Annotated in this window: 198 protein-coding genes, 1 tRNA gene and 2 pseudogenes (1 of these 201 only partly in view); 81 read left to right on the forward strand and 120 right to left on the reverse strand. The window is 64.1% G+C overall.

Going from position 1 to position 230,686, the window contains the following annotated elements; all coding sequences use genetic code 11:
- Positions 1–96 precede the first annotated feature (96 nt).
- From CK498_RS11575 to CK498_RS11585, 4 genes are read left to right on the forward strand one after another with little or no spacing between them, the layout of a single operon-like run.
- Positions 97–474: a hypothetical protein gene (locus tag CK498_RS11575; RefSeq protein ID WP_141246945.1), complete on the forward strand. Its 378-nt coding sequence runs from the start codon at positions 97–99 to the stop codon at positions 472–474.
- A 21-nt stretch (positions 475–495) separates the two neighbouring features.
- Complete coding sequence (locus CK498_RS11580; protein WP_095621017.1) at positions 496–1,965, forward strand: c-type cytochrome; 1,470 nt, start codon at positions 496–498, stop codon at positions 1,963–1,965.
- 18 nt (positions 1,966–1,983) lie between these two features.
- Positions 1,984–2,211, forward strand: a complete 228-nt coding sequence (locus tag CK498_RS26180; RefSeq protein WP_176475781.1) for a hypothetical protein — start codon at positions 1,984–1,986, stop codon at positions 2,209–2,211.
- Positions 2,208–3,620: a patatin-like phospholipase family protein gene (locus CK498_RS11585; RefSeq protein WP_176475782.1), complete on the forward strand. Its 1,413-nt coding sequence runs from the start codon at positions 2,208–2,210 to the stop codon at positions 3,618–3,620. The genes CK498_RS26180 and CK498_RS11585 overlap by 4 nt, the downstream gene beginning before the upstream one ends.
- A 12-nt stretch (positions 3,621–3,632) precedes the next feature.
- On the opposite strand, the gene CK498_RS11590 is transcribed toward CK498_RS11585, so the two are convergent.
- From CK498_RS11590 to CK498_RS11610, 5 genes are all read right to left on the reverse strand, one after another.
- Positions 3,633–5,039, reverse strand: coding sequence for an esterase/lipase family protein (locus tag CK498_RS11590; protein WP_095621019.1), 1,407 nt, complete (start codon positions 5,037–5,039; stop codon positions 3,633–3,635).
- Between the two features lie 156 nt (positions 5,040–5,195).
- Positions 5,196–6,041: a hypothetical protein gene (locus tag CK498_RS11595; RefSeq protein WP_095621020.1), complete on the reverse strand. Its 846-nt coding sequence runs from the start codon at positions 6,039–6,041 to the stop codon at positions 5,196–5,198.
- A 74-nt stretch (positions 6,042–6,115) separates the two neighbouring features.
- On the reverse strand, positions 6,116–7,108 hold the full coding sequence (locus tag CK498_RS11600) for a class I SAM-dependent methyltransferase (RefSeq protein ID WP_095621021.1): 993 nt from the start codon (positions 7,106–7,108) through the stop codon (positions 6,116–6,118).
- Positions 7,105–7,929, reverse strand: coding sequence for a methyltransferase (locus tag CK498_RS11605; RefSeq protein ID WP_095621022.1), 825 nt, complete (start codon positions 7,927–7,929; stop codon positions 7,105–7,107). The genes CK498_RS11600 and CK498_RS11605 overlap by 4 nt, the downstream gene beginning before the upstream one ends.
- Positions 7,930–7,962: 33 nt before the next feature.
- Positions 7,963–9,498, reverse strand: a complete 1,536-nt coding sequence (locus CK498_RS11610) for an amidase (RefSeq protein WP_095621023.1) — start codon at positions 9,496–9,498, stop codon at positions 7,963–7,965.
- 164 nt (positions 9,499–9,662) lie between these two features.
- On the opposite strand from CK498_RS11610, the gene CK498_RS11615 reads away from it, so the two are divergent.
- The 3 genes from CK498_RS11615 (at position 9,663) to CK498_RS11625 (ending at position 12,922) form a co-directional block, all read left to right on the forward strand.
- A complete protein-coding gene (locus tag CK498_RS11615; RefSeq protein ID WP_095621024.1) occupies positions 9,663–11,738 on the forward strand; it encodes a putative bifunctional diguanylate cyclase/phosphodiesterase in 2,076 nt (691 codons plus the stop codon).
- Positions 11,739–11,788: 50 nt separating this feature from the next.
- A tRNA-Arg gene (locus tag CK498_RS11620) sits at positions 11,789–11,865 on the forward strand.
- Between the two features lie 145 nt (positions 11,866–12,010).
- Positions 12,011–12,922, forward strand: coding sequence for a MurR/RpiR family transcriptional regulator (locus CK498_RS11625; protein ID WP_229359051.1), 912 nt, complete (start codon positions 12,011–12,013; stop codon positions 12,920–12,922).
- 204 nt (positions 12,923–13,126) lie between these two features.
- Here CK498_RS11625 and CK498_RS11630 read toward each other — a convergent pair whose 3' ends face one another.
- The 9 genes and pseudogenes from CK498_RS11630 to CK498_RS11665 form a co-directional block, all read right to left on the reverse strand.
- Positions 13,127–14,044, reverse strand: coding sequence for an SH3 domain-containing protein (locus CK498_RS11630; RefSeq protein WP_095621025.1), 918 nt, complete (start codon positions 14,042–14,044; stop codon positions 13,127–13,129).
- A 95-nt stretch (positions 14,045–14,139) separates the two neighbouring features.
- Entirely contained in the window at positions 14,140–14,520 is a 381-nt protein-coding gene (locus CK498_RS11635; RefSeq protein ID WP_095621026.1) for a hypothetical protein, read from the reverse strand.
- Between the two features lie 70 nt (positions 14,521–14,590).
- Positions 14,591–15,400 (reverse strand): OmpA family protein, encoded by an 810-nt coding sequence (locus tag CK498_RS11640; protein ID WP_176475783.1) that lies wholly within the window; start codon positions 15,398–15,400, stop codon positions 14,591–14,593.
- A gap of 16 nt (positions 15,401–15,416) precedes the next feature.
- Positions 15,417–20,159 carry a YadA-like family protein gene (locus CK498_RS11645; protein WP_229359052.1) on the reverse strand — a complete coding sequence of 1,581 codons (4,743 nt, stop codon included), beginning with the start codon at positions 20,157–20,159 and terminating at the stop codon, positions 15,417–15,419.
- Between the two features lie 234 nt (positions 20,160–20,393).
- A pseudogene (locus tag CK498_RS26875) lies at positions 20,394–20,510 on the reverse strand (ESPR domain-containing protein); the annotation flags it as partial.
- A gap of 275 nt (positions 20,511–20,785) precedes the next feature.
- Positions 20,786–30,949, reverse strand: coding sequence for an Ig-like domain-containing protein (locus CK498_RS11650; RefSeq protein ID WP_095621029.1), 10,164 nt, complete (start codon positions 30,947–30,949; stop codon positions 20,786–20,788).
- A gap of 199 nt (positions 30,950–31,148) precedes the next feature.
- Positions 31,149–32,582 (reverse strand): HlyD family type I secretion periplasmic adaptor subunit, encoded by a 1,434-nt coding sequence (locus tag CK498_RS11655; protein ID WP_095621030.1) that lies wholly within the window; start codon positions 32,580–32,582, stop codon positions 31,149–31,151.
- Positions 32,582–34,756, reverse strand: coding sequence for a type I secretion system permease/ATPase (locus CK498_RS11660; RefSeq protein ID WP_095621031.1), 2,175 nt, complete (start codon positions 34,754–34,756; stop codon positions 32,582–32,584). Before CK498_RS11660 ends, CK498_RS11655 begins: the two co-directional genes overlap by 1 nt.
- A 183-nt stretch (positions 34,757–34,939) precedes the next feature.
- A complete protein-coding gene (locus CK498_RS11665) occupies positions 34,940–36,508 on the reverse strand; it encodes a TolC family outer membrane protein (RefSeq protein ID WP_407645853.1) in 1,569 nt (522 codons plus the stop codon).
- Between the two features lie 346 nt (positions 36,509–36,854).
- Here CK498_RS11665 and CK498_RS11670 point away from each other — a divergent pair, with 346 nt between their 5' ends.
- On the forward strand, positions 36,855–37,691 hold the full coding sequence (locus CK498_RS11670; protein WP_176475784.1) for a helix-turn-helix domain-containing protein: 837 nt from the start codon (positions 36,855–36,857) through the stop codon (positions 37,689–37,691).
- Between the two features lie 45 nt (positions 37,692–37,736).
- On the opposite strand, the gene CK498_RS11675 is transcribed toward CK498_RS11670, so the two are convergent.
- Positions 37,737–39,707 carry a sensor domain-containing diguanylate cyclase gene (locus tag CK498_RS11675; protein ID WP_095621034.1) on the reverse strand — a complete coding sequence of 657 codons (1,971 nt, stop codon included), beginning with the start codon at positions 39,705–39,707 and terminating at the stop codon, positions 37,737–37,739.
- A gap of 272 nt (positions 39,708–39,979) precedes the next feature.
- On the opposite strand from CK498_RS11675, the gene CK498_RS11680 reads away from it, so the two are divergent.
- On the forward strand, positions 39,980–41,755 hold the full coding sequence (locus tag CK498_RS11680) for a putative bifunctional diguanylate cyclase/phosphodiesterase (RefSeq protein ID WP_095621035.1): 1,776 nt from the start codon (positions 39,980–39,982) through the stop codon (positions 41,753–41,755).
- 16 nt (positions 41,756–41,771) lie between these two features.
- Here CK498_RS11680 and CK498_RS11685 read toward each other — a convergent pair whose 3' ends face one another.
- From CK498_RS11685 to CK498_RS11730, 10 genes are all read right to left on the reverse strand, one after another.
- Positions 41,772–42,584 (reverse strand): ABC transporter permease, encoded by an 813-nt coding sequence (locus CK498_RS11685; protein ID WP_095621036.1) that lies wholly within the window; start codon positions 42,582–42,584, stop codon positions 41,772–41,774.
- Entirely contained in the window at positions 42,581–43,468 is an 888-nt protein-coding gene (locus tag CK498_RS11690) for an ABC transporter permease (protein WP_095621037.1), read from the reverse strand. Before CK498_RS11690 ends, CK498_RS11685 begins: the two co-directional genes overlap by 4 nt.
- Entirely contained in the window at positions 43,452–44,615 is a 1,164-nt protein-coding gene (locus CK498_RS11695; RefSeq protein ID WP_095621038.1) for an ABC transporter ATP-binding protein, read from the reverse strand. Before CK498_RS11695 ends, CK498_RS11690 begins: the two co-directional genes overlap by 17 nt.
- A gap of 446 nt (positions 44,616–45,061) precedes the next feature.
- Positions 45,062–46,177 (reverse strand): extracellular solute-binding protein, encoded by a 1,116-nt coding sequence (locus CK498_RS11700; RefSeq protein WP_095621039.1) that lies wholly within the window; start codon positions 46,175–46,177, stop codon positions 45,062–45,064.
- 330 nt (positions 46,178–46,507) lie between these two features.
- Positions 46,508–47,605 carry a porin gene (locus CK498_RS11705; RefSeq protein WP_095621040.1) on the reverse strand — a complete coding sequence of 366 codons (1,098 nt, stop codon included), beginning with the start codon at positions 47,603–47,605 and terminating at the stop codon, positions 46,508–46,510.
- A gap of 426 nt (positions 47,606–48,031) precedes the next feature.
- Positions 48,032–48,865 carry a ProQ/FINO family protein gene (locus tag CK498_RS11710; RefSeq protein WP_229359053.1) on the reverse strand — a complete coding sequence of 278 codons (834 nt, stop codon included), beginning with the start codon at positions 48,863–48,865 and terminating at the stop codon, positions 48,032–48,034.
- Positions 48,866–49,191: 326 nt separating this feature from the next.
- Positions 49,192–49,737, reverse strand: coding sequence for a dihydrofolate reductase (locus CK498_RS11715; RefSeq protein WP_095621041.1), 546 nt, complete (start codon positions 49,735–49,737; stop codon positions 49,192–49,194).
- Entirely contained in the window at positions 49,734–50,507 is a 774-nt protein-coding gene (locus CK498_RS11720) for a thymidylate synthase (RefSeq protein WP_095621042.1), read from the reverse strand. Before CK498_RS11720 ends, CK498_RS11715 begins: the two co-directional genes overlap by 4 nt.
- Before the next feature lie 159 nt (positions 50,508–50,666).
- Positions 50,667–51,458 (reverse strand): prolipoprotein diacylglyceryl transferase, encoded by a 792-nt coding sequence (lgt, locus tag CK498_RS11725; protein WP_095621043.1) that lies wholly within the window; start codon positions 51,456–51,458, stop codon positions 50,667–50,669.
- 79 nt (positions 51,459–51,537) lie between these two features.
- Positions 51,538–52,929 carry a response regulator gene (locus CK498_RS11730; protein WP_095621044.1) on the reverse strand — a complete coding sequence of 464 codons (1,392 nt, stop codon included), beginning with the start codon at positions 52,927–52,929 and terminating at the stop codon, positions 51,538–51,540.
- A gap of 111 nt (positions 52,930–53,040) precedes the next feature.
- Between CK498_RS11730 and CK498_RS11735 the strand changes: the two genes are divergently transcribed.
- Entirely contained in the window at positions 53,041–53,817 is a 777-nt protein-coding gene (locus tag CK498_RS11735; protein WP_095621317.1) for an NRDE family protein, read from the forward strand.
- A gap of 17 nt (positions 53,818–53,834) precedes the next feature.
- Here the strand turns inward: CK498_RS11735 and ptsP are convergent, their stop codons facing one another.
- A complete protein-coding gene (gene ptsP, locus CK498_RS11740; RefSeq protein WP_095621045.1) occupies positions 53,835–56,096 on the reverse strand; it encodes a phosphoenolpyruvate--protein phosphotransferase in 2,262 nt (753 codons plus the stop codon).
- A 54-nt stretch (positions 56,097–56,150) separates the two neighbouring features.
- On the reverse strand, positions 56,151–56,642 hold the full coding sequence (locus tag CK498_RS11745) for an RNA pyrophosphohydrolase (RefSeq protein WP_095621046.1): 492 nt from the start codon (positions 56,640–56,642) through the stop codon (positions 56,151–56,153).
- 148 nt (positions 56,643–56,790) lie between these two features.
- Between CK498_RS11745 and CK498_RS11750 the strand changes: the two genes are divergently transcribed.
- From CK498_RS11750 to CK498_RS11765, 4 genes are all read left to right on the forward strand, one after another.
- On the forward strand, positions 56,791–57,444 hold the full coding sequence (locus tag CK498_RS11750; protein ID WP_095621047.1) for a histidinol-phosphatase: 654 nt from the start codon (positions 56,791–56,793) through the stop codon (positions 57,442–57,444).
- Positions 57,445–57,759: 315 nt separating this feature from the next.
- Positions 57,760–59,154, forward strand: coding sequence for an FAD-dependent oxidoreductase (locus tag CK498_RS11755; RefSeq protein ID WP_095621048.1), 1,395 nt, complete (start codon positions 57,760–57,762; stop codon positions 59,152–59,154).
- Positions 59,155–59,290: 136 nt separating this feature from the next.
- Entirely contained in the window at positions 59,291–60,427 is a 1,137-nt protein-coding gene (locus CK498_RS11760) for an efflux RND transporter periplasmic adaptor subunit (protein ID WP_095621049.1), read from the forward strand.
- A 1-nt stretch (position 60,428) separates the two neighbouring features.
- Positions 60,429–63,494 carry an efflux RND transporter permease subunit gene (locus tag CK498_RS11765; RefSeq protein ID WP_095621050.1) on the forward strand — a complete coding sequence of 1,022 codons (3,066 nt, stop codon included), beginning with the start codon at positions 60,429–60,431 and terminating at the stop codon, positions 63,492–63,494.
- A gap of 29 nt (positions 63,495–63,523) precedes the next feature.
- Here CK498_RS11765 and rsd read toward each other — a convergent pair whose 3' ends face one another.
- From rsd to CK498_RS26545, 6 genes are all read right to left on the reverse strand, one after another.
- Positions 63,524–64,027 (reverse strand): sigma D regulator, encoded by a 504-nt coding sequence (gene rsd / locus CK498_RS11770; RefSeq protein ID WP_095621051.1) that lies wholly within the window; start codon positions 64,025–64,027, stop codon positions 63,524–63,526.
- 98 nt (positions 64,028–64,125) lie between these two features.
- Complete coding sequence (locus CK498_RS11775) at positions 64,126–64,551, reverse strand: hypothetical protein (protein WP_095621052.1); 426 nt, start codon at positions 64,549–64,551, stop codon at positions 64,126–64,128.
- A 93-nt stretch (positions 64,552–64,644) separates the two neighbouring features.
- Positions 64,645–65,166, reverse strand: coding sequence for a disulfide bond formation protein B (locus CK498_RS11780; protein ID WP_229359054.1), 522 nt, complete (start codon positions 65,164–65,166; stop codon positions 64,645–64,647).
- 47 nt (positions 65,167–65,213) lie between these two features.
- A complete protein-coding gene (gene gshA / locus CK498_RS11785) occupies positions 65,214–66,830 on the reverse strand; it encodes a glutamate--cysteine ligase (protein ID WP_095621318.1) in 1,617 nt (538 codons plus the stop codon).
- Between the two features lie 162 nt (positions 66,831–66,992).
- Positions 66,993–69,341: a Tex family protein gene (locus CK498_RS11790; RefSeq protein WP_095621054.1), complete on the reverse strand. Its 2,349-nt coding sequence runs from the start codon at positions 69,339–69,341 to the stop codon at positions 66,993–66,995.
- 74 nt (positions 69,342–69,415) lie between these two features.
- Positions 69,416–69,694, reverse strand: a complete 279-nt coding sequence (locus tag CK498_RS26545; RefSeq protein ID WP_229359055.1) for a DUF1127 domain-containing protein — start codon at positions 69,692–69,694, stop codon at positions 69,416–69,418.
- A 106-nt stretch (positions 69,695–69,800) separates the two neighbouring features.
- Between CK498_RS26545 and CK498_RS11800 the strand changes: the two genes are divergently transcribed.
- Complete coding sequence (locus tag CK498_RS11800; RefSeq protein ID WP_095621056.1) at positions 69,801–70,655, forward strand: LysR substrate-binding domain-containing protein; 855 nt, start codon at positions 69,801–69,803, stop codon at positions 70,653–70,655.
- A gap of 64 nt (positions 70,656–70,719) precedes the next feature.
- Here CK498_RS11800 and tcuB read toward each other — a convergent pair whose 3' ends face one another.
- Positions 70,720–71,829: a tricarballylate utilization 4Fe-4S protein TcuB gene (gene tcuB / locus CK498_RS11805; protein WP_095621057.1), complete on the reverse strand. Its 1,110-nt coding sequence runs from the start codon at positions 71,827–71,829 to the stop codon at positions 70,720–70,722.
- Complete coding sequence (tcuA, locus tag CK498_RS11810; RefSeq protein ID WP_095621058.1) at positions 71,816–73,240, reverse strand: FAD-dependent tricarballylate dehydrogenase TcuA; 1,425 nt, start codon at positions 73,238–73,240, stop codon at positions 71,816–71,818. The genes tcuB and tcuA overlap by 14 nt, the downstream gene beginning before the upstream one ends.
- A gap of 112 nt (positions 73,241–73,352) precedes the next feature.
- On the opposite strand from tcuA, the gene CK498_RS11815 reads away from it, so the two are divergent.
- A complete protein-coding gene (locus CK498_RS11815) occupies positions 73,353–74,042 on the forward strand; it encodes a GntR family transcriptional regulator (RefSeq protein WP_095621059.1) in 690 nt (229 codons plus the stop codon).
- 8 nt (positions 74,043–74,050) lie between these two features.
- Here CK498_RS11815 and CK498_RS11820 read toward each other — a convergent pair whose 3' ends face one another.
- The 4 genes from CK498_RS11820 to CK498_RS11835 form a co-directional block, all read right to left on the reverse strand.
- Complete coding sequence (locus CK498_RS11820) at positions 74,051–75,529, reverse strand: aldehyde dehydrogenase (RefSeq protein ID WP_217987757.1); 1,479 nt, start codon at positions 75,527–75,529, stop codon at positions 74,051–74,053.
- 39 nt (positions 75,530–75,568) lie between these two features.
- Complete coding sequence (locus CK498_RS11825; RefSeq protein WP_095621061.1) at positions 75,569–76,054, reverse strand: hypothetical protein; 486 nt, start codon at positions 76,052–76,054, stop codon at positions 75,569–75,571.
- Complete coding sequence (locus CK498_RS11830) at positions 76,054–77,526, reverse strand: tripartite tricarboxylate transporter permease (protein WP_217987758.1); 1,473 nt, start codon at positions 77,524–77,526, stop codon at positions 76,054–76,056. The genes CK498_RS11825 and CK498_RS11830 overlap by 1 nt, the downstream gene beginning before the upstream one ends.
- A 116-nt stretch (positions 77,527–77,642) precedes the next feature.
- On the reverse strand, positions 77,643–78,746 hold the full coding sequence (locus CK498_RS11835; protein ID WP_095621062.1) for a Bug family tripartite tricarboxylate transporter substrate binding protein: 1,104 nt from the start codon (positions 78,744–78,746) through the stop codon (positions 77,643–77,645).
- A gap of 264 nt (positions 78,747–79,010) precedes the next feature.
- On the opposite strand from CK498_RS11835, the gene CK498_RS11840 reads away from it, so the two are divergent.
- The 3 genes from CK498_RS11840 (at position 79,011) to CK498_RS11850 (ending at position 82,746) form a co-directional block, all read left to right on the forward strand.
- Positions 79,011–79,793 (forward strand): SDR family NAD(P)-dependent oxidoreductase, encoded by a 783-nt coding sequence (locus CK498_RS11840; RefSeq protein ID WP_095621063.1) that lies wholly within the window; start codon positions 79,011–79,013, stop codon positions 79,791–79,793.
- Positions 79,794–79,855: 62 nt separating this feature from the next.
- The gene (locus tag CK498_RS11845; RefSeq protein ID WP_095621064.1) at positions 79,856–81,496 is read left to right on the forward strand and encodes a thiamine pyrophosphate-binding protein; all 1,641 of its coding nucleotides are present in this window, start codon (positions 79,856–79,858) and stop codon (positions 81,494–81,496) included.
- Positions 81,497–81,516: 20 nt separating this feature from the next.
- Positions 81,517–82,746 carry an MFS transporter gene (locus CK498_RS11850; protein ID WP_217987759.1) on the forward strand — a complete coding sequence of 410 codons (1,230 nt, stop codon included), beginning with the start codon at positions 81,517–81,519 and terminating at the stop codon, positions 82,744–82,746.
- Positions 82,747–82,765: 19 nt separating this feature from the next.
- Here the strand turns inward: CK498_RS11850 and msrB are convergent, their stop codons facing one another.
- The 5 genes from msrB to yrfG form a co-directional block, all read right to left on the reverse strand.
- Positions 82,766–83,263 (reverse strand): peptide-methionine (R)-S-oxide reductase MsrB, encoded by a 498-nt coding sequence (gene msrB / locus CK498_RS11855; RefSeq protein ID WP_095621065.1) that lies wholly within the window; start codon positions 83,261–83,263, stop codon positions 82,766–82,768.
- Positions 83,264–83,379: 116 nt separating this feature from the next.
- Complete coding sequence (locus CK498_RS11860; protein ID WP_095621066.1) at positions 83,380–84,966, reverse strand: phosphoenolpyruvate carboxykinase; 1,587 nt, start codon at positions 84,964–84,966, stop codon at positions 83,380–83,382.
- A gap of 226 nt (positions 84,967–85,192) precedes the next feature.
- The gene (gene hslO, locus CK498_RS11865) at positions 85,193–86,068 is read right to left on the reverse strand and encodes an Hsp33 family molecular chaperone HslO (RefSeq protein ID WP_095621067.1); all 876 of its coding nucleotides are present in this window, start codon (positions 86,066–86,068) and stop codon (positions 85,193–85,195) included.
- A 27-nt stretch (positions 86,069–86,095) separates the two neighbouring features.
- Positions 86,096–86,485 (reverse strand): ribosome-associated heat shock protein Hsp15, encoded by a 390-nt coding sequence (gene hslR, locus CK498_RS11870; RefSeq protein WP_076746989.1) that lies wholly within the window; start codon positions 86,483–86,485, stop codon positions 86,096–86,098.
- Between the two features lie 15 nt (positions 86,486–86,500).
- Entirely contained in the window at positions 86,501–87,166 is a 666-nt protein-coding gene (gene yrfG, locus CK498_RS11875) for a GMP/IMP nucleotidase (RefSeq protein ID WP_095621068.1), read from the reverse strand.
- A 93-nt stretch (positions 87,167–87,259) separates the two neighbouring features.
- Here yrfG and nudE point away from each other — a divergent pair, with 93 nt between their 5' ends.
- Complete coding sequence (gene nudE, locus CK498_RS11880) at positions 87,260–87,838, forward strand: ADP compounds hydrolase NudE (RefSeq protein WP_095621069.1); 579 nt, start codon at positions 87,260–87,262, stop codon at positions 87,836–87,838.
- Between the two features lie 63 nt (positions 87,839–87,901).
- On the opposite strand, the gene CK498_RS11885 is transcribed toward nudE, so the two are convergent.
- The 14 genes from CK498_RS11885 to nrdR all read right to left on the reverse strand — a co-directional run bounded on the left by CK498_RS11885 (position 87,902) and on the right by nrdR (position 102,525).
- Complete coding sequence (locus CK498_RS11885) at positions 87,902–88,942, reverse strand: oxidoreductase (protein WP_095621070.1); 1,041 nt, start codon at positions 88,940–88,942, stop codon at positions 87,902–87,904.
- 467 nt (positions 88,943–89,409) lie between these two features.
- Positions 89,410–90,204, reverse strand: coding sequence for an SDR family NAD(P)-dependent oxidoreductase (locus CK498_RS11890; protein WP_095621071.1), 795 nt, complete (start codon positions 90,202–90,204; stop codon positions 89,410–89,412).
- A gap of 25 nt (positions 90,205–90,229) precedes the next feature.
- Entirely contained in the window at positions 90,230–90,361 is a 132-nt protein-coding gene (locus CK498_RS26700) for a hypothetical protein (protein ID WP_267873749.1), read from the reverse strand.
- Between the two features lie 56 nt (positions 90,362–90,417).
- Positions 90,418–92,262 carry a dihydroxy-acid dehydratase gene (ilvD, locus tag CK498_RS11895; RefSeq protein ID WP_095621072.1) on the reverse strand — a complete coding sequence of 615 codons (1,845 nt, stop codon included), beginning with the start codon at positions 92,260–92,262 and terminating at the stop codon, positions 90,418–90,420.
- A gap of 180 nt (positions 92,263–92,442) precedes the next feature.
- Positions 92,443–93,117, reverse strand: coding sequence for a spermine/spermidine synthase domain-containing protein (locus tag CK498_RS11900; RefSeq protein ID WP_095621073.1), 675 nt, complete (start codon positions 93,115–93,117; stop codon positions 92,443–92,445).
- 39 nt (positions 93,118–93,156) lie between these two features.
- Positions 93,157–95,583: an endopeptidase La gene (gene lon, locus CK498_RS11905; RefSeq protein ID WP_095621074.1), complete on the reverse strand. Its 2,427-nt coding sequence runs from the start codon at positions 95,581–95,583 to the stop codon at positions 93,157–93,159.
- 108 nt (positions 95,584–95,691) lie between these two features.
- The gene (locus CK498_RS11910; RefSeq protein WP_095621075.1) at positions 95,692–96,936 is read right to left on the reverse strand and encodes a DUF945 family protein; all 1,245 of its coding nucleotides are present in this window, start codon (positions 96,934–96,936) and stop codon (positions 95,692–95,694) included.
- A 45-nt stretch (positions 96,937–96,981) separates the two neighbouring features.
- On the reverse strand, positions 96,982–97,455 hold the full coding sequence (locus CK498_RS11915; RefSeq protein ID WP_095621076.1) for a phosphatidylglycerophosphatase A family protein: 474 nt from the start codon (positions 97,453–97,455) through the stop codon (positions 96,982–96,984).
- Positions 97,452–98,399: a thiamine-phosphate kinase gene (thiL, locus tag CK498_RS11920; RefSeq protein WP_095621077.1), complete on the reverse strand. Its 948-nt coding sequence runs from the start codon at positions 98,397–98,399 to the stop codon at positions 97,452–97,454. The genes CK498_RS11915 and thiL overlap by 4 nt, the downstream gene beginning before the upstream one ends.
- A gap of 13 nt (positions 98,400–98,412) precedes the next feature.
- Entirely contained in the window at positions 98,413–98,910 is a 498-nt protein-coding gene (nusB, locus tag CK498_RS11925; protein WP_095621078.1) for a transcription antitermination factor NusB, read from the reverse strand.
- Positions 98,907–99,389 (reverse strand): 6,7-dimethyl-8-ribityllumazine synthase, encoded by a 483-nt coding sequence (gene ribH, locus CK498_RS11930; protein ID WP_076746972.1) that lies wholly within the window; start codon positions 99,387–99,389, stop codon positions 98,907–98,909. The genes nusB and ribH overlap by 4 nt, the downstream gene beginning before the upstream one ends.
- Before the next feature lie 51 nt (positions 99,390–99,440).
- Positions 99,441–100,592, reverse strand: coding sequence for a bifunctional 3,4-dihydroxy-2-butanone-4-phosphate synthase/GTP cyclohydrolase II (ribBA, locus tag CK498_RS11935; protein ID WP_095621079.1), 1,152 nt, complete (start codon positions 100,590–100,592; stop codon positions 99,441–99,443).
- 304 nt (positions 100,593–100,896) lie between these two features.
- A complete protein-coding gene (gene ribD / locus CK498_RS11940) occupies positions 100,897–102,027 on the reverse strand; it encodes a bifunctional diaminohydroxyphosphoribosylaminopyrimidine deaminase/5-amino-6-(5-phosphoribosylamino)uracil reductase RibD (protein WP_095621080.1) in 1,131 nt (376 codons plus the stop codon).
- A gap of 18 nt (positions 102,028–102,045) precedes the next feature.
- Positions 102,046–102,525 carry a transcriptional regulator NrdR gene (gene nrdR, locus CK498_RS11945; protein WP_095621081.1) on the reverse strand — a complete coding sequence of 160 codons (480 nt, stop codon included), beginning with the start codon at positions 102,523–102,525 and terminating at the stop codon, positions 102,046–102,048.
- Positions 102,526–102,632: 107 nt separating this feature from the next.
- Between nrdR and CK498_RS11950 the strand changes: the two genes are divergently transcribed.
- Positions 102,633–104,423 (forward strand): sugar phosphorylase, encoded by a 1,791-nt coding sequence (locus tag CK498_RS11950; RefSeq protein WP_095621082.1) that lies wholly within the window; start codon positions 102,633–102,635, stop codon positions 104,421–104,423.
- Here the strand turns inward: CK498_RS11950 and CK498_RS11955 are convergent.
- Positions 104,413–106,602 carry a heavy metal translocating P-type ATPase gene (locus tag CK498_RS11955; protein ID WP_095621083.1) on the reverse strand — a complete coding sequence of 730 codons (2,190 nt, stop codon included), beginning with the start codon at positions 106,600–106,602 and terminating at the stop codon, positions 104,413–104,415. The two genes, CK498_RS11950 and CK498_RS11955, sit on opposite strands and share 11 nt — an antisense overlap.
- A gap of 111 nt (positions 106,603–106,713) precedes the next feature.
- Here CK498_RS11955 and dsbG (CK498_RS11960) point away from each other — a divergent pair, with 111 nt between their 5' ends.
- The 4 genes from dsbG (CK498_RS11960) to dsbG (CK498_RS11975) all read left to right on the forward strand — a co-directional run bounded on the left by dsbG (CK498_RS11960) (position 106,714) and on the right by dsbG (CK498_RS11975) (position 111,062).
- Entirely contained in the window at positions 106,714–107,463 is a 750-nt protein-coding gene (dsbG, locus tag CK498_RS11960) for a thiol:disulfide interchange protein DsbG (RefSeq protein WP_095621084.1), read from the forward strand.
- Between the two features lie 123 nt (positions 107,464–107,586).
- Entirely contained in the window at positions 107,587–109,458 is a 1,872-nt protein-coding gene (gene dsbD / locus CK498_RS11965) for a protein-disulfide reductase DsbD (protein ID WP_229359056.1), read from the forward strand.
- Between the two features lie 3 nt (positions 109,459–109,461).
- Complete coding sequence (locus CK498_RS11970; RefSeq protein ID WP_095621085.1) at positions 109,462–110,277, forward strand: TlpA family protein disulfide reductase; 816 nt, start codon at positions 109,462–109,464, stop codon at positions 110,275–110,277.
- Positions 110,278–110,303: 26 nt separating this feature from the next.
- Entirely contained in the window at positions 110,304–111,062 is a 759-nt protein-coding gene (gene dsbG, locus CK498_RS11975) for a thiol:disulfide interchange protein DsbG (RefSeq protein ID WP_095621086.1), read from the forward strand.
- Between the two features lie 19 nt (positions 111,063–111,081).
- Here dsbG (CK498_RS11975) and CK498_RS11980 read toward each other — a convergent pair whose 3' ends face one another.
- From CK498_RS11980 to CK498_RS12020, 9 genes are all read right to left on the reverse strand, one after another.
- Positions 111,082–112,413 carry an ATP-binding protein gene (locus CK498_RS11980; protein ID WP_095621087.1) on the reverse strand — a complete coding sequence of 444 codons (1,332 nt, stop codon included), beginning with the start codon at positions 112,411–112,413 and terminating at the stop codon, positions 111,082–111,084.
- Positions 112,410–113,111, reverse strand: coding sequence for a response regulator (locus CK498_RS11985; RefSeq protein WP_095621322.1), 702 nt, complete (start codon positions 113,109–113,111; stop codon positions 112,410–112,412). Before CK498_RS11985 ends, CK498_RS11980 begins: the two co-directional genes overlap by 4 nt.
- Before the next feature lie 27 nt (positions 113,112–113,138).
- Positions 113,139–113,558, reverse strand: a complete 420-nt coding sequence (locus tag CK498_RS11990) for a DUF6691 family protein (RefSeq protein ID WP_095621088.1) — start codon at positions 113,556–113,558, stop codon at positions 113,139–113,141.
- Entirely contained in the window at positions 113,555–114,028 is a 474-nt protein-coding gene (locus CK498_RS11995; RefSeq protein ID WP_095621089.1) for a YeeE/YedE family protein, read from the reverse strand. The genes CK498_RS11990 and CK498_RS11995 overlap by 4 nt, the downstream gene beginning before the upstream one ends.
- Before the next feature lie 38 nt (positions 114,029–114,066).
- Entirely contained in the window at positions 114,067–115,833 is a 1,767-nt protein-coding gene (locus CK498_RS12000; protein ID WP_095621090.1) for a SulP family inorganic anion transporter, read from the reverse strand.
- A 10-nt stretch (positions 115,834–115,843) separates the two neighbouring features.
- Entirely contained in the window at positions 115,844–116,725 is an 882-nt protein-coding gene (locus CK498_RS12005; RefSeq protein ID WP_095621091.1) for an MBL fold metallo-hydrolase, read from the reverse strand.
- A gap of 206 nt (positions 116,726–116,931) precedes the next feature.
- Positions 116,932–118,341 (reverse strand): MBL fold metallo-hydrolase RNA specificity domain-containing protein, encoded by a 1,410-nt coding sequence (locus tag CK498_RS12010; protein ID WP_095621092.1) that lies wholly within the window; start codon positions 118,339–118,341, stop codon positions 116,932–116,934.
- Between the two features lie 77 nt (positions 118,342–118,418).
- The gene (locus CK498_RS12015) at positions 118,419–119,639 is read right to left on the reverse strand and encodes a glycosyltransferase family protein (protein WP_095621093.1); all 1,221 of its coding nucleotides are present in this window, start codon (positions 119,637–119,639) and stop codon (positions 118,419–118,421) included.
- The gene (locus CK498_RS12020; RefSeq protein WP_095621094.1) at positions 119,636–120,520 is read right to left on the reverse strand and encodes an HAD-IIB family hydrolase; all 885 of its coding nucleotides are present in this window, start codon (positions 120,518–120,520) and stop codon (positions 119,636–119,638) included. Before CK498_RS12020 ends, CK498_RS12015 begins: the two co-directional genes overlap by 4 nt.
- A gap of 326 nt (positions 120,521–120,846) precedes the next feature.
- Here CK498_RS12020 and CK498_RS12025 point away from each other — a divergent pair, with 326 nt between their 5' ends.
- The gene (locus tag CK498_RS12025) at positions 120,847–121,479 is read left to right on the forward strand and encodes a cyclic nucleotide-binding domain-containing protein (protein WP_095621095.1); all 633 of its coding nucleotides are present in this window, start codon (positions 120,847–120,849) and stop codon (positions 121,477–121,479) included.
- Positions 121,480–121,609: 130 nt separating this feature from the next.
- On the opposite strand, the gene glyA is transcribed toward CK498_RS12025, so the two are convergent.
- From glyA to CK498_RS12040, 3 genes are all read right to left on the reverse strand, one after another.
- Positions 121,610–122,878, reverse strand: coding sequence for a serine hydroxymethyltransferase (gene glyA / locus CK498_RS12030; RefSeq protein WP_095621096.1), 1,269 nt, complete (start codon positions 122,876–122,878; stop codon positions 121,610–121,612).
- Between the two features lie 157 nt (positions 122,879–123,035).
- On the reverse strand, positions 123,036–125,525 hold the full coding sequence (locus CK498_RS12035) for an ABC transporter permease (protein WP_095621323.1): 2,490 nt from the start codon (positions 125,523–125,525) through the stop codon (positions 123,036–123,038).
- A gap of 77 nt (positions 125,526–125,602) precedes the next feature.
- Positions 125,603–126,319, reverse strand: coding sequence for an ABC transporter ATP-binding protein (locus CK498_RS12040; protein ID WP_095621097.1), 717 nt, complete (start codon positions 126,317–126,319; stop codon positions 125,603–125,605).
- On the opposite strand from CK498_RS12040, the gene CK498_RS12045 reads away from it, so the two are divergent.
- From CK498_RS12045 to CK498_RS12055, 3 genes are all read left to right on the forward strand, one after another.
- A complete protein-coding gene (locus tag CK498_RS12045) occupies positions 126,318–127,004 on the forward strand; it encodes an arylesterase (protein WP_095621098.1) in 687 nt (228 codons plus the stop codon). The two genes, CK498_RS12040 and CK498_RS12045, sit on opposite strands and share 2 nt — an antisense overlap.
- A 66-nt stretch (positions 127,005–127,070) precedes the next feature.
- The gene (locus CK498_RS12050) at positions 127,071–127,334 is read left to right on the forward strand and encodes a type II toxin-antitoxin system Phd/YefM family antitoxin (protein ID WP_095621099.1); all 264 of its coding nucleotides are present in this window, start codon (positions 127,071–127,073) and stop codon (positions 127,332–127,334) included.
- Positions 127,331–127,678: a type II toxin-antitoxin system RelE/ParE family toxin gene (locus CK498_RS12055; RefSeq protein ID WP_095621100.1), complete on the forward strand. Its 348-nt coding sequence runs from the start codon at positions 127,331–127,333 to the stop codon at positions 127,676–127,678. The genes CK498_RS12050 and CK498_RS12055 overlap by 4 nt, the downstream gene beginning before the upstream one ends.
- A 48-nt stretch (positions 127,679–127,726) precedes the next feature.
- On the opposite strand, the gene CK498_RS12060 is transcribed toward CK498_RS12055, so the two are convergent.
- The 4 genes from CK498_RS12060 to CK498_RS12075 all read right to left on the reverse strand — a co-directional run bounded on the left by CK498_RS12060 (position 127,727) and on the right by CK498_RS12075 (position 132,345).
- Positions 127,727–128,197, reverse strand: coding sequence for a tripartite tricarboxylate transporter TctB family protein (locus CK498_RS12060; protein ID WP_217987760.1), 471 nt, complete (start codon positions 128,195–128,197; stop codon positions 127,727–127,729).
- A gap of 24 nt (positions 128,198–128,221) precedes the next feature.
- Entirely contained in the window at positions 128,222–129,733 is a 1,512-nt protein-coding gene (locus tag CK498_RS12065; protein ID WP_095621102.1) for a tripartite tricarboxylate transporter permease, read from the reverse strand.
- Positions 129,734–129,827: 94 nt separating this feature from the next.
- On the reverse strand, positions 129,828–130,814 hold the full coding sequence (locus CK498_RS12070) for a Bug family tripartite tricarboxylate transporter substrate binding protein (protein WP_095621103.1): 987 nt from the start codon (positions 130,812–130,814) through the stop codon (positions 129,828–129,830).
- A 205-nt stretch (positions 130,815–131,019) separates the two neighbouring features.
- Entirely contained in the window at positions 131,020–132,345 is a 1,326-nt protein-coding gene (locus CK498_RS12075) for an NAD(P)/FAD-dependent oxidoreductase (RefSeq protein WP_095621104.1), read from the reverse strand.
- A gap of 226 nt (positions 132,346–132,571) precedes the next feature.
- Between CK498_RS12075 and CK498_RS12080 the strand changes: the two genes are divergently transcribed.
- The 4 genes from CK498_RS12080 (at position 132,572) to CK498_RS12095 (ending at position 136,388) form a co-directional block, all read left to right on the forward strand.
- The gene (locus CK498_RS12080) at positions 132,572–133,507 is read left to right on the forward strand and encodes a 4-hydroxyproline epimerase (protein WP_095621105.1); all 936 of its coding nucleotides are present in this window, start codon (positions 132,572–132,574) and stop codon (positions 133,505–133,507) included.
- Between the two features lie 119 nt (positions 133,508–133,626).
- Complete coding sequence (locus tag CK498_RS12085; protein WP_095621106.1) at positions 133,627–134,574, forward strand: dihydrodipicolinate synthase family protein; 948 nt, start codon at positions 133,627–133,629, stop codon at positions 134,572–134,574.
- Between the two features lie 161 nt (positions 134,575–134,735).
- Positions 134,736–135,422, forward strand: a complete 687-nt coding sequence (locus CK498_RS12090) for a GntR family transcriptional regulator (protein ID WP_095621324.1) — start codon at positions 134,736–134,738, stop codon at positions 135,420–135,422.
- 72 nt (positions 135,423–135,494) lie between these two features.
- Positions 135,495–136,388, forward strand: a complete 894-nt coding sequence (locus CK498_RS12095; protein WP_095621107.1) for a DMT family transporter — start codon at positions 135,495–135,497, stop codon at positions 136,386–136,388.
- Positions 136,389–136,569: 181 nt separating this feature from the next.
- On the opposite strand, the gene CK498_RS12100 is transcribed toward CK498_RS12095, so the two are convergent.
- The gene (locus CK498_RS12100) at positions 136,570–136,839 is read right to left on the reverse strand and encodes a SelT/SelW/SelH family protein (RefSeq protein ID WP_095621108.1); all 270 of its coding nucleotides are present in this window, start codon (positions 136,837–136,839) and stop codon (positions 136,570–136,572) included.
- A gap of 55 nt (positions 136,840–136,894) precedes the next feature.
- Here CK498_RS12100 and CK498_RS12105 point away from each other — a divergent pair, with 55 nt between their 5' ends.
- The 4 genes from CK498_RS12105 (at position 136,895) to ettA (ending at position 140,928) form a co-directional block, all read left to right on the forward strand.
- Positions 136,895–138,211, forward strand: a complete 1,317-nt coding sequence (locus tag CK498_RS12105) for an MFS transporter (protein ID WP_095621109.1) — start codon at positions 136,895–136,897, stop codon at positions 138,209–138,211.
- A 107-nt stretch (positions 138,212–138,318) separates the two neighbouring features.
- Positions 138,319–138,750 carry a PAS domain-containing protein gene (locus CK498_RS12110; RefSeq protein WP_095621110.1) on the forward strand — a complete coding sequence of 144 codons (432 nt, stop codon included), beginning with the start codon at positions 138,319–138,321 and terminating at the stop codon, positions 138,748–138,750.
- A 188-nt stretch (positions 138,751–138,938) separates the two neighbouring features.
- Positions 138,939–139,157, forward strand: coding sequence for a PA3496 family putative envelope integrity protein (locus tag CK498_RS12115; RefSeq protein WP_095621111.1), 219 nt, complete (start codon positions 138,939–138,941; stop codon positions 139,155–139,157).
- 109 nt (positions 139,158–139,266) lie between these two features.
- Positions 139,267–140,928 carry an energy-dependent translational throttle protein EttA gene (gene ettA, locus CK498_RS12120; RefSeq protein WP_095621112.1) on the forward strand — a complete coding sequence of 554 codons (1,662 nt, stop codon included), beginning with the start codon at positions 139,267–139,269 and terminating at the stop codon, positions 140,926–140,928.
- A gap of 57 nt (positions 140,929–140,985) precedes the next feature.
- On the opposite strand, the gene lpxL is transcribed toward ettA, so the two are convergent.
- The 14 genes from lpxL to gap form a co-directional block, all read right to left on the reverse strand.
- Positions 140,986–141,897: an LpxL/LpxP family Kdo(2)-lipid IV(A) lauroyl/palmitoleoyl acyltransferase gene (gene lpxL, locus CK498_RS12125; RefSeq protein ID WP_095621325.1), complete on the reverse strand. Its 912-nt coding sequence runs from the start codon at positions 141,895–141,897 to the stop codon at positions 140,986–140,988.
- 19 nt (positions 141,898–141,916) lie between these two features.
- On the reverse strand, positions 141,917–143,017 hold the full coding sequence (gene alr, locus CK498_RS12130) for an alanine racemase (RefSeq protein WP_095621113.1): 1,101 nt from the start codon (positions 143,015–143,017) through the stop codon (positions 141,917–141,919).
- 135 nt (positions 143,018–143,152) lie between these two features.
- Positions 143,153–144,616, reverse strand: a complete 1,464-nt coding sequence (locus CK498_RS12135) for a TolC family outer membrane protein (protein ID WP_095621114.1) — start codon at positions 144,614–144,616, stop codon at positions 143,153–143,155.
- 80 nt (positions 144,617–144,696) lie between these two features.
- The gene (gene rpoS / locus CK498_RS12140) at positions 144,697–145,677 is read right to left on the reverse strand and encodes an RNA polymerase sigma factor RpoS (protein WP_095621115.1); all 981 of its coding nucleotides are present in this window, start codon (positions 145,675–145,677) and stop codon (positions 144,697–144,699) included.
- 102 nt (positions 145,678–145,779) lie between these two features.
- Positions 145,780–146,970 carry a peptidoglycan DD-metalloendopeptidase family protein gene (locus CK498_RS12145; protein ID WP_095621116.1) on the reverse strand — a complete coding sequence of 397 codons (1,191 nt, stop codon included), beginning with the start codon at positions 146,968–146,970 and terminating at the stop codon, positions 145,780–145,782.
- Positions 146,963–147,919, reverse strand: coding sequence for a DUF368 domain-containing protein (locus CK498_RS12150; RefSeq protein ID WP_407645849.1), 957 nt, complete (start codon positions 147,917–147,919; stop codon positions 146,963–146,965). Before CK498_RS12150 ends, CK498_RS12145 begins: the two co-directional genes overlap by 8 nt.
- Positions 147,916–148,596, reverse strand: a complete 681-nt coding sequence (locus tag CK498_RS12155) for a protein-L-isoaspartate(D-aspartate) O-methyltransferase (RefSeq protein ID WP_095621118.1) — start codon at positions 148,594–148,596, stop codon at positions 147,916–147,918. Before CK498_RS12155 ends, CK498_RS12150 begins: the two co-directional genes overlap by 4 nt.
- On the reverse strand, positions 148,583–149,329 hold the full coding sequence (gene surE / locus CK498_RS12160) for a 5'/3'-nucleotidase SurE (RefSeq protein WP_095621119.1): 747 nt from the start codon (positions 149,327–149,329) through the stop codon (positions 148,583–148,585). Before surE ends, CK498_RS12155 begins: the two co-directional genes overlap by 14 nt.
- A gap of 32 nt (positions 149,330–149,361) precedes the next feature.
- Entirely contained in the window at positions 149,362–150,402 is a 1,041-nt protein-coding gene (gene truD / locus CK498_RS12165) for a tRNA pseudouridine(13) synthase TruD (protein WP_407645850.1), read from the reverse strand.
- Positions 150,389–150,874: a 2-C-methyl-D-erythritol 2,4-cyclodiphosphate synthase gene (gene ispF, locus CK498_RS12170; RefSeq protein WP_095621327.1), complete on the reverse strand. Its 486-nt coding sequence runs from the start codon at positions 150,872–150,874 to the stop codon at positions 150,389–150,391. Before ispF ends, truD begins: the two co-directional genes overlap by 14 nt.
- Before the next feature lie 2 nt (positions 150,875–150,876).
- Positions 150,877–151,587 (reverse strand): 2-C-methyl-D-erythritol 4-phosphate cytidylyltransferase, encoded by a 711-nt coding sequence (gene ispD / locus CK498_RS12175; protein ID WP_095621120.1) that lies wholly within the window; start codon positions 151,585–151,587, stop codon positions 150,877–150,879.
- Complete coding sequence (ftsB, locus tag CK498_RS12180; protein ID WP_095621121.1) at positions 151,584–151,931, reverse strand: cell division protein FtsB; 348 nt, start codon at positions 151,929–151,931, stop codon at positions 151,584–151,586. The genes ispD and ftsB overlap by 4 nt, the downstream gene beginning before the upstream one ends.
- Positions 151,932–152,224: 293 nt before the next feature.
- The gene (locus tag CK498_RS12185; RefSeq protein WP_095621122.1) at positions 152,225–153,391 is read right to left on the reverse strand and encodes a GNAT family N-acetyltransferase; all 1,167 of its coding nucleotides are present in this window, start codon (positions 153,389–153,391) and stop codon (positions 152,225–152,227) included.
- 182 nt (positions 153,392–153,573) lie between these two features.
- Positions 153,574–154,575 (reverse strand): type I glyceraldehyde-3-phosphate dehydrogenase, encoded by a 1,002-nt coding sequence (gene gap / locus CK498_RS12190; protein ID WP_095621123.1) that lies wholly within the window; start codon positions 154,573–154,575, stop codon positions 153,574–153,576.
- 184 nt (positions 154,576–154,759) lie between these two features.
- Here gap and edd point away from each other — a divergent pair, with 184 nt between their 5' ends.
- The 6 genes from edd (at position 154,760) to CK498_RS12220 (ending at position 162,179) form a co-directional block, all read left to right on the forward strand.
- A complete protein-coding gene (gene edd / locus CK498_RS12195; protein ID WP_095621124.1) occupies positions 154,760–156,646 on the forward strand; it encodes a phosphogluconate dehydratase in 1,887 nt (628 codons plus the stop codon).
- A gap of 3 nt (positions 156,647–156,649) precedes the next feature.
- Positions 156,650–157,618 carry a glucokinase gene (gene glk / locus CK498_RS12200; protein WP_095621125.1) on the forward strand — a complete coding sequence of 323 codons (969 nt, stop codon included), beginning with the start codon at positions 156,650–156,652 and terminating at the stop codon, positions 157,616–157,618.
- Between the two features lie 18 nt (positions 157,619–157,636).
- The gene (locus CK498_RS12205; RefSeq protein WP_095621126.1) at positions 157,637–158,551 is read left to right on the forward strand and encodes a D-hexose-6-phosphate mutarotase; all 915 of its coding nucleotides are present in this window, start codon (positions 157,637–157,639) and stop codon (positions 158,549–158,551) included.
- Positions 158,548–159,429, forward strand: a complete 882-nt coding sequence (locus CK498_RS12210) for an aldo/keto reductase (protein ID WP_217987761.1) — start codon at positions 158,548–158,550, stop codon at positions 159,427–159,429. Before CK498_RS12205 ends, CK498_RS12210 begins: the two co-directional genes overlap by 4 nt.
- A 120-nt stretch (positions 159,430–159,549) precedes the next feature.
- On the forward strand, positions 159,550–161,223 hold the full coding sequence (gene pgi, locus CK498_RS12215) for a glucose-6-phosphate isomerase (RefSeq protein ID WP_095621127.1): 1,674 nt from the start codon (positions 159,550–159,552) through the stop codon (positions 161,221–161,223).
- Entirely contained in the window at positions 161,220–162,179 is a 960-nt protein-coding gene (locus CK498_RS12220; protein WP_095621128.1) for a carbohydrate kinase family protein, read from the forward strand. The genes pgi and CK498_RS12220 overlap by 4 nt, the downstream gene beginning before the upstream one ends.
- Positions 162,180–162,340: 161 nt before the next feature.
- Here CK498_RS12220 and CK498_RS12225 read toward each other — a convergent pair whose 3' ends face one another.
- Positions 162,341–163,423 carry an ABC transporter ATP-binding protein gene (locus CK498_RS12225; RefSeq protein ID WP_095621129.1) on the reverse strand — a complete coding sequence of 361 codons (1,083 nt, stop codon included), beginning with the start codon at positions 163,421–163,423 and terminating at the stop codon, positions 162,341–162,343.
- 435 nt (positions 163,424–163,858) lie between these two features.
- Here CK498_RS12225 and CK498_RS12230 point away from each other — a divergent pair, with 435 nt between their 5' ends.
- The 6 genes from CK498_RS12230 to CK498_RS12255 all read left to right on the forward strand — a co-directional run bounded on the left by CK498_RS12230 (position 163,859) and on the right by CK498_RS12255 (position 172,166).
- Entirely contained in the window at positions 163,859–165,223 is a 1,365-nt protein-coding gene (locus CK498_RS12230; RefSeq protein ID WP_176475787.1) for an ABC transporter substrate-binding protein, read from the forward strand.
- 74 nt (positions 165,224–165,297) lie between these two features.
- Positions 165,298–166,191, forward strand: a complete 894-nt coding sequence (locus tag CK498_RS12235) for a carbohydrate ABC transporter permease (RefSeq protein WP_095621131.1) — start codon at positions 165,298–165,300, stop codon at positions 166,189–166,191.
- Positions 166,188–167,030, forward strand: a complete 843-nt coding sequence (locus CK498_RS12240) for a carbohydrate ABC transporter permease (RefSeq protein WP_095621132.1) — start codon at positions 166,188–166,190, stop codon at positions 167,028–167,030. The genes CK498_RS12235 and CK498_RS12240 overlap by 4 nt, the downstream gene beginning before the upstream one ends.
- 115 nt (positions 167,031–167,145) lie before the next feature.
- Positions 167,146–169,740, forward strand: coding sequence for a GAF domain-containing protein (locus CK498_RS12245; RefSeq protein WP_095621133.1), 2,595 nt, complete (start codon positions 167,146–167,148; stop codon positions 169,738–169,740).
- Positions 169,741–169,747: 7 nt separating this feature from the next.
- Positions 169,748–171,502 (forward strand): EAL domain-containing response regulator, encoded by a 1,755-nt coding sequence (locus tag CK498_RS12250; RefSeq protein ID WP_095621134.1) that lies wholly within the window; start codon positions 169,748–169,750, stop codon positions 171,500–171,502.
- A 67-nt stretch (positions 171,503–171,569) separates the two neighbouring features.
- Positions 171,570–172,166 carry a helix-turn-helix domain-containing protein gene (locus CK498_RS12255; RefSeq protein ID WP_095621135.1) on the forward strand — a complete coding sequence of 199 codons (597 nt, stop codon included), beginning with the start codon at positions 171,570–171,572 and terminating at the stop codon, positions 172,164–172,166.
- A 33-nt stretch (positions 172,167–172,199) separates the two neighbouring features.
- On the opposite strand, the gene CK498_RS12260 is transcribed toward CK498_RS12255, so the two are convergent.
- Positions 172,200–172,739 carry a hypothetical protein gene (locus CK498_RS12260; RefSeq protein ID WP_095621136.1) on the reverse strand — a complete coding sequence of 180 codons (540 nt, stop codon included), beginning with the start codon at positions 172,737–172,739 and terminating at the stop codon, positions 172,200–172,202.
- A gap of 713 nt (positions 172,740–173,452) precedes the next feature.
- Here CK498_RS12260 and CK498_RS12265 point away from each other — a divergent pair.
- Together CK498_RS12265 and CK498_RS12270 are read left to right on the forward strand one after the other, a co-directional pair.
- Positions 173,453–174,136: a MerR family transcriptional regulator gene (locus tag CK498_RS12265; protein ID WP_095621137.1), complete on the forward strand. Its 684-nt coding sequence runs from the start codon at positions 173,453–173,455 to the stop codon at positions 174,134–174,136.
- Positions 174,120–174,542 (forward strand): DUF5615 family PIN-like protein, encoded by a 423-nt coding sequence (locus CK498_RS12270; RefSeq protein ID WP_095621138.1) that lies wholly within the window; start codon positions 174,120–174,122, stop codon positions 174,540–174,542. Before CK498_RS12265 ends, CK498_RS12270 begins: the two co-directional genes overlap by 17 nt.
- 188 nt (positions 174,543–174,730) lie before the next feature.
- On the opposite strand, the gene CK498_RS25780 is transcribed toward CK498_RS12270, so the two are convergent.
- The 6 genes from CK498_RS25780 to CK498_RS12300 form a co-directional block, all read right to left on the reverse strand.
- The gene (locus tag CK498_RS25780) at positions 174,731–175,723 is read right to left on the reverse strand and encodes a hypothetical protein (protein WP_141246947.1); all 993 of its coding nucleotides are present in this window, start codon (positions 175,721–175,723) and stop codon (positions 174,731–174,733) included.
- A gap of 110 nt (positions 175,724–175,833) precedes the next feature.
- Complete coding sequence (locus tag CK498_RS12280; protein WP_095621140.1) at positions 175,834–176,178, reverse strand: LexA family transcriptional regulator; 345 nt, start codon at positions 176,176–176,178, stop codon at positions 175,834–175,836.
- Positions 176,179–176,203: 25 nt separating this feature from the next.
- On the reverse strand, positions 176,204–177,244 hold the full coding sequence (locus CK498_RS12285) for a hypothetical protein (protein WP_095621141.1): 1,041 nt from the start codon (positions 177,242–177,244) through the stop codon (positions 176,204–176,206).
- Between the two features lie 15 nt (positions 177,245–177,259).
- Positions 177,260–177,586, reverse strand: coding sequence for a hypothetical protein (locus CK498_RS12290; protein WP_217987762.1), 327 nt, complete (start codon positions 177,584–177,586; stop codon positions 177,260–177,262).
- Positions 177,587–177,588: 2 nt separating this feature from the next.
- Positions 177,589–177,990, reverse strand: coding sequence for a hypothetical protein (locus CK498_RS12295; protein ID WP_095621142.1), 402 nt, complete (start codon positions 177,988–177,990; stop codon positions 177,589–177,591).
- Positions 177,991–178,076: 86 nt separating this feature from the next.
- On the reverse strand, positions 178,077–178,766 hold the full coding sequence (locus CK498_RS12300; protein WP_095621143.1) for an XRE family transcriptional regulator: 690 nt from the start codon (positions 178,764–178,766) through the stop codon (positions 178,077–178,079).
- Positions 178,767–178,873: 107 nt separating this feature from the next.
- On the opposite strand from CK498_RS12300, the gene CK498_RS12305 reads away from it, so the two are divergent.
- The 13 genes and pseudogenes from CK498_RS12305 (at position 178,874) to CK498_RS25790 (ending at position 185,336) form a co-directional block, all read left to right on the forward strand.
- Complete coding sequence (locus tag CK498_RS12305; protein WP_095621144.1) at positions 178,874–179,113, forward strand: hypothetical protein; 240 nt, start codon at positions 178,874–178,876, stop codon at positions 179,111–179,113.
- A gap of 207 nt (positions 179,114–179,320) precedes the next feature.
- On the forward strand, positions 179,321–179,542 hold the full coding sequence (locus CK498_RS12310) for a hypothetical protein (protein WP_095621145.1): 222 nt from the start codon (positions 179,321–179,323) through the stop codon (positions 179,540–179,542).
- Positions 179,543–179,581: 39 nt separating this feature from the next.
- Complete coding sequence (locus CK498_RS12315) at positions 179,582–179,785, forward strand: hypothetical protein (protein ID WP_095621146.1); 204 nt, start codon at positions 179,582–179,584, stop codon at positions 179,783–179,785.
- A 36-nt stretch (positions 179,786–179,821) separates the two neighbouring features.
- Positions 179,822–180,016, forward strand: a complete 195-nt coding sequence (locus CK498_RS12320; RefSeq protein ID WP_095621147.1) for a hypothetical protein — start codon at positions 179,822–179,824, stop codon at positions 180,014–180,016.
- Entirely contained in the window at positions 180,013–180,264 is a 252-nt protein-coding gene (locus CK498_RS12325) for an ogr/Delta-like zinc finger family protein (protein WP_217987763.1), read from the forward strand. Before CK498_RS12320 ends, CK498_RS12325 begins: the two co-directional genes overlap by 4 nt.
- Before the next feature lie 12 nt (positions 180,265–180,276).
- Positions 180,277–180,669 carry a hypothetical protein gene (locus CK498_RS12330; RefSeq protein ID WP_095621148.1) on the forward strand — a complete coding sequence of 131 codons (393 nt, stop codon included), beginning with the start codon at positions 180,277–180,279 and terminating at the stop codon, positions 180,667–180,669.
- Positions 180,670–180,848: 179 nt separating this feature from the next.
- A pseudogene (locus CK498_RS26550) lies at positions 180,849–181,469 on the forward strand (toprim domain-containing protein); the annotation flags it as partial.
- Positions 181,470–182,058: 589 nt separating this feature from the next.
- Positions 182,059–183,372, forward strand: coding sequence for a hypothetical protein (locus CK498_RS26555; protein WP_229359058.1), 1,314 nt, complete (start codon positions 182,059–182,061; stop codon positions 183,370–183,372).
- Positions 183,373–183,395: 23 nt separating this feature from the next.
- Positions 183,396–183,719 carry a hypothetical protein gene (locus CK498_RS26560; RefSeq protein ID WP_141246948.1) on the forward strand — a complete coding sequence of 108 codons (324 nt, stop codon included), beginning with the start codon at positions 183,396–183,398 and terminating at the stop codon, positions 183,717–183,719.
- Complete coding sequence (locus CK498_RS26880; RefSeq protein ID WP_095621331.1) at positions 183,605–183,943, forward strand: TraR/DksA family transcriptional regulator; 339 nt, start codon at positions 183,605–183,607, stop codon at positions 183,941–183,943. Before CK498_RS26560 ends, CK498_RS26880 begins: the two co-directional genes overlap by 115 nt.
- Positions 183,930–184,217 (forward strand): hypothetical protein, encoded by a 288-nt coding sequence (locus CK498_RS12345; protein WP_095621149.1) that lies wholly within the window; start codon positions 183,930–183,932, stop codon positions 184,215–184,217. The genes CK498_RS26880 and CK498_RS12345 overlap by 14 nt, the downstream gene beginning before the upstream one ends.
- Entirely contained in the window at positions 184,214–184,471 is a 258-nt protein-coding gene (locus CK498_RS12350; protein WP_095621150.1) for a pyocin activator PrtN family protein, read from the forward strand. The genes CK498_RS12345 and CK498_RS12350 overlap by 4 nt, the downstream gene beginning before the upstream one ends.
- 52 nt (positions 184,472–184,523) lie before the next feature.
- Positions 184,524–185,336: a hypothetical protein gene (locus CK498_RS25790; protein WP_141246949.1), complete on the forward strand. Its 813-nt coding sequence runs from the start codon at positions 184,524–184,526 to the stop codon at positions 185,334–185,336.
- Here the strand turns inward: CK498_RS25790 and CK498_RS12355 are convergent.
- Positions 185,320–186,162 carry a site-specific integrase gene (locus CK498_RS12355; protein WP_217987765.1) on the reverse strand — a complete coding sequence of 281 codons (843 nt, stop codon included), beginning with the start codon at positions 186,160–186,162 and terminating at the stop codon, positions 185,320–185,322. The two genes, CK498_RS25790 and CK498_RS12355, sit on opposite strands and share 17 nt — an antisense overlap.
- Before the next feature lie 316 nt (positions 186,163–186,478).
- On the opposite strand from CK498_RS12355, the gene dusA reads away from it, so the two are divergent.
- Complete coding sequence (gene dusA, locus CK498_RS12360; protein WP_095621152.1) at positions 186,479–187,519, forward strand: tRNA dihydrouridine(20/20a) synthase DusA; 1,041 nt, start codon at positions 186,479–186,481, stop codon at positions 187,517–187,519.
- 12 nt (positions 187,520–187,531) lie between these two features.
- Here the strand turns inward: dusA and CK498_RS12365 are convergent, their stop codons facing one another.
- Complete coding sequence (locus tag CK498_RS12365; RefSeq protein ID WP_095621153.1) at positions 187,532–188,563, reverse strand: succinylglutamate desuccinylase/aspartoacylase family protein; 1,032 nt, start codon at positions 188,561–188,563, stop codon at positions 187,532–187,534.
- A gap of 165 nt (positions 188,564–188,728) precedes the next feature.
- Between CK498_RS12365 and CK498_RS12370 the strand changes: the two genes are divergently transcribed.
- Positions 188,729–189,340, forward strand: coding sequence for a TetR family transcriptional regulator (locus CK498_RS12370; protein WP_095621154.1), 612 nt, complete (start codon positions 188,729–188,731; stop codon positions 189,338–189,340).
- Positions 189,341–189,409: 69 nt separating this feature from the next.
- On the opposite strand, the gene CK498_RS12375 is transcribed toward CK498_RS12370, so the two are convergent.
- From CK498_RS12375 to CK498_RS12385, 3 genes are read right to left on the reverse strand one after another with little or no spacing between them, the layout of a single operon-like run.
- Entirely contained in the window at positions 189,410–190,867 is a 1,458-nt protein-coding gene (locus CK498_RS12375; protein WP_217987766.1) for an efflux transporter outer membrane subunit, read from the reverse strand.
- The gene (locus CK498_RS12380; RefSeq protein WP_095621155.1) at positions 190,860–194,006 is read right to left on the reverse strand and encodes an efflux RND transporter permease subunit; all 3,147 of its coding nucleotides are present in this window, start codon (positions 194,004–194,006) and stop codon (positions 190,860–190,862) included. Before CK498_RS12380 ends, CK498_RS12375 begins: the two co-directional genes overlap by 8 nt.
- Positions 194,006–195,247: an efflux RND transporter periplasmic adaptor subunit gene (locus CK498_RS12385; protein WP_095621156.1), complete on the reverse strand. Its 1,242-nt coding sequence runs from the start codon at positions 195,245–195,247 to the stop codon at positions 194,006–194,008. Before CK498_RS12385 ends, CK498_RS12380 begins: the two co-directional genes overlap by 1 nt.
- 324 nt (positions 195,248–195,571) lie before the next feature.
- Here CK498_RS12385 and CK498_RS12390 point away from each other — a divergent pair, with 324 nt between their 5' ends.
- The 4 genes from CK498_RS12390 (at position 195,572) to CK498_RS12405 (ending at position 200,640) form a co-directional block, all read left to right on the forward strand.
- The gene (locus CK498_RS12390) at positions 195,572–197,146 is read left to right on the forward strand and encodes a peptide ABC transporter substrate-binding protein (RefSeq protein ID WP_095621157.1); all 1,575 of its coding nucleotides are present in this window, start codon (positions 195,572–195,574) and stop codon (positions 197,144–197,146) included.
- A gap of 61 nt (positions 197,147–197,207) precedes the next feature.
- Positions 197,208–198,134 (forward strand): oligopeptide ABC transporter permease OppB, encoded by a 927-nt coding sequence (gene oppB / locus CK498_RS12395; protein WP_095621158.1) that lies wholly within the window; start codon positions 197,208–197,210, stop codon positions 198,132–198,134.
- Complete coding sequence (locus CK498_RS12400) at positions 198,124–199,020, forward strand: ABC transporter permease (RefSeq protein ID WP_095621159.1); 897 nt, start codon at positions 198,124–198,126, stop codon at positions 199,018–199,020. The genes oppB and CK498_RS12400 overlap by 11 nt, the downstream gene beginning before the upstream one ends.
- Positions 199,021–199,029: 9 nt before the next feature.
- A complete protein-coding gene (locus CK498_RS12405; protein ID WP_095621160.1) occupies positions 199,030–200,640 on the forward strand; it encodes an ABC transporter ATP-binding protein in 1,611 nt (536 codons plus the stop codon).
- Between the two features lie 16 nt (positions 200,641–200,656).
- Here CK498_RS12405 and CK498_RS12410 read toward each other — a convergent pair whose 3' ends face one another.
- Positions 200,657–202,552, reverse strand: coding sequence for a sigma 54-interacting transcriptional regulator (locus tag CK498_RS12410; protein WP_095621161.1), 1,896 nt, complete (start codon positions 202,550–202,552; stop codon positions 200,657–200,659).
- A 292-nt stretch (positions 202,553–202,844) separates the two neighbouring features.
- On the opposite strand from CK498_RS12410, the gene CK498_RS12415 reads away from it, so the two are divergent.
- Genes CK498_RS12415 through cynS form a run of 4 tightly spaced genes read left to right on the forward strand, consistent with a single transcriptional unit; the run spans position 202,845 to position 206,525 of the window.
- Positions 202,845–204,260, forward strand: coding sequence for a CmpA/NrtA family ABC transporter substrate-binding protein (locus tag CK498_RS12415; protein ID WP_095621162.1), 1,416 nt, complete (start codon positions 202,845–202,847; stop codon positions 204,258–204,260).
- 1 nt (position 204,261) lies between these two features.
- Entirely contained in the window at positions 204,262–205,119 is an 858-nt protein-coding gene (ntrB, locus tag CK498_RS12420; RefSeq protein ID WP_095621163.1) for a nitrate ABC transporter permease, read from the forward strand.
- Positions 205,120–205,135: 16 nt separating this feature from the next.
- Positions 205,136–206,092 carry an ABC transporter ATP-binding protein gene (locus tag CK498_RS12425; protein ID WP_095621164.1) on the forward strand — a complete coding sequence of 319 codons (957 nt, stop codon included), beginning with the start codon at positions 205,136–205,138 and terminating at the stop codon, positions 206,090–206,092.
- Positions 206,085–206,525 (forward strand): cyanase, encoded by a 441-nt coding sequence (gene cynS, locus CK498_RS12430; RefSeq protein WP_095621165.1) that lies wholly within the window; start codon positions 206,085–206,087, stop codon positions 206,523–206,525. The genes CK498_RS12425 and cynS overlap by 8 nt, the downstream gene beginning before the upstream one ends.
- A 4-nt stretch (positions 206,526–206,529) precedes the next feature.
- Here cynS and CK498_RS12435 read toward each other — a convergent pair whose 3' ends face one another.
- The 3 genes from CK498_RS12435 to CK498_RS12445 form a co-directional block, all read right to left on the reverse strand.
- The gene (locus tag CK498_RS12435) at positions 206,530–207,375 is read right to left on the reverse strand and encodes a fructosamine kinase family protein (protein ID WP_095621166.1); all 846 of its coding nucleotides are present in this window, start codon (positions 207,373–207,375) and stop codon (positions 206,530–206,532) included.
- Positions 207,376–207,745: 370 nt separating this feature from the next.
- On the reverse strand, positions 207,746–208,777 hold the full coding sequence (locus CK498_RS12440) for an FUSC family protein (RefSeq protein ID WP_095621167.1): 1,032 nt from the start codon (positions 208,775–208,777) through the stop codon (positions 207,746–207,748).
- Between the two features lie 10 nt (positions 208,778–208,787).
- Positions 208,788–209,987 (reverse strand): HlyD family secretion protein, encoded by a 1,200-nt coding sequence (locus CK498_RS12445; RefSeq protein ID WP_217987767.1) that lies wholly within the window; start codon positions 209,985–209,987, stop codon positions 208,788–208,790.
- Positions 209,988–210,369: 382 nt separating this feature from the next.
- Here CK498_RS12445 and CK498_RS12450 point away from each other — a divergent pair, with 382 nt between their 5' ends.
- The gene (locus CK498_RS12450) at positions 210,370–210,681 is read left to right on the forward strand and encodes a Nif3-like dinuclear metal center hexameric protein (RefSeq protein ID WP_095621168.1); all 312 of its coding nucleotides are present in this window, start codon (positions 210,370–210,372) and stop codon (positions 210,679–210,681) included.
- A gap of 77 nt (positions 210,682–210,758) precedes the next feature.
- Here CK498_RS12450 and tal read toward each other — a convergent pair whose 3' ends face one another.
- From tal to CK498_RS12515, 13 genes are all read right to left on the reverse strand, one after another.
- The gene (gene tal / locus CK498_RS12455) at positions 210,759–211,721 is read right to left on the reverse strand and encodes a transaldolase (protein ID WP_095621169.1); all 963 of its coding nucleotides are present in this window, start codon (positions 211,719–211,721) and stop codon (positions 210,759–210,761) included.
- A 44-nt stretch (positions 211,722–211,765) separates the two neighbouring features.
- Complete coding sequence (xylB, locus tag CK498_RS12460) at positions 211,766–213,256, reverse strand: xylulokinase (RefSeq protein ID WP_095621170.1); 1,491 nt, start codon at positions 213,254–213,256, stop codon at positions 211,766–211,768.
- Positions 213,256–214,743 (reverse strand): mannitol dehydrogenase family protein, encoded by a 1,488-nt coding sequence (locus CK498_RS12465; RefSeq protein ID WP_095621171.1) that lies wholly within the window; start codon positions 214,741–214,743, stop codon positions 213,256–213,258. The genes xylB and CK498_RS12465 overlap by 1 nt, the downstream gene beginning before the upstream one ends.
- Positions 214,744–214,788: 45 nt before the next feature.
- The gene (locus tag CK498_RS12470; protein ID WP_095621172.1) at positions 214,789–215,409 is read right to left on the reverse strand and encodes a nucleoside/nucleotide kinase family protein; all 621 of its coding nucleotides are present in this window, start codon (positions 215,407–215,409) and stop codon (positions 214,789–214,791) included.
- A gap of 45 nt (positions 215,410–215,454) precedes the next feature.
- Positions 215,455–216,204, reverse strand: coding sequence for a GolD/DthD family dehydrogenase (locus CK498_RS12475; RefSeq protein WP_095621173.1), 750 nt, complete (start codon positions 216,202–216,204; stop codon positions 215,455–215,457).
- Positions 216,205–216,218: 14 nt separating this feature from the next.
- Positions 216,219–217,514, reverse strand: coding sequence for a D-tagatose-bisphosphate aldolase, class II, non-catalytic subunit (locus tag CK498_RS12480; protein ID WP_095621174.1), 1,296 nt, complete (start codon positions 217,512–217,514; stop codon positions 216,219–216,221).
- Positions 217,511–218,464: a sugar kinase gene (locus CK498_RS12485; RefSeq protein WP_095621175.1), complete on the reverse strand. Its 954-nt coding sequence runs from the start codon at positions 218,462–218,464 to the stop codon at positions 217,511–217,513. Before CK498_RS12485 ends, CK498_RS12480 begins: the two co-directional genes overlap by 4 nt.
- A gap of 3 nt (positions 218,465–218,467) precedes the next feature.
- A complete protein-coding gene (locus CK498_RS12490) occupies positions 218,468–219,256 on the reverse strand; it encodes an L-iditol 2-dehydrogenase (protein ID WP_095621176.1) in 789 nt (262 codons plus the stop codon).
- A complete protein-coding gene (locus tag CK498_RS12495) occupies positions 219,253–219,951 on the reverse strand; it encodes an HAD family hydrolase (RefSeq protein ID WP_095621334.1) in 699 nt (232 codons plus the stop codon). Before CK498_RS12495 ends, CK498_RS12490 begins: the two co-directional genes overlap by 4 nt.
- Before the next feature lie 5 nt (positions 219,952–219,956).
- A complete protein-coding gene (locus tag CK498_RS12500; RefSeq protein ID WP_095621177.1) occupies positions 219,957–221,099 on the reverse strand; it encodes an ABC transporter ATP-binding protein in 1,143 nt (380 codons plus the stop codon).
- Positions 221,100–221,156: 57 nt separating this feature from the next.
- Positions 221,157–221,975, reverse strand: coding sequence for a carbohydrate ABC transporter permease (locus CK498_RS12505; protein WP_095621178.1), 819 nt, complete (start codon positions 221,973–221,975; stop codon positions 221,157–221,159).
- 15 nt (positions 221,976–221,990) lie between these two features.
- The gene (locus tag CK498_RS12510; RefSeq protein WP_095621179.1) at positions 221,991–222,878 is read right to left on the reverse strand and encodes a carbohydrate ABC transporter permease; all 888 of its coding nucleotides are present in this window, start codon (positions 222,876–222,878) and stop codon (positions 221,991–221,993) included.
- 67 nt (positions 222,879–222,945) lie between these two features.
- Positions 222,946–224,256: an ABC transporter substrate-binding protein gene (locus CK498_RS12515; RefSeq protein ID WP_095621180.1), complete on the reverse strand. Its 1,311-nt coding sequence runs from the start codon at positions 224,254–224,256 to the stop codon at positions 222,946–222,948.
- Between the two features lie 394 nt (positions 224,257–224,650).
- Here CK498_RS12515 and CK498_RS12520 point away from each other — a divergent pair, with 394 nt between their 5' ends.
- From CK498_RS12520 to CK498_RS12545, 6 genes are all read left to right on the forward strand, one after another.
- The gene (locus CK498_RS12520; RefSeq protein ID WP_095621181.1) at positions 224,651–225,379 is read left to right on the forward strand and encodes an SDR family oxidoreductase; all 729 of its coding nucleotides are present in this window, start codon (positions 224,651–224,653) and stop codon (positions 225,377–225,379) included.
- A 191-nt stretch (positions 225,380–225,570) separates the two neighbouring features.
- Complete coding sequence (locus CK498_RS12525; RefSeq protein WP_095621182.1) at positions 225,571–226,509, forward strand: ABC transporter substrate-binding protein; 939 nt, start codon at positions 225,571–225,573, stop codon at positions 226,507–226,509.
- Positions 226,510–226,569: 60 nt separating this feature from the next.
- Positions 226,570–228,072 (forward strand): sugar ABC transporter ATP-binding protein, encoded by a 1,503-nt coding sequence (locus CK498_RS12530; protein WP_095621183.1) that lies wholly within the window; start codon positions 226,570–226,572, stop codon positions 228,070–228,072.
- A complete protein-coding gene (locus CK498_RS12535; RefSeq protein WP_095621184.1) occupies positions 228,069–229,049 on the forward strand; it encodes an ABC transporter permease in 981 nt (326 codons plus the stop codon). The genes CK498_RS12530 and CK498_RS12535 overlap by 4 nt, the downstream gene beginning before the upstream one ends.
- A gap of 53 nt (positions 229,050–229,102) precedes the next feature.
- A complete protein-coding gene (locus tag CK498_RS12540; RefSeq protein WP_095621185.1) occupies positions 229,103–230,644 on the forward strand; it encodes an FGGY-family carbohydrate kinase in 1,542 nt (513 codons plus the stop codon).
- Between the two features lie 9 nt (positions 230,645–230,653).
- Positions 230,654–230,686 carry the start of an SDR family oxidoreductase gene (locus CK498_RS12545; RefSeq protein ID WP_095621186.1) on the forward strand. The gene runs 699 nt beyond the window's last position, so 33 of the gene's 732 nt are visible here — the first part of the coding sequence; its start codon is at positions 230,654–230,656; its stop codon lies off the right edge, out of view.

Consider the following 230,686-nt stretch of genomic DNA (forward strand, 5'->3'; position numbering starts at 1 on the left):
GTGACCTAACCGAACTTGACTACTAACCTCTAGCACAGGGTTTGACTTCCCACCAGCAAGGGAACGGGAACAAGCCTGGCCGGGGGGCAGCGGATAATGGGCAGCTATGCAGCGGGATTTCGCGTCATGGTACTGCTGGGGGTGGTGGCCAACCTCCTCTTCGCCCTGCCTGCGGTCTTTGCCCCCAACGCGGTAATCAGCCTGGTCGGGGGCGCCCCGGTTGCCGAGCCGGTGTGGCCCGCCTTCGCCGCCTGGCTGCTTATCCTGCTCAGCCTGTTCTACCTGCCGGCGGCATTCGATCCTTTTCACTACCGGGCCATCGCCGTGCTCACCGTCCTGGCGCGTTTCGCCGGGGTGGTGTTCTTCACCCTGCTGCATCCGCAGTTTCCGCTGTTCGCCCTGATCGATCTGTTCTTCGGCGTGACCCAGGGCGTCCTGTTGCTGCTACTTCGCCGCGCCGAAAAGACGGCATAACGTACTCGAGGAGAGACCGCCATGGCACCCACACACCAAGAGAATTCCAAGTCTTCGCGGCGCTGGTGGGTATGGCTGCTCCTGCTGCTGATGGCCGGCGGAGCGATTGCCGTCGTTGGCTGGTACCAGCTGTTCCGCGAGGAGCCGCAGCGCTTCGATAGCGTCGAGGCGTATTATCTCTACGGCTCCATCGGCGCCGAGCAGGAAGAGGGCATTCCCTACTGGATCTGGCGCGTGCTGCCGGAGGTCTTCCCCCAGCACCTGCCCGGGGAAGAGGGCTATGCCAGTCTGGGCATGCTCTGGGAGGAGGACGAGGCGACGCCGGCCGGCTTCTCCAAGAAGACCATCGGCTTCCCACGTATCGCCATCAACTGCGCGGCCTGCCACACCGCCAGCTATCGCACCTCAGAAGACGCCGAACGCCAGATCGTACCCACCGGCCCCCACCAGACCTTCGATCCCCAGGCCTACCTGACCTTCCTGGGGAATGCCGCCAATGACCCGGACTTCACCGCCGCCACCCTCCTGCCGGCCATCGAGGCGGAGATCGACCTCTCCTGGCTCGACCGCCTGCTCTACCGCTTTCTGATCATTCCGCGAACCCGTGACGGGCTACAGGAGCAGGCCGCCCGCTTCACCTGGACCGACGAGCGCCCGCGCTGGGGGCCGGGGCGCATCGACCCCTTCAATCCGGTCAAGTTTCACCCCGACCTGCTGGCACTCGACCCCGCCGAGGACGATACCATCGGCAACTCGGACATCATGCCGCTGTGGGCGATGGACGAGCAGCAGGGCTTCGCCCTGCACTGGGACGGCCTCAACGACTCCCTGACCGAGGTAGTGCTGAGCGGTGCCATCGGCGACGGTGCACGCCCGGATTCGCTGCCCGTGGACGACCTCGCCGACCTGGAAGCGTATCTGCTGACCAAGCGTCCGCCACCTTACCCCTTTCTCGACGATCTCGACGCCGAGCTGGCTGCCGAGGGCGAAGCGCTGTTCCAGCAGACCTGCGCCGGCTGCCACGGCCTGGAGGGCGCGCGCATCGGCACGGTGATCCCCCAACCGGAAGTCGGCACCGACCCCCACCGCCTGGCGATGTGGACCGCCGAGGCCGCCGAGCGCTACAACGCCTACGCCGAGGAGTACCCCTGGGACTTCAACGCCTTCGTCAAGACCGATGGCTACGTGGCCAAGCCGTTGACCGGCATCTGGCTGCGCGCGCCCTACCTGCACAACGGCTCGGTGCCTACCCTGGAAGATCTGCTACAGCCCGCCGGGCAGCGCCCCGAGCGCTTCTACCGCGGCTACGACGTCTATCATCCTGAGCGCCTGGGCTTCATTCACGACGGCGAGTCTGCCGAACGTCATGGCTTCCTGTATGACACCACCGAGCCGGGCAACAGCAACCAGGGGCACGACGGCGCCGCCTTCGGCACCCAGCTCGACGACGATGACAAAGCGGCGTTAATCGAATACCTCAAAACGCTATAAGGCGCTAGGAGTCTCACCATGGCCGAATACCTGAAGGTGGTTTTTCCCGAGCGCCGCGAGGTCTGGATCGACGGTGAACCTGCCGCCTGGACCCAGTCGGTGTGCCAGGTCGATGCCGGCTGGTACACGCTGACGCTGGCCCCGCCCCAGGACTTCGCGCCCGAGTGCCAACGGGTGGAGATCGTCGATACCCTGCCCTCGGCGCCGCTGGTCGTCGAATTCACCCTCAAGGAGCCGGGCCAGTGAGCTCTCTCGCCGGGCGCTTGATCGGCCCACTCGCGGCGCTGGCAGTGCTCGCCGGCTGCGCCACCTTCCCCGAGGCCCAGCCCCTGGAGCGTGTCGATACCGGCAGCGGCTACCGCTATGCCAACCTCGAAGGTGCCGAAAACAGCGAGGAGCTGTTCGTGATCCTCAGCTTTTCCGGCGGGGGCACGCGGGCCGCTGCCCTCGCCTACGGCGTGCTGGAGAAGCTACGTGACAGCTGGGTCGAGATGGACGGGGAGTCGCGCAACCTGCTGGATGAGGTGGACGTCATCTCGTCGGTATCCGGTGGCAGCTTCACCGCGGCCTACTACGGGCTGCAGCGTGACGCCATCTTCGAGGAGGGTGGCAGGTTCCAGCGCCAGTTCCTCTATCGCGACGTCGAGTCGGACCTCAAGCGCCGGCTGCTCAGCCCCTTCAACTGGGCGCGGCTGGCCTCGCCGACCTACGGTCGCATCGAACTCGCCGAGGAGGTCTACCAGCAGCTGCTGTTCGACCGGGCCAGCTTCGCCGACCTGGCGGATGGCGGCCGCAAGCCCTTCCTGCTGATCAACGCCACCGACATGGACAAGGGCTCCCAGTTCACCTTCGTACAGTCGCAGCTGGACCCGATGTGCGTCGATCTCGACAGCATCCCGCTGTCGCGTGCCGTGGCGGCCTCCTCCAACTTTCCCATCGCCTTCACGCCGCTGACCCTCAACAGCTACCCCGGACGCTGCGGCTACCAGGAGCCGCCCTGGGTGGCCAATGCCCTGGAGGGCCTGAATACCAACCCGCGGCGCTACTACCGCGCCCGCCACTGGCAGCGCTACCAGGAGCCCGAGCGCGACTACGTGCACCTGCTCGACGGCGGTGTCTCGGATAATATCGGCCTGCGCCCGGCCCTCGATGCCCTGCGCGCCCCTACCCTGCAGGAGGTGGAGTGGAGCGTGCTGAACAAGATGAACCGGGAACTCGTCGACAAGCTGGTGGTGATCGTGGTCGACGCCAAGTCGGAAAACCTCGCCGCAGACGTCGACACCTCGCCCCGCTCTCCCGGCCCCAGGCAGGTGATCAACACCATCTCCACCACGCCGCTGGCCAACTACTCCTTCGATACGGTCGAGCTGCTCAGGGAGGCACTGCGCGACCGCGCGGACGCCCAGCGGCTATCCCTGGACGCCGGCACCGGGATGCACCAGATCGATCTCTACTACATCTACGTCGGTTTCGATCAGTTGACCGACGACGCCGAGCGCGAGCGCTTCCAGGGCATTCCCACCCGCTTCCGGCTCCCCGACGAGGAGGTCGATGCGCTGCGCCATGTTGGCGCCGAGCTGCTCGAGCAGTCGCCCTGTTTCCAGCAGCTGGTGGGCCAGCGCGACGGATCGACTGGGCGCCTGTGCAGCCACTGACGGCGCAGCCGATCAATCCTGCGGCTCGCTCAATCGCAGCACATTGTCGGCCTGGGAGCGGTGCAGGCAGACCTCCACCAGCAGGGTGCGATGGGGCTGGAACAGTGACCTCAGCTGGTCGACGTCCAGGCAGAGGTCCTCGATGTCCTCGTCGGCCAGGGTGCGAAACCCCACCGGGGTGTAGCGCGCGTTCTGCTCGTCCTCATCCAGCATCGGCTCGGCGGTGATCGACATGCCCAGCCGGGTGTTGGCTCGCTCGACGGCCTCACACAGTCGATTCGTATCGATATACAGGCTACGCAGCGAGGTGTCGGCCCGGTAATTGTGCACCTTGCGAATCGCCGCCTCGTGGATGGTGCGCGCCAGCGCCCCGCCATCGGGACGGTTGGGATCGTAGAACTCGATCAGGTAGTCCGCGACCGGCATCTCGAACTGGTCGCGCACACGCACCACCGTGTTCTGGAAGCCCGGTTTGCCGCGCCGCTCTCCCGGCTGGCGTGTCAGTGCCTGGTTGGTGGCGTCGCACTCATCACAGAAGGCGTCGAACCCATCGTCGTCGATGGTCAGGGCGCGCTCGATCAGCGCCAGGGTCTCCTGCTGGCCTTGGCTCAGTCGACTTTCAGCGGCGTCGAGCTTGATCGCCGAGTGGTCCAGCCCGTCGAGGATCCGAAAGGCGCAGCGCCCACTGGCTTGGCGATAGTCGACCATCTCCGGCACGGTGACCCGGCCGCTGTCGCGCAGCTCCTCGCGAAAGACGATATTCACATGCGCACAGTCGAGGTTGGCCGTGGCCAGCCGTACGGTGCCGTCGCCCCCCTCCTCGTTGGCCAGCGCGCGGATGCCGCCGTAGCCGGTGTTGCCACACAGTACGCTGCACAGCACCCGTCCAGGGCCATACATACCCGCTCCCGCGACGAAGCGATCCTGCATGGCCAGCTCCCAGCTGTAGGGGCTGGCCAGCTCCAGGCCGCGCAGGATATTGGCCCCGGTCTCCATCACCGCCTGCCCCGACTGGCGGCTGAAGAAGCCGTTGGTGATACGCCCCAGCATCGAGCGGCCCACGTGGGCCAGCGGTGAGCCGAAGTTGGCCGGCGCGAGCATCACCAGATGCTTGACCGGCGCGGCATCGGGGGCGAAGTGACGCACCAGCCAGTCGCGAATCACCAGGCCGCCCGTGGAGTGTACGATGAGGTCGACGCTAGCGGCGTCGCGCGGCAGCCCCTGCAGCGTCCAGGCACGATCCAGGGCTGCCTGCAGGTCATCGAAGCGCAGGGCATCGTCCTTGGAGAGGTAGTCGCCGATGGCAATGCGCTGAACGCGCCCCGCTCCCAGCCGCTTGCGCAGGTGCCCGACCAGCCTCTCGAATGATTTACCTTCGTCGTTCCAGCCGTGCAGCAGCACCAGGGGACGATCGCTCATGACACAGCCTCCCACTCGTTTTGTTGTTATCTGACCCCGGCAACCCGCCTACCGGCGCTCTCTTCATCTCAGGGTAGCCGCCAACACTCGCTTGAGCCTGGCGAGCCAGTGGCGTCCAGCGCTTCATCGAGGTAACGCCCCGAGATGCACCAGTGGCTATTCAGCCCGCGGGTCGCCGGGCAGGTAGTGACCAGTGACCAAGCGATAAGCGTCAGAGGTTCGATCGCCGGGGATGCCGTCGGCCTTGAGGAAGATGCCCGGGAAGCTGGTCAGCCAGTGCTGCAGGCGCTGGGCCTTCTCGGTCTCTACATCACGACGGCTGCGGCGCATGCGATGGCGCGACACCAGGGGGCGCTGGCTGCCGTTATCGCCAGCGGGCTTGGCGGCCACCTGCGCATAGAGCGTCGCCGCCGGCTGGTCGGCCAGGTCAGTCTCTCCGCGCTCGACCAGTCGTCGCAGCACCACCGCCGCACCGCACTGGCGCGACACGGCGCTGTCGGACCAGCGGCCATCGGCCACATAGCGGCCGCTGGTGTAGTGCGTCGAGAAGCTCCACAGGTAGGGCGAAAGCACATGCGGGTGGTACATCCGGTAGCCCCAGCCGTTATAGCGCTCCAGCTGGTAGAGGGTACCGGCCAGGCTCCAGTCGGTATCGCCGTCCAGGCGCTTGAGGGCCATGGCATCGGCGGCGCTCACCTCCCAGTCGAAAGGCGGGCTACCGTGTTTCGGCCGGCCCGCGGGCACCTGAACGGTGCGCGCGCTGAGCGGATCACCGTTGTGCAGGTGGCAGCGGAAACTGCTGCCGGATTCCATGCTGTGCACCAGTGCCACGAAGTGCCAGGGCACGCCGCGGCGCTCGGTCACCGCCCGGTAGCGGTCGCGATGGGCGAGCAGCCGCTCGACGCTCTGCTCCACCGCAGCCTGGCGCTTGGCAAGGATCTCACAGCTCTCGAATAGCCGCTGGTACTCGCGGCGCAGGGAGTCGGTCAGTCGGATCGCCATGGGAGCCTCCTGGGTTTCCTGATCAGCGTAGACCAGGAACGCCAGCCGGGCTCCGACGTCCCTCGCTGCGCTTTCTAGCCTTTTCTGGCCCGATAAACCCGAAAGCGTCGATCATCGGCGAGGATCTCGAAACCGCCGAAGGCCCGCTCGAGGAGCGCCGGATAGGGCAGGAAGGCGTTGGCCACCAGCGTCAGGCTGCCGCCCGCCGTGAGGCGCGCCGGGGCCTCGCCGATCAGTCGCGCCGCCGGTCCGTAATCGATGTCACGCTCCTGGTGAAACGGCGGGTTGCTGACGATTGCATCGAAACAGACCTCTGCCGGCAGCGCCGCGTAGACGTCGCTGCCGATGACCTCACCGATCTGCTGGTTGGCGGCCAGGGTGCGCCGCGCGGCCTCCACCGCGAAGGCGCTGATATCCACCGCGCACACCGCGGCGCCGCGGCTTGCCAGCCAGGCGCTGAGGATGCCGTCGCCACAGCCCACGTCGAGCACCCGCTGCCCGGCCCAATCCGGCTGCCGTTCGAGGACCTCGAGCAGCAGCCGGGTGCCGTCGTCGAGCTTGCCGTGGCCAAACACCCCGGGGTGGCTGACCAGGGTGAGCCCCGCCGCCTCGAAGCGCTGCCAGGCGAGCTCGGGGTCCAGCGAGACCGCCCCCAGGCGGGTCTCGAACAGGGTGCAGCGCCGCGCACTGTCGCGCTTGCGGCAGCCCAAGCCCAGCGCCGCCAGCACCTTGAGGGCACGCTTCACGCCGCCATTGTTCTCGCCCACCACCTGCAGCGGCGTGCCCGCCGGCAGCTGCTGGCACAGCGCCAGCAGCCACCACTCGCCAAGCGCATGGCTCTTGGGCCAGAACAGCACCGCGCCCGGCGGCTCGCCCCAGGCGTCGAAGGGGCCGCAGGCCGAGCGCCCCTGCGCTCGCCAGGCGGCCAGCACGCCGTGGTCGGCGGAGAGCAGCCGGCCGCTGCCGCTCTCCAGCCAGGCGTCACGCGGCGGCGCTACCCACAGCCAGTCGCGGTAGTCGTGATCCTGGCGTGCCAGCAGCTGGCAGACGGGGGTCTCGGCGGTCATGCAGTGGGCTCCTCGGGCTTGCGCAGGGTATAGAGCAGATAGCGCCCCAGACGCCAGTAGGCGTCATCACGGCAGTGGCGCAGCTCCAGGGCGGTGAGCTTGGCCAGCGTCTCGGGGTCGGGGTCGCGCTGGCGCAGATAATCGTGGAAAACGCGAATTCCGGCGCTGCCTTCGACGTCGAGGCCGCACTCCCCCGCCCACTCGACCACCTCGGCGTGGGCGATGGGCGAGATCGGCGTCAGCCGCTGGCGCTGGCCGGTGCCAGCCAGGCGGTCGGCCAGCGCTTTGTCGAGATTGCCCTTGACGATATTCGACAGCCGCAGCGCGTCGCGGTTGAACACCATCAGGCTCAGCTGGCCACCCGGCGCCAGCAGCCCGCTCAGCGTATGCAGCGCCTGGCGCGGGTCGCCCAGCCACTCGAGCACCGCGTGGCAGACGATCAACGGCCAGGGCCCCGGGGCCTGCTCAGGCAGCGCCTGCAGCGGCAGCGCCAAGAACCGCGGGGCCGGGGCGAGTGCTTCCTCGCCCAGCACCCGGCGCGCCTCATCGAGCATCTCGGCGGCGGGCTCGCTGAGGGTCACGGCATGGCCGCGGCGCGCAAACCAGGCGCCCATCTGGCCGAGGCCGGCGCCGACGTCGAGCAGCGGCTGCTGATGCAGGTCAAGCAGCTCGGGCAGCAGATGGTCGAGCAGCGTCAGGCGCAGTTCGCCACGCGGGTGGCCGTAGAGACTGGACGCGAACTTCTCGGCCAGGCCGTCGAAGTGGCGGTCGCCGTGGGCGGAGAGCGGCGCAGGCGAGGCGCCGGTGGGTCGAGAGGCCATCAGCAGTCCGGGCCGGGAAGTGGAAAGGCCATTCTAGCCGGCCGCCGGGGTTTGTTCATCCGCGCCCGGCGGCCAGGGCCGCGGTAGGCGTTCGCCCCAGCCCGCCTCAGCTTCGAGCTGGGCGGCCAGCTGCAGCAGGCGGCGGTCGTCGCCCATCGCACCCAGCACCTGCACACCGATGGGTAGGCCACCGGGGGTAACGTGTAGCGGCAGCGACATCGCCGGCTGGCCGGTGAGGTTGGCCAGTTGGGTATAGGGCGTGTGGCGCAGGGCGTCGCGGGCCAGGCGCTTGAGCATGCCAAGCTCGAGCGCCAGCCGCGGCAACCCCGGCAGTGCCAACAGCGACATCAACCGCTCGCGGGCCGGCGAGGGGTAGAGCTCACCGAGACGCGGCGCCGTTCCCGCGGCCACCGGCATCAGCAGCATGTCGAAGCGCTGGTGGAAGGCCCCCATATCCCGGGCCACGCGGTTCCAGTGGCGCTTGCCGAGCACATAGTCGCGAGCCTTGAGCTGACGCCCCAGGCGGCCCACGGCACGAGTCGCCGGCTCGATGTCGAGCCTGCTTACCGCCACGCCGGTCTCGGCGGCGATCCAGGCCAGATCCGCCGCCAGATGGCCGAGATAGAGCGTCAGGTAGCTGTCGGCCAGCGCCTCGCCGTCCACCGGCGGATCGCACCACTCGACGTGATGCCCCAGTGCCGCGAGGCGCCGAGCGGTGTCCTCGACGGCCAGCCTGGCCTGGGGGTCGAGCTCAGTGCCCAGCGAGCGGCCCAGCGGCTCACCCAGCGACACGGCGATACGCAGGCGCGCTGGCGCTCGCCGGATGGCGTCGAGAAAGCCGTCTTCATGGCCAAGCGGCAGCGGCGCACCGCTGTCCATGCCATTGATATGATCGAGCAGTGCGGCGCTGTCACGCACGCTGCGGGTCACGGCGTGCTCGACCACCGCGCCCTCCCACACCTCGGCGTACATCGGCCCCAGCGGCACCCGCCCGCGCGACGGTTTGAAGCCGAACAGCCCGCAGTAGCTGGCCGGAATACGGATCGAGCCACCGCCGTCGCCGGCCATGGCCAGCGGCACCAAGCCGGCAGCCACCGCGGCGGCGGCCCCGCCACTGGAGCCGCCCGGCGAGCGGCTGGGGTCCCAGGGATTGCGCGGATGGGCGAAGGCCCTGGGCTCGGTGATGCCCATCAGGCCCAGCTCCGGGGTCGCGGTCTGGCCAAGAATGGCGAACCCCATCTGGCGCAGCCGGCTAACCAGGGTCGAGTCCTCGGTGGCACGCCAATCGCGCAGCGCGGCGCTGCCGCAGGCCATGGGCTCGCCCTCGATGGCCATCAACAGATCCTTGGTAAGCAGCGGTACCCCGGCAAACGGCGCCTCGGCGGGGACTCGCGCGAGCTCTTCACGGGCTTTGTCGAAGCGCGTGCGCACCACCGCAGCGAGGCTGGGGTTGGCAGCCTCGATCAGCGTGCATGCGGCCGCCATCACCTCTTCACGACTCACTTCGCCGCGGCGAATCAGCGCACTCAGGCCGCTGGCGTCATGGCATTGGTAGTCATCCAGCTGCATGGTCTCCCCAAGCTCGGTCGTAATAACTCAACATGGCATGAATCCTGCCCCGCTAGGCAATTCCTTCATCCGCCGGCCGCAATGTTCTATCATGCGGGCCCTGGAAACATCATAATTACATTAGATACCACTATAATTACTTACGCTTGGATTAGGACACACACTTGGGCCATCCTGCCGCCTTGCCCGACTCGCTTGCCATCCTGCTCGATATCCCCGGGCTTGCCATCTCCATCGCCGACGGCGAGCGGAGCGAATGCCCGCTATTGTTCGTCAATCGCGAATTCGAGCGTCTGACCGGCTATCGCTACGCGGAGGTCATCGGCCGCTCGTACTGCATGCTACAAAGTCACAGCACCGACCCAGCGGCGGTTGCCACGATCCGCCGCGCGCTGGACGCGAACCAGCCGGTGACGGTAACCCTGGAGAACCGCCATCGGGACGGCACGCCGTTCTGGAACGAGCTCAGCCTGGCGCCGCTGTTCAGTCAGAGTGGCCGCCGCTACCTGGTCGGCATCCAGCGCGACGTTACCCAGCGCGAGCACACCCATCAGCGCATGAAGCTCGCCGATGCGGTATTTCGCAACACCCATGACGGCATCCTGGTCACCGATGCCGATAAGCGCATCATCGATACCAATCCCGCGTTCAGCGAGCTCACCGGCTACCGCCAGGACGAAGTGCTCGGCAAGAAGCCCAATCTACTGTCGTCGGGCAAGCATGACTCCGGCTTCTATCAGAGCATGTTCGCCGCCGTGGCAGAGCGCGGCTACTGGACCGGCGATATCTGGAACACCCGCAAGGATGGCAGCCAGCTGATCGAAAACACCACGATTTCAGCGATCCGCAACGACAGCGGCGAGATCGTCAACTACATCGGGGTATTTCGCGACATCACCCAGCGCCGGCTGAATCAGGCCCGCCTCGAGCGCATGGCCAGCTACGACCCACTCACCGGCCTGTTCAACCGCGAGCACTTCAATACCCTGCTCGAGCGTCAACTGGCCAGTCTGGAGTTTACCCAGAGCGGCCTCGCGGTGCTGTTTCTCGACCTCGACGATTTCAAGCCGATCAACGACAGCTTCGGCCACGCCAGCGGCGATGAGCTGCTCATAGAGATCAGCCGACGGCTCAAGCGGCTGATGCGCGCCAACGACCTCACTGCGCGCTTCGGTGGCGACGAGTTCGTGATCGCGCTGTCCGGGCTCGGCACCCAGGCCAAGGCCGGCAAGGTCGCCGACAAGGTGCTTGCCGACCTCACCCAGCCTTTCGCACTCGACAACGGCCAGCGCGTCGAGATCTCGGCCTCGATCGGCATTGCCTTCACCAGCGACCACCAGGTCAGCTGCAGCGCCCTGCTCGACGCCGCCGATACGGCCATGTACGGCGCCAAGCAGCTGGGCAAGAACCGCATCTCCTTTGCCGACGCCGTCGGCGGCGCAGACGCCACCCAGGACGCCTTCTCGCGGGTCAAGGCGGCCTTCGAAGACGCCGAGATCGCGCTCCACTTCCAGCCAATCCTCGACCTGCGGGCCCATGAAATCGTTGGCTTCGAGGCCCTGGCACGCTGGCACCACCCCATTAAGGGCGTACTCGGCCCGGAGCACTTCATCGATGTGATCACCCAGTCGTCGCTGAGCCTGCCGTTCGGTCGCTGGCTGGTCGATCAGGCCGGCCGCGTGGCACGCCGCTTCCGCGATGCCGGTCACCGGGTGATGATCGCCATCAACCTGTCCCAAGACCAGATCGAGACCGGTGCTTTCATCGAGGCGCTGTCGGCGACCCGTGCCAAGTACGCTCTCGACGAGCCGTTTCTGGTCGCCGAGGTGCTCGAGGCCACCCAGTTCCACGACCTGGAACTGGCCGCAAGCCTGCTGCAGGAGGCACGCGAGCTGGGCGCCAAGATTGCCCTCGACGACTTCGGCACCGGCATCTCGTCGATCACCTACGCCAGCCAACTACCGCTGACCACCATCAAGATCGACCGCATGGCCACCCGCCATGTAGAGGTCCGCCAGGACCGCCAGCAATTCATCAGCGGCATCATCCACATGGGCCACGCCATGCAGCGCAGCGTGCTGGCCGAGGGCATCGAGACGCAGACCCAGCTCGACACCCTGAGCGCCATGGGCTGCGACCTCGGCCAGGGCTTTCATATCGGCAACCCCGTGGACGAGACAACCATGTTCCGACGCTACCTCAGCGATGACACCCCGCCCGAATATCCGCTGAAACACTGAACCCAATGGGTTTATCTCGGCGCATCAGAGGCTTATAATACCGTCCTCACGCCCCCTTAGCTCAGCTGGATAGAGCGTCCCCCTCCTAAGGGGAAGGTCTCAGGTTCGAATCCTGAAGGGGGCGCCATTTAGAGTTTGTGTTGCCACTGTTGGTGCATATCTTCCCACGATGAAGCCCCATTCTTCCATAACACTTTCCCCTGGCCACCCAATTCATCGTCGCTTGCCCATTTAAAAATATTATTAGTGTACTGCATATAAAGGATCATATAGTGAAGAAAGGAAAGAAAGCCATTGATGCCCCGCCGAAAAACATAGAAGAATTAAGAGCCTTATCCATAGCCATCGCTCGCGGACAGAGTAAGCTTCATTTAGGAGCGAAGGCTCAACAAGCGCTTTCGCAACTAGTGGATTTACAGGGTGATCAATCACTACTTTCTATTTCGACACTGGCCACACAGCTTGATGTTAACCCATCAACTATTTCAAGGTTATCAAGAGCACTCGGATATCAGCGATTTGGTGAGTTACAACGTGTATTGCTAAGCCCTAGTGCCGACTCATCTCATAGTTTCTATCGACATCAAGCAGAGATTGCTTTAGATGCTGACAAGGACAATTTTCTTTTAAATTCATACGCATTGAGCAATGAGCACCACTACAACATTGAACTCGCACAGCGTCAAATTCGTACTGGAGACATTGAAAATTTTACAAGAACAGTTATGCAGGCGCGCCATGTCCGCCTCCACGCCATACGACAGTTCCACTCCTTTACTAGCTTTTTGAATTACGGCTTAGGCATGATTCGTGCTGATGTCAGCTTGCTATGTGATGCCAGCTTTAACGTGGCAGAAAGTCTGGCCACTATGACGGAGGACGATGTCCTTATAGCAGCGAGCTGCCAGCCTTATTCAAAGCACGTGGCTGAAGTATGCAAAGTGGCCAGAAGCAACAACATAAAGACCATCACATTCACAGACCACACGAGCTCACCGCTCGTTACATATTCGGACTTTGCAATACTGGTACCCCACGAATCGAGATTCATTTCCAATAGCATAGTGGCGTACATGGCGATGGCTGAATGTCTGATCAACGCCTGCGCAACAACGTCGGGAACCACTGCCGAACACGAGCTTTCAAAGCGTGACAGACTCATCAGTGAATTAAATATAGAGTAAAATAAAAACAATCTCTTATCTATAATCTTAGAGCCTAGCACAGCAGCACGGGCCGCCTGGCTATTTCCTTCTGGGTGTATGTTCAACAGCACGCATGTTTAACATCAAAGCAAGACCCAAACAAGGTTAAATGACACGATATTTAATTACAGGCTATCTATCTCACTTGATACCAAAGTCACATATTGTACATGCGCGAACTCATTACTCCATGAGAGATGATGATATCCAACCCAATACTTTTTCCTTTGGGAAATAGACCTGGGTCCACTCATTGATATTCCCCAAAACATATAACTCATCCCCATACTCCGCACTACTAACGACATCATGCTCGGTAGAGTTGCCTGACCTTATGTTAGCCTGCGCACTAGAGACTTGGCGCATCTCTAGCCCTTCTAAGCTCGGCTCGATATTTCCCGCGGCAATGCTATTACCATTCTGCAAAGCCGTTGCGAACCAGAAGACGGCCCAGGCATGGTTCTGCTCAACGCCCCGCCCCTGAGCATATAAAGCCCCAAGATTATTCTGCGCATAGGCATCACCGGCTCTCGCGGCACGTTCGTACCACTCGAAAGCTCTGCTATAATCCTGCTCTACGCCACGCCCATTTTCGTACATGCTGCCCACATTGTTCTGAGCGTTCGTGACACCTTGTTGCGCAGCGGCCTCGAACCACACCGCCGCTTGCCCGTCATCCTGCGCAACGCCGCGCCCCTCTAGATATAAGAGCCCCAGTTGGAATTGGGCCGCTTCACTGCCCTGCTCGGCGGCACGCCGATACCACAGTGCGGCCTCTTCGACGAAAGAAGTGTCATCTCCTTGTCTACGCATATGCAACTCAGCCAAGCTAAGCTGCGCTGGCATGTACCCTTGGTCGGCCGCCAATCTATACCACTTCTTCGCCTCCTCTTCGCTGGCCGCCACTCCATCGCCATTCTCATGCATCATCGCTAGGCTGTGTTGCGCTCGGGTATCTCCCTGCTCGGCTAACTGCCGCCACTCATGGATAGCGGAGGCATAGTTGCCCCTCCTATACTCCATGACCCCTTTCTCATAATCTGCCAACACCTGAGTGGCGTACAAGCCAATCACCACACTTAAGATCAGAGTCAACTTCATGGAGTCCCTCATTACTCCCTTTTGGAGTGGCTTCATCATAGCAGCCCCACCGACCATCAGTGTACATTTGGTATGGGAGTCAATCACCAGCTCGCCTATTCCCCCAGCTCTTCATGCCTGTCCTCCGATTCATCACTTTCCATAGCACCAGGCGATACAGGAGACATGTCATTGCTTGCGACAAGAAGATCAAAGCGCTGATGCGTTAGCACACATAGCACACCGGCATCCGTCTTGAAAATGGCGTGATTGGTGTCACAGTACAGGGCAGCGGTATTCAGTGTCCGATAAGCACTAATAGCATTATCCATGTCGACGAAACGTGCCAAAAAAAGCTCCCCTTCAGGGCATTCCAAGGCTTGCTCATCGCTGCTGGCTATACATATCTCAGATTGATCCACGTCAGGGTTGCCATCCTCTGGAAGACAGCCTGTCAGCAACAGAGGCGCCATGAAGAATATAGAGATACGTTTCATGTCAATGATCATTCCCCCTGATTGCTATTGCAGCGGTCGCTGAATTTAGCTTCCATCAAGCCTCTGATGGTTATTCGTTAATTTCTATCTCGACGCGTCGATTGGGCTGCAAGCACTGCTTGAGCAGAGGCGTCGCACTCTGCCCTGGACACGTCACTATCGGGTCACGCTCCCCGTGACCGCGGCTATTGATCGTCGACGCCGGCACTCCCTGTGCCACCAGATACGCTTTCACCGCGGCGGCACGACGCTCGGACAGTACCTGATTGTAGGTGACCTCCCCCAGCCGATCGGTATGACCTTCGATCAGCAGACTGGGGCTCACGAAGTCGCGCGCCAGAATGCTCACTAACTCATTCAGGCCACGCCGGCCTTCCAGACGCAATTCGCTACTGTCAAAGGCGAACAGGATGTCCGACGAGAGCGTCACTTCATGCGCCCTCTCATCGGCATCCGACGCGTCCACCTCAACCGGAAAAATGAAATCCGCGCACTCGGGACGATGCCAATGTGTCTCGCTCATCCGCATGTCTCGGTCGAACAACAGCTTGTACTGGCAGGTGATGTACTCGTTGCCCTCGCCGGTATAGAAATTGAACGCGTAGTCCCACTCCCGAACCGCGAAGAATCCTTCATTGAAGTGCGGGTCGCCCAGCAACCGCCTGACCTGCTCCTTGCTTTGCCCCTCCGAGATACGATGAATGGCCTCGGGGGCGATGAAATCCCCCGTGTCGAGGTAAGAACTGTCGAGATCGGGGAAACTCACCTCCCCCTCCTCGCCCAGGCTCCCGGGAGAGGCGCAACCTTGCATCCCCACAGCCAGCATGCCGACAAGACCAAGGCCAAGAGGCAGCCTGCGAAACATTGCGTTGTTGAACATCCTATGCCCCTTTGCTTTACCAGTGGAAGCCCGCACCGACCCCTGCACCGAAGTTGCCTTGAGAGTCGCCGGAGACATTGAGCTTCGCCGCCCAACGACCGTTGTCGGAAAGCCGCGATGCGCCGACGGAGACCGCCGACTCACCGTTGTAGGTACCGGCCCCCACCGCCAGCATGCTCTTGCCAGGCTTGTACGCTTGGGGGACGGAGGCCATGGCCATGGCACTTGCGGTGCCGGCATTGGCCTGATCTTCCACATCGTCGATCCGACTATGCACGCCACCAATTTGCTGCTCGAAGCGCTGGCTGAGCTCACGCATCTGGCCCAGATTCACCGCATCGCTATCCTCGACACCGGCTGAAATATTGCGCAGCCGTGTCGAGGTGCCTTCCTCACCAAAGGTGACCGAGCTGTAGTCCACGTTGCCGTCGCCGTCGCGGTCGTAGTTCACCGAACCGGCTTGCACCGATTCCAGCTGCCGTACGTTGACCGCATCGGTGGCTTCGGTACCGCCGGCCACATTGGTGATTTGCCGCTCGCTGCCTTCACTGCCCACCGACACCGCGCCCTGGGTCGAGGCGACCGACTCGCCGGAGAAGGCTTCTTCCTGGCCATCCATGCCTTCACGCTGGGCTACCGAGCCAGCCCCCAGCGCTACACCGCCTTCACTCTCCGCCCGAGCGCCGTCACCTGCCGCGACGCTGTGGTCCCCCGCCGCCACGCTCTCGGGCCCCATTGCCACGCTTTCGTCACCCTCCGCCTGAGCCGCAGCCGCCTCGGAGTTGGCGGTAAAGTACTTGCTGCCGCCCTCCTCGATGTTGCTGACCTGGTTCTGCACCTCCCATAGCTGGCTGCCATTGACTGCATCGCTGCTCTCTTCCGACACCTCGCCGGCCGCCACGTTGGTGATGGTCGTACCCTCATCGCCTTCCAGCGTGATGGAGTCGTAATTCACGCTGCCATCATCATTGACGTCGTACTTCACCGCTTGGTCGTTCAATTCCTCGAAGCTATCGCCGAGATTCGCTACGTCGCCCTCGACGTTGGTCACCCGGTTATCGAGCTCGGTGACATCGCCCTCCACCTCACCGACCCGCCCCTCGATACTTTCCACGGCCTGGTTGGTGGCGTGCAGCTGCGAGCCGTTGATCGCATCGGTGCTATCGGCACTCACGCGACCGGCCGCGACATTGGTGATGGTACGCTCGGCACCATTGGCTCCCACGCTCACGGTAGCCACAGGCTCAGCACCCGCGAACTGATACGTTTGACCGGCGATGTCGATACTCGCCGTACCGACCGCCTCACTCGTTTGCGCCCCCTCACCCAAGGCGACGCTGCCTTGGTGATCAGCCTGGGCATCGCGCCCCAGTGCCAGCGCATCCGCCGCCGTCGCCGTCGCCTCGTAGCCCACTGCCGTGGCACCCGGCGCCTGTGCAAAGGCGTCGCTCTCGGCCAAGCCATTCTCGTTGGTGCGCGCATAGCGAATACCGCGCCCATTCTCGTTGACGTAGGTCTCGCTGGTATCGCCGGCAATCTCAATAAGCAAATCGCCCGTTTCTTCGATCGCCTGATGCGTGGTGTAAAGCTGCGAACCATTGATGGCATCGGTGCTGTCTTCTTCGATACGTCCCGCCGCCACATTGGTGATGGTACGTTCCTGGTCTTCATCACCCACGCTGACGGTGCCCACCGGATCGCTGCCAGCAAATTCATAGGTCACGTCATTGATGGTGGTCCCGGAGGTGCCCACCGGGGCCGAGGTCACGGCGTTGCCGCCCAGCGCCACGCTACTGGGGTCACTTGCTACCGCTCCGGCCCCCAGCGCAATGGACTGTTCGCCGGTGGCCTCGGACTCGGTGCCCATGGCAATCGCATCGGGCAAGGAGACATAGGCTTGCTGGCCGATCGCCGTTCCCCCCGGGGCCGTGGCCTCGACCAATGCCCCATCCCCCATGCCGATGCCGCGATCGGCGTTGACGATGGTATCGGGACCGACGGCGATGGACTCCTCCCCCACTGCCAACGAATCATTGCTGCCATCCTCATCGGCAGAGTTGGCGTGGAAGTAGAGGGTGCCAGTCTGCGTCACCGAGGAGATCGCTCCCTGCAACTGGCGAATGGTCACCGCATCCTGATTCTGCGTGCCATCCGCGACGTTGGTGATCTGACGATACGCCTCGCCATCACGCCCGACGGAGACAGCGCCAAGCAGTTCCTGATCGTTGGTGTTGTAGGTAATGGTCGCCGACCCTGCATCAATCACGCCGTCGGTGGGCGCCGTCTCACGATCAACGATGGACTCAGCCCCCAACGCTGCACCACCGACAATATTCGCTTGCGCCTCTCGCCCGAGGGCCACGGCATCTTCTTGTGTAGCGCTGGCACCGACGCCAGCGGCCATGGCGTTGACACCGGAGGCACCGTCATTGTCGTAGTTGTCGCCAATCACTCCACCGTCATTGACGCTGTAATAGCGCGTGGTGCTCTCATCGATGGATTGGTCGAGTTGCCCCAGGTTGACGGCGTGGTCGTCTTCGGTGCCGTCGGCCAGACCGACGATCTGTTGGCCTCCCATGTCGATACCGCCGCCGTCGATCACCGGACCGCCGTCGTTGATGGTCACGCTGTCCAGTGCCAAGTCGTCGTTCAGCGCGATCTGCAGTTCGTCGTCGTCAGTCACCTCGGTGCTGAGGTTGGCATTGCTGCCCACGATATTGAACGTCTCGCCCAGGCGACGCTCGGTCTCGCCAGAGTCACCGCCGAAGGTCAGCGGGGTGTCGGCAATCTCCTCAGTCAGGTTGGTGACCTGGCCGAGGTTGACCGCGTCGCCTTCCTCGATCGCATCGCCAACGTTGGTGATGCGGTTGTCGCTCATGTCGATTGTGGTGTTCTCGGCGATGGTGAAGCTATCGCCGCCGAAGACAGTATCGCCTTCGGTGATGTTGAACACTTCGTCGCCCTCGTGGGTGACGCTGAGATCGCCTTCCAGCAGTGTGTCGCCTTCCACCGTGAGATTTTCGCTGATCTCGACGTTGCTGAATTCGACGTCATCGGCGGTGGCCACGCTGATCTCCTGGCCGTCGCTGGTGATCTCGATATTCTGGCCATCCAGGAAGGTGACCGTATCTCCGGGCGCCACATTGGTCGACGCATCGGCATTGGTCTGTACGTCCCAGCCCTGGCTGGCTACGTCGCCGACTTCGTTGAGCTGCCCCAGGTTGACCGCATGGTCGTCTTCTGTGCCGTCGGCCAGGCCAACGATCTGAGTATTGCTCATATCGATGCCGCCACCGTCGATCACCGGCCCGCCGTCGTTGATGGTTACGCTGTCCAGTGCCAAGTCGTCGTTCAGCGCGATCTGCAGTTCGTCGTCGTCGGTCACTTCGGTGCTGAGGTTGGCGTTGCTGCCAACGATATTGAGGCTTTCGCCCAGGCGACGCTGGGTCTCGCCAGAGTCGCCGCCGAAGGTCAACGGGGTGTCGGCAAGACCTTGCAGCTGGGCCACGTTGACGGCATCGCTGTCCTCGGTACCGGCCGCCACACCGGTGATCTGGCGATACTCGCCAGCGTCCGCATCCCCGACACTGATCGCCGAGCGGGTCGAGGTCGTCGACAGGATAGCGGTGTCATCGGCGCCCTCGGGAACATAGCCGGCAATGCCGGACGCCGTGCTCGCAACCGAGCCGGAACCCAAGGCGACACCCCCTTCTTCCGTCACGTCCGCGTCATTGCCGAGTATGAAGGCATCGGCGACATCGACATCGTTATCGTTACCGATAAGGCGGCTGCCGGTGGCGGTCTCCGCTAACACGTTGCGGTTGCCGAAGGCACCGGCCTCATCGGCATCGATGGTATTGTCGTTACCCAGCGCATAAGAACCGCTACCGGTTATGATATTCGGATCACCGACAGCCCCTGAGTGGTCACCACTGACCTCGTTTTGATAACCGATACTGATACTTTGCTCGCCGGAGGCGATCGCCCCCGTGCCTACAGCTAATGAATCTACCCCAGACGCCTGACTTTCCAGGCCCATGGCAAAGCCGTTAATACCGGTTGCCGCCGCTTGATGGCCGATTGCCACCGAGTCAGCACTCTGCGAGTTGGCTAAAAAGCCAATTGCCGTAGAACGCTCACCGACAGAAGACGCCTGATCGCCAATGGCAGTGGCACTCAGTTCGGCTTGAGTATCGTTGCCAATCGCCACGGCGCGACTAGCCGCGGCATCCGCTAGTGTACCGATCGCGACAGATTGCTCACCGGCAGCACCGGCCTCGCGCCCAAAGGCAATGGCGTCTTGTTCACTCGCTACGGCCTGTGTACCGAAAGCAAGTGAATCAGTACCACTGGCCTGTGTATTGTCTTCGGAGTAGTCCCTTTGAGAGTCCGCAGAGCCAATGGCAATGGCACGTTGCCCGGAGGCAAGAGACGACTGCCCCATTGCCACGGCGCCATCGCCAATGGCTGCCGATACATTACCAAAGGCAATGGCGTTTCTGCCGGTAGAGGCTGACTCCCGCCCTATCGCCATGGCTGCCCAGCCGATAGCAACCCCGCGGTTGCCCAGCACGACGTTATTATTGCTGCCAGCGTACGAATAGGCACCAATGACCGTTGACGCACCTTGGTTGGTTGCGGGAGCTTCAGCAATCGAGTTAGCACCGATGACAACAGACCCGGGAGATGTCGCTTGAGCATCTGTACCAATAGCCACCGCCCCAGGAACAGTTAACCCACCTGAGTAGTCAATTGGCACGCTACCGTCCAACACAAAGGGGTTTGCCCAGTAAAGCGTTGTCAACCCGTCGTCACTTGCCTCTGTTCCGTCGCCCACCTGCAAGCCATCACCGCTACCCTCCAACACCGCACTCTGGGCAGCAAAGCTGGGCGCTGATAGTGTCCCCCCCCCTGTAGCCATGAAGGTCACAAGTGTTATAGAAAACAGTGGCCGTGCACTAACCGGGGGCCGCTGTATGGCTTGAGCACTTGTGCTGCGTTCAGCGAGCCCCTGCTGTGTAGCGGCTTTACCACGTCGGCAGGCTACTTCCGGCGCCACTATTGACCGTCCCAGCGCACGGTTCCATACGATGCGATAGACCTTATTCATGAGCGCCCCTCAACTTCCCGCTTATTATTCCCAGCACGCGGCATTCAACGCCATACTATTGACGGTTAATGCGCGCCCTAGCATTGCATCGCCTAGCAGTATGAGGCGATACATCATTTTTCATTAGTTACTCGTGAAGTGAGTATTAGCGGTTAAGTACAGGGGCCGCAAACAACTTGATCGTTAGTGCAAAGTTTTAAGAGTCAATCAGCCACACTAATCCAGTCCAGCGCTGGCGGTCAGGTCAGCGCTGGTTGGATAGCTTATTTATTTCCTTACTGATCCACAGTAATGGCTGACTCAACCCTGAGTTCAGCGCCCTCAGTAGCACTATGGTAGACGCTGAATTCGCGTCCATCTTCAGTAACGGTACCGTTTTCGGACCAGCCACTGCCCAGCTCGACACTGTCACCTTCATCACCGTAGATGAACAGTTCGTTGTCATCGTCGGTCATATCGACTACGTCGTCGATGGTCAGGTCGCTCAGAGTATGATCCTGGCCTTCCGGCATCAGATCGAGGATCTCGATATTATCGAGGTTGGCGTAGTCGTCACGGTCTAGATCCTGGCCATAGCGCAGTTGGACGATGTCTTCACCGTCGAGCCCATCCAGTGGATCACCGCTGTAGAGCAGGGTGTCGTCGCCTTGGGAGGGCGTCACCGGGCTGATGTTCAGCGGCAGGTCTTGCGGCTCGGTGAAGTCTGTTTCGTCAGCGTCAATGTTGTCATCGAAATCATTCGATTCAACGGTCTTGGCGCGTACTGAGACACCGTCGTCGTCCAGGGCGTTAGCGGCCTGCAGCACATGAACCTGGTTGATCATGTCGGACGGCACCCCGGCGAGCGTATAAGTACCGCCATCCGCCGCATCATACTCCCAGTTGTCCTCGAAGCCGGGCGCTAGCTCCAGTGCGCCGTCTTCTCCGGTCGGCAAGTAAAATGCCGCGTGTTCACCGAGCCCGGTGAACTCGAAGGTGGCCGTCTCGCTGCCTGAGTAGTCTTTCATATCAGCGTTAAGGTTCAGCCGCACAGGCTCGACTTCGTTGCCAAAGCTGGAGTTGGGCGCGATCTCGATACCATCGGCCACGCCCTCCACGATCAGATTAAACTCACTCGAGGTAGCCTCAGGTTCGATGCCCGGCTCCCCGGAAAGCACCGTGAACTGGATGCCCTCGATCTTCCCGGACTCATAGCGCGGCGGCACGATGCCGATGTACCCCGGCAACTCACCCTCTTCGGTGACCGGGACCGACCAGGTGTTGGTACCGTCACCATCGGATCCTGAGTTATTAGCGGACTGTACATTCTCGGCATTATCGCCGTAGACCACGGTGTAGCCGTTGGGCACGCCCTCGAAAAACGCCGATTGCACCACTTCGGAGTCGTCGCTCAACTGCAAGTTGCTGACTTCGACCTCAATCGGCGCATCGCGGTCCTCGCCATCCCGCTCCAGCCCCATCGCATCTTCCACGCCGAACTCGACGAAACCGCTGTTGACCGGCTCAACACCGAAGCTCTCGGAGACGATAGTGGATTCGACGTTCTCGGCCCCTTGCTCGCGGCCGAATACGGCAACACTCACCTCCACACTTCCGGAAGCGTACTGCGCCGGGCGATAGCTCAACCCCTCCAGGCTAGCACCGCCCTCAGCGTCCAGTGTCACACCCTCGATGGCAAAGTAGGTCTCTCCCTCGATGGTCACTTCCGTCGCGGTGATCGGTTCTCCGTTCCAGAGCAGTTCGCCCGACTCGTCCATGCCACTGTCGTCGACGCGGACGTATACCGTATCCGAGGGCTCCTCGTTGTCATCCAGCAGCTGAGCAAAGGCGCCATCTGCTGGATTGCTCAGCGTAATGCCGAGATCCAGCTCACTCTCCTCGTCCTGAGACTCGCTGGCGTCGCTGGGCATATCCAACGCAACACCAAAGGGATCGGTCACCGGCGTTACCTCTGGCTCGACCCTTGCCGTTTCCACCTCCTCGATGCCACTGGCCGCGTAGGTGGTCAAGGTGGCATCGAAGCCGAAACCATCCAGGCTATTGTCGTTGCCATTCTCCGGCGCCCTCACCTGGATCTGGTTCAGCAGATCCTGAAGCGCATCGTTGTCACCCGAGCCAGCGGCATAATACACCGTCTCACCGTCTACCTGGGTTTCGGTCATGCCGATGATCTCTGTGCCCTCGGGCACATCGGTCAGCGTGATCGAGAAGCCCCCTTCATCGGATTCGTCAAGCTCGCCGGTCAACAGGTTAGCAAGCGATTGGGCTTCATCCTCGGTCATCACCGCGTCTTCATCATCACGCACCTCCCAGGTGCTGATATTGGCTGGCTGGGAGTCATCCGCGTCGCTGTCATCGAAATCGCTGTCGATTTCTAGAGTCCAATCCACACTGGCCGATTCAACATCCGGTGCCGGTGCGCCATCGCTGGTGTAATCGCGGGTAAAGGCCGTGATGCTGATGTCGCCCTCGAAACCATCCTGGAAGCGAGTCGCATCGCCCTCGACCTGAAACGTCAGGGTCTGCTCGAGCGGTCCGGCGAACGCCTGGTCAACGTTCAACCGCCACTGACCGGTGGTCAGGTCATTGTTCGCCGATCCCGGGGTTTGGCCGATGAACTCGGCGCCCGCCACGCTCACCCCCAGCGGCACGCCGTCGATAACGATATACTCCAGTCGCTCGCTGCCATCGTGGTCGGGTTCATCGTTGGCGTCCGGGTCGGGCGCCTTGTTCAGCTCGACGACCACGTCGAAATCACCGTTCTCATTCACGGTAATCGACTCGGCATCCGTGTCGCCATCGATGCTGAGCAGTGTTATCTCCACCGGGTCGGTCACCGCGTCGATGCTAACGTCGTAGGTATCCTCGATGGTCTCGGTGACAGGCTCCACCTCACCTTCATAACCGCTCCACGGGGCGACCTCGATATCGTATTCAATCGCAAAGCCGAGCTCGTCACCGGCGAAGTTGGGAGCCCCCTTCAGGTAGATATTGTCGAGGGCATCGCCGGTAATCTCCAGCCAGCCATCCTCAAGCGTGATACCGTCGGCGCCATTAGCCGCCGCCTCGGCTAGGGTCGGCGCAGTGTCGCCGGTGCCCAGGTAAAGCTCGAACTCATCCTCATTGATGTCGCCGGCATTGATGCGCACGGCGGCAAGCGTTTCGTTCTTCTCCTCAGGGCTGCCAACCAGGGTAAAGTCCAACTGCTGGAAGGCGTCCTCCTGAGCCGTCACGCTGGTGCTGATGGTCGCCGTGGCCACCGGCGTGACATCGAGCCGTACGTCGGTGTGCTCATGCGTCGCCGAGTTGCCGTCATCCTCGGTAGTGATCGGTGCGACCTGAAAGCTCACTTCGCCACTGAAGTGCTCAGGGAGGGTCAATTCAATCTGTGCCAGCGTGTCCGCCAGGGCATCTCGGATCTGCTCCAGCGACTGGCCCTCTGCGATATCCTGGCTGATCATCCACTGGCGTTCTTCGCCCGTCCCGCCAAGCGATGAGACCCCACTGCCCTGCAGGGAGAACTCAGCGTCCAGCCCCTCCAGGCGCAGGGTAAGGCGCTCAGAGCCATCGACATCGTCCATCTCTAGGCTTTGTGCGCCGATCAATTGATCCAGCGTCACTCCATCGCCCTCAGAGACTTCAGCTTCCTCGACCGCATCAATGCTGGCGTCATCCGCGACGCCATCCACATTGACCCGAATCGGGCGGGGCACCAGGTCATCTATCTCGCGGAACTCGCCCTCACTGCCTTCGAAGGCATCCACCACCTCACCGCCTAGCTCCAGGCGGAAATCCCGGTTGTCGAAGGGTGCGGTGATAATTTGCAGGTCCGCGCTCGGGTCGAAGTCGTCGATCGTTACGCTGTTCTGACCGCGATCCAGACCATCACCGTCGTCTGGCGTATCGTTGCTATCGAAGCGCTGGCCGTCATAGATAACCACCGCCCCCTCAGGAATGCCCTCCAGGGTAATATTGAAGCTCTCGTAGGGATCGGATGAACGCAGGTCGATATCCAGATCGATCGGGCGCTCGATGTCCTGCGAACTCTCCTCGCCGGAGGAGCTGGTGACATTCAGGCTGATGTCGTCGGGATCGCTCGCATCCGGTTCGAACACAATCCCGCTCAGGACGTAATCCGGGTCGTCGCTGACCGCCACCGATTCGGCATCGTCGGCATTCTCACCGGCATCCACGCTCTTGGCGCGGACCTCGACGTTGAACTCACCCGCCTGGAAGGGGCCACCGCGCATCTGCAGGGTGTCGAGGAACTCCACCGGCACATCCACCGGCGTACCGTTATAAGCAACCTCGACCCAGTCACCGCTGTCATCCTGCCAGCGGAAGGTCACGCCATTGGCGCCGACCTCGTCGATCCCCTGGCCTGCCACCTGCACTGGCGTCAGCTGCGCATAGGTCACCTCACTGGGGTTATCGCCCGTATCGCCCAGGAAGCCGCCATCGGCATTGGTCCAGCCTGTGGCCAGAGTCTCTCCAGCGTCCAGGCTACTCCAGTCGCTGGAGTTGAGGTCGTACCACTCATCCTGCTTGACGCCAACATTGCCCGTGCCATCCTCTACGCCATTGTCATAGACGATATTATCCGGCGTCTCGATATCACCGTCCTCTACCGTGCCGGCTACCGGCTGGACCTTGACGGGCAGTTCCACGCCCTCAAAGGTTTCGCTGACGGTCGTCTCCTCACCACCGACGGTGCCGGTGTCCTCAACGGTGATATCGAGGCTCAGATTAATGTCCTCGCTGCGATTCTCGGGGGCGCGAATGGTGTAGTTCTCGAAAACCCCGCTCTCGATATCGCTTTCGGAGATAGTGAAAGAACCATCGGTAACGGCAATCGGTTCACCGGCCTCATCGAAGACCGCCCATCCCTCCGGAATATCGTTGACCACGATCTCGGTGATCGCCTCGCTTTCCCGCATATCCTGAGGTTCGATGCCGGTCAGGAAGGTACGGTCATCCTGGATGTCCTCTTCGCCTGCGCGGTATTCGAAGATCTCGACCTGGTCCAGGTCCTCGATCTCATTGGGCACCGGCGTGACCTCCAGGTTGAGATCCACCGTGTCTTGCACCTGCTCGCCATCCTCGGACGGGCCGTCCGGATCGCGATCGATCGCATTGAGCGTGACCGTGATATCGGAGATATCGCCGCTGAAGTCGTTCGGCGGGGTGAGTTCAAGCGTCGGCAGGTCGCGGGACTCACCGTCACCGAAGTCGCCCAGTGCACTGGCCGGTATCTCGATGACGCCGTCACTACCGGCCTCGAAGGTCTGGCCATTGACGGTAACGAATGTTCCTTCCTCCACGCCGCTGATCTCGATCCAGCGCTCCTCGCTGCCGGTCAGGTCCTCGAAATCGGCCGTCAGCAGGCGTGCCAGATCCAGCGGGCTGTCTTCTTCCAGGGTGACGGTGGCCGTGCCGTTGTCGATGTCGACGCTGTCGATATTGTCATCGCCTGACAGGTCATTGGCGTCATTCAAGGAGAGGTCGACCGGATCGGTCACCGCCTGCACCTGCACCTCTACCGGGGTCTCGGTGCGGCTGGTCAGGGTATCGCTATCGGCATCCAGCGGATTGCCGTCGCCGTCGACCTCATAGGAGGTGACGCCACCGGTCACGGTAAAGTTATGGGCGTCGTGGTCGGACCCACGGATCTCCAGGGCCTCGAAATCGGCCAGACTGATCTCGACGGCGTCGGGATATCGCGCCTCCCAGTCATCGGCATGACGAATGGACTCGCCATTGGGTCCAAGCGAGTTTTCATTCAGATACTCGCTTATCACGAACTGGATGGCGCCGTCGCTGATCACGCCGTTTCCGTCACCGACGTTATCGATGGGATCGCCATTGCCATCAACCAGCGTGGCCCCGTCCGGCATGCCGCTCAACTCAATAGCGCCAAGGCGCTCGGCGCTGTTGTCCTCCAGGTCGCTTGGCAGCGGCGCCTCGAAACCTAGCGGCACGCGCGAGTCAGCCTCGTCTTGCCCCTCTACATTGTGCTCGTTGACCGTGACCGACGACGCATCAACCGCAAACACGGGCTCGTTAGAAACCGGGTTGACCGTGACCGAGACCTCTACCTCGCGCACTTGGCCATCAGCACGTTGGTATTGATAGGTGAAGCTGTCTTCGCCGCTGAAGTGCTGATCTGGCGTGTAGGTCATCGCGCCAGTCTCAGAATCGATACTCACGCTGCCATGATCAGGTTCGTTCTCCTCATCGATGGTAATGGTGTCTCCCACCGCCTCCGCCGGGGTCAGGAACGACTCGCCTCCGTCCTGATCCTCATCCAGCGTGATCGACTGGCCTTCCTCGCCAATCGCATCATCCTCGACGGTGACCGTGAAGCTACCGGAGGCAGCGTCTTTATCCGTCTCGTATTCACCATCCTCGCCGCCCTGCTCCTGCACGGTGAAGTCGAAGCCAAGGTCCAGGTCCTGTTCACCATCGGCCTGGTCCAGCGGGCGTTTCAGGGTGAATTCATAGCCTGGGCTCGGGGCGTTGCCGGCGAGTGCGTCTTCCAGTGATTGCTCACGGTCGGTGAGCGTGACAGTAAAGACCTCCGCTCCTGCGTCTTCGAAGCTATCGTCGGTACTGGCAATCAGGGTGCCGCCGTCCTCACTGACCTGGAAATAGACGTCTTCGCCACCGGCGGTAAAGGCTTCACCGTAGAGCGAGCCACTTTCCTCAATATCAGCGAAGCTGACCAGAAACGGGTCGTTACCGGTGACCTCGAGATCACCGCTCACGGTCAACGCATCATCGTCGGGGTCGGTGCCGCTGGACAGGTTGGCCTCGTCGACCGTGGCGTCGTCGGTATTGCCAACCTCGGGCTCAGTGTCCTCGATGCCGATGTTCTTGGTTCCTCGCTCCTCACTGACGCTGCCATCGCCGTCGATCAGGTCGTACTCGAAGGATTCGATCACCTCGTCTTCGCCGGCATGGTCGACGCTATTCAGCACGCTATACGACCAGCTGCCGTCACTCCCGACCGTTAGCTCACCATACTGGGTGTCAACCGTTTGTTCCTGGACCTCGCCTCCCACGTCATCGGCCTCGCCAACGACGATCTCAGCCGGTTCACCGTCGCGGTCGGTGTAGTAGATCGTATGCACCACCGCACCATCGGCACCGAGGCTGTCGTTGTCGATCAGGTTGGTGCCGTCAAACGCCGCATCACCCTCGGTGATGTCCTGGGTCTCAGGCATGTCATTGGCAAGCGGCGAATCGTCCTCGATCTCCACGTCTAGCGAGCCATTACGCACGTCGCCGGCAGTATCGGTCAGGCTCACATCAAGCGCATCGATAAAGGGCTCATCGTCCCCCAGTTGAGAGTGATCCGCGGCTGTCGTAAGCGTGTAGCTGTAGCTGAGAATGGACGTGTCGCCGCTGTCGTCGTAACCGGTGATCGTCAGGGTGCCGTAATCCGTTACGATCTCGAGGGGATCGCTCTCGCTGGCACCTTGCAGTTGTGCCAGATCGAAGGACTGGCCAGCGATCTCGAGGGTGGCGAGGTCTTCGTCCTCCGCGAAGGAGAGCGTCAGTTCGCCTTCATATGTGCGGGCGCTTGCGTTACCCGCGTCCGTGCCTGCCGGCTGATCGCCGTCCGCGACAATGCCGCTTTCGGACACCGCAATGCTCTCGCCCAGATCGAGACCAGATACGGAGCGGCTAGCCTCTGCGGTGTTGCCGTACTCATCGGTGGCAGTAGCACGTACCTCGAAACGCTCCGCGTCCAGCGGCACCGTCGGCGTAAACGACCAGTTGCCATCCTGATCGACGACAATGTCGTCCGTATCGGGGATCGATGTGACGTTTCCATCCGAATCGATTTGCTCCAGCGCAACGCTGTCTCCCGGCTCGCCGCTGCCGCTGATCTCGGTGACATTGCCATCGGTATCCGACTCGATGGCCTCGACGGTCACCTCGGTCACAGTATTCTTGAGGATGCCATCGTCGGTTTGCGCTTGATTGCCTTCACCATCGGCCCCGACCAGGGTCACCGACAGATCACCGTCCGGCAGGCCGCTAAGATCGGCTTCCACCGAAAACGTGCCATCGGCATCGATGTCATCGGCGCCAACCACAACCGTGACCTCGCCACCGCCACTGCTGCTCACAATCAGGCTCTCCACCGAGCCGCCGGCCGGGATCTGACCGCTAATCTGCACATTCTCGAGATCGTCGATGGAGGCGAGCACATCATCGCCTTCGCTATCGTCCACCCCGCCTTCACCATTCGGCATGGCGTTGTCGGTGATGGCGACATCGACCACGCCCACGGTGACTGTGGCGGCGTCGGATCCCCCTTCGCCATCGCTGATGGTGTAGTCGAATTCGACTTGGCCGTTACTGTTGGCAAAATCGAACCCGTCCTCAGGCGTGAACAATAACTTGCCATCGTCATCGCCACCTTCGATCAAGGTAACGGTGCCGCCGTCAACCTCGACCGTTTCACCGGGACCGATGCTTGTGCCGTTGATATCGGTGATGCTCAGATCATCGCCATCTGGGTCACTGTCATTGGCCAGCACATCCACCACGACTTCCTCGCCCACCGGGGTGATATCCGCCACCCCACTGGCCTGTGGGGCGGCGTTGATGGCATGCGTGTCCCCTGTACCGGGATTCCCCACTTTGTCGGTGTAGGTATCGTCTTCGACATCGACGCTAATCGGCGCTTCACCGTCGGCAATGAACTCAGCGGTCCAGGTCTGATCGTCTTGCGTGCTCAGGCTACCCGGAACCAATGTGCCGCCCTCGACCTGAATATCCGCCTCGGTGAATCCATCTACCGGTTCGCTGAACTCGAACGTCAGCGTCGTATCTTCTTCTGCGCCGAGCGTGCTGTCAGCCGAGGTGATCTCCAACGTCGGTTGGTTAGTGTCGAACACCGCCGTGTCGGTATCCGTGGCCTGGTTGCCGGCCTGGTCTTCCACCGTCGCCTCTACCGTCAGGTCGCCCTCGTCGAGATCACTCAGGTCGGCGGTGGTCTCATAGCTACCGTCTGCGTTGACCGTTGCCGTCACCTCGACGTCGTCGGTATCAGGGTTACCATCGCTGACCACCAGCGTCACTTCCTGGCCCTCTTCCACGCTTTCGGTGCTACCGTGGATCGGGGCGTCATCGACGTTGTCGACGTTGACGCCCTCCAGGCTGACGGTGATCTCGGCGCTGGTATCGAGTTCCGCCGTATCGTCGTCACTGGCCTGGTTGCCGGCCTGGTCCTGCACCGTGGCGACTACGCTCAGATCACCATCGGGCAGTGCACTCACATCTGCAGTGGTGCTGTAGCTGCCGTCTGCTTCAACGGTCGTAGTGACTTCCACCTCGCCTTCACCGCCGTCCGCGGTGATCACCAGGGTCACTTCCTGGCCCGGCTCGACGTCATCCGTGGTGCCGCTCAGCCCTACCGACGACTTGCCGTCGTCGTTGATCACGTCGTCATCGAAACTCACGCTGATATCGGCGCTGGTGTCGAGCTCCGCCGTGTCGGTATCCGTGGCCTGGTTGCCGGCCTGATCCTCCACCGTCGCCTCTACCGTCAGGTCGCCCTCATCGAGGCCACTGAGATCGGCAGTAGTGTCGTAGTTACCCTCTTCATCCACCGTAGTGGTAACCATCACGTCGGGCGTATCCGGGTTACCATCGCTGACCACCAGCGTCACGGTCTGACCCTCTTCCACGTCGTCGGTGGTGCCGTGGATCGGCGCGTCATCGACGTTGTCGCTATTGACGTCCTCCAGGCTGACGCTGATCTCGGCGCTGGTGTCGAGCCCAGCCGTGTCGGTATCCGTGGGCTGGTTACCGGCCTGATCCTGCACCGTGGCGGTGACGCCGATCTCACCCTCGTCGAGGCCGCTCAGGTCGGCGGTAGTCTCATAGCTCCCGTCTGCGTTGACCGTTGTCGTCACCTCGACGTCCTCGGTGTCAGGATTACCGTCGCTGACCACCAGGAAAACCGTCTGGCCAGCGACGATGTCTTCCGTCGTACCGTGAATCGGCACATCGGTGACATTGTCGCTGTTGATCTCGCCTAAGGTGACGCTAATGCTACCCTCTGGCGGCGCAGCACTCTCCGCTGTCGGTGTCCTGCCTCCGCCATCTCGCGGAAACTCCAGTGGCTCAGCTGGCTGGAATGCATCGAAATCGAACGTTTGGCCCAGTTCGTCGCCGATACGCCCCAAGCGCACGAAGTAGTGCCCACCTGCACTGGCCTCATCGTCGCCCGTGGGGTTGTCTGGCGGGGTGTTGAGGTTATCGTCATCCAGCAGTGTTTCATGTTGTTCATCAGCATCGTCATCGTTGGCATCTTCATCGGCATCCGGCTCGGCAGCGATGACGATACTCTCTCCCTCCTCGACCAGCATTGGGTCGCGACCATCGCCAACATCGAGCTTGACTTGGGCATTATCGCCCGTCACAAGCGTTTCACCCTCTTGAAGGGCATCCCCGACACGCAGTTCACGAAGATTTCCCTCGCTATCGCGTGCCCATGCTTGTCCTGTAATGGAAATGACGGTTGCAACGATCATGCGATTACTCCCTGATTATTAATCTTCGCCCCTACGCCCAAGCGCATGGCTGTGCCACATATCAGCCGAATAAAATTCCGAGCCATCCTCAACGCTCCCCCATGGCATTGCCCCAAGCCCGTAGAACGGGTTTGAGCATGAATTCCATCACAGTGCGCTTACCGGTCATGATGTCGACTTGAGCGGTCATGCCAGGGATCACCGACAACTCGTCGCTCAGCTCCTCACCTTCACGCGTACGCACGCGCACCAGGTAGAAGGTGTTGTCGTTGTCATCCGTGATGGTATCGGCACTGATGTGATCCAGCTCCGCCTCGAGGCCACCGAAGATGGCAAAGTCATAGGCGGTGAGCTTGATCGTCGCCGGCTGCCCCGGGTGCAGAAAGGCGATGTCTTGCGGTGCTACGCGTGCCTCAACGAGCAATTGGTCGTCGGTAGGCACGATTTCGACGATCTCCTGCCCCTCCTGCGCAACACCACCGATGGTGGTGATATTGAGTCGCTGCACTACCCCGGCCACCGGCGAACGTACCTCGGCAAGGCGCACACGATCCTGCAACCCGGTGCTCGACTCGTCTAATGCATTGAGATCACCCATTGCTTGAACCATGTCGTCGCGCCAATCACTGCGACGTTCGAGGATGACCTCACGTAACTGCGTCTGCGCTTCCTCGACGGCAGCTTCCAGCCGTGATACGGACGCCTCAGCTTGATCCCGCTCGCCGGTACCTCGCGACACGTCACGTTCGAGACGCAGCACCTCGACCTCGGATACCGCACCCGATGACACCAATGGGCGGGTGAGCTGCAGCTCCTCCCTGGCCATATTGAGATCTCGCTGGGCGGTATCGCGCCGCGATTGCGCTTCGCGCAACTCCTCCTCACGCTGACGTATGCGATCACTCAGAATGCTCTGTTGCTCGCGCAACTCCTCACGCCGACTCTCATAAATCTCACGCTCCTCGGCTACGATCCCTGGCGCGGCACTGAGCAACTCTTCTGGCGGATCGAATGGCGTGTCAGTAGCTAGTGCCCGGAGGCGCTCTACCCGCGCTCCCAGTGCGAGCGCCTGGGCACGATTTTCACGGAAGTTCGCCACATAGCGCGTTGGGTCGATGCGCATCAATAGCTCACCGGCCTCGACCATCTGGCCCTCGCGGACCATGATCTCCTGCACCACCCCGCCATCGTAGGTCTGTACTTTCTGCAGCTGGGAAGAAGGGATCACTCGACCAGTGCCACGCGTTACCTCATCGATAGCCGCAAAGTACGACCAGACAATCAGTGCCGCGATGGCCAGGAGCACCGTATATAGAAACCATCGTGCACGAATCGGATCCTGTTGCAGACGTGCCCAGTCGGCATCGCTTGCCCAGTTACGGCTCAAATGAGCAGCACTGACGCGCCGTGCAAAGAGCCGGTCGATGAGTGGCCGCAGGGGCTTGTAGCTACGTTCGGAGAGTCGACCAATTGCCTCGAACCCCTGCTGTTCGGCACTGCGCTTGCGAATATTGGCAGCCATTAACTCGCCCTCCCGAGCTGCCCCTTACGCAAGGCTTCCATCACCCGGTCACGCGGCCCATCCGCCAGCACTTTGCCGGCCTCGACCACTACCACCCGCTCGACCAGCGACAATAATGACCGGCGATGGGTCATAAGCAGCATGGTCTTACCCTGGGCATAGTCTTTCAGCTTGTGCTTTAACGCCTCTTCACTGGCATGGTCCATGGCGCTGGATGGCTCATCCAACAGTAGGACTCGTGGGTCATGGACCACCGCCCGGGCAATGGCCACCGCTTGACGTTGGCCGCCGGAAAGGCATTCGCCTCGCTCACCAACATTTAGGTCGACGCCATGCGGGTGTGCATCAACCAGACCGTTCAAACCGGCAAGTTTGATGGCTCTAAGAAGGGCCTCATCGCCCACCCCATCACTGCCTCCACCGGCCACGATATTTTCTCTCAACGAGCCGAAGAACAGGCTGAGATCCTGAGGTACGTAACCAAAGTGGCGACGCAGTTGTAGTGGATCGATCTGACGGATATCGATATCGTCGAGCTTCACCGCCCCCGACTTTGGCTGATACAGCCCAAGCATCATTTTATTGAGCGTTGACTTGCCACAGCCAACCCGCCCGAGTACCGCCACATGCTCACCAGGCGCTATTGTCATGGTGATATCGCGCAGTGCATCACGCTCCTCGCCTGGATATCGCATAGCGACTTTGTCGAAATTCAACTGCCCGTGGACCACCGGGCGATTGACAAAATTCTTACCTTCCGGGCGTTCTACCGGTTGCTCCATGACAGCATTGAGGGATTCCAGTGCCGTGGCCGACTGATGATATTGAGCGAGTAAAGCGGCTGCTTGACTCACCGGTGCCATGGCGCGCGACGATAGCAAATAGGCGGCGATTAGAGCGCCCTGAGTAAGATTGCCATCGATGATCTGATAAACGCCGATAAGAATGACGCAAACCGCCACGCTATGCTGAGCCCAGAGCGCTACGCTGGAGACAGAGGAACTGACAAGCCGTAGCTGGGCGGCCGTACGCGACAGAAATGCCGACGCCTTCTCCCAGATTGACTGGATATGACTCTCCGCACGCAGCACCTTGACGGCCTCCAGTTGAGAGACCGACTCCACTAGTGTCGAATTGCGTTGAGCTCCAACCCGCCATGTAGTTTCGGAAAGTTCATGCAATTTACTTTGTGCTGCCAGGGCATAGAGCAGTACGAAACCTATTCCCGCCAGCACCGGAATCGCCAATGGGGGAGCAATCAAAGCAATGATTGCTACGAACATCAGCACGAAAGGTAGGTCGACCAATCCCACTACTGTCGCCGAGCCGATAAAGGCGCGAACCGTATCGAAAGACTGTAATGTCGCGGTAAACGAGCCCGTGGAGGCTGGCCTTGCTTCCATCCGCATACCGAGGACACGAGCCATGATCGATGACGATAGCTTGACGTCGGCACGGCTCGCTGCCAGATCGACGAAGGCATTGCGCATCAAGCGCAGTGCCAGATCGAAGCACAGCACCACGAAGATGCCGACAGCTAGGACCCATAATGTCTCTGTCGCATGGTTGGGTACCACACGATCATAAACATTGAGTACGAAAAGCGGCATCGCAACGGCAAACAGGTTTATCGCCACCGAGCCAGCAATCACGTCACGATAGAGTCGGCGATTTTCTCGTACCACACCCCAGAACCAATGCCGTGCACGCTGTTTCTTGACCTCCGGACCGCGCGCATCGAAACGAAAATGCGGGCGAGCATAAATCGCTCGTCCACTGTATCGATCCTGCAAGTTGCCAAGATCAACATCAGCTTCTGCACTGTTCAGTTCGGGAAATATCACCCTTGCTGTTCGCGTCTTAATATCAAGTGCTACCAACACACAAGCTCGCCCTGCCTCCAGCAGCAATACGGCTGGCAGCAGGGAAGCGTTTAGCTGTACTAAGCGGCTTTTGACGATCTGTGCACTAAGGCCCGCACGTGCCGCAGCACGAGGAAAAATCGATGGCGTCAGCTTACCCGATTCTAGCGGCAAGCCAGCAGTAAGCGAGTCACCCGACACCCGATGATCATGAGCAAGCGCGATGGTTTGAAGACATGCCAGGAGCTCATCTTGCTGACCGGCATCAACTTCGATATCCGGTGGCACCGTTGGAGCTTCTTTGTACGTCACATCAACCTCTGAGGTTGCTCCGATAAGTTATTGCATGTCGACATGGTGCGATATCCCACACTGCTTACATGCTGCCTGCGAACCGCCAGTGTCGAGACGACTCACCCGGCAACACTGCATGACATCTCTCTGCAACGAATAAGCCGCCGGTGACCCGGCGGCTCGCTGATCGGCATACGAAACTTAAAAGGCACTACCCGAACGCGGCATGGCGGAACCGGACGTGAAATCCTCCAGCGTATATCCTGCCGGCCCCTGGGCGGCACATAGCGCATCGGGGTCGAGTTCGACACCGTCGCTGCCCAACTCCGCCAGGCTCGGCACTCTGTCGCTGCGCACCTCGAGGACCTGCATCAGTTGCCCCATGGCTGCTAGGGTGCTGGCATCGGCCACCGCCACGTCATACTGCGCATTGACGAAGGCACGGCTCGCCTCGAAGTACTCGTTCTCGCTATCCAGCACATCGAGCAGCGTGCGCTCACCAATATCGAACTGCTGCTGGTAAGCGCCGCGAACGCGATCGATCGACTGACGATGGTGCTCGAGATACTCGAGCTGCTCACGCAGACGCTGAGTATCGTTGTAGGCGATCTGGGCTGTCTGGCGCACATTGTGGCAGGCCACTTCACGCTGGTCGGTGGCCTGCTCCAGGCGGTCGGTTGCACTGCGTAGTGATGCCCGGTCACTACCGCCCCGGTACAAGTTCATGCTGGCCACCAGCTCGATGCTATGGCGATCGCGGTGGCCCATTGGATCGAAGCTGCCGTCATAGCTATCGTACGTGCCGGTGCGCCCACGCAGATCAAGGCGCGGGTGGAAGTCGGCACGACTCCCCTCACGCTCGGCACGTGCCGCCTCGATGTTTTCAATGGCAGCGTGAAATGCCGGATTGCCCTGAAGAGCGTGGTCGACGGCTGTACTCACCGATTCGGGCAGACGATCTTCCAGGGCTGGCGCCGGCGCCAGCTGTTCCGCCGGCAAATCTCCGACAAGACGCTGATAGCGAGCCGTCACGTCATGCAGGTTGGAAGCTTCCGTCATCAGGTTGGACTCGGCGAGCGAAAGACGGCCGCTAATCTGCTGCATGTCGACACCGCGGCCAGTGCCTGACTCAACGCGCTCTTCGACCCGCTCGAACACCCGCTGGTGATCGGCATGGTTCTGTTGTGCCAGACGCACCAGCTCACGGTAGCGCTGCACATCCAGGTAAGCGCGTGTCGCTTCCAGTGCCACGTCCTCGCTGGCATCCAACAACTCGTAGTAGCTGACCCGCTTGGCACGATCCAGGCGTTCTACCTCACTGCGTGTGGCGAAACCGTCATAGAGCATTTGATTGAGGGTAAGCTCGGCGAAACCGGTGTCATAGCTACCACGCCCATCACCTTCACGGTCCTCGCGCCCGACACCCGCCGACACATCGATGCTCGGCAGATAATTGCCGCGTGCTGAATCCACCATATGACCCGCCGCATTCAGCCCGTTCCATGCGGCACGCACTTCAGGGTTGGTCGATATGGAACGCTGAACCACGTCATGCAGGTTGCTAGCTCCCGGAGAGGCGAGGCCTTCGGGAAGTGACTGCGCAACAGCCGGAGCGTTAGGCAGCAGCGCCAACGACACTCCCAATACCATCGATGCTGCCAGATGACGTGACGCCCAAGGCGAAAACAATCCATATGGAATAATGGCATTCCGCAAAGAGCTCCCCTCTCCTTCCCTGTTTAACAGGCGCCCCCTTACCATGTTTTCCATGCAAAGCAGCACGTTAGAGCGCGTTCGGCGAGAGTGGGTAAGTGAAATCTTGCAGCGCATATGGCAACGACCTTACAGATAGCTATGTTTTTTTAGCGCTTAAAGAATCCGCGCAACATCCAGCCGCACAATCTAATACGAACATTCGTTAAAATCTTTGCATTCTCAACCACAATGCACCTATACTTTGCGCAATCGATCATATGATTTGCCAAATCATGCACTTACACACAAAATTCCTCTCAAGAAAAACTTCTAATCGCGTTATTTAGCGCTACTACCACATCTTGCATGTATTCACTTAGTAACGATGAACGTCGCCGCGAGGGGCATAGGGAACTTGACCATGGATGAAACGCCAGCCGACCTGAGGTTTGCAGAGATATGGCTGCATGACAATGCATTTCGCAACATTAATGTCGCTGACTTAGCCGATCACTTGGGGTATTCAGAGTCACACTTGCGACGAATATTCTTGAGAGAGTTTGGCCACAGCCCTGGACGCTATCGTGACATTTTGAGAATAGAAAAGGCATCCCTGATGCTGGCAAGAACGAAACTTCCTATCATAGAAATTGCCAACTTATGTGGCTATACGAGCCATCCTATTTTCACTCGTGCTTTCCGCCATAATAAGGGGGTTTCTCCGCGCACGTTCCGTATGCGAGCATGGCGCCGTCTTCGCATGGAAAATAGCGTAGCCGCTTCTATCTCGGACAGTACCGGGTACGACATACAATTCTTGCAACATATCGAGCATGAGTTTTTCGTTGTGCGGCATTACGGCCATCTGGCGGCCGGAGCTCAGAAAAAAGCATGGAGTTACTATACGAGCAGCCATCTATCGCACAGCGCCCGGTACAGCCAGGCAGCATGGATTTTCCATGGCGATGCCTCTATCACTCCTGAGGAACGCTTCAAATTCGACCTCGGATTTCGCTGCAACCAACTGCGGAAAGGCATTAACACACGCCTGTTTCGTCACACGGTGGTAAAAGCGAATCGCGCCATAAGTACGCGCTTCAAGCATGCGGAAGATATTCCCTGGATCCGAGAATATCTTCTGCTGAAGTGGCTACCGGAGCACAATGAGAATATCAACGGCGAGCCCATGTGCGTGATATTCGATGCACACGATAGTTGCGATGGAGCCGGACATTTAATCCTTCCACTGCACTCATGATCAGGGGGGGCGCTATCATAAGGTGAGATCGAGTCGCTCATCCGCTTAGGTCTGGACGATGGCATCCCGCCCGGCGGCCTTGGCGCGGTAGCTTGCCGCATCGGCTCGCGCCAGCACTGTCTCGATGTCCTCGTCGCTCTCGAGCAGGCCCGTCAGGCCCATGCTCATGGTGACATGATAGGTGCTGTCTTCGTGCTCGACATAGATCTCGCTGATCGCCTGGCGCAGCTTCTCGGCCAGCCGTTGTGCCTGGTTGAGGCTACAACTGGGCAGCAACACGGCGAACTCGTCGCCCCCCTGGCGCGCCACGTGATCGCTGTTACGCACTTCCCAGGCCAGTACCTGGGCAATGCGCCGCAGCATCTCGTCACCCAGGGCATGGCCACCACGGTCGTTGATCGGCTTGAAATGATCGAGATCGAACATCAGCAGCGCTGAGGGTGTGCCGGCCTTCTTCCACTCGACCAGCGCCTCCTCGAGCCGACGCTCGAAGCCACGCCGGTTGAGCAGTCCGGTCAGCGGATCGTGCTCGGCTTCCCAGCGCTGCAGTGCCTCACGCTGGCGGCTGTCGGTAATGTCCTTGACGGTACCCACATAGCCCAGCGGCTTGCCATCATCTGCCACCCGACTGACATTCACCTCTAGCCATAGCATCTGGCCATTGGCAGCGTGGTAGCGCATCTGGCGCGAAAAGGGCCGGCCGGTCTCCAGGGTATGCCGCCACAGGTCGCGTACGTCGTCGATCTCGTCGACGTGCAGATGTTCGAGTATCTGCCAGTCGCGATAATCCTCCAGATCGTAGCCGGTGAGGTTGTGCAGGGCTGGATTGAGGTAAACGATTTGGCCACGCAGGTTGCAGATGAACAGTCCGGTGGGCGACGAATCGAGCACTGCGTCGAGAAACGCCTGACGGTCCTGTAACAGTGCCTTGGCCTGTTCACGCTGCTGCTCGAGACTATTGAACGTATCGGCCACCCGCTGCAGCTCACGCATACCGGTACGCGGATCGACCCGCTTGGCCGCGCCGCGTGCCACCTTGGCGATATGACGCTCGAGGCGGTGCAGCGGGCGCAGCAACAGCTTCAACCCCAACCACAGCAGCGGCAGCATCAGCAGCACGGTTATCACCCCCACCCACTGCTGCTGGCGCAGAAATGCCTTCACTGGCCCCATCACCTGAGTCCGCGGCAGGTAGACCCCGACCACCCAATTGGCCGACCACACTTGGCGATAGGCCTGCAGCGCAGGCGTACCGTCGACCAGTCGCCCCGCTGCCGCCCCCTCCCAGCCAGACAGCGCCAGGTCGAGCTCAGGGTGGGTCGCGGCACCCGGTACCGGCCGCATGACCAACTCGTGGCTGGGATGCGACAGCACCAGTCCCGACGCCGTGGCCAAAGCCGCGAAACCCGCATGGCCAATCCGGATTCGCCGCAGTCCGGCGAAGAAACTGCCATCCTCGACGTTGACCACACCGCCGAGCATGCCCCTGAACTCGCCCTCCGCGAGTATCGGCACGGCAACCATTACCAGCGGCGCATCGCTGGCGGCACCGGTAAAAGGCTCGGATACATAGGGTCGCCGTACATGGCGCATATAGCGGAAGTACTCGCGCTCGCTGACATCCAGCCCGCGGCGGCCGGGCAGCTCGGGGATATCGGCCAGCACCTCGCCGTCGGCGGAGATCATCACCAGCGCATCGAACAGCGCCATCAGCCCGACGTTTTCGTCGAGCAACGCGACGCTCTGCTCTGGGGCCTGTGGCACCCGCTCGGCGAGGCGCTGTAGGGCGTCGACGCGCACCGCCACCGCCTCCTCGATATGCCGGGCGATCAGTTCGGCTTCGTATTCCAGGTGGGCACGATTAGCCTGTCCGGCGAGTTGATCGCCGGAGCGCGAGGCTACCAGGATGATCGCTGCGACCAGCACCAACCAGCCAAGGCTGATGCCGATGACCAGGCGAGCATGCAGGGAGTGGGGCACCAAAGCGTGCAGCACTCGTGAAATGTTTAAGGGCATCGGACTATTTTACCACGCAGCCTGGCGCTCCCGGCATGCCAGCCTAATCAGCTAAACCCCGAACATGCGCACTTACCCCAGCCTATAAGCATGAAGCTATCAAAAACCATAATTCGATACAAAAAAATAATTTAAACCAAAAAACCGCTCCCCTTCCCTCCTCAGCGGCCGTGCGTCCCTGGAGTTCTCATCATGCGCTAACTCAGGATATTGACGATGGCAGGCTTAGCTACAATAGTTAACATTGACTACTAAAGTGGGCGGATCTCCGCATGCGGGACAACATGACCAGCGGCAGCCAGGAAGGCGTCACCACCCAGTGTGTGCAACTGCTTGCCAGCGAAGGTAGAACCTTCATCAATACATCAGGTACCACTAGTTTAGCAAGTGCGGGGTTCAAGCATAGCCGTGCAGGACTGGTGGTCACCGATGCCCAGCACAGAGTTCTGCTCACCAACCCGGCGTTCGAGACCATCACTGGCTACCGCTGCGACCAGGTGTTGGGTTCGGACATCCACAGCCTGCTGGCCGACCAGAGTCACGACTACTTTCGAGCACTCGATCAACTCAGTCATAGCGGATTCTGGCAGGGCGAAGTCTACTGTCGTCGTCAGGATGGCGAGATTCATCCCGAGTTGCTGTCGGTCAACGCCATACGTGACGGCGATGGACAGATCAGGGGCTATGTCCGCAGCTTCATCGAGATTTCGGACCTCAAGAGCAATGAAAGCCAGCTGCAGCTAATGGCCCACCACGACCCCCTGACCGGGCTCGCCAATCGCTCGCTGTTCGATGACCACCTGCAACGCGCCCTCAATCATGCCGAACGCACCGGAACCTCTTTCGCCATACTCTTCATCGACCTGGATCGCTTCAAGCCCGTCAACGATTCGCTCGGGCATGCCGCTGGCGATGAAATGCTCAACAAGATTGCCGTCCGCCTCACCCAAGCACTGCGTAGTGAAGATGTCCTGGCTCGTTTTGGTGGAGACGAATTTCTCGTCCTGCTCGAATACGGCTCGAGCCGCGAAACCGCCCAGGCAGTGGCACTGCGCATTCAAGAAGCCCTCGAGGCACCCGTGAAGGTCGCGGGAAAATACATCCCGATGTCGGCCAGTATCGGCATCGCGCTATACCCGGAAGATGGCCAGAACGCCAGTGAGCTGCTCAGCAGCGCCGATAGCGCCATGTATGCCGCCAAACACGCCGGCGGTAGCTCGCATAGCTTCGTCGACCCCGCCATCAGTTACCTGCTGCAAGAACAACTGACCATCGAGATGGCGCTCAGCGAGGCCGTCAGGGAGCCCGAGAGTGCGTTTCGCATCGTCTACCAGCCGCAGTGCAACCTGGCTACAGGCCGGGTAGTTGGCCTGGAAGCCCTGCTACGCTGGAATGATGGTCGCTATTTCAACCACAAGCCGCGGGAGTGCATCGCTCTGGCACGCAAGCTGGGATTGGCGATTCGCCTCGACAGATGGGTCATCGGCAAAGTCGCCAAGCAGCGCCAAGCATGGCAAGCCACGGGGAGCGGGCTTGGCAACCTACCGATTTCGGTGAACATCGTTGACGACCACCTGCATCCCGGCAGGTCCAACAGGCTGCCCCTCGACCAGTACCTGCGACAGATCGTCGACGACGCTTCCTGGCTGACGCTGGAAATCGCCTGCGACAGCCTGGTCAGCCAACCTGAAAGCACCCAGCATCTCTTTCGCCGCCTGCAGCGGCTTGGGGTCAACCTGGCCCTCGACGAGCTCGGCGATGGCCATATCAATTTCGCTTACCTGTCGCGGCTGCCGATTCGGCAGGCCAAGGTAAATGGCGTATTGATCAACAATCTCGCCAATGATCCACGAAGCCAGAAGCTACTGGGCGGCATTCATCGCCTGCTGGAGACCCTCGACATCCAGTGCATCGCCGTCGGCGTCGAGAATCAGCAGAGCCTGGACGCCATGAGCCTGGAGGGGCCCTACCTGGCCCAGGGCAATCATCTCGCCGTGCCGATGTTTGCCGAGCACCTCTGTGACTGGTACCGCAGCTACCACGCCTGACCGGCTGTAAAATGACTTACATTGCACCAGCTTTCTGGGCATTGGCCAGCTCACGGCGCCGCTTGAGCTCATAGACCACCGCCAGCACCACCGTGATCAGAATCAGGATCAGCCCCAGCGCATTGACCGCCGGGGTCAGCCCGGTGCGCACCTGGGAGGCGATATATACCGTCAGGGTGGTGTCGTAGCCGGCCACGAACAGCGTGGTGTTGTAGTTCTCGAACGACTGCAGAAAGGCGATCACCGCCGCCGACAGGATCGCCGGCTTGAGGTAAGGCAACAGGATGCGCCGGAACATCTGCCACTGGCTGGCGCCCAGGTCCAGGGCAGCGCGCTCCATGGTGCGGTCGAAGCGCTGCAGGCGCGCCATCACCATCAGCATCACATAGGCGGCGATGAAGGTAGTCTGGCCCAGCACGGTGAGAAAGATCCCGCCACTGACCCCGAACTGGCGCCAGAAGATCAGCGTCGAGATACCGATGATCACCCCCGGCGTCAGCAGTGGCGAGAGGATCAGCGCATAGATGAACGGCTTGGCGCGGCTCGACACCGTGTTGAGGAACAGCGCGCTGGAGATGCCGATCGGCACCGCCAGCACCAGCACCCCCGCCGCCACCATCAGGCTGTTGGAGAGCGCATGCCACATGCCGCCGTCGTGCCACAGCTCGCCGAACCAGCGCAGCGTGGTGCCGCCCCAGGGCGTCACGGTGGGAAAGCGGCTGTCGTTGAAGGTCGCCAGCGACATGATGATCAGCGGCAGGAACAGGTAGGCGAAGAACACCACGATGTAGAACTTGAGGCCGAAGGCCAGCAGGCGCTGCGAGGTCATTTGGCGATATCCCCCAGACCCACCTTGAATAGCTTCATGACAAGCGACATGAAGCCGATGCACAGCACCAGCAGCAGGAAGGCGTAGGCCGCGCCCTGGTTCCAGTTGCCGCCCTCGAAGAACCAGTTGTAGATGATCTGGGTGAACCAGCGGCTGCCCGGCGAGCCGAGCAGCGCCGGCACCGCATAGCTGCCGGCGGCGAGCATGAAGACCATGATGCAGCCAGTGGCAATGCCCGGCTTGGCATGGGGAATCACGATACGCCGGTGGGTGCGCAGGGTGCCGGCGCCGAGGTCGCGGGCCGCGCGCACCTGGTTGCCGTCGAGGCTCTCGATGGCGTTGTAGAGCGGAAACACCATGAATAGGATATAGGCGTAGACCATGCCCACCATCACCCCGCCGTCGCCGCTGAGAAAGCGGATCGGGCGGTCGATCAGCCCCAGCGCCAGCAGCACCTCATTGAGCGGGCCGCGAAACGCCAGCAGGATGAACCAGGAGTAGGTGCGCAGGATCTCGTTGATCCAGAACGGCACGATCAACAGCAGGATGCACAGCGCCGCCTGGCGTGGCGTGGCGACCTTGGCCAGGTACCAGGCCAGCGGATAGCTCACCGCCAGGGTCAACAGGGTGACCAGCACGCTCGACCAGATCGTCTTCAAGAAAATCGCGCGGTGGATATCGTTGTTGAACAGCGTCACGTAGTTGGCCACGGTCAGCCGATCGTCCGGCCCGCCGATCTGCGCCGGCAGCAGGTTGGGCCGCAGCGAGTACTCGATCATCTGCAGCTGCGGCAGGGTGACCATGATGATCAACCACATGCCGAGCAGGGTGACGATGGCCATCGCCACCGGCGAGCCAAAGCGTGCGCTAAGCTGCCGGAACATTGGCTGCCTCCTTGACCTCGCCGGTCTCCTCGTCGACCACCGGGCTGCCGTCGTTGGGCAGCACCACCGCCTCCGCCGGGTCATAGCCCAGCCTTACCCGCTCGCCCTGGGCAAGGCGGCCAGCCGCACCGCGCGCCTGTTCGCCGCTGAGCTGCAGCCGCAGCCGCTCGGCAGTAGCCACGAGCCGCGTCTCGAGCATCAGCCAGGCGCCTTCGAAATGCACCGCCTCGACCTCGGCCTCCAGCGCCGGGCCCGAACTACCCGGCCCCAGCAGTCGCAGCTGCTCGGGGCGCACGAACAGCGCAGCGCTATCGCCAACGCCAAGGCCGTCGCTGGCCCCGGCCACCGCGCTGCCCTGCAGGCGCCCGAGCAGTCCGGCATCGAGGGTCAGACGCTCGCCGTCGCGCTCGGCGACGCTCACCTCGAGGCGGTTGGTCTCGCCGACGAAGGCCGCCACGAAGCCGGTCTGCGGCGCGCGGTAGAGCGTCATGGGGTCGGCGACCTGCTGGATGCGCCCCGCCGACATCACCGCCACCCGGTCGGACATGGTCAGCGCCTCGCCCTGGTCGTGGGTGATGTAGATGAAGGTAATGCCAGTCTTGCGCTGGATCGCCTTTAGCTCGGCGCGCATATGCTGGCGCAGCTTGAGGTCCAGCGCCGAGAGCGGCTCGTCGAGCAGCAGCACCCGCGGCTCCACCGCCAGCGCCCGGGCGATAGCGATTCGCTGCTTCTGGCCGCCGGAGAGCTCGGCGACCTGCTTGTCGCCGCTGCCCTCCAGCGCCACCAGGGCCAGCAGGCGCTCGGAGACCTCACGGCGGGCGCGCTTGTTGACGCCGCGCACCTCGAGCCCGAACTCGATGTTCTCGTACACGCTCATCAGCGGGAATAGCGCCAGGTTCTGGAAGATCATCGCCGTGGGCCGGCGGTTGACCGGCACTCCGCCCATCGGCTCGCCGCCGATCAGGACCTGGCCTTCGCTGGGGGTGAGAAAACCGCTGACCATATTCAACAGCGTGGTCTTGCCGCAGCCCGAGGGGCCGAGAAAGCTAAAGAACTCGCCGGAGTGAATCTCCAGCGAAGAGCGTTCGATGGCGGTGAAATCGCCGAAGCGCATCACTACCTTGTCGAGCGAAACGGAACCGTCCATGGGAACCTCAACAAAACAGGTAAAAGCATATGCTAGCGCCCCATTCAACAACAGCATCGCGACTGAAGTCGCTCCTACATTAGCGCAGGTGCGACTCCCCATGTGGAAGCGAATTTACTCGCGACTAATGTGGGAGCGAATTCATTCGCGATTGCAGCGCGCAGCGCTGCCGGGCTGATCCCCCAACCCCCATCGCGACTGAAGTCGCTCCTACATTAGCGGAGGCGCTAATCCTCATGTGGGAGCGAATTTATTCGCGATTGCAGCGCGTAGCGCTGCCGGGCTGATCCCCCAACCCCCATCGCGACTGAAGTCGCTCCTACATTAGCGGAGGCGCTAATCCTCATGTGGGAGCGAATTTATTCGCGATTGCAGCGCGTAGCGCTGCCGGGCCAAACCCATCGCGACTGAAGTCGCTCCTACATTTGCCTTGGCGCCATATCCAATCATGCAGAAAGATAGCGATCCTGATACTCGTTGCGCAGGGTTACGTACCACGGTTCCTGGATCGGCCACCACCACAGGTTCTCGAGGTCGGCGTCGGTGTAGGAGTCCTGGAAGAACTGGCGGGTCTCCGCCGGCAGCAGCGCCTCTGCGCCCACCGAGGTGGAGTTGTAGCCGGTGGCCTCGACGAACATGGCACCAGCTTCAGGGGTGTAGTACCAGTTGATCAGCTCGTAGACGGCGTCGGGGTTCTGGGCGTTCTTGGGAATCACGAAGCCCTCCATCCACGCCAGCGCGCCTTCGCGGGGGGCGGCGTAGGCGATGTCCTCGCCCTCCTGTTTGAGGCGGAAGGCGGTGCTGTCCCAGGTCTGGCCGATGATCGCGCCATTGGTACGAAACGCCGCCTGGGCCTCGTTCTCGGTGTCCCAGAACTGCACCAGCAGGTTCTTGTGCTTGACCGCCTCCTCGACGATCACATCGAAGTTGGCGCGCATCGCCTCCTCGCTGCGGTATGACTCGAGCATCGGGAACGGCAGCCGGCCCTCGCGCTCCAGCCACAGGCCGATACCGACCAGCGCCGAGTGGCCGCGCACCGTCACGCCCTGGCCATGGTCGGGGTTCCACAGGTCGGCGTAGCTGAGGGTCTCACGGTCGATATCGACGAAGCGACGGTGATAGGCGATCGCCTCGGTGCCCCAGTCGCTGGGCGCGAAGTAGCGCCGGCCGTCGACCACCCCGCCCACCTCGGAGCCCTCGATGGCGCTTTGCAGGGCGCCGTCCCAGTTGATGCGCGACTCGTCCAGCGGCTGGATCAGGTCGTAGTCGAGGTAGCCCGGCACCCGGTCCACGGTGGGCATGATCACGTCGAAGCCAGAGCCGTCGGTGGCACGCAGCGAGTTCATCAGCTCGTCGTTGGTGCCGTAGGGGGTAAAGGTGGCGCGGATGCCGGTCTTGTCGGTGAAGTCGGCGAGCATCTCGTCGCTGAAGTAGCCGGCCCAGGCATAGATGCGCAGCGGCTCGCCCTGGGCCAGCGCCTTGTTGATATAGAAGGATGGCGCAGCGGCCACCGCCCCGGCCGCAGCCGTTCCCTGCAGAAAACGACGCCGTGACATCGACATGGAGATTCTCCTGAACACAGTGGTTATTACGCGTGGTCCAACGACCGCCTGCTCTCGGCGCCTTTTCGCACAGCGCTTGTTATGATTGTCTGCTCGACTCGATGACCGGGGCATGACAATTGAATGACGGTTCAACGAGCTGAATTCAGCATAGCAGCGGGAGGGGGAATGGCGAGATACGCCGGACGGCGGGTTTCAACGCTATATGCGCGATGGGAGAAGTAAGAGGAGGCAGTTGTGTGGAAGGCCAAACGGCAGACGTTAAAAAGCCGGCCCACGAGGGGCCGGCTTCTGGCGAGCCGCTAGGCGGCTCGTGGGGTCAGGCTAGACTTAGAAGTCGTAGCGAACGCCCAGGGTGTACAGCAGATCGTCGTTGGCATCGCTGATGGTCTGGTCGGTATCGAAGTCGGAATCATAGACTTCGGCGAAGACGTACATCGGCTGGCTGAAGCGATAGTTGGCGCCCAGCATCCAGCGGTTGCTGGAATCGATGTTGCCGGTATCGTCGTTGTCATCGAAGCTGACACGAGCGTACTGGCCGTAGATCTCACCCATGCCGTAGTCGAAGGTCGCACCGATGCTGGCGATATCGCTACCGATATACTGAGCATTACCAGTATTGGCGAACTCTTCGTCATTGGTGCTGGTAGTCTCGTAGCCGATACGGCCACTGAACTGCGGGGTGAACTGGTAAGACGCCACCATACCCCAGATGGCCTCATCGGAGTTGGCGGACTCACCGAAGCTGGAGAAGCCTTCACCACGGTTACGCTCACCGAAGTCCTTGTTCTGGTCGTAACCGGCAGCCACGTACAGGTCCTGCCAGGTGTAGTTGACCACCGCCTGCATGCTGGTGGTGGAGTCGGTCTGATCGGTACCTTGAACCTGGTCGTTACCGGTGTAGTGCTTGGCCTGAACGTGGGCCTGGAAGCCTTCCAGCACCGGGGTAGAGTAGGCGATGGAGTTACCGAAGGAGCTGTTGGAAGTACCGCCCAGGCTTTCCCAGCCGAGGTTCTCCGGCACATCGAACACCACGCCGACATGGTCGTAGTACATGGAGTTGAAGTTACCGACCATCACGCGACCGAACTGCTGGCTCTGGAGGCCGAGGTAGGTCGAGCGAGTGTTGGAGAAGGCATCTTCGTTACGCTGGGAAGCGTCGAAGCGGAACTCCATGCGCGCGAACACGCTCAGATCGGAGTTGACCTCATGGCGGGCGCGGAAGCCCAGACGCGAACCGAGATCTTCCAGCTCAGAGCCGTTTTCCTTGACGCCACCTGTTTCTTGACCACCAGTGGTCAGGCCATAAACGATACGGCCATAGACGTCGACTTCGGTGCCGTCCTGGCTGTAAACGGTAGCTGCCTGAGCAGCGGCGGAGACGCCCAGGGCGCCGGCGATAGCAGTCGCTAACAGTGTCTTTTTCATCGCGATATGTCCTTAAACTAGCTTACTGTTTCGATCGTTACTGCATATGCAGTCGGCTTTCCCGGTGCGCCTTGGTCATCCGCCAGAGCGGGTGGCCAACACCGCCACCAGAGCGAAGCCTTGTTATAATCCAATGCTCGCAGGAGAAACCTTATACCGGGATTTCCAAGAACGCAACAAGAAAAAACACTGTTTTCAATCTCGATGCACGGAATCCATGGAACTTTCGTCCCGCGATGGCGTCGCGTCACCACCCTAGGCCACGACACCAGACCTCCTCAAGCCCTTTCGGTCGCCTGCCGGCAGGCGACCGATAGCGGGCCCTCAGCGGCCAGCCCGGCCATCTTCGCCGCCCCGGGGCCGGCATGCAACCCCTGGCGCTCAACGCTAGCCGTGAAATAGGCCGCCAGGTCCTTGCCTTATCGCTTAGTGGCCGGTGGTGGTATCGTGCTTGGCGAGCAGTTCGCCGAGCTTGCGGTCGAGGCGCGCCTCCTTCTCCTGCTGGGCCTGGCGCTGCGCCTTCTGGGCCTTGCGCGAGCGGTTCTGGGCGCGCAGCTCGTCGAGCTGGCGGCGCGCATAGCGCGCCTCGCCATCGCTCACCTCGCCGGCCGCCTCGCCGTCGAGGCCGACGCGCTCGGCACCGGCACGCACCGCCTTGAGGTAGCGCGGCAGGTGCACGTAACAGGCCAGGGCGCGGCGTACCAGCTTGTCGGGCCACGGCTCGCGGACCACCAGATCCTCGTGGATGCCCACCTTGAGCGGCCGGGTGTGGCCCTTGAAGAAGGTCTGCGGATAACGCGCATACCATTCGTCGAGCAGCGCCTGAGGCGACGGCGCCTCGCCGATCGGCAGGCGGCTCTGGGGCTCCTGCTGATCCACTGAGGGTTCGCTGGAAGGCGTTGGCGCGGCGGCAGGCGTCTTGGCGGCCGGCTCTGGCGCCTTGCTGGGCGGCTTCGCCGCCAGCGCAGGTGACGCCGAGGAAGATGACCCAGCAGCGGGCGTATCGCCGGCCGACTCATGATGCCGAGCGGCGAAGCGCGGGCGGCGCGACATCAGCGCGGCCAGCCCCTGGCTGCGCGGGCTGGCGGCGGGCTCGCGGGCCTCGGCCTCCTGCCGCAGGCGCCGGTTCTCGGCCTCGAGCTCGGCCAGGCGCCGCTCGAGGTCGGCAATGGTGGTGTGCGCCTCGCGCAGTGCCGCCAGGCCATGCTCGGCGCGCTGCTCCAGGGCGCTGAGCAGTGCCGTGGTGTGATCGTCGTTCAAGGCGTCGCCCTCCATGCGCATCTCACGTGATCATAGCCTCAAGTGTGTGCCAGCTTTGGCGTTCTGACAATGCGGCGCGATAGAGCGGCACCACACAGACCGAGCCACCGACTTATTACCGCTTTTGCCTGATATGCCGGAGCCTGTACCCGCTCGGGGCTGATCCGTCGACAGGCCTACGAGGAGGCGCTGTAAACCCGTCCCTGGGCGCTATCTTGCGCCATCCATGGCGCAAACCTCCTCTTCGGCCTATCCCCGGCGCCCCTCGCTAGAGGCAATTGCCATACGCGGGCGCCGGGGTAGTCCCGAGCGGCACTGCCAATGGCTCAGTCGGGCGCTGCCCCACCCTCGCGACGCCGATACTCGACGAACGCATAGGCCGGCTGGCCATCGCGCGGCGAGCCAGGCACCCGCTGGTACTCCTGCCAGTCGTCGGCTCCCAACTCCGGGAAGCGCGCGTCGCCCTCCACCTCGAGCGCCACCTCGGTGAGGTAGAGGCGTGCGGCGTAGGGCATGGCCTGGGCGTAGATCTGCCCGCCGCCCATCACCATGATCTCCTCCACCCCGTCGATGATCGCCTGCTGATCGGCGAGATCCAGGGCACTTTCGATATCGTGGCAGACCCGCACGCCGGGGTGCTCGAAGGCGGTGTCGCGCGTCACGACGATATTGAGCCGCCCCGGTAGCGGCTTGCCGATGGAGGCAAACGTCTTGCGCCCCATCACCAGTGGCTTGCCCTGGGTCATGGCCTTGAAGAACTTGAGGTCCTCCGGCAGGTACCAGGGCAGTTGATTGTCGACGCCGATCACCCGGTTGCGCGCCATGGCGGCGATCATCGCCACCGGGACGACTGTTTCCAAGCGCTCGCTCATACCGCCACCTCGGCCTTGATATGCGGGTGCGGGTCGTAACCCTCGATGGCGATGTCCTCGAAGCGGAAGGCAAACAGATCGCTCACTTCGGGGTTGAGGACAAGACGCGGCACCGGGCGCGGCGTGCGCGACAGCTGCAGCTCGGCCTGCTCGAGATGGTTGGCATACAGATGGGCATCACCCAGGGTGTGGACGAACTCTCCCGGCTCGAGGCCGGCCACCTGCGCCACCATGCAGGTCAGCAGCGCATAGCTGGCGATATTGAACGGCACGCCGAGGAAGATATCGGCACTACGCTGGTAGAGCTGGCAGGAGAGCCGCCCCTCGGCGACGTAGAACTGGAACAGCGCGTGGCACGGCGGCAGCGCCATCTCGTCGACCAGCGCCGGGTTCCAGGCCGAGACGATCAGCCGCCGCGAATCCGGGTTACGCTTTATCTGCTCGACCACCTGGCGAATCTGGTCGACGTGGCCGCCATCCGGGCGCGGCCAGCTGCGCCACTGGTAGCCGTAGACCGGCCCCAGGTCACCGTTGTCATCGGCCCACTCGTCCCAGATGCGCACCCCATTCTCCTTGAGGTAGCGGATATTGGTGTCGCCGGAGAGAAACCACAGCAGCTCGTGGATGATCGAGCGCAGATGCAGCTTCTTGGTGGTCACCAGCGGAAAGCCGCGCGCCAGGTCGAAGCGCATCTGGTGGCCGAACACACTGCGCGTGCCCACCCCGGTGCGGTCGTGCTTGGCCACGCCCTGGGCCAGCACATGGCGCATCAGGTCCAGGTAAGGCTGCTCGAGCGCCGGCGCATCAGCCGCCGACCGTTCAGCATCATGGTATTGAGGAGACTGTGTCACACGCTTGCCATCTTGAGACTCATGATCGTGAAAAGGCCGGATAGCCTCGGGCGCCCGGCGTTGAATATCGCAGCCGTGCTAGCCCGGCAGGCGCTGGTCCACCGGCTGGCGCCGCGACCAGCCGATCAGCGCCGCACCGGCCAGTATCATCGGCAGCGTCAGCAGCATGCCCATGGTCACCCAGCCGAAGGCGATGAAGCCGATGTGGGCGTCGGGCAGGCGCACGAACTCCACCGCAAAACGGAACATGCCATACAACATCAGGAACAGCCCAGAGATCAAGCCACGCTGGCGCGGCGTGGCCGACACCGCCCACAGCACCGCAAACAGCACCAGGCCCTCGAGCAGCGCCTCGTAGAGCGCCGAGGGGTGCCGCGGCTCCGGCCCCATCCCGGGAAACGGCATGCCCCAGGGCAACTCGGTGACACGCCCCGGCAGCTCGCGGTTGATGAAGTTGCCGATGCGCCCGGCACCCAGGCCAATGGGTACCAGCGGGGCAATGAAGTCGGTCAGGGTAAAGAATGCCAGGCGCTTCTTGCGGGCGAAATAGAGCGCCGCCAGCAATACCCCGATCAGGCCGCCGTGGAAACTCATGCCGCCGTCCCAGACCTGGAACAGCCACAGCGGATTGTCGATCAGCCGGCCCATGCCGTAGAACAGCGCATAGCCGAGGCGGCCACCCGCCACCACGCCGATGGCGCAGTAGAACAGCAGGTCGCCGATATCGTCGCGGGTCAGGCCGAGCCGCGACGCGCGCCGGCAGCCCAGCCACCAGGCGGCCACGAAGCCGATCACGTACATCAGGCCGTACCAGTGAATACTAAGCGGCCCAAGGGAGATGGCGACCGGGTCGATATCGGGATAGTTCATCTAGCGTCCTGCTCGTGAAGAGAAAGGCATTAGGCGCCGTGCGAAAACTGCCTGCGCTCGGCGACGTTTCGTACACAGCCTAGGCATCGGCGGCCAGCCAGCGGCGTACCAGGTCAACCAGCGCCTGGGGACGATACGGCTTGGCGAGGTAATCGTCCATGCCGGCGTCGAAGAAACGCTGGCGATCGCTGTCGCTGGCGTTGGCGGTCAGCGCCACCAGCACGCTGCGCTGCGCCTGCTCCGCGCTGCGCCAGCGGCGACTGGTCTCGACGCCGTCGAGCCCCTGCATGTAGATGTCCATGAACACCAGGTCGTAGCACTGCTGCTCGCGCAGGCGCAGCGCCTCTTCACCGTCGCGGGCCGTATCCACGCGCATGCCTTCGGCTTCCAGCACCTGGCGCGCCAACATGGTGTTGACCGGCCCGTCGTCGACGATCAGCACCCGCGGCACCTGAGAGGATAGCGCCTCGTCGCGCCGAGCGGTCGGCGTCTGGCGCGAAGCCGCAGCACGCGTCGCCCCCGCGGCACCCAGGGCTTGCGGCTCCTCCACCAGATTGGTGACCAGGGTTTCCAGGTCGGCGAGTTGCTCCAGCAAGCGCGGCGTCGGCTGCCCGGGTGCTTGCAGCGTATGCATCAGCTCGCCCAGCTCCTTCTGCAGCACTTGCAGGTAACGGCTCTTGAGGCGCGACTCCTCGCGTGCCCGATCCCGCGACAGCATCAGCTGCGCGAGCTGCTGCTGCTGGTCGACGATATCCTCGAGCAGCCCCATGCAGTGGCCGTGGCCATCGTCCAGTGACAGCAGGCGGAAGGTACGATAGCCGCCCTGGCTGTCACTGATGCGCACCACCTCGGCTGTCTGGCCACCCGCCTCGGCAGCGCCATCGGCCCGAATCAGATAGCTCAGCTCCAGGCCCCGCAGTTCGCCAAGACTGCGCCCGACCAGCTGCTCGAAGACGCCGTTGGCCTCGACCAGCTTGCCCTCGCGGGTAATGAAAGTGGGCAGCGGTAGCCGTCCCAGCATGGTGGCAAAACGCGGTCGCTCGGCAACCCGCCCCATCAGGGTTTCGAGGGCATCCAACAGCCGCTCGAGGCGCCGCACCGGCCCCTCGCCGGCGCCGGCGAAGGGCAGCACCCGCTCGCTCTTGAGCCAGGTGGGCAGGTCGCCGTGAATGATCCCCAGCAGCCGCTCGAGGCGCTCGTAGGAGACGCCCAGGGCATCTTCCCACTGCTGCAGACGCTGACGTAGCATCAACAGAAAGGTCGCCACGCTGAGGCTGGTGCCCAGCGCCAGGGCCAGCAGCAGCCAGCTGAGGTTGTGCCAGCTGCCGGTGTTTTGTCCATTCGTCTGCCAGATCAATAGCCAGGCCAGCAGGCACAGCAGCATAAGCCCCAGCTGCGTCGTGAGTAGCGGCCATAGCAATGGCCAGATCACGCGCTGCCAGAGGCTATCGGTGGCTTTGTCGACTCGCATTCTCGTCCCTGTGAACCGTCGAAGGGCCTAAAGTGTACGAAAATGTGCGGCGCCTGTCATGGCGGCCCGGCGGCGCTTGGTGACGGCGTGGCCGCGCGGTATGGTAGCGCCATGTGCCTGATCGCTTTCGCCTTTCATCCCGGCAGCCGAGTGCCGCTGCGGCTCGTCGCCAACCGCGACGAACGCCACTCCCGGCCCAGCGCAGCGCTGGCTCGCTGGCGCGACACCCCCGCCATCATCGGCGGGCGCGACCTGGTGGCCGGCGGCAGCTGGCTGGCGGTGCACAGCGGTGGACGCATGGCGGCCATCACCAATGTCCGCGACCCGGGCATCCAGGTCGCCGCCGCGGCGCCCAGTCGCGGCGAGCTGGTGCGCCAAGCGCTGCTCAGCGACGATCTGCCGCGCTGGCTTGCCGGGCTCGCCGAGGGCGAGGCGTGGCGCTACAGCGGATTCAACCTGCTGGCGGGCGACGCTCGGCAACTTTGGCACCTGCATCGTGGCCGCGAGCGCCTGGCACTGCAGTCACTCCCTCCCGGCCACTACGGGCTGTCGAATGCCGACCTGGACACCCCCTGGCCGAAGCTCGAACTGGCCAAGGCCGGCCTTGCCGAGAGTCTCGTCGCCCAGCGCTGGCCCGACGCGGCGCTGGCAACGATGGCCGACAGCCAGGAGGTCGAGGACCCTCGCACCCTGCCGGACACCGGCGTCGGCGAGACCCTCGAGCGCTTCCTGTCGCCGCCCTTCATCGTCGGTGAGGAGTACGGCACCCGCGCCACCAGCTGGCTGAGCTGGCACGCCGACGGCCGACTCAAGTTCGGCGAACGCCGCTTCGGCCCGGGCGGCATGCCCGCCGGCGAAACGACTGAACGCCTACTCCTCGGCACCTGATGCCCGCAGCCCGCAGCCTAATCCCGCGGCGGGAGCAGATGCGCCAATTGCCACTCGCCCAGCCGGGCGGCCAGGTGTGCGCGCACCTTGGCCGGCGACTCCAGCGCCAGCGTCTCGCTGACCAGCGACTGCGCCGCCGGCAGCGGCACGCGGCGGATCGCCGCCCGCACCCGCGGTAGGCTCGGCGCGTTCATCGACAGCGCATCGAAGCCCATGCCCATCAGCAGCAGCGCCCCGGCCGGGTCCCCGGCCAGCTCGCCGCACACCGAGACCGGCATCTGCAGTGCCGCCGACTCCTTGGCGAGTCGCTCCAGCGCGGCGAGCACCGCCGGATGGCAGGCATCATAGAGCTCGGCGACGCGCGGATTGTTACGGTCCACGGCCAGCAGGTACTGGGTCAGGTCGTTGCTGCCCACCGAGAAGAAGTCGGCCCGCTCAGCCAGCGCGGCAAGCTGGTAGAGCGTCGCCGGGACCTCGAGCATCACGCCGACCTTGGGCCGCGGCACCTTGACGCCCTCCTCGGCGATCTCCTCCAAGGCACGGTCGAGCAGGCGTAGTGCAGCGTCGACTTCGTCGACGTTGGTGACCATGGGCAGCAATACCTGCAGGTTATCGAGCCCCTCGGAGGCCTTGAGCATGGCGCGCAGCTGCACCATCAGCACTTCGGGATGGTCGAGGGTCACGCGGATGCCGCGCCAGCCGAGGAAGGGGTTGGCTTCGTCGATGGGAAAGTACGGCAGGTCCTTGTCGCCGCCGATATCCAGGGTACGCATCACCACCGGCAGCGGCGCGAAGCTCTCGAGCTGGTCGCGGTAGAGGCGAATCTGCTCCTGCTCACCGGGGAAGCGCTCGGTGATCATGAACGGTACTTCGGTGCGGTACAGCCCCACCCCGCTGATGCGCGGCTTGAGCGAGGCTACCGCGTCCACCGCCAGGCCGGTGTTGACCATCAGCGGCATGGCGTAGCCGTCGGGAGTCTCGCTGGGCAGGTCCTGCTCGTGCTCGAGCACCGCCGTCAGCGCGTCTTCCTCGGCGATCAGCGCACGGTAGTGGCTCTCCAGCTCGGCGCCGGGGCGTACGAACAGGCGCCCGCGATGACCGTCGAGCACCACCTTGGTGCCATTGAGGCGCGGCAGCGGCAGATCGACCATGCCCAGCACGGTGGGGATGCCCATGGCCCGGGCCAGGATCGCCACGTGGGAGGTGCTCGAGCCGCGCACCGAGACCAGCCCAGCGAGCTTGTCGCGGGGCACTTCGCCAAGCGTTGCCACGCTGATCTCGTCGCCGACCAGCACGGTGCGCTCGGCGAAGGTGTCAGGGGTCTGCGGCGACTCTTCCTGCAGATGCGCCAGCACCCGCCGCCCCAGGTCGCGGATATCCGCGGCGCGCTCGCGCAGGTAGTTGTCGTCGACCCGCTCCAGATACTGCACGTGACGGCGTACCACATCGGCCAGAGCGCCGGGAGCCCACTGGCCCTCGCGGATGCGTTTCACGACCTCCTGACCCAGCGCCGCCTCGCTGAGCATCTCCTGGTAGACCTCGAACAGCGCCAGCTCCTGGGCGCTGATACGGCTGGCCAGGCGCTCGCCGGCGGCGCGAATCTCGTCGCGCACCCGGTAGATGGCGTCCTTGAGGCGCTTGATCTCGTAGTCGACGTCGGTGGGAACCAGGTCGGGCACGTTGTCGAGATCGGCCGGCGGCGAGATCACCAGCGCCTCGCCGATGACCATGCCCGGCGAGGCCGCGACCCCGGTGAACATCGCCTGGCCATCGCCGCGGCTGGCACGCGTCAGCCCGCCGGTGGCCAGCGCATGGGCCAGCACGCCGGCCAACTGCGCGGCCATGGTCACCAGGAAGGCTTCGTCACCCTCGTCGAAACGTCGCTTGTCCTGCTGCTGCACCACCAGTACGCCGAGCATGCGCCGCTGGTGGATGATCGGCACACCGAGAAAGCTCGAGTAGCGCTCCTCGCCGGTCTCCTCGAAATAGCGGAACAGCGGATGGCTGGGCGCATCCTCGAGGTTGAGCGGCTCCTCGCGCTGGCCGACCAGGCCCACCAGGCCCTCGCCAAGGCGTAGTGATACCTGGCCCACGGCGCGGCTGTGCAGGCCGATGGTGTCGTTGAGCACCAGCCGCTGCTGGTCGGTGTCGAACAGGTAGAAGGAGCACACATCGGTGCGCATCGCCTTGCGAATGCGGCGCACCATGGTCGACAGCGCAGCTTCCAGCGTGCGGGCGCTGTTGACCTCCTGGACAATGCGGCGAAGGACATCGAGCATAAGCGTTCTTCTTATGGGGCCCCGCGGGGCCTGAATGTCGTGCCGCTGGCGGGGTCAGCCTTCACCCAACGCCAACCGCTGCGCGCGAGGAGCCAGCTCGCGCAGCGCGCGGCGATAGACCTCCCGCTTGAAGGGCACCACCTGGCCCAGTGGATACCAGTAGCTGACCCAGCGCCAGCCGTCGAATTCCGGTTTGGCGGTGGTGTCCACGCAGATTTGGCTATCCTGACAGCGAATCTGCAATAGAAACCACTTCTGTTTCTGGCCGATGCATACCGGCCGCGAATGCGTTCTTATCATGCGTCGTGGCAGACGATAGCGCAGCCACCCCCGGGTACAGGCCAGCACGTCGACATCGGCAGAGGTCAAGCCGATCTCTTCTTCCAGCTCGCGATACAGTGCCTGCTGCGGTGTCTCTTCAGCCTTGATGCCTCCCTGGGGAAACTGCCACGCATTCTGTCCCACCCGACGCGCCCAAAGCAGCTGGCCCTCGCGGTTGGCAATGATGATGCCAACGTTGGGGCGGAAGCCGTCAGCGTCGATCACGGACGTCACCTTATGAATCCACTATTGCCGCCATTCTTCCACAAAGCCGGAAAGCCCATCAATACGCTTGCCGCGCCCGGCATTGTTGCCGGGCCGCCAACTCTGCAATAATCGGCGGCTGTTTTGTCCCTCACCCTAGGAGCGCGCCTTGAGTCTGGCCATCTTCGATCTCGACAATACCTTGCTTGGCATCGACAGCGATCACGCCTGGGGCGAATTTCTGCTCGAGCAGGGCGCCGTGGATCCGGTGAGCTACCGCGAGGCCAACGAGCGCTTCATGCGCGACTATGACGCCGGCACCCTGGATATCCACGCCTTTCTCGAGGTCGCGCTGAAACCGCTGGCCGACAACACCCCGGAGCAGCTCGCCGCCTGGCATCAGCAGTTCATGGCCAGCAAGATCGAGCCGAACATCCTGGCCAAGGGCGAGGAGCTGCTGGCGCGCCACCGCACCCGCGGCGACACCCTGCTGATCATTACCGCCACCAACCGCTTCATCACCGGACCGATCGCCGAACGCCTCGGCGTCGACCACCTGATCGCCGTGGAGCCGGAAATCGTCGACGGCCGCTACACCGGCCGCGTCGCGGGCACCCCCAGTTACCGTGAGGGCAAGGTCGAGCGCCTCGAGGCGTGGCTCGCCCACACCGACCTGACGCTGGATGGCGCCTGGTTCTACAGCGATTCGCACAATGACCTGGCACTGCTGGAGCAGGTCGACCACCCGGTGGCAGTGGACCCCGATGATACCCTGCACGAGATCGCCCAGGCGCGGAACTGGCGGATCATGAGCCTGCGCTGAAGAGAGCCGAGCGCCACCCGCAAGACTACGACCAACGTATTATATTGCGCCGCACCATTTACCTGATGCGGCGCATTTCGTTGTAAACCAATGATTTATCTGCTTATTTCCAGCCAATCTCAACCAAAGAGATACCTTATGGTCAATCGACTGAGCATAAAGTCGAGCTTTGGCATGGATTTAATTTGTCGACAAAGCGTCTATAATGCAGCCATCTGAATGACGTCGAGCCAGCGGTGATCGATCATCGCCGCCGGCCAGGGCCTTCGGTCACCGCCGAGGGATTCGTTCCGCACCAGGCAAGCGAGAGCCCCCATGTCCACACCGACCTATGATGTCCTGATCGTGGGAGGCGGCGTATCCGGCACCGCCCTTCTGTATGAACTGGCTCGCTACACCGACCTCAAGGCCATCGGCCTGGTCGAGAAGTACGATCACGTGGCGATCGTCAATTCGCACGGCCGCAACAACAGCCAGACGATCCACTGTGGCGACATCGAGACCAACTACACCCTCGACAAGGCCAAGGTGACCAAGCGCACCGCGGGCATGGTGGTCAACTTCGCCACCAAGCTGGTGCCCGAGGTACGCGACAAGATCGTCTACAAGTATCCCAAGATGGTGCTCGGCGTCGGCGAGCACGAGTGCGACTTCCTGCGCAACCGCTTCACCAAGTTCAAGGAGCTGTTCCCGCAGATGCGCCTGCTGGAGCGCGACGACATCGCCGAGCTGGAGCCCAAGCTGGTCGAGGGGCGCCCCTCCGAACAACCGATCGTGGCCATGGGCTCCACCGACGAATACACCGCGGTGAACTACACCACGCTCTCCGAGGCATTCGTCGAGGAGGGCCGCAAGAGCGCCGACGCCAAGGGCATGGCCTACGACGTCCACCTCTCCACGGCGGTGGAAGACATCCAGCAGGACGGCGAGCTGTTCACGGTCAAGACGCCCAACAAGGGCACCCTCAAGGCGCGCTACGTGGTGGTCAGCGCCGGCGGCCACTCGCTGCTGTTCGCCCACAAGATGGGCTACGGCCTGGACAAGTCGTGCTTGCCCATGGCCGGCTCCTTCTACTTCACGCCCAAGGTGCTCAACGGCAAGGTCTACACCGTGCAGAACGAGAACCTACCCTTCGCCGCGGTACACGGCGACCCGGACGTGCTGGTCGAGGACAAGACCCGTTTCGGCCCCACCGCGCTGATGCTGCCGCTGCTCGAGCGCTATAACGGCAAGACCTTCTTCGAGTTCGTCAAGGTGCTGCGCCTCGATCGTAACGTGATCAAGGCGCTGTGGGACCTGATGAAGGTGCGCGACATCCGCCGCTACATCTTCAAGAACTTCCTGTTCGAGGTGCCGGTGCTGCGCGAGCGGCTGTTCCTCAAGGACGTGCAGAAGATCGTGCCCAGCCTTAGCGTCAAGGAGGTCAGCTTTGCCAAGGGCTTCGGCGGGGTGCGCCCGCAGTTGATCGACAAGCAGCAGAAGAAGCTGGTGATGGGCGAGGCCAAGATCAACCCGGGCACCGGCATCGTGTTCAACATGACCCCGTCGCCGGGCGGCACCAGTTGCCTGGGCAACGCCGAGAAGGACATGTACCTGGCTCAGGAATTCCTCGGCTTCAACGTCGACAAGGAGGCCTTCGAGCGCGATCTGCTGACCGGCGAGATCCCGCTCACCGACCTCGAGCGCCCGGCGGCCAGCTCGCTGATGTAAGCCTGCCCCGCCCTGCGCACTGCGATACATGCCCCGGCTCCGGCCGGGGCATGTCGTTTCTCGCGGCCGGTTTGCGCTATGCTAGGCTGCGCTTGATTAGCGTCACCCCTCTCTACCGACTCACCAAGGAAGGCTCATGGTCGTGCGGCGCCCCTCTACCCCGTTTCTGCTGGCCCTGGCCTGCGGCCTGGCGCTGCTGGCGTGGATGCTGTTTGGTGACCTGCAGCGCTTCAGCGCCGAGGCGCCGGAGGCCGAACCCGCTGGCGATGCCACGCTGTCACGCGTCGAGGTACAGCGCAGCGAGGCCCAGCCCTTTGCGCCGCAGCTGACCACCCAGGGTCAGCTCGGCGCCTGGCGCGACATCGAACTGCGGGCGCGCCGCGAGGGCCAGGTCGAGGCGCTGCCGGTGGCCCAGGGCGAGCGAGTCGAGGCCGGCCAGACGCTGCTCGAGCTCGACCGTGAGGACCTGCCCGCCCAGCTTGCCCGCGCCGAGGCCGACCTGGAACTGGCCCGTGCCGAGCTCGATGGCGCCGACCAACTGCGCCAGCGCGACCTGGTGTCGCGCACCGAGCAGCTGCGCCTGGCCGGCGCCGTGGCCGGCGCGGTGGCCGAGGTCGAGCAGTTGCGCCAGATGCTCGAGCATACCCGCCCCACAGCGCCCTTCGCCGGCACCCTCGACCAGCTCGATATCGACCCCGGCGCGACGCTGCAGGTGGGTGAGGTCTATGCCCGCCTGGTCGACGATACCCAGCTGCGCGCCACTGCCCATATCGCCCAGCGCGACGCCCTCGACCTCGCGCCCGGCCTGCCGGTCAGCGTGCGCCTGCTCGACGGCAGCAGCCTCGATGGCGAACTCAGCTACGTGGCCAGCCGCGCCGATGAGGGCACCCGCAGCTTTGCGGTGGAGGCGCGCCTCGACAATCCGCAGCGCCGCCGCCTGGCCGGCGCCAGCGCCAGCCTCAGCATCACCCGTGCCGAGCGGCCCGCCCACCGCCTGTCGCCGGCGCTACTGGTGCTCGATGCCGATGGCCAGCTGGGCGTCTATGCGGTGGGCGACGACGACCATGTAGTGATCCATCCGGTGCAGCTGCTGGCCGCCGACAGCCGTCAGGCCTGGGTCACCGGCCTGCCCGACAGCGTCACCCTGATCACCCTGGGCGGCGGCTTCGTCAGTGCCGGCGAGCGGGTCGAACCGGTACCCGCCGAGGACGACGCCCTGCTCAGCGGCGACGACCTGCCGGAGGCGCCCGGCAGCGGCGGCGCGGTGCTCTGATATGCGAACCTTGATCGAGGCGGCCCTGCAGCGGTCGCGCACTACCCTGTTGCTGCTGGCGTTTCTGCTGCTGGCCGGCAGCGCGGCCTACCAGGTGATTCCCAAGGAAGCCAACCCCGACGTCGCGATCCCCATGATCTACGTCTCGCTGAGCCTCGAGGGTGTCAGCCCCGAAGACGGCGAGCGACTGCTGGTGCGGCCCATGGAGCAGGAGCTGCGCTCGATCGTCGGGGTGCGCAAGATGACCTCCCAGTCCAGCGAGGGCCACGCCTCGGTGACGCTGGAGTTCGACGCCGGCTTCGATGCCAACCAGGCCCTGGCCGACGTCCGCGAGCGAGTCGATATCGCACGCAGCTCGCTGCCCGACGAAGCCGACGAGCCGCGGGTGATGGAGGTCAACGTGGCACTGTTCCCGGTGCTTTCGATCGGCCTCTCCGGCGCACTGGAAGAACCCCGGCAGTTGGCGGTGGCGCGTCAGCTCAAGGAGGAGATCGAGGGCATTCCCGAGATTCTCGAAGTGGAAATCGGCGGTGAGCGCGAGGACCTGCTGGAGATCGTCGTCGACCCACTGGTGCTCGACAGCTACGGCGTCGACTTCGACAGCCTGTTCAACATGGTCTCGCGCAACAACCGCCTGGTGGCCGCCGGCAGCCTGGATACCGGCGCCGGGCGCATGGCACTCAAGGTGCCCGGGGTGATCGAACGCCTTGAGGACGTGATGGGCATGCCGGTCAAGGTCGAGCAGGACCGGGTGGTCACCTTCGGCGACGTGGCGCACATCCGCCCCACCTTCAAGGACCCCGAGGGTTTCGCGCGCATCAACGACCAGCCGGCGCTGGTGCTGGAGATATCCAAGCGCGCCGGGGCCAATATCATGGCCACCGTGGGGTCGGTGCGCCAGCTGTTCGACGAGGCCGGGCCGCTGCTGCCCGACGGCCTCGAGATCACTACCATCATGGATGAGTCCGAGACCGTCGGCGACATGCTCTCGGAGCTGCTCAACAACGTGCTCACCGCGGTGGTGCTGGTGCTGATCGTGATCCTCGCGGTGATGGGACTGCGCGCCGCACTGATGGTGGGACTGACCATCCCCGGCGCCTTCCTTACCGGCATCCTACTGATCTGGGCGGTGGGCTATACCCTCAATATCGTGGTGCTGTTCGCGCTGATTCTGGTCGCCGGCATGCTGGTCGACGGCGCCATCGTGGTCAGCGAGCTGGCCGACCGCAACCTCAACGCCGGCCAGCCGCCCTCCGAGGCCTGGGCCGGGGCGGCCTCGCGCATGGCCTGGCCGGTGATCGCCTCCACCGCCACCACCCTGGCGGTGTTCGTACCGCTGATGTTCTGGCCCGGCGTGGTCGGCGAATTCATGAAGTACCTGCCGGCCACGGTGATACTGTGCCTGCTCGCCTCACTGGCCATGGCACTGATTTTCCTGCCGACGCTCGGCAGCGTGGTGAGCCGCGGCCAGGCACGCCCCGCCGACAGCCGCGAGCCGCGCATCAGCCACGGCGGGCGCGCCTACCGACGTGCGCTGGGCTGGCTGCTGGCGCGGCCCGGCATGACACTACTCGCCGCCCTGGGCATCATGGCACTGGTGTATACCGGCTATGCGCGCTTCAACCACGGGGTCGAGTTCTTCCCCAGCGTCGAGCCCGACAGCGCCCAGGTGCTGGTGCGCGCCCGCGGCGATCTCTCGGCGCTGGAGAAGGATGCCGTGGTGCGCCGCGTAGAGCGCCGCCTGGCCGGAATGAGCGAGGTCCAGGCGCTCTATGCACGCTCCTTCGCGGTGGCCAACGAGCAGATGGGACCCGACGTGATCGGCCAGTTGAGCTTTCAGTTCATCGACTGGCAGCAGCGCCGCCCGGCGAGCCAGATACTCGCCGAGATGCGCGAGCGCACCGCGGACCTGCCCGGCGTGATCCTCGAGTTCCGCGAGCAGGAGCAGGGGCCCGCCGGCGGCAAGCCGATCGTGCTCGAGATCAGCGCTCAGGATCCGTCGCTTACCGACAGCGCGGTGGACGAGCTGCGCGCCGCCATGGGGGAGCTGGGTGGTTTTCGCGATATCGAGGACAATCGCAGCCTGCCCGGGGTGGAGTGGCGCATCGAGGTCGACCGCGAGGCGGCGGCGCGCTTCGGCGCCGACGTGGCGGCAGTCGGCAGCGCGGTACAGCTGGTCACCACCGGTCTGCAGGTGGCCAGCTACCGCCCCGCCGAAGTCACCGACGAGGTCGACATTCGCGTGCGCCTGCCTGAGGCGCATCGCTCGCTGGACCAGCTGCAGGCAATGACCATCAACACCGAGCGCGGCCAGGTGCCGATGAGCCACTTCGTCGAACTGACGCCGGCGCCCAAGGTCGGCAGCCTGCAGCGCATCGATGGCCGCCGCGCCATCACCCTGGAAGCCGACGTGGAGGCAGGCGAGCAGCCCGCCGAGCGCCTGCAGGCACTGGCCGGGGCCATGCAGGCCCTGCCCGACGGCGTGCTGGTCAATATCGCCGGCGAGCAGGAGGATCAGCAAGAGACCGCCCAGTTCCTGGTCAGCGCCTTCCTTGTGGCGCTGTTCTTGATGACGCTGATCCTGGTGACCCAGTTCAACAGCCTCTACCAGGCGGCGCTGGTGCTCTCGGCCATCGTGTTCTCCACCGCCGGGGTATTGATCGGCCTGCTGGTCAACGGCCAGCCGTTCGGTATCGTTATGGTGGGGATGGGCATCATCGCCCTGGCGGGCATCGTGGTGAACAACAACATCGTGCTTATCGATACCTACAACCAGCTGCGCCGCGACGGCCTGAGCAGCCCAGAAGCGGCACTGGAGGCCGGCGGCCTGCGCCTGCGGCCGGTGCTGCTGACGGCGATCACCACGGTGCTGGGGCTACTGCCGATGGTGCTCGGCATCAACGTCAACCTGTTTGCGCCGAGCCTCGGCATCGGCGCGCCGTCGACCCAGTGGTGGACGCAGCTGTCCAGCGCCATCGCCGGTGGGCTGACCTTCGCCACCGGACTGACGCTGCTGCTGACGCCGTGCATGCTGGTGCTGGGAGGTAAGATGTCATCGCGGCGGTGAAGGGCCGCCGCGGTCGCGTGAACAGTCGTTCAGGAAGTGGCGCGCAGGCTGGCTTCGGCGCCGGGCGGCGGCGAGTGGGCCGCGTGCAGGCGGCCGATCAGCTGGTCTTCGAGGGCGAACCGCTCGGTCAACCCCTTGGCGAGACGATCCAGCCAGGCCGGCAACAGCCCCAGATTGTGCTGGCACTTTACCGGCGAGGCATAGTCGGCATCGAAGGAGAGCACCAGCTCGGTGGACATATCGAGACGCTCGAGAAGACGCTCGGCAATCATCAGCGCCTCGTCGTCATTGAAGGCCGAGGCCTCCTCGCGCAGCTGCGGGTAGATCTCGAAGTGGCCGGCGCTGATGTAGTCCATCAGCAGTTCGCTGAAGGTGTCGACCTGAGCCTTGGTCACCGCCTCGAGCTCGACGTCGCAAGCTTCCTGCAGTTCGACGAAGCTGACAAGCAGTTCGCGGCGCTGCTCTAACCAGCGGTCGATTAGGCGATGTACACCACCCCAGCGTTCCAGGGCCGTCTTGCAATCTTCGAGCATGGGCGCCTCCCTTGCACATCCTGACCCGCCAACAGGGCGGACTGACAGACTCGCGCGACTGGCGAGCCGTGTCAATCCTCCATCGGGTGGGATTTGCCTCAACCGCGATCGACGCGGAACATCAGCGTGAACGACATGTTCTCATTGAGGCAGAGCCGCGAGCTGCAGGCCTGGAGTTGGCGCATCTCCAGGTAGTAGGTGCCGGCGTCGAGGCGCTCGGCGATGCGGAAATTGAAGCCCTCGCCGCTGTCGCGATCCTCGGCGATCAGCTGGCCGTCGGCATCCAGCAGGCGGCCGTTATAGCCACCGGGTAAGGTGCGCATGACCGGCGTAGTGGCACTCAGAATGACGCTGGTGGGACGGTCGAGGGTGAAGCGGAACAGCCTTGAACCGGAGGCCAGTTGGCCATAGTAGGTCTGGCCGGGGCGCAGCTCAGTGGCACGCTCCTGCTGCATGGCGGTGGTCGAACAGCCGGCCACCAGCAGCATCACGAACAGCATCAGGGGAAGAGTCAGAAGGCGCATACCAGGTTCCTTATATCTGGGTTACCGAACGAGTGCATCCGGGTTGCCGAAAAACGATCACCCGCGGGTGAGGTGTCGAAACGGTAGCATATTTCAGCTGCCGCGCACCGCCCGAATGCCGCGTACCAGCATCGCCAGCGGCGCGACGGCCAGGATCACGAAACCGATCAGCGTCCAGCCGGGTAACGAGATGCCGAGGAACAGAAAGTCGATCTCGGCGCACTCGCCGGAGCCGGACAGCACCCTGGCCAGCACGTCGCGCCACGGCAGGATGTCCATCATGTAGTCGAGCCCCGGGCCGCAGCTCGGCACCTGGTCCGCCGGCAGCGACTGCAGCCATAGGTGGCGCCAGGCCACGCCGATGCCGCCCAACACCGCCACCAGCCCCAGGCCACCATACACGATCATGCCGGCGCCGCGCGGGTTATGCAGGGCTGCCACCAGCAGCACCGCCGCTGCCGCCAGCACCGCGACGCGCTGGAAGATGCACAGCGGGCAGGGCTCGAGCCCAACGCCGTGCTCGAGCAGCAGGGCCACGGCCATCATCAGGCCACAGAAGGCGAGCCCGGCAAGGCTCCATTGGCGCGCCGACAGCGCCTTGAGAGTTGAGGTCACGCGAATTCCTCGAATGGTGTCCATGTGGCTCGTTGAGAGGCTGGCAATCAGACGGCACGCGCCGCCCGGGGTTCACGTGCACGGGTGAAATAGCCGTTGAGGAAGGCACTGAAGCTTTCGCTATCGGCGGCCTCGAGCTCGCTCTGCTGGCGATGCGACGTCTCGATCAGCTCGTCGAGCAGCGCCCGGTGGGCGGCGTCCATCGGCTCATCGCGGAACTGCTCGGCCTGCTCCCGGGCCAGCGCCAGCATCGCCTCGGCGAAGCTTTCCTGGGTCTCCTGGAGCCTGGCCATGACGCGTCCCGAGGGGGTCAGTGAGGGATCATCGAGCAGCGGTGCCAGCCCGTGTACCGCAGCGCTGTGGGGGCTGCCCTCCTCACGGATGTCGAGCAGTTCGGCCACCGCCTCGAGCTCGGCGAATATCTCGGCCCCGCGGCCGGCCACCGAGCGCAGTTCGCCGTCGATGCTCAAGCGCATCGCCGGGTCGCGACCGCGCTCCACTACCAGCCGGCGGTTGTCGTCGAGATGGTCGCACTCGTCGTCGGGGATCCACGGGCTGTCCGCCAGCAGGCACCACATCAGGAAGGTGTCCAGGAAATACATCTGGGCGGCGTCCACGCCCAGCGGCAGAAACGGATTGAGATCCAGGCAGCGCACCTCGATGTACTCCACCCCGCGCGCCTCCAGCGCCTGGCTGGGCGTCTCGTCGTGACGCGCCACGCGCTTGGGGCGGATGTCGCTGTAGTACTCGTTCTCGATCTGCAGGATATTGGCGTTGAGCTGCTGCCACTCGTTGCCCTGCCTCACGCCCAGCGACTGGTACGGCGCCCAGGGCGTGGAGATCGCATGGCGCAGGGTGCCGACATAGTTCGACAGCGAGTTGAAGCAGATCTTGAGCTGCTCCTGGACCTTGTTCTGGTAGCCGAGCCCGGACATGCGCAGGGTAGTGGCATAGGGCGCCAGCAGGGTGTCGCGGCCGTGGGCTTCGAGCCACTCGGGGGCAGGCTTGTCGTCGAGGAAGCTGCGGTCGATGGCCGGCGACGCGCCGAACAGGTACATCAGCAGCCAGCTGTTGCGGCGAAAGTGGCGAATCAGCCCGAAATAGCGGCTCGAACGGTAGTCGGCGTCCGACGAGGCGGCGGTATCCGGCGCCTGGGGGTCCAGCTCGCGCAGCAGCGGCCACAGGTCGTCGGGCAGCGACACATTGTAGTGAACCCCGGCGATGGCCTGCATGATCCGCCCGTAGCGCACGTCGAGCCCCTTGCGGTAGACGTGCTTCATGGTGCCGATATTGGAGCTGCCATAGTCGGCGATCGGCACGCTGTCATTACCGTCAAGCCGCGCCGGCATGCTGGCCGGCCAGATCAGCTCATTACCCAGGTAGTGGTAGCTGAAGCGATGCAGGTCGCCGAGAAAGCCCAATGCATCGTCGGGCCTGCAATACACCGGCGTGATGTACTCGAGCAGCGCCTCGGAGTAGTCGGTGGTGATATGCGGGTGGGTAAGCTTCGAGCCCAGTGCATGGGGGTGCGGGGTCTGGACGATGCGGCCGGTAGCATCGACGCGCAGCCCCTCTTTCTCGATGCCGCGGCGCAGGCGACCGATCTGCCCCTCACGGGCCGGCGCCTTGAGCCGGGCGATAACGGAAGCGAGTTGCTCGGACAAGGTAAACACCCCATGGCATGGAAGGATGGGGCCCGGCCCCTCTTCGCTGATGAAACGGGACGAGCGTCGGGAAGTCCGCGACGCTCGCACAAGTGACACATTATGGTGCCTGGTCGAGACCTTTCAAGGCGCCAGGCGTGAAAGATGTTTTGCCGCCAGGCACTACTTGTCCTTACGCCGCGCCTGCAGCAGCGCGGCACCCAGTGCACCGACCTGGCCGCTGGCCTGCCCCTTGCCCTGCCCCGACGGGTTTGCATCGCGCTTGCGCGCGGGCTTGTCGGCACGCGCCTGACGCGCTCCACCACGGCTCTGCTGCTCCTCGGGCCGGTCGTCGAGGCGCATCGAGAGGCCGATTCGCGCGCGCTCCAGGTCGACGCTCATCACCTTGACCTTGACGATATCCCCGGCCTTGACCACCGAGCGCGGGTCGTCGACGAAGGTGTTCGACAACGCCGAGATATGTACCAGGCCATCCTGATGCACGCCGACATCGACGAAGGCGCCGAAGTGGGTAACGTTGGTCACCGTGCCTTCGAGTAGCATGCCGACCTCGAGGTCCTTGAGGGTCTCGACGCCCTCGCGGAACTCGGCGGCCTTGAACTCGGGACGCGGGTCGCGGCCCGGCTTGTCGAGTTCCTTGAGGATATCGCTGACGGTGGGTACGCCAAAGCGCTGATCGGCGAAGTCCGCCGGCCTGAGCGACTTGAGCGTGGCGCTGTCGCCGATCAGCCCGGCCAACGGCCGCCCGCTGCGCTCGGCAATGCGCTCGACCAGCGGGTAGGCCTCGGGGTGCACGGCGCTGGCATCCAGCGGGTTGTCGCCGTTCATGATGCGCAGGAAACCGGCGCACTGCTCGAAGGTCTTGGGGCCCAGCCGGCTGACCTCGAGCAGCGCGCGGCGGCTGCTGAAGGCGCCCTCGGCATTACGCCGCGCGACGATGTTCTCGGCCAGTCCCAGGTTGAGCCCGGAGACCCGCGACAGCAGCGCCACGGAGGCCATGTTGAGGTCGACGCCCACGGCGTTGACGCAGTCCTCGATCACCGCCTCCAGGCTGCGCGACAGCTGTACCTGGGAGACGTCGTGCTGGTACTGGCCGACGCCGATCGACTTGGGCTCGATCTTGACCAGCTCGCCGAGCGGGTCCTGCAGGCGCCGGGCAATGGAGACCGCGCCGCGGATGGTGACGTCGAGGTCGGGGAACTCGCGGGCGGCATACTCCGAGGCCGAATAGACCGAGGCCCCGGCCTCGCTGACCATGACCTTGGCCAGCTGGCGCGGCGCCAGGCGTTTGATCAGCTCGCCGGCCAGCTTGTCGGTCTCGCGGCTGGCAGTACCGTTGCCCACCGCAATCAGCTCCACGCCGTGGCGCTCGACCAGCTTGCCGAGCACCGCCAGCGACTCGTCCCAGCGTTTCTGCGGCGCGTGGGGGTAGATGGTGGCGTGCTCGAGGAACTGGCCGGTGGCGTCCACCACCGCCACCTTGCAGCCGGTGCGCAGGCCGGGGTCGATGGCCAGCGTCGCCTTGGGTCCGGCCGGCGCCGCCAGCAGCAGGTCCTTGAGGTTGGCGGCGAAGACCCCGATCGCCTCCTGCTCGGCGCGTTCGCGCAGGCGCCCCATCAGCTCGGTCTCGAGGTGGGTATAGAGCTTGACCCGCCAGGTCCAGCGCACCACCTCGGCCAGCCACTTGTCGGCGGCCCGCCCGCGGTCGCTGATGCCCATATGCTGGGCGATGGCCACCTGGGCCGGATGCAGCGGCGCCTCGTCCTCGCCGGGCAGCTTGATCGCCAGGCTCAGCACGCCCTCGTTGCGGCCGCGGAACATCGCCAGGGCGCGGTGCGAGGGGGTCTTGGCCAGCGCCTCGTCGTGCTCGAAGTAGTCGGAGAACTTGGCGCCCTGCTGCTCGTGGCCGGCGATCACCCGCGCACTCAGCTGGCCCTCGGCCCATAGCCGCTCGCGCAGCTTGCCGACCAGCTCGGCCTCTTCAGCGAAGCGCTCCATAAGGATCTGCTTGGCGCCGTCGAGTGCCGCCTTGGCGTCCTCAACCGCCGGCGTTTCGCCCTCGGCGGGACGCAGGTAACGGCTGGCCTCGGCTTCCGGGTCCAGGGTCGGGTCGGCGAGCAGCGCGTCGGCCAGCGGCTCGAGGCCCGCCTCGCGGGCTATCTGGGCCTTGGTGCGGCGCTTCTTCTTGTAGGGAAGATAGAGATCCTCGAGCCGCTGCTTGGTGTCGGCCGCCTGGATCTGGCGCTTGAGGTCGGCGTCGAGCTTGCCCTGCTCGTCGATGGCGGCGAGCACCGCGGCGCGACGCTCCTCGAGCTCGCGCAGGTAGACCAGGCGTTCGTCGAGCTGGCGCAGCTGAGTGTCGTCGAGACCACCGGTGACCTCCTTGCGGTAGCGCGAGATGAAAGGCACGGTGGCCCCGCCGTCGAGCAGCTCTACCGTGGCCGAAACCTGCTGGGGGCGGACACCGAGTTCGTCGGCGAGGCGGGCAATGATAGCGGCGTGTGCGTCCATGACATCCTTGATGTAGCAACGGCAAAAGATCGCGCCAAGGTACCATAAACGCCACGCCATCGCCGTAGTCAGCCTCAGCGCCGCCAGCCGATATCGTCCCAGAAGTGGCGACGACTCTCGCGGTTTGCCTCGTGACGTGTCAAGCCAATATCCCGCAGCAGTTCATCGCTGAGCTCATGCAGCTGATTGCGCTCACGACGAAGCTGGGCGAGCCGGTCCATGCGGCGTGCCCAGCGCCATAGATGCGTGACAAAGCTCAGGCGTTGCCACCCGCTAGCGAGACCATGCGCGACTGGGGGGCAGTCATGGGGCTTACCCGAGGAAACCGCAGGGCAGGTCGATTCGGTGGTCATGGCAACTTCCTCCTGAGGGGTGTGGAGAAAGTGTCAGACAGCGCTTAGAATCAATCCAACGAATACTCGTGATGCATACCATCAACCCACATGATGGAAACTCGAGATGCTACAGACGATCGATCATGAGCTACTGCGCACCTTTGTCGCCATCGTCGACCACGGCGGCTTCACCCACGCCGCCAAGGCGGTGAATCGCACGCAATCGGCGGTAAGCATGCAGATCAAGCGCCTCGAGGAGGATGTGATTCAGCGCCAACTGTTCGAACGGCAGGGGCGCAGGATGTTGCTGACCAGCGAGGGCACGACCCTGCTCGGCTATGCGCGACGCATCCTCGACCTGCACGGGGAAGCGCTTACCATGCTCCGCCAGCCAGACATGATCGGCAAAGTGAAACTCGGCGTGCCCGATGACTATGTGATGCGCTTCTTGCCAGGCATCCTCAAGTCCTTCTCTCATCACTGGCCGCTAATCGACGTGGAGGTGCACTGCGCTCCCTCCTCCGTCCTGCTCAACCGCCACAAGGACCAGCTCGACCTGAGCATCGTGACCCGCGAAGTGGGCAACGAGATCGGCGAGATTCTGCTGCAGGATCAAACGGTATGGGTGGTGGCGGGTTCACATACGACGCATCAGCAGTCTCCGCTGCCGCTGGCGCTGTTCGAGGAACCCTGTTTCTGTCGGCGCCACGCCTGCAATGCCCTGAGCCGGGTCGGCCTGTCGTATCGCGTTGCCTACAGCAGCCCTAGCCTGGCCACGCTGCAGGCCGTCGTCGGAGCGGGGCTGGCCGTCTCGGCATGGATGAAGAGCCTGGTCACGCCAGGCATGCGCATCCTCGACGAAGCGGACGGCTTCCCTCCCCTGCCGGACGCCTCCATCGTGCTACTACGGGCATCGGACACCCCCTCCCCGGCGGTGGCAGGCTTGGCACAGCACATCATCGAGGAGTTCAAGCTATAGGCACATTCGATTCAGATATCCCGTACTGCCGTCGCACAGAATAGTGACCTGCTGGCATCGATGCTCAGCGTCCGGCGCGATTGCGCTCCAGGGCGTTGCGATAGACCGCCAGCAGGCGATAGAAGCCGTGCACGAACTTGCCATACGGCATGGTGATAAATAACGCCATCACGACCCCCAGGTGCACCACCAGCATCACCCCCATCGCCGAGGTTTCGCGCAGCAACATCAGCGCCAGGCCGGTAAAACCGGTCAACCACAGCAGCGCGATAAAGGCTACGTCCATGCCCATCTGGCGCACGTCGGCGGTGTCCGGGTCGCGCACCAGCTTGAGGTATAGCAGCCCCGCCGGGCCGATCAGCAGGCCAATGCCGCCCAGGGTGCCGAACAGCTTGGGCAGGCTGGTGAAGTCGTAGGGCGCCTGCCAGCCGAACACGTAGTGATAGATGGTGCCGGTGACGGTGGCGGCGAAGCTGAGCATGAAGCCGTAGAAGGTGAAGTGGTGGAAGCGCCGCCGCCAGTGGGAGTGGTAGGCGTCGGGATACGTACACCCAACCTCGTTCTGACCGTGCAGGTGCTTGAGCGAGAAGGTCTCCTTGAGCGCCTGTCGCCAACTCAGCGCATCATGCAGCCCGGCCACGCCCTCGCCGCTCTCGCGCCAGAACCGCACCATCCCCATCACCAGCGCCAGCAGTACGAAGAGCGACACCGAGCCGAAGGTCACCACCATCACGTTATGCGGCATCAGTGCGTAGAAGTCGCCACCGTGCTGGGTAGTCACCAGCGCCGATAGCCCGCCATTGAGCCCGATGGCTATCAGCAGTAGCAGCGTTACCCCCACCGCCAGCGCCAGTGCGGCGAGCAAGCCGTTACGGTCGAACAGCTTCGCCAGCAGCCCCGGCCAAGCGTAGTCGCGATAGGATTCAGCGCGCAGCTTGGCCATCGACTGCGGTACGTTGACGGCGAACTCGTGGGGCGGCGCGTACTGGCAGGCGTAGTAACACTCGCCGCAGTTATGGCAAAGATTGGCCAGGTACTTGAGATCCTCGGGGGTGAAGGCGCGACGCCGCTCCATGGCCGGGAACACCGGGCAGAACCCCTCGCAATACCGGCAGGCATTGCAGATCGTCATGTTGTTACGGGTTTCCTCGATCAGTGCCTCAATCTTTTGCATAGCTGCCTGCCTCTGTGCCTGCGATGCGGCCGAACACGGTGCCGATGGTCATGCCGAAGCCGGCCACATAGCCCTGGCCGAGAATGTTGCCGGCCATGATCTCGCCGGCCAGAAAGACGTTGTCGGCCAGCTCACCGCTGTCCATGTACATGCGCGCCTTGTCGTCGACCTCGGCGCCCAGGTAAGTGAAGGTGATGCCGGTGCGCAGCGGGTAGCCGTAGAACGGCGGCTGGTCGATACGCTGTGCCCAGTGGGTCTTCTCCGGGGTGACGCCCTGGGTGTGGCAGTCATCGAGCACGCTGTGATCGAAGTGGCCGGGCTGCACCGCCGCATTGAAGTCGTCGACGGTCTTGCGTACCGCCGTGACCGGCAGCTCGAGCTTGAGTGCTAACTCTTCGAGGCTATCGGCCTGCTCAGGGGGAAACACCGAGGGCATGAAACGGCCCTGGGCCTTGGCATCGGTGATCGAGAAGCCCACCTGCCCCGGCTGCTTGGCGATCAGCCGCCCCCAGATGGCGTAGCGCTTGGGCCAGAAGTCCTCGCCCTCGTCGTAGAAGCGCTCACCGTCGCGGTTGACCACGATGCCCAGCGATACGCAGTCGACGCGGGTGACGATGCCGCCGTCGTACTTGGGTGCGCGGGCATCGATGGCCACCGCATGGCCCTGGGTCGGATCGCCGATAATCCTGGCGCCGTTGTCGATCAGCGCGCGCAGCATCTTGCCCTGGTTGAAGCGCGTTCCGCGGATCAGGAAATTGCGTGACACCTCCCCCCAGGCCTCCTCCAGCCACGCCTGGTTGGACTCGAAGCCCCCCGAGGCGATCACCAGCGCCTTGGCGCTGACCTTGCGCGGCGAGCCGTTGTAGTTGACCAGGGCGTGGTCGAAGCGCTTGCCGTCGAATACCAGCCGTTCGGCCTCGGCCTCGTAGAGGATCGTCACCCCCAAGCGCTCGGCGGCCTGGTAGTAGGTGTTGATCAGCGCCTTGCCACCACCCAGGAAGAAAGCGTTGGTGCGCCCCAGGTGCAGGGTGCCGCCCAGCGACGGCTGGAAGCGCACGCCGTAGCCTTTCATCCAGTCGGCACAAGTCTCCGAGGCGCGAATCACATGTCGCGCCAAGGCCTCGTTGGTGATGCCGCCGGTGACCCGCCACACGTCGTCGAAGAATTCATCCTCGAGATAGGCGTCGCTCAGCACGTCGGTGGGCTCGCGGTGCATGCAGCGCAGGTTGCGGGTATGAATGCTGTTGCCGCCGCGCCACTTGCGCGGCGCACTCTCCAGCAGCAACACGCTGGCACCCTGCTCGCGCGCCGACAGCGCGGCGCACAGCGCGGCATTACCGCCGCCGATCACCAGCACGTCGTGGCCGGTCAGGTCGGCATCGCTGAGTCGCTCTCCGGTCGATGACAGCATCGTGTTTCCCTCGCCTAAATAAATACAAATGTATCCACTAGTGTTCAAAATGACAAGACGTGTTCCCTGACATACCATGTCCACCCATCACCATCATTCGAGGCCCGCAGCCATGGCAGAGCGCAAGCCACGCAAGAGCGCCACTCCGGCGGCCAACCAGCGCGGCGAACCGCGCAGTGAACAGGCCTACCGCTTCATCATCGATGCCATCAAGGAGGGCAGCCTGACGCCCGGCACGCGGATTCGCGAGGTCGAGCTGGCCGAGCGCACCGGCCTCAGCCGCACGCCAGTACGCGAGGCGCTCAATCGCCTGCAACTCGAAGGACTGGTGGCCAACGATCCGGCGCGTGGCACTATCATCACCGAGCTCGACCACGGCATGGTCAGCGAGCTATATGCCATGCGCGAAGTGCTGGAAGGCACCGCGGCGGGGCTCGCCGCGCAGCACGCCTCGGAGGTCGAGATCGCCTTTCTGCGCGAAATCAGCGAGCGCGATGCGCGCCTTAGCGAGACCCGCGACCTGGTCAAGAACAACAAGCTGTTCCACAGCACCCTGTATCGCTGCGGCCACAACCGCTACCTGCTCAAGATGCTGCACTCGCTGCAGGAATCGATGATGCTGCTGGGCCGCAGCACCCTGGCCAAGCCGGGCCGCGCCGAGACCGCGCGCAGCGAGCACCGGGCGATCATCGACGCTCTCGAGGCCCGCGACCCGGAGGCCGCCGAGCACCACGCCCGCAGCCATATTCGCGAAGCCTACAAGGTGCGACTCGAGGCCTTCTTCGAGAGCTACGACGACTAGCTGTCAGGTCAGGTGCGGATGGCGAAGGGGTCGCGGGCCTCGCTGGACAGATCGATCATCAGGTTCTTGATCTCGAGGTACTCATCCAGCGCGTGCAGGCCACGCTCGCGACCGATACCGCTGGCCTTGACCCCGCCGAACGGCGCCTGGGCGGCACTGGTACGGTAGGTATTGACCCATACTCCGCCCACCTCCAGGCACCTGGCCACGCGGTGCGCCCGCGCCAGGTTCTGTGTCCACAGCCCGGCGACCAGGCCGTAGGCGGTACCGTTGGCAATGGCGATGGCCTGCTCCTCGGTGTCGAAAGGGATGATCGCCAGCACCGGGCCGAATACCTCCTCCTGGGCCAGCTCGGCGTCCGCCGCCACCTCGGTGAACACCGTCGGCTCGATGAAGTAGCCGCGCGCATAGGCCTCCCCCTGCGGCACACCCCCGCCCACCGCCAAGGTCGCGCCCTGCTCGCGGGCCCGCTGGATAAAGGCCTGCACCCGCTGATGCTGGGCCTGGGTCGCCACCGGGCCCATCTCGGTGGATTCGTCGCGGGGGTCGCCGACGCGAATCGCCTGGGCGCGCTGGCACACCTGGACCACCACCCGGTCGTAGATCTCGCGCTGCACCAGCAGCCGCGAGCCGGCAATGCAGGTCTGGCCGGCGGCGGCGAAGATCCCCGCCACCGCACCGGTCACCGCCTGCTCGAGGTCGGCATCGGCGAACACGATATTGGCCGACTTGCCGCCCAGCTCCAGGGTCACCGGCGTCAGGTGCTCGGCAGCTACCCGCGAGATTGCCTTGCCGGTGGCGGTGCCACCGGTAAAGCTGATCAGGTCGATACCCGGATGGCCGGTGAGCGCCGCGCCGACGCTGCCGTCACCGGTGACCACGTTGATCACTCCCGCAGGGAAGCCCGCCCTTTCGCACAGCTCGGCGAAGGCCAGGGTGGTCACGCTGGCCATTTCAGACGGCTTGATTACCACCGTGCAGCCCGCCGCCAGGGCCGGTGCCAACTTGTTGGCGAGTATCGCCATCGGCGAATTCCAGGAGGTGATCAAGGCCGCCACGCCGCGCGGCTCACGGGTGGTGAAGTCGACCAGCTCGGGGCGGTCCAGCGGGATGCTCTCGCCGTGAAGCTTGTCGGCCCAGCCGGCAAAGTAGCGGTAGTTACGCGCCGCGAAGCGCATCTGCACGCGGGTCTCACGGATCACCTTGCCGTTGTCGGTGGTCTCGAGCTGGGCCATGCGCTCGGCCTCGGCCTCGAGCAGCTCGGCCAGGCGCTGCATCAGCGTGGCGCGGGTCAGGCCGTTGGTGTATTTCCAGCCGCCGTCGAAGGCTTCCCGCGCCGCTTTCACCGCGGCGTCGACATCCTCGGCGGTGGCCTGGGGCAGGTGTGCCCAAGGCTGCTGGTCGACCGGGTTGAGAGCCGGGAAGGTAGCGCTATCGGCAGCATCCCGCCAGGCACCGCCGATATACATTTGGTAAGTGGTTGGCACGCAGGGACCTCCAGGTTAACGGGTGCTGAGGGGGTGCTTTCAGCGAAACGGATCGAAGAAGTAGCCCACCGGCCAGCGCATATTGAAGGCCTCGCTCAGGCCGAATAGCGCCGCCATCAATAGCGCCACGCCGATCAGCGTGGATAGCCAGCTCATCTTGCCGACCAGGCGACAGAAGGCGACGGTGAAGATTGCCGCCGAGGCCATCAACCCAATCAGGTAGATGCCCAGGTAGAGCCCCGCCAGCCAGCCCAGATAAGGGGCGGTACGGCGAAACTTGGCTCCCCACAGTGGCTCGTGCTGTGCCTTGCCGTCGACAGCCGGAACAGCGTTGTCACGCGACGCCCGCGAACGCCGCACGGTAAGCACGCACTCGACGCCGAGCAGCACCAGCACGGCGACCGACACCACCTGAGGCATCAGTCGCGCATTGAACGGATAGCCGGCGGCCACGTAGAGGGCCACGCCCATCGCCCCGGCCAGTACCGCGATAAACAGCAGTTCTTCGCGTAGTCGCTGTGTCATCAGGTTTCTCCCAGGCCCTTGCGTTTGGCGCGCACCCCGGCGATCACCACACCTACCGCCAAAACGCCGATGACGATGACGATGGGGTCTGCCAACCAAGACCAGCCGTAGCGCGAGGCAGAGATGGTCAGATAGCGCTCGATGCTCGGCGCCAGCACGAAGCCGATCAGCACTGGCGCCCGCGGCCAGTCATAGGACTTGAGCAGCCAGCCGAACAGGCCGATGACGATGAAGGCAACCAGGTCGCCCCACTGGTTGGTGTTCTGGTAGGCGCCGACCAGCATCACGATCAGCAGGAAGGGCGCGAACTTGGCGGCCGGGATGGTGCTCAAGCGAGCGATGGGCCGCGACAGCAGGAAGCAGGCGAAGGCACCCACGACATTGGCCAGCGCCAGGGTCCAGACGATGGTCAGGGTAATCGACAGGTCCGAAGTGAGCATCGACGGGCCCGGCTGGATACCCAGCAGGATCAGGCCACCGAGCAGCACCGCGGTGGTTCCGCTACCGGGAATGCCGAACAGCATGGTGGGGATCAGCGCACCGCCCTCCTTGGCGTTGTTGGAACTCTCGGGTGCGATGACCCCGCGCACATCGCCCTTGCCGAAGCCGCTCTTGTCCTTGGCGCTCTGCACCGCCTGGCCATAGGAGAGCCAGTCGACCACCGAACCACCGAGCCCGGGAATCGCACCGACCGCTACCCCCAGCGCCGCAGAGCGCAGCACCAGCCAGCGGTTGCGGAAGGTGTCGCGCACCCCGTCCTTCCAACCGCTGGAGACCTCCTTGACCTTGGAGACAGCGCGGTTGTCGGCCAGCAGATCGATGATCTCCGGCACCGCAAACAGGCCCATGGCCAGTATCGCCAGCGGTATGCCGTCCATCAGATAGACGCTGTCGCCGACGAAGCGGAAGGTCACCGTCGAGGGTGCCGAGCCGAGCATGGCGATCATGATGCCGATCAGGGTGGCGAGGATGCCGCGGAACGGATACTTGCCGGCCAGCAGGCCAACCACGCATAGCCCCAGCACAGTGAGCATGAACAGATGCGGCGACTGGAAAGCCAGTACCAGCGGCCGGGCCACGGGCAAGATGGCGAACAGCACCAAAGCGCCGATCAGGCCACCGACCAGCGAGGCGCTGAAGGCTGCGCTCAGGGCACGGCCGGCCTTGCCTTGCTGGGCCATCGGATAGCCATCGAGGATGGTCGCCTGGGACCCCGCCGAACCGGGCACCCCGATCAGGATGCTGGGAAAGGTATCGGCGGTAGCAATCACTGCCGCCATGCCGATCAGCATCGCCGTGGCGGCATGCGGATCCATGCCATAGATGAACGGCAACAACAGAGACATGCCCACGACGCCCCCCAGTCCGGGGAGAATGCCCACCACCAACCCGACGCTGATGCCCAATAGCATGAACACCAGACGGGAGGGATCGAGGACCAGCGCCAGGGCATCAAACGCAGCGGCTAACACGGCGTCGAGCTCCTATCTGCGAGTAAGGGGCTGGGCGCTGTCGCCTAACCCCGCGACAGCGCCTGGAAAGAGACCCGGGGAAAGGCCACGCCTCCCCGGGTGGCAACGGACGCCCCTTAGAGGTCGGCGTCGTAGCGCTCCTTGAAGGTGTCGCGCAGGTACTCGAGCGCCTCGTCGGAGATATCCAGGGTAGAACTCATGGCGGTGTAGGCGTCATCGCCCACCAGCCACTCGTAGGGACCGTTGGCCTCCTCGGAGGCGGCCATGAACTCCTCGTCCTGGCGCGCCTGGTCGAAGGCGTAGCGCAGGTCGTTGATCGAGTCCTCAGGAGCGTCGGCCTTAGCCCACAACATCTTGATGCTGCCCGCCGAGAGCACCGCACGATAGGCATCCCAGGCAAGGCCGGATGGCGCTTCGCCATGGCGCTCTTCATAGACCTCGGCCACGGTCGGCATGTCGGGGAAGGCCGGGTCACGCACCAGCTCACCCTGGGTATCGATGACGCCCATGCTGAACAGCGGCACCGCAGTGCCCTCCTCGACCAGCGGCTCGACGTTGGAGGTGTAGGCGCTGGTGGTCTGGAAGTCGAGGTTGGTCTCGCCCTGCTCCAGCGCCAGGCGGGTCGGCCCGCGGCTCTCGTAGCCGAAGATGGCATCGTGGGGCAGGTCGAGCAGTGCGAACGCGGCCAATGCCATGGAACCGATCGCCTGGGGCGAGACCTCACCGTAGATCAGCTCGTCGACATCCCACAGGTCGAGCGGCTCCTCGACGCCCAGGTCGGCACGAGCATAGACCACACCGCCCTGGGCCATGGCGACGATCGGCTCATAGTCGCGGAAGTCGTAGCGTACGGCGTCGGAGCCGTACATGAACGGGAACACCTGGCCGGCACTCTGCAGCAGTACGGTCATGCCGTCGCTTGCCGTGCGCAGCTGGAACTCGTTGGTGCCCTGCACGCCCCCAGCCCCCGGACGGTTGATCACCTGGATGCTGGCGTCGTCGCCGAGGAAGGGGCCGAGGGTCGCGGCAACATAGCGCCCCCAGGTATCGGCACCGCCACCCGGCGCCCAGGGTGTGAGGATTTCGAGGGTCTCGCCCTCGTAGAAGCCGGTCAGCTCGGCGTGGCTATTGGCCACTACTCCGGCACTCAGGCCGGCGGCGACCGCAAGCGTCAGCGCGCGACGGGTAAAGCGTGAGACGTGATGTCTGGCGTTATTCATATTATCAACTCCCGAGGTGGGTTTCCCGACTGGCAGAGCGCGCACATTCCCGCTGGACTTGGGCTCGCTACCACCACTTGCTGTTATTGTGTACCTGAGTATGCAATTGGGCTCAGTGATATGCAATAGTCAGGAAAAGCGGGGTATGCTAGCGGCAGGCCTCTGGCACGCTGTATTAAAGTGTAGACATTTGCATACGGAAACGTCGACGTCTGTTTCCGCGACGCATAGCGCAGAAGACGTCCAACCACAGGAGCAACGTGCATGGATATGGCACTCACTGACAAGGTGGCGCTGGTGACCGGTGCCAGCCAGGGAATCGGCTTCGAGACGGCCCTACTGCTCGCCACTGAAGGCGCCAGGGTGGCGCTGGTGGCGCGCCGCGAAGCCCCCCTGCTGGAGGCCGCCGAGCGCATCACCGCGCTGACCGGCCAGCGCCCGCTGACCATCGTTGCCGACATCGCCAGCGCCAACGGCCCCGCCGGGGCAGTGGCACGCACCGTCGAGGCCTTCGGCGGCCTGGATATCCTGATCAACAACGCTGGCAGCAGCGCCTCCGGCCCCTTCCTGGAGGCCGATGATGCCCTGTGGCAGGCCGATATCGAGCTTAAGCTGATGGGCGCAATACGCGGGATTCGTGCCGCCCTGCCGCACCTGGCAGCCTCGCCGGCGGCGGCGATCATCAACGTCACTACGGTGTCAGGCAAGGCACCACCGGCCAACACCCTACCCACCTCGGCGACCCGCGCTGCCGGTATCGCTCTGACCAAATCGCTGGCCAACGAACTCGGCGAGCAGGGTATCCGCGTCAATACCGTGTGCCTGGGCCGGGTACGCTCGGCCCAGGTCGAGCGCCGCTGGCAGCGCGAGGCGCCGGAGCTCAGTTGGGAGGACTACTCGGCGCGCCAGGGCCAGGCCATTCCGCTGGGCCGGCTGGGCGACGCCAAGGAGGTGGCCAATGCCATCGTGTTTCTGGCCTCACCGCGAGCCGGCTACGTCACCGGCGCCAGCCTCAACGTCGATGGTGGTCGCGGCGCCACCGTCTGACCTTCGCAATTCACTACGAGCCAACAACCAACGCCCAATAATAACCGTACAGGAGATTCGCCATGCCCAGCGTTGCCCAGACCCTGATCGACGGCCTGCGCCGCGAAGGCGTCACCCATGTGTTCGGCATTCCCGGCACCCAGAACCTGGCGCTGCTCGATGTGATTCGAGAGACCCCGGAGATGCGCTTCATCCTTACCCGCCACGAGCAGGGAGCGGCTTTCATGGCCTACGGCTACGCCCGCGCCGGCCAGCGCCCGGCGGTGGTCACCGCCACCGAGGGGCCTGGGGTGACCAACATGGCCACGCCATTCGGTGCCGCCTATCGCGGCAACGTGCCGCTGATCGGCATCAACGGCCTGCAGGAGGAGTGGCTGCGCGAGAAGGATGCCAGCCAGGAGATGGACCAGATCACCTTCTTCAAGCCGATTACCAAGTGGGCCTACTCCATCACCGGCCCCGACAAGGCCCAGGAGGCGCTGCGCAAGGCGTTTCGCACGGCACTTGCCGAGCCGCCGGGACCGGTTCACCTGGAGGCCTCCACTGCCATCTACCGCGCCGAGGTCGAGGCCGAGACACAGTCGCCGCAGCAGTACCGCGCCAGCGTGCTGCCCGAAGTGGCCGGCAGCTGCCTCGACCAGGCCGCAGCACTGCTGGCCACGGCCGAACGCCCGGTGATCCTGGCCGGCAGCGGCGTGCTGCGCGAGCGCACCAGCGCCGAGCTGATCGCCTTCGCCGAGCGGCACAACATTCCGGTCGCGCCGCTGCAGTTCAGCCCCGATGCCTTCCCCACCTCGCATCCGCTGGCGCTTGGGCCGCTGGGGCGCAACGGCTGGAACAGCGCCAACCGGGTGGTGAAGCAAGCCGATGTGATCGTCGCGGTGGGCGCGCGCATGGACCTGTTCTCGACCACCTTCAAGCACGGCCTGATTCGTGAGGAGGCTACCCTGATCCATCAGGCGGCCAGCGTCGACCCGATCGGCACGGTGTTTCCGGTGGACGTCGCTGCGGTGGGCAGCACGCCGAGCTTCCTGGCCGGCCTTAGCGCGCGCCTCGATGGCCAGCAGTGGAACTGGGTCGATGTGGCCGCCGAGGTGACGCGCTGGGAAGAGGAGCGCCAGGCGCTGATCGACCCCAGCGCCGAGCCGATCCAGCCACCGTTCGTCGCCGATGTGCTCAGGCGCACCCTGCCCAAAGGCGGTATCATGGTGGTCGACGCCGGCAATGCCGGCAAGCACGTACGCCAGCACTTCGTCAGCCATGCCCCGGACACCTACATGTTCATCGACAACTGGGCGGCGGTGGGTGCCGGCTTCCCTACTGCGCTGGGCGCGGCGCTGGCCCGTCCCGATGTGCCAGTGCTGGCGGTACAGGGTGATATGGGCTTCATGTGCAATATCGGCGAACTGGAAACCGCGGTACGCGAGAAGATCAAGCTGGTCGCGGTGGTGATCAACGACCAGGGGCTCGGCAACGAGCGCGCCTTCCAGGACGCCCACTACGACGGCCGGCACTTTGCCGTCGACTACCACAACCCCGACTTCGGCGTTCTGGCCCGCGTCTTCGGCGCCCACGGTGAACAGGTTACCCGCCCTGGCGACCTTGAAGCCGCCATGCAGCGCGCCTTCGCCGCCAACGGCCCGGCGGTGGTCGATGTGATGATCGACAAGCACCACCTGGCACCGGTGCTGTTCAAGGCCTGAGTCCCGAGACAAGGAGCATCATGGACGATAGCGCGACCCGCACGACCCCCGACCGCAGCGCAATCCGCAACCTGGTGATGGTCTGCATCGGCCTGACCAGTGTCTTCGTGGCCCAGACCATGCTGCTGCTGGCGGTGCCGCTGCGGGCGCTGGAGCTGGGCGCCAGTCCGTTGCTGGTGGGGGTGATCCTCTCGGCGCCCTATCTGCTGCCGCTAGTGTTGGCGATTCCGCTGGGCGGCATCGTCACTCGGGTCGGGCCGCAGAAGGTGTTCTTCATCGGCGCCATCGGCATGATGATCGGACCGTGGATCAGCCTTGCGACACCGACCTTTGGCGGACTGGTAGCCACCCAGATCGCCATCGGCCTGGCCCATGTGGTGATGGTCATCGCCGCCCAGTCGGTGGTCGCCGGGCTGGGCCGCGGCCGTGCGCTGGAACGCTATTTCGGCTGGTACACCATGTGCTTGTCGGGCGGCCAGCTGATTGGCCCGCTGCTCGCTGGCTACATGATCGACAGCCTGTCGATGGGTTGGGTGTTTGCCACCATCGGCGCCATCCCGGCCATCAGCCTGGTGAGTTCCTGCCTGTTCGTCGGCAACGCCCGGCGCGGCCATACCACGCCCCGCTCGCTGCTCGGCTACCGTGCCCAGGCCTCACTGCTGCGCGACAACATCGGCGTACAGATGTCGATCGCCGTCACTGTGGCAGTGCTATTTGCGCTGGGTGCGCATGCTGCCTTCCTGCCGGTCTATCTCGAGGAGCTGACCTTCTCGGCGACGCTGATCGGCGTGCTGGTCAGCCTCAGGGCGCTGGCGGCGATGGTGATCCGCCCCGTCATGCCGCAGATCATCCAGGCTTTGGGCGGACGCGGCAAGACAATGATCGCCTCGCTGGCGGCGGTGGCCATGGGACTGATGTGGACCGGCATGACCGGCAGCGTAGCAGCACTGGCGTTCCTGGCGATCCTGATCGGCCTGGGTTCGGGGATCTCCCAGCCGTTGTCGATGGTGATCCTCGCCGAGCACGTTCACCCCGAGCAGCGCTCCAGCGCGCTGGGCATGCGCCTGATGGGCAACCGTGGGGCTCAGGTGCTGGCACCACTGGTGCTCGGGGTAATCGCCGAGCTGGTCGGCTTCACCCTGACTTTCCTGCTGGCCGGGGCCGCCCTGCTGGCGGTGCTAGTCATCGTGGTACGCCTGCGCCCGGCCTTCGAGCACGCCGAAGCGGACAATGTCCAGCGTTGGTCCTGAGCGGCTTCCGCAGGTCTGATCACGCCGGCACGAAGCGCAGCGCCAGGCCGTTATTGCACCAGCGCAGGCCGGTGGGATCGGGGCCGTCGTCGAAGACATGGCCCTGGTGGCCCTTGCAGCGCGCGCAGTGGTACTCGGTGCGCGGGAAGAACAGGAAGTAGTCGACCTGGGTCAGCAGATGCCCCTCGACGTGCTCGAAGAAACTCGGCCAACCGGTATTGGAGTCGTACTTCATATCGCTGGTGAACAGCAGCAGATCGCAACCCGCACAGCGATACTCGCCGTCGTCCCATTGCTTGTCCAGCGGACTCGAAAAAGCCGGCTCGGTGCCGTGATCGCGCAGGATCTCGTACTGCTCGGGGGTCAGCCGTTCGCGCCACTCGTCGTCGCTGAGCTCCAGGGTTTCAAGCCCGGGCGCCGGCTCGAGATCGAGCTTCGGGCGTCCCATCGCCACACCGGGCAGCAGCCCGGCCAGGCCGCCCACCCCCAGTAGCCCCATGAACTGACGTCGTTTCATACGCTACTCCCGTTTGGCCCACAGGCGTTGCCAGGCCAATGCCTAACGCAACGAGGGGAAGCGCTTGGCGCTTCCCCTCGTTCAGACCCTCGGCGTAGCGAGGGGTTCAACAGCCGTCAGTCGAGACGCGGCCCGGCGGCGACGATGGCCGAATCGACGCCGGCGAACTTCTTGAAGTTGTCGACGAACTTGGCCACCAGGTCCTGCATCTGGCGCTGGTAGGCAGCCTGGTCGGCCCAGGTCTGGCGCGGATCGAGCAGGCTCGAGTCGACGCCGGGCACCGCTACCGGTACGGCGAGGTTGAGGCCGTCGATGCTGCGGGTCTCGGCCTCGCGCAGTACACCGGACTGGATCGCACTGATGATGGCGCGGGTGGTGGGAATCGAGAAACGCGTGCCGCCCTGGCCGTAGGCACCGCCGGTCCAGCCGGTATTGACCAGGTAGACCTGCGAGTCGTAGGCCTCGACGCGCTTGATCAGCAGGTCGGCGTACTCACGCGCCGGACGCGGGAAGAACGGCGCGCCGAAGCAGGTCGAGAAAGTCGCCTCCAGGCCTGCCGATGAGCCCATCTCGGTGGACCCCACCTTGGCGGTATAGCCCGACAGGAAGTGGTAGGCCGCCGCTTCCTTGGAGAGCACCGAGACCGGCGGCAGCACGCCGGACATGTCGCAGGTCAGGAAGATGATCGCATTGGGCTCGCCGGCACGATTCTCGGCGACGCGCTTGGCGACATGCTCCAGCGGGTAGGCGGCCCGCGAATTCTGGGTCAGGCTGTCGTCGGCATAGTTGGGCTCGCGGCGGTCGTCGAGCACCACGTTCTCGAGCACCGCGCCGAACTTGATGGCCTGCCAGATCACCGGCTCGTTCTTCTCCGAGAGGTCGATGCACTTGGCGTAGCAGCCGCCCTCCATGTTGAACACCGTGCCTTCACCCCAGCCATGTTCGTCGTCGCCGATCAGGTAGCGCCCGGGGTCGGCAGACAGCGTGGTCTTGCCGGTACCGGAAAGGCCGAAGAACAGCGTGGTCTCGCCATCTTCACCGACGTTGGCCGAGCAGTGCATGGGCAGCACGTCGGAGTCCGGCAGCAGGAAATTCTGCACCGAGAACATCGCCTTCTTCATCTCGCCGGCGTAGCGCATGCCGGCGATCAGCACCCGCCGGCCGGCGAAGTCGATGATCACCGTGGACTCGGAGTGGGTACCGTCGCGGGCCGGATCGCAGACGAAGTCGGCGGCGTTGAGAATCGTCCACTCGTCCTTGCGGGCCAGGTTGTAGGCTTCCGGCCGGACGAACATGGTGCGCCCGAACAGGTTGTGCCAGGCGGTCTCGGTGACGGTGCGAATCGGCAGGTAGTGCTGGGGATCGGCACCGACGTGCAGCTCGGAGACGAAGTGATCGCGCTCGGCGAGATAGGCATCGACGCGCTGCCACAGCGCTTCGAACGCCTCGGCGTCGAACGGCCGGTTGACGCTGCCCCACTCGATCTGCCCGCGGGTGGAGGGCTCGTCGACGATGAAGCGATCGGCGGTGGAGCGCCCGGTACGCTTGCCGGTGTTCACCACCAGGGCGCCGTTGGCGGCAAGCCGCCCTTCTCCGCGCTTGACCGCTCGCTCGGCTAGCTCAGCATGGCTGAGGTTGGTGAAACAGGTCGGCGCGGCAGAGGCCTGGGGCGCGGCGGCGGGTGCGGCTTGGGTCGTGGTCATGTTGGTGTCCTGGGCCTTGCGGCCGATTCTCTCTCGTTAGCCGGGCGTCTGACGACGCACTAGTGCCTGATGACCCGCCGGTGAACGAGTGGGCTCGTCTCTGATGGTTGGCGGGTGATCGCGTCAAAGGGGCGGCCATTATGGCAAAAACAATTCTTGTAGCAAACGGCGCATTTCGCGGCATTTCTTGTAGTTTTACTACTACATGAGCGCGAGTTGGTGACGCTTAATGAAGCGTGGGCGGCGGCGCATCCGGCGACTCGATCAAGGCCTCGATCTCGGCGGCGCCAAAGTGGTAGCGGGTATGGCAGAAGTGGCACTGGGTGTCGATGGCCTGCTGCTCCTCGAGGATCTGGCGCAGCTCCTCGGCCCCCAGGCTGTAGAGCGCCTGGGCAATGCGCTCCCGCGAGCAGTTGCAGCCAAAGTGCAGCGGCTTGGGCGGAAACACCCGCGCCTGCTCCTCGTGGTAGAGACGGAACAGCAGCGTCTCGGCATCGAGCTCGAGCAGCTCGCTGTGCTGCAGGGTCGCGGCGAGATGCACGCTGCGCTCCCAGGCATCCGGATCGTGGTGGTTGGCGTCATCAGGCAGCTGCTGGAGCAGCAGGCCGGCGGCCCGCGCGCCGTCGGCGGCCAGCCACAGCCGGGTCGGCAGCTGCTCCGACTGGCTGAAGTAGGCCTCGAGACAGCCACCCAGGCTGTCGGCGGAGAGTTCGACGATGCCCTGGTAGCGCTTGCCTTCGCGGGGGTCGAGGGTGATCACGATGCGTCCGGCACCCAGCAGCTCCTTGAACGCTGCGTCGTCGGCGGGCAGTGGCTGGCCCTCGCCGAGGCGCGCAATGGCGCGCATTTCACCGCCGGGGTTGGACTCGGCCATCAGCAGTTCGAGAGGGCCATCGCCGCGCACCTCGATGCTCAGGGTACCGTCGAGCTTGACGGTCTCGGTGAGCAGCGCCACCGCGGCCAGCAGCTCGCCGAGCTGGCGGCTAACCGCCAGCGGGTAGGCGTGGCGGTCGAGCACTTCGCGGTAGGCATGCTCGAGCTGCACGACCTCGCCACGCACATTGGTGCCATCGAAGAGAAAACGCTGAATCTGGTCGGTCATGGGTCTCTCGGGTAACGGGTAGAACGGTCAGTCATCGCCCTGACGGCGCTGGAAACGGGTGATCTCGCGGCGCTGCTTCTTGTCGGGGCGCTTGAGGGGATGCTGCATGGCCTGGTTGGTGAGCCGCCGCGCTTCGGCTTCGCGCTCGCGGCGCGCCACGCTGTCGGCGGTTTCGCGATACAGCTCGCGGGCCTCGGGAGCGCCACGGCGCTGGCCGGAGAGCGCCACCACCTCGACCTCGAGGATGTCCCAGCCCTGGGGCACCCGCACCAGGGCGCCGGTCTCGACGTTCTTGCTGGTCTTGGCGCGGGCGCCGTTGTAGTGCACCTTGCCACCCTCGATGGCCTTCTTGGCCAGCTGGCGGGTCTTGAAGAAACGCGCGGCCCACAGCCACTTGTCGAGTCGGACGTTATCCATGGCGCTCTCCATCCTTCAATGCGGCGGTCGCTCATCGGGCAGGATCGCGGCAAATCGATCCAGGGCAATAAACTCTTCTAGGGCCTTCTCGGGCCGGCTGCTGTCGGGCTGCTTGATGCCCAGCAGGTGGCGAATGCCGTACTCGCGGGCGCTCTCCAGCACGTGAGGGTTGTCGTCGATGAACAGGGTGCGGGCGGGGTCGAAGGGCTCGACCTCCTGCAGCTCGAACCAGAACTCCTGGGCCTCCTTGGCCACCCCCAGGTCCGCCGAGGAGACGATCGCATCGAGATACGCCTCGAGGCCGGTCAGCGGTAGCTTGAGCGCCAGACTGGCACGGTCGGCATTGGTCGCCAGCACCACCCGCGGATGGGAGCGTTTGAGCCACTTGAGAAAGTCCAGGGCATCGCTGCGCAGCCCGATCAGGTGCTGCACCTCGCGCTTGAGGGCGACGATATCGACGTTCAGCTCGTCGCTCCAGTAGCTCAGGCTGTACCAGTTGAGGGTGCCCTGCTCACCGATGATGCGCGCCTTGAGGGCATCCTGGGCGGCGGCGTCGAGGCGATGCAGCTCGGCATAGCGCCGCGGCAGGTGCTCGAGCCAGAAGTGGCTGTCGAAGTGCAAATCCAGCAGCGTACCGTCCATGTCCAGCAGCACGGTGTCGATGGCCCGCCAGTCGATCATGCTCAGGGCTCCGCAGTGGTGAATCGAGAGTGGTATTGTACGCGAACCGATGGGCCGAGACACGGCCCGCCATGCGGCCTGCCAGGAGTCACCATGTCAGCACCCTATCCGCAAAAGCCCCAGATCCTGTCGCGCCAGGAGGTCGCGCGCAGCCGACTGTTCAACGTCGAGCAGCTGGAGCTCAGATTTTCCAACGGTGAAGAGCGCATCTTCGAACGGCTGACGGGCAGCGATCACGGCGCGGTGATGATCGTTGCCATGCCCGACCCCGAGCATGTGCTACTGATTCGTGAATACGCTGCGGGCTTCGAGGACTACGTGCTGACCCTGCCCAAGGGGCTGGTCGATCCCGGTGAGGACATCATCGGCGCCGCCAATCGCGAGTTGATGGAGGAGTGCGGCTTTGGCGCCAGCAGCATCGAGCCGCTGGCCGAGCTGTCGCTAGCGCCCAACTACATGCGCCACCGCATGCAGGTGATGCTGGCCACCGACCTCTATCCCAAGCGCCTGCCCGGCGACGAGCCGGAGCCGCTGATCGTCGAGACCCACGCTATCGACGAGCTGCCCGCGCTGCTGGCCCGCGACGACTTCCATGAAGCGCGCGCCATCGCCGCGCTATACATCGCCCGCGACCTGCTGCGCGAGCGCCGCGAGGGGCTCGATCTGTGGTAGGTTTTCGCCCTGCCACCGGCGTCCCTCATAAGGTGCAACTGCGACAGTCTTGCCTAGTATCTCTTAGAGGCTGACCCAGCGGCCCTGGCGATGGCTGTCGAGCCCTGCCTCGAGCAGGCGCATTGAGCGCAGCGCATCCTCGACGCCTACCGGCATCTCGCTGCTGCCGCTCAAGGCCGCGACCACGCCGCGGTAGTAGGCCAGGTAGTCGCCGGGCAGCGTGGCATAAGACGCTTCGCGGACTTGCCCCTCGCTACCTTCGGCGAGGCTGAGAGAGCCGTCACGAGGATCCACGCCCCACTCCGGTACCGGCGTCTCGCCGGCCTTGAGCCGCGCTTCCTGGGGATCGAGGCCGTACTTGACGTAGCTGCCCTGGGTGCCGTGGACGCGAAAGCGCGGCGTCTCGGCGGCGACCAGGGTACTGGCGGCCAGGCTGACCCGACAGCCCGGGTAGTCGAGCAGGCACAGGAAGTCGTCCTCGACACTGGCCTCGTCGCGCTGCCTGGCCAGGTTGAGCTGGATGGCACGGGGCATGCCGAACAGCTCGCAGGCCTGGTCGAGCAGGTGTGGGCCCAGGTCGTACCAGATGCCACCGCCGGGGCGCGGCTTCTCGCGCCAGCGGTCGCGCACCGCCGGGCGGAAGCGGTCAAAGCGCGACTCAAGGCTCACCACCCGGCCCAGCTCACCGCTGGCCAGCAGCGCCTTGAGGGTCAGGAAGTCGCTGTCCCAGCGGCGGTTATGAAATACCGATAGGCGCCGCCCGGCGTCGTCGGCCAGACTCTTGAGCTGCCTGGCCTCGGCCAGGGTCACCGTGAACGGCTTGTCGAGCACCACGTGCTTGCCCGCTGCCAGGGCCGCCTTGGCCAACGGGAAGTGGGTCTCGTTGGGGGTCGGAATCACCACCAGATCGACGTCGTCGCGGGCCAGCAGCGCCTGGGGCGTAGCCGCCACGTCCACCTCGGGCAGCGCCGCGGCGACCTTGGCGGCATCGCTGGACGACACCGCCACCAGCTGCAGGCCGGGGGTAGCCCGGATCAGCGGTACATGGAAAGTCTGGCTGGCGAAACCGAAGCCGACCACGGCGACGTTGACATCGTGCGGCATGGGCACTCCTTGTCGGTGGCTTATGACGATATGGCGTGACGCATATCAAGAAACGGTCAAAGAAAGATCATCTCGACCTTGGTATAGGGGTCCATACTCAGGGGGCTGTTTGCAACCCCGTCACCCACCCAAGGAGGCAAACGCATGTGCTGTTCAGAAGAGAGTCTAGCGCTACTGGAGACATGGTATGCGCTGGAGTGCCAGCTACAAGCGCTGGCCGAGCCCCCGGTTAGGCTGAACGAAGCGGCGTGATCCGCCGCTGCCGACAATTCGAGCCCCCGCCTCCAGGCGGGGGCTCGCTGTTTCCTCATGGCCGAACCGGCACCGCCAGGCAACCCTCACCGCATTGGACAGTCGACGTCATAGAGGCCAACTGGCGGTGTCAGCCAAGGCCCCTTCCGCAGAGGGAGCAGCCCCCTGGTCGCGGGTCGTCTCCTTCTATTGGTATGGCGCCGCGGGAAGAGCGCTTACGTCAAGGTGTCGACGATCCCGCCTTCCACGCGTAGCGCCGCCCCGGTGGTTGCACTGGCCTGGAGCGAAGCGGCATAGACGCTCATGCTAGCGACTTCCTCTGGTGTTGCTAAGCGCTGGATGATCGAAGAAGGACGGTTCTCCTGGACGAAACGGGCTTCCATCTCTTGCTGTGAAACTCCTTCGTTTTCGGCCATTTCACGTAGCATATTGAGCACCCCTTCGGAGCGGGTCGGCCCTGGCAGAATGGCATTTACCGTCACCTGAGTGCCGCTGAGCACCTTGGCTAGCCCCCGCGACACCGACAGCAGGGCCGATTTGGTCATACCGTAATGGACCATCTCGCTGGGAATGTTGATGCCCGATTCGCTGGATAGAAACTGAATGCGGCCCCAGTCACGCTCGCGCATGCCTTGAGCATAGTGGCGGGAAAGCCGCACAGCACTCATGATGTTGACATCGAAGAAGTGCTGCCAGGTGGCGTCATCCACCTCGAAAAAGTCCTGTGGCCCGAAGATGCCGACATTATTGATCAGGATATCCGTGCTGGGCTGCTGCTCGATCAACGCTTGGCAGCCTTCAGCCGTACCGAGATCGGCCGCCATGCCTTCTATCCTGGCGTTGGGTGCGTCTTTTTTAAGCACACCAATGGCCTCGTCGACCCGCGCCTGAGTTCGCCCTGTAATAACCACATCGGCACCCGCATTGGCCAGCCCCCGGGCAATGGCAAAGCCGATGCCTGCCGTGGAACCGGTAATAATGGCGTGTTGGCCGCTTAGATCAATCTGCATAGGTGGCCTCCTTACTACCTGAGTGTCACTGCTTTTTCTGCGTTTCAATATGCAACGCATTAATCCATTGCTGACTAATGAGCATGATGCTCATCCAGGCTTTTTCAAGGGGGACCTGCACAGCGTCTTGATTGCCGTCCTGTCGTTGAGGGGTCATGACAGGCCCTGGTGCAGTACCTTTTCCTCTACCTGCCCAGGGCCAGTTCGATAGCTTCAATCCAGCTTGGACAGATCGCGTACCGCGCCCTTGTCCGCCGAGGTGGCCAGCAGCGCATAGGCCTTGAGCGCCGCCGAGACCTTGCGGTCACGCTGGATGCGCGGCTTCCAGGCGTTCTTGCCGCGGGCCTCCTCGGCCTCGCGGCGAGCCGCCAGCTCGACATCGCTGAGCTTGACGTTGATCGCCCGCTTGGGGATATCGATGTGGATGATATCGCCGCTCTCGATCAGGCCGATGGCGCCACCCGCGGCGGCTTCCGGCGAGACGTGGCCGATCGACAGGCCCGAGCTGCCGCCGGAGAAACGGCCATCGGTCATCAGCGCGCACACCTTGCCGAGGCCCTTGGACTTGAGATAGGAGGTCGGGTAGAGCATCTCCTGCATGCCGGGACCGCCGCGCGGGCCCTCGTAGCGCACCACTACTACCTCGCCGGGCTTCACCAGCCCGCCCAGTACGTGCTCCACCGCCTGATCCTGGGACTCGACCACGTGGGCCGGCCCCTCGAACACCAGGATCGAGTCGTCGACGCCGGCGGTCTTTACCACGCAGCCGTCCACGGCGATATTGCCGAACAGCACCGCCAGGCCGCCTTCGCGGGAGAAGGCGTGCTCGAGATCGCGGATACAGCCGCTGACGCGGTCGCCGTCGAGGCTCGGCCAGCGCGCGGCCTGGGAGAAGGCGGTCTGGGTCGGGATGCCGCCGGGGCCGGCCTTGAAGAACTCCACCACCGCGGGGCTGGGATTACGCATGATGTCCCACTCGTCCAGCGCCGCCTTGAGGGTGTCGCCATACACGGTGGGCACGCGGGTATCCAGCACCCCGGCGCGGTCCAGCTCGCCAAGGATCGCCATGATCCCGCCGGCGCGGTGGCAGTCCTCGATATGGTACTGCTGGGTGTTGGGCGCCAGCTTGCATAGCTGCGGCACCTCCCGCGACAGGCGGTCGATGTCGGCCATGGTGAAGTCGACCTCGGCCTCCTGGGCGGCGGCCAGCAGGTGCAGGATGGTGTTGGTGGAACCGCCCATGGCGATGTCCAGGGTCATGGCGTTCTTGAACGCCGCCTTGGAGCCGATGGCGCGCGGCAGCAGGTGTGCCTCGTCCCCCTCGTAGACGCGCTTGGCGAGTTCGACGATGCGGCTGCCCGCCTCCTCGAACAGCCGGCGGCGATCAGCATGGGTGGCCAACACCGTGCCATTGCCCGGCAGCGCCAGGCCCAGCGCCTCCATCAGACAGTTCATCGAGTTGGCGGTAAACATCCCCGAGCAGCTACCGCAGGTGGGGCAGGCGCTGCGCTCGATCTCATCGATCTCCTCGTCGCTGTACTTGTCGTCGGCGGCGTAGATCATGGCGTCGATCAGGTCGATGCCGTGGTCGAGCAGCTTGGTCTTGCCGGCCTCCATGGGGCCGCCGGAGACGAAGATCACCGGAATGTTGAGACGCATCGCGGCGTTGAGCATCCCCGGAGTGATCTTGTCGCAGTTGGAGATGCACACCAGCGCATCGGCGCAGTGAGCATTGACCATGTACTCGACGCTGTCGGCGATCAGGTCGCGACTGGGCAGCGAATAGAGCATGCCGTCGTGGCCCATGGCGATGCCATCGTCCACGGCGATGGTGTTGAACTCCTTGGCCACCCCGCCGGCCTTCTCGATCTCGCGAGCCACCAACTGGCCCATGTCCTTGAGATGCACGTGACCGGGCACGAACTGGGTAAAGGAGTTGGCCACGGCGATGATCGGCTTGTGGAAGTCGTCATCCTTCATGCCGGTGGCGCGCCACAGGGCGCGGGCGCCGGCCATGTTGCGGCCGGCGGTGGTGGTACGCGAACGATACTCGGGCATGCTGTCCTCTAGCGTCGATGCCGCCTGCGGCCGCCCTCACGGTGTGGGCGACCGGCGGTCTTGATAGGAAGTCGTGCAGCAATTTTGTCATGCGCGCCGGGGGCGCGCCACTGCCGCTGCCCCGAGGAGGCTAATAGCCACGGCCATGCTCTGAAAAATCGGCGAGCGAAGGTCAGAGGGCTAGCTACCAAGCCAAATAACGTGGCGAGCCCCCTTCCCCGGCCTATGCGCCCGCACCTGATGCTCGCTGACGCTGAACCCGACCCGCTTGAGGCGCTCGCTGAAGCCAGCATCACGCCCTGCCGACCACACCGCCAGCACGCCGTCCTGGCGCAGCGCACGCTGGGCGCTCTCCAGGCCGCGCGGCGAGTAGACGAGGTCGTTGTCCTTGCGGGTCATGCCTTCGGGGCCGTTGTCGATATCCAGCATGATGGCGTCGAAGTCACCGGGGGAGTCGCGCATCAGGGCCGCCACGTCGCCGACGTGCACCCGGGTGCGTGGATCGTCCAGCGGCCGCCCCGCCGCCTGGCCAAGCGGGCCACGGTTCCAGTCGACCACCTCGGGTACCAGCTCGGCGACCACCACCTCGGCATCACTGCCCAGCGCGGCCAGTGCCGCGGCGAGGGTAAAGCCCATGCCCAGGCCCCCGACCAATACACGCGCGCCTGGTCGGGCGGCGACGTCTGCGCAAGCCAGCTCGGCCAGCGCATCCTCGGAGCCGTGCAGGCGGCTGTTCATCAGGTCGCCGGGCTGGCCGACGATACGAATCGAAAACTCGTCGTTACGCTGCAGCAGCCTGAGTTCCGTGCCCTGGCCGGGAATGGCGGCCCGGCCGATTTCTGCGAATTTTGCCATGTGATCTCGTCATGTCGTGGGGTGGGCACGGGGCCCCGGTCAGCCAAAGACTACCTTGGCCACGTCGCGATAGTGCTTGGCGAAGTGAACGGTCACTCCGGCCTTGAGGTAGTCGGGCAGCTCGTCGAAGTCGCGGCGGTTGGCGTCGGGCAGGATCACCTCGAAGATATCGCTGCGCCGGGCGGCAATGATCTTCTCGCGGATGCCGCCCACCGGCAGCACCTGACCGGTCAGGGTCAGCTCGCCGGTCATCGCCAGCGAGCGAGCGATGGCCTCGTGGCGCGCCAGCGACAGCAGCGCCGTGGTCATGCTGATCCCCGCCGAGGGGCCATCCTTGGGCGTGGCCCCCTCCGGCACATGCAGGTGGATGAAGGCATCGTTGAAGAAGTCGCCGTCGGCGCCGTACTCGCCGAGGTGGCCCTGCACATAGCTGTAGGCGATATTGGCCGACTCCTTCATCACGTCGCCGAGCTGGCCGGTGAGCTTGAAGCCGCGGTCCAGGGCATGCACCTTGCCGGCTTCGATGGGCAGCGTGGCGCCGCCCATCGAGGTCCAGGCGAGTCCGGTGACCACCCCCTCGCCTTCGAGCACCTTCTCCTTGCGGAACAGCGGCGCGCCGAGGAACTCCTCGAGGTTGTTGACCGAGACCTTAACCGACTGCTGGCCGTTCTCGAGCAGCTTGACCGCCGCCTTGCGCACGATGCGGTGCAGCTGCTTCTCGAGCTGACGCACCCCCGCCTCGCGGGCATAGCCCTCGATCACCTGCTTGAGCGCCGCCTCGGTGAGATTGATGCGCTTCTTGGCGATCTTGTCGCGCTTGAGCAGCTTGGGCCACAGGTGGTGCTTGGCGATGGCCAGCTTCTCTTCGGCGATATAGCCGGACAGGCGGATCTGCTCCATGCGGTCGAGCAGCGCCGGCGGGATCGAGTCCAGCGTATTGGCGGTGCAGACGAACAGTACCTTGGAGAGGTCCATGCGCACGTCGAGGTAGTGGTCGAGGAAGTCGACGTTCTGCTCCGGGTCGAGCACCTCGAGCAGCGCCGAGGCGGGGTCGCCCTGGAACGACTGGCCCATCTTGTCGATCTCGTCGAGCATGATCACCGGGTTCTCGACCTCGACCTCCTTGATCGCCTGCACCAGCTTGCCAGGCATGGCGCCGACGTAGGTGCGACGGTGGCCTTTGATCTCCGCCTCGTCGCGCATGCCGCCCACCGAGAAACGGTAGAACTCGCGACCCAGCGCCTCGGCGATGGAGCGACCCACCGAGGTCTTGCCGACCCCGGGCGGGCCGACCAGCAGCAGGATCGAGCCACCCACATCGCCCTTGAAGGTGCCCTCGGCGAGGAACTCGACGATGCGTTCCTTGACGTCGGCCAGGCCGTCGTGGTCGCGGTCGAGCACCTGCCGGGCGTGGCCCAGGTCGAGCTGGTCCTGGCTGGTAATGCCCCACGGCAGCGAGGTCAGCCAGTCAAGGTAGTTGCGGGTGGTGCCGTACTCCGGCGAGCCGGTCTCGAGCACCGAGAGCTTGTCGAGCTCGTCGTCGATGCGCGACTGCACCCGCTCCGGCACATGCAGTTCGACCAGCCGCTTGCGGAAGGTGTCGACGTCGTTCTCGCGGTCGTCCTTGGAGATGCCCAGCTCGCGCTGGATCACCTTGAGCTGCTCGCGCAGGAAGAATTCACGCTGGCGCTCCTGCATCTGGGCGTTGACCTGCTCGCTGATCTCGCTCTGCAGCTGGGCGACCTCGATCTCCTTGTGCAGCAGCGGCAGCACCTTCTGCATGCGCGCCATCACCGGCAGCGTCTCGAGGATCTCCTGCAGCTCGTGCCCCTTGGCCGAGGTGATGGCCGCGGCGAAGTCCGACAACGGCCCCGGCTCGTGGGGGCTGAAGCGGTTGAGATAGTGCTTGAGCTCCTCGCCATACAGCGGGTTGATCGGCAGCAGGTCCTTGATGCCGTTGATCAGCGCCATGGCGTAGGCTCGCGCCTCGTCCTCCTCGGCGTCGATGGGCTCCTTGGGATAACTGACCTCGACCAGATACGGCGGCGTCTTTGACAGCCAGCGCTGGATCTTGAAGCGCCGCATGCCCTGGGCGATGAACTGGATCTGGTCGTCCTCGCCCTGCACCTTGTGCATGCGCACCGCGGTGCCGATCTCGGGAAAGTGCTCATGGCCCAGCTCATCGACGCCGGCATCGCCGACGAATGCCAGACCCACCGAATGGTGAGGCGTATTGCCGACGCGCTTGATGGTCTCTTCCCAGCGCGGGCGGTGAATCACCAGCGGCTGCACCTGGGCGGGAAAGAACGGCCGGTTGTGGATCGGCAGCAGGTAGAGACGCTCGGGCAGGGTATCGCGGGCCGGCACCACGGCACCGTGGTGGCCTGACTCGGTGTCGCCCGACTCATGCTCATCGCGGGGGGCGGTATCGAAGATTACGTCATGCAGATCGTCGCGTTCGCTCATCATGCATCCTGTTGGCAGCGGTGGGCAGTTGCCCTGATGCCAACAGGAATGCGGGCGAGGCGAGCAAACTTCAAGCGTGGCCGTCGCTTATCTCGGTTGGCGCCGCGGCTACCAGAGCGGTGGCAGCGACTCGCCGTTGAGCGTCAACTCGCCGGCATCGACGCGAATCTCGAGATCCTCGGTGTCCAGCGGCAGCCCCAGCTGCAGCGCCACGAAGCGCGGCAGGTCGTGCCATACGAAGTGGCCGTCGAGACGCGCCAGCCAGGGGTTGTCGGCACTGGCCACCTCGAGATCGGCCAGCGACAGGCTCTCGATATCGCTGCCGTCGAAGACCAGCTCACCCTCGACATGAGCCTCGACGCCGAACATCGGACTGGCGAGCTGCAGCGGCTCGAGGGTCAGCCGCGGCGAGTCGACCAGGGTCGCCAGCAGGTAGGGTTCGAGGCTCATCGCCAGCGCCTCGGCCTCGCGGTCGGTCAGCGGATCCTGGCTGTCGCGGGCGGCCAGCGCCTCGCGCAGCTCACGGCTCAGGGTGCGCACGGCATCCGCATTGAGGCGCGACACGCCCAGCGCCAGCTCACCGGACAGCGCCGGCTCCTCGGCCAGCGTCATCTCGCCAAGCGACAGGCGCCCTGCCAGGGTCAGCTCGTCGCGGCCCAAACGCACCTCACCGCGGTAGCCCAGCGCCTGCAGGGCGATGTCGGGGCCGTTGGCCTGGGTCACGCGCAGATAGGCGAGCTGCAGCTCATCGCGCTGCAGGAAGTCGTCATCGCCATAACGGTAGCGGCTGTCGAGCTGCAGCGGACCGACCTCGAGCCGCTCACCGTCGACGTCGAGGCGCCACGGCGCCACGCTGCCGGTCAGCGCCAGGTCGCCCTGCTCACCGCTGAGACGCAGCGCCAGCCCTTCGAAGTCGAACTCTCCCTGCTCGTCCGAGACCTGGAATGGCGCCATGTCCAGGCGGCCCTCGAAGGTCTGCGACAGGGTCTGGTACTCGCCGTGCCAGCGCGGCGGGCTGGCCGGCAGACGCTCACCGAACAGGGTGTCGTCGCCGCCCTCGAGCTGCAGCTGCAGCTCGCCCTCGAGGCGGGTCGTGAGCAGGCCGTGGCGGGCGACATAGGGCAGCGACAACTGCCAGTCGTCGAGCAGCGCGGTGAGCTGGATCTCGCCGCGGGACACGAACCAGCCACGCTCCAGTTCAGCGCGCTGCACGTGCAGGTCGCCGCGCGCCTCGAGATCGTCGAGGGTACGCGACAGCTCGCGTTCGAAGATCGCACTCGAATAAGCCTGGGCGGCCAGATAGCCGGCCCCCAGCACTATCACGGCGGCAACCAGTAAGCGTCCCTTGCGCATGCTATTCCTCAGTGACAAAGATGGGTCGAGCGAGACGTCGCCGCCTCAGTGGAGCCACAACCAAAGGTGAATGGTACTCCAAGCATAGATGCCGGCCAGCACGTCATCGATCATGATGCCGAAGCCCCCCGCCACGCGACGGTCGGCCCAGCGAATCGGCCACGGCTTGAAAATGTCGAAGACGCGAAACACGACGAACCCCCACAGCGCCGCCTCCCAGGAGAATGGCACCGCCGCCATGGTGATCCAGTAGCCGACGAACTCGTCCCAGACGATGCCGGAGTGGTCGTGAACGCCAAGGTCTCGCGAGGTCACGTCGCACAGCCATACGCCGATGATGAAGGTGGCGAGGATGATCAGCATGTACCAGGAGAGCGGCAGTTCCGACATCAGCCAGTAGAAGGGAATCGCCGCCAGGGTACCGAAGGTGCCCGGCGCCCAGGGCACGGTGCCGCTGCCGAGGCCGAAGGCCAGAAAGTGAGTGGGGCGTCGCCAGACACTGGCCGGGGCACGGTTCATGCCTCACCTCGCGGGAAGTGCTGCCAGCCGGCGCTCGCCGCGGCACCGCGCACCCCCGGCGTGGCGCTGCAGCGGCCGATGACCGTCAGTGCCAGCCCCTCGGCGGCAAGCCGCGTGCGCGCCTCGTCGAGTGCCGCTGGCGGCAGGCTGACCAGCAGCTCGTAGTCGTCGCCACCGGCCAGCGCCGCCTGGCGGGCGCCCTCCTCGCCCAGCGCCGCCACCAGACCGTCGGCCAGCGGCAGTGCCGCGGCGTCGAGTTCGGCGCCGACCCCGGAGGCCTCACACAGGTGGCCGAGATCGGGCAGTAGGCCGTCGGAGAGATCGATCGCTGCACTGGCCAGGCCGCGCAGCGCCAGGCCCGCGTTGAGACGCGGCCGCGGCAGCAAGTAGCTCGCCAGCAGAGGCTGCGCCAGGTTGCGTTCGCCGGCCTGCCAGGCCTTGAGCCCGGCGTGGGCGCCGCCCAGCGAGCCGGTCACCGCCAGCAACTCACCGGGGCGGGCCGCGTTGCGGGGCAGCGCCGCGCCGCCGGGCACCTCGCCGTGTACGGTCACGCTCACCGCCAGGCCGCCGCGGGTCACGTCGCCGCCCACCAGGGACACGCCGGTCTCGGCACACAGCGCGTGAAAGCCTGCCGCAAACTCGCCGAGCCAGGCGTCATCGACCTCGGGCAAGGTCAGCGCCAGCAGGCACCAGCGTGGCGTGGCACCCATGGCGGCAAGGTCGCTCAAGGCGACCGCCAGGGCGCGATGGCCGATGGCCACCGGTGGCGCGTCGGCGGGAAAGTGCACCTCGGCCACCGAGGTATCGACGCTGACCGCCAGCTGGCAGCCGGCACTCGGCGCCAACAACGCGCAGTCGTCACCGACGCCGAGCACCACGCCATGGGCCTCGGCCTGAGGCGAGCGCGCGAAATGACGGGCGATGAGCTCGAATTCGCTAAGCATCTGGATGGACGACTCAGCGACGCGCGCTGACCTCGGCATAACGCAGGCGAGCGGCGAGCTTGTCGAGAATGCCGTTGACGTACTTATGGCCATCGGTGGCACCGAATGACTTGGCCAGCTCGACACCTTCGTTGATTACCGCGCGATAGGGTACCTCGAGGCGCCGCGAGAGTTCGTAGGCGCCCAGGCGCAGGATGGCGAGTTCGATGGGGTCCAGGTCCTCGAGCCGGCGGTCGAGCAGCGGCGAGATGCTGGCGTCGAGGTCGTCACGAAAACGCACCACGTTGTGCAGCAGCTCATGGAACAGTGCCAGGTCGGCGATCTCCATGACCTTGGCCCAGTTCTCGTGATCCTCGAGGTCGTCGTCGGCGATCTGACTGCGAAACTCGGCTTCAACGGCGGTGATCGACTTGCCGGTCATCTGCCACTGGTAGAGCCCCTGCACGGCCAGCTCGCGAGCCGCATGGCGGGCCTGCTGCGCCGCCGAGGGAGCGCGACGCGACTCCTTCATTCATCACCTCCAAAGTGCTTGAGCAGCGAGACCATCTCCATCGCCGCCATGGCCGCCTCGGCGCCCTTGTTGCCGGCCTTGGTACCGGCACGCTCGATGGCCTGCTCGATGGAGTTGACGGTCAGCACGCCGTTGGCCACCGGGGTGTCGAACTCGAGCTGCAGGTTGCCCAGCGCCGCATTGCAGTTACCGGCCACGTACTCGAAATGCGGCGTGCCGCCACGGATCACCGCGCCCAATGCGATCACCGCATCCGGCTTGGCAACCTTGAGCGCCCGCTTGACTGCCAGCGGCAGCTCCCAGGCGCCCGGCACATGGACGATGTCGATATGCTCGGCGTCCACGCCATGGCGCACCAGACTGTCGACAGCGCCCTCGACCAGGCTATCCACCACGTGGTGGTTGAAGCGCCCGACCACGATCACGTAGCGGCCATCGACGTCGGTGAAGTTGCCTTCGACTTGGGAAATCGGTTGCATGCTCTGATTCCTGCTGTAAACGGTACTGCTGAAATTGAAACCCGTCGAACGCTAGGGGTCCAGCCGTTCGACCACTTCCAGATCGAAGCCCGACAGCGCCGAGAACTTCCACGGCGAGCTGAGCAGGCGCATCTTGCCGACCCCGAGGTGGCGCAAGATCTGCGAGCCGGTGCCGATGGTCAGGTAGTTGCCAGCGCCGTCGGACTCGCTGCCACGCGGCTGACGGCGGCGCTCGAGGAACACCTCGAGGTAGTCGAGGAAGTCCTGGCGCGGGCGACCGTCGTCGAGCAGCACGAAGACGCCGGCCTCGGCGTTGGCCACCTCGGCGATGGCGCCGCTGGCGCTCCAGCTGGCGTTGTCGCCCTTCTGCAGGCACAGCAGGTCGCGCATCACGTCGGCCAGGTGGACGCGCACCGTGGTCGGCACCTCCGGCGACGGCCGGCCCTTGACCAGCGCCAGGTGATGGGCGCCCTGGATGCCGTCGCGGAACACATGCAGGTCGAGCGCGCCGAAACTGGTCTGCACCTGGGTCGACTCGACATGGTCGATGGTCTGCTCGTTGTGAATGCGGTAGTGGATCAGGTCGGCGATGGTGCCCATCTTAAGGCCGTGCTCGGCGGCGAAGCGCTCGAGCTCCGGGCGCCGCGCCATGCTGCCGTCGTCGTTCATGACTTCGCAGATCACGCCGCTGGGGTCGAGCCCCGCCATGGCCGCCAGGTCGCAGGCCGCCTCGGTGTGGCCTGCACGCCGCAGCACGCCGCCGGGCTCGGCCATCAACGGGAAGATGTGCCCAGGCTGGACAATATCCTCAGCCTTGGCATCGCGTGCCACCGCAGCTTGCACGGTGCGCGCGCGGTCGGCGGCGGAAATACCGGTGGAGACGCCTTCGGCGGCCTCGATGGAGAGCGTGAACTTGGTGCCGAACCCGGAGCCGTTGTCGCTGACCATCAGCGGCAGCTTGAGACGCTGGCAGCGCTCGCGGGTCATCGGCAGGCAGATCAGGCCGCGCGCGTGGCGAGCCATGAAATTGATGTGCTCGGCCTCGACCTTCTCGGCGGCCATGATCACATCGCCCTCGTTCTCGCGATCCTCATCATCCATCAGGATCACCATCTTGCCCTGACGAATGTCGTCGATCAGCTCGGCGATCGAGGCCATGCCAGTCGCCTGGTCGGCGCTGGAATCCTGTGAAGCCTTAGCCATGCAAACTCCAAATCGCTATGCCCATGGGCGCCGCACGGCGGCGGCGGGTGAACGCTCGGACAGCAACGCCCATTCTGAATCGGCGCTCAGGGTACCTTGGCGCGGCGTCGGGCGCCAGTAGAGAGCACCCTTGGCGCGGCGTCGGGCGCTAATAGAGAGCAGCGCCCAAGGCCTCTGAGCGAGGACGCCGGGGGCAGGCCGAAGAGAGGGTTTGCGCCATGGATGGCGCAAGGTAGCGCCCAGGGAGGGGTTCACAGCGCCCTCTCGTAGGCCTGCCGACGGATCAGTTCCGAGCGGTGTTGTGTTAGGCCCGGCGCTGCGGGCGGGCGGTGATTCGCCAGTCGCGGCCCACCGCGCGAATATCGAGGATATCCAGGGCGCGCTGCTGGGCCATGGTCTCGAGCCCCGGCAGGCTGAACAGCGGGCGCGCCTCACCGCCCAGCAGGGTCGGCGCCATGAATAGCTGGATCTCGTCGACCAGCTCGGCGTCGAGCATCGCCCCGGCCAGGGTCGCGCCGGTCTCGACCAGCACCTCGTTGGCCTGCTCCTGATTGGCCAGATAGCGCAGCAGCGCTTGCAGATCGACGCGTCCGTCGATGCCCGAGGCCAGCACCAGCACCTCGGCCCCCGCCGCCTCGAGGCGCGACCGGCGCTCGGCGTCGTGGCTGCAGGTAGCGACCAGGGTGCGGCCCGGTTCACGTAAGCAGGCCGCGGCCTGGGGCAGGCGCAGCCGCGAGTCGACGATGACCCGCAGCGGCTGGCGCGAGGCGATCGCCTCGGCGTCGTCGAGGTCGAGCTGGGAGGCGCGCACAGTCAGGCGCGAGTTATCGAAGATGATCGACTCGACGCCGCTGATCACCGCGCTGGAGCGCGCTCTCAGCCGCTGCACCTCGGTGCGCGCCCGCGGCCCGGTGATCCACTGCGACTCGCCGGAGCGCATCGCCGTGCGCCCGTCGAGGCTGGTCGCCATCTTCAAGCGCACCAAGGGGCGCTGCCGGGTCATGCGCAGGATAAAGCCGGGGTTGAGCGCCTGCGCTTGCTCCTCCATCAGCCCGCACTCCACCTCGACGCCCGCCTCGCGCAGAATCGTCAAGCCGCGCCCGGCAACCTGAGGGTTGGGGTCCTGCATGGCTACCACCACGCGCTTGACGCCAGCCGCCACCAGCGCCTCGGCGCAGGGGCCGGTGCGCCCGTGATGCGAGCAGGGTTCCAGGGTCACGTAGGCCGTGGCCCCGCGGGCGGCGTCGCCGGCGGCACGCAGCGCATGCACCTCGGCATGCGGTTCACCGGCACGCGCATGGAAGCCCTCGCCGACGATGCGCCGCTGCTTGACCAGCACGCAGCCGACGCGGGGATTGGGATCGGTAGTGTAAAGGCCGCGCCGCGCCAGGGTCAGGGCGCGGGCCATCCAGGTTTCGGCAGTCGCTTTGGGCATGCGTCGTCCGTGTGCAGATCAAGTATCGTCGTTGGGCGAGAACGAGGGCTCCTGGGCCAGGCGGTCGATCTCGGCGCGAAATTCGTCGAGGTCCTGAAAGCGGCGGTAGACCGAGGCGAAGCGAATGTAGGCCACCTGATCGAGGCGCTTGAGCGCCTGCATCACCTCTTCACCGACATCCAGCGCCGCCACCTCACGCTCGCCGCGGGCACGCAGCCGCTGACGAATCCGCTCTACCGCCGCCTCGATCGACTCGGCGCTGACCGGGCGTTTCTCCAGCGCGCGCAGCATGCCGGCGCGAAGCTTGCGCTCATCGAAGGTCTCGCGGGAGCCATCGGCCTTGATCACCCGCGGCATCACCAGCTCGGCGGTCTCATAGGTGGTGAAACGCTCACCGCACTCGGCACACTGGCGGCGACGGCGCACCTGATCGCCTTCGGCGACCAGTCGCGAGTCGGTCACCTTGGTGTCGTGCGTACCGCAGAAGGGACAATGCATGAGGTCAGTTCCGGCGTCGGTGTTGTTCTAAATGGTTGCCGTAGTGTAAGCGCTTGGCACGCCTTCTGCATTAAGCTGGAGATAGAAGCCAATCAAGGAGAGATGCCATGAGCTCGCCGACGCCCCCACCTGCGCTCGAGCCCCTCGATGCCGCGGCCTTCACGGCGCTGGCCAGTGCCCGCCTGGGCGAGGTCTACGGCCCGCGCGCCGGCGAGGTGATGCGCCGCCTGACCACCCTGCTGGCGCACCATCGTGATGCACTGCGCGGGCGTCCGGGCGCCGGGCGCCCGCTATGGAGCGAACGCGACCAGTGGCTGATCAGCTACGGCGACACCCTGATCGACGGCGGCCGCCCGCCGCTGGAAGTGCTCGACGACTTTCTCGAGCAGCGTCTCGGCGACACCTTCAGCGGCGTGCATGTGCTGCCGTTCTTTCCCTGGAGCAGCGACGACGGGTTCTCGGTGATCCACTATCGCGAGGTCAATCCGGCGCTGGGCGACTGGTCGCACATTCAGCGCCTGGCGGGGCACCGCGACCTGATGGTCGACCTGGTGATCAATCACGTCTCCCGCGAATCGCTGTGGTTCGTCGACTACCTGGCCGGCAGCCAGCCGGGGCGCGATTACTTCATCGAAATGGACCCGGACACCGACCTCTCCCAGGTGGTGCGCCCGCGCAATTCGCCATTGCTGGTACCGGTGGCCACGCGCCGCGGCACCCGCTACCTGTGGGCGACCTTCTCCGAGGATCAGATCGATCTCAACTTCGCCAATCCCGATGTACTGCTGGAGTTCATCGGCATCCTGCTGTTCTACGTCGAACAGGGCGCGCGAATCATCCGCCTCGATGCCATCGCCTTCCTGTGGAAAGAGGTCGGCACGCCGTGTATCCACCTGCCGCAGACCCACGCCATCGTGCGCCTGCTGCGCGCCATTCTCGACCATGTGGCGCCGGGTACCCTGCTGATCACCGAGACCAACGTGCCACACCGCGAGAATCTCAGCTATTTTGGACTCGAACGCCTCGAGGAGGGTGGGCTGGAACGCGGCGAGACGCCAGACGAAGCACACCTGGTCTACCAGTTCACCCTGCCGCCGCTGCTGGTCCATACCTTGACCAGCGGCGACGCCAGCACCCTGGCCAGTTGGCTGCGTGGCCTGCCCTCGCTGCCCGCCGGCTGCAGTTACCTCAACTTCACCGCCAGCCATGACGGCATCGGCGTCCGCGCCCTGGAGGGCCTGCTGCCCGGGCATGAGGTAGAAGCGCTGCTGGAGCTGATGCACCGCTTCGGCGGTTTCGTCAGCATGAAGGCCAACGCCGACGGCGAGGACTCGCCCTACGAGATCAACATCACCTACTTCGAGGCACTCAAGGGCACCCGCCGCGGCCCCGACCCTTGGCAGATCGAGCGTTTCCTGTGCAGCCAGCACCTGATGCTGGCACTGCAGGGTATCCCCGCGCTCTACCTACACTCCCTGACCGCTACTCTCAACGACCACGAGGGCATCGAGCGCAGCGGCAGGCTGCGCTCGATCAATCGCCGCCAGTGGGAGATGGAGGTGCTCGACGAGCTACTCGACAGCCGCAATACGCCGACCCGCGAGGTGTTCCTGGCGCTCAAGCGGCGCCTCGACATTCGCCGCGGTGAGCCCTGCTTCCACCCCGACGCCGACCAGCAGGTGCTCGACACGCCGGCCAGCCTGCTGGCCATCCAGCGCGGGCCACTCAGCGACGGCCGACGCTTGCTGGCGATCTACAACGTCACCGACAAGCGCCAGCCGCTGGCGCTTGAGGCGCTCGCCGAGCACGACTGGCACGACCTGCTCGAGGATGCCCCCTGCCCCACCCCGCCGACGGAACTGGGGCCTTACCGCAGCCTGTGGCTGGTCAGTCGCTGAGTCCCAGGCGTGCAGCGTTGGCGGTAACCGACAGCGAGCTTGCCGCCATCGCCAGCACCGCCACCAGTGGCGGAATCGCCATCCACACCACCAGCCCCAGCGCCACCAGGTTGTAGCCCGCCGACAGCGCCAGGTTCTGGCGCATGATGCGCCGCGCCCGCCGTGCGATCTGCCAGGCATCCACTACCCCCGCGACGCCCGGCTCGAGCAGCTGCACCGCCGCGCCGTCGCGAGCCGGCCGGCTCGCCCCCTGCGGCGCCATGCCGACGTCGGCGGTGGCCAGCGCCAGCACATCGTTGACGCCGTCGCCGACGAACAGCGACGGCCGCTCAAGGCGTGCCACCAGCCGTGCCTTGGCCTCCGGCGACTGGCCGGCAAAGCATTCACGCGGCGCAAAACCGGTCGCCTCGCCCACCGCCGCCACCTCGGCGGCGCAATCACCGCTGACCAGCGCCAGCGTCATGCCGGCGCGGCGCAGCTCGGCCAAGGGCGCCAGCGCACCGCTGTCGGGGCAGTCGCGCAGGGTCAGCTCGCCGAGCCACTCGCCGTTGCGCGCCACCGCCACCCGACTGCCGACCTGCGACTCGTCGTCGCTGTCCGCGCGTGCCGGAAGGCCCAGCTCGGCGGCCAGCCAGGCCGGCGCACCGACCAGCAATCGAGCGCCATCGGCCAGCCTCACGCGGCGCCCGCCGCCTGCCGACTCGACGATCTCGACCGGCGCCTCACCCATCGCCAGGCCGCGCCGATCGGCGGCCTGGCGCAGCGCCAGCCCCAGCGGATGCTCGCTGCCCCATTCCGCCTGGGCCGCCAGCCTCAGCAGCGTTGGTTCGTCCACTCCCTCGGCCGGCAGGCACTCGGCCAGCTCGGCCTCGCCGCGGGTCAGGGTGCCGGTCTTGTCGAAGGCGGCGCTGCGCACCTGGCCCAGCGACTCGAAGGCGGCCAGATCACGGAACACCACCCCATGGCGCAGCGCCTGGCTACCGGCGGCAAGATTGGCCAGCGGAATCGCCAGCCCCACCGCGCAGGGGCACGCCACCACCAGCACCGAGAGCGCCCGTACCAGCGATTCCTCGACGGTCACCCCGGCCAACAGCAAACCACCGAGGGTCATCACCGCCAGCACCACGGCCAACGGGCTAAGCCAGGCAGCGAAGCGGTCGGCCAGGCGCTGCAGCTCGCCCTTGCGCGCATGCAGCTCGAGCATCTGGTGATGCAGGCGGTCGAGGTAGCCCTCGCCGGCGCGGGCCGTGACCACCAGCGTGATCGCCTCGCCGAGGTTACGACTGCCGGCCTGAAGCGCCGCACCGCGCTGGCGACTCACCGCCCGCGCCTCGCCGTTGAGCGGCGACAGGTCGAGCCAGGCCCTGTCGCTCTCCAGTGCGCCATCGAGCGGCACCAGCTCACCGACGTCGACACGCACTCGCTCGCCGAGAGCGACCTCGTCCAGCGCCCGCGTATGCAGCGTCCCAGCCTCCAGCACTTCGACCTCGGCGACATGCGGATAGAGACGCGACAGCGCCCGCAGTCCGCGATAGCGGCACAGCGTCTCCACCAGCCGGCCCACCAGCAGCAGCAGGATCAGCATCACCGCGGTATCGAAGTAGACCTCCGCCGAGCCACGCCACAGTAGCCAAACCGAGACCAGCACCGCGCCCAGCACGCCCAGGCTGATCAGTGCATCCATGCCCGGGCGGCCGGCGCGCAGGGTACGCCAGCCGGCACGATAGAAGGGCCAGCCGGCATAGCTCACCACCGGCACTGCGAAGGCCCCCGAGACCAGCGCCAGCACGAACTCCAAGCGCGGCCCGGGCAGTGCCCCGACATAGATCAACAGCGAGGCGAGCATGGTCCACATGCCGAAGCTGGCGCCCACCGCCAGGCGCAGCGTCAGGCGGCGGCTCTCGGCCTCGAGGCGGCTCTCGGCGTCCTGGGCCGCCTCGAGGGGCACCAGCCGATAGCCCAGGCGGCGCACCCGCGGCGCCAGCGTCTCCAGGGCGATCGCCTCGGCGTCGCCGCTGAGGTGCACCGTGGCGGTGGCGTAGTTGACACTGGCACGCGACACGCCGCGGTGGCGCGCCAGCACGCTCTCCACCGCCTGGGCACAGCTGGTGCACCACATGCCGTGCAGCGAGTAGAGTGCGGTGTCGGCGTTGAGTGCCGGATGGGAGGCGTCGGGCATGGCCGTCCTTGGCGAATGTTCGGAAAAATGCGTCAGCGTACCGCGGCCTCGCCGCTGGGCAGAACGCCCCGGGCGTGGCAGTCTGCACGCAGAGACCTACGAGGATGCCTCATGCCCCCGCTTCACGCACGCCTGTCTGCCGTTCTACTCGCCCTGCTACCCGCCGGCGCCGTGGCCAGCGATTGGCCGGCACCGATCGCCGCCCTGCAAGCCCAGGGCATGACCATCCACGGGGAATTCGAGGCCCTGGGCGGTATGACCGGCTACGCCGGCAGCTATCAGGGTCACGAGCTGGCCGCCTACCTGCTGCCCGACGGCGAGCATGTGATCGTCGGCACCCTGCAGGACGCCGAGGGCAACGACCTGAGCCGGCCAATGCTCGATGAAGTGATTCGCGGCGAGGAGGATGGTGAAAGCCTGGCGATGCTCGAACAGAGCGCCTGGATTGCCGAGGGCGAGGCCGAACGCATCGTCTACGTGTTCACCGACCCCTACTGCCCCTACTGCCAGCGGCTGTTCGACAAGGCACGCCCCTGGGTCGAGGCCGGCGAGGTGCAGCTGCGCCACGTGATGGTCGGGCTGATGGAGCGCGACAGTCCGCGCACGGCCATTTCACTGCTGGCCGCCGACGACCCCAGCGCAGCACTGCTCGCCCATCATCGCGGCGAAGAGACGCCACACCTGGAGACCCTGCCCCGCGATCTGGAGGAGGCGCTGTTCGACAACCACCAGCTGATGGAGAGTTTCGGCCTGATGGCCACTCCGAGCATGGTCTATCAGGGCGAGCGCGGCCTGCAGATGGCCCACGGCCTGCCCGACGAGGACGAACTGGCGGCGATTTTTGGTGCGCCGCATCCCTGACGACCGACCGGCCCTAGCTTTGCCTTGTTAGTCACCATGCAGGGTGCCTGGCATGCTCTTAATCCTCACATAATCCCCTCCCGCTAGTCTGACCGCCTCTTCACCGACACTCGATGAGAGGCCATGATGACCCAGCCTTATTTCGCGGCCCTTGGTGGTAACAAGACCGCACGATGCCTGCGCCAGCTGCTGACAATGATCCTGCTGCTGGTCTCTCCCTTGTCCATGGCTCAATCCTTCTTTGCCGAGGAGAGTGGCTTCCTGGCACCGGATCAGGCCTTTACGCTATCACTCTCCCGTGAAGGGGATAGCCTGATGGCGCACTGGGAGATCGCCGATGAGCACTACCTGTATCGGCATACCTTCGAGGCCGACATCGACGGACGCTCATACGCACTCTCCCCGCCACGCGGTACATTGATCGAGGACGAGTTCTTTGGTGAATCCGAGGTATTCCACGACGCCGTGGAGCTGACGCTTCCGGTCGCAGATGCCGACCATGTCACCTTGACCTGGCAAGGCTGCGCTGAAGCTGGCTTGTGCTACCCGCCGCAGCAGAAACGTATCGAACTCGCCACATTAGCGCCATCAGATGCCTCTCCAGGGGATACGCCCCTCGCGTCCTCCTCCCCTCAAGCCCCTCAGGCAGAGGATCAGCAACTCGCCTCTCGACTCGCCAACGCGCCTCCACTGTGGGTACTGGGCGCCTTCTTCGCCATGGGGCTGCTGCTGACCTTCACACCATGCGTGCTACCGATGATCCCGATCCTCTCCAGCTTGATCATCGGCGATCAACGCACCGCCAAGCCCACTGCCTGGCGCGGACTGGGACTGTCGCTGGCTTTCGTGATTCCCATGGCGATGACATACGCGTCTCTCGGCGTAGCCGCTGCCTTGGCGGGCGCCAACCTGCAGATGCTGTTTCAGGCACCGCTCTTCATCGGCATCTTCGCGGTTGTCTTCGTGCTCCTGGCCATGGCCATGATGGGTGTCTTCGAATTGACGATTCCCCAAGGAGTGACTCAGCGCCTGGACGCAGCCTTATCACGGGTACGCGGCGGCCGTATTACGGGTGCCGCGGCCATGGGCGTGCTATCGGCGATCCTGGTCGGCCCTTGCATGACCGCGCCACTTGCCGGGGCACTGCTCTACATCGCCGAGACCGGCGATGCCTGGCACGGTGGACTCGCACTGCTGGCACTCGGTCTCGGCATGGGGGTGCCGCTGATCGCAGTGGGCACGCTGGGTCCCCGCCTACTACCCCGACCCGGTGCCTGGATGCTGCGTGTCCGCGTGGTATTCGGATTCGTGCTGTTGGGCATGGCCATCTGGTTCTCTACACGCATTCTGCCAGGACCACTCGGCCTGGCGCTCTGGGGAGCGCTGCTGGTCGGCATGGCGATCGCCAGCCTGCAGGTCGCCAGGGAACTGAAGGGCAAGCGTCTGGCAACCCCCTTTCTTCAGAGCCTGGCCTTCACGCTGGCGGCATGGGGGCTGATGGGGCTGGTAGGTGCAGGGCTGGGCGGTAGCGACATATCCCGCCCGTTGGCCCAACTGTCGCCCTCGCCGACATCGGCAGGCAACGGCGCCGCCCCTGCCGACACGCTGACGTTCGATACGCTAGCCAACCAAGCGGCCCTCGACGATCGACTACACGAGGCATCAAGCGAGGGCATGTGGACCATGCTCGAGTTCACTGCCGACTGGTGCATCACCTGCCAGATCATCGAGCGCGAGGTGTTCGGTGATAGCGAGGTGCAACGAGCGTTGAGCGACGTTGCGCGCTTGCAGGTGGATGTCACCGACTACACCGCCGACGACCGCGAGATCATGTCCGCGCTGGGCATCATCGGGCCACCCTCCATCCTGTTCTTCGGTCCGGACGGTGACGAGAGACGCCACGCTCGCATCATCGGCGACATCGATGCCGATGGCTTTCTGCGGCGTCTCACAGAAGCGGGTCACACCACTCCCACCAGCCAAGAGATGTACTGAATCATGCTGAATCATAGTATCGCCATTGGCCCACTGGGCTTCAGTATCGGCCAGGTCCTGTTGATGCTCAGCTTCGCCATCGCCCTGGCCGTCGGGGCCTGGGCGGGACGAGGGAGCCGTACGGGCGTCAGCGATACCCTCTTTACGCTGCTGCTGATCGCGTTACTCGGTGCCAGGCTGGTGTTCGTAGCGCGCTACTGGAGCAGCTACGACAGCCTCGCCGGCGTGCTGGACATTCGCGACCGCGGGTTCGATCCGTTCGGCGCGCTTGGGGCAGGTGCCCTCTACATTGCCTGGCGCCTGTGGCAGGCACCCGCCCAGCGCCGGGCGCTGGCCGCCGCCCTATTCGGCGGTGCGCTGTCATGGAGCCTGCTTGCCGGTCCGTTGACGCTGATGGACGCCACCTCGCGCCCGTTGCCGAGTGTCGAGCTGGTCACCCTGGAGGGCAGTGACACCTCGTTGCCGGCACTGGCCAACGCCGAGGGACGCCCGCTGGTGGTCAACCTGTGGGCCAGCTGGTGCCCTCCCTGTCGCAGGGAGATGCCGGTGTTCGAAGAGGCCCAACACGCCCACGACGACATCACCTTCGTCTTCGTCAACCAGGGTGAGTCCTTGGCACAGGTGCAGCAGTTCCTGGAAGAGGAGGCCCTGCAACTCGACAACGTTCTGCTCGATGCTGCGCTCGACCTGGGTGAAGTCACCGGCGCCGTGGCGATGCCCACCACGCTGTACTACGACGCTACGGGACAATTGGTGGATACCCACTTCGGAGAGCTATCGCGCGCCACCCTGCAGCGTGGACTGCAACGCCTGCGCTAATTCACACCACATGGAGACCGTCTACCATGCGACACCCCCTTGTACTGACCAGCACCCTGCTTGCCTGGTCACTGGCAACCCCGGCCCTGGCCGATGACCACTGGCCGGCACCGGTTCAGGCACTTGCCGAGCAGGGCTTGATGATCCATACCGAATTCGATGCTCCCGGCGGGCTGAGGGGCTTTGCGTCGAGCTATCCCACCGGCGAGGCCACCATCTACCTCATGCCGGACGGAGAGCACGCCATCGTCGGCACCCTGGTGGATGAACAGGGCAGCGACCTGTCCAGTCCGGCACTCGACAGGTACGTGCGTGCCGAGCAGTATGCCGAAGTGTGGCAAGACCTGGAGGCGAGCCACTGGATCGCCGACGGTGACCCGGAAGCAACGCGGATCGTCTATACCTTCACCGATCCCAACTGCCCCTTCTGCCGGCAGCTATGGCAAGCCACCCGACCGTGGGTCGATGCGGGGGAGGTTCAGTTGCGCCACGTAATGGTCGGTATCCTGCGCAGCGACAGCCCTGCCCAGGCCGCCGTACTCCTGGGCAGTGACGACCCGGCGGCGGCCCTCGACGAGCATCACCGACAACAAACCGACCTCGCCATCGAAGCGCAACCGCGTGCCATCGAAGAGCAGGTCTATACCAACAATCAGCTTTTCGAAAGCCTGGGGTTCATGGCCACTCCCACCACACTCTTCCAGGCGGGTGACAGAATCGAGCGGATCGAGGGCATGCCCGACGCCGAACGGCTCGAGCAAGCGATGGGTGGGCCGGCGCCCTGATCGCCTGGTATCGAGTAACTTACCTAGCATGGCAAGGCAGACTGACGTGCGCCTCGAACCCGCTGTCGAGGGTCTGGAAGACGAGCCGTCCATCGACGTGGTCGAGGATGGCCTGAACGATCGCCAGCCCAAGGCCGACGCCCGATGAGTCGGCGCGATGCCAGAAACGCTGGGTCACCTTCTCAAGCGACTCGGCGGCGATGCCGCAGCCCTGATCGGCAATCCGCACCGCGACCCGCTCGATGCCATCGCCACAGGACGGTTCGATTGCCGCCGAGAGGCTCACCTCAGCCTCGTCAGGCCCATGGACGAGCGCATTGTCGAGCAGGTTACGCACGACCAGGCTCAACATTTCACACGACAGTGCGACCGTCACCGCGGGGATCTCACCGGACACTCGCACGCGCTGGTGACCGGCGCGCACTCGTGCCTCATCGACACAATGCACAAGCATCTCGCTCAAGCAGCAAGCGCCGCTCGATGCCCCCTCATCGCTGGTGTCGATGCGGGCCAGCGCCAGTAACTGTTCGAGGGTGCCCTCCAGTCGAGTGACGCCCTCGGTTGCCTGCAGCAGCGCGTGTCGAGATGCGCGCTCATCCACCCGCATTGCCACCTGCAGGTGGGTCTTGATGGCGGTCAGCGGGGTACGTAATTCATGGGCGGCATCCGCTGAGAACTGCTGCTCTCGGGAGATACTCCGGCGCATTCTCGACAACAGCCCATTCAGCGTCCGCGCCAAGGGGCCAAGCTCCTGCGGCAGTGCCCGGCTGGTAACCGGCGATAAATCGTCGCGATCCCTTAGTTCGAGCTCCCGACACCAATGGTCGAGGGGTCTAAGCGAGCGCCAAACGCCCAGTGCAACCGCCACCAGGCTCCCCAAAAGTGCTATCACAAAAGGCACGACGGCGACCATGGCGATGTTACCGAGCAGTTGCCGACGCTCGTCGACCCGTTCGGCGGTAGTAATACGCACACCGTCATGGACGAGCGTATAGACCCGCCACGACACCTCTCCCTCTTGCCGATAGGTGTATCCCGGCTCGGCCTCATCGAGCACCCCGTCGAGCCCGGAATGTGTGCTGGCGAGCCGCTCTCCTTGGGAAGTGGAGACCCGGCATGCCATCCCCTCGAAAGGGACGCTCATCGACAGCTGTCTGTCGCTCGATAGGGAGGATGCATCAGGCAGGCGCACCACGAGATCTGCCACCATGCGTGCCGACTGCGCAAGGCGCCGGTCGAGCGTGCGTTCCACCTCGTCACGCAGATCCCACATCAACCAAGCCGCCGCCGCGCCCCAGGTCAGCAGCAGGGTGAGCCCCAACGTCCACGACAGTCTGGCCCGCAGACTCATGTCTGCTGCCTACGTATCGACACCATGTCGTGCAGCGTCTGCGCGGTTCCCAGACGATACCCGAGGCCGCGTACGGTCTCGATCACCTCAGCCCCCAGCTTGCGTCGCAGATGGTGAAGATGGACGTTCAACGCATTGCTCTCCACGCTGTCGTTGAAGCCATAGAGGCTGTCGTGCAGGCGCGCCGCACTCAGCACCTGACCTGGCGCCTGCAGGAACGTTTCGAGCAGCGCCGTCTCGCGACGCGACAGTGACACATGGTGCCCTGCCATGGTTAAACCTCGCGTACGCGGATCGAAGCGCAGGGGACCATGCACGATGTCGGGGCTCGCACGGCCCGCTGCACGCCTCAGCAAGGCATGCAAGCGTGCAATCAACTCATCCAGGTCGAATGGCTTGACCAGGTAATCATCGGCCCCCACGGAGAGCCCTTCGATGCGATGCTCGATGGCATCTAGTGCGGTCAGCATCAGCACCGGCACCCCTATCTCTCTAACCCGCCACTGACGCAACAGGTCGATCCCGTCGCCATCCGTCAAACGGCGATCTAGCACCACGACATCACTTTGCAATACGCTCAGTGCGTGATCAGCAGCCGACAGCGACCCAACTACCTCCACCGACCAGCCAGCATGCTCTAGCCCTGCGCGAATGCCCGAGGCCACCAAGGCATCGTCCTCAACGATCAGCACATGCATCGCCACCACACCCATCGATGAACTCGATCATGCGACCTTCCGGGCCACATACCAACCTGCCACCATCGCTACCAGCATCGCCACCAAGGGCAGCGACAGACCGGCGATGGAGGCGATCGCCGGCCCCGGGCAGTAGCCGGAGAGCCCCCAGCCGATGCCGAACAGGGCAGCCCCCCCGATCAGCCGGCCGTCGAGGTCCTGGCGAGTCGGCAGCTGGAAGGCCTCGCCGTAGATCGGGGCCGTGCGCTTGAAGACCAGGCGATAGCCGATGAAGTTGGTGACCACGGCACCACCGAGCACGAACATCAGGGTCGGGTCCCAGGCGCCAAAGAGGTCGAGGAAACCCAGCACCCGCGCCGGATCGGTCATCCCGGAAATCGCCAGGCCGAGGCCGAACAGCAGGCCGGCGATGTAGCCCATCACTGGCTTCAAGGTCTCGGTCTTCATGCACCACCTCCGACCACATGCCGCATCACGTAGACGGTGATGATCGCCGCCACCAGGAAGGTCAGGGTCGCCACCAGCGAGCGCGGCGAGAGCCGCGCCAGGCCGCAGACGCCGTGCCCGCTGGTGCAGCCGCTGCCGAGTCCGGTGCCGACACCCACCAGCAGCCCCGCCAGCAGCATCAGCGCCACGCCACCGGCGGGCGCGCCGATCACCGCCCCCGTCACGTCAACGGCGTCGCCGGACGCGTTACCGAGCCCGCCACCCAGCGCCATCACCAGCAGCGGCCCGCTGATCAGGCCGAGCAGGAAGGTCAGCCGCCAAGCGCTGTCGCCCCTGGGTCGCGCCCAGATCAGGCTCGACAGGATGCCGCTGATACCCGCGATGCGGCCCATTGCGGCCATCAACCACACTGCCGAGAGGCCGATCAACACGCCTCCCCCCAGCCCCTGCAGGCTTGCTATCAGATCCATGATTATCTCCTTTGGTCTCTCTTGAATTGACGTTGGGCCTAGGGCTCGGTTAGCGGTGACGCCTCATTGGCTGCCGGCTGCCGCGACGCCGAGACCGCGTCGCCGTGCAGCGCCCGCCAGGCATCGAAGGTGCTGAGAAAGACCTCGCCACTCAGCTCGCGGCAGAAGGCGGTGTGCTTGAGGCGATCCATCACCGGCCCCTTGACCTCGGCCAGGTGCAGGCTCACGCCGGCATCCTGCAGCCGGGCATTGATCGCTTCGAGACTCTCCAGCGCCGAGGCATCGATCCCGTTAATCGCCTGGCAGGCCAGCACCAGGTGCTCGAGCTCGGGCCGCCGTACGACGAGGGCCATCACGGTGTCCTCCAGATAGCGCGCATTGGCAAAGTAGAGGCTCTCGTCGACGCGCAGGATGGCCAGTCGCGCGTCGGTCTCTACTGTATGGCGCTGCACATTGCGGAAGTGCTCGGTGCCCGGCATGCGACCGACCACGGCGCTGTGGGGTCGGCTGGTACGGTAGAGATGCAGCACCAGCGATAGCCCCACCCCGGCCAGGATGCCGCTCTCGATGCCGTGGCCCAGGGTCACGACAATGGTCGCCAGCATCGCCGTAGCATCGCTGCGCGAGTAGTCCCAGGTGCGCTTGATGGCCGGTACATCAACCAGCGTCAACACCGCCACGATAATCGTGGCCGCCAGGGTGGCGATGGGCAGGTAGGCGATCAGCGGAGTCAGCAGCAGTGCCGCCAGGCCAATGCCCAGCGCAGTAAAGGCGCCGGCTGCCGGGGTCTCGGCGCCGGCGTCGAAGTTGACCACCGAGCGGGCGAAGCCGCCGGTGACCGGCATGCCCCCCGTGAACGATGCCGCAATATTGGCGCTGCCCAGCCCCACCAGCTCCTGGTCGGGGTCGATGCGCTGGCGTCGCTTGGCCGCGAGTGTCTGGCCCACCGATACCGACTCCACGAAGCCGACGATGCTGATCAGCAGCGCCGCCACGAACAGCTGGCTCCACAGGCCGCTGTCGAAGCCCGGCAGCGTCAGCGGCGGCAGGCCCGCCGGCACGGCGCCGACCACCGCCACGCCACGCTGGTCGAGCCCCCATCCCCAGGTGACCAGGGAGGTCAGCGCCACGGCCACAATCGGGGCCGCCTTGGTCAGCATCTCCGCCGGCCGCGCCGCCATCCCGAGCGCCACCAGGGCCGGCTTGAGCCAGCGCCGCGCCGCGCAGAGAAACACTAGCACCGCGGCGCCGATCAGCAGGGTCGTCAGGTGCGTCGCCCCCAGTTGACCGGCCAGGCCGACCAGTACCTCCAGTAGATGCTGACCGCCGGCGTCCACCCCGAGCAGATGACGCAGCTGTCCGGCGGCGATCATCAGCCCGGTGGCGGTGATAAAGCCCGAGATCACCGGGTGGCTGAGGAAGTTGGCCAGAAAGCCCAGCCGCGCCACCCCCATCAGGGTCAACATCAGCCCCGACATCAGCGCCAGCACCAGGGCCGCGCCGATATACTCCGGCGAGCCCTGGGGGGCAATCCGCCCCACCGCCGCGGCGGTCATCAACGACACCACCGCCACCGGCCCCACCGCCAGGGTGCGGCTGGTGCCGAACACCGCGTAGACCACCAGCGGGGCGATGCTCGCGTAGAGCCCTACCTCCGGCGGCAGCCCGGCCAGCATGGCGTAGGCCAGCGACTGCGGGATCAGCATGATGGTGACGATCAGCGCCGCCAGCAGATCACTGGCCAGCGTCGCGCGGCCATAAACGGGCAGCCACTGCAGGATCGGCAGGTAGCGCTTGGGGTTCACGGGCGAGGCCTCAGAAGGTATTGATCGGCACCTTGAGGTAGACCTGACCGTTATCCTCGGCCGGCGGCATCTCCCCGGCGCGCATATTGACCTGTACCGAGGGGATGATCAGCTTGGGCATGCCGAGGGTGGCATCACGCTCGGTGCGCATCTTGACGAATGCCTCCTCGCTGATGCCCTCGTGGACATGCACGTTATGCGCCCGCTGCTCGGCGACGCTGGTCTGGTGCTGGTACTCCTCGCGATCCGGCGCCTTATAGTCGTGGCACAGGAACAGCCGAGTCTCCTCCGGCAGGGCCAGCACCTTTTGAATCGAGCGATACAGGGTGCGGGCGTCGCCGCCGGGGAAGTCGCAGCGGGCGGTGCCGTAGTCGGGCATGAACAGGGTGTCGCCGACGAAGGCGGCGTCACCGATCACGTAGGTCAGGCAAGCCGGCGTGTGGCCCGGGGTGTGCAGCACCCGCCCTTCCAGTTCACCGATGCGGAAAGTGTCGCCCTCCTCAAAGAGGCAGTCGAACTGGCTGCCGTCGCGGGCGAACTCGCTACCGGCGTTGAACGCCTTGCCGAAGACGTCTTGAACCACGGTGATCTTGGCGCCGATGCCGGTCTTGCCGCCCAGTTGCTCGTGCAGGTAGGGGGCCGCGGAAAGATGGTCGGCGTGGACATGGGTCTCGAGCATCCACGCCACCTCGAGCCGGTTGTCGCGGACGAAGGCGATGATCTCGTCGGCGGAGCGCACGTCGGTGCGCCCGGCGGCGTAGTCGAAGTCGAGCACCGAATCGAGGATCGCACAGGACTTGCTGTCGGGATCCTGCACCACATAGCTGAAGGTGTTGGTGGGCTCGTCGAAGAAGTGGGTGACGATTGGCAGGGGCGCGTTGGTACTGGACATGGGAAGCGGCCTCCATCGAAGTCGGGCTGTCAAATATGACGTCAGTATAGCGCAACAAAGTTATAACATTAGACCGTTTTTTAATAAAAGAGATGTGCTTCATGCAGCTGACAGCCAGGCGCCCGTGACCTGATAGGGGCACGGGCGCCTGCGCTGCCGCTTGATCTGGGCCAAGCGCAGCCGCCAGGCCAGCCGATACTCAACGCCTATAGCGCGATGCGCTCACCATAGAGAGGTATGCCGGCTTGAATGCCGCTCTCCGCCAGCGCCGCCTGCAGCCGCTGCTGAGCCTGCGGCTCGCCGTGCACCAGATAGAAGCGGGGGGCGTTTCGGAAGGCGCCGGCCCAGCCGATCATGTCGGTCTGGCCGGCGTGGGCCGAAAAGCCACCCAGGGTATGGATCATGGCCTTGACCGGCAGCTCCTCGCCCAGCACCTTGACGCGCTCGGCGCCATCGACCAGCGCACGGCCCAGTGTGCCGGCGGCCTGAAAGCCGACGATCACTACCCGTGTGCTGGGCTTAGCGAGGTTGTAGCGGAAGTGGTGAAGGATGCGCCCGCCGGTACACATCCCGGCACCGGCGATGATGATCGCGCCGCCGTGGATGCGATTGATGGCCATCGACTCCTCCACCGTGCGGGTCAGCCTCAGCCCCGGCAGGTACTGACTGGGATCGCCCTGGGCGGCGACATTGAGCACCTTGAGGTCGTCACGGTTGAGCGCCGCTTTCTTGCGCGCATAGAGTTCGGTGACGCGAATCGCCATGGGGCTGTCGAGGAAGATGCGCTGCTGCTTGAGGCGCCCCTGGTGGTAGAGCACGCTGAGGTGATAGAGGATCTCCTGTGTTCGCCCCACCGCGAAGGCCGGGATCAACACGTTGCCGCCTGCCGCATGGGCTTGCTCGAGCACCTCGGCAAACTCCTCCAGGGTCTCCTCCAGCGGACGATGATCGCGATCGCCGTAGGTGCTCTCCATCAGCACCACATCGGCATCGCGCGGCTTGTCGGGCGAGTGCATCAATACCGAATCGGGGTTGCCCAAATCGCCAGAGAACACCAGGCGCCGCTGACGCCCGCCGGCAGGCACACCGACCTCGACGATCGCCGAGCCAAGGATATGCCCGGCATCTCGAAACACCAGGCTGGCATCACCGTCTAACGACACCGCCCGCCCGTAGCCGTGGGGCATGCACATCGCCAGGGTGCGCTCGACATCGTCGAGGTCATAGAGCGGCTCGAGCAGCGGTTTGCCGGCCTTGCGCCGCCACTTGTTGTCCCACTCGATGTCCTTGGCCATCACGAAGGCGGCATCGCGCAGCATGATGTCGAGCAGCTCGGCGGTGTCTTGAGTGCAGTGGATGGGGCCGTTGAAGCCATCGCGCACCAGCTTGGGCAGCAGGCCGGCATGGTCGAGATGGCCATGGGAGAGCACCACCCCATCGAGGCTGCGCGCCAACCTATCCAGCGGCTCGGCGTTGGCGCGCTCGGCGTCAGCGCCGCCCTGGTGCAGACCGCACTCCAGCAGCCAGCGATGCTCACGGCCGCTGTCGTGGTACTCGATGAGATAGCGCGAGCCGGTGACCTCACCAACCGCACCGAGAAACGTCAGACTCGCCATGATCGCTCCGCCGCTGCTGGATTATCTTTTCAGCATAAGCGAGATAACGTGGGCTGGCGTTGATCCAGCGCAGTCGTTTACACCTTGCCCTGGTTGTCGAGCTCCACCGCGGCGTGCATGCGCTCGAGCAGGTCCGGGATCGCCGCCTGCACGCGGTTCCAGCTGGGGATGAAGGGCTTGTCGCGAGGGTTGTCGAGAAACGCTGCACCGGCCTCCATGATATTGCTGGCGAACAGCTCCACCGCCTGCTCCTCGCTGTGTCGGTCGAGCTTCAAGCCATTCATCATGGCGTCGTTGTCGTAGGCCTCGATCAGGTCGAGGGCGATGCGGTAGTAGGTGGCCTTGATGGTGCGGAAGCTCTCGGCACTGATCTGCACGCCCAGGGTGGCGAGCTTGCGATACAGCGCCTTGGCGATATCCAGGCTCATGCGGTTGAGCCCGCCGGAGGGATCCTCCTGCGAGACCGGCTGATGCTTGTGGTCGTAAATATCGGCGATATCCACCTGGCACAGCCGCTTAGTGGAGTAGTTGCGGTGCACCTCGGAGAGCACGCCGATCTCCAGGCCCCAGTCGCTGGGGATGCGGATGCCGTCGAGCACGTCGGCACGCATCGAGAACTCGCCGGAGAGCGGATAGCGGTAGCTGTCCAGGTAATCGAGATACGGCAGCGGGCCGTAGATCTTCTTCAGCGCACGGATCAGCGGCGTGACCATCAGCCGCGCCACGCGGCCGTTGAGCTTGCCGTCGGCGATGCGCGAGTAGTAGCCCTTGCAGAACTCGTAGTTGAACTGGGGGTGGGCCACCGGGTAGATCAGCCGGGCCAGCAGGCTGCGGTCGTAGGTAACGATATCGCAGTCGTGCAGCGCCACTGCCTCGGCGCGCCGCGAGGCCTGGATGTACCCGGAGCAGAACCATACGTTGCGCCCCTTGCCCGGCTCCTGGGGCGAGATGTTCTCGGCGGCGAGCTCCTCGTCCAGGGCCTTGAGACGCGGGCCGTCGTTCCACAGGATGCGATGGTGCTGCGGCAGCCGCGAGAAGAACTCGCGGGCGTGGAGGAACTGCTCGCGGTCGGCGCGATCCAGTCCGATGACGATCTCGGAGAGATACGGCACCTTGGCCAGCTCGTCGACGATATGCGACAGCGCCGGGCCCTCCAGTTCGGAGTAGAGCGAGGGCAGGATCAGGCCCATCGGGCGGCGCATCGAGAAGCGCACTAGGTCGGCCTCCAGCGCCTCCACCGGGCGTTGGGTCAGGTTATGGAAGTTGGTGATGATACCGTTCTGATAGAAATCACTCATCGCTCGCGCTCCTTGCCATTGGCGCCGTCACCGACGGCCTCGGGAATCTCGTCGCCCCACCAGTGTTCCAGCCCTTCTACCCAGCCTCGCGGGCCATCCAGCGCGGCGCAGTACAGCATCGGGTTGTCAACCTCGACGCACTGGCCATGGTGGCCGGGAATCAGCACTCCGCGGTCCACGGCGTCGAGCATGGGCACGTCATTAGGCCCGTCGCCCAGACCCAAGGTAATCGGTTGGCTGCCGCGCAGCGATGTAAAACGCTCGATCAGCCACGCCACCGAGGCGCCCTTGTGCACCTCGCCCATCACGTGCCAGAAGCGCCCACCGCGGGTCAGGCGCAGGCCATCGTCGGACAGGGCTTGGCGAAAGCGCTCCAGGGCCGCGCCATCGTCCTGCCAGATCAGCGGCTCGCTACCCTCTCGCACCCGGGCCTGGCGGGCGGCCGGCTCGGGCAGGCCGGTGTGCGCGACGATCTCGTCGAGGGACATGTCGCCCATGCCGCGGAATGCGACGCCAAGCCGCTCGCGAATCACTTCGAGGCGAGTGCGGATAAAACCGATATCCAACCCCGGCGTCTTGATCGCAAGGCCGTGCGGGTCGGCAGGATCGCGATCCAGACGGGCATGCTGCCAGGCCGGTGGCAGCCCGATCACCGCACCGTTTTCGGCGATGAACGGGCTCTTGGCCAGACCCAGCTCGAGGCGCAGCGAAAGCAGCTCGGCGCGGGTCTTGCTGGTCACCGGAACCACCGCGACGCCCGCCACGGCAAGACGCGTCAGCCACACCTTGGCCGGCGACCAGTCGTAGCTGTCGTGGTCGAGCAGTGAGCCGTCGAGATCGGTGAAGACCAGGCGTGGCGGTGACACTGGGGCGTGATTCATACGACACCTGCTGACGTGCAAGGGAGTGCGCGTACTTGCGCATTACTGGTGACACTAGCACGTGGCGTGCCAGTTCGCTGCGAACGCCTGTGGGCGCTCGCTCGGCGTGCCTCCGTCACGTTCCGAAGGCACTCACAGCCACTGCTATGCACCATCCTGGATAATGCAAAAACGCCACTTTGGTGCAACCAGCGGCCGCACTGACGTTCAGGTGTGCGCTTCTCAAAGCATTGAAAACTTGCCCCTGCGGCAGTCGTCATGGGTAACATGTCGGGCTTGGGTCAGGCGTGCCACTGCCAGATCTGCTGCCAGAGGACGGTTCTACCATGACCACAGGGCTATTTTTCTTTGCCAATCTACTGTTCTGCCTCGCTTATCTAGTGCGCGACATGGCCTACCTGCGCGCCATCACCATCCTCGCTGCACTGAGTACGCTGCCCTACTTCTATTTTCTCGACACCCCACTCTATTCGGCAATTGGCTGGCAAATCGCCTTTATCGCCATCAACGCTTTCAACCTCACCGTGCTGCTGCTGGCGCGACGGCCGGTGGTACTGGATGATGACCAACGCTGGCTGCACCGCCACACCTTTCGCATGCTCACACCGCGAGAAATGCTCAAGGTGCTGCGCCCGACCCAGCGTCGACACTGCCCAGCAGACGCTGCTCTGATCGAGCAGGATCAACCGCTTGATCGGCTGATCCTGCTGCTCGATGGTGAGGCAGAGGTGCATGCCGACGGGCAGCACCGCGCCACGCTGCGTCCGGGTGACTTCGCCGGCGAGATGAGTTTCGTCACCGGCAAGCCCGCCAGCGCTACGGTGGTTACCAAAGGCGCCATCGACTACTTGAGCTGGCGACGCCGCGACCTCGAGGCACTTTACCAGCGCGACCCGCGTCTCAAGGATGCCATGCAGGGGGTGATCGGTGCCGATATGGCCAGAAAGCTGACTCGCTGAGCCGCCACAGCGCCTGCATGTTGCATTGCACTGAACGCACTCCGATTCACGCTAATCCAGTACCCAAAAGCAAGAAGCGCCCCGCCAAGGCGGAGCGCTTCTGGATGCTGTCAGCAATGAGGATAAGCGATCAGTCGCGATACACCGGCAGGCGCGCGCAGACCGCTTCTACCTTGGCCTTGACCTCGGCCTCGATGCCATCGGTGCTCTCAGCCTTGGCCATCACGTCGAGGATGTCGCAAATCCAGCCGGCGAGGTCCTTGCACTCGGCTTCGCCAAAGCCGCGGGTGGTCACCGCCGGGGTGCCGATGCGCAGTCCGGAGGTCACGAAGGGGCTCTGCGGGTCGCCGGGCACGGCGTTCTTGTTGACGGTGATATGCGCGCGCCCCAGGGCAGCATCGGCGTCCTTGCCGGTCAGGCCCTGCTTGACCAGCGACAGCAGGAAGAGGTGGTCCTCGGTACCGCCGGAGACCACGTCGAAGCCGCGCTCGATGAACACGCCTGCCATCGCCTGGGCATTCTTGACCACCTGCTGCTGGTAGGCCTTGAAGCCCGGCGCCATGGCTTCCTTGAAGCAGATCGCCTTGGCGGCGATGACGTGCTCTAGCGGGCCGCCCTGACCGCCAGGGAAGACCGCCGACTGCAGCTTCTTCTCGATCTCGGCGTCGCCCTCGCTGGAGAGGATCAGGCCACCGCGCGGGCCGCGCAGGGTCTTGTGGGTGGTGGTGGTGACCACGTGGGCGTGGGGCAGCGGCGTGGGGTAGACACCGGCGGCGACCAGGCCGGCGACGTGGGCCATGTCGACCAGCAGGTAGGCGCCCACCTCGTCGGCGATCTCGCGGAACCTGGCCCAGTCGATGATCTGCGAGTAGGCAGAGAAGCCGGCGATGATCATCTTCGGCTGGTGCTCGCGGGCAAGCGCAGCCACTTCGTCATAGTCGATCAGGCCGTCTTCGCCGAGGCCGTACTGCACGGCATTGTAGTGCTTGCCGGAGAAGTTGGGCTTGGCGCCATGAGTCAGGTGGCCACCGGCGTCGAGGCTCATCCCGAGCACGGTGTCGCCGGGCTTGACCAGCGCCTGGAAGACCGCGCCGTTGGCCTGGGAGCCGGAGTGCGGCTGGACGTTGGCGTAACTGGCCCCAAACAGCTGCTTGGCATAGTCGATGGCCAGCTGCTCGACGATGTCGACGTACTCGCAGCCGCCGTAGTAGCGCTTGCCGGGGTAGCCTTCCGCATACTTGTTGGTCAGCTGGCTGCCCTGGGCTTCCATCACCCGGGGGCTTGCATAGTTCTCGGAGGCGATCAGCTCGATGTGCGCTTCCTGGCGTGCGACTTCCTTGTTCATCGCATCCAGCAGGGCATCATCGAAACCGGCAATGGTCATATCACGGCTGAACATCGTCGTGGGTCCTCAATCGGGGGCGAACGATAGGCAAAATCGAGAGGCGCCATGATACCCCAGCCCATGCCCCCTTTCACATGAAAGGGGGTCATGGCTGCCCGAGTATTTCTCACTTTCGCTTTAGCCAGGCTAAACCCGCGGCCAGGGGAAACGGTCATGCTTCTCCCAGTAGCCCCAGGCTCTGCATCGGCGTCTGGCGGCGTACACTGCGCGACAGCGCATGGCCGATCACGCCAATCAGCAGCGCACCGCCCAGCGGCAAGGTCAGCCACAGGCCCCAGTGGACCCTGGGGGCGAGGTCGAACCAGGCGAGATAGACACCTGCCGCAGCGAGCTCGGCAAGCAGGGCGCCCATCAGGCCGCTGGCAAAGCCGAGAATCGCGAACTCGGCCCCCTGGACCCGCGAGATCAGGCGGTCGCCGGCGCCGAACACCCTCAGCAAGCCGCTTTCGTGAGCCCGCGTCGGACGGCTAGCGGTGAGGGCGGCATACAGCACGCTGATACCGGCCAGCAGCACGAAGCCGAGCACGAACTCCACCGCGCGGGTCACCTGGGTCAGCAGCTCACGCACCTGGCCGAGGATCGCCTCGACGTTGAGCAGCGAGACGCCGGGGAACTCGCGCACCAGGGCGCGGCTGATGTCGTCACGCTCACGGTCGAGGTGGAAGGCGGTGATATAGCTGTGGCCGTAGCGCTCCAGCACCTCGGGCGGGAAGATCACGAAGAAGTTGGGGCGGAAGCTGTCCCAGTCGAGATTGCGCAGACTGGTGAGTTCGCCGACGATCTCGTCGCTGCCGATGGAGAAGGTCATGGTGTCGCCGAGGGAGAGGCCGAGCCGTTCGGCGAGACCATCCTCCACCGAGATCGGCACCCGGCCGTCGGCAAGCGCGGGGCCGGCATCGAACCACTGGCCGGCGACCAGCCGATTGCCATCGGGCAGCGTCTCGCGCCAGGTGAGGTTGAGTTCACGACGCAGCGAGCCGTCGCCGCGGGCATCGGCCGGCACCGCATCGCGCGGGGTCTGGTCGTTGATCGCCGAGATCCGCCCGCGCACCATCGGGTATAGGGTGGTGCGCTCGTCCACAGCATCGTCGAGGGTATCGATGAAAGCGTCGCGTTCACCGGGCTGGATATTGATGGCGAAATAGTTGGGTGTGTCCTCCGGCAGTTGATCCTGCCAAGTGGTCAGCAGGTCGCCGCGCACCAGGGCGATCATCGCCATGGCGGCGAAGGTCACCGAGAACGCCAGCAGCTGGCCGAGGCTGGCGCCGCGCCGCCGCGCCAGCTGCTGGGCACCGAGACGCAGCGCCTGGCGCTTGCTGCCCCCTTGGGGCAGCCAGGCGGCGAGACGTACCACCCCACCCAGCAGCAGTGCCCCGAGGCCCCACAGCACCACCAGCATGACCAGGCCGCCGGCCAGCAGGCCGAAGGCCAGCTGCGGGTCACCGGAGTAGAGCCACAGCAGGCCGCCGAACACCAGGCTCGCCACCGCCACCACCAGCCATGCCGAGGCCGGCAGCGGATCGAGCTCACGCCGCAATACCTTGAGCGCGCTGACGCGCTTGAGACGTAGCAGCGTAGGGCCGGCAAAGCCGGCCAGCACGGCCAGCGCCGTCAGCACGCCGAGTAGCAGCGGCAGCGGCCCCGGCGGCGGTAGCTCGAGCGGCAGAAAGGCGGTCAGCAACCACAGCAACCCGGCCTGACCGGCCAGCCCCAGCAAGGCACCGAGCACCGATGCCGCCAGCGCCAGCCACAGCAGCTGCAGGGCGAACAGCCGGGTCAGCTGACGCTGGGTAGCACCGAAACAGCGCAGCAGCGCTGCGGTGTCGAGGTGGCGGTCGACGTAGCGGCGCGTGGCCATGGCCACTGCCACCCCCGCCAGCAGCACCGCAGCGAGGCCGGCCAGGCTCAGGTACTGCTCGGCGCGGGCCAGCGCATTGCCGAGCTGGGGGCGGTCACTGCGCACGTCGCGCACCTCGACGCCGTCGCGACGCAGCTCGGCAAGCGTGGCCTCGACCCGGGTCAGTGCCTCCGGCGGGCCGGCGGCAAGAATCTCGAACTCCACACGCGAGCCGGGCTGCACGAGGTTGGTGGCCTCGAGGTCGGCAAGATTCATCATCAGGCGCGGGTTGAAGTTGCCGAAGCCCCCCGACTGGTCGGCTTCGCGTTCGATCACCCCGGCCACGCTCAGCTGCGTCTCGCCGACCTGCACCTGGTCGCCGATCTGCACTTCCAGCAGCTGCATCAGACGCGGCCCCAGCCAGGCCTCACCTGCCGCCGGCCCCTGGGCCAGCTGTTCGATGCCGTCACCGAGATCGACGTGGGACACCCCGTAGTGCGGATAGACGTCGTCGACCACCTTGAGGCTGGCGGGCTGGAAGCGGTCGGCATGACTGATCATCGACACTAGATCGACCTGGTCGCTCAGTGTGAAACCGGCCTCGACCAGCTCCTGACGCAGGCCGTCATCGAAGGGGCGGCCCTGTTCGAGCACCAGATCACCGCCGAGCAATTGGCCGGCCTGGCGCTCGAGGCCACGCTCGAGGCGGTCGAGAAAGAAGCCGATCATGGTCGAGGCAGCCACCGCCAGCGCCAGCGCCACGAACAGCGCGCGCACGTCGGCGGCACGCAGGTCGCGCCGCATGCCGCGCAGCGACCAGCGCAAGGTACCCAGGCCACGGGCCTGGCGTGATGTAGGTCGTGATGTATCGGCAATGCTGCTCATGCCTCGACCTCGTCCAGCACCAGCGGCTCGAGCCGCCCATCGTCGAGGCGCAGGCAGCGGTCGCAGCGCCGTGCCAGGGCGTGATCGTGGGTGACCAGCACCAGGGTGGTGCCGGCCTCGCGGTTGAGGGTAAACAGCAGGTCGATGATGCGCTTGCCGGTGGCCGGATCGAGATTGCCGGTGGGCTCGTCGGCGAATACCAGTTGCGGATCGGTGACGAAGGCGCGGGCCACGGCCACGCGCTGCTGCTCGCCGCCGGAGAGCTGCTTGGGCAGATGGCTCAGGCGCTCGCCTAGGCCGACCCGGGTCAGCCAGTCGCAGCCACGTCGCTCGCTGTCCGCGAGTGGCGATAGCTCCAGCGGCAGCAGTACGTTCTCCAGCGCGGTCAGGGTCGGCAGCAGCTGGAAGTTCTGAAACACGAAACCCACGCGGCCGGCGCGCAGCTGAGCGCGACCGTCCTCGTCGAGGCTCGACAGCGCGTCGCCGAACAGCGTCAGCTCGCCGCTGGTGGGTTCGTCGAGTCCGGCCAGCAACCCCAGCAGGGTCGATTTGCCGGCCCCACTGGCGCCGAGGATCGCCAGGGTCTCGCCGGGGAACACATCGAGGGCCAGATCGCTCAAAATGATCAGCGGCTTATCGCCGCTGGTGACCTGCTTGCCCAAGCCTCGGGCGTGTAGAATCGCGGAAGCATCCGTCTTCAAGGAGTCTGACATGACAAGCGGTTTCCCTGTGCTGGGGTTTGCTGGTATTCAAGGGCGACGCATGACGCACATGCTCGCCGCCGGTGTACTGAGCATTGCCGCCATCATCGCATGGCCGGCGGCCCATGCCGACACGCCGCCGACGCTGCTGGTGCTGGGCGACAGCCTCAGCGCGGCGTATGGCATCGAGCAGGAGGAGAGCTGGGTACACCTGCTCAACGAACGACTCGACGGCGAGGTACGCGTCGTCAACGCCAGCATCAGCGGCGAGACCACCGCCGGCGGCGCCGAGCGCCTGCCCGATTTGTTGGGACAGCACGAACCGCAGTTGGTGCTACTGGAACTGGGCGGCAATGACGGCCTGCGCGGTTTGCCCCCCCAGCAGATGCAGCAGAACCTGGCCGGCATGATCGAGGCCAGCCAGTCTGCTGATGCCGAAGTACTGTTACTCGGGATCGATATTCCGCCCAACTACGGCCAGGCCTACCGCGACGCCTTCAGCGGTGTTTACCGCAGTCTCGCCGAGGAGTACGACATCCCTCTGGTACCCTTCCTGCTCGACGGCGTGGCGCTGGAAGAGGGCCTGATGCAGTCCGACGGCATCCACCCCACCGCCGCCGCCCAGCCGGTGATCCTCGACAACGTCTGGCCGGAGTTGGAAGACTGGCTGGAGCAGTGGCAGGAGACCCCTCAGTAAGCAAGTGGCAACCGATCTTTTGGTGGACTATATTTGGACCAACCGTCACTGATCAGGATGTCGTCAATGCGCACCGAGACCATTAGCTATCTCAAACAGAATGCGGCCACCCTCGATGTTCAGGAGCCGCTGGTGATAACTCAAAAAGGCAAGCCCACCTACGTTGTCGAGTCTTTTGCAGCTCACGAGCGGCGCGAGCAGGCCATTGCCTTGCTCAAGCTGCTGAGCCTGGGCGAGAAGAGCCGCGCGGAGGGCAAGACCATGAGCGCCGAGGAGTTTATGGCGCGGCTAGAGAAAGATGAAAGAGCCGAGCTGGGTGGGGCGCTGTGACCCCACCCCTGCCTGTTACCCTTGAAGACACTGCCCTGCACTCGCTACGAAGCTGTCGTCATTTCTTGATCGATCATCTGGAGTGGCCCCCGGTAGAGGCACACACTTATTCAAGGCGCCTCGTCGGTACTGCGCTGGAACGCCTCTCTGAACGCCCTGGAGCATACCCGGCTTGCCGTCTGGCTCTGGAGCTCGGCATCAGCCACTATCGCGAGCTACTGATCGACGGCTATCGCATCATCTATCGCCACTGGCCCGAGCAGCAGCAGGTATCCATTTATTTGTTCGCCCATCAGCGCCAGGACTTCAAGCAGCTGCTGTTCGAGTATCAGCTGCTCTCCTGAACGTCGCCCCTGATCCTTTCGAGCCCGCCACCAATCAACCAGCACCAGTTAGAAGAGTAGCCCTCCCGGGAGCGGAATCCGAATCAACTGAACGAACAGAACATACATGATCACTGCTGCCACAAAGGGCAGCAGGATCGCGGTTTTCCAGTGGCGCAGCGGCGCCCGAGTGAGCAGTGAGGAGCCCACCACCAGCGCCAAGGCGAGGGTAACCGTGAACCCCAACCGACCCGCCAGCAGAAACAGCAGCACGCCCCCCGACACCATCACCACGGCGGTCACCAGCACGCTGACAATCTCCTCCTGCCTGGCGTCATATTTGCCAATGCAGGTATTGGCCGACACCATGACTCCCGCCATCATGATCGCAATATAAGCAACCTGTGGAAATGCCTGGGGCCCCATTGTCTGACCGGTTCGCCAGTTGCCGTAGGCGATATCCAACAGGCCAGCGGCAGCAATAGCGATCATCACCAGTCCCACATAGAAGTCCTGGTAGCGCAGCGGATTACGCAACATTGATGACATCATACCCTTCCCGGCTTACGCCTTGTTTCGCAGCAGCAACGTGAACAGTAAGATCAACCCCAGCGCAGTGGCATAAAAGCCGATAGCGATCGGACTCGAAAACAGATAAGACCACTCACCGCCAATCAACAGTGACTGCCGCAGCGCCCGTTCGGCCCCCGGCCCGACGATGAACCCCAGGATTAGCGGCGCCAATGGGAAGCCATAAAGACGCAGCACCACCCCGAGCAGACCGGCTCCCAGCAGCACCCACACGTCGACGAAAGAATTACCAGCCGCATAGGTGCCAAAGATCGCCAGACAGAAGACGATAGGCAGCAGGATGCGCGGCTGAACCATCGACATCTTGGAGTAGTATGGCAGCAGCACCTTGCCCATCAGCAAGTTGACCATGTTGGCATAGACAAGAATGATGAACAGGGCATAGATGACATCCGAATGATCGCGCACCATGTTCGGCCCCGGCGTCATTCCCATTAGAATGAACGCGGCACCGAACAGAGCTGCCGTGGCACTCCCCGGTATGCCGAAGGCGAATAGCGGGATAAGGGTTGAGCCTGAGGTAGCGCTGTTACCCGCCTCGGCACTAGCGACACCCTCCATGGACCCCTTACCGAATTCATCGCTACTGCGCGAGAAGCGCTGGGCCAGACCATAGCTGATAAACGCTGCCAACGAAGACCCTGCGCCAGGCAATGCCCCAATCAAGGTACCGGTACCTGTGCCAATGGCGGTCGCTTTCCAGAGCTTGAGAAAGTCGCGGAATGGCAGCTTGTCAGCGGCGGCATCATAGTCGCTAAACATATTCGACTTCTGTTTAGCGTCCTCGACGATGGCGCGCGACTTGGCGGCCCACGCCTTGGAAACCTGCACGATCAACTCCGAGACCGCAAAGATCCCAACCAGTACCGGGATAAGACTGAGCCCCCCCGCCAACTCGGGGATTCCAAAGGTCATGCGCAGTGAGCCACCGATAGGGTCACGACCAATCATGGAGAGCAGAATACCCAGTGCGCAGGCTGCCACTCCCTTGGCAAGCTGTCCTCGGGTCAGCGCAGAAATCAATAATAGGGAGAATGCATAAAGGGCGAAGAACTCCACGGGCCCAAACTTCAATGCAACAGCGGCTAGAGGCAACGCAATAAAGATCAGGATCAGGTCACTGGAGGTATCACCAGCGACTGACGAATACAATGCGGTATGCAGCGCACGATTGGGCTTGCCTTTCAGTTTCGCCTGATAACCGTCGATAGTGGTGGCAGCAGCTCCCGGGGTGCCGGGTACACCGAAGGTTATGCCAGAGATCGATCCGCCGAACATACCGCCCTTGTAGATCCCGACGAGCAACCCCAGCGCAGAGGCAGGTTCGAGGTAGAACACGGTAGGAAGTAACAGTGCGATAGCCATGTCACCGCTAAGGCCAGGTATGGCGCCCAGGGTGATACCCAGCAGGATTCCCAGCGCCACGAACAGCAGTACCGAGGGGTCCAGCGCCAATGACAAGGCATCCGCAAGCGCTTCAAGCATGGAAGACTCCGGCAAGTATTATTGAGAGAGATCATGTAGATGCACAAGGAGCGGCAGCTACTCACTGCCGCTCCTAGTCAATTTACTGGCATGCTTAATCGATCTCGCCAATCTCACGCAGAATACTGCCCACCATCTCTACCGTGTTGTGGTAGAGCTCGGCAGAATCTTCCATGCCACGCGGATCGATCCCCGCGTTCGTGCGATCACTCATCGATTCGGCAGTCGGCGTCGCCAGCGCTTCCATAAAGCAATCTTGTAGAAATCCCTTGGTCTCTTGCGGCACATCATTCTTGGCGAAAATCATTAGCCAAGCTGGCAGAGAGACGTCGTAACCCGCCTCCTTGAACGTCGGTACATCGGGCAAGACATCGGCGCGTTCGTCGGCAAAAGTACCCAGTGCTTTCAGCGTGCCATTTTCGACTTCCGCTGCAATGCTGGCAGGCAGCGTCATGCCCAAGTCGACATGCTCACCCATGACCATGCTACGGGTCTCACCACCGCCCGAGGTAGGAATATGGCGATTCTCGAGTCCCGTCTCCATCTCGAAGAGGATCAGCGGCAAATGGACGATACCAAGAGGTGCCGCATGAGCGAACGTCACGGAATTCGGCTCCGCCTCAAGCTTATCGACCCAGTCCTCGATACTGTCAATTTCGTGATCCGCATGGGTATACACGGTGGGTAGCCATTCGGTGAACAGCATGACCGGATCCCAGTCATCATGAGACCACTCCACATCGTCGACGAAGCCAGAGGTCACAATGGGGCCATAGTCTGTCACTAGCAGAGTGTGCCCATCCGATTCGGCATTCATGACGTGGTTGACAGCTTCGAGCCCCGCGGCCCCGCTCATGCTGACGACGTCGATTCGTGGACCGCAGAATTCTGGTGCAGTGGCCGTGAGCACACGGGCCGTCATATCGGAACCGCCGCCTGGGCCAAAGGGGATGACCAAACGAATGGGTCCATCACCCAGCGGTGAGTCGCCGTTCGTATCACTAGCCATCGTAGGCCCTGCGGCAACACCCAGTACGGTGGTGGCCAATGCTGCAACCAACGTCTTTCGATGCATCTTCATTACATGTCTCCTTGTTTTTATTCCCATGCAAGCTGCGTGTCAGCCTGCGTGGTCACCGTGCCATCAGATTTATTTATATAATATACAATCTACGAAAGCGAAGCTAACCGAAACCCTGACGGTGTGCAAGCCTCTGTTTATGAATCTATCGCCCCCGCCTTGCGTTCGTTGATCGAGTGAAGATGTGTCGCGCCAGCCCAAGGCTTCAGGTAAACCGTGACAACCGATAGGGCGACAGCGGCGGCAATCCGGGCGCCACCCCGTCCTGGTCGGACGAAGCAAACTGACCGATCAGTCGTGCGGTTACGGCCGCCTGGGTCAACCCGAGATGATGATGCCCGAAGGCTAACCAAACCCGCCCCTCAGGGCCTGTCCGGTCGATGATTGGTAGCGAATCGGGTAGCGAAGGACGAAACCCCATCCAGGGAGTCGCTTCCGCCTCGTCGAGGGGCTCCGAGAACAGGCCATCGGCCAGTGCCCGAAGCCGCCAGGCACGCTCCATGAACGCTGGACGTTTAAGGCCGGCAAATTCCACGGTGCCAGCCAATCGCAGCCCCCCTGCCAACGGGGTCATAATGAAGCGCCGCTCCAGCGAAGTGACTGCCATCGGCAGCCGGTCACCCTCGCGAGGAAGCATCAAGTGATAGCCACGCTCGGTATCCAGTGGCACCCGTACGCCAGTCAACGAGGCCACCAAAGAAGCCGAGTGGGCACCGGCAGCGATGAGCACCCTTGGCACATCGAGCACGCCGCTGCTCGTCTGTAGACGAACCCCGCCGTCACTTGCCTGCCCAGCCATCACCTCGGCGCGAGTGAAACGCACCCCGAGCGTCTCGGCGGCTCCCGCTAACTCCTCGACCACTTGATGAGGGTCGATCACGTGCCCTGTCTCGGGGAAAAACAGGCCGCCGCAGATGCGTTCGCTCAGCGAAGGTGCCAGCTGTCGCACACGCTCACCGCCGAGACTTTCACAGGCCACGCCTTGGCCAGAGAATCGCGCCATTGCCTGGGCAAGCTCACCGGCAGTCGCATCGCTCTCGTGTACCAGTAGCGATCCCTCATGCTTTAGAAGCCAAGGCTTATCAATGCTCGTCAACAACCGCTTCCAAGCGGCGAGACTCGCTTCGTTAAGCGCCCGAATACCCGCCACGCTAGCCAGGTAGGGAGAAGCGCGCAGATTCCATAGCACCCTCATCAGCCAGGGGATGGACCTAGGCAAATAGCGCCAGTCCAGCCTTAGTGGCCCGGTGGGGTCCATCAGCATCCCCGGGATACGCATCAGCAGTGAGGCATCGGCAATGGGAAAGACCTGTTCCGTTGCCATATGGCCCGCATTACCAAAGGAGGCCCCCATACCTGGCACATCGCGATCCACCACCCGAACCCGATACCCCTGACGGGCTAACTCGATGGCACAAGCCGTGCCGATGACACCCGCGCCAACGACCGCGATGTCAGCATCGTCGACACCAGTCCCCGATTGGGTGCGCGTCTGGATAGAAGTCGTCGCGTTGGGGTACGCCTGGGTCATGGCGGTTACTCGGTTGAAGTGTCGCCTGAAGATTGTATAAATTATATAATTTATCCTAGCAAGCACCTACCACCAACGTCTACATGGGCTCGACACAGCGCATACTTTTCTGACTGAGGCTTCACAACGCGGCCCGCAGATTGTATAAAATATAAAACATGGGGAGCACGCACATGGATCGCGGGCCCTTCCCAGGCAATGACGGAAAACCGAAGAGGAGCAACACATGAAACGCGTGCGTGCCATCGACTCTCATACGGGTGGGGAGCCAACGCGACTCATTATGGAAGGCTTCCCCGCCCTCGCTGGAGCCACACTTCAGGAGAAACGGGATACGCTGCGCGACTCGCACGATGAGTGGCGGCAAGCCTGCATGTTGGAGCCGCGCGGTCATGACGTGCTCGTCGGCGCGCTCTACTGCGAGCCGGAGTCGGCGTACGCCACCTGTGGCGTGATCTTCTTCAATAACACCGGTTACTTAGGGATGTGCGGTCACGGCCTCATCGGCTTGGTGGCATCCCTCTACCATCTCGATCTGATAGAGCCCGGCGCTCACACGATCGACACCCCCGTGGGGCCTGTCGAGGCGAGGCTGCACGACGATGGCGCTGTCACCGTGCGCAACGTAGTGGCCTATCGGTATCGCCAACGGGTACCCGTTGAGGTGCCCGGATATGGCCTGGTCCACGGCGATATCGCCTGGGGCGGCAACTGGTTCTTCCTTGTCGAAGAGCACGACCATGCATTGAAACTGGAAAACGCCGAGGCGCTGACGGCCTTCACCTGGTCAATACGCCAGGCACTGGAAGCGCAGTCGATCAGCGGCGAGGACGGTGCGCTTATCGACCATATCGAGTTATTTGCCGAGGACACTGTGGCGGATAGCCGCAACTTCGTGCTGTGTCCCGGCAAGGCGTATGACCGGTCGCCCTGTGGTACGGGAACCAGCGCCAAGCTGGCCTGCTTGGCTGCTGATGGCAAGCTGGCACCCGAGACCCTCTGGGTGCAGGCCAGTATTACCGGCAGCCTTTTCGAGGCGTACTACCAGCGGGAGGGGAATCGCATTCGCCCCTATATCACGGGGCGAGCCTACCTGAGTGCCGACACCACGCTATTTATCGATAAGCAGGACCCCTTTGCCTGGGGTATTACACCGTCTTGACTGCCGCGGTTTGACCCGCCTGCCGTGACTCCAGCATATCGCTACTGAGCAGCAGGCCTCTTTCACCTAGGCACCGACCAACAGTAGAGACTGACTTGTACAACGACAAAGGAAACACGATGAGCACGAGTATTTTCACCGGCTGCATTCCCGCCCTGATGACTCCCTGCAGCGAAGATCGCAAGCCCGATTTCGATGCCCTCGTCGCCAAAGGCCGCGAGCTAATCGATACCGGCATGAGCGGTGTGGTGTACTGCGGTTCGATGGGTGACTGGCCGCTTTTAACCGAGGCCGAGCGGCAGGAAGGGGTGGCACGACTGGTCGAAGCGGGCATCCCCACGATCGTCGGTACCGGCGCCGTCAACTCCAGGGAGGCCGTATCTCACGCCTCTCATGCTGCCAAGGTGGGCGCGCAGGGTTTGATGGTGATCCCCCGCGTCCTGTCACGGGGCACCTCCGCTGCAGCCCAAAGAGCTCACTTCTCCGCCATCTTGGGTGCAGCCTCTGATCTTCCGGCGGTGATCTACAATAGCCCGTACTACGGTTTCGCTACCCGCGCCGATCTGTTCTTCGCGCTGCGCCAGGAGCACCCAAACCTGATCGGTTTCAAGGAATTCGGTGGTGCCGACGACCTGCGCTACGCCGCAGAAAACATTACCTCCAGAGACGATGACATCACGTTGATGGTGGGTGTCGACACTACGGTATTCCATGGCTTCGTCAACTGCGGCGCGACGGGCGCGATCACCGGTATTGGCAACGCGCTACCTCGCGAAGTCTTGCACCTGGTGTCACTGAGTAAGCAAGCTGCACAAGGTGATGCTAAAGCGCGCCTTCTGGCGCAGGAACTCGATGCGGCACTAGGCGTATTGTCATCCTTCGATGAAGGCCCGGACCTGGTGCTCTATTACAAGCATCTCATGGTGCTTAACGGCGACCATGAGTACGCGCTGCACTTCAATGAAACCGATGCCTTGAGTGATGCCCAGCGCAACTATATCGAAGCCCAGTACGCGCTGTTCCGCAAATGGTACGCGCAGTGGTCTTCCTCTCTCCAGGCCGCGTGAGGGATCTGCCGTGACTGGCGGCTATCGCAGCGAGGCCTTGGTGCAGCCTGCAAGACCGGGCCTCGAGAAGTAGCGCGGCGACTCACGGCGCAGCATGATAATGAATGTTTTCCGCAGTTTGTATACAGTGTGCAATAACATTCTTCGAGCGGATCAAGGCCATGCCAGCGTATAAGACACGAGCACAGTTCGTTGCAAACGACCTCCGTGGGCGCATCCTGGGAGGTGAGTTTCCAGGAGGGTCACAGCTACGCCAGGACGCCTTGGCCAAGGACTACGACGTCAGCAGGATCCCCGTGCGAGAAGCCCTGCTGGCCCTGGAGTCGGAAGGGCTAGTAGAGTTTCATGCGCATCGCGGGGCATTCACGACAGAGCTTTCGATCGCCAAGATTCGTGAGCTCTTCGAGCTGCGGGTGCTACTCGAGACGTACATGTTGAAACGCGCCATCCCCAACCTCACCGAAGAGCAGCTCGATGACGCCGAGGGCATATTGCGTAAATACGATGCGGCACTCGACTCCAGAGGGCAGATCGATAATTGGAGCGAATACAACTTCGTATTCCATCAAGCGCTATACGCTCCCGCCAACTTGCCTGAGACGATGGCGATCATCAGCCAGCTCAACACCAAGTCGGACCGCTATATACGCATGCAACTCCTCTATACCCAGGAAATCGAGAAGGCCGAGCGAGAACACCACACCTTGCTGGCCTTCTCCCGCGAAGGGCGAATAGAGCAAGCGTGCCAGCTGCTCGAGGCCCATATCCTGGAGGCCTGCGAAGGGATCGTTTCAATACTCGAAGGGCGCGCCCAGGCCCAGCAACAGACCTTACCCAATACTCGCTGACGAATTTTCGAACAACATGAGCGCGAAAGAGTGCACGGAATAGTGGCACACAGTAGCGCTGCGGGAGGCAAGATGAACTCTGATCAGCAAGCTCTCCTGCTGGGGCTAGGGGCCGTGCTGCTGTGGTCGACAGTGGCAACGGCCTTCAAAGTCGCCTTGGGCTATCTCACCCCGCTAGAGCTGGTATGGATTGCCGCTTGTGTCTCCTGGCTACTGATGACCGGGCTGCTGTGGCAGCAAGGCACGCTGCGCGAAGCGGCGACCACTCGCTGGCGAACGGCCCTGTGGGCCGGCCTGATGAATCCTGTGGCTTACTACTTGATTCTGCTCATTGCCTATGACCGATTGGCCGGCCAGGAAGCCATGGCCCTGAACTACACCTGGGCGCTGACCATGGCCCTATTGGCCGTACCCATTCTTGGCCACCGCCTGACGCGTTACGATGTACTGGCTGGACTGATCGCCTACAGCGGGGTACTGGTGATTGCTACCCGTGGCGACCTGCTAGGCATGCGTTTCTCGGATGCACTAGGGGTTGGAATGGCGTTGCTCTCGACCCTACTCTGGGCCTTTTACTGGCTAATGAATACACGCGACAAGCGCCCTGCCCTGTTAGCCCAGTGGCAGAATTTCAGCATTGCAGTACCAGTGCTGACGCTACTCGTACTACTGTTTTCTGACTGGCGAAATCTACCCTTGGCGGGTATATCAGCGGGGGTCTACGTAGGTCTTTTCGAAATGGGGCTAGCCTTCCTTCTTTGGCAAAGCGCCATGAACAAAACCACTCGTACGGCGAGAGTATCCTGCTTGATTTTCTTGGCACCGCCTATCTCGCTGCTCATCCTTTTCCTGGTTTTGGGAGAGACCCTACTGCCCTCAACGCCGATCGGCCTCGCTCTGATCCTCGCCGGATTAGCATTTCAACAGTTTCAGCCTGTCTCGAGTCGAGCCCAGAGAGCATCCTAGGCATAAGAGGAAGAGTGTCATGACTATCGGCATCTTGGGTACCGACCACCTGGCAGAATCAATCAGCAGGCGCTGCAGCAACTGCAACGCTCCGGCTGCTGTGAAGCGCTCGAACAAGCCCTCGACGGCGTGCATTAGCGTATCTCCCATCACACCGGCAGCGCCCCCACCTGAACAGCCCTCAGCGATCGATGTGGCCCAGATCGCGCTCAGGGTCTAGGCGGTCACGTACCAGCCGCTTCAGCGCCTTGCTGTCGGGAAAGCCGTCGTCGCGCTTGCGCTCCCAGATCGATTCATCGTCATAGAAGATCTCGAAATGGCCACCGTGGCTAGGCACCAGCGCCACTTCGTCCAAAGCCTCGCCGAAGGTCGAGAGCAGTTCCTGGGCCAGCCAGGCACTGCGTAGCAGCCATTGGCACTGGGTGCAGTAGTGAATACGGATGCGTGACATCGCGGTCAACCTGTCGCAACAATGAAAGGTCGATGATAACAGCCAAGGAGCGCGCATGGCCGCCCCCGACATCAGCCAGACCCGCCTCTTCGAATGGCTGACCGGCGACGACGACAGCCGCATGTGCAAGGACATCCCCGAGGAGGCCTGCGCTGAGCAGCCGCGCAATTTCTTCCTCCACCTGCTGGCGGCACTGGGCAACAAGCTGGCCGATGAACTCTCCAGTGCGCGACTGGTGCTGCCCTGGCTGATGGGGGTGATCGGCGCGCCCGTGTGGATGGTCGGCCTGCTGGTACCGATCCGCGAATCCGGCTCGCTGCTGCCACAGCTGTTCGTGGCCGGCTTCATTCGCCTCCAGCCGCAGCGCAAGTGGGCCTGGGTCATGGGCGGTGTCCTGCAGGCCGCCTCAGCGCTGCTGCTGGCACTGCTGGCGCTGTTCGGCAGCGGCGGGCTGGGCGGCGCCCTGGTGCTGGCCGTGCTGGTGGCACTGTCGTTGGCCCGAGGGCTATCGTCGATTGCCACCAAGGACGTGCTCGGCAAGACCATCAGCAAGCAGCGGCGCGGCACGCTGATGGGCTGGAGCGGCAGCGTAGCGGGCGCCGTGACCCTCGCCGCCGGGGCGGTGCTGATGCTGTTCGATGAGCGCCCCGGCGAGCTGGCGCTGGCCGTGCTGCTGATCATCGCAGCGCTGGGCTGGGCGCTGAACGCCCTATGTGCGGCGCGCATCGTCGAGTCACCCGGTGCGGTGGAAGGTGGTGAAAACGCCTGGGACAGCATCAAGCTCGGACTGCGGCTGATGCGCGATGATCACACCTTCCGGCACTTCAATGTGGCCCGTGCCCTGCTGCTCGCAAGCGCCCTGGCGCTGCCCTATATCGCCCTGCTCGGCCAGCAGCAGAGCGGTACCGAACTGGGCGGGCTGGGTATCCTGATTGTCGTCTCGGGCCTTGCTGGCATGCTGGCAAGCCCGCTATGGGGCAAGCGTGCCGACGCCTCGAGCCGCCGGGTGATGCGCGATGCCGGCCTGGGAACCACGCTGTGCTGCCTGCTGGTCGCGGCCGCCGCCTGGCTACCCGGCGGCTGGAGCGAAACGGTCTGGCCCTATGCGCTGGGCTACGGGCTACTGATCATGGTTCACGCCGGCGTGCGCCTGGGCCGCAAGACCTATCTGGTCGACATGGCCAGCCAGGACCAACGGGCGCTTTACGTGGCGCTGTCGAATACCCTCACCGGAGCCCTGATGCTGCTGGTGGGCGGCGGCATAGGCGCGCTGGCCCAGTGGCTAGGCACTACCGCGCTGCTGGCGATACTGGCAGCCACCGCATTGTGCGCCGCCGCCAGCGCACAGCGATTGCCTGAGGTAGAACAGTGAGCTGCTTGCTTCATTAAAGTGGCAACACATTGAAATGCCAGCCACGTCTGGCCATTATGTAGCCAGATGATAGCCAACGAATCAGGGTCCGATAGGAACGCGCGCGCATGAAAAGACCGCCAATGATCAGCCCAGCTCTGCTGGAACGCATCGTCGATGCCTCGGAAGACGGCATCGTGGTGGCCGAACAGGAGGGTGATGAGAACATCCTGATCTATGTCAATCAGGGCTTCGAGCGCCTGACCGGCTACAGCGCCGACGAGATCCTGTACCGCGACTGCCGCTTTTTGCAGAACGATGACCGCGACCAGCCGGGCCTCGACAACATTCGCCAGGCGCTGGCCGACGGCCGGCCGTGTCGCGAGGTGCTGCGCAACTACCGCAAGGATGGCACGCTGTTCTGGAACGAGCTGTCGATCACGCCGGTATACGATGACGCCGACCAGCTGACCTACTACATCGGCGTCCAGAAAGACGTCACCGAGCGCGTCGAGGCGCAGCTCGAGGTCGAGCGGCTGCGCGCCGAACAGGGCCATTGACCGACCCTACGCCTGGCCCGCGAAAAAAACTCGCCCTACCCTCTTGTGCTCACCCCCCGTCGAGGCTATAAGGCCATCAGGATGCCGCCGCATCCTGATGGCAGCCATGTTCTGCCATTGACCGCTATCATCGACCACTGCGTCGAGATAGCCCTATCGATCTTTCGAACGGTCATGGGAGGCATCGCATGCGCCGAGATCATCTCACCAACACCCTCAGCGACGACGCAGACGGCTTCGATGCCGTCAACGATGACAGCTACTCGTCCGAGCAGGAAACCCGCACCCGCAGCACGTCGCGTGCCGATACCCTGCGCGCACGCCGCCAAGTCGAGAGTCTGCTCGAGGAGCGCCGGCTGAGGCGTGCCATCGAGGACGACTGGCGACTCGACGACGAAGAGGAGTAGCGCCAAGCGCGGCATCATCATGGGCGGCGCCACTGGGGTAAACTAGCCATTCGCCGCCCTGGCCACTATCATCGTGGCCACTGAAACCCCGCAACTTAGATGGAATCCCATGGCGCAATACGTCTACACCATGAACCGGGTGGGCAAGGTCGTGCCCCCCAAGAAACATATTCTCAAGGACATCTCGCTGTCCTTCTTTCCCGGCGCCAAGATCGGCGTGCTCGGCCTTAACGGCTCTGGCAAATCGACCCTGCTGCGCATCATGGCCGGTGTCGACACTGAAATCGAGGGTGAGGCCCGCCCCATGCCGGGCCTCAACGTCGGCTACCTGCCCCAGGAGCCTGAGCTCGACGACGACAAGAACGTCCGTGAATCCGTCGAAGAGGCGCTGGGCGAGATCAAAGCTGCTCAAGAGAAGCTCGACGCCGTCTACGCCGCCTACGCCGAGCCGGACGCCGACTTCGACGCCCTGGCCAGCGAGCAGGCACGCCTCGAGAACATCATCGAGGCCGCGGATGCCCATAACATCGAGCGCAAGCTCGAGGTCGCCGCCGAGGCGCTGCGCCTGCCACCCTGGGATGCCAAGGTGGGCAACCTCTCCGGCGGTGAACGCCGCCGCGTGGCGCTGTGTCGCCTGCTGCTGTCGAGCCCCGACATGCTGCTGCTCGACGAGCCCACCAACCACCTCGACGCCGAGTCGGTGGCCTGGCTGGAGCGCTTTCTCCACGACTATTCAGGCACCGTGGTTGCCGTCACCCACGACCGCTACTTCCTCGACAACGTAGCCGGCTGGATTCTCGAACTCGACCGCGGCCAGGGGATTCCCTTCGAGGGCAACTACTCGCAGTGGCTCGAGGCCAAGGAGAGTCGCCTGGAGAAAGAGGCCAAACAGGAAGCCTCGAAGAACAAGGCCATCAAGCAGGAGCTGGAGTGGGTGCGCAGCAACGCCAAGGGCCGTCAGGCCAAGAGCAAGGCGCGCCTCAACCGCTTCGAAGAGATGCAGTCGGGCGACTTCCAGAAGCGCAACGAGACCAACGAGATCTATATACCACCCGGCCCACGCTTGGGTGACAAGGTCATCGAGTTCCATGACGTCAGTAAGGCTTTCGATGGCCAGCTGCTCTACGAAGACCTGTCGTTCAGCGTCCCCAAGGGCGCCATCGTCGGCATCGTCGGCGGCAACGGCGCGGGCAAGTCGACGCTGTTCAAGCTGATCGATGGCGTGGAGCAGCCAGACAGCGGCGAGGTGGTGCTCGGCGATACGGTCGAGATCGCCCACGTCGTACAGTTGCGCGATGCCCTGGACAACAAGCAGACGGTCTGGGAATCGGTGTCGGATGGACAGGACATACTCAACATCAACGGCTACGAAGTCTCGTCACGCGCCTACGTGGGACGCTTCAACTTCAAGGGCAACGACCAGCAGAAACGCCTATCCGAGCTTTCCGGCGGCGAGCGCGGTCGCCTGCAGCTGGCCCAGACCCTCAAGCAGGGTGCCAACGTACTGCTGCTCGACGAACCCTCCAACGACCTCGACATCGAGACATTGCGGGCGCTGGAAGAGGCGCTGCTGGCCTTCCCCGGCTGTGCCATGATCATCTCCCACGATCGCTGGTTCCTCGACCGTATCGCGACCCATATCCTGGCCTTCGAGGGCGACTCCCAGGTGGTGTTCTTCGAGGGCAACTATCAGGAGTACGAAGAGGATCACCGCAAGCGGGTCGGCAGCGATACACCCAAGCGCATGAAGTACAAGCGTATCGACGCCTGATCGGCTTCGCCGGAGCTGGAAGCGCGAAGCGCCGCACTTCCAGCTTGATGCGACGCGTCAGTAGAAGCCGGGCTCGCCCTCGGGGCGGGTCTTGAAGCGCCGGTGCAGCCACAGGTACTGCTCGGGGTGCTTGCGTATCGCCGCCTCGATAAAGGCGTTGATGCGCGCCGCGTCGGCAACCTCATCGCCGCTGGGGAAGTTCTCCAGCGGTGGCAGGTACTCGAGGGTGTAGGTGCGGTTGTCCGGGTTGCGGTGAAAGATCAGCGGCATGACCGGCGCGCCGGTCATGCGAGCGATCTTGGCAGTCAACTTGATGGAGGCCGCATCGACGCCGAAGAACGGCGCGAAGACACTGACATCGCGGCCGAAATCCTGGTCGGGGGAATACCACACCGCGTGACCGGCCTTGATGCGTCGAACCACCCCACGCAGGTCATGGCGATCGATGGCGGTGCCGAAGATGCGCTTGCGGGCGCGGGTCATGAAGCGTTCGAACAGCGCGTTGTTGTGCGGCCGATAGACCACGTCGGCGGGAAAGAACAGCGAGTGTAGCGCTCCCCCTAGGTCCAGGGTGGAGAAGTGCACACCGATGATCAGCGCCCCCTTGCCCTCTGCCTGTACCCTGGCCATGTGCTCCTGGCCCTTGAAGGTCACGCGATGGCGCAGATGCTCCGGATCGCGACACCAGCCAGTGGCAGTCTCGAGGATACCGATGCCATTGGCCAGGAAGGTCTCGCGCACCAGCCGGCGCTGGGCGTCGGCGTCGAGCTCGGGAAAGCACAGCGCGATATTGGTCTCGGTAATCCGCCGCCGGCGCTTGGCCAGGCGCCAGGCCAGCCAGCCGATGCAGCGCCCCATGGCCAGCTTGAGTCGCCACGGCAGCCAGGCACCAACGCGCATCAGGCCGATGGCAAGCGCGGCGCCCCAGTAGCGGGGATGGAGAAACGACGAGGGAGCATCCTTGGACATGGTGGTCTCGCGGCTGAAATCAGCCGCCATGATACCGTCTCGGGACCCTCGGCAGCACCCCGGTAAGCAGCGTATAGCTAATCGTGGCACAGTGACGCGCCACCTCGTCCACCGACAGCAGCGCACCGTTGCTGGCCCTACCCCACAGTACCACCTCGCTACCGATATCGGCGTCGGGAACGTCGGTCACATCCACCGTCAGCATGTCCATCGACACCTTGCCGGCGATGGCGCAACGCTGCCCATTGACCAGCACCGGGGTCCCGTCCTCGGCGTGACGGTCGTAGCCATCGCCGTAGCCGGCGGCAACCACGGCGATCCGCGAGCGGCGCGCTGCCCGCCAGCGGCCACCATAGCCCACCAGTTCACCCGCCTGCAGCTCGCGCAGGGCAATAACCTCGGAGCGCAGCGTCATCACCGCGGCAAGCCGGCGACTGACGTCGCTGGCCGTCTCCAGCGGGTCGCTGCCGTAGAGCATCACTCCGGGCCGGTTCCAGGCCCCGTGGGCTTCGGGCCAGGCCAGCGTGGCCGGCGAATTGGCCAGGCAAGTGGGCGCACCGAGCTCATCGGCAATCGCCCCCACGATGTCCAGCTGGTACTGGAAGTAACTGGGATCGACGCTGTCGGCGGTGGCGAAGTGGCTCATCAGGTGCAGGTCGCAGACCCGGTCATCGGCGGCGGCGAGCCGCGCCCACTGGGCAGCCAACTGCTCGGGGGGGAACCCCAGTCGGTGCATACCCGAGTCGACCTTGACCCATATCGGCAGTGGCCGCGCCGGGCGATAGGCGAGTAGCGCATCGACCTGCCAGGCACTGTGTACCGCACTCCACAGCCCGAGGGCGTCGATGCGCTCGAGTTCGGCGGCCTCGAAGAACCCCTCGAGCAGCATGATCGGCGTCTCGATGCCCGCCGCACGCAGCACCTCGGCCTCCTCGATGCAGGCCACCGCCAGCGCCGGCGCCACGTCGGCCAGCGCCTTGGCACAGGGCACCAGGCCGTGGCCGTAGGCATCGGCCTTGAGCACCGCGACGGCGCGGCTGTGGGGTGCCAGATCGCGAGCCAGGCAGTAGTTGTGACGCAGCGCGTCGAGGTCGATGTCGGCAATCAGCGGGCGGGCCATCGAGGACTCCAATGCATAAAAAAGGCGCCATAATTATTTGTCATTCATTCGCCAATTACACGGATAAAAACGCCATATCAAGAATAAGACATGGCGTTTTCATCTAAAATAAGACTTATAACCGACAAATACCCCTCAGGAAGGAGGCGTTGGCCGCGTGCCGATGTCGAGCGCCGGGTCACGACCACCTTCCTCGTCGGGAAGATCCAGGGAGATCCCCTGGCTGGCATCGAGCCACTGGTTCACACCCTGGATCGCCTCGCCGTCGAGGGTCCCGGACTGCTGCCTCAGCTCGAGCAGGCCGAGTACGTAGTCGTAGCGCGCCTCGGCATGGTCAGCGATGGCATTGAACAGGTTCTGCTCGGCGTTGAGCACATCGACGATATTGCGCGTGCCGACCTCGTAGCCGGAGCGCGTCGCATCCAGCGCGCTCTGATTGGAGGCGATCGCCTGACGGCGCGCCTCGACGGTCTCCACGTCGTTGCTGACCTGGGTATATAGCGAGCGCACCTGCTGCACGGTGTCGCGGCGTTGGGCCTCGAAATCGTACTGGCTGACCTCAAGGCCGAAGGTGTTCTGACGGATTTGAGCGCTGGTGGTACCGCCGGTGTAGAGCGGCACGCTGGCGCGCAGCCCCAACTGGCTATCGGAATTGTAACCCGACACGCCGCTGCGATCGGTATCCGAGTACTGGTAGTTGGCGAAGGCTTCGAGGGTCGGCAGACGCCCGGCACGGGCGATGTCGAGGTCGCTACGCGCCACCTCGATACCGGCTTCGGCCATCATCAGCATGGGGCTGTTGAGGAGCGCCATCTCGACCCAGGCATTGCGCTCGGCCGGTGTCGGTGGCTCTACCGGCAGCTCGTCGGAGAGGCCGTCGATGCTCGCATAGCGCTGGTCGGTGAGGCGCTCGAGGGCCTCGAAGCTGATCTGCAGGGCGTTCTCGGCGGCGATCCGCTGGGCTCGCGCCAGATCGAAAGAGGCCTGCGCCTCGAACACATCGGTGATTGCCGTCAGGCCGACCTCGAAGCGCTCCTCGGCCTGCTCCAGCTGGCGGCTGATGGCGGTCTCCTGGGAGCGCCGCGCTTCGAGGATATCGGCGGCGCGCAGGATCTCGAAGTAGGCGCTGGCCACATCGAACAGCAGCTGCTGCTCGGCAACCTCGAGCGACAGCGCCTGCTGGCTGGTGAGGCGCTCGGCGCGCTCGAGCTGAGCGAAACGGCTGGCATCATAGAGCGCCTGGCTGGCATCCAGGCTGACGCTCAACGAGTTGAAGTCCTGCTCGTCGTCGACCACCAGGCCATCGCCGACACCGCCAGGATCTCCCACCTGTGCGCCGCGTCCCTGAGTCGAGTAGGTGCGATTGTGGGTCAAGCTGGAGCCGGCACTGAGCTGCGGCAGCAGGCCGCCGCGCTCGATGTCGCGACCGGCGCCGACCCGCTCCAGTTCAGCCCGCGCCGAGGCGAGCCCGGCGTCGTTGGCCAGCGCATCTCGGGCCACGCTGAGCAGATCGGAGGCATGCGCCGGGGCCGCGGCAAGGCCGATCAGCAGGACCAGCCAGCGACGGCGAGGAAACAGCGAAGAACGATTGGGTGACATGGCGGTACTCGTAGGGTCATTCAGCAACGCGGGCGGCATGGGCCGCCCGCGCAATATCCATGGCCGGTGCTGCCGCCAGCTCACTCGAAGATGGCATCCAGCGACAAGCCCTGCTTTTCGAGCATGCGACGCAGCTTCTTGAGCGCCTCGACCTGGATCTGGCGCACCCGCTCGCGAGTCAGGCCGATCTCCTCACCGACCTCCTCGAGGGTCGCTGCCTCATGGCCGCGCAGGCCAAAGCGGCGCACCACCACCTCCATCTGCTTGTCGGTGAGCTCGGCCAACCACTCGTCTACGTGCTGCTTGACGTCGACATCGACCAGCGACGACTCGGGTCCCAGGTCGTTGTCGTCGGTGAGCGTCTCGATCAGCGGCTTGTCGCTCTCGCCGCCCATCGGGTAGTCCACCGAGGAGACCCGCTCGTTGAGGCCCAACATCTTCTTGACCGTGGACACCGGCTTGTCGAGGAAGTCGGCGATCTCCTCGGCGGTCGCCTCGTGATCGAGCTTCTGGGTCAGCTCGCGAGCGGCACGCAGGTAGATGTTGAGCTCCTTGACCACATGGATCGGCAGGCGGATGGTGCGCGTCTGGTTCATCAGCGCCCGCTCGATGGTCTGGCGAATCCACCAGGTGGCGTAGGTCGAGAAGCGGAAGCCGCGCTCGGGGTCGAACTTCTCTACCGCCCGGATCAGGCCAAGATTGCCCTCCTCGATCAGGTCGAGCAGCGACAGGCCGCGGTTGAGATAGCGGCGGGCGATCTTGACCACCAGGCGCAGATTGGACTCGATCATCCGCGCCCGGCCGGCAGGGTCGCCGGCCTGAGCCAGGCGGCCGTAATGTACCTCTTCCTCGGGGGTCAGCAGTGGCGAAAAACCGATCTCGTTAAGATAGATCTGGGTCGCATCGAGGCTGTGGTGGTAGGTGTTTTCCTCGCGATTGAGGGCTTTTTCGAACTCCTGCTCATCCTTGGCACCTCTCTCTTCCTCGTCATCAATGACGTCTTCGACGATTTCGACCTCGGCATTGTCGACGTCCTGAAGATCCTGTTCGATCATGCTCATATCACTACCCCGTTGTGCACTGCCCGGTCATGCCGGCGACTCATCGGGCACGCGAACGTGAGCCGCCGCTGTCTGTTGTTGTTGTACCGCGGGCCATCGACATCAGCGCGATGGCAAGTATTCCAGGGGGTCCTGAGGCTGGCCGTTGCGACGCACCTCGAAGTGCAGCTTGACGCCGTCGGCATCGGTATCGCCCATGGTGGCAATGACCTCACCGGCGTCGACCACGTCATTCTCGGCCACGCTGAGCGTGTCGTTATGGGCATAGGCGCTCAGATACTCGTCGTTGTGCTTGAGGAGAATCAGATTGCCATAACCTCGCACGCCGCTGCCCGCGTACACCACGATGCCTGGCCCTGCTGCCTTGACAGGTTGCCCCTTTTGTCCGCTGATATCAATGCCGGCGGTGATGCTGCCGCCCTCGCCGAAGCGGCCGGTCAATTCACCGTCCGCCGGCCACTGCCAATCGACCTCGGCCACCGGTGTAAAGCTACGCTGACTGCGCTCGCTGGAACTGCTTTCGGCCTGGCCCGCCACGGCGGTACCGGCATCGGCGACGTCACTCTCCTGAGTATCACCGCTGGTCGATGACGGCTGTGTGTCACTCAGCTGCGGCTCTTGTTCTGGCTCAGGCTGGGCCTCTTCTGCACTGGCCGCTACCGCCGCATCACTGGGGGCAGCGTCACGTTCGGCCTGCTCGCGCTGGGCTTGCTCACGTGCCAGGGCCTCGCGCTCGGCCCGATCGCGCTCGCTCAACCTGCCGTCGGCCCCGGGGGTCGAGTAGTCGAACAGCGGCCCCGGGGCGTCGCCGGGTGCCTCGCCACTGGCGGCCATTGCCGCGCCCTCAAGGGCCTCGCCGCTGGTGCCGGAATCCTCCAGCGGCTGTGCCGTAAGGCGGCGGTTACGCTCGATGGCTTCCTGGTCCGGCGCCAGCCAGCTCAGGTCGCCGTCCTGCTGGTCGACAGCGCCAGTGACCTGGGCGCCGCGCTGCCGCTCGCCGTCGCTGCGCGAGGCAACCTGGGCGCCCTCGGTCAGGCGCAGCTCCTGGCCTGGCTGCAGCCGGTAGGGAGGGCCGATATCGTTGAGCTGAGCCAGCTCACGAAAATCCATGTCGTGGCGCCAGGCAATGCCATAGAGGGTATCGCCGGCTTCCACGGTGTACTGACTGGCCGGTGACTGCTCGCGACTCATGGTCAAGTCGCGCACCTGCACACGCTGGGTGTCCCCGCCCTGCTGCGCCGCACAGCCAGTCATAGCCAGGGTCACGGCGGATACCAAGAAAACCTTACGCATCTGAACCTTCCTCCTCATGCCGGCGCGCCGGGGCCTGGTTCCCTCGGCTGATCGCCAACACCAATAACAGCCCTACCAGCATCAAGGCCAGCGCGGGGATCAATTGTGCCGAACCACCGACGAGCACGGCGTAGTCGCCGGGCAGCAGGTAGCGGTAATCCAGCGGGATCATCTGCTCATCCGGCCCCAGCCGGTAGCTGACCAGCTCACGCCACGGCCACAGCAGCGGCAGCGAGCCGAGAATGAAGCCGATCAGCAACTGCAGGGTGGCGGTGTGATAGGCGTGCAACAGCCACGACAGCAGCCGCGAGAAGAAGAACAGCCCCAGAGCACAACCGGCGCCGAACTGCAGGATCAGGGTCAGATCGAAGCCCCTGATACCGGCCATCACTGGGCCATACAGGCCCATGGTCAGCAGCAGGAAACTGCCCGACACCCCCGGCAGCAGCATCGCACTGATGGCGATCGCCCCGCCCACCACCAGCATCAGGTAGTCGGCACCGAGCAGGTTGATCAGCGGCATCAACGCCGGCAGCCCCTTGGCCAGCAGCAACCCCGCTGCCAGCGGCAGGATATGCCACAGCCGCCAGTCCGGCAGACTGCGGCTCACCACCCAGGCCGAGGCGGCGACCAAGCCGAAGAAGAAGGCGTCCAGCAGCACCGGCTGCTCCTCCATCAACCACACCACCAAGTGTGCAACGCTGACCAGGCTCGCAGCGATGCCCAGCACCAGTGGAATCACGAAGCCCAGGTTGAGGTGGCAAGCAAGCTGCGCCAAGCCACCACGTCGCCAGGCAACGAAGGCGCTGGGGCCGAACTGCTTGATCGAGTCAATCAGCTCCTCATAGATGCCGGTGACGAAGGCGATGGTGCCACCGGACACGCCGGGCACCGCATCGGCCGCCCCCATGCCGGCGCCCTTGAGAAAAATCGAGGTGTGACGCTTCAACGAATGACTCCTTCCAGCAGCGGCACGAAGCGTACCCCTTCGAGCCGCTGGTAATCGAATCGTGTCCCGCGCCGGCGCACCCGGGTCAGCCATTGACGACCGTCGGGTGCCTCCAGCGGGGCAATGAGAGTGCCGCCATCGGCCAGTTGGGCCAGCAGCGCTTCGGGTAGCTCGCTGGCGCAGGCGGTCAGCAGAATGGCGTCATAGGGTGCCGCCTCGGGCCAGCCGTGTCCGCCATCGGCAAGCCGCAAACGCACGTTGCTGGCATTCAGCCAGCGCAGTCGCACCGCGGCGCGCTGGTGCAGGGCACGAATGCGTTCCACCGACCACAGCAGCGGCACCAGCCGCGACAGGATCAGCGTCTGATATCCGGAGCCGGTACCGATCTCGAGTACCCGCTGCGGCGCCTCGGCCACCACCAGCTCGGTCATGCGCGCCACCATCCACGGCTGCGACAGCGTCTGGCCGTGGCCGATGGGCAGCGCGGTATCCTCATAGGCGCGGTGCGCCAGCGCCTCGTCGAGAAACAGGTGGCGCGGCTCGCGGCCGATCACCTCGAGCACCTCGAGGTCGTCAATGCCGGACGCCGCCAGGCGCGCCACCAGCCGGTCGCGGGTGCGCTGCGAGGTCATGCCGACGCCCAGCAGCCTGTCTCGGCTCAAATCAGGTGAGTGCATCCAGCCAGCCTTGAACGTCTTCACGTGCCGCATGCCGGGTCAGATCGGTATGTAGCGGCGTAATCGACACATAGCCCGCCTCGACGGCGGCAAAGTCGGTATCCGGTCCATCATCGGCATTCTCGCCCGCCGCCGCAATCCAGTAGCGCACACGGCCGCGCGGATCTTCTATCTTCATCGGCCGCGCGGCGGGGCCACGAAAGCCCATCCGAGTAACCTTGAAGCCGCGAATCTCCTCCCACGGCAGGTCCGGCACATTGACGTTGAGCAGGCTACGCGGCGGCAGCGACAGCTGCTCGGCGGCGCCGATCAGGCTCGCCGCGACCCGCCCGGCGGTCTCGAAGTAGCGGCTGCCGACCAGCGACATGGCAATTGCCGTCATGCCCAGGTTGCGCCCCTCCATGGCGGCCGCCACGGTGCCTGAGTAGAGCACGTCGTCGCCCAGGTTGCCGCCGTGGTTGATGCCCGACACCACCAGGTCGGGCTTGTCGTCCCACACCCCGTTGACGCCGAGGTAGACGCAGTCGGCAGGCGTGCCGTCGACGCTGTAGAAGCCATTATCCATGGCGTTGAGCGCCAGCGGCCGGCTCAGCGTCAGTGAGTTGCTGGCACCGCTCTTGTCGCGGTCCGGGGCCACTACCCGCAGCCGGGCATGCTGGCTCAGCGCCTGATAGAGGGCATGCAGGCCTGGCGCATGCACCCCATCATCGTTGGACAGTAATAGTTTGCGCATTGCGCTCTCCCGCTGGCGATGGTGGTCGAATGTCATAGGCTAGGATGGCCGATCAGCTCACGTAGCACCGCGGTGGCGAAGGCTCCCCGCGGCAGCGCAAACTCCAGCGTCAAGGTGCCCTCATCATACATCAGGCTTGGCTCATCGAGCCGCACGCGCAGCGCCCGCCGCCCCATGCGCACCCCGGCGCGCACCAGTCCCTCGGCGAGCGCCGCCTCCTCGGCGATCACGGCCTGCTCATGGGCCAGCGCCGCGGCGCTGGTGGCCGCTTCTCCAGTGCCCCACAGCACGCCGCTGGGATGCACGTCGAGGCGCCGCGCACGCTCGAGTAGCGCAGCGTCGACACCGTCGCTGGCAAACTGGCTGGCGCTGCCGTCGAGCACCAGCAGCTCGCCGTCGAGCGGCGTGTCCCAGTCGCCGGCGGCGATACGCCGCGCCAGCAGCTGATTGAACAGGTAGCTGCGCGCCGCGGAGAGCAGCATGCCTTCGCGGTCATGGCGCTTGCGCCAGCCCTTGGCGAGAACCGCCCGCGCCTTGACCAGGTTCCGCCCCCCGGGGCCGAAGCGCTGGGGGCCAAAATAGTTGGGTACGCCGATTTCGATCAGCCGCCGCCAGCGTGCCTCGAGCCGCGGGTCGTCGAGCACCGCGCCGCTCAGGCGCAGTGTAAAGCGGTTGGCGCGATGCACTCCGCGCTTGAGCTTACGCGGATGGCGGCACTGCTCGAGCAGCGCCAGCGGCGCGTCGGCCAGCCGCTCGGCGAGGTCGGCGGGCGCCTCGCGCCCGGGCAGGTGGACCGACAGCCACTGGCGGGTCACCGCCACGCGATCCTTCATCCCGGCATAGCCGATGTCGCGCGGCGTGACCTCGCAGGCCCGCGCCAGGCGACGTGCCAGCTCCAGTGTACTGAGGTCGCGCTTCTCGACCCACAGCCAGAGATGTTCCCCCTGGCCTTCGGGGGCGAAGTCGAGGCACTCCTCGACCACAAAATCTTCGGGTGCGGCACGATACTCACCGGGCACTGGCGCGCCAAACTCGGCATCGAGCACCCGCGGCCAGGACTCATCCATCGCCATTGTCACCCATCAGCAGCACTACCGCTTCGGCGGCGATGCCTTCGCCACGGCCGGTAAAGCCAAGCCGCTCGGTGGTGGTGGCCTTGACGTTGACCGACGCTGGCGCGACACCGAGGTCGGCGGCAATATTGGCGGCCATGGCCGCGACATGCGGTGCCATCTTGGGGGCCTGGGCCATCAGCGTGGCATCGAGATTGCCGACCCGATAGCCGGCATCGCGCACCATGCCCATCACCTGGCGCAGCAGCTCGCGGCTGTCGGCGCCGGCGAAGACCGGGTCGGTGTCGGGGAAGTGGCGGCCGATGTCGCCCAGCGCGCAGGCGCCGAGCAGCGCATCGCTGATCGCATGCAGTAGCACATCGCCGTCGGAGTGGGCGACGAAGCCGTGGCCGAAGGGAATCCGCACCCCGCCAATGATCAGGGAGTCGCCCTCGCCGAAGCGGTGGACATCGAAGCCGTGGCCGATACGCAGGGTCATGACAGTGCCTTGTGCTGCGCCGCCTGGGCGGCGAGGATCTGCTCGGCCAGCGCCAGGTCGTCGGGATGAGTGATCTTGAGGTTGTCGCGGCGCCCCGCCACCAGCCGTGGCGCGCGGCCCATGGCCTCCAGCGCCGAGGCCTCGTCGGTCAGCGCCACTCCGCACGCTCGAGCCGCCGCAAGGGCATCGCAGAGCAGCCGGTAGCACGCGCCCTGGGGCGTCAGCGCGTGCCACAGCGCCTCGCGGGGCTCGGTGCGCGCGACCCGGCCATCCGCCGCGGCGCGCTTCATGGTATCGGCCACCGGCACGGCCAGCAGTGCACCGTCGGGCTCATCAGCCAGCGCCGCCTGCAGGCGAGCCAGGTCGTCGACGCTCACGCAGGGCCGGGCGGCGTCGTGCACCAGCACCGTATCGTCGGCGGCGGCCTCAGCGGCGATTGCCGTCAGCGCGGCGGCTACCGATTCAGCCCGCTCGGCGCCGCCGCCGATACGGCGCCAGTCGGCAAACGGCACCATGGCGGCGTCGAAATAAATGTCGTCGCGGGCCAGGCACAAGCACAGCGTGGCCGCGGGGAAGGCGGCATGCAGTCGCGCCAGGGTCTGCGCCAGCACTGTGCTGCCGGCCAGCGGCAGATACTGCTTGGGGCACTCGGCGGCCATGCGCCGCCCCACTCCGGCGGCCGGCACGATCAGCCACAGCCGGCTCATGGCGCGCCCTCTTCGCCAGCCTGGGTGGCCGACCGCAGGGCCCGCTGCTCAACGATGGCGCTCTCGGCCACGACGCCCGGCACCCAGTAGAACTGCTCGTCGGCGCGCACCATGCCGATGTCGCTGCGCGCGCGCTCCTCGATGGCATCGAGGCCGGTCTGCAGGTCGATGACCTCGGCGGCGAGCCGCGCATTGCGCGCGCGCAGCGGCACGTTCTGCGCCTCCAGCGCGTCGGCGCGAGCGCGAATATCGGCAAGCTCCGCCACGCCGCCATCGCCGAACCACAGCTGGTATTGCAGCAGCGCAATCAGGCCGACCAACACGATGGCGAGCCACTTGAGCATGGAGACATCCTGTCACGAAATAGTGGTCGGCATTATGCCACCAACGCCGTTGCTACCGCGAGCCGAGTGCACTGTTCGGGCAATGTTTAGCAGATGGCAGTACCGCTTGGGACTAACCCGTCGAGAGGGCTATCGCAGCGGCTCGTGGCGAGGGACGCTGACGGCAGGTCGAAGAGGAGGTCTTTTGCCATGGATGGCAAAAGTAGCGCCCAGGGACCGGGTTCACAGCGCCTCCTCGCAGGCCTGCCGTCAGATCAGTCCCGAGCACGTCGATACCTGAGCTCCCAAGACAGTCATGACTGCGCCTTGAACGGCAGCGACTGCGCAGCCTGCCGTCGGTAGGCCTCGACGTGACGCCGCTCGTCGTCGCAGAAGCGCGCCACCGCCTGGCGCAGTTGCGGGTCGGCGATATGGTGCAGCGAGCGCAGTGCCACCGGCGCGAAGCCGCGACTCAGCTTGTGCTCGCCCTGGGTGCCAGGATCGAAGCAGGTCAAGCCATTCTCCAGACAGTGCTCGATACCCTGGTAGTAGCAGGCCTCGAAGTGCAGGCAGTCGGCGATCACCTCGCTGCCCCAGTAGCGGCCATAGAGGGTACGCGACCCCTGCAGGCAGAGCGCAGCGGCCACCGGCTTGCCTGCAACTCGGGCCTGGATCAGCACCAGCGCCTCGGGCAGTGTCTCGTGTAGCCGCTCGAAGAATTGGTGGCAGAGATAGGGCTGCTGGCCGCGCTCGAGGTAAGTGATGCAGTAGCAGCGGTAGAAGTGCGCCAGGGCCGCGGTGTCGATCTCTCGCCCGACCAGTCGGCGCAGGGTAATCCCCTGCTCGGCGACCAGCCGGCGCTCGCGGCGGATCGCCTTGCGCCGCTTGGTGGTCATGGCGGCGAGGAAGCCGTCGAAGTCGCCGAAACCACGATCCTGCCACTGGAACTGCACGCCGTGGCGCGTCAGCAGTGCCGGCCAGGCGGCCTGCCAGGCCTCGACCTGGGCAGCGTCGGCGAACAACAGATGCCAGCTCGAACGCGACGAGCCCTGCAGCCAGGCAGCAAAGACGCGCGCCGCCGATAGCGCATTGACGCCGCTGGCCAGCGCCATACGCGGGCCCGGCACCGGGGTAAAGGGAATCGCCGACAGCCCCTTGGGATAGTAGGCGCCGCCGGCCCGCTCCCAGGCGTCCGCCCAGGCCCAGTCGAAGACGTACTCACCGCGGGAGTGGTACTTGTCGTAGTGTGGCAGCGCACCCACCAGCGCCTCGCCCTGCCACAGCGTCAAGTGGCGCGGTACCCAGCCGCTGGTCTCCTCTACCGCACCGCTGGCCTCCAGTGCCTCGAGAAATTCGTGACGCAGGAAAGGGTGATCATCGTCGACCAGCGCGTTCCAGTCCGCCTGCGGCACGGCGCTTATCGCCGTCACTTCGCGCACCTGCAGCGGCACAGCGGTAGGGGGAGATTCGAGACGGGTCATGCGCTCCTCGCGGCGGCGGCGTTAGCGCCCAGCATAACCCGCCATACCGCAAACGCCACAGGGGCACCCGAAGGCGCCCCTGTGGCGAGCAGAAGTAGGACATCATGCCGGCACCACCACGCGAGCGGAGCCGTGAGTGCGCGATGCGGCGGCGCCTGCATGATATCGCTACACAGGGTGGATCAGCGCGCTGCTGCCATGGCCAGCGCGGTATCCAGCATGCGATTGGAGAAGCCCCACTCGTTGTCGTACCAGGCCATCACCTTGACCAGCCGGCCATTGACGCGGGTGTGGTTGGCGTCGAAGGTCGAGGAATTGGGGTCGTGATTGAAGTCGATGGAGACCAGCGGCTGGGCGTTGACCGCCAGCACCTTGGAACTCTCGGCCGCCTTGGCGACGATGGCGTTGATCTCCTCCTTGCTGGTGTCGCGTCCGGCGTTGAACACCAGGTCGACCAGCGAGACGTTGATCACCGGCACGCGCACCGCCAGGCCATCGAACTTGCCGGCCAGCTCCGGCAACACCAGACCCACCGCGGCAGCGGCGCCGGTCTTGGTGGGAATCATTGAATGGGTGGCACTGCGCGCCCGGTAGGGGTCACTGTGGTAAACATCCGACAGGTTCTGGTCGTTGGTATAGGCGTGCACCGTGGTCATCAGGCCGTTCTCGATACCCACGGTATCGTTGAGCGCCTTGGCCACCGGCGCCAGGCAGTTGGTGGTGCAGGAGGCATTGGAGACCACCTTGTGCTCGGCGGTCAGCACATCCTCGTTGACGCCGAACACCACGGTGGCGTCGGCATCCGGGCTCGGCGCCGAGATCAGTACCTGGCCGGCGCCGGCAGCGAGGTGTTTGGCGGCAGCATCACGCTTGGTGAACAGCCCGGTGCACTCCATCACCAGGTCGACCTCGAGGCGCTGCCACGGCAGTTGCGCCGGATCCCGCTCGGAGAGAATCTGGATGCGGTCACCGTCGATGCTCAAGCTCTCTTCGTCATGGTCGACGGCGAAAGGAAAATGTCCGTGAACGGTGTCATGCTTGAGCAGATGAGCGTTGAGCGACGGATCGCCCAGGTCATTGATGGCAACCACCTGGACCTGCTGGCGAAAGCCGTTCTCGTAAAGCGCGCGAACCACGTTGCGGCCGATACGGCCGAACCCGTTGATGGCGATACGTAACGTCATGGCGGCATCCTCGTGCGTTCTGTCGGTAGCAGCTGTTATCCGCTGTCTGTTTGAGTGTAAAAGCGTCTACTTGAAACTATCCTACGTCTAAAAGCTAATTTGGCCCAAAGGATGACGACATTCAAGGCATTTTTTTGCTAAATTTACCAACATTGCCACCACCCACCGTCTAGCGAGGTCGCTCATGGCACCTACAGCGCCGTCCCTCAATGCCACGGTCAGCCGTGTCACTACCCGAATTCGCGAGCGCTCAGCGGAGCGTCGTGCCCTCTACGAACAGCGCATGGCCGACCAGCATCGCCGCGGCGTGCATCGCGGCGAGCTGTCGTGCGGCAACCTGGCCCACGGGTTTGCCGCCTGCGGCGCCCAGGACAAGGATCAGCTCAAGCTGATGAACAGCGCCAACCTGGGCATCGTTTCGGCCTACAACGATATGCTCTCGGCCCACCAGCCCCTCGAGACCTTCCCCGAGACCATCAAGACCGCGGCACGCGCCATGGGCTCCACCGCCCAGTTCGCCGGCGGCGTACCGGCGATGTGCGACGGCGTGACCCAGGGCCAGCCGGGCATGGAGCTATCGCTGTTCTCCCGCGATGTGATCGCCATGGCCACCGCCGTGGGGCTGTCCCACAACATGTTCGACGCCGCGCTCTACCTAGGAGTATGTGACAAGATCGTGCCGGGGCTGTTCATCGGCGCGGCGCGCTTCGGTCACCTGCCAGCGATGTTCGTACCCGCAGGCCCCATGCCCAGCGGCCTGCCCAACAAGGAGAAGGCGCGCGTGCGCCAGCTGTTCGCCGAGGGCAAGGCGAGCCGCGAAGACCTGCTCGAGGCTGAGTCCGAGTCCTACCATAGCCCCGGTACCTGTACCTTCTATGGCACCGCCAACTCCAACCAGCTGATGATGGAGATGATGGGCCTGCACCTGCCGGGCACCTCCTTCGTCAACCCCGGCACCGAGATGCGCGAGGCGCTGACTCGCTTCGCCACCGAACAGGCGATCCGCAACAGCGAGCCCGGCGGCGAGTATCGGCCGTTCTACAAGCAGATCGACGAGCGCGCCATCGTCAACGCCATCGTCGGCCTGCTGGCCTCGGGCGGCTCGACCAACCACACCCTGCACCTGGTGGCGATGGCCGCCGCGGCAGGCATCACCATCGACTGGAACGACTTCACCGAGCTCTCCGCCGTCACGCCGAGCCTGATGCAGGTCTACCCCAACGGCCAGGCCGATATCAATCACTTCCAGGCCGCCGGCGGCATGAGCCTGCTGTTCCGTGAGCTGCTCAGTGCCGGCCTGATCCATAGCGACATTCCCACGGTGTTCGGCACCGACCTCAGCGCCTACACCCAGGAGCCCTTCCTCGAGAACGGCAAGCTGGTATGGCGCGAAGGGCCCGAGCAGAGCCTCGACAGCGAGGTGCTGGCCTCGGTGGCCAAGCCGTTCGCCGCCACCGGCGGGCTCACCGTGCTCGACGGCAACCTGGGCCGCGGCGTGATCAAGATCTCCGCGGTCAAGCCCGAGCATCGCCTGGTCGAGGCGCCGATCAAGATCTTCGAGGATCAGAACGACCTCAAGGGCGCCTTCGAGGCCGGCGAACTCGACCGCGACGTGATCGCCGTGGTGCGCTTTCAGGGGCCCAAGGCCAACGGCATGCCCGAACTGCACAAGCTGACCCCCTACCTGGGCGTACTGCAGGACCGTGGCTATAAAGTGGCACTGGTCACCGATGGCCGCATGTCGGGCGCCTCGGGCAAGGTGCCGGCGGCTATTCACATGAGCCCCGAGGCCCTCGATGGCGGCCCGCTAGCCAAGCTGCGCGATGGCGACATCGTGCGCCTGGATGCCGATGCCGGCACCCTCGAGGTCAAGCTCGCCGCCGGCGAGTGGGCCAACCGCGAACGCCGCATCGGTGATCTCGATCACTATCACGTGGGCCTCGGCCGCGAGCTGTTCGGTGGCTTCCGTCACCTGGCAATGCGCGCCGAGGAAGGCGCCGGGGTGTTCGGCGGCTTCGAGGCCGACGACCTGGCACGTCAGGTCGAACAGATTCACGAAGAGGATGCCTGAGCCATGCCGCGACCGGCCTTGATCGGTGATATCGGTGGGACCAACGCCCGCTTCGCCCTGGTCACCCCCGGCGCCTTCGAGCCCCAGCATATCCTCAGCCTGCCATGCGCCGACTATGCGGGGTTGGTGGAGGCGGTGCGCGACTACCTGGCACGGGTCGAGCACTCAGGCGAGCTGGCGCCACGCGAGGCGTGCCTGGCATTCGCCTGCCCGGTCCACGGCGAGCGCATCCGCATGACCAACAACCACTGGGACTTCGCCAAGCAAGAGGTACAGGCAGCGCTGGACCTGACGCTGTTCAAGACCCTCAACGACTTCACCGCCCAGGCCCTCGGCGTGCCGCATGTCGGCGACGCTGACCTGGTCAGCGTCACCCCCGGCCACACCGCTGCCAAGGCCGCGCGACTGGTGATCGGCCCCGGCACCGGGCTTGGCGTGGCCGGACTGGTGCCCGGACGCCAGGCCTGGATTCCGCTGCCCGGCGAGGGCGGCCACGTGACCTTCGCTCCCAGCGACGAGCGCGAGCAGAACCTGCTGCGCTATTTCCGCAATCGCTATGGCCGGGTGTCGGTGGAGCGCATCCTGAGCGGCCAGGGGCTGGCCGACCTCTACGCCGCACACTGCTCGCTGAAGGGCGCCACGCCGCGCTACAGCAGTGCCGCCGAGGTGACCGCGGCGGCCGACCAGGGCGACGCCGTGGCCGCGGATACCGTCAAGCGCTTCCTCAAGATCCTCGGCGACGTGTGCGGCGATGCCGCCCTGACTCTGGGCGCGCGCGGCGGCGTCTATCTGTGCGGCGGAATCATTCCACGCCTGCTCGACTGGTTGCCGCGCAGCCGCTTCGCCGAGGCCTTTGCCGACAAGGGCCGCATGAACCCCTACAATGCCGAGATTCCGGTGCGGGTCGTCACCGCACCGTGGACCGGCTTGCTGGGCGCCGCCGAAGCCCTGCACAATCAAGAAGTCGAGTAACTCGACAGAGGAGGTCGAATGATTCCCGAGTCGCTGCGCGCGCTGCTCGACGCTACCCGCGGCCAGCGTCGCACCGAATGGTCCGGTCGCGAGGTGTGGCTGGCCAACGAGTCCTGGGGCGAGCTTGCCGTCTCGCTGCAGGGCGCCCAGGTGTTACATTTTCTACCCTCGCCCGACGCCGCAACAGCTGAAGGCTCTCGCCCCACCGACGAGGACGGCTGGCTATGGGTAACGCCGACACCCCAGAGGCTGCCCGGGGCGATTCGTGGCGGGATTCCGCTGTGCTGGCCGTGGTTTGCCGATGAGCACACCGCCGACGAGTCGCCGGACCGCTCGGGGCCGATGCACGGCCCGGCACGCAAGGCCGACTGGACGCTGGAGGCCGTCGACGAGCACGATGGCGGCGTCGAGCTGCACCTGTCGCCAGCCACCAGGCTGCATAGCCAACTAGTGCCGCGGGCAGTGATCCAGGCCAACGCCCAGCGCCTGCATGTCGAGCTGATCACCGAGCATCGCGGCGAGACGCCGATCAAGTTCAGCGCCGCCCTGCACAGCTACTTCGCCGTCGGCGAGGTTCACCAGTGCCGCGTCGAGGGACTGGCCGGCGCCCGCTACCTGGACAAGCTGGCCGGCTTCGCCGAACGCGAGCAGCAGGGCGAACTCGGCGTACGCGGGCCGCTGGATCGCATCTACCACTCCAACCGCGAAGTGCTGCTCGACGACGGCCGCCGCCGCCTGCGTATCGCCAAGCAGGGCAGCGACTCCACCGTGGTCTGGCATCCCGATGCCGCCCTGCCCGACGATACCCCCGTTGATGCCGGTCGCCACTTCCTGTGCATCGAGGCCGCCTGCACGCGCCTCGACCCGGTATGGCTGGTGCCCGGCGCCCAGCATCTGCTGGGCACCACCCTGAGCCTGGAGCCGCAGTCATGAACGCCAGCGATGCGCCACAGATCGATGCCCCCTTCCTGCTCGGCATGATGCGCCTGCACGAGCGCGAGGAGCTGCACGCCCCCGAGCGGCTGGCCGACTGGATCGAGGCACGCCTCGACCAGGGCCTGGACTGGTTCGATCACGCCGACATCTACGGCGACCGCCGTGCCGAGACGCTGTTCGGCGACGCGCTGCGCGCTCGCCCGAGCCTCGCCGAGCGGGTCAAGGTAGTCACCAAGGCGAGTATCGTCACCCCCAGCCGCGATCCCTCCAGCTACGGCGTCAAGCACTACGACAGCTCGCCGGCCTACCTCAATGCCGCCATCGATGGCTCGCTAACGCGGCTCGGCGTGGCGCGCCTCGACCACTTCCTGCTGCATCGTCCCGACCCGCTGATGGAGGTCGAGGCTACCGCCGCCGCCCTGGATGACGCCATCGATGCCGGCAAGCTGGGTGCAGTGGGCGTCTCCAACTTCCTGCCCGAGCAGTGGCGCCGCCTGCAGGGCGCCATGCGCCATCGTCTGGCCTGTCATCAACTGCAGCTGTCGCTGGCCCACCCCGAGCCGCTGTTCGATGGCCTGTTCGACGCCCTGATCCGCGACGGCCTGCGGCCCCTGGCCTGGTCGCCGCTGGGCGGCGGGGTGGTGTTCGAGGACGTGCTCGGTGAGTGCCTGTCGCGGCTCTCGCCGCAGTTCGAGACCAGTGCCGCTGGCCTGGCCCTGGCCTGGCTACGCGCCCTGCCCGGCTCACCGGTGCCAGTGATCGGCACCCTGCGCGGCGAACGCATCGAGGAGCTCAGGGACGGCGCCAAGCTCACCCTCGAGCGCAGCACCTGGTATGCCCTGCTCGAGGAGGCGCGCAGCGAGCGAGTCGCCTGAGCGACTCGCCGCCCTAGGCTGGCTCGCGGGCGCAAAGATGACACGATTCACTTTTCATAGAATGCTGACATTGCCGCCGATCTCGCCTATCGACGACACCTACAACAACAGGAGACACGCATGTTCCAACTGACCCGAAGTGTGATCTGGCAAGCCCTCGAGCGGCTGCACCAGCAGACCCGTGACGACCGCATCCGCGACTATTTCCGCGCCGACCCGCAGCGCTTCGAGCAGATGAGCCTGCGCGTCGGCGGTCTGTTTCTCGACTACTCCAAGCACCAGGTCTCCGATCAGGTGCTCGCCAAGCTGCTCGAACTGGCCGACCACTCGGCGCTGGTGCAGCGCCGCGCTCAGATGTTCTCCGGCGATATCATCAACGTCACCGAAGACCGCCCGGTGCTGCACACCGCGTTGCGCAACCTCAGCGACGAGCCGGTCTACGTCGACGGCGAGGACGTGATGCCTGAGATTCAGCGCACCCGCGAGCAGATCAAGCGCTTCTCCGAGGCGGTGCGCAGCGGCGAATGGAAGGGCTATAGCGGCAAGCGTATCAAGGACGTGGTCAATATCGGCATCGGCGGTTCGGATCTCGGCCCCAACATGGCCTGCCGGGCGCTGCTCAAGTATCGCCACCCGGAGCTCAGCTTCCACTTCGTCTCCAACGTCGACGGCACCCATATCCAGAAGGTGCTTAGCCGCCTCGACCCGGCCACCACCCTATTCATCGTCTCGACCAAGACCTTCTCCACCCAGGAGACGCTGCTCAACGCCAAGAGCGCACGCCGTTGGTTCCTCGACAACGCCGGCGAAGACGCCGACGTCGGTGCCCACTTCATCGCCGCCTCCACCAACCGCCGCGCGGCCATGGCGTTCGGCATCCGCGAGGAGAACGTCTTCGAATTCTGGGCTTGGGTCGGCGGGCGCTACTCGATGTGGTCCTCCATCGGCCTGCCGATCGCGCTGTCGATCGGCTTCGAGGGTTTCATGGAGCTGCTCGAGGGCGCCCATGAGATGGACCGCCACTTCATCGAGGCGCCGTTTGCCGAGAACATGCCGGTGCTGATGGCGTTGATCGGCATCTGGTACATCAATTTCGTCGGTGCCGAGACTCAGGCCGTGGTGCCCTACGACCAGGCCCTGCATCAGCTGCCGTCGTTCCTGCAGCAGCTCGACATGGAGTCCAACGGCAAGTCGGTGGATATCTTCGGCCATCCGGTCAACTACAAGACCGGGCCGATCGTCTGGGGCCAGACCGGTTCCAACGGCCAGCACGCCTTCTTCCAGCTGCTGCATCAGGGCACTCGCTACGTGCCCATCGACTTCATCGCCTCGCTCAAGCCCGAACCCGGCTTCGAGGATCACCACTTCGCGCTGCTGACTAACATGCTGGCCCAGGCCAATGCCTTCATGGAGGGCAGCCAGGGCGACAACCAGGAGCATGGCCAGCATGACCCCTACAGCTGCCCCGGCAACCGCCCGTCGAGCACCCTGCTGCTGGATGAACTGACGCCCAAGAACCTCGGCGCGTTGATCGCGCTCTACGAGCACAAGGTGTTTGTCCAGGGCGTGATCTGGAACATCAACTCCTTCGACCAGTGGGGTGTGCAGCTCGGCAAGCGTATCGCCGGCGAGATCAGCGAACGCATCGACACCAACGCCAGCGACTTCGACGCCTCGACCCAGGGGCTGCTGCAACTGGTGCGCGACCATTTTCCCCATCACGCCACCTCCGCCAACGACAAGGCCAAGGCCAAGACCAAAGGCAAGGGTGGCAAGCAGGAGACCTCCTCATGATGCCGGTCATCGCCTTCGGCGAAGCCCTCGTCGACATGCTCTCCAGCCGCCTCGGTGACGCCGGGGACGGCGCCGCCGAGACCTTCACCCCCTACGCCGGCGGCGCCCCGGCCAATGTTGCAGTGGCCTGCGCGCGGCTTGGCGTGCCCAGCCGCTTCCTGGGCATGCTCGGCGACGACTACTTCGGCGACTTCCTGGCCGCCGAGCTCGCCGCCCATGACGTCGATACCAGCGGCGTGGTGCGCACCCGCCAGGCGCGTACGGCGCTGGCCTTCGTCTCCCGCGATGCGGCAGGAGAGCGCACCTTCGACTTCTACCGCCCGCCCGCCGCCGATCTGCTCTACCGCCTCGAACACCTGCCGGCGGGGATCTTCGCCGAGCCGGCCATCGTGCACTTCTGCACCAATAGCCTCACCGAGCCCGAGATCGCCGACACCACCCTGGCCATGGCCGAGATGGCGGCCAAGTCCGGTTCGCTGGTCAGCGTCGACGCCAATTTGCGTCACAATCTGTGGGACGCGGGCAGTGCCGACATCAGCCTGGTGACCGAACTGCTCGACCGCGCCCAGTTGATCAAGCTGTCACGCGACGAGCTCGACTACCTGCGTGCCGACCACCCCGCCGACGCCTGGATCAATGAGCGCCTGGCCCGCGGGGTTAGGCTGGCGGTGATCACCGATGGCCCTGGCAAGGTCGAGGCATTCTGCGCCGGTCAGCACCTCGAGGTAACGCCACCCAGCGTTCAGGCAGTGGATACCACCGCCGGCGGCGACGCCTTCATCGGCGGCCTGCTGGCGATGCTCGCCGAGACAGCGGGCGACGACTGGTGGCACGACGCAGCGCGGCTTACCGGCTATCTGGAGGTAGCGTGCCACTGCGGCGCCCATGCGGTGACGCGTCCTGGCGCCTATGCCGCGCTACCCGACCGCCAGGATCTGGAACGCCTGAGACGCTGAGTAACGACGCCAGGCGATTGCCGGATACCTCGTACAGCTGCGAGGACAGCACCGCTCGTCGCTCGCGCGTACGGGCATTAGTGAAGGCTTGCACATATCGCACGGCCGGGCCGCTTGCTCGAATACCGCGCGAATCTCCTCAGCAGGGCGACTGAACGGCTTCAGGCCACCTGCGAGGTAGGGTGCCAGGCAATGCGCTCGCCGCTATCGGCAGCGAAGAGATGGACCTTGGTGAGGTCCACCGCCAGATGGATGGTCTCGCCCGGGTGCACATCGTGCCGCTCGCGGAACACCACGGTGACGTTCTGATCACCGAGCCGGGCCACCACGTGGATCTCGGCGCCGGTGGGCTCCACGGAGATCACCTCAACGGGGACGCCCTCATCGGCCAGGGTGATGTCCTCGGGGCGAATGCCGTAGATGGTTTCTCCCGGGTGCGTCGAGACATCCAGCTCGCCCAGCGGCATGTGACCGCCACCGCGCACCTCGAACTGGCCGTGGTCACGTGGCCAGCCATGGATCAGATTCATCCCCGGGCTCCCCATGAAGCTCGCCACGAAGAGATTGGCAGGTCGGTCGTAGAGCTCCAGCGGGGTGCCCATCTGCTGCACATAGCCTTGGTGCAGAACGACGATACGGTCGGCCATGGTCATCGCTTCGATCTGGTCGTGGGTAACGTAGACGGTGGTGGTCTTGAGACGCTGGTGGAGCGCCTTGATTTCTGTGCGCATGGAGACACGCAGCTTGGCGTCGAGGTTGGAGAGTGGCTCATCGAACAGGAAGACCTGGGGATCACGGACAATGGCGCGCCCCATGGCAACCCGCTGGCGCTGGCCGCCGGAGAGTTCACGCGGGTAGCGTTTCAGCAACGGACCGAGATTGAGAATATCGGCCGCCGCCTGCACTTTCTCCTCGATCTGTGCCTTGGGGATCTTGGACAGCTTGAGCGCAAAGCCCATGTTCTCGGCCACGGTCATGTGCGGGTAGAGGGCATAGCTCTGGAAGACCATGGCGATATCGCGAGCCTTGGGCGGCATGTCGTTGACCACCGTGTCGCCGATCTGCACATCGCCGCCGCTGATCGATTCGAGGCCGGCAATCATTCGCAGCAGGGTCGACTTGCCACAACCAGAAGGGCCGACGAGGATGACGAATTCCCCATCGTTGATCTCGATGTTCACGCCGTGAATGACCTCTTCATTGCCGAAGCGCTTCTGGATATTGTGCAGCTTAATGTTAGCCATGATTGTTATATCCCACTTTAGTCTATTTAATGAATTTTTCTCGACCAGAAGATCTCGACGCCGGCTGCATAACTAGACATTGGTCTAACACTTGACCGTCGCCAGCTGTCTCGAGTTCCTTATTAGCCGGGCCCATTCAAGGCCTCATTCATCCTCAACCACCTTATCAACCCATTGTTTTCAAAGCTTTTCAATATTGAGATGCAGGCTGCTTCCGGTGCCCATACCTATGCGCGACTGCCTCCCCGTCACTCCCACCATAGCGTATTAATAACGCTTGATGACACGATTCTGCAAATCCACTATGTTTATGGATAGGCGCCTGGTTAAGTGACCTGCGCCAACGCCATAGCGCTTCTGAATATCGCACGAGTATTCGGGCCAAACGCTAAACCCGACATGCTGTACAACAACAATCGTGATGGGGAAGGTTCCATGACAACAACACGACTGCTCACCGCCACAAGCCTCGGCTTGGCCATGGCTACCACAGGCCTGACCACAGCGGTGGCCGACGACATCACCATTCGCTGGGCACTGCACCCCGGCGAGGAGGCCGATGCCGTCATCGACCACTTCGCTCCCGAATATGAGCGCCAGACCGGAGTACGCATCGAAGGCGAGATCCTGCCGCCCGATCAGCTGCGTGACCGCATGTCGATCGAAGCCATCGGCGGTACCGGTCGCTGGGACATGGGCTATCACAGCCCTGGCTGGTTCGGCAGCTTCCGCGATCACGTCGTCGATCTGACACCCTATATCGAGGAGTACGATTTCGACCTCGATGCCTATCCGGAGTTGATTCGCCGCTCGCACATGGAGAGCAGTGCGCGTCCCGGCGAGATCATCGCCCTGCCGACCACCCCGGCGGCGCCGATGCTGATTGCCCGGGAGGATTTCTTCGAGCACCCCGACGAGCAGGCCGCCTTCGAGGAGCAGTACGGTCGCGCGCTGGAAGTCCCCAACACCTGGCAGGAGCTGTACGAGGTCGCTGAGTTCTTTACCCGCGAAGCCGGCGAAACCGTTGCCGGCGAGACGCTCGAGCAGGACCTGTATGGCTGGACTGACGCCCTCGGTTCGGGCAGCGGTGTGGCGCGCAGCTTTATCGTAATGCTCTACTCCACCGGCCTCGAGGGCTGGGACGAGGAGTATCAGACCGATCTCGACCACCCGATTCTGGTCGAAGCTGCCGAGCTGTTCGTCGACTTGGCCAACGATGTCGCCCCGCCGGCCGCGCGCAACTGGGACTTCCTCGAAGGCCTCAGCTACTTCCGCGACGGCCGCCTGGCCATGGCCACCATGTGGCCCCAGGGACTGGGCACCGTGGAAGATGCCAGCGGCGTCGCTGCCGGCAACGTCCTGTATCAACCGCTCCCGGCCTTCGAAGGCAATCTCAAGGACTATGAGCAGGGCGTGCCCTTCCTCGGCGGTGGCGGTGTGTTCATCTTCGATACGCCGAACTCGGAAGAGGCCTTCAAGTTCCTCAAGTGGATGCTGCAGGACAACGAGATCGAGTGGGGCGAGCGTACCCAGCAGTTCTCCCGTGAGGCGCACTTCTCCAGCGAGGAGCTGCGCGGCCTCGAGGACCACTACGAGCGCTTCCTGCCAGCCTACGAGCAGGTCCTCGAGCAGGTCTTCGTGCGCCAGGGCATTCCCGAGTACGGTACCGTCATGTGGCAGGGCACCGTGGATTTCGCCACCGATGTCCTGAGCGGTGACATGACCCCTGAGCAGGCCCAGGACCGTTGGGTCAGGAACATGGAGCGCACCTTCCAGCGTGCCGGCTACCTCGAGAGATAAGAGGCCCAATGCCAGCCGGCGCTGCCCGGCTGGCCCATTGCCCGCAGATCCCGTGACCTTCCGAGGTATTTCCGATGCAAAACAGTAGCCTCAATCGCTACACGCGAGGCTGGTATTTCGTGCTGCCCGGCCTGATCGCGATGCTGCTGATCGTCGCCTTCCCGCTGGCTATCGCCTTCCGCTTCAGCCTCCATGACGTTTTCCTCTACGACTTCGGTAACCAATGGTTCGTGGGCCTGGAGAACTACCTCTATGCCATCAACGATCCGCTGTTCATCAACTCGGTGCGCGTTACCGCCATCTTCACCGTGGCCAACACCCTGGGCTGCCTGGTCGTAGGGCTGCTGGTAGCCTTCCTGCTCAGCGGCAAGAAGATCCGCTTCAAGGCGGGCTGGATGGCGCTATTCCTGATGCCGTTCGTGATGACGCCGGTGATCGTCGGCATCACCTGGCGGCTATTTATGTGGGAGCCCGACTTCGGGGTAATCAATCAGGTGCTGGGGTTCTTCGGTGTCTCCGGCCCCTATTGGTTGACCGACCGTTCAACGGCGCTTTTTGCCACGGCCCTGACCAACGCCTGGCACCTGACGCCGATGGCGATCCTGGTGCTTTATGCCGCCCTGACCACCATTCCCGACGAGACCTATGAGGCCGCACGAGTCGACGGTGCCGGCCCCTTCCAGACCCTGTGGTACGTGGTGTTGCCGATGATCCGCGCCCACATCCTGTTCGTGTCGATCATCATCATGACCAGTGCCTTCCGCGAATTCGACATGGTGTTCACCATGACCGGCGGCGGCCCTGGGCGCTCGACCACGGTGATGAGCATCCTCGCCTACAACCGTGGCATCGCCAACCAGGACATGGGCATGGCCAACACCATTGCTTTCACCATGTTCATGATCATGGCCGTAGTCGCCTGGCTCTACATCAAGGTCTACAAGGTCAATAAGGAGGCCAGCTCATGAACCATCGTCAGAAGGGCCGGCTATTGCTGGGCGGGCAGTACGCGGGCCTTACGCTATGGCTGATCATCGCGCTGCTGCCACCGGTGATCCTGCTGGCCGCGGCCTTCAACGAAACCGCCATGTTCCGCTCGCCGCTGGCATTGCTGACCCTGCGCGACTTTACGCTCAACAACTTCGCCACGGCCTTCAGTGCCGGCGACTTCTGGTTCTACTTCCGTAACAGCCTGATCATTTCGGTCGCCGCGGTGATCATCTCGGTGGTGGTCTGCGTGCCCATGGCCTATGGCCTCAACAAGCTGCGGCCGCGGGTGCGTGGCGCCCTCTCCTTCGCGGTACTGGCGATGCGCTTCCTGCCCCATGTGGTGCTGGCGCTGCCGCTGTTCCTGATCTTCGTCGATATCGGCCTGAGCGGGTCGCGCGTTGGCCTGCTGCTGGCGCACCTGGCGATCCACATCCCCTTCGCGGTGTGGATGATGGTGGGGTTCTTCGAGAACGTCCCCAAGGAGATGGAGGAAGCCGCCATCGTCGACGGCTGTGGCCCCTGGAAACTGTTCTGGAGCATTTCACTGCCGGTGGTGAGGCCCGGTCTCAACGCCCTGGCGATCCTGGTGTTCATCATGTCGTGGAACGAGTACCTGTTCGCACTGTTCCTGGCCGGCAGCGATGCCCAGCCGCTGACCGTGGGGATCACGCGCTTCATGGGCGGCGTCGAGGCAGGTGCCCAGTACGGGGTGATTGCCGCCTACGCCAGCCTGATCGTGCTGCCGGTGATCATCTTCGCCCTGCTCGCCAATCGCTATATTGTCTCCGGCATGACCGCCGGCGCGGTCAAGGGCTGAACGAGGCGCGTCTAGGGGATAAAGAATCACGGTAAACTGTCGATATATTCCATGACGCCGCATGACTCGGCGGCCGGTCCGCCTCGGCCGGCCGGGAGAGTCGACAGGAGAGCCCATGCGCCCGCCAGAATATCCCGAAGACGAAGCGCTGCGGCTCGCTGCCCTGCACTCACTTGCGCTGCTCGACACCCCGGCAGACGAAGGGTTCGACAGCCTCACCGACCTGGCACGCGACCTGTTCAATGTGCCGTTCGCGCTGGTTTCGCTGGTCGATGAGCGGCGCCAGTGGTTCAAGTCGTGCACCGGGCTTGGCAGCCAGGAAACACCCCGCGACATCTCGTTCTGCGGCCATGCGGTAGCGGCCAACGCGCCACTGATCGTCGAAGACACCTTCGAGCATCCCGATTTCGCCGATAACCCGCTGGTCACCGGCGCCCCTTTCATTCGTTTCTATGCCGGCTTTCCGCTACGCCCCATCGACGGCCATGCAGTGGGTACCCTGTGCCTGATCGACACCCGGCCACGCGGCCTGGACATCACCCAGCAGCGCCGCCTGGCTCGCCTCGCATCCCAGGCCGAGGAGCTGCTGCGGCTACATGTCCTGCGCCAGCAGGAGCACGAGGAGCGGCGCCGCAGCCAGAAGCTCTCGGGGCTGCTGAGCTCGATCCTGCAGGGCAGTCGCGACCCCATCTATGCCCGCGACAGCGATGGACGCTATCTGATCGCCAACCAGGCCTGTTACCAGCTGCTGGGCATCACCGCCGACGACTACCTCTCACTGGTGGAGTCGATGACTCCCGAGCAGCGCGGCGATTTCGAGATTGCCGACTACCTGCCAACGGCAGTGGTGGAAACCCTGCGCAGTGCCGATGCCAGGGTGCTGGCAGAGAACGCCAACCAGCGGGTCGTCCTGCCACCGATCAATGGCCGCCGCTTCAGGATCACCAAGTCACCGCTACACGATGATCAGGGTCAACCCAGCGGGGTGGTCAGCGTCGCCCACGACATTACCGAGCCCCACCGTCAGGCCGCGCTGCTCAAGATCCTCCATCAGGGTATTACCGACTACCAAGCGCTGATCTCCGGCGATCGTCTGTGGACCTTTCTGATAGAGGCGCTGCGTGAGCTGACCGACAGCGATTACGCGCTGATCGGCGAAGTACTGCCGAAGCATCAAGCACCGGCGCTGAAGATCCATACCATCGCCAACCTGTCGCAGCGCGACGAATCGCGGCTCCCGATAGAAGAGCTACGCTCCGGCGACATGCTGCTGACCAACCCCGACAGCTTGCTCGGTCGCGTCTTCGCCCACGGCGAGACCGTGCTCGCCAACGATCTGCCCCAGCAACCGCATCGCGGTGACTTCCCTCCCGGCCACCCGCCGCTATACAGATATCTCGGCGTGCCGATTCTCGAAGATGACAAGGTAATCGGCATGTACGCGATTGCCAACGGACGCAACGATTACGACCAGCGCACCATGGAGTGGCTGCAGCCCTTTACTGCCACCTGCTCGCTGCTGATCAACCTCTACCGCCATACCCGGGAACTCTCCGAGGCCCGTGATCAGGCCGAGCAAGCCAACCGCGCCAAGAGCGACTTCCTGTCGTCGATGAGCCATGAGCTGCGCACCCCGTTGAATGCCATCATCGGCTTCGCCCAGCTGCTCGCCAACGGCCGCAAATCGCCGCTCAACGAGCGTCAGCTGCGCCAGGTCCAGCAGATCCAGAAGAGTGGCAGCCACTTGCTCAGCCTGATCAACGAGGTCCTCGATCTGGCCAAGATCGAGGCTGGCCATCTGCACCTGTCGCTGGAAGAGATCCTGCTCGACGACGTTATCCAGGATGCCACCGAGACGCTCGACGCCTCCGCCGAGGCCGCCGGCATCACCCTAGGCAAGACCGCTTCCGGCAGCACCGCTGCGGTGCATGCCGACTACACTCGCGTCAAACAGGTGCTGCTCAACCTGCTGTCCAATGCTATCAAGTACAACCATCCGGGCGGCTGGGTCCATGTGCACAGTGAGCCGCGCGGCGAGTGCATCCGCGTGGTGGTCAGCGATACCGGGTTCGGCGTGGCTCCCGAGCGTCAGAACGAACTGTTCGAGCCCTTCAACCGCCTCGAAGCAGAGGATTCCGTCATCGAGGGTACCGGTATCGGCCTGGCCTTGACCAAGGAGCTGGTCGAACGCATGGCAGGCACACTAGGCGTCGATAGCGAGCTTGGGCAGGGCAGCCGCTTCTGGTTCGAGCTGCCGGTCAGCCGCGCGTATCAGGCCAGCGGCGCTCCCCGGGATGCCGCCCCCGCCATCCCTCCCGACCGGCCCCGCCGACGGATTCTGCATATCGAGGACAACCCGGCCAGCCAGCGGCTGATGGCGGATGTCTTCCACGATCAGCCCGATCTCGAACTGGTTACCGCGGCGTCTGCCGAGATCGGCCTCGAGATGACGCGCAGCCGGCCTCCCGCGCTGATCCTGATGGACATCGACCTGCCGGGCATGAACGGCCTCGAGGCCTATCGGCTGCTGCAGTGCCATGCCTCGACCCGCGGTATCCCGGCAGTGGCGGTCTCGGCCAACGACCAGGCATCGGACATGCGCCGCGCCCTGCGCGCCGGGTTCGCCGCCTATTTGACCAAGCCCCTCGATCTCGAGCAGCTCAGCGCTGAAATCGCACGCCAGCTCGCCGCCGGAAAGCACCAGGAATAGCCGAATCGTGAACGTAGAAAGCAAGCGCCTGCTGGTCGTCGACGACAACCCCATCAACGTCGAAATGCTGCTCGACCTGCTCGACGACCACGGCTTCGACAACCTCGAGGGAATCAGCGACCCACGCCAGGTACTGGCCAGCTGCGAGACCTGCAAGCCCGACCTGATCCTGCTCGATATCCGCATGCCCTACCTCAATGGCCATACGCTGATCGAGCAGCTACACCAGACCTATGGTGATCACGCCCCAGCGATAATCGTGCTGACCGCCCAGGTCGACCACGAAACACGCTACCGTGCGCTGAACCTCGGCGCGCGCGACTTCCTGACCAAGCCCTTCCAGCATGACGAGGTACTGCAGCGGATTCGCAACATTCTCTCCGTGCAACACCGCTATGAAGTGCGCGACAAGCAGGCCGAAGCCCTCGAACGCCTGGTCGCCAAGCGCACCCAGGCCATCGAGCTGCAGTCGCGCACCGACCCCATCACCCAGCTGCCCAACCGCCGCGGCCTGCTGCAGGTACTGCGCGATAGCGCCATTGCCCACCACTCGGTGGGGCTGCTGTTCATCAGCCTCGACGGGCTCGACGACATCATTCGCCTGCACGGCTACGCCAAGTCGGAGGCCTTCCTGCGCCAAGTGGGACGACGCCTGAAGGCCCTACTCGCCAGTCACCAGCACATCGGCCTGTGGGGTGGCAGCGAACTGTTGGTCATCGACCAGGCCCCATCCTCGGAAGCCGCGTTGAATGGCCTGGCCAGGCGCCTGCTGGCACTGCTCGATGCCGACCTTCCCCTCGACGAACTGCTGTTGAGGGTGGTGGCGCGTATCGGCATCAGCTACTCCCCTCAGCGAATCACCGACCCCGAGCGTCTGGTGCACATGGCCGCACTGGCACTGCCCAATTCACCCGGCCCGCGGGTACGCTGCCACAGTCCGGCGCTGGAGAGCTCCCAGCTGCAGCGCCTGCGCCTGCAGCAAGCGCTAAAAGGCGCCGCGCAGCGCGGCGAGCTGCAGCTGGTCTATCAACCCAAGATCGACCTCGCCAGCGGCCGAACGGTCGGCGTCGAGGCGCTGCTGCGCTGGCAGCACCCCGAGCTGGGCCCAATCTCCCCGGCAGAATTCATTCCGCTGGCCGAGGCCAGCGGCGACATCCTCGCCATCGGCGACTGGGTGATCGACGAGGCCATGCGCCAGGCCGTGGCCTGGCAGCGCCTGCCCGGCGCCGAGGATGACTTCGAGATCGCCGTCAACATTGCCGCACGACAGCTTGGCCGACGCGACTTTGCCGAACGCCTGCTGTCCCGCTTCGAGCGATTGGAGCTGCCCACCCGCCGGCTCAGCCTGGAAGTTACCGAGTCCGGCCTGATGCTCGACGTCGGCCTGGCCAGACGCCTGCTCATTCGGCTGGCCAGCGCCGGCGTCAAGGTCGCCATCGACGACTTCGGCACCGGCTATTCATCACTCGCCTACCTCAAGACACTGCCGGTGGCTATGCTCAAGATCGATCGCGCCTTCGTCAATGATCTGGAGAGCAGTGCCGAGGACCGCAACCTGGCGGCCACCGTTATCGCCATGGCCCACGGCTTCAACTGCAAGGTAGTGGCAGAGGGTGTCGAAAGCGGCGAGCAGGCCGCGATGCTCGCCAGGATGGGCTGCGAGGTCGCACAGGGGTATTATTTCTCGAAGCCACTGCCCGCCGAGGAATTCGCTCACTGGTATTGTGGTCAACAAGATAACCAAGCGTTGCTGCAACGTTGACTAGGCTGCGTTGCCCGCAGCCAGCGCTTGGCTGAGCATCATTGGCCAATCAGCGATGGATACCGGTATGCAAGCTCTCGGGCCCAGAATAAAGCAACTACGACTCGAGGCCGGCCTGAACAAGGCCGCGCTGGCGAGACTGGTCGGCGTGTCCGATGTCACCATCTCTTACTGGGAGTCGGGTGCCATCAAGCAGATCGGCCATGAGCGTCTGGTCGCCTTGGCCAACGCCTTCGGCTGCCCGCTGGACGAACTGCTCAGCGAACGCGCACCCGAAACGGCACAGATATTCACACTCACGGCCACCCCACCAGCCCCATGGGAGCCACATCCACGCCAACACGTCAGCCTTCCGGCCAGCATGCTCGACGACGCACACCTGAGTGCGGAGTGCTATCTGGTCACGCCCGGCGTTGGCGAGAAGATCGACTTCCTGGAGGTTGGCGACCTGGCCGCCATCGCCCCGCTGGCGACGTTTCAGCGTCCGGGCCTGTATCTTATCGAGCATCAACAGCGGCTAATGATACGCCAGTTGCAACAGGGCCCCACCGGTGAGCTGCTGATGCTGCGCAGCGGCCAGTCCTTGGGTGAGGCAGCCACTGCCGATGCCAGCCTGCGCCTGTATGGCAAGGTTCAGGCGCGCTGGCGGCTAGGCGAAGCCTAATCCAGAGCGCCGGAACAACGCGCTAACCGGCGATTAACTACCGTCGATATAGCGAATGCTGCGCTGATCGCCCAGTTCGACCTGCGAGCGATAGCGCACCTCATTACCCAGGCCGTGATTGGCTTCTTGGACTAACTCCCCCGTGAGATGCTCGCCGCGCTCACCGATGCGCTCGCGCACCGCCAAGGGCTGCACATTGGCTGGCGGCATGGTGACCTCGATCAGATACAAGCCGTCGGGAAGACCACTACCAGGGCCAAACGGGCCGGCCTCGAAGTCACCCTCAGCGTCGACATTGACATTGGAGCGCCAGCGCACACGGCTCGATTCGCGCTCCACCACGACCTGAAGCTGAGCCCTCTCGGGAAGATTGGTGGTACCACTGACCTGCATCTGGCGGCGATTGTCGAGACGCGCATCGGTCTCGATCACCACCGTGATCGCCTCCACCTGGGGGGCTTCCTCGCGCTCCTCCGCCTCGCTGGGGACCTCCACGCTTTGCTGCTCGTCGGCGGCAGGCTCGCCGTTCTCGGTATCGCCATCACTGCCACACCCCAGCAGTGCGAGCGCCATCACTACCACTCCAGTTACCTGAACTGCCCGCTGCAGCGTCATGCGTATCCTCCCACTGTGCATCCTGTACAAACCCTACCACCTGTAGACCGTGGGGCACATCGCCTACGACTGATATCGATGACTTGGATGGCCAGGGATGGACGGGGTTCAGCGCAACTCATGCCGTGAACAAAAAAAGCCCCCGGGGCAGGGGGCTAGCAATGGACTTATCTGTCGAGATGCAAGCGGGAGCTTACATCGTGGCATGAACGGCCCCAGACGGGGAGAGTGAGCCGCTCGCGCCACAAGGTGTGACCCATGTGTCACGCAATTAAATCTATACCATACATGTACGACTATCAATACTATGTACATGGTATTTTTGCCATGCTGGCGTTTCTAGCTCTCTTCCCACTTAGTCGACCACTATCTCGAGGACTGCCACGCCATCGCCGGGCGTCCTGCTCGCTGGCATACGTGGAGGGGGGGGTTTACCAGCAGCATGCAGATGGAAGTGCAGGGGGAGTGAGCTATCACGACATCTCGATTACAAGCACAACCTCATGATGTAAAAGGATAAAGCGAAATATTGTTGCCTATTGCCGCGAACTCCCAGGTTGAGCCCGCGATGCTGGTCATCTATAGTCGCTAACACCAAAAGGAAGCCTAAGACAGTAGAATGAATCGGCTACGCACCGGTCAAAGGGCAGTAAGACTCAGGGGAGGGCGCCATGACGGCACTCGTAGGCATCGGGCTTTATAGCCCAAAACAGGCGGAGAGGCTCATCGGAGTCGATGCGGACAAAATCCGCCGCTGGCTGCTGCGCGATACCTCACCTGCCGGCCCTCTCTGGCACCCTGAGCCCGAAGCGTTGGGTGCCGAGGACACCCTCAGCTTCAAGGATCTCCTCGAGGTGCGCGCTGTAGAGCAATTCCGGAAGCATGGTGTGTCAATGCAGACGATTCGTACAGCACTGGCAAACCTCAGTGAATTGATGCAGCGTGACTATCCCCTGATCCATCCCCAACTAGTGACGGATGGTCGTGCCGTGATCCTCAAGGCCCTGAAGGACAATGGCGATACATCCATGACTGACCTGGCCAAGTTTCAGGACGTCATAACCGACGTGATCGCGCCATCCATCAAGGATCGCATCACCTTCGATGCAAGCAACAACCCTATTCAGTGGAATCCCGATCCTGACGACGACAGTATCGTGGTCAACCCGAAGCTCGCCTTCGGCAAGCCGGTCATCCTCCCTAGCCACATGTCGACACATGCCATCTATAGCGCCTTTCAGGCGGAAGGTGGTGATGCCGAGGCCGTCGCAAGGAACTTCGAGATCTCACTGGATGAGGTGAATCGTGCCGTGAACTTTGAAAAAAGGATAGCGGCAGGTGCATTTCTTCATTGATGAAAATCTTAGCCACCGCATTGCCAACGCCCTTCACCACCTCGCTCAGCTATGCACTGAAAATCACACCGTGGTTCATGCGCGAGAGTTCAATGGCCGCCTAGGCGTTCCTGACCAAGAGTGGCTGGAGCGACTGCAAGCCGAAGGCAACTGGGTCATTATCTCCAAAGATCGGTTCAAAAAAGGCGACCCTGAGCGACTGGCTTTCGAGCACGCCGGCATCACGATCATCAATCTCGGCAAAGACTGGCACAAGAAGAGTGCCTGGGATACCGCGGTTCAGCTGATCAAGTGGTGGCCCACCATCTCGTGGGAAGTGCTCAAGCTCAACCACCCAATGCGCTATGACCTGCCCTGGGGCGTAACACCCAAACTCAAGGGAAAGACGCTGCCGCAGAAGAAGTAAAGCTCCCACCATCTATGGCAGATGCTTACGCTGTGTAACGCATGAATACTTATTGGCGGCCGGCAGACAACCGTGTCCTGCAGGCACCATATTCGAGATGATCAATATGCGGCCACATCATCGCAGAATTTCCCCAACATCGCCCGAAATCTCAGGCCCCAAATATCTGTAGGCTGTTTCACGCACCCTCAGGGAATTCTTAGTTCACGTGCGTCGTATAATTCCTTGTAACCTTCATCCAATTCTTCTAGCTTGTCCTTAGCGGCTGTAGAGTTAATTGGTTTACCGTATTTCTCTAACAGCCACATCCTGACCATCTTTATTCTTTCATCGTGACTTGGAACCAAATAACAGAGTGGAAGTTTGTCGCACATCTCGAAGAGGAATTTTTCAGCACACACCGAGTCCGCTTGAGGCTTCAGCTGTTCAATTTCAGAAAGTTTTCTGTAAAGCAATGAAACCGTCCTAAAGCTCGCATCATGATTGGTATATTCAAGACCTTCAAGAAGGCTGATTTTCTCATTGATACTATTAAGAAGCTCTCCCCACAACTCACCATGAAAAATACCTAGACCAGATAACTGACCGACAGTATGGGATATCACACGCTTTTCTCGCTCAATCTCACCAGTTTCTTTATTTTCCCCTTCATTTATCAAAACAAGTTCAATGACGACGTTGCCAGCCCCCTGCTTAGCCAATTGCTCAAGTTTTCTCATAACACTAGGTGGAACAGATTTTTTTATATCATTGTAGTATCTCTGCACATCTTCGATATTTTCCTTCTTTTGCTTCAGTTCACGAAGATCCTTATCCCTTCCATAAAATGAGTGATTAATATAGTTAATACGCTCAAGAAATTCCTTCTCATTATTATATCGGCGAACAGACTTCCTAATCTCCCCTTCACTCTCAAACTTTAATATACAGCTGCTACCTAGAAGAGATTTCTTTCCATTAGACAATTCTACAACGTATCCATGCCGATGATCTTGCCCACACAGACGACCACTTTCTTTAAAACAGCAGCACTTAAGGGGGACGATATCATTAGGAAAATGATAGTCACCAACCAACGATGAGAAATTTTTCTGATCAACTCCAAGATCGTCAGACACACCATCAAGGCGCAATATCTCGTCACGATCCTGGAACGTGTTAATTGAAAACGACTTCGACATGTTATCCCCTTACGTCGTACCCAATTTTTCTGCCTTTAGCCTACGACTATCACCACAGTCTGAGTCAGCATGCCCCTCCTATCCCCCCTGAATACTTTTTACAAATGTCCTCAGGCACTCAATCGCTGGCACTGCACCACCACCCCGCGGCATTGTTTGTTTCTGGCGGGCATGCCGCTGCCACCGCAGGCAGGCAGCAGCCGGTACCCGCCACCGATCCGGTGGCTGCGGAACAGCCGATACTCCTGCTCGATCTCCACCACCACCAGGTCGGCATGCTGCGCCACCCGCGCCTCATCCACCACCAGCACATCACCCTCAATCAGCGGGCCGCTAACCCCTGCCTCCTCGGCCACCTCCACCAAGTAGCAGCTGGGCGTCAACTCACCAATAAATAATCCCTCAAGGGCCGGGTTGGCGACCAACCCGGCCGGCCCCAGGTAATTCACCTTCATGAAAATCCCTTATTGAAGTTCAACATTACTCGGTTTCTTCGTCTTCCATGTCATCGTTATCATCGACTTCAATGCGACTGCCTTGAGAAACAGCAAGAATCGTACCTCTGTGAAGAACACCCTCTTCTGTCAAAAGAGCATTAAATCTAACCATTACAGTTGTATTATTTTTTATTGAATCAAATATCTTATCATAGCTGCTCCGAGTGATTTCACCGAACGTAAAACCAAGGGTGAACTGATTATCATCAAGATCACTCACTCTGACCGATATTCTCGGGAAGCGTCGTTTACTTACTTGCTCGACGCTCAATTCTTCCTCCAGGATGTGGGCCTCTGTATCCGCCTGAGGGTTATCAACATAATCCCTTATATCGCCACCATCCATAGCCGCACCAGATATGTCTATATAGTCCGCATCTGGAACAGATCGAATTATGCCGCCATAGCCATCATCCAGTTTATCAAGGGCACCAGTAACCCTAGATCTATCTTGTTCGCTTAAGGCATTGATTGCTGTTTTGGATTGCTCCAGAAGGGCATCGACGGAGTGCATATGGCCTTCCACCATGATCTGCTGTTGTTGCCGACCTTGCTCCGCCTTGGCTACTTGCGACTCATAATCAAAGTGCTTCTTGACCGTATAGCCACCTAATAAAGCAAGTACAATGGCAATGTATAGAGTTCTCTTGTGCGCACTTTCCATACCATCCGTCAGCCCTTTTAGGCTATCGAACATGGCTTTAGCCTGATCGCATAGCTCGCCAAAAACCTTAAGACTCCCTTCCTCAATCCTGTACTCTATAGAGGAAAAAAGCTTTTTATCTTCCAGGGTCAACCGCTGAAGGTTCGGAGACCCATACTTAATATAAGCATAGGCACGCTGCAAATCCATATAAAAGTCATAAAGACTTTTAGCGAGCTCCGGTGTTATAGTTCCATTATACCTATCGCCATCGAGTTTTATATCAAGGCGCGGCCAGTCTTCCAGATCAAAGCTCTCCACTCCTTCAAATTCTTCTGAATACAGAAAATCAATAAACTCTTGAAGATTGCTAATCGACATAAACCCTCCTTGGTATCAGTCGAAGCTGAACGACTGGCGATTGCCGGCGGCGTCTTCTTCCATCTGCACGCACCCTTGGAGGATCTGATAGCTACCGCCGCTGAACTCGGCGACCTCCTGGCAGTGATTGCGAATGCGGCCTGAAACATTGGCCCAGCGGCTCTTCAGGCTGTTGTAGGCGCCCTGCTCCATCTGGATGCAGCCGTTGTAGATCTGGTGACTGCTGCCGCCGAATTCGGCGACCTCTTCACAATGGCCCTCGACATCGAAGCGGGGCATTTCCTGGGCAACAACGGTCAACGGCAGAGCGGCCAGTACAGCCATGATCAGCACCTTGCGCATGGTCAGAACTCCTCGATGGCAGCGACGATCTGGTCGGCAGTCTCCTGCGAGACCTCGCTGTTCAGCTGGGCGACCACTCGGCCACTTTCCGACTGGTAGCGATGCGGCCCCACCAATTCAGGCATGCTATCGAAATAGCCCTTCACCCGGTCGCACACATCGCGTTCATCGCAGATGAAGAACTGACCGCCCCGAGGCGCGACTTCCTCGAGCACCACTACCAGGTGGTACTGGTACCCATCCGGCACCATGCCGCTGTTGCCCGGATCTTCGGTAGTGATCTCGGTGATGCCGGCGTCGGTGCCCTCCAGGGCATCGATCACCTGCTGCTGACTGATCGAATCGGCCTCGGCTGAACAGCCGGCCAGGGCAGCCGCGGAAACGGCCAACCATATGCGCTTCATTCCCTTTCTCCTTGCGTACCAAGCCCTCTATGGGGCCGTTCTTGTTAGCGCTCTCTGGCGCCGCATTCTCTCAGGGCTCCAAATCGTTACGAAACCCTACCTATCCGTATCTCACACCGCCCCAGGATCTCCACCTCCCCCATCTGCTCGGGCTTGATCATCTCGGGCGTGTAATGCTCGTTATCACTGATCAGGTACAGCGCGCCGCCGGCCAGGCGCTGCACGCGCTTGATGCGCCGTTCACCGCTCACCCACAGTAGGAATACCCCCTCGCGCCGCGGGTCGCGGTTGGCCAGGTCGACCAGCACCCAGTCGCCGTCGGCCAGCGTGCCCTCCATCGAGTCACCGCGCACCTTCACGCCCGCCACGCTTCCCGGGCTAATGCCCAGCGCCGACAGCTGCGCCTCGGGGAAGTAGAGCTGCCCCTCGATCCGCTCGCCCTCGAGCGAACGACCGGCGCCGGCGGCGCCCTCCACGTCATACAGATTGACCTCGGCCATGCCCGGACCGGGGCCATTGGCTGCCGTGACGGGAGCGCCATCGGCCACGCGCTGGGCGGCCAAGTGACCAACAGTATTCGAACGGATACCCGTCACCACGTACTGGACATCGGCATCGATGCCTGCCAAACGCTCCAAATAGTCTGCTTTGGGGCTGCGCTGGTCACTCTCGTAGAGAAGCTGGGTGTTTTTAGTCACCCCGGCGACAGCTGAAAAGGCGCTCTGTGTCATGCCTAAGCGCTCGCGCTCCTCCCTTAAACGCTGACCTATAGCCATCGTCTACGCACCTCGCGCTTGACAGTCACACATTTGAATACCATCATTCGATTACCAAGTATTGCTTTGAAGACCACAAGACAAGCGTGATCACTAGGAGCCCAGCCATGACCGACACCAGCCCAACCGACCCAAAGCGTGCCTCCCGGCTCGATCCCCGCGATCACTTGCTGGCTCGCCAGGCACTCACCGAGGCGGTGACCGAATTGGCCAAGCGGGGAATCAGCGGCGAGGCGCTCCAACGCCATGCCGTGGAAATCGCCACTGCCCTGAGAGAGGGGCTCGCCGTGCTTAGCGCTGCCGCAGAGAACGGTAGTGATCGGCAATCGCCCGATGCGCTGCACTGACCGCCTTGCCGAGAACCTCGCCATCGGCCTCGGCCATGGCCTGCGCCTCGGGACCGAAGCCGAAGGCACCAGAGCGGCACAGCTCCAATACGACCTCGTGAGCCGCGTGATCAGGACTACTACCCGGATTATGCGTCTTGGCCTCAGACATCCCTGAACCCCCTGCTCTTTATTGATGCTTAGAACTCCACAAAGGAAGCCTAACCCATGAACACCACGGAAACCATTCGCACACCCGCCGCGGCTTACTCGCGCAGCCCCAACGGCTGCAGCAAGCAGGTGATGACCCAGATCACCCCAACCGAGCGCGAGAAGCTCAAAGCCATAGCCGAGCTCGAGATGCGCAGCGTCTCCGGCACGCTGCGCATGCTGATGCTGCGCGGCATCGAGCAGTACGACGCCGACACCGAAGCGGCCGGCCAATCCTGATCGTTCGTTCACCTCTACCTGCTGCATAAGGACTCCGCCATGTACCAGGACACCAAACGAGTTCGCACCAAGGCCACCGTCTACCTCGACCAGTACGAGAGCGACGTGATCACCGCGTTGGCCAATTACCTGGGCGTACCCAAAGCCGAGGTGATGCGCCAGATGCTGATGAAAGAAGCGCGGGACGTGCTTGGCATCGACCTCGCTGGCCTCGTCGATAGCGTCGCCGATCAGGCCGGCTGAACGGACCCCTACATCCACCGTGCATCCGAGGTAGCCATGCCGGAACAACCCATGGAGCTCGACCAGCAGGCCAAGGCAGTCCTCGACGCCGTGTGCGAGCAGCAGGGCCTGGAAACCCGCGAGCAGGCAGCCGAGTGGTTGCTGCGCCGGCGCATCCGCCGCGGCGCCCAGGGCCTCACCGGCCGGGGCCGCGCGCTATACGAAGTCAACAGGAGGCCAACCCCGTCGTGACTGCGCCACACCAGATCCGGCTCAGCTGCCCCCACTGCGGGCAGTACATGAAGATTCGCGCATCGCGCGGCGTCACGCCGCTCTACCGCGAGGCCTACGTCTATTGCACCAACGAGGCGTGTGGGTTCCGCGGCAAGCTCGGCCTGGAGATGCTCCAGACGCTCTCGCCCAGCGCCACCCCCAACCCCGACGTAAAGCTGCCGCTGGCCCCGTCGCTACTCAGCCAGCTGCTCCACGACGCCAACTGAAGGACCGCTGCCATGAACAACATCACTCCGATCAACGCCGCCCGCGCTCCGCAGCTCGACAGCCACAACCTGGCCATCGCCGTGCTGTGGCGTCACCGCTGGGAAAACCGCGTCACCGCCCTGGCCAACTGCATCGAGCACCTGGTCACCGTGCACGACATGACCGAGGCCGCCGCCGAGCTGGCTGCCATTCAGGCCTACGCCGACCTCGAGAGCGAGAACACGTTGGCCACCATCGACATGGATGCCAGCACCTCCCATATAGTGGTGATGCGCACCGAGGGCGGCCGCCCGGCGATGTTCACCGTCTCCGACCTGCTGCGCATTCTCGGCCAGGCTCGCGATGAAGGCCGCGCCGTTGTCGTCGATCGCGAGTCACACCGCCCGGTCGTGCTCGAGCACTAAACCCCGCGTTTTCACTCCACGGATAGAGGAGGCTCAGCGTGAATCCATCGCTGCGCCAGGACATTCTCGCGCGCTTGATGCGCGACTACGGTGCCCAGGAGCGGGGCAAGTACCTGCAAAAGGTGCGCTGCCCCGACTGCGGCCAGCGCGAGGCGTACATCGCCGCCGACGCGCCGTGGATGCTGAAGTGTGGCCGCGAGAACAACTGCGGGGCGCAGATCCACGTCAAGAGCCTGTTCCCCGAGCTGTTCGAGTCGTGGTCCGAGCGCTATGCGCCAAAGCAGGGCGAGGAGGCCAAGAGTGCCACCCCGGTGGCCGACGGCTACCTGCACGACGGCCGCGGCTTCGAGCTCGAGCGCATCCAGGGCTGGTACACCCAGGAGAGTTTCTGGAAGCCCAACGTCGGCGGCACCGCCACCGTGCGTTTCGCCCTGCCCGGCGGCGCCTACTGGGAGCGCCTGCTCGACAAACCCGAGCGCTTCGGCAAGCAGAAGGCCAACTTCGTGGGCCGCTACAAGGGGCAGTGGTGGTGCCCGCCGGTGCTCACGCCGGATGATCTGGTCGCCGCCGGCGAGGTGTGGATCGTCGAGGGCATCTTCGATGCCATCGCGCTCTACCACCACGGCATCGCTGCCGCCTCGGCAATGAGCAGCGGCAACTATCCCGACGCCGCCCTCGAGGCCTTGGCCGACGCCGCGCACCAGGCAGGCACTACGCGCCCCACCCTGGTATGGGCGCTGGACAGCAACCGCGCCGGGCAGAACGGCATCCTCAAGCATGTGAACCGCGCCCGCGCCCAGGGCTGGGAGTGCCGCGCCGCGCAGGTGCCGGGCGGCGGCAAGCACGACTGGAACGACTGCCACCAGCGCGGCGAGCTCACCGAGAAGCATCTCGACACCTATCGCTACCACGGCGACCTGTTGTTGGCCCCCACGCCCATGGCCAAGGCGCTGATCATCTACAAGCGCAGCGAGCGCCGCGAGTGCTGGTTCGAGTTCAAGCGGCAGCTGTGGTGGTGGAAGCTCGACATGGACGCCTTCGACCGCGCGCTGCGCGCCGAGGGCGAAGACGGCGCCGACCAGCAGCAGCTCGACCCGGCCCTGCGCGATGCCGCCCTGGAGCAAGCTGGCAGCGTGAAGCGCATCTGCACCTGCTACCCCACCGCGCTGTACTACCAGGCCAACACCGTCACCGACGAGAGCTGGTACTACTACCGCATCGAGTTCCCGGGCGAGCGCTACACGGTGAAGAACACCGTAACCGGCAGCGCCCTGGCCTCGGGCACCGAGTTCAAGAAGCGCCTGCTGTCGATCGCCCCCCGGCGCGCAGTGGACCTGCACCACCGAGCAGCTCGATGCCACCCTGGCGCAGCACCTGCCGATCCGTACCGTGGAAACGATCAACTTCGTCGGCTATGCCCGCGAGTACGAGGCCTACGTGCTGGGCGACTTCGCCGTGAAGGGCGGCAAGATCTACCAGCGCAACGACGAGGACTTCTTCGAGCTGGGCCGCACCGCGCTCAAGACCCTCTCGCAGTCCACCCAACTGCACATCAACAACGACCCGAACGACTACCGCACCGATTGGGCGGGACTGATTCAACACGCCTTCGGCAGCAAGGGCGTGGTGGCTCTGGCCTTCTGGCTAGGCACGTTGTTCGCCGAGCAGATCCGCTCCCGCGACAAGAGCTTTCCCTTCCTCGAGATCGTCGGGGAGGCGGGTGCCGGCAAGTCGACCCTGATCGAGTTCCTGTGGAAGCTGGTCGGCCGCCGCGACTACGAGGGCTTCGACCCCAGCAAGGCCACCATGCCGGCGCGGGCGCGCAACTTCGCCCAGGTGAGCAACCTGCCGGTGGTGCTGATCGAGTCCGACCGCGAGCAGGAAGGTGGCGCCAAGCAGAAGCAATTCGACTGGGACGAACTCAAGACCGCCTTCAACGGCCGCAGCATCCGCGCCCGCGGCGTGAAGAACGGCGGCAACGACATCTACGAGCCGCCCTTTCGCGGCAGCATCGTCATCAGCCAGAACGCCGCCGTGCAGGCCGGCGAAGCCATCCAGACCCGTATCTGCCACCTGATGTTCACCCGCGAGGGCCAGAACGGCCGCACCAAGGAGCTGGCCGAAGCGCTGGAGAAAGCCGACCTCGAGCACGTCAGCCAGTTCGCCCTCGAGGTCGCCACCCGCGAGGCGGCACTGCTCGAGCACGTCACTACCCGCGGCCGCGAGTACGCCAACCTGCTGGCCGACGACCCCGACATCAAGGTGCTGCGCATCGCCAAGTGCCACGGCCAGCTGGCCGCCCTGGTCGAGTGCCTCGGCCCCGAGGGGCTGGGCCTGTTTGACGCTCAGGTGATCGACATGGCCACCGGCCACGTCTGGCAGATGGCCCGCGATCGGCAGTTGGCGATCAACGCCGACCACCCCCTGGTCGCCGAGTTCTGGGAGGCCTTCGACTACCTCGAGGGGCTCAACCAGGAGCCGCTGCTCAACCACTACGGCAATCACAGCGAGCAGATCGCCATCAACCTCAAGGACTTCGAGCGCCGCTGCGCCGACTACCGCCTGCGCGTGCCCGAGATCCGCGAGCTCAAGCGCTACCTGCGCAGCAGCAAGAGCCGCAAGTTCATCGACGCCAACCGCACCGTCCGTAGCCAGATCCGCCTGAACAACGCCAGCGTGAAGTGCTGGGTGTTCCAGGCCTGAGCGAAAGACAGGAGGCCACCGCCATGCCACAGCGCACCTACACCCTCGACCAAGCCGCCGCCCTGCTCAACCAAGGCCGCAACACCCTCGCCCGCCGGCTACGCCAGGCCGGCGTGCTCGGCACCGACAACCTGCCGGCGGGCAGGTACCGCGGCAATACCCGACTGATGGTGGTGGCCACCGGCACCTACTGGCACCCGATTTGCGGCTGGACCCACTACGGCCGCACCGAATTCACCGACTCAGGGCTCGACCACGTCGCCGACACCCTCGGCCTCGAGCTCGCCCACCTGCCTCCCAGCACGGCGCGGCAGGCCAGCCCGCAACCCCAGCACGCAAGGAACTAAGACATGGCAGACACCGCCGACATCGCCAGCGAACTGATGGAAAAGCGCCTGGAGCCGCCCTCGCCGACCGTCCCACTTGGGTCGGCGTCGACCTCGCCGCCACGGAATGTGACGACTGCGGATACGAGATCCCCGCCGCTCGTCGCAAGGCCGCGCCCTGGGCCAGCACCTGCATCGAGTGTCAGGGCATTCGCGAGAGGAGGAACAAGCATGCCGCCCGTTAAGGGCGGCCAGCTGGCCAAGGTCGCCGCCCTGCTCTGCCAGGACGAGCTGTTTCGGCTCTACCTGGATCGGCGCAAGCGGCACAAGTTCGGCCTCGCGCCCGGCCAGTTGCCCGACGGCACCCACAGCGAACAAGACGCGCGGGACTGGCTCTGCCAGGCCTGCCGCATCGACAGCCGAGCCGAGCTCGACCACAACCCCTACGCCGCTGCCACCTTCAAGGGCATCCGTGCCCGCTTCGGTCACTGGCGAGACACGCAGAGGAGCAACACATGAACACCTACTTCGGACTACTTGCCGAGTTCAACGGCCGCGCCGAGATCCCCCTCGAGGAGGTCGCCCCGCGCTACTTTAGTATCAGCGCACGAACCGCCGGCATGCGCGCCGGTGCCCAGGCGCTACCGGTACCGGCCTACCGCGCCGGCGACTCACAAAAGTCGCCCTGGCTGGTCAGTGCGGTGGATCTGGCCAGATACCTGGATGAAAGGCGGGCCGAGGCGCACGAGCTATGGCAACGAGTTAACGACTAAGTGTATCGTAAAGGGGTTGAGATCATTCTTAATCCCTTTTTTGAGCGACACAATGAAAAATAACCTCTCAATACATTTCAAATATACTACTGGAATCCTATCAGGAGTTATAATCCTTCTCTTAACTAGAGACTTGGCTAGCATACCTCGCCTACAAGAGTATATAGCATTTGCACTAACCTTTTCATCACTCCTTTTAGCTTTGATTGCAATAGTTTATTCATTCCTATCCAATGAATCACTATCAATATCACTAAACAAGATCAACACCTCAGCTGAAGAAATAAGCAAGCTTTCATCTTCAATACGAGAGTCAAATGAAACATTGCACTCAAGAGCAGGCGATGTTGACAAGAGAGTATCTGAATCGAATCTTCTCATAAAAGAAATTGGACAAAACGAATCCAATTCAAGACAAAGCAATGTAAAACAGGAAATTAGCGACACATTTATTTTGAATTACTTAAAAAAATCATCCCTCTTTGGATGTGAGGCTCTATTCGCTGCAGCGCTTTCTCAGGAAACAGGTAAATCAATTAAGATAACAAAACTACTTGCAAGCGAAGATGACATGGAAGTCAAGAAATCTTATTACATGGGCTACATATCTGCCTCTCAATCTAGTGGAATATTTGATTACAATGGAAATGTGCACAATCACTTTCACATATCGAATGCCACGCAGGTATTTATAGACAATGTTGAGAAAAAATTGCTTGAAAAAATTGACGAAGCCATATCTGATCTTTCAGCATCGTTGGGTAACCAATCAGCCAGAAACTTTGCCGAAGAAGGCTACTTGAGCATATTGAAATATTTCGAAGTAGAAAGATCAGAGAAAATTCAGCCTACTGGCGAAGAATGAGCGATTCAGGACGCAAGTGTGTGTATCGCTTCAACACCTCCCAGCTTTCGTGCAACGTGAACTGCTGCACCTCCACGATCTCATACCCCGCCTCGAACAGCCGCGAGGTCGCCTCGTGGCGTAGGTCGTGAAAGCGCAGATCGTCGATGCCGCTGGCGGCCGTGGCCGCCCGCCACCTGGTCCCGATCGACGCGGCATTACAAGGGAAGATCCTCTCTTCCCCTTTTGCCCTGGGCTGTCGCTGGATGATGGCCATCGCCTCATGCGTCAGCTTGAAGCGCTTGTGGTTACCCCACTTCTGCCGCGGGTGCTTCGCGTCCCGTACCCAGCAGGTCATGGCCTTTTCATCCAAGTCAGACCACTGCAGCCGAGTGATCTCTTCTTGGCGCCTCGAGGAGGCGATGGCGAAGTCCATGATGTCTTCCATCGGGATGATGGCGCTCGGCCGGATCCGCTGGGAGCGCTGGAAGTAGGCACGCAGCCGCTCGATCTCTACCGACGTTGGCCGGCGGTCTCGTGACTTGGATTTGCCGATCAGGCCCTTGGAGCGCAGCAGCAGCTTGGCCGCCTCGAATTCGCTTAGGTCCGCCGGCATTTTCCAGGCGGCCACGGCCGTCTTCAGGATGATGCCCAGCCAGACGATGTCCTGGTTAATCGTGGCCGGTTTGATGCCGCTGTCCCTGCGCATCACACCGTGCTCGATGATCTGCTGGCTGGTCAGCTGGGTGATCTGGACCCGCGCGATCGGGAAGCGCTGCAGCTGCTCGATCGTCGCCCGCTTGGAGCGACCAGCGCCCTGGGCAAACTCGTCCAGGTAGCGCTGCATGGCAGTATCCAGGGTTACGCCGCGCCACTGGGAGGACAGTATCCCACCTGGTGTGTCGAGCTCGAGTTCGCGCCGCTTGGCCCACTCCTCTGCCATGGCCTTCCTTGGGAACGTCCGCGACTCGGAGTGGTCAGGTTGACCACGCCGCGCGATGCGGATCTGCGCCAGGTATGAGAAACTGCCGTCCTTTTTTCGACGCTTCCTTATTGTCGCCACTCGAGCCCCCTGATGTACCAAATCGCCAAGGCCCCGTGTGCCAAAAATGTACCAAGCGATGGCGTAAAACGGGACTCAACCACTGTAAACATGAACAGTTATGACTGACAAGCCAACCGCCACAACCCGCATGGATACTGACATCAGGCGCCCCGCCCTGGATAGAACCTTCTCCGTCGCGCCGATGATGGATTGGACTACCCGCGACTACCGCGCCTTTGCGCGGACGCTGACGCGTCGCGCGCTACTGTATACCGAGATGGTCACCACCGGGGCGCTGATTCACGGCAGCCCGCGCGAGCGCTTCCTGGGCTTCGATGAAGTCGAGCACCCGCTGGCGCTGCAGCTGGGCGGTAGCGACTCCAGCGAGCTCGCCGAGTGTGCGGCGATTGCCGAAGAGTGGGGCTACAACGAGGTCAACCTCAACGTCGGCTGCCCCAGCGACCGGGTCCAGAACAACCTGATCGGCGCCTGCCTGATGGGGCATCCGCACAAGGTGGCGGCGGCGATCAAGGCAATGCAGGCGGCGGTGTCGATACCGGTCACCGTCAAGTGCCGGATCGGCATCGACGACCAGGACGAGGACGCCGACCTGGCGCGCTTCATTGACACGGTGGCGGATGCCGGCTGCGAGGTGTTCATCGTCCACGCGCGCAAGGCGTGGCTGCAGGGGCTGTCGCCCAAGGAAAACCGTGACGTGCCACCGCTCAACTACCCGCGGGTAGCGCGCCTCAAGCAGCAACACCCCGAGCTGCATATCGGCATCAACGGCGGCATCAAGACCCTGGATGAGTGCCGCGAGCAGCTGGCGCGGGTCGACAGCGTGATGGTCGGCCGCGAGGCGTACCAGAATCCCTGGCTGCTGGCCGGCGTGGACGAGGCGCTCTACGGCGAGCCCGGGCCGGCCACCAGCCGCCACGCCGCCGCGCGGGCCTTCCGCCCCTATATCGCCCGGCGGCTGGAGGGAGGCGCCAAGCTCAACCACGTTACCCGTCACCTGCTGGGGCTGTTCCAGGGTCAGCCGGGGGGGCGCCGCTTCCGTCGCCACCTCTCCGAGCACGGCCACCTCGACGGTGCCTGCCTGCGGGTGTTCGATGACGCCCTCAGCCTGGTGCCAGAGCCCGCCCCGCTCAGTGCCTGAGCGCCACCCCTCTCACTTGGCAGGCCCCGGCTGGGGGTCATAGTCCGACTGGAACGACTCGACCGCGCTCTCGGCCTCTTCGATGGCATCGAAGCGGGCGACGTGGAACAGCGCCTCGCCCTCGTTGGCCAGCGGCAGGTTGCTCATGCCGATCACGATGCCGTCGGCCATCGCCACCACCTCACCCTCGGTGTTGCCGAAGGGGTCGGCTACCAGCCCCAGCACCTCGCCCCTGGCGACTCGCGCGCCGAGCCGCACCCGTGGCCGCAGGATGCCGTCGATGGGTGCCCGCGCCCAGCTCGAACCGTTGGCCACTTCGGCGGACGGCGGCGTGCGTCGGCGGTGCTCGCCGGTTAGCATGCCGATGCGCCGCATTACGCGCAGCACGCCGCGCACCCCGGGGCCGATGGCCCACTCGTCGAAGCGCAGCGCCTCGCCGGCCTCGTAGGTGAGCACCGGTACGCCGCGAGTCTGGGCGTAGTGGCGCAGGCTGCCCTCGCGCAGCTCGGCGTTGAGGATCACCGGCGCGCCGAATGCTTCGGCCATGGTCTCGGTCTCGGGATGGGTCTTCAGCTGGGCACGGATCTGCGGCAGGTTGGTGCGGTGGATTGCCCCGGTGTGGAGGTCGATGATGTGGCTGGCATAATCGACGATCTGCTCGCGGAACAGCGCCGCCACGCGGCCGCCCAAGGACCCCGACTCGCTGCCTGGAAAGCAGCGATTGAGGTCGCGGCGGTCGGGCAGGTAGCGGCTGTGCTGGACGAAGCCGAAGACATTGACGATGGGCGCAGCGATCAGCGTGCCGCGTAGCCCCTGGAGCTGCTTGGAGCGCAGTAGACGGCGCACGATCTCGACACCGTTGATCTCATCGCCGTGAATGCCGCCGCATACCAGCAACACCGGGCCGGCCTGGCGCCCATGCACTACCTCGACGGGGATATGCAGCGGTGCATGGGTGTAGAGCCTCGCCACCGGCACATCGATCTGTAGTCGGGCACCGGGCGCAATGCGGGTGCCGGCGAGTTCGAAGAGGGCACGAGCCATTCACATGTCCTTGTGCTGAGAAACGATGCGGCCCGTTATACCGCGCCGGGCCGTGCTTGGCGAGCCGTGCATTCCAGAGTCGACAACTATACAGTCACGAATGTAAGTATACCCACATTGCGGTACAATGGGCCATGATCATAACCGCTGCGAGAACGCCACCCCATGGCCAGACGAACCAAAGCCGAGGCAGAAGCCACCCGTGAAGCCCTGCTGGATGCCGCCGAGGAGGTGTTCTTCGACAACGGCGTGGCGCGCACCTCACTGGAGCAGATCGCCCGCCACGCCGGGATGACCCGCGGCGCCCTCTACTGGCACTTCAAGAACAAGGCCGACCTGTTCATGGCACTGATCGAACGAGTACGCATGCCGTTCGAGGAACTGGTCGATACCCTGCACCATCCGCACCTGCTCGACGATCCGCTGGAAGCGCTGCGCGTGGCCTTCGACAATGGCTTCATAAGACTCGAGCAGCCCAGCAGTCACCGGGTCCATGCGATCCTACTGCATCGCTGCGAATTCTTCAGCGACATCAATCCTCTGGAGATGCAGGACCGCCTGGCCGATGAGTGTCACGTCGAGATATGCCAACAGCTGCGGCGCGCCCATGAGCTCGGCCAGCTACGCGACGACCTCTCCCCCGAAACTGCCGCCCGGATGCTCCAGGCAACCCTCGGCGGGCTCTTCCACGACTGGCTGCGCGCCCCCGAGCGCTACTCGATCCGCGAGCGCGGCGAGGAGTTGCTGGGCAGCCTGCTGCATATGATGCGCCGCTGACATTCCCCCTAGAAAGCAGTGGGCCGCCCCAAGGGGCGGCCCACTACGTTGTAGCACTAACGCGAGACGTCAGACATCGCTGGGCTGCTCGCCGGGCAGGTCGCTCTCCCAGCCGCCGCCCAGCGCCTTGAACAGCGTGGCGGTGGCAGTCAAGCGGTCGCGTACCGCCTCGGCCAGGGCCAGCTCGGCAGAGAGCAGCGCACGCTGGGCATCCAGCACTTCGATAAAGCCGACGAAGCCCTCGCGATAGCGCACCTCGGCTAGCTCCTGAGTACGGCGGATGGCCTCGACCTGCTGGCGAGTCGCTTCGACCCGATCACCGCTGGTCTCGTAGCTGACCAGCGCATCGCGCACCTCGTTGAAGGCCAGGTTGACCGTGGCCCGATACTGCGCTTCGGCCTGCTCGGACAGCGCCTCGGCGGTGTCGATGCGCGAGCGTGAGCGGCCGAAGTCGAAGATCGGCCCCATCACCGTGGCCCCCAGCCCCCAGGTCTGAGCCGCCGAGGTGAACAGATCGCTGGCGTCGCCGGCCGCGGTGCCGAGCAGCCCGCTGAGGTTGAGGCTCGGCAGGCGACTGGCCTCGGCGATACCGATACCGGCATTGGCGGCGACCAGGCCGGCCTCGGCAGAGCGAATGTCCGGGCGCCGCTGGAGCAGCGTCGACGGCAGCATGGTCGGCACGCCGGAGGGCAGCGCGATGTCGTCGAGCCGGGTATCGCCGAAGTCGAGCTCATCGAACAGCTCGGCCGGCGACAGCCCCACCAGCGCGGCCAGCGCGCCTTCCAGTGAGCGTACGCGCTGCACCTGAGCCGGCAGCTGGGCGCGGGTGGTCTCGAGCTCCGACTGGGCCTGGCGCAGCGCCAACTCGTCGGTCTCGCCGGAATCGAAGCGAATCTGCTCGAGGCGGAAGGTCTCCTCCCGCGACTCCAGGGTACTCTCGGTGATACGCCGCTGCTGCTCGGCACTCTTGAGGTCGAAGTAGGTCGCCACTACGTCGGTGATCACATTGAGGCGCACCGCATCATGGGCGAACACGCTCTCCTCGAGCAACGCCTCGGAGGCCTCGCGCTCACGCGCCAGCCGCCCCCACAGATCGATCTCATAGCTCAACTGACCGGCCACCGAGAAGGTATTGCCGGTGGATTCGACGCCGAACGGCGAGGTGGTGGCCGGGGTACGTTCACGGGCGGCCTCAGCCTGGGCGCCCACCGAGGGTAGCTGCTCGGCCCGCGCCAGGCCCAGTTGGGCTCGCGCTTCCTGGATCCGCGCCAGCTGCAGGCGGATATCCAGGTTCTCGGCGGTGGCGCGTTCGACCAGCGCGTCGAGCCGCGGGTCCTCGAACTGGCGCCACCAGTGGCGCCACTCGCTGCGCTCCTCCTCGGCCAGCAACACGTGCTCAGGCCACTCGTCGGGCAGGGCGATGTCGGGCGCTCGGTAGTCGGGGCCCACCGCACAGCCGACCAGCAGTGCCGCCAGTATCAGCGGTGCGGCCAGGCGCGAAGCGCCAATGACGTTCGGCTTAGGCATGCTTCTGCTCTCCCTGCTCGAGACGACGGGCACGACGCTCACGTCCACGTGAGCCCAGATCATCCATCATTTTATAGAAGAGTGGCACGAACAGCAGTGCCAGGGTACTGGCGAAGATCATGCCGCCCACCACTACGGTACCGATCTCCTGGCGGCTGGCCGCACCGGCCCCGCTGGCAAATACCAGCGGCAGCGTGCCGATGATGAAGGTCAGCGCGGTCATGATGATGGCGCGGAAACGCTGTTTGGCAGCGGCCATGGCGGCATCGAAGGAGGACATCCCGGCGCGCCGGTTCTGGGCCGCAAACTCGACGATCAGGATGGCATTCTTGGCCGCCAAGCCGATCAGTACCAGCAGGCCGACCTGGAAGTAGATATCGTTGGGGAAGCCGCGCAACATCGCCGCCAGCGACGCCCCCAGCACCCCGAACGGCACCGCCGAGGCGACCGCCAGCGGCAGTGTCCAGCGCTCGTACTGAGCGGCCAGGATCAGGAACACCATCACCAGTCCCAGGCCGAAGGCCAGGCCACCGGCCCCCGCCGCGGCATCGAGCTGATAGGCTTCGCCGGTCCAGCCCAGCGAGGTGTTGCTGTCGGTCAGCACCTCGGCGGCTACCGCGTCCATCGCCTCCTTGGCCTGGCCGGTGGTGTAGCCGGGCGCGGCATCGGCCAGGAACTTGGCGGCGCTGTTGACGTTGAAGCGGTCGATGATGTCGGGGCCCGGGGTGCGCTCCAGCGTCACCAGGGTCGACAGCGGCAGCATCTCACCGGTATCGGAGCGCACGAAGACCTTGTTGAGGTCTTCCGGCTGACCGCGAAACTCGGCCTCCGACTGCAGGTTCACCTGCCAGTTGCGCCCGGCCAGGGTGAAGTCGTTGACGTACAGCGAGCCGAAGGTGCTCTGCATGGTCTCGAAGACCTGGTTGATCGGCACGCCCATGGCGCGGGCCTTCTCGCGATCGACCTCAGCGTGATAGCGCGGAATGCTGGTGTCCAGGGTCGAACGCGCATTGACCAGCTCGGGCCGCTCATTAGCCGCCGCTGAGAGCCGCTGGGCCAGCTCGGCGATCTCGTCAGGCGTGCTGTCGCCGCGCACCTCGAGATAGCCCTCGACGCCGCCGGTCAGCGACAGCCCCTGGATCGGCGGTGGCGTGAAGGCCAGCACGTTGGCCTCGGGAATGCCCGCGCCCATGCCCATGATGCGGCCCGCCAGCGAGGCGGCGTCCTGCCCTTCGCCGGTGCGCTCGCTCCAGTCGGCGAGGTTGGCAAAACCGACCCCGGCGTTGCTGCGCAGCGAGCCGGCAATGATGTCGAAGCCGGCGAAGCTGGTGAACTGGTCCACCTCGTCCATGTCGGTGAGCATCGCCGAGACCTGGTTACGCACGCTCTCGGTGCGCGACAGCGCCGACACCGCCGGCAGCTGGTAGACCACCAGCGCCACGCCCTGGTCCTCCTGGGGCACCAGGCCCGGGGCCATGCGGCTCATCGAGAACAGCGTCGCGGCCAGCACGCCGATGAACAGCACGCAGCCAATGACGGCATGCCGCAACAGCTTGTGTACCACCCAGGCGAAGCCGTTGGTGAGCTTGTCGAAGCCGCGGTTGAACAGCTCGAAGGGCTTGGCCACCTTGTGCGTCTGGCCATCCAGCAGCAGCGCGCACATCGCCGGCGTCAGGGTCAGGGCCACCACTCCGGAGACCACCACCGAGATGGCGATGGTCACCGCGAACTGGCGGTAGAGCTCGCCGGTCAGGCCGCCGAGGAAGGTCACCGGGGCGAATACCGCCACCAGCACCAGGGTCGAGGAGAGCACCGCCCCGGCCACCTGCTGCATGGTCTTGATCGAGGCTTCGCGGGCCTCCATGCCCTTCTCGCGCATCAGCCGGTCGACGTTCTCGAGCACGATGATGGCGTTATCGACCACGATGCCGATTGCCAGCACCAACCCGAACAGCGTCAGCAGGTTGACCGAGAAGCCCAACGCCAGCATGCCGGTGAAGGTGCCGATCAGCGACACCGGGATCGCCGCCACCGGAATCAGCGTGGCGCGCAGGTGCTGCAGGAACAGGAAGGTGACCAGTACCACCAGCACCACCGCGACCAGCAGGGTGATGAACACCTCCTGGATCGAGATTTCGACGAACTCGGTGGTGTCGTAGGGGATGGTGTACTCGACGCCTTCGGGGAAGCGAGTGGCGATGTCATCCAGCGCCTCACGCACCGCGCCGGCGGTTTCCAGGGCGTTGGCCCCGGGCTGCAGGTAGATGCCCATGGGCACCGCATTCTGGCCGTTGTAGGTGGCCGAGAAGGCATAGTTCTGGGCCCCCAGCTCGGCCCGTGCCACATCGCCCAGGCGCAGGCTGCCGCCATCCTCGTCGGCGCGCAGAATGATGTTCTCGAACTCCTCCGGGTCGGAGAGCTGGCCGCGGGTGGTCACCGTGAAGGTGAACGCCTGATCGTCCACCGAGGGCTCGGCGCCCAGCTGACCGGCGGCGAATTGGGCGTTCTGCTCGCGGATCGCCGCGGCCACGTCGGACGGCGTCAGATCGAACTGCGATAGCTTGTCCGGCGACAGCCACACCCGCATCGAATAGTCCTGGGCGCCGAACAGCGAGGCATCGCCCACCCCGGGAATCCGTACCAGCTCGTCGAGTACGTTGAGCAGCGCATAGTTGGAGATGAACAGCGGGTCCTGGCTGCCGTCCGGCGAATACATCACCGGCACCATCAGAATGTTGGTGGAGCGCGCCTCGACCCGCACCCCCTGGTCGCGAACCTGCTGCGGCACGCGTGCCAGGCCGGCCTGCACGCGGTTGTTGACGTTGATCGCCGCCTGGTCAGGGTCGGTACCCATCTCGAACGAGACAGTGATCTGCAGGCTGCCGGCATCGGTGGCACTCGACTCCATGTAGATCATGTCATCGACGCCGTTGATCTCCTGCTCGAGCGGCGCGGCCACCGCCTCGGACAGCACCTCGGCGCTGGCGCCGGGGTAGCTGGCCTGCACTACGATCTGCGGCGGCACCACGTCGGGGTACTGCTCCACCGGTAGTGCGCGCAGCGCGGCAAGCCCCGCCAGCACGATGACGATAGAGATGACCGAAGCGAAGATCGGCCGGTCAATGAAGAACCTGAGCATCACGCCTCCTCGTCATCGGGGACTTGCTGTTCAGCGTCGAACGCCGACTGCTCGGCTTCTTCGGCGGCCTCCTCGTCGTCCTCGACCTCGGACGCCGAGACATCCATGCCGTCCTGCAGCGCCACCTGGCCGTTGACCACCACCCGCTCGCCGCGCTCGAGACCGTCGATGATGATCTGCTGGCCCTGCTGCACAGGCCCCAGTTGCACGCTGCGTGCCTGGGCCTTGTTCTCGTCGTCGACGACGAATACCTGAGGGCCATCGACGCCCTGGCCGACTGACTGAGGCGGTATCAGGAAGGCATCCTCGAGGGTCTGCACCACCACCCGCACACGCACGAACTGCCCCGGCACCACCTCGCCGTCGGGGTTGGGGAAGACCGCCCGCGCCGACACGCTGCCGGTGCGCGGGTCGATGGTGCTGTCGGTGAAGTCGACCTGACCAGCCTGCTCATAGTCGCTGCCGTCAGGCAGGATCAGCGTCGCCTCGCGGGGCGACTCGGCACCGCTGGCGGCCATCGCCCGGCGCGCGGTACGCTGCAGGGCAGCATCGTTCTCGGGCAACGAGAAGCGCACGTGGATCGGATCCTGCTGGGTGACGCTGGTCAGCAGTTGGCCACGATCGATCAAACTGCCTTCCGGGAAGCTCTCGAGCCCGGTCACCCCGGCCAGCGGCGCAGTGACCTCGGTGTAGTCGAGATTGAGCTGGGCGTCGGCGACGCCGGCATCGGCCAGGGCATAGCGCGCCTCGGCCAGCTCGCGTCCCGACAGGGCAGTATCACGCTCACGCTCGCTGACCGCGTTCTGATCGAACAGCGACGAGATCCGCTGCCACTCGCGGCGCGCCTGGTTGAGATCGGCCTGGGCATTGGCCCGCTCGGCCTCGGCGCGGCGCAGAGCGATCTCGTAGGGCTCGCGGTCGATGCGAAACAGCGCTTCGCCCTCCTCGACCATCTGACCCTCGGTATAGAGGCGCTCCTGCAGGATCCCCTCGACCCGGGCGCGCACCTCGACCTCACGCGAGCCGCGGGCGCGCCCGGCGTACTCCTGCACCACCTCGACGTCGCGCGGCTCGACGCTGATCACCGATACCGTGGTCGGCGGTGGCCCGCCCGCCTCGCCGCCCGGAGGCCCCTCCTCATCCTCGCCGTTCTGACCACAGGCCGCCAAGCCTACGCTGATCAGCCCTGCCAACAGCAGGGTTCGAATCGGGGTCACGCCCGCTCGGGGTGCCAGTCGCATGAGGTGCCTCCAGGTGTGAAACGTATAAGTGGCTCCGTCCTCGAGCCACCGGGAAAGGTGCGCATTATAGTTACATTCATGTATGTATGCCAGGCTTGTACCAGGTCAATTTATGTGAACAGCCGGCACCCTATTACCTCAACCTAGCTTTAGGTCAAGCGTCGATGCCGGCGTCAACCATTTGGGCATCAATCAGGAAAAGTTTAGATACAAATAATATCAGTTTCATTCAAACGAATGCCCTAATGTTGACTGGTAATGCATGGCGCCAGAGATCCTGGCACCGCTTACCACAAACAACGATAAGTTCAGGAGTGATCCTCTATGCTTAAACAACGCGCCCTGCTTGGGGCCTGCCTCACCGCCGGACTGCTGTCCTCCCCCCTGTATGCCGATACCCTGCGAATCTCGATCATGGGTGAGCCCGCCTCACTCGACCCACACAAGATCAGTGGCACCTGGGAAAACGACGTGGCCGGCGACCTCTTCGAAGGCCTGATCACCGAGGCCGCCGACGGCGAGCGCATCCCCGGCGTCGCCGAGTCCTGGGAGATCTCCGATGACGGCACCGTCTATACCTTTACACTGCGCGAGGATGCTCGCTGGTCGGATGGCGAACCGGTCACCGCCGAGGACTTCGTATTCGCGTTCCGTCGCATCCTGACGCCTGCCACCGCCGCCGACTATGCCTACCTGCTCTACCCGGTGAAGAATGCCGAGGCCGTCTACAGCGAGGGCGCCGACCCGGAAACTCTGGGTATCGAAGCCCTCGATGCGCATACCCTGCAGATCACCCTCGAGCGCTCGACGCCCTACTTCCTCGACCAGCTCTCCCACTACACCGCCTATCCAGTGCCGCGTCACGTGGTCGAGGAGCATGGCGACGCCTGGTCGCGCCCCGGCAACATGGTCTCCAATGGTCCCTTCGCCCTGCAGCGCTGGCAGTCCCAGACGCGCATCGAAGCGGTCAGGAACGAACATTTCCATAGCCATGACGATGTCGCCCTGGAGCGGGTCATCTACTTCCCCATCGAGGAGCGCAACACTGCCCTGAATCGCTTCCGGGCCGGCGAGATCGACGTTGCCAGGGACTTTCCCACCCAGCAGTACGACTGGTTGCAGGACAACCTACCCGAAGCCACCCAAACCGCGCCTTTCCTGGGCATCTACTACTTCGTGGTCAACTCCCGCGACGGCCACCCCACCGCCGACCCGCGTGTGCGCGAGGCGCTGAGCCTGGCTACCCGCCGCGAAGTCATTACCGAGCAGATCCTCGGCACCGGCGAGGAGCCCGCCTATAGTTTCGTCCCCCCCGGTGTCAGCCACTACCAGCCCCAGCAGCCCGAGTGGGTAGAGCTGAGCCAGGACGAACGCATGAGCCGTGCCAGCGAGCTGATGCAGGACGCCGGCTATGGCCCCGATAACCCGCTGGAGCTAATGCTGCGCTACAACACCAGCGAGGATCACCGCCGCGTCTCGATCGCCTTGGGTGCAATGTGGGAACCACTCGGTGTCGAGGTCGACCTCTACAACTCCGAGGTGGCCGTCCACTACGCCGACCTGCGTCAGGGTGACTTCGACGTCGGACGCGCCGGCTGGATCGGCGACTACAACGATGCCCAGAACTTCCTGAGCCTGCTGGAGAGCGGGGTCGCCAACAACTATGGCGCATACAGCAACCCGGAGTTCGACTCCCTCATGGTCGAAGCCAGCGAGACCCAGGATCTCGACGAGCGCGGCGAGATCATGGCCCAGGCCGAGCGCTTGGCGCTCGACGATGCCGCCGTCTTGCCGATCTACTACTACGTCTCGCGCAATCTGGTGAACCCATCGCTGCAGGGCTGGGAGAACAATATCGAGGATATCCACCGCTCGCGCTGGGTCTCCTTCGAGGACTGAACGCCACTTCTCCTGAACGCATCGCAAAGGCCTCGGACTCCCGGGGCCTGGGGATACCTGTATGCTCTACTATGTCGGCAAACGCCTGTTACAGGCCATACCCACGCTGTTGATCGTCATTACCGTGTCGTTTTTCCTGATGCACATGGCACCCGGCGGCCCCTTCGACGGCGAGCGCCAGCTACCCGCCGAAATCGAAGCCAACCTGCTGGCCACCTATCATCTCGACCAGCCGGTGTGGAAACAGTACCTGCTCTATATGGGCAATCTGCTGCAGGGCGATTTCGGCCCCTCGTTTCGCTACAAGGATTTCACCGTCACCGAGCTGATCATGCAGGGCTTTCCGGTCAGTCTCGAGCTCGGCCTGTGGGCCATCGGCCTGGCACTGCTGATCGGCCTGCCAATGGGCATCGTCGCCGCCATTAGGCGCAACTCCACGGTTGACTACATGGTCATGGGCACCGCCCTTGCCGGCGTGGCCGTGCCCAACTTCGTGATCGCCCCGCTGCTCGCCCTGGTGTTCGGTGTGCTCCTCGCCTGGCTCCCCGTCGGCGGCTGGAACGATGGCCACTGGCGCAACATGGTGCTACCAGTGGTGGCCCTCTCCATCCAGCAGATCGCCTATATCGCGCGCATGATGCGCGCCAGCATGATCGAGGTGCTCGGCAGCCAGTACATCCGTACCGCCCGCGCCAAGGGGCTGGCCGAGTATGAGGTGATCTGGGGCCATGCCCTGCGCCCCGCTCTATTGCCGGTGGTCTCCTACCTCGGCCCGGCCATCGCCGGCATCATCACCGGCTCGGTGGTCATCGAGCAGATCTTCGGCATTCCCGGCATCGGCCGCTACTTCGTCCAGGGGGCGCTCAATCGCGACTACACCCTGGTGATGGGCACGGTGGTGTTCTATGGCGCACTGATCGTGCTGATCAACCTGATCGTCGATCTCCTCTACTCCGCCCTCGACCCGCAGATTCGCTATGACCACTGAACCGACTCCCACGACGCTGCCTTTCGATGGCAACAGCGCAGGTGAAAGCCTGGCCGGCGACGCCTGGCGTCGTCTCAAGCAGAACCGTGCCGCCACCTTCAGCCTGTTTCTGCTCGGGCTGATCGCCATCGCCTGCGTGGCCGGCCCCTGGCTGACGCCATGGGGGCTCAACGAGGTCGACTGGAACGCCTTCACCGCACCGCCCAGCATTGCCGACGGTCACTATGCCGGCACCGACGCCAACGGCCGCGACTTGCTCACCCGTACCCTCTATGGCGGCCAGATATCGCTCTCGGTGGCGCTGGTCGCGACCCTCGTCTCGCTGGTGATCGGCGTACTCTACGGGGCCATCGCCGGTTACATGGGTGGGCGCGTCGACAACCTGATGATGCGCTTCGTCGATATCATGTACTCGCTGCCCTTCATGTTCCTGGTGATCCTGCTGATGGTGGTGTTCGGCCGCAACATCCTGCTGATCTATGCCGCCATCGGCGCCGTGGAGTGGCTCGACATGTCGCGTATCGTGCGCGGCCAGACGCTGGCCTTGAAACGCCGCGAGTTCGTCGAGGCGGCGCATGCCCTCGGCGTCAAAAGCACCACCATCGTCACCCGTCACCTGATCCCCAATACCCTGGGGCCGGTGATCGTCTACGTGACCCTGACGGTACCCAAGGTCATCCTGCTGGAGAGCTTCCTGTCATTTCTCGGCCTCGGCGTCCAGGAACCGATGACCAGCTGGGGGGTGCTGATCAGCGAGGGCAAGGACATGATGCAGAGCGCCCCCTGGATGCTGCTGGTGCCCTCCGCCTTCCTGGCCATCACCCTGCTATGTCTCAACTTTCTGGGCGACGGCCTGCGTGACGCCCTCGACCCCAAGACTCGCTGAGGAAGCCCGATGACGACACCTCTACTTGAAATCGACCGGCTGCGTGTCGACTTCCACCTGCCCCAAGGCACGGTCTCGGCGGTCAAGTCTCTCGACCTGCATATTGCCCCAGGCGAAACCCTGGCACTGGTGGGTGAGTCAGGCTCCGGCAAGTCGATCTCTTCGCTTGCCATCATGCGCTTGCTACCTGATCTCGCCGAGCCCAGCGGCAGCATACGCTGGCACGGCAAGCGGGGCGAAGAAGCGCTGCTCGACACCCCTTTGCGCCGTATGCGCCAGATACGCGGCAACGAGATATCGATGATTTTTCAGGAGCCGATGACCTCGCTCAACCCCCTGATGCGCATCGGTGATCAGGTGCGCGAGGTACTCAAGAAGCACACCTCGCTGCGTGGCAAAACCGCCGATGAGCGGGTCATAGAGCTGTTCGAGCAGGTTGGGATCCCCGAGCCCCGGCGTCGCATCGCCAGCTACCCTTACGAACTCTCCGGTGGCCAGCGCCAGCGGGTGATGATCGCCATGGCCCTGGCCTGCGAGCCCAAGTTGCTGATCGCCGACGAGCCGACCACCGCACTCGACGTCACCGTGCAGGCGCAGATCCTGCGCCTGCTCAAGGATCTACAGCAGCGCTACGGCATGGCGATCCTGTTCATTACCCACGACCTGGGGGTCGTGCGTCACTTCGCCGACCGGGTCTGCGTGATGCGCCACGGTGAGATCGTCGAGACAGCCTCGACTCAGGCCCTCTTCAGCGCTCCCCAACACCCCTATACGCGGATGCTGATCGAGGCCGAGCCCAGCGGCCGCAAGGCGCCGGTCGACCCCAGCCTCCCGGTGCTGCTCGAGGCACGTGACATCAAGGTAAGGTTCGCGCTCAAGAAGCGCCTGTTTCGCCCCAGCGAGTATTTCGACGCGGTGCGCGGTATCGATCTCGACATCCGCCGCGGGCAGACACTGGGCATCGTCGGCGAGTCGGGATCCGGCAAGTCGACGCTGGGGCGCGCCCTGCTGCGCCTGCTCGAGAGCTCAGGCGACGTGCGCTTCGACGAGACCGACCTGACCCATCTGGACGGCAGTGCCATGCGCCCGATTCGCTCGAGGATGCAGGTGGTATTCCAGGATCCCTTCGGTTCGCTTTCACCTCGCTTGACGGTCGGCGAAATCGTCAGCGAGGGGCTACGAGTGCACTATCCGCTGCTGACACGCCGTGAGCGCGAGGCCCGGGTCATCGAGACACTCGAGGAGGTCGCCCTCGATCCCGCCATGCGCAAGCGCTATCCCCATGAGTTCTCCGGTGGGCAACGCCAGCGCATCGCCATCGCTCGCGCGCTGGTACTCAAACCGGAATTCCTGCTCCTCGACGAACCCACCTCGGCACTGGATAGGTCGGTACAGGCCACGGTGATCGAGCTGCTGCGCACGTTGCAGGCCAAGCACGACCTCACCTACCTGTTTATCAGCCACGACCTGGCGGTGGTGCGCGCCCTGGCCGATAGCGTGATCGTGATGCGTCAGGGCGAGGTGGTGGAGCAAGGCGAGACCGAGGCGCTGTTCCGCTCCCCACGCGACGCCTACACCCGAGAGCTGATGCGGGCGGCCTTCCTCGACGCGGTCTCCTAGGCTCACAAGGCGCGGTTCAACGCCGATAGTCGCGCGGCTCGACGCCCCACTTGCGCAGCCGTGAGAACAGCGTAGTGGGCTTGAGGCCCAGCAGCTCGGCGGCGCCATCGCGGCCCGAGACCTTACCCGCACAGCGCTGCAGCGCGGCGATGGCGTTGTCGCGCTGGCGGCGGCACAGCTCCTGCTCCGGCAGCGGCGCGCTGGCGTCCGCTGCCGTGGCCGCCGGCTCGGGTGGCTCACGGCGCGGACTCGGCGGCTCGCCGAGCAGCAGGTCGTCGAATACCAGGCGGCGATCCTGGGTAACGATCACCTGGCGCTCGATGACGTTCTCCAGTTCGCGAATATTGCCCGGCCACGGGTAGCGCTGCAGGATCTGCAGTTGGGCCGGCGGAATCCTCACCCCCGGCTTGTTGAACTTCTGGCAGGCGCGCTGCAGGAAGTGCCGGGCCAGCAGCGGCACATCCTCGATGCGGCTGCGCAGCGGCACCGACTCGATGGGAAACACATTGAGGCGAAAATAGAGATCCTCGCGAAACTCGCCGGCCTCGATCATTTCACGCAAGTCGCGGTTGGTGGCGGCGATCACCCGCACATCCACCTCGCGTGTGCGATTGCCGCCAATGCGTTCGAACTGCTGGTCCTGCAGCACCCGCAGCAGCTTGCTCTGAAGCGCCAGCGGGATTTCGCCCACCTCGTCGAGGAACAAGGTGCCGCCGTCGGCCAACTCGAAGCGCCCCGGTCGGTCGTTGACCGCGCCGGTAAAGGCGCCCTTCACATGGCCGAAGAACTCGCTCTCGAACAGGTCGTGGGGAATTGCCGCGCAGTTGACGCGAATCAGCGGTCGGTCGCTACGCTCGCTGCCGACGTGAATCGCGCGTGCAATCAGCTCCTTGCCGGTGCCCGACTCGCCGCTGATCAGGACGTTGGCATCGGTGGGCGCTACCAGCGCGATCTGGCGAATCAGCTGCGCCACCGCAGGGCTCTCGCCGACGATCTCGCGGTGGTTGAGCTCGGCCTTGATCTCCTCCTGCAGGTACTGGTTCTCGAGTTCGAGACGCTGCTTGAGCGACTCGACCTCGGCCAGGGCATCGCGCAGCCGCTGCTCGGCGCGCTTGCGCTCGCGAATATCGCGAAACAGCACCACTGCCCCCACCAACCGGCCCATCTCGAAGATCGGCGTGCTGGTGTACTCCACCGGGATCGCCTCGCCGTTCTTGTGCCAAAACACCTCGTCGTCGACGCGATGCACCTGGCCGTCGCTGAACGAGGCGTGGATCGGGCACTGCTGCACCGGAAAGTGGCTACCGTCGGCACGGGTGTGGTGAAACATCAGGTGGGCATCGTGACCGACCATGTCGTCGCTACTCCAGCCCAGGATGCGCTCCGCGGCAGGGTTGACGAAGGTGGTCTTGCCCTCGGCGTCGAGGCCGTAGATGCCTTCCCCCGCCGCACCCAGGATCAGCTGGTTCTGGCGCTCGATACGCTCGAAGACCTGCTCGACCCGCTCCCAGCCGACATGGCCGCGGCGATGCTGGCGACGCAGGTCGGCCTTGGCCCGGCGCTGCTCGGCCTGATCGCGGTCGGTCAGGGTCAACAGCAGCGTCTGGCCGTCGTCGAGGCGCTGGCCGAACACCTCGACGTGGTGCGGCTGTCGGGTCAGGTCGAGCACCACCAGGTCATCCGACCAGCCCGGGGAGCGGGTCAGCACTTCGTCGGTAAAGCTCACCCACAGCGGCAGCGATGCCCCCAGGCAGTGGCTGAAGGGTCGCGCCGACAGCGCCGCGGCGTCACCTCCCAGCAGTCGGCTAGCGGCGGGATTGGCCTCCAGCAGGCGATCAGCTAACGGATCGACCACCAGCATGGCCTGGGGCGATTGCAGGAAGACACGCTGGTGCAGCGAGGCAGGGCTCATGGCAGCTCTCCTGAGTGGGGCATGCCCTAGGTCATTCAAAACCCGCGCCAGTGACGATATTTCGTATAAAAACCAACGAAATATCGTAGATTGCGAGATTTCGTGATTGCCAACCGCCCCTTCCCAGGCGCCATGCAATGCCGCCAACCCACTGTATAGAAACGACTATCTTTCCCTTGGCGGCAACTGGCACGGGCCTGGCAATGGTTGCCTCAGCGTCGCTGTGACTCCCAGCACTGCACCACCGTGACGCATCCCGATATCCCATTGCTTCCATGAGGTGAACAACAACATGAGCGATCGCAACGACCACAACAGCCTGGGCAACCCCTTCGACCACCGCCAGTCGTTGACTCATGGCCGCCATTGCGACTGTCACGACTGCCGCCAAGACGCCGCGGCACACCTCGCCTCCGATGGTGCCAAGCGCGACGCCGCGCAGCCGGCCAACAGCGAAGAGATGATGGATCGAGTGGTGGAAAGCGCCCTGGTGCGCGGCATGTTCGGCCATAGCGACATGCATCGCCGCCAATTCATGAAGCTGGTCGGCGGCGGTACCGCGGCCGCCGCTCTGGCCAGCCTGTTTCCGATGGACGCCATCAAGGCCGCCGTCAAGGAGGACCTCGGCCCGCTGGAGAAGACCCAGCTCAATGTCGGCTTCGTGCCGATTACCTGTGCCACACCGATCATCATGGCCCACCCGATGGGCTTCTATGAGCGCTATGGCCTCGACGTCTCGGTCATCAAGACCGCCGGCTGGGCGGTAGCCCGGGACAAGTCACTCAATCGCGAGTACGACGCTGCCCATATGCTCACCCCGATGCCGCTGGCGATGAGTCTCGGCGCCGGCTCTAGTCCCGAGCCCTTCATCATGCCCGCCGTGGAGAACATCAACGGCCAGGCGATCGTGCTGCACAACGACCATCAGGACAAACGCGACCCGCAGCAGTGGCAGGGCTTCACCTTCGGCGTACCCTTCGAGTACTCGATGCATAACTTCCTGCTGCGCTACTACGTTGCCGAGCACGGCCTCGACCCCGACCAGGACATCCAGATCCGCGTCATCCCGCCGCCCGAGATGGTCGCCAATCTGCGCGCCGGCAATATCGACGGCTTCCTGTCGCCGGATCCCTTCAACCAGCGCGCGGTCTACGAGCGCATCGGCTTCATTCATCTGCTGACCAAGGAGATCTGGGACGGCCACCCGTGCTGCGCCTTCGCCACCAGTGCCCAGTTCGCGCGCGAGAATCCCAACACCTATGGCGCCCTGTTGAGGGCGATCATCGATGCCACCCAGTACTCCTCCAACCCCGAGAACCGCTCGGAGATTGCCGAGGCCATCGCCCCCACCAACTACCTCAACCAGCCGGTCACGGTCATCGAGCAGGTACTGACCGGCACCTTTGCCGATGGCCTGGGTGAAGTACAGCGAGTACCCGATCGCATCGACTTCGACCCCTTCCCCTGGCACTCCATGGCGGTGTGGATCCTGACCCAGATGAAACGCTGGGGCTATATCGACGACCACGTCGACTATCAGCAGGTCGCCCGCGACGTCTACCTCGCCAGCGACGCTCGCGAGGTGATGCGCGAGCTGGGCTACGACGCGCCGGAGGAGAACTCGCGCAACTACCAGATCATGGGCAAGACCTTCGACTACACCCAGCCCGAGGCCTACATCGAAAGCTTCGATATCCGGAGGAGCTGACATGGATCGCACGACCACCGAGTGGAACGTCAGCCTCAACGCGCGCGCCAGCCTGCTGGCGGTGGTGCTCCTGGTCCTCGGCCTGGGGCTCTGGGAGGGGCTTAATCAGGTGCCGATACTGGGCGGCGGCGGGGAACTCAGCGAGTACGAACAGCTGATGGCCGGCGCCGACGAAACCGCCAAGGTACCGCCACCGTCGGAAGTGCTGGTGCGCGCCTGGGAGGAGCTCTCCAACCCCTTCTATGATGCCGGCCCCAACGACAAGGGCATCGGCATCCAGTTGGGCTATTCGCTATATCGCGTGCTCACGGGCTACCTGCTGGCGGCAGTAATCGCCATTCCGCTGGGCTTTCTGATCGGCATGTCGCCGCTGATGTACAAGGCGCTCAATCCCTATATCCAGGTGCTCAGGCCGATCTCGCCGCTGGCCTGGATGCCGCTGGCGCTGTTCATCATCCAGGACTCCGAGGCCTCGGCGATCTTCGTGATCTTCATCTGCTCGATCTGGCCGATGCTGCTGAATACCGCCTTCGGCGTGGCCGGGGTCAGGCAGGACTGGGTCAACGTCGCGCGCACTCATGAGCTGTCGCCGCTCAAGACCGCCTTCCAGGTGATCCTGCCCGCCGCGGCACCGACCATCCTCACCGGCATGCGCATCTCCATCGGCATCGCCTGGCTGGTGATCGTCGCCGCCGAGATGCTCGTCGGCGGTACCGGCATCGGCTACTACGTGTGGAACGAGTGGAACAACCTCGACCTGACCAGCGTGATCTTCTCGATCCTGATGATCGGCGTGGTGGGCATGCTGCTCGACCTGGCCCTCGGTGCCGTCGCCAAGCTGGTCGCCTACCAGGAATAACCTTCAGGAGAGAGACATGAGTCACGCCTTCGTAGAAGTCCAGCAAGCCGCCAAGCGCTTTCCCGGCGCCAAGGGCGAGCCAGACCTGACAGTGTTCGAGAACGTCAGCTTCCAGCTCGAGAAAGGCGAATTCGTCTGCATCATCGGCCACTCCGGCTGCGGCAAGTCGACGATCATGAACGCCCTGGCCGGCCTCGATCAATTCAGCGATGGCACCATGGTGATGGAGGGCAAGGAGATCGACGGCCCGGGCCTCGAGCGCGGCGTAGTGTTCCAGAACTACAGCCTGCTGCCGTGGCTGTCGGCGCTGGAGAATGTGCGCTTCGGCGTGCGCGCCCGCTGGAAGGCATGGAGCGACGCCAAGGTTACCGAGCATAGCCTCGCCTATCTCGAGATGGTCGGCCTCAAGGACGTGGTGGGCCGCAAGCCGGCGCAGCTCTCCGGCGGCATGCGCCAGCGGGTGAGTATCGCTCGCGCTTTCGCCACCAAGCCCAAGCTGCTGCTGCTCGACGAACCCTTCGGGGCGCTGGACGCCCTGACCCGCGGCGTCATCCAGGACGAGCTGATCAAGATCTGGAGCCAGGATCAGCAGACGGTGTTCATGATCACCCACGACGTCGACGAGGCGATCCTGCTCGCCGATCGCATCCTGCTGATGACCAACGGCCCCGAGGCGCGTATCGCCGAAGCCGTCGAGATCGACCTGCCACGGCCGCGCCAGCGCGGCGAGATCGTCAAGCATCCGCACTTCTACACCATCCGCAACTACCTGGTGGATTTCCTGGTGAACCGCTCCGGCGAGCTGCGCACCGCCGATCTCGACCGGCGCGGATTGCGCTACCCCGAAGCGGTCAACCCGGTCGAGCGCGCCTCGGCCGACACCCCGGCGGCATCCGATGGCCAGCGCGCCTCGGCCGACACCACCCACGATACCCTGGTTACCTTTACTCCCAAGGAGACGCATCATGGATAAACTCGAAATGCGCCACACCCTGCTCGCCGCCAAGGCCCGCAAACAGCTCAGTTGGGACGCTATCGGCAGCGCCGTCGGCATGTCACCGGTATGGGTCGCCTCGGCCTGCTACGGCATGAACAGTGCCAGCCACGAGGTGGCCCACAAGCTGTGCGACGTGCTCGGCGTCGACAGCGAGGCGGCCGACGCGCTCAAGGCCTTCCCCACCAAGGCCTGGGACGAGGCGATCCCCCAGGATCCCTTCGTCTATCGCCTCTACGAGGTGGTGGGCGTCTACGGCGAAACGCTCAAGGACGTGGTCCAGGAGAAATTTGGCGACGGCATCATGAGCGCCATCGACTTCACCATGGAGGTCGACAAGGTCGAGGATCCCAAGGGCGACCGGGTACTACTGACCCTCAGCGGCAAGTTCCTGCCCTATAGGTCTTGGTAAACAGCTAGTCCTGGTAAGCCTCGACCCGCGCCACCACCCGCTCGACTCCGCCGCGATAGCCAGCGCCGAACAGCAGCAGGTGGTTGAGCAGCGGATAGAGCTGGAACAGCGCCTCACGCCTCGGCCAGTCGGCCGGGGCGTCACCGTTCCAGTAGGCCTCGAAGAAGGCCTCCCCGGGAGCGCCGAACAGCGTCAACATGGCCAGGTCGACCTCCGGGTAGTGGCGATACACCGCCGGATCGATCAGCGCCGGCCCGCGCGGGGTATACAGCAGGTTGCCGCTCCACAGATCGCCGTGCAGCAGGCTGGCCTGAGCATCCGGCAGCCAGCGCTCCAGACCTTCGGCCAGGGTTTCGATGCGCTGGCGGAGGCCGGCGTCCAGCAGGCCGCGTTCATGGCAGGCGGCGGCCAGCGGCAGCAGGCGTCGCTGGCGCTGAAACGCCCGCCCGTCGGCCAGCGGTGCATTGGGCTGAGGGGTCAGCCCACAAGCATTGTCCCGCGGCCAGCCGTGCTCGTCTGCGCGGTATGCGTGCAGTGCCCGCAGCCCCTGGCCAAGCGCCAAGGCATCCCCCGCCTCGCGCCGCGAGACGTGCAGCGCCTCCATCACCAGCCACTCGTCCGCCTGGCCCAGCACCTCGGGCACCACCAGGCCGCTATCGGCGGCGCGCAGCGCCGCCAGGCCATCGGCCTCACCGGCCAGCCGCTGGCCATCGTCACGCTTGACCACCACCGCGCCCTGGTCGGTGTCGAGCCGGTAGACGGTGGCGATGTCGCCCCCTGACATGGAGCGAAGTTCGCCCCGCGGCGTCAGCGCCAGCGACGCCAGCAGCTCCTCCAGTGATGCGTCCATGATGCCCTCCCCTGATGGTGTCGGCTGGTCCCATCTTGCCATAACCGACCAGGGCGATTGCAGATAGGCAGCACCGCTCGGAACTTATCCGTCGACAGGCCTGCGAGGAGGCGCTGTGAACCCATCCCTGGGCGCTATCTTGCGCCATCCATGGCGCAAACCTCCTCTTCGGTCTGTCCCCGGCGTCCTTCGCTTAGAGGTAACTGCGATAGCCCTCCATGCCCCTCCTCGACTGGCAAAGCCTGCTTGGCTATGGCACAAGGGGCGCAATACATCCGAGAGGAGCGACACCCCGCCGCCCCCTGGTGGCAACGGTTGGCTTCAACCCTGGCGGCACGACTGGGCCGGCGATCGGCCCTGGCATGTCCCCTCAAGGACGCGATGCCCCCACGTCCCGCTCGTCTCCCAGGATCAATAACTCCAGCAGGCTGGTGAGAAAGGCCGCCACCAGGGCCCCGGTGAGGGTCAGGGTGACCCGCGACACCATGGCATCCAGCGGCGCCTGGGTGGTCAGGCTCCCCACCACCAGGGCGATCGTCACCGAGAAAGCGAACTGGTAGACCATCGGCGGGTGGCGGCCCCGCATCATGCGGCTGGCGAGGAAGAGCCCGGCCAGGAAGATCAGCAGCAGCAGGATGGGAAGGTGCGCCACCAGGGTGGCAATCCCCAGGATCAACAGTGCCAGGCCGCCGCCGACCAAGGTCGCGAAGGTACGCTGCCACGCCTCGGCGAAGAGTCGCTCGCGAGTCGGGAAGACCAGGACGAAGACGGCCGCGAGCGCCAGCATTAAGCTGGACTCGTCCACCACCGTATAGAGCCAGAGCACCAGCAACAGCAGCACACAGCCCCGGATCAGCGCACGCATGCCATGATGGCCCTCGCTCGCCGGCCGGTGGTCTTCGACGAAGCGCTCCTTCGATGCCGGCGGCAGCAGCGCATAGAGCACCGGGATGACGACCAGGGCCACCAGCCCCGCCTCGATGAAGGCATCGCGCACCACCTCCATGGCCAGGGGGGAACTCATCCCCATCACCGACATCAGCACGATGCCGATCAGCAGCAGCATGCCGATGGGACTCCCCGTGCGCAGGATCAGGTAATAGGCCAGCACGCTGTTGATGCCGACCAGCAGGATCAGCACCGCGGGCATGGGGCGCGTAAGCGAGACCAGGGCGGCATAGAGCGACATGATGACGATCATCGCCAGAGGGCCGCCGATGGCTTTCCTGGGATCGAAGGCCCGGCGCATCCCGCCCATCAAGCCCACCATGAGCACCGGAATGACCATCGGCAGGGACGACTGCAGCAAGAGGGCTACCAGCAGGCCAATGACGGCTGCAGTGGCCAGGCGAAACGCGAACAGCGGATCGTCCTCGACGCGCGGTCCCGGTGCGACATACATGACGGAGCCCTCAGTACAGGTAGGAGAGCCAGGCCCGCAGGCGCAGCAGGGCCGACGATAGCCAGGCGACGGGATTGTCGCGCCCCTGGGCGAAGACCACGACACTCACCTTGCCGCCGGCCCGCACCGCCCTCGGCCAGGCCTCCAGGCCGCCCTCCAACTCGATATGCACCGGCATGCGCCGCGCTGGCTCGAACCACTCATTGGCCGGCTGGTTCTGCATCAGCCCCCCCGTCGTGGGGCGGCCGGGGTCGATGCCCCAGGCGATACTCTGCACCCGTCCCTCGAAGACGCGCCCGGGCACGGCATCGAAGAGGATCGCCACCCGATCGCCGGGCGTCACGTTGCCGAGCTGGTTCTCGCGCAGGTCGGCGGTGATCCAGGCGCCACGGGCATCGAAGAAGGTGATGGCCGGTGTCCCCGGCGAGACGTAGGTCCCTACCGCCAGCTGCAGGTTGGTGACCGCCCCGCGGGTCGGTGCCGTCACCGTGGCCAGTTCGAGATCCAGTTGGGCCTGCTCGAGACGCACCTGAGCGGCCAGCACCTCGGGGTTGTCCAGGCCGCGCTCTCCCAACGCCAGCATGGCACTCTCCAGATCCGCCTCGGCGCGCGCCACCCCCGCCTGGGCGCTACGCAGCTCGGCTCGGGCATTGTCCGCGTCCACCTGGGCGACCAGGTCACGCCTGGCCAGCGACAGGATGCGATTGGTGGACGCCCGGACATTCTCCAGCTCCACGCGTGCCTGGGTGACCACCGCCTGGGAGGCCATGATCGAGGCGGCCGAGGCCTCGGTGGCCTGCATCGCCTGGGCCAGGTCAGCCTCGGCCCGGCGCACCGCCAGCTCGAAGGGACGGGTATCGAGCCGGAACAGCGGCCTCCCCGCCTCCACCACCTCCCCGTCCTGGACGAAGACCTCGGTGACCTGGCCGGCGACCCGAGGCGTGAGCTGAGCCAGGTAACCGGACACCGCGCCACGCGACGAATAGGGGGCCAGCCGATCAGTGACCACGTACCAGGCGACCAGCACCAGCATGACCAGTACCACGAGCGCGGCGATCTTGCGGGCCGGGTTCTTGGGGGGAGAATCGCCCGCTGGTGACACCGCCAAGGTCGCGGCGTCCTGATCGTGGTGGGTCTCGTCCGAGACAGGCGCCGGCGCCTGGTCCACCGCGTCGCCCTGAGAAGGGGTTGAAGAAGGTTCCTGGGTCATAGGTACATCCATCCGTTGCCCGACAGTGTCGCGATGTCCCCGCGGGGGAGACGGGAGATGTTGCCCCTGTCAAAGCCTAGCCCAGTCGGCGCCTTCAACACATACATTCAAAAACGAATGTAAACATACCTTCCACGTCCTCTTGGGTCAACGCCACGACCCGCCGTCGCTATCCCGCCTCCAGCCGGGCCAGCGTCCGCTCCACGCCGCAGCGATAGCCGCCGCCAAGTGGCAATGGCTCCGCAGTGTCAGCATTTCCAGCAGTTCGGCAAGTCCAGCTTCAATGGCATCCTCTCCTTGACGTGACATGGGTGGTGCGGGGGTGACCTCACCCCCGCCCTGTGGCACAAGGGTAAAGGTTGACCCACAGAGGAGACGAGCGATGTACAAGCTGGCCTTCTTCGTCCCGGTAGAGGACGCCGAAGCCGTCAAGGAAGCGATCTTCGCCACCGGTGCCGGACGCATCGGCGACTACGAGGCGTGCTGCTTCCAGACCCCGGGCACCGGACAGTTCCGCCCCCTGGCCGGGGCCAACCCGCATATCGGCACCGTGGGCGACCTGGAACGGGTGGAGGAGCTCAAGGTGGAACTGGTATGCGCGGATCATCTGATCCGCGCGGCGGTGGCGGCGCTCAGGACCGCCCACCCTTACGAGGAGCCGGCCTTCGACGTCTGGAAGCTGGAGAGTTTCTGACATCCTAGCCCACAGCCAGGCCGGTATGACTCGACGAGAAGGCCCCGCGACGGGCTCGTGGGGCCATCATCGGGGGATCACCCCAGGCGCTCGTCGATCAGCGTCTCGAGGGCGGCCTGGTCGTCATGGAAACGGCGAATGCCTTCGGCCAGCTTGTCGTTGGCCATGGCGTCCTGGTTGTGACCCCAGCGGAACGCCGCCTCACCGAGAGGTGGCGTCGGTGCGGGGTCAGCAGCGGGTTGCATGGCGATCTTGGGCGCTACCTCGCCGTCGCGTGCTGCCAGCTCTTCGAGCAGCGCCGGCGAGATGGTCAACCGCGGGCAACCGGCCAGCGCCAGCACCTGGCCGGTGGTGCGAAAGCTGGCGCCCATCACCACCGTCTCATAGCCGCCGCGATTGGCCCGCTCACACACGCCACGCACGAACTGCACGCCGGGATCCTCGTCGGGCGCATAGTCGCGGCCGGTCTCCTTCTTGTACCAGTCGGTGACGCGCCCGACGAAGGGCGAGATCAGAAACACCCCGGCGTCGAAACAGGCCTGGGCCTGGGCCTCGCTGAATAGCAGCGTCAAGTTGCACTGGATGCCCTCGCGCTCCAGTACCTCGGCGGCGCGAATGCCCTCCCAGGTCGAGGCCAGCTTGATCAGCACCCGCTCCGGCCCCACACCGTGGCGGTCGTAGAGGTCCACCAGCTCATGCGCCTTGCGGATGCTGGCCTGGGTATCGAAGGAGAGCCGCGCCGCCACCTCGGTGGAGACGCGCCCCGGCACCAGCCGGCTGATCTCGCTGCCGATTGCCACCGCCAGCCGATCCACGGCGTGAGCCAGGCGCGTGTCGTGATCCACGCCTTCCGCCTTGACCGCCGCCAGCTCGGCGTCGATCAGGTCCTGATAGCCAGGCAGCGCGAAGGCCTTGAGCAGCAGCGAAGGATTGGTGGTGGCATCCTGCGGCTGGTAGCGGCGGATTGCCTCGAGATCGCCAGTGTCGGCGACCACCAGCGAATGGCGTTTGAGCTGTTCGAGTTGGCTCGTGGACGTCATGTGATAGCGCTCCTGGTAAAAAGAGTAACGAAAGTGACGGCGGGTCAAGGCGCCAGGGCGTGGCGCTCGGCCAGCGCCTGGTGGTAGCGCGCATAGACCTCGCGATAGGCCGCCACCGCGCCCGGTTCGGGCTCGGCCAGCGAGCCGGCGTCGAGGTGCACCAGCCGTGCGCACAATGCCTCCAGCGTCACCCCGTGGGCATGCTGATGGCACCAGGCCGCCTGCAGCGCGGCCCCTAGCGCCGCGGCATCGGTGACCTCGGGGCAGATCACCGGTGTGGCGGTGACATCGGCGACCATCTGCCGCCATACCGGGCTCTTGGCCCCGCCGCCGATCAGGCGGATCTGGCTGGCCCCCTCGGCCAGCGAGCCGAACAGGTCGAGGCCGTAGCGCAGGCCGAAGGTCGCTCCCTCCATCACCGCACGGCACAGGTTGGCCTGGGTGACGTTGGCACCGCTCAGGCCGAGAAAGCTCGCCGTGGCCTCGGGCAGCATCGGCACCCGCTCGCCGTTGAAGAACGGCAGCGCCGTCACGCCCTCGGCGCCCACCGGGGCGCTGGCGATGCGCTCACCGAAGGTGGCGAGGTCGAGGCCGAACAGCTCGCGCACCCGAGTGGTGGCCGAAGTGACGTTCATGGTGCAGATCAACGGTAGCCAGCCGCCGGTGCTCGAGCAGAAGTTGGCAACCATGGCACTGTCGGCGATCACCGGCGCCGGTGAGTAGGCACACAGCGTACCCGAGGTGCCCAGGCTCATGGTGATAAGCCCCGGGGTGATGTTGCCGGTACCGATGGCGCCAAGCATATTGTCGCCGCCGCCGCTCGACACCAGCACCTCCGGCGACAGGCCGAGTTCGCGCGCCAGCGCCGGGCGCAGCATGCCGGCCGGCTCGCTGGCCTCGATGATGCGCGGTAGCACCCGTGCGGGGTCGAGTTCGGGGGCGATGGCGGCGAACACATCCTCGCGCCAGGTGCGCGCCCGGGTGTCGAAGTAGCCGGTGCCCGAGGCATCGCCGGCCTCGGTAACCCGCTCGCCGGTGAGCCAGAAGTTGAGGTAGTCGTGGGGCAGCAGCAGGCTCGCGATGCGCCGGTATGCCGCCGGCTCGCGCTCGCGCAGCCAGGCCAGCTTGGAGGCGGTGTAGCCGGTCTGCAGCACCAGGCCGAGCTTGTCGAGGCAGCCGGCTTCGCCGCCCAGCTGTTCGACCAGGGCGGCATTGTGGGCGGCGGTCTCGGTATCGCACCACAGCTTGGCCGGATAGACCGGCTCGCCGCTGTCATCCAACGCCACCAGCCCGTGCTGCTGGCCGGAGACGCCAATGGCGCGTATCGCCAGCGGGTCGATGGCCGCCAGGCCCAGCGCCTCGCCGAGGGCGCCGCGCAGCGCCGTGACCCACTCGCCGGGGTCCTGCTCGCGGCGGCCATGGTCGCCCTCGATCAGCGAATGCGGCCGGCTGGCCTCAGCGAGAATCGTACCGCCTTCGACGTCAACCACCACCACCTTGGTACTCTGGGTTCCGCAATCCACCCCGATATACATCATGCCGTCCCTTTCGACTGAATCAGTGTCTCGAGGGTAGCGCGTGCGCCGCGTTCTTGCAGCGAGGCAAGCGTCGCCAGATAGGCGTCGCGGAAGCGCGACTGCTCGGCGAGGTCGCCGAACAGCTCGGCATTCTCGATAAAGGCGGTCGGCTGCTCGCGATTACGCTGCGCCAAGGCCATCAATGGTTCCTTGAGGCGATCCACCACCTCGATGGGCTGGCCCTGTTCGTCGACGCCCTCGACATAGCGCGCCCAGCTCGCCACCACCGCCGCGCTGAGGCGGATCTGGCCGCCGCGGGCCAGCTGGTCGCGGATCACCGGGACCAGCCACTTGGGAATCCGGTCGGAGCTCTCCGCGCACAGCCGCGCCAGGGTGTCCTTGATCTGCGGATTGGCGAAGCGCTCGATCAGCGTCAGGCGATACTGCTCGAGGTCGACGCCCGGCACGGCGGCCAGGGTCGGGCTGCCCTCCTCGCGCATGTAGGCGAGCAGGAAATCGACGAACAGCGGATCCTGGCAGACCTCGTGGGCGTAGCGGTAGCCGGCCAGGTAGCCGAAATAGCACAGCGCCTGGTGGCTGGCGTTGAGCAGCCGCAGCTTCATCAGCTCGTAGGGCTCGACGTCCTCGACCACCTGCACCCCGGCCCGCTCGAAGGCCGGCCGCCCGGCGCCGAAGTGATCCTCCAGCACCCACTGGGTGAATGGCTCGCAGACCACCGGCCAGGCGTCGCTGACGCCGAAGCGGGCGGCCAGTTCGTCGATGTCGGCCTGAGCGGTCACCGGGGTGATGCGGTCGACCATCGAGTTGGGAAACGCCACCTCGGCGGCCAGCCACTCGCCCAGCTCAGCGTCCCGAGCCCGGGCATAGGCGCTGAACATGCGCTTGGCGACATCACCATTGCCCTGGATATTGTCGCAGGACATCACCGTGAACGGGGCGATGCCCCGGGCACGACGCCGCACCAGCGCTTCCACCACCAGGCCGAAGGTCGTGCTCGGCCGGCTCGGCGCGGCGAGGTCGGCACGCACCTGGGGGTTGTCGAAATCGAACTCGCCGCTCACCGGGTGGAAGTTGTAGCCGCCCTCGGTGACGGTCAGCGAGACGATACGGATCGCCGGGTCAGTCATGCGTTCGATCACCGCCTCGAGGTCGTCCGGCGCGAACAGGTAGTCGATCATGCTGCCGATGACCCGCGGCTCGTGGCGGCCGTCGGGGTGCTTGACCACCAGGGTATAGAGGTAATCCTGGGCCGCCAGTGCCTGCTGCATGCGCTTGTCGCCGGGCATCACCCCGACCCCGACGATGCCCCAGTCAAGGGCCTCGTCCTGGTTCATCAAGCTATCCAGGTACATGGCCTGGTGGGCGCGGTGAAAGCCCCCCACGCCGATATGCACGATCCCCGCAGTGACGGCACTGCGGGCGTAGCACGGGCGGGCCACCTCGGCGGGCAGGCTGGGCAGCGTGGTGGTGTCGAGGGGTGTCATGGCGTGTCTCCAGTGCAAGAGTGTTCGGCCCGCCAGGGCCCGGCGTCAGCGCCAGACCAGATCGGGGGTTCGTGAATGCCGCTTGACCAGCCGCGCATTCAGCATGTCCTTGTTGCGCGCCTTGTCGAGGGCCGCCGCGGGGTCCTGGCCCATGCCCCGCCAGCGCTCCACCAGGCGTCGTTCGAGTTCGTCGTCATCAACCTCGAGCATCACGCTGAGGTCGAACAGTGGCGCCAGATCGCGCCACGGCGCCTGGTCGAGCAGCAGGTAGTTGCCCTCGACCAGGATAATGCGGTGTTCCCGCGCGACGATGCGCCCACCGGCCCGGGCCAGATCGAGGGGGCGGTCGAAGACCGGTACCGCGACCGCTGCGTCGGCGCGGCGAATGCGCAGCAGGTCGGCATGCAGGCCAGCGACGTCGAAGGTGTGCGGTGCGCCCTTGAACGGGACCTGCTCGGCGCCCAGCACCGCATTGTCGAAGTGGTAGCCATCCATCGGCACCACCACCACCTGGCCGGGCAGCTCGGCATCGATGGCCTGCCACAGCTGCTCCGACAGCGTCGACTTGCCGGCCCCCGGCGGGCCGGCCAGGGCGACCACGAAGCGCTCGGCATCCGCCGCGGCGGCGGTGATGCGCTGGGCAATGGCATGCAGTTCTTGGCTCACGTGCAGCTCTCCTTTGCGAATCAACGAAGGCCCATGATGCCGCGCCTAGATCGCCGTGTAACCGCCGTCGATGCGCAGATCGGCACCGTTGACCATGGCCGCCTCGCGAGCCGCCAGATACATCACGGCGGCGGCAATCTCCTCCGGCTGGGCGAAACGCCGGGTGGGAATCAGCGCCTTCATGCGCTCGCCCTTCTCTCCCGCCCAGCCGTAGCGGCCCAGCTCGGTCTCGACCACAGTGGGCGACACTGCGTTGACGGTGATCCCCCGTGGCCCCCACTCCAACGCCAGGGTACGGGTCAGGCCCAGCACCCCGGCCTTGCTGGTGCAGTAGGCCAGGTGGCCATCGAGGCCGACACTGGCCGCCTGGGAGGCCAGGTTGACGATGCGTCCTGCGCCGCGCGCCAGCATGGCCTTGCCGACCTCGCGGCAGAACAGAAAGACACCACGCAGATTGACCGCCTGGGTCTGGTCCCAGAGCTCGCTGGACATCGCCTCGGCGGCATCCAGCGGGCCGATGCCGGCGTTGTTGACCAGCACGTCGATGCCGCCGAAATGCCGGCAGGCCTCGGCCACGCTGGCCATGACGGCGGCCTCGTCGGCCACGTCGTGCACTGCGACCAGCGCTTCGCCGGGCAGCGCGGCGGCCAGTTCATGCAGCGACTCGCTGCGGTCCACCAGCACCAGCCGCGCGCCGCTGGCGGCGAAGCGTTCGGCAAGCGACTTGCCGATGCCGTTGGCGGCGCCGGTGATCAGCACCACCTGGCCCGCGAAATCGAACTGCAGATTGCCCATCGGTTCTCTCCTGATCAGCCCACGGCGCGCCGGCCAGGCGGCGCACAGGCCTCGGCGTAGGCACCCAGGGTGCGGTCGATATGGTGGCGCACCAGCGCGCGGGCATCGGCGGTCAGCTCAGCGCGGCGGATCGCCTGATACTGCTGCGGCAGGTACTGGCTGATCAGCGTCGGCGGTATCACTGTCGCGTCGAGCGCATCGAACAGCGCCTCGACCGCAGCGGTCACCTCGGGCTGCGCCCAGTAGTAGCGACTGCGGTCGCTGAGACTGTAGCGACGGGCGAAGCGCTGCTCGTCGCCACTCCCCTCGTAGTAGGCCTGCCAGTAGCGCGGCTCGACGCGCATGGCCACCTCCAGGGTTTCGCGCAGCGGCGTCTTCCACGCCACCGCTGGCGCTTCCAGGGCAATATGGTCGAGGGCGAACAGCGCCTCGCGCAGAGCGAAGGTCAGCGCCGGCCCCACCTTGAGGATCGCGAAGTGCCCCTTCACCAGCGCGCGGTAGGCGCGCGGCGTCTGGTAATCGGTGGAGTGGGCCTCGAACACCAGGTTGGGCCAGGCGTGGATGGCGGCGCTCAGCTCAGCGGCGGCGGCCGGCACGAAGTCGATCACCTCGGTATGGCCGAACTCCACCCCAGGCTGCACCACTACCCCACGCACGCGCTGCCAGGCCTCACTCAGCCCATGGGCCGCAAACACCTGGCGATGGGTCTCGAGGGTCGCCTGCAGCTCGGCGGTACCGGTCACGGCAAGGCTGTCGAGGTGTTCCTGGGCACCGCCGGGCACCGGCACCTCGGTGCCGATCACATAGCGCAGCTGCACACGGCCCTCCCCTGCGGCCTGCTCGGCGGCCTGGGCCAGGCGCGCGGCCCGGGCCGCCACCGTGGCATCGTCGAGCGCCGGCGGGTCATCGGCGCAAGGCATGCTGGCGTCGAGATGCAGCTTGGTAAAACCGGCCGCGGCGTAGGCCGCTACCATCGCTTCGGCCTTGGCCATGGCTGCCTCGGCGGACTCGGCTTGCCACGGCGACGGCCCCAGATGGTCGCCGCCGAGGATCAGCTGCGCCTCGGGCAAGCCCCACCGTGCCGCCAGGGCCAGCACCCGGTCGCGAAAGTCGACCGGCGTCATGCCGGTATAGCCGCCCTGCTGATTGACCTGGTTGCAGGTCGCCTCGACCAGCAGCGGCGTGGCATCGGCCAGGGCTCGCTCGATGGCGGCCTCGAGCACCAGCGGGTGGGCCGAGCACACCGAGGGAATGCCGCACATCTCGCCGCGCCGGTTGGCGGCTACGATCTCGTCGAGAGGATGAGTCATTGCGTCTCTCCCGCAGCGGCGAGCCGCTGCTCCAGGGTGGCAAGGTCGCTGCAGCCCTCCATCGGCCCCAGTACCGTCACGGCATGGGCGCCAGCGGCATTGGCCAGCCGCAACGCCTGGTGAAGCTCGCGGCCAGCGGCCAGGGCGGCGATCAGCGCACCGCCGAAGCAGTCGCCGGCGCCGGTGGGGTCGACCTCCTCCACGCTAAGGCCGGGCACCTCGATCACCTCGCTGGCGGTGTAGGCCCGGCAGCCCGCCGCGGCCCGCTTGAGCACCAGCAGCGACATGCGGTGCTCGGCCATCAACCGCGCCACGCTGGCGTCCATGTCTTCTCCCGCAACGGCCAGCCATTCAAGGTCAGCATCGCTGGGCAGGAAGATATCGCAGCCGGCGACGAGCTCGAGCAGCGCCTCGCGTACGCCGGGACGCTCGATCAGCTCGTCGCGCACATTGGGGTCGAAGCTGATCCGCCCGCCGTTGGCCCTGACCCGCGCCACCAGCCGTCGCACGATGTCGATGGCCGCCGGCGACGACAGCGACGAGCCCATCACGTGGCAGTAGCGGCACGCCGCCAGCCGCTCCAGCTGATCCTCGTCGAGGGTCTGCTGGCCGGCAGCGCTGTGCGCCAGGTTGAAGATGAAGCGGCGGCTGCCGTCGGCCTGGTAGCTGACGAAGGCGCTGCCGGTGGGTCGCTCGGCATCGCGCTGCACGGCGCCAACATCGATGCCGTCATCGCGCAGGCGGGCGACGATCAGGTCGCCGAAGCCGTCGTCACCCACGCGTCCGGCATAGGCGACCCGCGCGCCCATGCGTGCCGCCTGGGAGGCGAAGATCGCCGGGGCGCCACTGGCAAAGGGGCCGTGGAAGCGACCGGCAGCGTCGAAGCGCTGGTTACGGGCCTCGGCCATGAACTCGGCGAGCAGCTCGCCGCTGGTGGTGATATCGAACATGGCTCAGCTCATCCAGTTGCCGCCGTCGACGTTCAGCGTTTGGGCCACCACGTACTCGCTGTCGTCGCAGGCCAGGAACACCGCCGCGCCAATATAGTCCTCCGGGCGCCCCATGCGCCCATAGGGCACCGCCTCGCCGACCAGGCGCTTCTTCTCGCCCAGCGGCCGCCCTTCATAGCGGGCGAACAGCGCGTCGACCTCCGCCCACATTGGCGTGTCGACCACCCCAGGGGCGATGCCGTTGACGCGAATGCCGTGCTTGATCAGATCCAGTGCGCAGGACTGGGTGAGGCTGATAACCGCCGCCTTGGTGGCGCAATACATGCTCACCAATGCCTCGCCGCGGCGCCCGGCCTGGGACGACATATTGATGATCGCCCCACCCTGGCCGCGCGCCACCATCGCCCTGGCCACCGCCTGCAGGGTAAAGAACAGGCCCTTGACGTTGACGTTGAACTGCTTGTCGTAGCTGGCTTCGGTCACCTCGAGTACCGGCTGCATGTCGAATAGCGCGGCGTTGTTGACCAGGATATCGATGCCGCCGAAGCGCTCGCTGACCTCCGCCACCATGGCCTCGATGGCCTGATGGTCGCAGACGTCGAGGCGCACCCCCATCAGACGTCCCGCGCTCTGGCCATCAGCATCGAGGGTCATCAGTGCCGCATCGATGGCGGCCTGATCGATATCGGCGATGACCAGCTTGGCGCCCTGGGCCAGGTAGCCCTGGGCAATGGCCAGGCCGATCCCACGGGCGCCGCCGGTAATCACCGCGACCTTGTCTTTTAGTTTCATTTCTTGCGTCTCCTTGAAGGAAGGCTCAGCGCGGCACCCCGCCAGTCGCTGACCAGCTCGGCCAGATGCTGCATATGCTCGATCACCCGCCAGGCGCCGGCGGCCTCCAGCCGCGCGGCCTGGCCGGCCTCGATATGACTGGCACCGATGAAGCCCACCACGGTCATGCCGGCGGCGTGGGCCGCGGTAACCCCGGCAACACTATCCTCAATCACCAGGCACTCACCGACCGCCACGCCCAGCCGCGTGGCGGCCAAGCGGTAGAGCGCCGGGTCGGGTTTGGGGTGCTCGACCTCATCGGCAGTGAAGATCGGCGCCTCGCCGAGCAGGGCATCCAGCCCGGTGCAGGCCAGCGAGGCCTCCACCCGCTGGCGGCGGCTGTTAGAGACCACCGCCTTGGGCAGCGGGATGGCGCTGATGGCCGCCGCGACACCGGGCATCGCCTGCAGCTCCTCGGCCAGCCGCGCCTCAATGGTGGTATCGACGCGCTGGGTGGCATCGGCAGGCAGCCGGTGGCGGCTCTGCAACTCGAGATGGTGCAGGATATTGGCGGTGGTCATGCCCAGCGCCTGACGCAGCACGTTCTCGGTATCCAGGTCGGGCAACCACTCACCAAGCAGTTCGATCAGCGTCGCCTCGGCAATCGCCTCGCTGTCGACCAGTACTCCGTCGCAGTCGAAGATCAGGGTCTGCACGGCGTTCATGCGCCGTCCTCGGGGCGCGCACGGCTGTCCTGGCGCACCAGCCGCGACAGCGGATGGCGCTGCAGGCTGGTCAGCGCCATACCCTCGGTATCGAACAAGTGCGCCCGCTGCGGATCAAAGCCGAAACGTACGCGGTCATTGACGCGATGTTCGACATCGCCATCGGCCATCAGGGTGATCAGTTGCTCGCCCATCTGTAGGTAGAGCGAGGTCTGCCCCCCCAGCCGTTCGAGAACCTGAATGCGCCCCTCCAGCGGCCCCTCTTCATCCAGCACCAGGTGCTCGGGACGGATCCCCAGCTCGAGTGGCTCGCCACCACTCAGGCCCTCCCCCTTCACCGGCACCTTGCGCTGGCCGCCACCGGGCAGCTGTACCTCGACGCCATCGGTGTCGGCGGTGCTGCAGGTCACCGGCAGGAAGTTCATCTTCGGCGAGCCGATGAAGCCGGCCACGAAGCGGTTGCGCGGATGATGGTAGAGCTCCATTGGCGAGCCGACCTGCTCCACCTCCCCCGCCTGCAGCACCACGATCTTGTCGGCCATGGTCATGGCCTCGATCTGGTCGTGGGTGACGTAGATCATGGTCGCGTCGAGTTCCTCGTGCAGACGCGCCAGCTCGATGCGCATCTGCACCCGCAGCGCCGCGTCGAGGTTGGAGAGCGGCTCGTCGAACAGGAAGATGCTGGGGTTGCGCACGATGGCACGGCCGATCGCCACCCGCTGGCGCTGGCCGCCGGAGAGCGCCTTGGGCTTGCGGTCGAGCAGCGGCTCGAGCTGCAGGATCCTGGCCGCCTCGCGCACCTTGTCGCGACGCTGCTCCTTGCCGACGCCAGCCAGGCGCAGGCTGAAGCCCATGTTGTCCTCGACGGTCATGTGCGGATACAGCGCGTAGCTCTGAAACACCATCGCCAGGCCACGGTCGGCGGGCCCAACCTCGTTGATGCGCTCGCCGTCGATGACGATGTCACCGGAGGTGGCGCTCTCGAGCCCGGCGATGATGCGCAGCAATGTCGACTTGCCGCAGCCCGAAGGGCCGACGAAGACCACGAACTCGCGGTCGTTGACCTCCAGGTCGATGCCCTTGAGCACCTCGGTGTCATCGAAGCGTTTGGCGACTTGCGTGAGTTGTAGGGTAGCCATGTGAATCGTCCTTTACTTGACGGCGCCGGAGGTCAGCCTCTCGGCATCGTCGAATACCTATTTCACCGCGCCGAAGGTCAGGCCACGGACCATCTGTTTCTGAGTCAACCAACCGAAGATCAAGATCGGCGCGACCGCCATGGTCGAGGCCGCCGACAGCTTGGCCCAGAACAACCCTTCGGGACTGGAGAACGAGGCGATATAGGCGGTCAGCGGCGCTGCCCGCGAACTGGTCAGATTGAGACTCCAGAAGGCCTCGTTCCAACTCAGGATCACCGATAGCAAGCCGGTTGAGGCAATCCCCGGCAGGGTCAACGGGATCAGCAGAAAGAGAATCTCCTGATGAGTGCTCGCGCCGTCCATGCGACCTGCCTCGAGGATGTCCTTGGGCAGATCCTTGAAGAAGGTGTAGAGCATCCAGATCACGATCGGCAGGTTCATCAGGGTGTATACGACGATCAAGCCGGTACGCGTGTCGAGCATGCCCAGGTCGCGGAAAATCAGGTAAATCGGCACCAGCACGCCCACCGGCGGCAGCATCTTGGTGGAGAGCATCCACAGCAGCGTGCCCTTGGTGCGCTTGGTGGGCAGGAAGGCCATCGAGTAGGCCGAAGGAATGCCAATCAATAGCGCCAGCAGGGTCGAACCAAAGGCAACGTAGACACTGTTGAGGGCAAAGTGGAAATAGTTGGCACGACTCTGGATCGCGGCATAGCTGTCCAGCGTCGGCGTGAAGAACAGGGTCGGATCGGCGATCGCCTGGGCTTCGGTCTTGAAGCCAGTGAGGAACATCCACAGGATCGGGAAGAAGATCACGAAGGTGATGCTCCAGGCCACCACGGCCAACACCAGACGCTGTGTACGAGAGGTATTCATTAGCGACTCCTAGCGTCAGTCTTCGAGATTCTTCGCAACCATGCGAATCAGGAAGATCGCCACGATATTGGCCAGGATGATGGCGATGACACCACCCGCAGAGGCACCGCCGACATCGAACTCCAGCAGCGCGCGTATATAGATCAGGAAGGCCAGGTTGGTGGTAGCCAGTCCCGGTCCGCCGGAGGTGGTGACATAGATCTCGGCGAAGATGGTCAGCAGGAAGATCATCTGGATCATGATCACCACGCTGATCGCGCGCTTGAGGTGCGGCAGGGTGATGAAGAAGAACACCGCCACCGGGCCGGCGCCGTCCATACGCGCCGCCTCGACCTGGTCGTCGTCCAGCGACTGCATGGCGGTCAGCAGGATCAGCAGTGCAAACGGCAGCCACTGCCAGGCGACAATGATGATGATCGACAGCAGCGGGAAGGAGGAGAACCAGTCTATCGCCGGTAGCCCGAACAGCCCGGTGAACCAGGCCAGTACGCCATTGACCGGATGCATCATCATGTTCTGCCAGATCAGTGCACTGACCGTGGGCATGATGAAGAACGGCGAGATCGCCAGTACCCGCGCCACGCCGCGGCCCAAGAACTCCTGCTGGTAGAGCACCGCCAGCAGGGTTCCGCCGATCACCGAGATCGCCAGCACCGAGCCGACCAGTACCAGGGTGGTGCCCATGGCCCGCCATAGCGCCGGGTCGGTGAACAGATATCGATAGTTTTCCAGGCCGGCGAACTGCTCCATGCCTGGCATCATCAGGTTGTAGCGCTGGAAGGAGAACCATAGGGTCATGCCCAGTGGAATCAGCATCCAGATCAGCAGCAGTGTGACGGCGGGCGCCTGCAGCGACAGGCTACGCAGGCCACCGACAGTTCGCCCGGAAGCTCGAGTACGCATGGTGTTACCACTCGGGATTGAGATACGAAGGTCGGCCGGGGAGCCCCGGCCGACTCAGGACAGACGATCAGTCGTAGTAGCCCGCCTGACGCATGGAGCGCTCGGCGCTGCGCTGTGCCGACTCCAAGGCCTGCTCGACCGGCATCTGCCCGGTGAGTGCCGCGGCGACCGACTGTCCGACCTGGGTGCCGATGGCCTGGAACTCGGGAATGCCGACGAACTGCACACCGGTGTACGGTGACGGTTTGAGCGTCGAGTCGGTGGGGTCGGCGTTCTGCATCGCCTCGAGCACGAAGCTGGCAAACGGTGCCGCCTCGATATAGCGCTCGTCCTCATAGGTCGAGGCACGGGTGCCCGGCGGCACGCTGGTCCAGCCTTCGGTCTCGCCGACCAGCTCGATGTACTCCTGCGATGTCGCCCAGGTCACGAACTGCTTGGCGGCATCCTGCTCTTCCGAAGAGGCCGGGATCGCCAGCGCCCAGGACCACAGCCAGTGCGAGCCCTTCGGCGTTTCAGCCACCGGCGCCTGAGAGAAGCCGAGCACCTCGGCGACGTCAGACTCGCGCGGATCATAGATACGGCCCGCCGCCGAGGTGGCGTCGATCCACATGCCGCAGCGGCCGCTGGAGAACAGCGCCTGGTTCTCATTGAAGCCATTGGAGCTAGCCCCCGGCGGGCCATAGTTGCTCATCAGGTCGACGTAGAAGCTGATCGCTTCCTGCCACTCGGGGGAGTTGATCTCGGGGTTCCAGTCCTCATCGAACCAGCGACCGCCAAAGGTGTTGACCAGGGTCGAGACGAAGGCCATGTTCTCGCCCCAGCCCGCTTTACCGCGCAGACAGATGCCGTAGAGGCGATTGTCGGGATCGTGGATCTGCCCGGCCCACTCGTAGACCTCGTCCCAGCTCGGCTGGTCAGGCATCTCGATGCCGTGCTCCTCGAACAGGTCGGTGCGGTAGTAGAGCATCGAGCTTTCGCCGTAGAACGGCAGCGCATGCAGGGTGCCGTCGTGGCTCAAGCCATCGCGCACCGGGCGCAGCAGGTCGTCGACCTGATACTCCTCGGGCAAGTCATCTAGCGGCACCAACCAGCCGCGCTCGGCCCAGATCGGCGCCTCGTAAGTGCCGATGGTCATGACGTCGAACTGGCCGCCGCCGGTGGCAATGTCGGTGGTCAGACGCTGACGCAGCACGTTCTCCTCGAGCACCACCCAGTTGAGGGTGATGCCGGGGTGAGCCTGCTCGAACTCGTCAGTCAGGCTCTGCATGATCACCATGTCATTGTTGTTGACCGTGGCGACGGTGATTTCCTGGGCGTGGGCCGCGGCCGAGACCGCCACCGCCAGGGTCGCCAACGGCAAGGCGTGGGAGAGTTTCATGGAGTGCTCCTTGGTAACGCTTGGCATTGTTGTTCTGCTCAAGTCATTTTGATCAAATTGATCATTGATCGATCAAATGATCGTTCACACTTCCGAAAAAAGCAAAGCCGAGAGGCTTATACTTTAGGGTAAGTCGGCTAAGAGACGCCGGCCATGTGTGACTGTCCACTGGGCTTTAGCGCTCATGCGCCTAGCTCGGCAATCGATATTAACCCGCCTCAACCCTCTTACTAGACATTGGTCTAGCCCTCATTGATTTGTCCTTAGCGGGGAGCTAGCCTTCAAAAATGTTGACGTTAACATTTCAAAGATGCCAGCAGCGACACACAGCCTCCGACATCTGAAGAAAACGTCGAATCGCTAAATCCCAGTCGTTATTTAAGGAGAACATGTTATGCCCAATGATTTAACAGGCAAGGTGGCAGCCGTCACCGGCGCAGCATCGGGGATCGGGCTGGCCACGGTAAAAGCAATGATCTCATCAGGCGCTCGCGTCGTCCTTATAGACCGCGATGAGGCCGCTCTGAAATCGATCTGCGAGGAGCTTGGCGATGCGGCGATTCCCCTGGTCATCGACCTGCTCGACCCACGGGCCTGTGCAACACTTCTTTCACAAACCCTGGAAAAGGCAGGACAGCTCGATATTTTCCACGCCAATGCCGGAAGCTACATCGGTGGTGACCTGCTCGACGCCGATCCAGACGCCATCGACCGGATGGTAAGCCTGAACGTCAGCGTCGTGATGAAGAATGTCCATAACATCCTGCCGCACATGATCGAGCGCGGAACCGGCGACATCATTGTGACGAGCTCGGTGGCCGGACATTTCCCCGTCCCTTGGGAGCCTGTCTACGCCTCCTCCAAATGGGCCATGACCAGCTTCGTCCAGACAGTACGCCGCCAGGTATTTAAACATGGCATCCGCGTCGCGTCGGTCTCGCCCGGCCCGGTCAACAGCGCCTTGCTTGCCGACTGGCCAGAGGAAAACCTCCGCAAGGCTAAGGAGTCCGGCAGCATCATCGAACCTACGGACGTGTCCGATGCGATCATGTATATCCTGACTCGCCCTCGCAATGTCACGATTCGCGATATGGTCGTCCTGCCCAGCAATTTCGATATGTAAGTCGTAGGGAGAAGGAACGTTGGCAAAAACAGAAAGAGTAACTAGACATTGGTCGCAGTTCTATTGATTTGTCACTCGGAGCCTTCTAGCCTTCAAAATGTTGACGTTAACATTAATGGCAATGTCAATATCAATCAACGCTAAAACCGGTAAACGCTAAAACCGGACAAGAACAAAGCCTGGAGCCAACCATGAAGATCAGCAACATCGCATCGCACGTTCGCCAAGCCGCTCTTATAACCGCTTGCGGGGCTGCCCTGGTTACTGGTACCGCAGCGGCCGACGAGCACACTCTGACCATCGGCATGTCCTTTCAGGAGCTCAACAACGAGTACTTCGTTACCATGCAGGAGGCCCTCGAGACCGCCGCCGCGAGCCTAGGGGCTGAAGTGATCGTCACTGATGCACGCCACGATGTCTCCAAACAGGTCAGCGATGTCGAGGACATGATCCAGCGAGGTATCGACATCCTGCTGCTCAATCCCGCCGACTCCGTAGGGGTTGAAACAGCAGTATTATCTGCCAAGGAAGCCGGCGTCACCACGGTTGCGATCGATGCTCAGGCCGAGGGCCCTGTGGACGGCTTCGTGGGTTCCAAAAACTATGATGCCGGCTACCTGGCCTGCGAGTACATGGCCGAGCAACTCGGCGGTGAAGGTCAGGTGGCCCTGCTGGACGGCATTCCGGTCGTGCCGATCCTGCAACGTATCGAAGGCTGCACCGACGCGCTTGATCAATATGAGGGTATCGAGATCGTCACCAAACAGAATGGTCGTCAGGAGCGTACCCATGCCATGACGGTGACCGAGAACATCATCCAGGCCAATCCAGATCTCAATGGTCTCTTCAGCGTCAACGATATCGGCTCCCTGGGTGCCCTGATTGCCATCGAATCCAGTGGCCAGGACATCAAGCTGGTCAGCGTCGACGGTCACCCCGAGGCCGTTGCCGAGATCCAGAAAGCCGATTCGCCATTCATCGCCACCTCGGCGCAATATCCCGCCGACATGGTGCGTGTGGGCCTCGGCCTGGCGCTGGCCAAGCACTGGGGTGCCGAAACTGCCCCTGCTGAAATTCCCATCGACGTACAACTGATCGACCGCGACAGGGCCGCCGATTTCAGCTGGTAACCCTCCCACAGACGATGATGACGTGTGCCGCCCCAGCTGGCGGCACACGAGGGTATCCCCATGACGCCATTACTTTCCCTGAAACACATCTCGAAGTCGTTTCCTGGGGTGAGGGCCCTCAAGGATGTATCGCTAGATGTCCACGCGGGCGAGGTACATGCTCTGCTCGGCGAAAACGGCGCTGGCAAGTCGACCCTGATGAAGATCCTCTGCGGAATCTACCGACAGGATGAAGGAGAGATCAGCATCAACGGCGAGGCATGCCATTTCCATGGCTATCAGGACGCTATCGACGCGGGTATCGGAATTATCTTCCAGGAGTTTAGCCTGATCCCCGATCTGGACGCCGTGGATAATATCTTTCTTGGGCGCGAATTGCGTAATAGGTTCGGGCTTCGAGACCGGCGTAGTATGATCGCCGAGGCTCAGCACCTGTTTGACCGCCTCAAGGTCTCGATCCCCCTGGACCGTCCCATCGTCGATTTGAGTGTCGCCGACCAGCAGTTTATCGAGATCGCCAAGGCCCTGTCGCTAAAGGCGCGCATCCTGGTCCTCGATGAGCCGACAGCCACTCTCACACCAAGCGAAGCCGATCACCTGTTCACCATCATGCGAAAACTGCGCGAACAGCAGGTCGGCATGGTATTCATCTCCCACCACATGGAAGAGATATTCACCATCTGCGATCGTGTCACCGTGATGCGTGACGGTGAGAAAGTCCACGACTGCGATGTCGCCTCAACCACCCCCGACGACCTGATCGAGAAAATGGTCGGCCGCCGCGTCGAGAACCTCTATCCCCAACAGCGCTGCGATGCCGACTACGACGATGTGGTGCTGGACATTGAGTCCCTGCGCCTTGATGCCAATGGGCCCGAACACTCATTGAAGCTCCACCGCGGCGAGATCCTTGGTTTTGCCGGCCTGGTGGGGTCTGGTCGAACGGAACTGGCCATGGGGCTGATCGGTGCGACGCGTCCTGTGCATGCCAAGGTCCGTATGGAGGGCAAGCCTGCCAAGCTCCGCCACCCCGCCACCGCCCTGAAGCAGGGGATCGGCCTGCTGCCGGAAAGCCGCAAGATCCAGGGACTGATCCTGCCGTTCTCGTGTCGCGACAACATCTCGTTGAACAACCTGACGCAGTTTCAGGGTGCCTTGCCGCTGATCAAGCGCCGCCAGGAGTCTAGTACGGCCGCCGCTCTGATGGGGGCTGTCCGCGTCAAGGCCCCCAGCCCCGAGACGCCGGTCGGCGACCTCAGCGGTGGCAACCAGCAGAAGGTAGTCATCGCCCGCTGGCTGGGCCATCAGTGCAAAGTACTAATTTTCGATGAGCCCACCCGCGGCATTGACGTCGGTGCCAAGTCAGAGATCTACGCCCTGATGAAGGAGCTCACCGCCCGCGGCGTGTCGATCATCATGATCTCATCCGAGCTCCCGGAAATCCTTGGCCTGTGCGATCGCGCGGCGGTCTTCTACCAGGGCCGTATTGCCGCCGAACTGCAAGGCGACGATCTCACTTCACAATCCATCATGCATCACGCCACGGGGGGACTCAGCACATGAGCCAGTTCGACTCAACGCCCGGCATCACCCGTCGGTCCAGCAAGGATCGACTGGCTAGCTGGCGCCGTACCCCGATCTTCTACCCGCTGATCGGTTTCATTGTCGTCTTCATTGCCATGGCGATCATCAACGACAACTTTCTGACCGCGAGTAACCAAGTCAATCTGGCGCGCCAGACGTCGATCATCGCCATCATCGCGGTGGGGATGAGTCTGGCCATCCTCACCGGCGGCATCGACCTCTCGGTGGGACCGGTAATGGCCTTGTCGGGCACGGTCATGGCAGGACTGATGGTGGCCGGGGTTCCACCGTCGCTGGCCATCTTGCTGGGCATATTGGTAGGGGCAGGTTTCGGGGCCTTCAATGGCTTTTTCGTCGCTTTCGCCGGCATGCCACCCATCATCGTCACCCTGGCCACCATGGGGATCGCCCGCGGGCTTGGCTTGATCTACACCGGTGGCTATCCGATTTCCGGCCTGCCTCCGGAATTTGCCTTCTTCGGCCGCGGCAGCCTAGCCGGCATCGAAACACCGATCCTGATCATGATCGGCGTCTACGCACTCGGCTTTGTGCTGCTCCACCATACTGCGACCGGACGCTACCTGTATGCCATCGGCGGTAATGAGGAGGCGACTCGACTGTCCGGCATCCGCGTCTCCCGCTACAAGCTGCTGGTCTACACCCTCAGTGGCACGACCGCAGCCATTGCCGGGTTGATCCTGACTTCACGATTGATGAGCGGCCAGCCCAACGCCGGGGTCGGCTTCGAACTCGATGCCATCGCCGCCGTGGTGCTAGGCGGCGCCGCTATCACAGGTGGGCGAGGAATGATTCTCGGCACCCTGATCGGTGCCCTACTGCTCGGCGTTCTCAACAACGGTCTCAACCTGATGGGTGTGTCGCCCTACCTCCAGAACGTCATCAAGGGCCTGATCATCCTGCTGGCGATCTACATTAGCCGCAAGCGCACCCCCTGAGCCCCGCCAAGCGCTTCGGCGCGGTTACCCCACGCCGAAAAGAGGAGAACCGTATGGAAACCGTCATCGGTATCGATATCGGCACCCAAAGTACCAAGGCCCTGGTGATCGATGGCCAGGGTCGGATCCTGGCCGAGCATAGCCAGGGCTACCGGGTCGACACCCCTCGCCCATTATGGGCTGAGCAGTGGCCAGACACATGGTGGCAGGCCGTGCTCGTCTGCCTGCGTCGCTGCCTGGACGCTCCCGGGGTCGATCCCCGAAGTGTCAAAGGGCTGTGCGTCAGCAGCCTCTACGGCGGCTCGGGCATCCCGGTCGACGCCGAGATAACTCCCCTTCATCCCTGCCTGATCTGGATGGACCGACGGGCCGAGGCTCAGGTCCAGTGGGTGAAGGAGCATATCGACCTGGACCGACTGGGAGACATCACCGGCAACGGGGTGGACAGCTACTACGGCTTTACCAAGATGATGTGGCTCAAGGCCGAGCACCCTGAAGTCTGGGAGCGAACCCGCTATTTGCTGCCGCCGAATAGCTACATCAACTATCGCCTGAGCGGCGAGATCGCCATCGACCACAGCTCCGCCGGCAACATCGGCGGCATCTACGACCTGGCAGCACGTACCTGGTCGACGGAAATGATCAACGCCCTGGGGCTCGACCACGACAGGCTCCCGAATCGACTGGTGGACTCAGGGGCGGTCGTCGGAGGCCTACTGCCGTCTGTGGCCGGATCACTGGGACTGCACAGCGGCATTCCCGTGGTCGCCGGTGGTGTCGATGCGGCAATGGCGACGCTGGCGGCGGGGGCTACCCGACCCGGCAATCACGTCGCCATGATCGGCACCAGCATGTGCTGGGGGGTGATCAACCAGCGCGTCGATGTCGGCCAAGGCTTGATCAGCATGCCGCATGTGCTGAACAGCGACCGCGACCTCTACACCTTCGGCGGCGCCCTGACCGCAGGGGCCTCGGTCAGTTGGTATGTCGATACCTTCTGTGACGAGGATAAGGCGGCCGCTGGCGAGCGTGGCAACGCCTTCGAACGCCTCGAACCGCCAGCCCGCGAGCTCCCCCCGGGGGCCGATGGCCTGCTCTTCCTGCCCTACCTGATGGGTGAGCGCAGTCCAGTATGGGACGCCAAAGCCAGCGCCGGCTTCATCGGCCTCAGTCTCCATCACCGTCGCCATCACCTGTATCGTGCCGTGCTGGAAGGCGTCACTTTCGCCCTGCGGCACAACATGGAGGCGGGCACTCAACAGGGCGTGACACTGGACGACCATCTCATCGTGGTCGGCGGTGCCACCCAGTCAGACCTGTGGATGCAGATTATCGCCGACGTGACCCGTATGCCGGTCTATACCTATCGCGAGAACGTGGAGGCGGCCCTGGGCGCTGCCCTGCTTGCTGGGCAGGCCGCTGGCCTTATCGATCTAGCCCAACCCCTGCAGCATGGCACTCTGATTGAGCGCTGCATGCCGTCTGAAGATGCAGCGCGACGTTACGACGAACTCTTCGACCTGTATTGCCAACTCTACCCGACGCTCAAGCCGATCATGCATCGGCTCAATGCCAATCACACATCGAGCGAGTGACGCCACATCATGAATTTCGAACTCCACAACCAACGCATCCTC

Source organism: Halomonas salipaludis, from assembly GCF_002286975.1.
GTDB lineage: Bacteria > Pseudomonadota > Gammaproteobacteria > Pseudomonadales > Halomonadaceae > Franzmannia > Franzmannia salipaludis.

Coding starts and splice junctions, on each gene's coding strand:
- CK498_RS11575 (WP_141246945.1), top strand. CDS start 97: ATGGGCAGCTATGCAGCGGGATTTCGCGTCATGGTACTGCTGGGGGTG.
- CK498_RS11580 (WP_095621017.1), top strand. CDS start 496: ATGGCACCCACACACCAAGAGAATTCCAAGTCTTCGCGGCGCTGGTGG.
- CK498_RS26180 (WP_176475781.1), top strand. CDS start 1,984: ATGGCCGAATACCTGAAGGTGGTTTTTCCCGAGCGCCGCGAGGTCTGG.
- CK498_RS11590 (WP_095621019.1), bottom strand. CDS start 5,039: ATGAGCGATCGTCCCCTGGTGCTGCTGCACGGCTGGAACGACGAAGGT.
- CK498_RS11595 (WP_095621020.1), bottom strand. CDS start 6,041: ATGGCGATCCGACTGACCGACTCCCTGCGCCGCGAGTACCAGCGGCTA.
- CK498_RS11600 (WP_095621021.1), bottom strand. CDS start 7,108: ATGACCGCCGAGACCCCCGTCTGCCAGCTGCTGGCACGCCAGGATCAC.
- CK498_RS11605 (WP_095621022.1), bottom strand. CDS start 7,929: ATGGCCTCTCGACCCACCGGCGCCTCGCCTGCGCCGCTCTCCGCCCAC.
- CK498_RS11610 (WP_095621023.1), bottom strand. CDS start 9,498: ATGCAGCTGGATGACTACCAATGCCATGACGCCAGCGGCCTGAGTGCG.
- CK498_RS11630 (WP_095621025.1), bottom strand. CDS start 14,044: ATGAAGTTGACTCTGATCTTAAGTGTGGTGATTGGCTTGTACGCCACT.
- CK498_RS11635 (WP_095621026.1), bottom strand. CDS start 14,520: ATGAAACGTATCTCTATATTCTTCATGGCGCCTCTGTTGCTGACAGGC.
- CK498_RS11640 (WP_176475783.1), bottom strand. CDS start 15,400: ATGTTCAACAACGCAATGTTTCGCAGGCTGCCTCTTGGCCTTGGTCTT.
- CK498_RS11655 (WP_095621030.1), bottom strand. CDS start 32,582: ATGGCTGCCAATATTCGCAAGCGCAGTGCCGAACAGCAGGGGTTCGAG.
- CK498_RS11665 (WP_407645853.1), bottom strand. CDS start 36,508: ATGGAAAACATGGTAAGGGGGCGCCTGTTAAACAGGGAAGGAGAGGGG.
- CK498_RS11670 (WP_176475784.1), top strand. CDS start 36,855: ATGGATGAAACGCCAGCCGACCTGAGGTTTGCAGAGATATGGCTGCAT.
- CK498_RS11675 (WP_095621034.1), bottom strand. CDS start 39,707: ATGCCCTTAAACATTTCACGAGTGCTGCACGCTTTGGTGCCCCACTCC.
- CK498_RS11680 (WP_095621035.1), top strand. CDS start 39,980: ATGCGGGACAACATGACCAGCGGCAGCCAGGAAGGCGTCACCACCCAG.
- CK498_RS11685 (WP_095621036.1), bottom strand. CDS start 42,584: ATGACCTCGCAGCGCCTGCTGGCCTTCGGCCTCAAGTTCTACATCGTG.
- CK498_RS11690 (WP_095621037.1), bottom strand. CDS start 43,468: ATGTTCCGGCAGCTTAGCGCACGCTTTGGCTCGCCGGTGGCGATGGCC.
- CK498_RS11695 (WP_095621038.1), bottom strand. CDS start 44,615: ATGGACGGTTCCGTTTCGCTCGACAAGGTAGTGATGCGCTTCGGCGAT.
- CK498_RS11700 (WP_095621039.1), bottom strand. CDS start 46,177: ATGTCGATGTCACGGCGTCGTTTTCTGCAGGGAACGGCTGCGGCCGGG.
- CK498_RS11705 (WP_095621040.1), bottom strand. CDS start 47,605: ATGAAAAAGACACTGTTAGCGACTGCTATCGCCGGCGCCCTGGGCGTC.
- CK498_RS11715 (WP_095621041.1), bottom strand. CDS start 49,737: ATGAGCGAGCGCTTGGAAACAGTCGTCCCGGTGGCGATGATCGCCGCC.
- CK498_RS11720 (WP_095621042.1), bottom strand. CDS start 50,507: ATGCGCCATGTGCTGGCCCAGGGCGTGGCCAAGCACGACCGCACCGGG.
- lgt (WP_095621043.1), bottom strand. CDS start 51,458: ATGAACTATCCCGATATCGACCCGGTCGCCATCTCCCTTGGGCCGCTT.
- CK498_RS11730 (WP_095621044.1), bottom strand. CDS start 52,929: ATGCGAGTCGACAAAGCCACCGATAGCCTCTGGCAGCGCGTGATCTGG.
- CK498_RS11735 (WP_095621317.1), top strand. CDS start 53,041: ATGTGCCTGATCGCTTTCGCCTTTCATCCCGGCAGCCGAGTGCCGCTG.
- ptsP (WP_095621045.1), bottom strand. CDS start 56,096: ATGCTCGATGTCCTTCGCCGCATTGTCCAGGAGGTCAACAGCGCCCGC.
- CK498_RS11755 (WP_095621048.1), top strand. CDS start 57,760: ATGTCCACACCGACCTATGATGTCCTGATCGTGGGAGGCGGCGTATCC.
- CK498_RS11760 (WP_095621049.1), top strand. CDS start 59,291: ATGGTCGTGCGGCGCCCCTCTACCCCGTTTCTGCTGGCCCTGGCCTGC.
- CK498_RS11765 (WP_095621050.1), top strand. CDS start 60,429: ATGCGAACCTTGATCGAGGCGGCCCTGCAGCGGTCGCGCACTACCCTG.
- rsd (WP_095621051.1), bottom strand. CDS start 64,027: ATGCTCGAAGATTGCAAGACGGCCCTGGAACGCTGGGGTGGTGTACAT.
- CK498_RS11775 (WP_095621052.1), bottom strand. CDS start 64,551: ATGCGCCTTCTGACTCTTCCCCTGATGCTGTTCGTGATGCTGCTGGTG.
- CK498_RS11790 (WP_095621054.1), bottom strand. CDS start 69,341: ATGGACGCACACGCCGCTATCATTGCCCGCCTCGCCGACGAACTCGGT.
- CK498_RS26545 (WP_229359055.1), bottom strand. CDS start 69,694: ATGACCACCGAATCGACCTGCCCTGCGGTTTCCTCGGGTAAGCCCCAT.
- CK498_RS11800 (WP_095621056.1), top strand. CDS start 69,801: ATGCTACAGACGATCGATCATGAGCTACTGCGCACCTTTGTCGCCATC.
- tcuB (WP_095621057.1), bottom strand. CDS start 71,829: ATGCAAAAGATTGAGGCACTGATCGAGGAAACCCGTAACAACATGACG.
- tcuA (WP_095621058.1), bottom strand. CDS start 73,240: ATGCTGTCATCGACCGGAGAGCGACTCAGCGATGCCGACCTGACCGGC.
- CK498_RS11815 (WP_095621059.1), top strand. CDS start 73,353: ATGGCAGAGCGCAAGCCACGCAAGAGCGCCACTCCGGCGGCCAACCAG.
- CK498_RS11825 (WP_095621061.1), bottom strand. CDS start 76,054: ATGACACAGCGACTACGCGAAGAACTGCTGTTTATCGCGGTACTGGCC.
- CK498_RS11835 (WP_095621062.1), bottom strand. CDS start 78,746: ATGAATAACGCCAGACATCACGTCTCACGCTTTACCCGTCGCGCGCTG.
- CK498_RS11840 (WP_095621063.1), top strand. CDS start 79,011: ATGGATATGGCACTCACTGACAAGGTGGCGCTGGTGACCGGTGCCAGC.
- CK498_RS11845 (WP_095621064.1), top strand. CDS start 79,856: ATGCCCAGCGTTGCCCAGACCCTGATCGACGGCCTGCGCCGCGAAGGC.
- CK498_RS11850 (WP_217987759.1), top strand. CDS start 81,517: ATGGACGATAGCGCGACCCGCACGACCCCCGACCGCAGCGCAATCCGC.
- msrB (WP_095621065.1), bottom strand. CDS start 83,263: ATGAAACGACGTCAGTTCATGGGGCTACTGGGGGTGGGCGGCCTGGCC.
- CK498_RS11860 (WP_095621066.1), bottom strand. CDS start 84,966: ATGACCACGACCCAAGCCGCACCCGCCGCCGCGCCCCAGGCCTCTGCC.
- hslO (WP_095621067.1), bottom strand. CDS start 86,068: ATGACCGACCAGATTCAGCGTTTTCTCTTCGATGGCACCAATGTGCGT.
- hslR (WP_076746989.1), bottom strand. CDS start 86,485: ATGGATAACGTCCGACTCGACAAGTGGCTGTGGGCCGCGCGTTTCTTC.
- yrfG (WP_095621068.1), bottom strand. CDS start 87,166: ATGATCGACTGGCGGGCCATCGACACCGTGCTGCTGGACATGGACGGT.
- nudE (WP_095621069.1), top strand. CDS start 87,260: ATGTCAGCACCCTATCCGCAAAAGCCCCAGATCCTGTCGCGCCAGGAG.
- CK498_RS11885 (WP_095621070.1), bottom strand. CDS start 88,942: ATGCCGCACGATGTCAACGTCGCCGTGGTCGGCTTCGGTTTCGCCAGC.
- CK498_RS11890 (WP_095621071.1), bottom strand. CDS start 90,204: ATGCAGATTGATCTAAGCGGCCAACACGCCATTATTACCGGTTCCACG.
- CK498_RS26700 (WP_267873749.1), bottom strand. CDS start 90,361: ATGACCCCTCAACGACAGGACGGCAATCAAGACGCTGTGCAGGTCCCC.
- ilvD (WP_095621072.1), bottom strand. CDS start 92,262: ATGCCCGAGTATCGTTCGCGTACCACCACCGCCGGCCGCAACATGGCC.
- CK498_RS11900 (WP_095621073.1), bottom strand. CDS start 93,117: ATGGCAAAATTCGCAGAAATCGGCCGGGCCGCCATTCCCGGCCAGGGC.
- lon (WP_095621074.1), bottom strand. CDS start 95,583: ATGAGCGAACGCGACGATCTGCATGACGTAATCTTCGATACCGCCCCC.
- CK498_RS11910 (WP_095621075.1), bottom strand. CDS start 96,936: ATGCGCAAGGGACGCTTACTGGTTGCCGCCGTGATAGTGCTGGGGGCC.
- CK498_RS11915 (WP_095621076.1), bottom strand. CDS start 97,455: ATGAACCGTGCCCCGGCCAGTGTCTGGCGACGCCCCACTCACTTTCTG.
- thiL (WP_095621077.1), bottom strand. CDS start 98,399: ATGCTTAGCGAATTCGAGCTCATCGCCCGTCATTTCGCGCGCTCGCCT.
- nusB (WP_095621078.1), bottom strand. CDS start 98,910: ATGAAGGAGTCGCGTCGCGCTCCCTCGGCGGCGCAGCAGGCCCGCCAT.
- ribH (WP_076746972.1), bottom strand. CDS start 99,389: ATGCAACCGATTTCCCAAGTCGAAGGCAACTTCACCGACGTCGATGGC.
- ribBA (WP_095621079.1), bottom strand. CDS start 100,592: ATGGCTAAGGCTTCACAGGATTCCAGCGCCGACCAGGCGACTGGCATG.
- ribD (WP_095621080.1), bottom strand. CDS start 102,027: ATGCCCAAAGCGACTGCCGAAACCTGGATGGCCCGCGCCCTGACCCTG.
- nrdR (WP_095621081.1), bottom strand. CDS start 102,525: ATGCATTGTCCCTTCTGCGGTACGCACGACACCAAGGTGACCGACTCG.
- CK498_RS11950 (WP_095621082.1), top strand. CDS start 102,633: ATGAGCTCGCCGACGCCCCCACCTGCGCTCGAGCCCCTCGATGCCGCG.
- CK498_RS11955 (WP_095621083.1), bottom strand. CDS start 106,602: ATGCCCGACGCCTCCCATCCGGCACTCAACGCCGACACCGCACTCTAC.
- dsbG (WP_095621084.1), top strand. CDS start 106,714: ATGCCCCCGCTTCACGCACGCCTGTCTGCCGTTCTACTCGCCCTGCTA.
- dsbD (WP_229359056.1), top strand. CDS start 107,587: ATGATGACCCAGCCTTATTTCGCGGCCCTTGGTGGTAACAAGACCGCA.
- CK498_RS11970 (WP_095621085.1), top strand. CDS start 109,462: ATGCTGAATCATAGTATCGCCATTGGCCCACTGGGCTTCAGTATCGGC.
- dsbG (WP_095621086.1), top strand. CDS start 110,304: ATGCGACACCCCCTTGTACTGACCAGCACCCTGCTTGCCTGGTCACTG.
- CK498_RS11980 (WP_095621087.1), bottom strand. CDS start 112,413: ATGAGTCTGCGGGCCAGACTGTCGTGGACGTTGGGGCTCACCCTGCTG.
- CK498_RS11985 (WP_095621322.1), bottom strand. CDS start 113,111: ATGCATGTGCTGATCGTTGAGGACGATGCCTTGGTGGCCTCGGGCATT.
- CK498_RS11990 (WP_095621088.1), bottom strand. CDS start 113,558: ATGAAGACCGAGACCTTGAAGCCAGTGATGGGCTACATCGCCGGCCTG.
- CK498_RS11995 (WP_095621089.1), bottom strand. CDS start 114,028: ATGGATCTGATAGCAAGCCTGCAGGGGCTGGGGGGAGGCGTGTTGATC.
- CK498_RS12005 (WP_095621091.1), bottom strand. CDS start 116,725: ATGTCCAGTACCAACGCGCCCCTGCCAATCGTCACCCACTTCTTCGAC.
- CK498_RS12010 (WP_095621092.1), bottom strand. CDS start 118,341: ATGGCGAGTCTGACGTTTCTCGGTGCGGTTGGTGAGGTCACCGGCTCG.
- CK498_RS12015 (WP_095621093.1), bottom strand. CDS start 119,639: ATGAGTGATTTCTATCAGAACGGTATCATCACCAACTTCCATAACCTG.
- CK498_RS12020 (WP_095621094.1), bottom strand. CDS start 120,520: ATGAATCACGCCCCAGTGTCACCGCCACGCCTGGTCTTCACCGATCTC.
- CK498_RS12025 (WP_095621095.1), top strand. CDS start 120,847: ATGACCACAGGGCTATTTTTCTTTGCCAATCTACTGTTCTGCCTCGCT.
- glyA (WP_095621096.1), bottom strand. CDS start 122,878: ATGTTCAGCCGTGATATGACCATTGCCGGTTTCGATGATGCCCTGCTG.
- CK498_RS12035 (WP_095621323.1), bottom strand. CDS start 125,525: ATGCGGCGCGACCTGCGTGCCGCCGACGTGCGCGCGCTGTTCGTGGCG.
- CK498_RS12045 (WP_095621098.1), top strand. CDS start 126,318: ATGACAAGCGGTTTCCCTGTGCTGGGGTTTGCTGGTATTCAAGGGCGA.
- CK498_RS12040 (WP_095621097.1), bottom strand. CDS start 126,319: ATGTCAGACTCCTTGAAGACGGATGCTTCCGCGATTCTACACGCCCGA.
- CK498_RS12050 (WP_095621099.1), top strand. CDS start 127,071: ATGCGCACCGAGACCATTAGCTATCTCAAACAGAATGCGGCCACCCTC.
- CK498_RS12060 (WP_217987760.1), bottom strand. CDS start 128,197: ATGTTGCGTAATCCGCTGCGCTACCAGGACTTCTATGTGGGACTGGTG.
- CK498_RS12065 (WP_095621102.1), bottom strand. CDS start 129,733: ATGCTTGAAGCGCTTGCGGATGCCTTGTCATTGGCGCTGGACCCCTCG.
- CK498_RS12070 (WP_095621103.1), bottom strand. CDS start 130,814: ATGAAGATGCATCGAAAGACGTTGGTTGCAGCATTGGCCACCACCGTA.
- CK498_RS12075 (WP_095621104.1), bottom strand. CDS start 132,345: ATGACCCAGGCGTACCCCAACGCGACGACTTCTATCCAGACGCGCACC.
- CK498_RS12080 (WP_095621105.1), top strand. CDS start 132,572: ATGAAACGCGTGCGTGCCATCGACTCTCATACGGGTGGGGAGCCAACG.
- CK498_RS12085 (WP_095621106.1), top strand. CDS start 133,627: ATGAGCACGAGTATTTTCACCGGCTGCATTCCCGCCCTGATGACTCCC.
- CK498_RS12090 (WP_095621324.1), top strand. CDS start 134,736: ATGCCAGCGTATAAGACACGAGCACAGTTCGTTGCAAACGACCTCCGT.
- CK498_RS12095 (WP_095621107.1), top strand. CDS start 135,495: ATGAACTCTGATCAGCAAGCTCTCCTGCTGGGGCTAGGGGCCGTGCTG.
- CK498_RS12100 (WP_095621108.1), bottom strand. CDS start 136,839: ATGTCACGCATCCGTATTCACTACTGCACCCAGTGCCAATGGCTGCTA.
- CK498_RS12105 (WP_095621109.1), top strand. CDS start 136,895: ATGGCCGCCCCCGACATCAGCCAGACCCGCCTCTTCGAATGGCTGACC.
- CK498_RS12110 (WP_095621110.1), top strand. CDS start 138,319: ATGAAAAGACCGCCAATGATCAGCCCAGCTCTGCTGGAACGCATCGTC.
- CK498_RS12115 (WP_095621111.1), top strand. CDS start 138,939: ATGCGCCGAGATCATCTCACCAACACCCTCAGCGACGACGCAGACGGC.
- ettA (WP_095621112.1), top strand. CDS start 139,267: ATGGCGCAATACGTCTACACCATGAACCGGGTGGGCAAGGTCGTGCCC.
- lpxL (WP_095621325.1), bottom strand. CDS start 141,897: ATGTCCAAGGATGCTCCCTCGTCGTTTCTCCATCCCCGCTACTGGGGC.
- alr (WP_095621113.1), bottom strand. CDS start 143,017: ATGGCCCGCCCGCTGATTGCCGACATCGACCTCGACGCGCTGCGTCAC.
- CK498_RS12135 (WP_095621114.1), bottom strand. CDS start 144,616: ATGTCACCCAATCGTTCTTCGCTGTTTCCTCGCCGTCGCTGGCTGGTC.
- rpoS (WP_095621115.1), bottom strand. CDS start 145,677: ATGAGCATGATCGAACAGGATCTTCAGGACGTCGACAATGCCGAGGTC.
- CK498_RS12145 (WP_095621116.1), bottom strand. CDS start 146,970: ATGCGTAAGGTTTTCTTGGTATCCGCCGTGACCCTGGCTATGACTGGC.
- CK498_RS12155 (WP_095621118.1), bottom strand. CDS start 148,596: ATGCACTCACCTGATTTGAGCCGAGACAGGCTGCTGGGCGTCGGCATG.
- surE (WP_095621119.1), bottom strand. CDS start 149,329: ATGCGCAAACTATTACTGTCCAACGATGATGGGGTGCATGCGCCAGGC.
- truD (WP_407645850.1), bottom strand. CDS start 150,402: ATGGCGATGGATGAGTCCTGGCCGCGGGTGCTCGATGCCGAGTTTGGC.
- ispD (WP_095621120.1), bottom strand. CDS start 151,587: ATGAGCCGGCTGTGGCTGATCGTGCCGGCCGCCGGAGTGGGGCGGCGC.
- ftsB (WP_095621121.1), bottom strand. CDS start 151,931: ATGCTCAAGTGGCTCGCCATCGTGTTGGTCGGCCTGATTGCGCTGCTG.
- CK498_RS12185 (WP_095621122.1), bottom strand. CDS start 153,391: ATGACCCGTCTCGAATCTCCCCCTACCGCTGTGCCGCTGCAGGTGCGC.
- gap (WP_095621123.1), bottom strand. CDS start 154,575: ATGACGTTACGTATCGCCATCAACGGGTTCGGCCGTATCGGCCGCAAC.
- edd (WP_095621124.1), top strand. CDS start 154,760: ATGGCACCTACAGCGCCGTCCCTCAATGCCACGGTCAGCCGTGTCACT.
- glk (WP_095621125.1), top strand. CDS start 156,650: ATGCCGCGACCGGCCTTGATCGGTGATATCGGTGGGACCAACGCCCGC.
- CK498_RS12205 (WP_095621126.1), top strand. CDS start 157,637: ATGATTCCCGAGTCGCTGCGCGCGCTGCTCGACGCTACCCGCGGCCAG.
- CK498_RS12210 (WP_217987761.1), top strand. CDS start 158,548: ATGAACGCCAGCGATGCGCCACAGATCGATGCCCCCTTCCTGCTCGGC.
- pgi (WP_095621127.1), top strand. CDS start 159,550: ATGTTCCAACTGACCCGAAGTGTGATCTGGCAAGCCCTCGAGCGGCTG.
- CK498_RS12220 (WP_095621128.1), top strand. CDS start 161,220: ATGATGCCGGTCATCGCCTTCGGCGAAGCCCTCGTCGACATGCTCTCC.
- CK498_RS12225 (WP_095621129.1), bottom strand. CDS start 163,423: ATGGCTAACATTAAGCTGCACAATATCCAGAAGCGCTTCGGCAATGAA.
- CK498_RS12230 (WP_176475787.1), top strand. CDS start 163,859: ATGACAACAACACGACTGCTCACCGCCACAAGCCTCGGCTTGGCCATG.
- CK498_RS12235 (WP_095621131.1), top strand. CDS start 165,298: ATGCAAAACAGTAGCCTCAATCGCTACACGCGAGGCTGGTATTTCGTG.
- CK498_RS12240 (WP_095621132.1), top strand. CDS start 166,188: ATGAACCATCGTCAGAAGGGCCGGCTATTGCTGGGCGGGCAGTACGCG.
- CK498_RS12245 (WP_095621133.1), top strand. CDS start 167,146: ATGCGCCCGCCAGAATATCCCGAAGACGAAGCGCTGCGGCTCGCTGCC.
- CK498_RS12255 (WP_095621135.1), top strand. CDS start 171,570: ATGCAAGCTCTCGGGCCCAGAATAAAGCAACTACGACTCGAGGCCGGC.
- CK498_RS12260 (WP_095621136.1), bottom strand. CDS start 172,739: ATGGCGCTCGCACTGCTGGGGTGTGGCAGTGATGGCGATACCGAGAAC.
- CK498_RS12265 (WP_095621137.1), top strand. CDS start 173,453: ATGACGGCACTCGTAGGCATCGGGCTTTATAGCCCAAAACAGGCGGAG.
- CK498_RS25780 (WP_141246947.1), bottom strand. CDS start 175,723: ATGTCGAAGTCGTTTTCAATTAACACGTTCCAGGATCGTGACGAGATA.
- CK498_RS12280 (WP_095621140.1), bottom strand. CDS start 176,178: ATGAAGGTGAATTACCTGGGGCCGGCCGGGTTGGTCGCCAACCCGGCC.
- CK498_RS12285 (WP_095621141.1), bottom strand. CDS start 177,244: ATGTCGATTAGCAATCTTCAAGAGTTTATTGATTTTCTGTATTCAGAA.
- CK498_RS12290 (WP_217987762.1), bottom strand. CDS start 177,586: ATGCGCAAGGTGCTGATCATGGCTGTACTGGCCGCTCTGCCGTTGACC.
- CK498_RS12295 (WP_095621142.1), bottom strand. CDS start 177,990: ATGAAGCGCATATGGTTGGCCGTTTCCGCGGCTGCCCTGGCCGGCTGT.
- CK498_RS12300 (WP_095621143.1), bottom strand. CDS start 178,766: ATGGCTATAGGTCAGCGTTTAAGGGAGGAGCGCGAGCGCTTAGGCATG.
- CK498_RS12305 (WP_095621144.1), top strand. CDS start 178,874: ATGACCGACACCAGCCCAACCGACCCAAAGCGTGCCTCCCGGCTCGAT.
- CK498_RS12310 (WP_095621145.1), top strand. CDS start 179,321: ATGAACACCACGGAAACCATTCGCACACCCGCCGCGGCTTACTCGCGC.
- CK498_RS12315 (WP_095621146.1), top strand. CDS start 179,582: ATGTACCAGGACACCAAACGAGTTCGCACCAAGGCCACCGTCTACCTC.
- CK498_RS12320 (WP_095621147.1), top strand. CDS start 179,822: ATGCCGGAACAACCCATGGAGCTCGACCAGCAGGCCAAGGCAGTCCTC.
- CK498_RS12330 (WP_095621148.1), top strand. CDS start 180,277: ATGAACAACATCACTCCGATCAACGCCGCCCGCGCTCCGCAGCTCGAC.
- CK498_RS26560 (WP_141246948.1), top strand. CDS start 183,396: ATGCCACAGCGCACCTACACCCTCGACCAAGCCGCCGCCCTGCTCAAC.
- CK498_RS12345 (WP_095621149.1), top strand. CDS start 183,930: ATGCCGCCCGTTAAGGGCGGCCAGCTGGCCAAGGTCGCCGCCCTGCTC.
- CK498_RS12350 (WP_095621150.1), top strand. CDS start 184,214: ATGAACACCTACTTCGGACTACTTGCCGAGTTCAACGGCCGCGCCGAG.
- CK498_RS25790 (WP_141246949.1), top strand. CDS start 184,524: ATGAAAAATAACCTCTCAATACATTTCAAATATACTACTGGAATCCTA.
- CK498_RS12355 (WP_217987765.1), bottom strand. CDS start 186,162: ATGCAGCGCTACCTGGACGAGTTTGCCCAGGGCGCTGGTCGCTCCAAG.
- dusA (WP_095621152.1), top strand. CDS start 186,479: ATGACTGACAAGCCAACCGCCACAACCCGCATGGATACTGACATCAGG.
- CK498_RS12365 (WP_095621153.1), bottom strand. CDS start 188,563: ATGGCTCGTGCCCTCTTCGAACTCGCCGGCACCCGCATTGCGCCCGGT.
- CK498_RS12370 (WP_095621154.1), top strand. CDS start 188,729: ATGGCCAGACGAACCAAAGCCGAGGCAGAAGCCACCCGTGAAGCCCTG.
- CK498_RS12375 (WP_217987766.1), bottom strand. CDS start 190,867: ATGCCTAAGCCGAACGTCATTGGCGCTTCGCGCCTGGCCGCACCGCTG.
- CK498_RS12380 (WP_095621155.1), bottom strand. CDS start 194,006: ATGCTCAGGTTCTTCATTGACCGGCCGATCTTCGCTTCGGTCATCTCT.
- CK498_RS12385 (WP_095621156.1), bottom strand. CDS start 195,247: ATGCGACTGGCACCCCGAGCGGGCGTGACCCCGATTCGAACCCTGCTG.
- CK498_RS12390 (WP_095621157.1), top strand. CDS start 195,572: ATGCTTAAACAACGCGCCCTGCTTGGGGCCTGCCTCACCGCCGGACTG.
- oppB (WP_095621158.1), top strand. CDS start 197,208: ATGCTCTACTATGTCGGCAAACGCCTGTTACAGGCCATACCCACGCTG.
- CK498_RS12400 (WP_095621159.1), top strand. CDS start 198,124: ATGACCACTGAACCGACTCCCACGACGCTGCCTTTCGATGGCAACAGC.
- CK498_RS12405 (WP_095621160.1), top strand. CDS start 199,030: ATGACGACACCTCTACTTGAAATCGACCGGCTGCGTGTCGACTTCCAC.
- CK498_RS12410 (WP_095621161.1), bottom strand. CDS start 202,552: ATGAGCCCTGCCTCGCTGCACCAGCGTGTCTTCCTGCAATCGCCCCAG.
- CK498_RS12415 (WP_095621162.1), top strand. CDS start 202,845: ATGAGCGATCGCAACGACCACAACAGCCTGGGCAACCCCTTCGACCAC.
- ntrB (WP_095621163.1), top strand. CDS start 204,262: ATGGATCGCACGACCACCGAGTGGAACGTCAGCCTCAACGCGCGCGCC.
- CK498_RS12425 (WP_095621164.1), top strand. CDS start 205,136: ATGAGTCACGCCTTCGTAGAAGTCCAGCAAGCCGCCAAGCGCTTTCCC.
- cynS (WP_095621165.1), top strand. CDS start 206,085: ATGGATAAACTCGAAATGCGCCACACCCTGCTCGCCGCCAAGGCCCGC.
- CK498_RS12435 (WP_095621166.1), bottom strand. CDS start 207,375: ATGGACGCATCACTGGAGGAGCTGCTGGCGTCGCTGGCGCTGACGCCG.
- CK498_RS12440 (WP_095621167.1), bottom strand. CDS start 208,777: ATGTATGTCGCACCGGGACCGCGCGTCGAGGACGATCCGCTGTTCGCG.
- CK498_RS12445 (WP_217987767.1), bottom strand. CDS start 209,987: ATGACCCAGGAACCTTCTTCAACCCCTTCTCAGGGCGACGCGGTGGAC.
- CK498_RS12450 (WP_095621168.1), top strand. CDS start 210,370: ATGTACAAGCTGGCCTTCTTCGTCCCGGTAGAGGACGCCGAAGCCGTC.
- tal (WP_095621169.1), bottom strand. CDS start 211,721: ATGACGTCCACGAGCCAACTCGAACAGCTCAAACGCCATTCGCTGGTG.
- xylB (WP_095621170.1), bottom strand. CDS start 213,256: ATGTATATCGGGGTGGATTGCGGAACCCAGAGTACCAAGGTGGTGGTG.
- CK498_RS12465 (WP_095621171.1), bottom strand. CDS start 214,743: ATGACACCCCTCGACACCACCACGCTGCCCAGCCTGCCCGCCGAGGTG.
- CK498_RS12475 (WP_095621173.1), bottom strand. CDS start 216,204: ATGGGCAATCTGCAGTTCGATTTCGCGGGCCAGGTGGTGCTGATCACC.
- CK498_RS12480 (WP_095621174.1), bottom strand. CDS start 217,514: ATGACTCATCCTCTCGACGAGATCGTAGCCGCCAACCGGCGCGGCGAG.
- CK498_RS12485 (WP_095621175.1), bottom strand. CDS start 218,464: ATGTTCGATATCACCACCAGCGGCGAGCTGCTCGCCGAGTTCATGGCC.
- CK498_RS12490 (WP_095621176.1), bottom strand. CDS start 219,256: ATGAAACTAAAAGACAAGGTCGCGGTGATTACCGGCGGCGCCCGTGGG.
- CK498_RS12500 (WP_095621177.1), bottom strand. CDS start 221,099: ATGGCTACCCTACAACTCACGCAAGTCGCCAAACGCTTCGATGACACC.
- CK498_RS12505 (WP_095621178.1), bottom strand. CDS start 221,975: ATGAATACCTCTCGTACACAGCGTCTGGTGTTGGCCGTGGTGGCCTGG.
- CK498_RS12510 (WP_095621179.1), bottom strand. CDS start 222,878: ATGCGTACTCGAGCTTCCGGGCGAACTGTCGGTGGCCTGCGTAGCCTG.
- CK498_RS12515 (WP_095621180.1), bottom strand. CDS start 224,256: ATGAAACTCTCCCACGCCTTGCCGTTGGCGACCCTGGCGGTGGCGGTC.
- CK498_RS12520 (WP_095621181.1), top strand. CDS start 224,651: ATGCCCAATGATTTAACAGGCAAGGTGGCAGCCGTCACCGGCGCAGCA.
- CK498_RS12525 (WP_095621182.1), top strand. CDS start 225,571: ATGAAGATCAGCAACATCGCATCGCACGTTCGCCAAGCCGCTCTTATA.
- CK498_RS12530 (WP_095621183.1), top strand. CDS start 226,570: ATGACGCCATTACTTTCCCTGAAACACATCTCGAAGTCGTTTCCTGGG.
- CK498_RS12535 (WP_095621184.1), top strand. CDS start 228,069: ATGAGCCAGTTCGACTCAACGCCCGGCATCACCCGTCGGTCCAGCAAG.
- CK498_RS12540 (WP_095621185.1), top strand. CDS start 229,103: ATGGAAACCGTCATCGGTATCGATATCGGCACCCAAAGTACCAAGGCC.